Origin of the sequence: Flagellimonas algarum (genome assembly GCF_040513375.1) — a bacterium.
Taxonomy (GTDB): Bacteria; Bacteroidota; Bacteroidia; order Flavobacteriales; family Flavobacteriaceae; genus Flagellimonas_B; species Flagellimonas_B algarum.
The window spans coordinates 863,309-1,093,994 of the sequence record NZ_JBEVTG010000001.1; the positions used below are offsets into that span (position 1 = coordinate 863,309).

A 230,686-nucleotide genomic window follows, 5' to 3' on the forward strand; every position below is an offset into this window, starting at 1 on the left:
ACATGGCCGCGTTGCGAAAGTTGTTCTTTTTAGGAGACTTTTGCTGGTTCATTCGATTTTGTCGGCTGCAACTTATGGGTCGGCGCACTGCTGGCGTTTTTGCCCATACTACATGCTGCATTGAAGGTGGCCCCTGGTTCTACCGCTAATTTCGCGACGTTCACGGTGCCTTCGATCTGGGCAGAACTCTTCAAGGACAACAATTCGGACACGAACAGTTCACCATTGAAATTGCCTTCGATATCAGCGTTTACGCATTCGACCTTCCCTTTGATCAGGCCGCCTTTTCCAATAACGACCTTACCTGAGGTCTTTACGTTTCCTTCCAGTTTTCCATCAATCCTAAAATCAGCCTCTGAGGTGATGTTCCCTTTGATGATGGTGTTCTTTTCAATTCGATTGGGCTGTCCGCCGAAGTTCTCCATAGGTCTAGGTTTTTTGTTGTCTGAAAACATTGTGTTCACGGTTTTGGGGTTAACATTTGTGCTTTGTAATCTTCTATATTCTTATGAACGAGGATGATTTGGTAGTTAGAAGACAAAACTACGAAATTCTCATCCTTGATGCGGTAATCCCTATTGTTTTTTAGGAGTTCAGCATAGCCGAGCGCGAAATCCTTCGATTTGAATCCATGTACGACTACGAACTGATCTTCGAGGTCGTAGATGTCCTTTGAAACGGTGTTTTTATACTTCAGGTCGACGATCGATTCTTCAAGCCGTTTCTTAAGCTCCAATGCCTTTTCGTTATCCTTCACCTTAAAGGGGAAGACGACCTTCCAATTGGCGGTACCCTTGGATCCCGTTTCGGGTGAGAACGCCTTTTTCTCCAATTTCGGCAACTGTTCCGAAATGATGCGTTCGGCCATTTTACCTTCGGGGTTGTTCGGGTAGGTCAAGGCCACATAATTCAAGGCCTCCTTAAACGCCTCGAAACCTTGCAACCTACCAATGGCGTTGGCTTTCAGCAGTTCGAACTTCGGTACGATCGGGTCGCCCGTGAAACGGTTGATCAGTTCTTGCGAGCGGGTAATCACGGTCAAGAACTTTTGGTCTTCGAACTGTTTGAACAAGGCTACGTAGCGTTGATCCGGACTATCGGAATTCGCAGCCAGAACCGCTTCCGGATTCAAAAGGATCTCGGCATATCGTGAATTAGGATGCTCCTTGATGATATTTTGCTTCATGGTTTCGGCCAACGGACTCCCCGTTTCCTCATAGATCTTGAAGAGGTTGTATTTTGAAGGCAGGATCAACCTTTTTTCTGGTTGGTTATTCAGTACGCGCTCCAATTTACCGGCAGCCAACAGGTTTTCCTTAAACTTCTCTTTGTAGATCAAGCCCAATTGATAGTTGGCAAAATTTCGCTCGCCTTTTAAACTATCAATGACCCCTATGTCGGTCGGAATCCGATCTAGGTAGTAGGCCACATCATATTTTTCATCAACCGAAGCCTGATCCGTAGTGTTGCCGTCGGCCACGACATCGGTGCCCGTAGCTTCTGATGGCAAGGCCCTGGTCTTGTTGCTCCATCGCCAATCGTCTTCCAAAGTACGGTCGCCCCATCGGGTTTTGAAATCGGTCTTACCATAGCCGAGACTGGTGATGTTATAAAAGTAGAACTTACCCTGGTTTTGTTTGCCCCCCGCGGTTTCGGCAAATGCGGCGAACCCGGCACTGGCCTTTCGTTCCTTTTCGGCATTGGCCGCGGCCTCGGCTTCTTTCAAACGCTCGATAAACGCTTCAAAATAAGCGATGCGTTCCGATTCAGGCATTTCATAGACCGTAATGACACTATCGGCATACAATACGATGTCCTCATAGGCAATTACATCTTCGAGGTTGTCGAATTTCTTTTTGATGCGGCGAAAACGTTTGGTGTTCTCTTTGAGGTTGGTCAAGGTACTATCGTAATAAGCCCCAGCGGTCTTGTAGGTATTTTCGTTGAAATGGTATTCAGCCAAGGTCTCGTAGTTTTCGGCATTCAACTTTCGGTCTTGCTGGGTCGCCCGCAGCGATTTGTTGTAATAGACCAAAGCCAAACTGTCTTTCTCCAAGGCGAGATTGAAATTGGCGATTTGATGATAGATCTTATCGAGAAAAGGGCGGTTCTCCCGGTCTTCTTCAAGATCGGCCAAATATTCAGTGATGAATTCTTCGTTTTCGGGGGTCAGTTGGGTATTCTTGATCTTTTGCAAATGGGCATTGATCATATACACCCGGGGTGATTTTCTATTTAGGGCGATGACTTTATCATAGGCATAGTTCGCGCTGTCTTTAAAACCCAGTCGGTCATACAATTGTCCGATGATGTAAAGGTACCTACCCCGTTCATCATTCTTCTTGGTATATGCTTGGGCGATCTTCAATTTTTGTATCGCGGTATCCGCAGCCTTCAGGTTGAGGTAACACTGCGCCAAAACAGCATTGGCATCGGCGTACTCCTGCTTCTTCAAGGTTTCGAATTTGAACAGGCGCTTGAGGTTCTTAATCGCCAGCTCCGGATTGTCAAGGCGCATGTTGGTCTTTTCACGCCAAATGGTCGCCTCATTCAGTTTGTCACTTTCGGTATACTTGCGCAAGATGTAGTTGAACGATTCCAAGGCGGGGATGTAACGCTCATCGAAATAGCGCGCTTTACCCAATAACAAGAACGCCTCGTCGGTCTGGGGGTTGCGCTCCTCGTCCTTGATGTCCATACTGTGTTTCTGTATGGCCTTCGTAGCCTTTTCTTCGGCCCTTTCAAAATTGGGGTTGTTATCTTCCGAATCGAGTTTGATCTGATCGGAGACTTCAAGGCGTTCAACGGGTAGGATTTCCCAAAAATCGTCACGATAGGAAGCATTGAGTTCTTCGCGACCCTGTTCAAAGGCCAGGTTGCCATTGTACAACACGTTGTATTTGGTGTTCAGCGCATGCCAATTCCGATTGAGGAAGGCATCCTTTTTGGTAGAACAACCCATTACCAGCAACAACAAGGCACCGGCAGCGTAAAAATTTCGAAAATGAAGCTTCAAGACAGTAATCTTTCCTATCTAAGCATAACTTAAAAAAGGCCGGATTATTATAGGGCTCATCGACAAAATGCTAAATCTTGACCGGCCAAAAAACCAAGTCCGCGGATAAACGCATCCAACAGGGGCCGAAATACGCCGGATATCTAATAAAAACGCTTCGAAATTTCGTTAGCCTGCAAAGAAGGTTTCCAGTTCTTTCAGGGTCTCGGTCGACGTCTGGATGTCTTTGACCACTTCCCCTTTGTTCAAGACCACAATACGTTCGCAAACTTCAGTGACGTGCATCAGGTCATGACTCGATACCAGCACGGTTACCTCTTCCTTAGCGGCAAGCTCCTTGATGATGGCTTTGAGGCGTATTTGGGTGGTCGGGTCAAGATTGGCGAAGGGTTCGTCGAGCACGACAACTTCAGGACTTCCTATGAAGCTGGCTACGATGCCCGCTTTCTTCTGGTTTCCTTTCGAAAGGTCGCGCAAGTATTTTTTCTGTCCCAGTATCTCGCCGTGGAAGAAATCCTCGAATTGCGACAACAAGGCATCGACATCGGCTTTGTTACGGCCCCGAAGTTCCCCAATGAAATAAAAGTACTCTTCAGGGGTGAGGTAGCCGATCAAAAAAGACTCGTCGATAAAGGCCGATGTTGAGGGTTTCCATGCTTCACTTTTGTTCACTTGTTCCCCATTGTTGATGACATGCCCCGTAGTCGGTTGTATCAAGTCAAGGAGCAAACTAAAAAGCGTGGTCTTGCCTGCGCCGTTGTTGCCCACCAATCCGAAACTTTGTCCGGTAGGGATTTCCAATGATTCTATATTGAGCACCGTATTGGCGCCGTATTTCTTAGTAAGGTTCTGAACGGTTATCATAAGGTGTGTTTTAGCTGTTTTTTTCTTTAAATCCGGCTATCATCCGGTATTTTTTACTTCGGTATTGTCGAGTGATGGCATCCATAAGGCGATTGTTGAACAACAAGCCGATGATCCCGCAAACCGCCAAAGCGATCAAAGCCGCTTCAAAAGAGACCAAAAAGAACAGGATCGCGAACAAGATGATCGGCGCACCCAAGACCGGAAGCATGATCAAGAATTGGGTCGCGCTGGTGCCTTGCATGTTGCCGAACGGACTTTGGTCCAATTCGATGCGCTTTTTATTAAAGGACCCGAAATACAGAATTACAGGGATGTTCACCCCAAAATTATAAATGGCACAAACCAGGTTGATCAACAATACATCGGTGCCGAAGTACACGTAGGGAATGGTCAAGAAGAACATCACGACGATGCTCACTTTGATCAGCAAGGCCTTTGACTCCAAATACTTGCGCATCGGAATGTTCTGTGCCATCATCATGCTGTAATAACTGCTGTCCCAGGCCGGAATGAACTGCCCAAAGTTGCTCAAGAAAATCCCGGTCATAAAGATGCCAAGAAAACAATGCATGACCTTCATATCGGCATAAATGTCTTGGGTATAAAAGATGAGCCCGTAAAAGACGAATAAGAGCGAAATCCAAACCTGTGATTTCGTCCGTTTGTTCCGCCAGATCATTTTCAAGTCCAAACGCAAGAACGACCCGAGGTCACCGAAACGGTTCGTCCACGCCATTTCGGAAGTATTCACCGCTTTCTTTTTTCCTTTAAGGACCCCTTCCAAAGAAATCTTGTTCTTCAAAAAGGCGAAGTTGATGCGATAGGTCAAAAAGGCCAGCGCAATGGGCACCAATACCGTGGCAGGGTATGCATACAGCCCATGGAAAATCGGGCCGAAAATGGCTTTGATCGGCACTATGCCAAAGTAATCAAGGGCGTAAAAAACCACGATCAGTCCGGCGATGACCGCTAAGGCCTTATCGCTTTTGTTGATGATGAAATTGACGTAATTCAAACACAATACGATACCAAAAATCGCGACCAACCACAGCACCACGTTCAAGACCGGATAGTCATGGGCGATCAGTACAACGCCAAACGGGATAAAAAAGAACAGGGCCAAGAGGTTGTAGATCGAGACGGAAGACCTGCCCAAGATGTAGTGGGCAATGGCGCTTTTCTTAATGGGTACGATCAACAAGGGTTTGATGTCCATCACCGGTAGTTTTTGCATGAAATACCGCAAAAACATTTCGATCAATACCCAATAGATCAGGTATTGGCTCAGCACCCACATCGGCCCCTGGTCAGGAACCAATTTTCGAAGGATGAAATACAGGCCTACCCCTGACATGATTAGCGCGGCAAGCATATACAGACCGAAAAAGCCCATAATGATCTTTACCGCCAGACTTTTTCCTACAGCGGCGGATCGAAAGAAGGCTTTCCACTGTAGATCGATGAATCGTTTGAACATAGGTTGGTACAATTTTTTAGGTTAGTGTCTAAATTAAGCGAATTGTTACATCAATCATTTCTATTTTAAATTATTCGCCCTTCATTAAGCTTTGCATAGCTTTGCAGGCAAAATTCGCTGAATGAAAGATTTTCATACCCTTCGTGTCGTTTCGGTCGATCGCTTGACCCCGAATTCGGTGGCCTTGACCTTTGAAGTGCCTGCGCACCTATCGGAGACATTCCGGTTTGATGCCGGACAATATATCACTATTAAAAAAGAACTCGGCGGGGTCGAAGTACGTCGCGCCTATTCGATATCGTCTTCGCCCGCATCGGGCAAGTTGACCGTGGGGATCAAAAAGGTCGCCAACGGCACCTTTTCGGTCTACGCGAACGAATCGATCAAGGAAGGGGATGTCTTGGAGGTCATGCCCCCGGAAGGCCGCTTCGTTTTCGAAGGTGGGAAGGGACCCCAACATCTCGCCGCCTTTGCCGCAGGAAGCGGGATTACCCCGATCATCAGTATTGCAGAAAGCGTTTTACGCGATGATGACGCTAGTTCGTTCGTTTTGGTATTCGGCAACCAAACGGTCGAAGAAAGCATGTATCGCCAAGAGCTCTTGGCCCTTCAGGAAGTTTATGGAGCGCGGTTTTCAATCATCTGGTTGTTCAGTAGGTCGGCCGAAGAAAATGCCCTTTTCGGGCGTATCGAACCTTCGACCGTGAACCTCGTAGTCAAGAACAAATTCAAGGATATCGCTTTCGACCGTTTCTTTTTGTGTGGCCCTGAAGCCATGATCGATGCCGTCTCAGAGACCCTCAAGAAAAACGGGGTGGCCGACGATCGCATCCGATTCGAACTCTTTACAAGTTCAAGCGATGAAGATGCAATGGCACCGACGCTTGACGGACAGACCGCCGTCGAAGTGGTGGTCGATGACGCCGAATTCTCCTTGACCATGGATCAAAAAACCCTGGTTCTGGATGCCATTCTCAAAGAAGGTATCGATGCCCCATATTCCTGTCAGGGAGGGGTATGCAGTAGCTGTATCGCACGTGTGGTCGAAGGAAAGGCCGAAATGGTCAAAAACCAAATCCTGACCGATGGCGAAGTTGCGGAAGGGTTGATCTTGACCTGCCAGGCCCATGCCCTGACCCCAAAGTTGAAAATCGACTACGACGACGTGTAAGCGATGGTGATGTTACAACTTGCGTATCTCGCCAATTGTCTGGTAGCCGGCTGGGTGGGTCTCAGTTGCCTGTTTTCACCGAACAAGGCCGTGCAAACCGTTTTTTCGAATACCGTTGCCCCTTCACAAGTAATTCGCTTGGTCGGGGCACTATGGACGGCTATTTTCATCCTTTCTTTCGTTGGGCTTTTTTACCCCGACGCCATGGTGCCGGTGTTGGTCTTTCAAGTGCTCTATAAAGGGGTGTGGCTCCTAATCGTTGCCCTGCCTGCCATTAGGAATGCGCGCGACTACCCGAAAGCGATGGCCGTATTCTTTTTGGTTTGGGTGGCCGGGCTACCCTGGATCATTCCTTGGCAAGGGCTTTTTCAATAGCGCGACTGGCATGGTCGTACCCAATGGTGAAAGCCTTGTCGATTCCCTTTTTATCCAGCACGCCGATCTTTTCCAATTCCAAGGGTTCGATCCATAGATCACATGAGGTCAATTTCGGATGGCTTGAAGCATAGATCATCAGACCGGTAATGCGCCCGGCGAGTTGCAACGAATTTCCCAAATCCTTTTTCTGCAATACGCCAGCAATGGAGACATTGCTGCCAATGATGAAGTCTGAAGTACCGTCTACGTATTCTTTTGGAAAGTTGTTCATGATCCCTCCATCGGCGTATAAAGTACCCTCGATATCTACCGGACTGAACACAGGGGTCAAAGCGGCCGAGGCCAACAGTGGCATGATCAAACGACCGCTTTCGAAAACGGTTTCTTCACCCAACATCAAATTGGTGGCTACCACCGACAGTCGTTTGTCCAAATCTTCGAAACGATCATGCGGAAAATACCCTTTGAACAACTTGAAATAGCGTTCGGTATCAATGATGCCGGGTTTGCCGATGGCAAAAAAATTGTATTGGAAAAGCGGGGTTTCCTTGAAAAATCGCAGCATGTTGTCGATTGAATTGCCGTTGGCATACAAGGCGCCTACCAAGGCACCGATGCTGGCCCCTGCGATCCGATCGGCGAAAATACCGTGTTCCTCCATGGCCTGCAGGAGTCCGATGTGCGCCATACCCCGAACGCCCCCTCCTGACAGCACCAAACCGATCGATCTTGCATTTTCGATATCCATCCCCACAAAATTAGAACATGCCCATGCCATGGCCACTCTTGTCAAATGTTAAAATTGAAATACACCGTAAGCGCATCACGGGCATCGCGACCTATTTTGCGCGCATTTATCGTAAGTTTACTTCTGTCTAAGACCGTTTTATGAACGACCATGGCATCGCGGTATTGATTTTTGCCCATTCGGGCTTGGTCGAAGCGCGCCATAAAAAGATAGCGCATAGCCCCAATCTTTTCGAAATCCTGACCGAACATACCCTTAAGGAGGTTAGGCGTTCAGGCTTGCCCCATTTCCACTTTACCGAGAAGGAACAAATCGGTCGATCGTTCGGCGAACGTTTTACCCATGCCGTACGAAGCGTTTTTGCAAAAGGCTACGAAGGGGTCATTTGCGTTGGCAACGATACCCCCGGGTTGGGCCAAAAGGCCTTGAAGCATGCCGCCCATGCCATACGTTCGAACCAGGCCGTTGTGGGCCCTTCGGCAGATGGGGGTTTTTACCTACTGGGAATTCGAAAGGGCTGGTTCGATCTTAATGCCTTGATAGGGCTTCCGTGGCAAAAGGCTTCCATGGCGGATTTTACCAAGCAATTGCTTGCCGATGCCGGTATATCGTGTCTGGAATTGGATCGGCTTAGGGATATCGATTCGAATGCATCATTCCGCGCCCTTCTGAAAAACAGCTATACCTTGGGTGATCGTCTGGTTCGTTTGCTCTTGGATTTCGTAATGCTACTACCGGCGTCTTTCCAGGTCGTATTTGCACCATATACCCCGGTATTTGTCCAAATTCCCTGTAACAAGGGTTCCCCGAAAAGGGACTGATTCCTAAGTAACCCGTTATTTTCGGCCATGACCCATGAGCCGGAACATTCCCTTAATTCAAAAGTCAACGATAATGGCCAATTCCTATTACGATCCAGCGGATTTACGAAAATTCGGTAAAATCACTGAATGGAGCGAAGAGCTCGGAACCAAGTTTTTCGATTACTACGGTAAAGTATTCGAAGAAGGGGCACTCAGCGCCCGTGAAAAATCATTGATCGCCCTAGCGGTCGCCCATGTGGTCAAATGCCCGTATTGCATAGACGCCTATACCAAAGACGGTCTGCAACGTGGTATCACCAAAGAAGAGATGATGGAGGCCGTTCATGCCGGAGCGGCAATCGAAAGCGGCGCTACCTTGGTGCACGGGGTCCAGATGATGAACAAGTATAACAAACTATCGATGTAAGCATGTCACAAAGTATTTTAAAGGAAATCAAGAAGGCCTCTAAAAAATCGTTGAAGGCCCGTGATAATGAACTGGCTTCGGTCAACAGGCAACTCGAAATTTTGGATGGTGGCCTTTTCGCAGAGGGCGAACTGCCGTATTTCAAAGACAAGATCGCCGAAATCGGCCATTTCCCCCTGAAACCCCAAAAATTGGAGATCTTACAGATCAATGTCGGCTATATGTGCAACCAGGTCTGTGAACATTGTCATGTCGATGCCGGCCCTGATCGTAAAGAGATCATGACACGCGAGACCATGCAGCAGTGTTTGGAAGTCATCCGGAATACCGGGGCACATACTTTGGATCTCACAGGAGGGGCTCCTGAAATGAACCCTGATTTTAGATGGTTCGTAGAAGAAGCCTCTAAGGCAGGTATTAAAGATTTTATCGTGCGTTCGAACCTGACCATCATACGCGCCAATAAAAAGTATTATGATCTACCCGAGTTCTTTAAAAAGCACAACGTCCATGTCGTTTCGTCAATGCCCCACTATACCCGAGGCAAAACCGACAAACAACGCGGTGATGGGGTTTTTGATAAATCGATCAAGGCACTTCAAGAATTGAACGCGGTAGGGTACGGCATGCCCGGCAGCGATTTGCGCCTCGATTTGGTATACAATCCTTCAGGCGCCTATCTGCCGGGAGATCAAGCCGCCTTGGAACACGATTTCAAAAAAGCCTTGGATGAGGATTTCGGCATCCAGTTCCACAATTTATTCGCCATTACCAACTTGCCGATATCACGATTTTTGGATTACCTCATCGCCTCGGAAAACTATGAAGACTATATGTACGCACTGGTCGATGCCTACAATCCAGCAGCAGTAGCCAATGTGATGTGTACCAACACCATTTCGGTGAGCTGGGACGGATGGTTGTACGATTGTGATTTCAATCAGATGTTAGACCTTAAGGTCGCCAGCAAGGTAAAGCACATCAAAGATTATAATGAAGACCTCTTGGCCAATCGCAACATTATCATCTCGCAACACTGCTATGGGTGTACCGCCGGTGCAGGTAGTAGTTGCCAAGGCACCGTGGCCTGATCTATCGGTAAACGGCAAAATTCTCCGACGAACATTTTAAGAGCTGATCAAAAGGATCGATTTCAGGGGTTGATTTTGCCGTCTACCGAATTTTGTTGCGGTTTGTCTTATAAGATTTCTCTTACGCTTCTTAAGTTGGAACTTTGTCATCGACATTGTGAAGATGTCCATAAAACCCAAATCAAATGGACGCAAACCTACCGAACAGCAAAATGCTGCACCTGATGCGTGCGAAAGGTCTGGAGCTATTCTATAAGAATGGCTATCATAACACCAGTACCGAAATGATCATCGAGAACCTTTCGATTACCGAAGCGGCTTTCTTCGAGCATTTTCAATCCAAAGAAGATTTTTTCATCAGTATTACACAAAACCTGATCCTTCAACGTACGCTTCGTATGCTGATCGAACCGGTAGCTTACAAACAAAGCCCGTTTCCACTGATCGTCGACATGCTGGCTACCGAATTGGAACGGGTAACCGAAAACAATGCCGACTACGGATTTATGCTTTCGAACTTCATCACGGAATTCAACAACCGCAATCCGAAGATCAATAAGTACCTATTGGACATCTTGAAAATTTGGGAAATCAACTTGGTTTCGATCTTGAAAAAAGGAAAGTTGGACGGCTACCTCAACAAGAACGTTGATTGCGAAGCCTCTGCCAATTACATCATATCTTCCTATTTCGGCATCCGAACCATGATGGTCGAAGGCAACAAACGTCTGCTCAGCTTGCAGTACTTGCAACAATTACGGTATTATTTCCACACGATTTCACAAAAAGAAATGGTCTAGGATACGGATTCCAGAACTTCCGTGATCCGCTTCAGAACCTGTTCAGGAGCGACCGTCTCAATAGCCCTTTCATAGCCCTCGGGCCACTTGTTCCCATACACCGAAGTCGGCAATAGCGGAAAAGAATCCCGGTCGGCCAACAAAGCGTTCGCTTCGGGCTGGCCATAGGGTGCAAAACCCGCATACGGATGGGTCACCCCCCAAATGGTAATTACCGGAATTCCGTAATTGGCGGCCAAATGACCGTTCCCACTGTCCATCGAAACCATCAGATCCAGGCCTGAAATCAAATCGAGTTCTTGTCCAAATCCCATTTTACCTGCCTGATTGACCACATTTGGGCCGAATTTGGAGCAAAGCCTTTCCAATAGTTCGGTTTCTTTTGGTCCCCCACCGAAAAGCGAAATACGATAGTCCGCTGCAAGCCCTGCGATGACCTGCTCCATCATCCTTAAGGGGTACATTTTGCCCTTATGGGCGGCAAAGGGGGCGATGCCGATGTGCTTCGTCTCCTTCTTGGATTCGACTGGGTCGATTCGCGTCAAGAAATGGTGTGATACAGCCTCTAGGGCAACATTCAACTTTCGGAAAACGTCGGCATACCGTTGGTGCGTCGTTTTTAGTGGATGGATGGTTTTGGGCCACCATTGCGTCAGTACTTTCTTTTGGGCCCTTCCTTTATCGATTTGGGCAACCTCAACCCCGGTAAGCCGAAAAAAAAATCCCAAAATCTTAGAACGTAGCACATTATGACAATCCGCCACTTGGTCTATTTGGAGTTTTCGCAGCTCACGGAACAATTGGAACAGCCCCAATACCCCTTTGTGCCTTTTCTTGACATCGGCCACGGCAACGGAGGTTCGGGGTACCTTCTCAAAAATGGGGGCAAAATGTGCTTTCGTCAAAACGGTAAGCCGTAAGGAAGGATGTTCGGATACCAGCTCCAATAGGACCGGAACCAGCATGGCCGCATCGCCCATCGCCGATAAGCGAATGACTAAGAGGTGCCTACCATCAGCTTTTTTGACCACGTAAGATCGGGTTTAGCTCATCGTCGTTGTACATCTTCATCTGCTTGTACACTTTCATGTATTTTTTACCGGCCTCGATATCGGCCAATAGCTGATCGATAGCCGTTGAAAGATCTTTGCGTTGTTCAAGCAATACCTGGAGTTTTTCAGCGCATTTGGCCCGGTGCTCCGTAGTGGCGTCGCTACGGTCCACCTCTTCTTTCATGTGGTAGATCTTCAAGGCCAATATGGATAGCCTGTCAATGGCCCATGCCGGACTCTCCGTATTGATAGACGCGCCATCCAACACTTGTACCGATAGGTATTTTTGAAGGAAATAGCTATCGATATACTCTACCAAATCCGTACGGTCTTGATTGCTGGCATCGATTCTCCGTTTCAGCGTCAAAGCCGCCACGGGTTCGATATCCGGATCCCGGATGATATCCTCGAAATGCCATTGCACCGTGTCGATCCAATTCTTGCGATAGAGCAAATGCTCTATGGCGTCTTTGGGATACGGATTTTCAAAATCCTGGTCAACATCGTCCTTGACGTGGTAGGCTTTGATACTCTCTTCAAAAATCGAAAAAGCAAGATCACTGAACATCTCGGTGTATTTTTGTGCAAAGATACATTATTGCCAAAGTGAAACGACCATCATGCCTAAAGTTGCAACAACCAAGGCCACCAAAAGACCTTCCTTCACTTTCTTCTTGGCGATGGTCTCTACATAATTGGCACAGAATACCGAAGCCGGAAAAAAGGAATACAAGATGGCGTGATGTTCCATCCCTTTGGTGAAGCACATCAAACAAAGACCCAAAAAATAATACACGGCCAGCAACCGCAATGAGACCATCCTTCCAATACCGCGATAGCGCAATTTCGATAACACTACGAAAATCGAAATCAACCCAAGAACGATATATAAGACGATCGCCAACTGAAATGCCGTCTTGAAGTCTTGAAAAGCGATGATCTGCCATTCAAAGCGATACCCTTCCAACATCGTAGCCGTATCCTTGAACGTCAATACGACCGCTGCCATCAATAATGAAAAGGTCGCCATGGCTGCCAGAGGCATCGTCCAGTTGCGAGCCATTTTGGCCGAGTATACGTAAATCCCGATCAGTAAAGGAACCATAAAAAGCAAGGCCCATTCGTGAAAGATACTGGCGACCAAAACCCATAGTGCGGCCTCGTAAATTTTAGTGTTGGTCGCTTTTTCGAATTTCAATTGCAGCACCCGGCTCGCCGATATCATGACGAACATATTGGCCATCAACAAACTGTCCCAATGCAATAGCTCGTTGAAAGCCGCGGTGAAAAGCACGAAAAACAGCATCGCGAAGGAGTTGGTTCCTGTAAGTTTGATCTTATTGGCCAAGAATCCCGACCCCCAAATAAGTCCGAAAAACGCGAGAAGGCCTATGGTTTTTGAGAATACTAAGGGCGAAGTCCAGTCGGGCGACCATTGTCGATAAACGACCACGACATAGAGCAACAGCGAAAAACCAAGTAAAACCAAGTAATTGATCGGTTTAGTTTTGCTGAAAAAGCTTGATATCATTTCAGGTTTTACTATTTTTGTAAGGTAAATATACTGATAAGATGAGCAGCTTTTTTTACGGAATCGAAGACTTATTCGTCAACTATCTATTCGCCCCTTATGATTTTTTCAGGTTTTTGGAAAACTGGTGGGCCTCCAATAGTGTGAATTGGATTTTTGTAGTCATCGGCTTCGTGGCCATGGTATACTGGATGAAGCAGCTGCAAGTATTCGATGCCAACGGCGAAGAGGACAAAAGCATCTCCTCGCATTCTTACCTATAGATCGAATCCTAGGTCTTTACGATAATACATTCCGTCGAATTCAATTTTGGCCATATTTCCGTAGGAAGTTTTTAGCGCTTCCGAAAAGTGTCCGCCGAATGCCGTAACGGCCAATACCCTACCTCCATTGGTTACTACATCGTCACCCTCCTTACGCGTACCTGCATGGAAAACGGTAGCGTTTTCAACCGAATCCAGTCCTTTGATCGGTTTGCCTTTTTCATAACTGCCAGGATACCCCCCGGAAACGGCCATCACCGTCGTAGCGGTTCGTTCGTCCACTTCCAATTGCACCTGGTCCAATTGCCCCTCGGTGGTTGCTTCAAGCAACTCCAACAGGTCGTTTTTTAATCGTGGGATAACCACTTCCGTTTCGGGATCGCCCATTCGTACATTATATTCAATGACTTTAGGCGTACCCTCGACATTGATCAGTCCGATAAAGATAAACCCGATATAGGGGATGCCGTCTTTCGCAAGACCTTCGACAGTCGGCTTAACGATGGTCGATTCGATTTTCTCCATAAAGGCATCGTCAGCAAAGGGTACGGGAGAAATAGCGCCCATACCGCCGGTATTCAAACCGGTATCGCCCTCTCCGATCCTTTTATAATCCTTTGCCGTTGGCAAGACTTTGTATTGACTGCCATCGGTCAAAACAAAGCAGCTCAATTCGATTCCGGTTAGGAACTCTTCAATCACCACGGTAGCGCTAGCTTCACCGAATTTGGCATCTACCAACATCGCTGTTAGTGCCTTTTTGGCTTCTTCAATCGACTCTAAGATCAACACCCCTTTACCAGCGGCCAAACCATCGGCCTTCAACACATAGGGTGGATCCATTTGTTCCAAATACGCATGTCCTTCGGCCACGCTTTCGGCGGTAAAGCTTTGGTATTTTGCCGTAGGAATGCCGTGTCGTTGCATGAATTCTTTGGCGAACTCCTTGCTCCCTTCCAAGGTAGCACCGTGTTTCGCAGGCCCGATGACCTTTACCCCGGCCAATTCGGAGTCGGCCAAAAAGAAATCATGAATACCATTGACCAAGGGGTTCTCGGGTCCGACGACGACCATGTCGATGGATTGGGCGATTACCGTTCGTTTAATGGCTTCGAAATCATCGACTGAAACGGCAATGTTCGTAGCGATCGAATGCGTGCCGGCATTACCCGGGGCAACGAACAATTTCGTCAGTTTCTTGCTTTGTGAAAGCTTCCAGGCAAGGGTATGCTCGCGACCCCCTGACCCTAAGATCAATATATTCATGAAAGACTCTTAATAGCCCCTCCCCCGCGTTTATCACAGGGAACCGGCCAAATTATTTCCTATTGACATTTGAAAAATCGCGGTGCTCCGTTTTCTCCAATTCGGCTTTTGAGAGGGTTTTAAAATACTCGAATGTTTTGCGCATCCCCTCGGCACGTCCGACCATGGGCTCCCAATCCAAGATTTCCTTGGCTTTTGAGATGTCCGGTTGCCGTTGCATGGGATCATCTTTCGGCAAAGGCTTGTAAATGATCTTTTGATCGGTACCCGTCAGCTTGATGATTTCCTCGGCAAAATCCTTGATGGTGATCTCATGCGGGTTTCCGATGTTCATCGGTAACGTATAGTCGCTCATCAACAAACGGTAGATGCCTTCGATTTCATCATCGACGAAGCAAAAAGATCGCGTCTGTGACCCATCACCGAAAACAGTGAGGTCTTCGCCTCGAAGGGCCTGACCCATGAAAGCCGGAATCACCCGTCCGTCGTTCAAGCGCATACGCGGACCATAGGTGTTGAAGATACGTACGATACGGGTATCCAAACCGTGAAAACGATGGTATGCCATGGTAATCGACTCTTGAAATCGTTTCGCTTCATCATACACGCCACGGGGCCCTATGGTGTTTACGTTTCCATAATACTCCTCAGTCTGTGGGTGCACCAAGGGGTCTCCATAAATTTCGGAGGTCGAAGCGATCATGAAACGCGCCTTCTTTTCCTTGGCAAGTCCTAGAAGATTGTGCGTGCCCAAGGCCCCTACTTTCAAGGTTTGAATCGGTATTTTCAAATAGTCAATCGGGCTCGCAGGCGACGCGAAATGGAGAATATAATCCAAAGTTCCGGGTACATGAACGAATTTGGTGACATCATGGTGGTAGAACTCGAATCGCTCGTGAGCCATCAAATGTTCGATGTTTTTCAAATCGCCTGTAATCAGGTTGTCCATGCCGATGACATGATGCCCTTCCTTAATGAATCGATCACATAAATGGGAACCTAGAAAGCCGGCCGCGCCGGTAATAAGGGTACGTTTCATGAATAACGTGGGTTGTTTTGCCAAAAGTACTTATTCGACTTTAGATGGAAAATGAATTATTCCGTTTTGAAGACATTATACCATAAATATTCGATAAGCAACACAAAACCAAGGATTACGGATTCTAAACTTCAAACGTTGCGGACAGCAGAAGCCTAATATGCTTTATCTTGCCCCTTAATCACACTGATCATCGTTTGAAAAATTATTTTAAGATCAAGTAACAGGGACCAGTTTTCAATATAGAAAAAGTCATATCGGGTCCGGTTGATAATGTCTTCACCGGTTTCTATTTCTCCTCGATACCCTTTGGCTTGTGCCAAACCCGTAATTCCAGGTTTCACGTAATGGCGTAGCATGTATTTTTGAACTGTAGTATTGTATTCTTCATTTTGGCGCCATAAATGGGGGCGTGGGCCAACAATCGACATTTGACCCAGCAAGACATTAATGAACTGTGGAAGTTCATCAATACTCGTTCGACGCAGGAAAGCGCCTATTCTTGTTATTCTCGGGTCGTTTCTGGTTGCCGATACTTCCGTGCTATCATTTATTTTCATCGTCCGCAACTTGTAGCAACCAAAACCTTTTTCATTAAAGCCAGGACGATTCTGCCGAAAGTAAATCGGTCCTTTTGAATCCAATTTTATCAGCAACCCTATAATTGGCAAAAGCCACGATAGCAGGAAGATAAAAACCAACAGGGAAAAGATGAAGTCAAAACTTCTCTTGTAAAACCGGTTAAATGGATCTTCCAAAGGTATCTCACGAAGTGAGAGCACTGGCAAATACTCATAGTAATCCAGTTTTAAGTATTTCGTGAAAATCTCTTTGTTATCGGGAATGAACTTCAATTTTATCAGATGGTTATCCGCATAGTTGATCATCCTTCCGATTTCCTCATTGTTGAATTCATTGACTGAACAGTAGATTTCGTCAACATTGTTGTTTTGGATAAAGCCCAGACAACTGGTAATACTGAAACCTGGCGCTTCTTGTGAAAATTGCTTGATCACATGGTACCCATACTCCCCATGCTGGCGAAACATCTTCACCAAACGGTCGATCTTTTCGTTCTTGCCAATAATTACGACATCGCGCAGGCTGCCTTTGACCTTGTTCCTAAAGGCCATAAGTAAATAGTAATTCAGGAACTTGAGCAAGAAGACCCCGATGAATACGGAAAGAAAGAAAATCCCAAGGTTCAGCCTACTGATATTCGGTTGTTTAAAAAAGCCGATAAACGCATATAGACTTAGGAAAAAGAATACGAATTGGCGAAACAGCAACCGAAGCAAATAGGTCACCTTAGTAAACCTGTAGATCTTGTAAAATTCATTCTTCACCGAAATAATGATCCAAACCAAGGAAATATAGCCGTGGAACAACAAGGGGAAACGAAACAAAATCGGGAGGTATAACGCCAACAAATTGATGACCAATAAGTCAACAATTAAGGACGTCGGATGGATAAAACCAAAGTATTTTTCGTTTTTGAACATCACTGATCGGCTATGCGTGTGGTCTTCATTTTTGCTTACCCTTCATTTTTGTCCAATTCGACACACCTTTGACAATAGGACAAATAGTTATGGTTGATCGTTGGCCAATTATAGCTCTTTTCAATTTTATCAAAGTTGGAATCGAGATAGGTGCTGAAATCGGACTTGATATGTGTTTGTAAGTGGTCTTTTACTTCGTCTTTGTTTGAAAAATAAAAGGCCTCTCCTTGTAAAATCGATTTATTGAATGGGTTATCATGTGCAACGATCAGGGCTTTGGATGCCATAGCCTCCAACAAGGACGGGTTGGTGCCGCCAACCGAATGTCCATGGAAATATAAATTCGAATAATAACGCAAATTGTTCAGGTGTTGTAAATTGTAAACCCCTCCTAAGAATTGGATTTTCTTGGAATCGGAAAACTTCTTCAATAGATAATTTCCGAATTTGGTGGATTTATAGTTGCCGATTACCAAGAACTTTTCTTCGTTCCCAGCTAGTTCAACACCATCCAAGATCACCTCAATGTTATTTTCGGGTTCCATCCTTGCAATCAACATACTATAACCATATGGTTCTACCCCATACTCCGCAAGCACGTTTTCATCGGCGTCCTTGAACGTCTCGGCACCATACGCGATGAACTCCGAATCAGCTCCATACTCTTCTTTCAAATAATCTTGTATCCCTATGGAATCGGATACAAGGTAATCGCTGGTTTTCACTGCCAATTTTTCAGCATATTTCAAAAATTTCTGGACTGGCGGTGAATACTTTGTCCGCTTCCATTCCAACCCATCCATATTTGAGATAATGACGCTCTTCTTTGGCAGCATCCACCCCCAAATAGAGCTACTGGTATAACCAAGTTGGAGGATCACATCGAATTTCCTTTTTCTGGAATCGCGAATACAATTAAAGTCATAGATAAATTGCCCAAAGGTGCCGAGAAGATACTCAGGGTCGAATTTATGGAGAATCTTAACGCCTCTAAAAGTAGGTTCCTGATGCGGATGGTTATGGGAATTGTAAACATATACATCATGACCTTGTTCCTTCAAGAATACGGAGAAAAATTCCGCAAATTGTTCAAACCCTCCGTAATGGTTCGGGACGCCTCTTGTTCCTAATATCGCTATTTTGAGCATGCCTTAGATTGTTCGTCAAAAGTATGAATATCGTAGTAAAGAAATACACTCCCCTGACTCTTCCGAAAATTGCCTCGGTAAACATACACAAAAAGGCAAATAAGGCGACTACGGTTAACATCCTGTAGCCTTTCTTCTTTCCTAAATAAACGGCCCAAATCGGTATTGCCAGTAAAAATGCCAACCCCAAAATCCCGGTTCTCATATAGGTGTCTATAAATTGATTGTGCGGATTATAATCGATGTGTTGCCGTAAGCCCAATTTTTCTAGGCGTTGCTTCAGTTCCCGCTCTTTTGAACGCGCAGCACCGTTTCCAAAAATGCGTTCCTGCCAATTTTCTAATGTCGCAAACGCCTCCCGCCATAATATCAGTCGTAAAGTCAACCCATTGATTCGGTCGTCATTCGGTTCAAGCTTGGTTTCATTTAGAACGGAAAGGTCTTTGTAGTCGATAATTTCCTTAAATCGATTCTGGACCGGTCGAAACAACATCAGAGCGGCCAACAAGCCGCAACCAACCAGCAGCACCTTTTTCCCATTGCTTCGATAGTCAACAAAGAATAGAAGGAAAAGAATCAGGGCCATACTCAAAACCATTTTGGAACCCAAAAAGACCAATAAGCCAAAAAGCGCTAATTGAAACGCGTATTTTGTCTTAGAACTAAAGTGTTCTTGAACATAACAAATGGCGAAAAACACCATATACGACAAATATACCGGGTGGTAGAAATTTGCAAAATGGTCAAAGGACAAAAAGTCCATACTGCCTATCAATAGCACATCCGAAAAGGCAAATCCGAAAAGGACAATTCCGGTAACACACGCGAACATGGCCAAAAAATACAAGGGGGCCTTTGGAGCAACGGAAACGAACATGATCGGAATAAGCACTAAAGGAAGCAATCGTTCTACTGTTGAAAACTCCCTACTGCCATTTTCAAAGGAAACAAGGGCACTTATTGCGTAAACCAGAAAAAGCGCTATAAATAGAAGGTTCATTCTGTTGGCGGCCAGTTTCACAAAGCTGAATCTTCGCAGATAAAATACCAATCCCAATATGAGTGTAACGTTGAACAACGGATGGAAAAGAAACACGGAAGTAACAAAAAGAATTGCTACTATCCCCTGTTTTTCAAGATTCCTTATTCTGTCGAAAAAGTGGCTTACCGTAAAGAAGAAAATGAAGATTAGGGTCAAGCAAATCACTATAAGGACCAGGTTAACAATTGGGAATCGACTTAATATCGTTCGCGGGGTCTCGATAAAGGAATATGCTTTGTAAACGTTGAAGTTCGCATCCCCCCTATACTTTACGTGCTCCCCGACCTTAAATTGGTTGCTGCTGACCGAACCGATCAACTCGTCCGATCGATTCAAATACTCCATTCGCTTTAATGGATAATTTTCCGCAGGCCCAATGAAGTACAACCGAAATTTTCTGATGTCAAAATCGCCCAGTCCCGAAATTCTCGCAAGAGTATCGTTTTGCCATTGAAATTTAAATACGGTCCCTAAATCAACCTTCGGGTCTTTGTCCAGATAAGGAAACAAGATCGGTTTTTCCAAGCTATCCGATTTTTTCGAGATGAGCTGTACGGTCTCAATGGAATCGTCCACAACCCGGTACTGTGTACCATAATAAAAGGCCACAATAGAAGATGCGCATATCAAAGAAATAATGGCCGTTCGTAGCGTGAAGTTCCATGGGCCGATTGTTCCGTTATTTTTCTTTTGAATTTGGTTTTCCATCTATCTTTTCAATCGGTTGGTCGCTTTCGGACTTCAAAGGTTCTTCAAGACTTTTGCCGGAACGCCCCCTAAGACACAGTTTCCTGGAAAACTCTTGGTTACCACGCTTCCAGCGGCTACTATGGTCCTGTTCTCTAGGGTTACGCCATCCAATATCGACACCCCGGCGCCTATCCAGCAATCGTCTCCGATGACCACTCCTTTTCGAGTTACCCCCTGGTCTTTGATGAGTTTCGATGCGTCGTCGAAAACATGGTTCTCAGAAAAAATCTTAACGTGTGGCCCCATAATGACGCCATTGCCAATGCGAATACCTCCTTGGCCACCAAGAAAGCTGTAAGCGTTTACCGCTGAATTGTCTCCAATACTGATTCCCGTTCCTTTTTGGGCAATAACCCCGGTACAGATCAAGGTGCTTTTCTTCGCTATCGTGACATTGTCACCGAATCGGATACCCTTTTCTGAAAGCGCATTAATATACACCCCGTCTTCCAAGATCAAATTCCGACCTGCCGAAAACAGTTTCCTTTGTTTTACCCTCACCCCTTTGCCCCTGAAAAACAGGCCTTTCGCTTTTATCAACCAAAGTTTGCCCCAAAGGCCTCTTATCAACTGGGTCGTGCGTTCCGACAGAATCACGAACCATTCATAATTAGAATAGCTGCTTTCAATAGCGTAGGAGTCGTTCTTTTTGATTTTTGAAATCAGCTTAGCTATCATACTTTTTCGATTATCCGCATTAATTCCCTTGAAGCTTTGTCCCAGTTAAACTGTGCCGCTCTATGATGCCCTTCGGCGATCAACCGTTCCCTTTTCGCAGGGGAGTGTAAAAGTGTGTTCAAAGCCTTAGCGATCGCTTCAGGTCGGTCGGGGTCAATAAAGAGCGCTGCGGACCCACACACCTCCTTCAAACTAGTTCGGTCGGAAGATACTACCGGGACACCGCTCGCCATTGCTTCCAACGGCGGAAGACCAAACCCTTCAGCGAAGGAGGGAAAACAGAACACCGTTGCCAAAGCGTAGACCTTGGGCAAATCACCATCGGCGATATGTCCGGTAAAGATAACCTTATGCTTGAGCCCATTGTTGGCAATTACTTCTTCCAGATCTTCCGTTTTATGACTGTTGGCCCCCGCGATTACCAAAGGGACATCTACGTCCTTCATGGCGATCAATAAGGATTTGATGTTCTTCCTGATATTCAACCGCCCCAAAAAAAGCACATACCCATTGGGTAAACCATAGTCTTTTTGCGTTTTTACCAACTCTGCATCGGCAAAATCGGATGCAGGTCGAAACTCCTTGCTGACCCCATGATGCACAAAATGGACGTTATTTCGTTTTGCAAGACCATGCGCAATGATTCTTTCCTTTTCCGTCGCTGAAATGGTAACTAGGCTTTTGGCCTTTTTGGCCAAAGGAACGATTAGTCTTAAATAGATCTTTTCCTTAAGTGAAAAAAAACCTGGGTAATCCAAAAAAAGCAAATCATGGATGTAAACGATGCTGTTAACCGCTGGAAAAAGTGGGCCGAAATTTTGAAATAAGGTTACATCTAGGTTAAGTTTTTTATGGTACTTGGGCAATACAAAGGTGTTTGAAAGGAGGTTGTTCACCCGTTTGACATAAACCAAATGAACATTAGCTGCTTGAAATGGAAATTCTTTTTCAAAATCTTCCTTGTTCAAGAAGATATAAAACTGATGGGAGCCATATTTGGGACCAAGCATTCCGGAGAGTAAATTGATCAGCACAACCCTGCCACTTGGAGGGCCCGTAAAAAACCATTTAGCATCTATCCCTATTCTCATTTCCGCCCAAAGTTCACGTTACCGGTTTTTCAGTACCTACGCCTGAATCGGGTATCCGAATTTGCGTAAAAGCCAATACCCAAATTACATATTCGGCTAAATTAGAGGAAAAACTGCCGGTAAACTGATATATAAAAATAAACCAAAACAAAAAGCTCCTATACCGGCTTGTCCGCACCCTCGTTTTTCTAAAAAGATGGAGTTCGACCCATACTTTTAGAAAAAGGCCCGTAAAGCCAAAAAACACAAAAAATTCGGCTGCTGAATTCGGGATGGTCACCCTTTTGTTCAGTGAACTGCCGTAATTATAGAACTCTGAGATGATTTCATGACCCAAAATCTTAATGTGGCCCCATCCGATTCCGAACAGGTAGCTTTTCTGTTCCAAAATGCGATACCCAAGTACCCACGCATCAAAAACACGTGCAGATCCGGAAATATCCTTCCCATTGATAAAATTCAGTGTTCGAATCACCAGGGCATTGTCGGGGTTTACGATAACCAATGTGGCCAAACCTGTCGTAACGATCAAAAATGTAAAAAACAGCAACTGTAGATTCCGCTTCTTTTTCAAAAAATCCAATCGGACGTAATTAATGGCCAAACTCAGAATAATGCACGCAATGACGCCCAGCGATCTCGATAAAAGCAGGGAAGCCACCAAACTGCCCAGCAAAATTACGTTTGTCAATTTCGCGTTCTTTTCAATTTTGCTGATGTAATAAAACAACAAAGGAGCCAATAATAAACAATAGTAGGAAGGTTCATACGTCAACATGCGCAATTGCGGTGAACTATCGGCTGAATAATCCATTCTCCAAATCTTATCCGAAACAATGGGAATCCAAATGACGCAAACCGCAAAAAGGGTCGCGATTAGATTCAGCCAAGTCAAATTCCTTATTGCCTCGAAGACCGATTCCGGTTTCTTTTTTAGACGGTGGTAAAACCCGATTACCAAAAACATGACCGCAGAGTGGAGCAAGAACGATTTGAAATATTCGAAATAATCTACGATTCCGTTCACATAGTGTATTATGAAATAAAAGAACGCCAATAGCACATAGAGCAACAAAATGCGCCAATAGGTTTTTGAAACCTGAAAAAACAGGAAAGGTGCAAGGAACAAGGTATATCGCAATCCAAAGGGAAGTCCAAAAGAATTGAAAAAGAAATAGACAATAGCGATTATGGTGAACAATCCTAACTTCAAACAAGCAGTTTTTTAAATGCCCCGGCAACGGATTCGAGATTTTCATCTTCCATGCACTTAGGGTCTGTTAATGGATCTGAAATTAACCCTTTTGAACTGTGGGTAAGAAGAAATTTCGAAAATGCCCCAAGCGACATTTTGTTTTCTTTGTCTTTTGCCCAATTCGATAGCAGTTCGTCAAAGTCCTGAATATCACGAAAAGTCTCAAAGGTCACTTTATGACAATTTCTTAACCCATCGAAAAAGATATCCGCGAAAAGGAAGGCGGGTTTTCCATAAAGTGCCGCTTCATACGCCACGGAACCTGAAATGCTGAATACCGCTTTGCAATTTTGTATCAATAGGTGGGAGTTAATGCCTTCATCGGCCAAGACCACGTTTCTTAGGTTCTTGATTTTCTTAAAAAACCCAAATGAGCGATCGCCGATGGCGTTCGTGTGTTCTTTAACCACCAACTTATGGTCTTCAGGTAAAATCCTCCAAATACTTTGGATGATCTTAAACTGGTCATCATAATACCTGCCAACGATATCAACGGAGGCTTCAGGCTGTTTATGTAGGGTGAATAGCAGGAAGTCATGCGACTTGAATTCTTCAAAAGGGTGGGTTTTCACCAAAGGATATGTCAATCTGTTCCATTCCTCCCTGAACCCTTTTCGCAACCTTCCCTTGAGGTTGGTTGGGGAAATGGAAGGGTCGTCCTTTTCTAAATTCTCTAAAGTGAAGAACCTGCCTGCACGCTTGAATTTACTGAATAACCCCATCGACTTTTTCACCATTTTTTCAACTAAGACCGATTCAGTTGGGCGATTGATTTCTATCTCCTGACCATCTTTGTAGGTGTCGAATTCCACCTTTTGATAGATTTTCGACTGAAATTCATCCTCAAGAAACGTAAAATGATATCCGGGTATTCGAATAGTTTGGGGGTGTAGGTAGGTACAGTTGAGCTCCTTATGTTTCCGGCAAATACGGTGTATCAAAACCTCGTGGGCGTATGTGGTCTCGCCAAAAATAAAGGATATCCGTTTTTCCTTTATAAAGTCGTAAACCGGTTTTTGAATATTCTTTAGGTAGCCATAACCCCAGTCTCCGTAAAACTTGAGCGCCCTATCAACGGCAACGAGTTCGTTAAGTTTGAATTCGCCGATTTCCGGATTGTCCTTATCCCCCATCTCCTTATTGATCAGTAACAAGGAGTCGTGCCCGTACTCTGGGGCCAAAAAATCAAATAGCTTATTGTTCAATACGATCCAATAGACCCCGATCCCATGTCCTTCCAATTTCTTTGCCAAGGCGTGAAAAAAATAGGTCTTCTTATAGTTTGTGATAAAACAGATGTTTCTCATATCGTCTTGAATTTTCGAATAACAATGTTCTTTTCTTCCTTTGAGAAAAAGGGTAATAAAAACCAAATAGCGACTACGTTTGCCAATAATAAGCCTCCTTTTATCAAAAGGGAGTTGAGGTCCAATCCAAAATAAAAGGTAGCGGCATAATTCAACAGGAGTATTACGAACGATATCCAAATCTTATGGAAGGGCAATTTCATCCTGTAAAATCGTTGCCCAATCGCAAAGGTCATTAGAAAAACGGCCATAAATACCACAAACTTAACAATGCCTAGGCCTATCAGGCCGAAATAACCAATTGCCCAGTACTCCAAGAAAAATCCGATTAGCACGCCCAGGCCCAAGATCAATGGTATGGAAATGGTTCTTTTCGAATACTGGATCGTTTGATGGATCAAATAGTACGAACCTTGGAAAATCGCACCAAAGAGCAACCAGGGTAAAAACTCGAATATCCCAAGGTATTCCGATCCACCGATAACAATCAAGATCTTTTTACCGAAGAACAGTATCGCACTGGCCAACAAGACCAACAGCATCAAAAAGTTGCCGATCAGTCTTCCATATACCTCCGGAGTGTTCTTGTTCTTTGCTATGGAAAAGAAATGGGGGGTCCACGCCAAGGAGAACGATATCCCCACTGTAATCAAGACAAAGGAAATTTGAAATCCAACATTGTAGAGTCCGAGATATTGACTTCCCAGCACGTTTTCGATTAAAAAGTAGTCCAATCGATACAGTCCCCACCAAAGCATGGATTGGAACATCAGGGGGATGCCGAATTTTAGTGCTTTTCTTATATGGCCCCAGCTTAATCCTTTGATGGTGAAATAGTTCGCGTACAAGACGATCGAAATTAAGAAAAGAGGGATGCGTGCCCAGAACTCCCCTTTGATCTTCCCTAGTGCCCCCCCGTCCAGTATGGCGACGAAATAATAGATCGCGGCCAATGACATCGCAAATTGACCCAGATTGAAAAGAAGATAGTTCACCGGCTGATCTTTCACCCTGAAAAGGGTCAAGTTCAATATTGGAAACGTAAAGAGAAACGAATACCCGAGCACATATGCGATATATCGGTCATAATCGATTTCGACCCCCAACAATTCAAAAAGACTGGAATAGCCCATTGACAAAAGGAGTATAAGCCCAATATTGGTCGCCACCATAAATATCAAAACCGACGAAAAAAAGGACTTAAACCCTTCAGCGTCGCTTTTAAAATCGAAATAGTAGCGCATAATAGTAGCCCCGAAGCCGTATTGCATGATGGCATTCAAAAAGACACCGAATGCCATAAAGAACGCAACGATTCCGTATTCTTCAGTGCTTAGTTTCGACACATAGATCGGGAGAAGAATAAACGATAATGCTTGGGTCAAAAACTGTCCTATGGTGTATAGGGAAAAGGATTTGACGATCTTCGTTCTATTCATTGACCCAGGTGCTACATGGTTTCCAATTCCGTAAAACTGCGTTTGGCTAAATCGATCAGTTCAGCTTGGCGCGAAAGCATGTCCGATTTGACCTTTTCAAAGTCGGCAATTATGGCGTCAACGGATGCAACGAGTTTCGCAGAAGAAACGCTTTGAATCGATTGCACGTCGTCTGGTCTCTGGATATGATCGAAAAGGCTAAATATCTTATCGTGATAGGCAATACCTACAATCGGGGTGTTGACATTGTACGCCAGAATATTAGGGTGCAGGCGCGTACCGATGAAAACCGTAAAACCGGATAAGATCCGCATCAATTCGTCGGGGGTGTAATCAGGTGGCATGATCACAACTGATGCTTTTCGGTCAATAAGCTCGTAAATCGCCTCTTGTTCACTGGTGTCATCACCAAGGACCATTGGGATAAATGTGATTTTACAATCCCATTTCTCGATTAGGAGGTCAAGACTTTTGGCAATTTCAGTGCGAATCGCCTTAAGTTTTGACTTATCGCCCTGTAGCAGTTTGTAATAGGGCATCACGTTTATTCCTATTTGGACTTTTTTCGGCGAACTGTTGTTTTGTAATTCCATACCCAGCAACATGGCGGGGTCGGCCAGGGAAGAAATTTTCAATTCAGGGTTTATTGCCTTTAAAAAGGCGTATGATTTACGGTCCCTGGTCGAAATACCATCTATGATGTCCAACAATGTTGCAACCAGCCTGTACACCGGTTTGCTATATGGCTTCGTATTCGAACCAATGGCAAAACAGTATACTTTGACATTCATCAATTTCGCCAAAAAGACTTTGGATAGCTTATACATCATGCCGACGGTGGTCGTCATGGAATTGTTATGGGTCTCTAAGACCCCGCCCCCTCCAAAAACCAATATATCGGTCGTTTTCAAGGTTCGGTACATGTAGAAGAGTCCGTCTAAGGTCCTTCCTTGCCAAATGACTTTATGCGAGGTGACCTGTTGTGTTAAATACGGTCTATACGATGATATGGTGATATCGAATTTTTGTTCGTCGAGATTTTCAAGAATGGACTGGAGAATGGCATCGTCTCCAACACTTTGATTTCCGTAAGCACCATATAAAAGGATTTTGGTCTTCCCTTCTTTCCGTGTTTCGATTTGGTCACCTTTATTCGTTTTTTTTCGCTTTAAAAGCGGTAAAAAAATAAAGAATACGAGAAAGTAAGAAATTGCAGCCTCAAGGTATTTTAAACCAAAATATTCCCTTATCGTGGTCCACTTTCGTTGTTTATCCATTATTCAGTCTAATATAATCCCAACCATTTCCCTTACGGCGCCTTCGCCACCGCTTTTTGAGAGAATGGTAATTCCGGGTATTGCTTTAATCCGCTGTAGTGCGTTATTCGGGCAGGCCGCAAATCCAACTTTGGATAATAGTTCATAGCAATTGATATCGTCACCGATATACGCCACCTCATCCAAGGAGATCCCTAGTTCACGACAGGCAGCCAAGGCGGCCTCCAATTTGCCACCATGTGCTTTGCCTTGGTATAAAAAATCAACCTTTAACTTATTTGCCCTTCTTTCAACTATTTTCGTTTCTTCAGAAGTTACGATCCCGGTTTTTATGTTCGCATTTCGAAGTAATTCGAAGCCTTTTCCATCATGGGTGTTGAACTTTTTCAACTCATCCCCATTTTCGGAATAGTACATTCCGGCATCGGTCAGAACCCCATCCACATCGGAAAGGAAAAGTTTAATATTTCTTTTCGTCTTGATTTCAGGCGCACGGAACCTTCGCATCAGCGATTCGGCCATGATCCAATCTTCTTCTTCGTCAATTTCGACCGCGGTATATTCCGGCATTTCCGCAATCCCAATGTTTCCTGAAATCCTATTATTCGACGCTATGATGTTGCCGACCGAATTCATATAGAACGCACCGTTCTCCATCAAAAGCCCTTCAAAATCCTGTCGTCTTGGGCGATTGTTGTAATCATAATTCAATGGGGCACCGCCTTCGTTCCAGAAAAACCGTTTGGTTCTGACACAGGAAAGGACCGAATCATGGGTCGACAATAGGTCAAGGCCTTTATTAAGGTCCCCGGAGCTCAAAAAAGGGGAAGTCGCTTGAATTAGGATGAAACGTTCATTATCGGACAAACCCTCAGCTTCGAGGTATTCGAAAATAACACTTTCCGTAGAAGAAGTATCTTGGGCATTTTCGGATTTTCTTTCGTAAACCTCGGTTTTTTCGAGGCCGAACCCCTCCACTGTATTTTTGATGAGCTCGCTATCGGTAGCAACGACGACGCGGTCTATTCGTGTACAATCTACAGCAGCCTTAACCGTCCAATAAACCAAAGGTTTTCCACAAAAGTCCTTAATGTTCTTGAAAGGAATCGATTTACTTCCTCCCCGTACCGGAATGAAAGCGACCACAGCCATTAATTGCCTCGGTATTTCAATTTATCGCGTTGCACTTTTTCAATTTCCAGGATTTCATCCGCCTTATACGCCAATGATTCATAGGTCGCTTTTAAATCCCTGCACAATTTTCGCAAACCGGCAGGTTCTAAGGAAGCTGCGTGATCGGTGCCTTTCCAAGTTCGATCTTTGGTGAAGTGTCGCTCTACCCAATTCGCCCCTAAGGCATAGGCGGCATTGTCAATGGCGATCCCTAAATGGTGGCCGGAAAAGCCAATATGTTTCACGCGTTCTCCATAGGTTTCCTTCAGTCGCGTGATTTCCAACAAGCAAACGTCCTTAAAGGGAACTGGATATCCTGAGGTACAGGAATACACCACTAAACGGTCTTTGGCCTGTCCGGTTTCCTCAAAAAACTCGATGATCTTTCTTTCTTCCTCTTGATTGGTCATCCCAAATGAAAGGTGGACATCGCCTGAAAACTCATCACGCAAGACCTTCAGCATTTCAAAATGATTATTGCAAGCCGAAGGCACCTTCAACAACTCGGGTTGAAAAGAAATCATTTCCTTGGCCGAAGTCACATCCCAGACCGATGTAGAATACATTAATCCGATGGTGTCACAATGTTCTTTGAGTTTTTGGTGTTCCTCGACCGAGAACTCCAAAAATTCCCGGTGCGCCCCATATGTATCACCATAAGAATTGGCCGGGTTCGGGTGGGGGGCGTTGTATTGCTCGTCCGTTAAAAGTTCTTTGTTGTTCCTTTTCTGGAACTTCGCCACATCAGCACCACAAAGCTTGGCAAGGTCAAGTAGTTCAATGGCAATATCGAAATCGCCTTTATGATTGCAACCGATTTCTGCGATTACATTTGGTTTTTGGTAATTCACTTTTTATTGATTTAAAATATTCTTGGTTCAAATTTACAACAATTATTGTCCTGCATTTCCTATATCAAAGGTTCAAATTCAAGTGGTTTGAACCGTCTCAGGTCTATTTTGCGCATTCCATTTCCAAATGTTCTTCCAAGGAAAACGCTACTGTTAAAGCTCTTATTCCTGTTGCGAAAAACACTGCCTTAAAATGCGGTTTCTTGCATAGATTCCTTTGCTTTCGGATTCAAATGACAATTGCTTTTTTTGCGTATGGATGCGCTAATCCTAACTTCGCTTATATTCTTTTAGAAAACTATTCAATTGAATCATTGACAACATAAATAGAACGGCACCCACCAAAACGATGGGCAAGACAAAGAGGTAACTTTTCCAGAACCCTTTTTGTTTGACCCCTCGAGCTGGAAAATCACTGATAACATTTAGTATGGCGGACTTATTGGCGCGTTCTTCATTCAACTTCACCAGTCTGTTTTTCAGCACCTCCCTTTCCTGGATAAGCGCGAGCTCCTTATTTTGGGATTCACCATTATCCGCGAGGTTAATGCTCGTGCCCTGCATGGGGTTGTCCGCCTCTTTCACCAATACGGTCTGGTAAAGGCGTTGTAACGAATCGATTTCAACCAGCTGTTGGACGTAAATTGAGTCTTGGAGCCGTAAGTTGATGTCACTAATGCTCTTTTGTAGTTTGAAGTAATCATTGGCCGAAATCGATGAGATGATGGCCGGTTGGATTTTCTTGGCCACTTTATTGTCGGTACTCACCACCGAAATCTGATGGAACCTGGCATCAAGGGAGTTAAAGTTCTTAAGATAACTTTCAAAATCCAGAGCTTTGACCGTGGTTGTATCCAAATCACGTACGAATTCGTCAAAAAGTTTGATTTTTTGATTCTCATCCGAATAGGAATCCACAAAAATTTCAACAATCGTTCCGGCGTCACTTGTAGCTATTCCCAGGGCGTTCGAAAGTGCGACTGAATCCTCGGCCTTAGCCAAATCGTTATAAAAATCGATATTGTTATAAAGCTGTTGAACACTATTGAAGTTTGGTTCAATTACCATCTTCGAAATGTACTTCCGCGGTTTGTATTGGTCCAAAAAATATCCGCCGACTCCACCGAAAACAGCAGCTGCGACGAATAGAATAAAGTTCTTTTGGATAAAAAGGAGGAAAATCATAACCGCTCGAAACAAACCGGTAAATATACTACCGATAAATGCGAAAAATTTGGAAATGGCGTTCCCTAATAATTGGAACAGTTGTCCCAAATCGACTTCATCGGAACCGGGATTTTTGGATTGTTCATTCATTGTTATGCATTAAAAATTTGTTCTAAGATTTTGTCGGTAATCAAGTAGGTCGGCTTGACCCCCGTGGTACCTAGGCCGCCAGAAGCCAAGGTGCTCCCCGTTTCAAGCGGGTTATCAGAAGCGTAATAGGCATAGCGCACCTTAACGTCACCCTTGATACTCTTTCGGATCTTGGAGGCCGATTGGATCGCCTTTTGATAGTGCACCCCTTCCATTTCCAGTCCGATGACCTTCCAGGTCGAATCGTAAAAAAACTGTAGGATGTCCTTGTTTTGCAAAGACGTTCCGAGCACCGTCACCATGGTGCCCTCAAGTACCTTTAGGCCATGGTCTTCGAAATCAGCGGCACAGAGTTCGTTTTCGAAGGGGTAGTTGTCGGCCGTGCCTTCGAAAATATGGGCCGAAGGGATCATCAAATCGCCTTTTCCGCCCTCAAGTATACCGGCCTTGCCCATGACCGAAATCGATGCCACGTTCAAAAAGTGTTTTTCCCCTTGGGTCTCAAATGGTTTCAAGAGTTCGTCAATGGTCTCGTAAGCCTGTTCGCCAAAGGCGTAGTCCATCACGAAAATAACCGGTTTTTCCGATGGGTCCGTATCGTTCGATAAGGGATAACAGCAGGTTTCAGCGCCGAATTTGGCCACGTCGAAAATTTGGGTGTCGATATTGGCCCCTGTTTCGTCATCAATAAAGATCATGCCGTTCTTCTGGGCCGTGGCCTCTACCTTTTTGCGCAATTTTTTATTGGCGTCTGCACTCAAGGCCTCATAGATGTCCAGTGAACTGCCATCGGGAAATTCACTCGCCAAGGTTTTCCTGGCGAACAAGGAATTCATCACGCTGTGCATGTTCGCACTGATGATATGGATCGGTCGTTCATGCAATTGATTGCGGTGCAAGGCTTCCTTAATGGTATTCGCCCAGCGCTCACCATGGATATGATGCCCAAGGCGCTCGCGAAGCAAGGGGCTAAAGGTTATGGTGCGCTTGTTACCCGTGAGCTCTTCTTCGATGGCCAGTTTTCCTAGCCAATAGATGATCTTCAAAAAGCGGTCGACATTGGACTCCGTAGCGAGCTTTTCATGGATATCGGTTATCTCATCGAAGGATCGGCCCAAAATATTCGCCGTATGGATCAAGGTGACCTGTCTTTCGTTTTCGTCTTCGATACCTTCTTCAACGAAGGCGGCCAATTTCTGCCAGTCGCGAATAGTACTGCCATCCTCGAGCAAGACCCTATGGCAGATCTTATTCGATTCGACGTACAAAAACGTCAAGTGGGTCAAAATATCATAGATATCGGATCGGCCACGCGTAATTTCGATGTTCATTTGTTCGTCATCGATACGATAGCAATTGCGTCGTCTTTTCGGTGGAATTATCGGACGCAGGTGGGACTTTGAAAATCCCTCATCGGAGGTCATGTTGATGAAACGGCATTGCTCGATGCCTTCAGGCAGTCGTTCAAGCACATAGATCAAGCCGCTCAATTCGGCTTTTTCTTCGGCAATCGATCCATATATTTCGGGGCGTAGCACCAAGAGGGCATTTCGAAGGGCCCTACCTGAAACCCCTGAGGGTTTGTAGAAACCTCGATTCAAAAGGTGCCGCATCGTGATGTACAACCGCTCTATGGCGTTAGTGGATTCTTGTGCGCGGGTCGTTTCCTTAACTTTTTGGGCCATTTCGCTTTTTCATGGCAAAAATACACGAATTCCCTTACTAAATTAGGTCGTGGCCATAAAAGGGGTCAAGGCGTCGGCCAGTTTGCGATCGTTCGAAAGTCTTTGGATCTTGTTCTGGCCCCCTAATTTGCCGATCGCTTTCATGTAGGCGGTAAAACCGTCTTCGGCGATCGGGGTGACTTTGGCAGGTTGTAGGATATTGCCCTCCAACAAATCGAAATAATAACTGTTCTGAGCTTGCATGGATCGGTCGAGCACTTCGGCGAAAGCCCCCATATCGCTAGGCTTTTTCTCGAATTCGACGAACCATTCATGATAGGGCAATTGGCCGTCGATCGATTGGGTCTGGGGAGCCACGGTAAATTCGGTAACCCGGGCATCGGTTTGTTGAATGGCCTCTTGCATGGCCTGTTCGACCTCTTTGGCGATCACATGCTCGCCAAAGGCGGAGATGAAGTGCTTGATCCTTCCGGATACGATGATCTTATGCGGATAAAGCGAAACGAATTGCACCGTATCACCGATATTATAGGCCCATAGCCCGGCATTGGTGCTGATGATCATGGCGTAGTTGGTGCCCAACTCCACATCTTCAATGGTCAATCGCTCCGGGTTTTCATCAAAAAACGTATCGACTTTGATGAACTCATAAAAAATGCCAGCGTCAAGTAAGAGGAGCATGCCCTTGTCGTTCTGGGCATTCTGATAGGCGAAAAATCCCTCGCTGGCCGGAAACAATTCGATACTAGCGACCTTTCTTCCGATGAGGTTTTCAAATTTGGCCCGATAGGGTTCGTAGTTGACCCCTCCATAAATAAAGAGTTGGAAATTTTCGAAAAGCTTTCCTATCGGTTGTCCCGTTTTGGCCTTTAACTTCTCAAAATACATTTGGACCCATGATGGAATCCCCGCAATGACCGTCATGTTTTCGTGCTCGGTCTCCTCAATGATAGCGTCGACCTTGGTTTCCCAATCCTCGATACAATTGGTTTCCCAGCTCGGCAGTCGGTTCTTTTGTAGGTAGGCCGGCACGTAATGTGCCGATATGCCCGATAATCGCCCCGATTTGATCGAGCCTTTGGTGTCCAATACCGGACTCCCTTGTAAAAAGATCATCTTTCCGTCCACAAAATCCGCATTACCTGATTCATGGATGTAGGTTAAGATGGCATTTCGCGAGGCGGCCACTTGTTCTTTGATCGAGACCGAGGTGATCGGAATGTACTTGGCCCCTGAAGTAGTCCCCGAGGTTTTTCCGAAATACAAGGGTTGTCCAGGCCATAACACGTCGTTTTCACCAGCGATGATCCGTTCTACATAGCCCTTCAAGGCCTCATAATCACGAACCGGAACTTGTTCAATAAAATCCGTATGGGTACGTATCGTATCAAATCGGTGGTCTTGGCCAAACGCGGTGGTCTTGGCGGTTGCAATCAGGTCGTTGAACACCTTGCGCTGCGATCCGACGGGGTCCTTGGCCCAACGTTCGGTCTTCATAACGATCTGTCTGGCGAAGATTTTGGCGGCAAAACTTTTAAGCGACATCAGGCTTACTTAAAATCAATATAGTTTTGGGGGTTGACGGGTTTTCCGTTAATCCAAAGCTCAAAATGCAAATGCGGCCCGGTGGTCAATTCACCGGTATTGCCTATCGAAGCGATGACCTCTCCGGCACTCACCCGCTCGCCTTGGGCCTTGCTGAGCGAGCCGTTGTGTTTGTAAACTGAGGTCAGGCCATCACGATGCTCGATAAGGATCACATAACCTGTATCGGAGGTCCAGCTCGAAAAAATCACGGTGCCATCGGCCACCGATTTTACCGGGGTATCCTTAGGCGCGACCACATCGACCGCGAGATGGTTCTTCTTTGGATCGTATTCCTGGGATATCAATCCATTGACCGGAACGAATAGGATTTTTCCCAAATCGTTGACATTGCGTTCGAAGAGGTTGTATTTGTCTTCCAATTCAACCTTTTCTCGAAGTTCAAGGTCTTCACGGATCGGATTGAGATTGACCGTTGAGGGATCCAACTTGTATTTCTCAAAAAGGGAATCGCGATTGGTCTCGTTATTCTCGACTTCGCCCCTTAAAACCATACGTACATTAGATAAATACCTATTGGTATATTCTAAAACGGTGACCAAAGAGTCCGTTTTATAGGTAAGTTCAGTGGCTTGTCGCTTCAATCGGGTAGAAGAGTAGCCCGGAATGTATTCGCGCAAGGGGGTGAAAGCGATCAGCAAGGTGGTGAACCCGATCAACACGATTATGAACAGCGTTCCGGTCACAAAAACGTTCATTCGGTTCAACTTAAAGGAGATCTTCTCTTCGAAGGTGTTCTCGTTCAATATCACCAAGCGGTATTTGTGCAAGAGTTTCTTGCGGATGTCCTTTTGCTTTCTTCTGCTCTTGGCCATAGTAACAAAGATAAGTTTAGATTTTGATTCTCTAGGTCGAGCACCGTTTTTGTGATAGAATTAAGAAGCGCGACAAACGAACAATTTATTAACGCTTCGGGCGTTTGTTAAGAGGGTTTGTCACTTCTTTTTAGTATTTTTACCCTTCAAATTCTTCACCAAATGAACGCACTTACATTTTTTCTTGGACTAGTCGGACCATGGCAGATCGTACTTGTAGTGGTCATCGTCCTCTTATTATTCGGAGGTAAAAAAATTCCTGAGTTGATGCGTGGACTGGGAAGCGGTATCAAAGAATTCAAGGATGCCTCGAAGGAGGATGAGAAATTGGAAGACAACAAAGGGCTCGATTCGTAGTCAACATTCCCCTACTTCCCGCGCTATCCTTAGGCCCCACTATCATTCTGGCCTAACGCACTTTTTTCTTGGTTTCATGTTGTAAAAGTCCCTTTTCACAACAAAAAATAATTTCTACGCGGCACATCCGCTATTTTAGGCGTTATATGTATTATAGGTGGCCTATGCCTTGCCATATGCCCAAAACACTGACCTAACTATAACTACTTTAAAGCACCATGAAAAGGATACTTTGCATTCTTGCCCTGCTTTCGATCACGGTTCTCCAAGCCCAAACGGTTACCCAATTGGAATTCGAGGACGCCGGTTCCATTGAAAGTGAACCCTCGCTCGTCGAACCGGGCATCGTTGACGAAAACTTAAGCAAAAAGGAAAGGCGAAAGCTGCTCAAACAAAAAGACGTGAAGAGCAAGCTCATCAAGAAAGCCGACGAGTACTACGATAAAATGTGGTACGCCGAGGCAGCTAAATATTATGATCTTGCCCTGGCTGAAGATCAAAAGAACCCTTCAAAGGAACTCTTGAAGCACGCAGGTGATTCCCACTATTTCGTAGGTAACATGGAAAAGGCCTACCACTGGTATGACCTGCTTTATAAAAACCATGGCGACAGCTTTTCGGAAAACGACTATTTCAAGTATGTCCACACTTTGAAAGGTACGGGCAGGAAACAACGCGCCAAGCGTATCCTTCGTGCGTTCAACAAAGCCGACTTCGGTGATGATAGCATGAAAGAGACCCTTTTGGAAAAGAAGAGCGATATCATCGTCAAGAACCTTGCGGTAAATTCAAAGTATTCCGATTTCGCTCCCATGTACCAGAACGATGGTAAGGTGGTGTTCTCTTCAGCTGCTGATTCGGGCTTTTTTAGTACCAAACGGTATAAATGGAACAACCAACCCTTCTTAGACCTTTATGAAGCGAATCGCAATGAAGACTCCGGTGAGCTTTCGAATGCGAAGAAGCTGACGAAAAAGGTCAATACCAAATATCATGAGGCCGCTGTTGCGTTTTCTTCCGATGGCAATACCATGTATTTTACAAGGAACAATTTCGGCAAGCGCTTAAAGCGTTCGAAAAAGAACATCAATCATTTGAAGATCTACGTCTCCAAAAAAGTAGATGGGGAATGGCAGGAAGCCGATGAAGTACCCTTCAATGGAGATAATTTTTCTACCGGTCATCCGGCGCTTAGTCCTGATGGAAAACAATTGTATTTCGTTTCAGACCGCCCTGGAAGCATCGGTGGTACCGATCTTTATGTGGTCGATCTGCTTGAAGATGGATCCTATTCAGAGCCTAGGAATCTCGGGGCATCCATCAACACCAATAAAAAGGAAATGTTTCCTTACGTTACTGAAAATGCCATATACTTTTCATCGAACAGGAGCTCGGGTATCGGCGGATTGGATGTTTACAAAGCCAGTTATGTCGGCAATGCCATTGCCACGCCTGAGAACCTAGGGGCACCGATAAACAGTACCCGTGACGATTTTTCATATATCGTCGATGAGGTTGAGGGCACTGGCTACTTCGCTTCGAACCGCAAAGGTGGAAAGGGCGATGACGACATCTATGCCTTCAAAGGGGTAGAACCTGAGGCGCCTGTGGTCGAGAAGACCTCGGCGATTACGGGTATCGTTACCGATGTACTGACCGAAGCCACCATGCCGAATTCAGTGGTCGCCCTGTATGACAACAACAATGAGAAAATCGCGGAAACGCTTACCGCGGAAGATGGCAGCTTTAGCTTTGAAAACCTAAGTCCTGAAACCGATTACGTGGTGCGTACCTCGATTTCAGACTACCTTGAAGACCAGCAACAGGTCAATACCGAACAACGGGAATCCATCGACCTGACCGTTCCATTAAAACGAATCGACGATATGATCGTGGTCGAAGACGGGGTCAAGAAACTGAAGACCGAAATCATCTACTTTGATTTCGATAGTGCCAACATTCGTCAAGATGCATCGAAGGAACTCGATAAATTGGTCGCCGTTTGGGAAAAGTATCCGAACATGGTCATTAAGATCGAATCACATACCGATTCCAGAGGCCCCAGTGCGTACAACGATTACCTGTCTGACAAGCGTGCGAAAGCCACAAAGGCTTATCTGGTTTCACGTGGCATCGATGCCTCTAAAATCGCCAGCGCGATCGGGTATGGCGAGCAATATCCGATCAACGATTGCAAGGGCGGGCCCGGATGCGATCGAACGAAGCACCAACAAAACCGTCGTTCAGAATTTATCATAGAAAGTCTCTGACCTTGATAACGAACCAAAAAAAAGCCCGGAATATCCGGGCTTTTTTTATTCCTTTTCGAGAAATTTTACGGTCCGCAATATGGATTCGAGTTCGAACATGTATTCCCGTTTTGCGGTCGATGGGGCAAAGGCGAAACCTTCGATCACCATTTTCCGTTGATTCGCTTTGTCATTGATAATATAGGTCAAGAACGGACCTGCCATGGGGTAGCCGTTGATTTCCCAAATCCCTTTGGCTTCCGCGCCTTTCTTCTCGCCGATCTCGGCAGGAAAGACATAGGGTGAGAATGCTTTTTCGGTCATCATAAAAGTGTCCTCATAAGGGCCGGGCACATATTTCTTTCCTATCGAGTCACGCATCGCAACGATATCACGTACGAAGGTGGAGTCATTGGTGAAGCTATCCCATGGCATACTATAAGCTATGATGTTCATGGTTCCCTTCGGTATCTGTCTATCGATCCATACGAAATTGTCTTCCCGCTTTCCGACTTTGTAGGCCGACGGTATGGTCATTTCAATACCGAATTCCTCTTGTAGGGCTTGTTCACGGTTCAAGGAACGGGTAAAACGCTTTTGTGCCTCGCGCATTTCAACCGCGCGGAACGATGCAATGGCATTGTCGGCAACCTTGTCGATGTTGTCGACCAACTCATTATACGTCCCTCCTTTTACAACGGCTACCTTTTGGGGCCTGGCATAAACGTCGGTCTTCACATGACCGATCGATAGGGTATCTTGCTGTACGAAGAGTACCGATCTTGAATGCGTCACCGCACCGCTGAAGACCTGTGGCGGTATCTGCGTAAGGCTTAGGATCGGCTGGGTAGGTGATAAGCCAAGGGCGGGTCTAGCGAACTGTTCCCGAACGCGGTCACCGACCGCTCCGCGCCACAGTTCATTGTCCATAACGACCATTAAGGTATTGACCCCTCCAGTCGAGGGAGGCAGGTATCGTTCGCCCGTTGTATTCTGCTTACAGGAAAAGAGGCACAAAAGGCCCAAGAGTACTGAAAATCGCATCGTTCGCATCATGATTTAAAGGTATGAAATAATCATGACCGCAAGGCCAAAAATGAGTGGCATGGGCCAAACGATGCGTCAATGCGACATTCAATAAAGGGAGGACGACCGCGCTCCTTTTGATTCTAGGTTTACGAAGAACAGTTACACAACCTCAGTTTCGTACCGGGTTGCAGGTTGTTGCCCCGAATGCCGTTCCAATCGCGGAGATTTTGGATGGAAATGCCCGGGTATTTTTGTGAAATGGTCCAAAGCGAATCCCCTGATTGAACGACATGGATCTTGTTTGGATCATTCGGTAATTTGATGGGTTGTGAATTCGTCTTGGATTGTGCGACCGCCTTTTTAGCCGCAGGTATCCGTCTTGGGTAAATCGTGAGTCGCTGTCCTACCCTTAAATTATTGCTTCGAAGGCCGTTCCATCTTTTGATTTGGCTTACTCCGACCCCATATCGTTGGGCGATTTTTCCAAGATAGTCCCCACTACGGACCCGGTAGCGGATTCGATCGCCGCTACTGACCAACTTCGGAAGTGGTTTCTCAAGGGAGTCCAGTTCTTGTTTCACGTGTGCGTAAATGGCGGTTTCATTGGTTACGAATTTGCCGAGATGTTTCAAGGGCAACCTTAGGGCATACGTCTTGTTCTTTACTTTGGGGATGATGTTGAGTTTATAGGATGGGTTCAAGACCTCGAGTTCGGCCACGGAAATGCCGACCAATTCGGAAATCTGATCGAAGGTGATCAAGTTCTTAATGTGTACGGTGTCGGTTTCAAAATAAGCCCGCTCGACTTTCTCGCGTCGTAAGCCATGTTCATCGGCGTATTCGAACAGATACATCGTAGCCAAAAAAGCAGGGACATACCCTGCGGTCTCACGGGGCAAATGTGGTCTGATATTCCAATAGTTCTTGTAGCCCCCAGAGCGGCGTATGGCCTTGTTTACATTGCCAGGGCCAGAATTGTAAGCCGCCAAGGCAAGGTCCCAGTCACCAAAGATTCCATGTAGTTTACCCAAGTATTTCGCAGCGGCTTTCGTTGCGAAAATGGGGTCGTTGCGTTCGTCGACATAGCTGCTGACATCAAGACCGTACATGCGCCCCGTGGCATACATGAACTGCCAGAGCCCTTTGGCGCCGACCCTGGAGCGCGCCTTTGGGTTGAGGGCCGACTCGACGATGGCCAGATACTTCACCTCAAGCGGAATATCTTGGTTGTCGAGCTCTTGCTCGAACAAGGGGAAATAAAATTGACTTAGGGTCAACATGCGCTGCATCAAATCCCTCCTACGGGTCAAAAACGACTTGATGACGCTTTCCAAAGATGGGTTGTACGCTATATTGAAAGGGGTCTTTTCATTCAAGCGGGCCAAGCGCGCCTTCAAGGTGTCGGTGGGCAGCTCGATTTGTGGGGCGTCGGTGGTCGGTGTTTCGATTTCCTCCAACATTTCTTCGAACAAGGGGGCGCTTTTCACCATTTCGTCCAACCAGAGGCTGTCGTACGCGTAGGCCTCTTCAAGATCCTTCAGGTCATAGCCCGAATCGGTCTTGACCGCTTGAATATTAAGGGGGGCATCCGATACCGTGTTCGCAGTCGGAGTGGTCAATAACAAGGGTGCGGTGGCCAAGGTGTCGGCCGATTTGGCTTGTTGGGTTATGGAGTCTTGTATCTGGGCGTTTACCGTGCTCAAAGAACAGAGCATGCCCACGTAAAATAAGCGTATAATTCGTTGCATTGTATCAGTGGTTTGGCTTGGGGCCGTCTAAAATGGGGTTTTTTCCTGAAAAATTAAAATCGTCAGTGTTAAACCCGAGTTTCAAGGCACCTTCCCTACCCAATAACAACGCCCTGCTTAGGCCAATATTGCTGCGATCCCAGGCAAAGTCTTGCCTTCAAGGCTTTCGAGCATCGCCCCACCACCAGTGGAAACATAGCTCACCTTATCCTGAAACCCGAATTGTTTTACCGCCGCCACGGAATCACCGCCGCCAACCAAAGAAAAGGCTCCGTTTTGGGTAGCTTCGTCGATATACTCCCCGATGGCTATCGTACCTTTCGAAAAGCTGGGCATTTCAAATACACCGACCGGACCGTTCCAAAGAATGGTCTTCGATGCTAGGATCACCGATTTGAAATTGGCCAAGGTGTTCGGACCGGCGTCCAGCCCTTGCCAGCCATCTTCGATAGCGTCGACATCAACAAATTTGGTATTCGCGTTATTGTCGAAAGCATCGGCTGCCAGCACATCTACCGGAATGTGTACTTGTACCCCCTTCGCTGCTGCTTGCTTTAAAATGTCGAGTGCCAGCTGCATTTTATCATCTTCACAGATCGAATCGCCAACCTTTCCGCCTTGTGCCTTGACAAAGGTATAGGTCATTCCACCCCCGATGATCAAATGATCTACTTTGTCCAAAATATTTTCGATAATGGTGATCTTCGAAGAGACTTTCGCACCTCCTAAAATCGCAGTCACGGGTTTCTCTCCGGTTTTCATTACTTTTTCGATCGATACGATCTCATTGGCTAGAAGGTATCCGAAACACTTGTTCCCCGAAAAGTAATCGGCCACGACCGTAGTCGACGCATGGGCCCTGTGGGCCGTACCGAAGGCGTCATTCACATAGATGTCACCAAAAGCCGAAAGTTGTTCGGCAAAGTTCGCTTCTCCTTGGGTCTCTTCACCATAAAAACGCAGGTTTTCGAGCAATAAGACTTCACCACTCTGTAGGGCTTGGTACGCTTCTGCCACTTCTTCCCCTACACAATCGTTTACGAACTTCACCTGTACGCCGATGATATCCGAAACGGTATCGCAGATATGCCGTAACGACATCGCTTCGTTGCGCTGGCCCTTTGGACGACCCAGATGGCTCATCAAAACCGCACTACCCCCATCTTCAAGTACCTTGAGAATAGTCGGTTTGGCCGCTTCGATACGGCTGGTATCGGTCACCTTGAATTCAGCATCCAAGGGTACGTTGAAATCAACACGGATCAAGGCTTTTTTGTCTTCAAAGTTATAATCGTCGATTGTTTTCATCAGAATGGGTTTAAGGCTTCAAAAGTAACCAATTGCCTACATAGATGCAGGTTGGGCACCGGTATATTTGAAAAGATTTTGGGATTGGGAACGAAAAGCCCGTCCCTTTGAAAATAGATTATATTTGGATGATGTTTTTTAAGGATGTGTTGGGCCTGGCCCATTTGAAGAACCATTTGACTACCACTGCTGATCGCGGGCGCGTGGCGCATGCCCAGCTTTTTGTCGGGCCAGAAGGTTCAGGCACGCTGCCTTTGGCCATTGCCTATGCGCAATACCTGCTTTGCGGAAACGGCAATGGTGAAAACGAAGGGGGCAATGCGGCTTGCAACGCCAAGTGTGGAAGACTGATGCATCCTGACCTTCATTTCGTCTTTCCGGTGGCCAATTCCGACAAAGTGAAAAGCCATGCGGTCAGTGACCATTACATGGAAGAATGGCGCGAATTCGTTGCGGAACAACCTTATGGCAACCTCTTCGACTGGTATCGCGCTATAGGAATCGAAAAAAAACAAGGCCAGATCGGTGTTGATGAAGCCCAAGACATCGTTAAAAAATTGTCATTGAAGTCCTTTGAGGGTGGGTTTAAGGTCCTCATCGTGTGGATGGCCGAAAAAATGAACGGGGCCGCTTCGAACAAACTGTTGAAGTTGATCGAAGAGCCGCCAGAGAAAACGATTTTGATACTGGTCGCCGAAGATGAGGAACAGCTGATCGGCACGATCTTATCGCGTTGCCAGGTCTTGCATTTCCCGCCAATGGCGAACGAGACCATCGTACAGGGATTGACCGCCAAAGGTGCTGACGTGCATATCGCGCACCAGCTGGCCCATGAAGCCAACGGAAACTTCAACAAGGCCTTGGACCTCTTTCAAAATGATTCTGAAGATTTGGTGTTCGAACGTTGGTTTATTCAGTGGGTTCGGAGTGCGTTCAAAGCAAAAGGAAATAAGGCGGCGATACACGAATTGCTGTTATGGAGCGATGAGCTTTCGAAACAGGGGCGCGAAGTTCAGAAAAAGTTCTTGGGGTATTGCATCGGAATGATAAGACAGGCCCTTCTTTTAAACTACCAAGTGCCCGAATTGGTCTATACCCGTATCCATTCGGATGGGTTCGACCTATCGAAGTTCGCCCCCTTCGTACATGAAAACAATATCGTGCCTTTGGTCAAAGAGCTGGAAGAGGCCTTGTACCATATCACTCGAAACGGCAACGGAAAAATGATCTTTACCGATCTATCGATAAAACTAACCCGGCTGCTGCATGTCAGGGCCGCCTAAAACCAACACCCATGCAATTCCATTTTTACGAGAATACCACCGAACTTGTTTTATTGTTGTTTTTGACCATCACTTTTTTGCAAAGTGGGGTCGACAAGGTCATGGACTGGAAAGGCAATCTCGGTTGGCTAAAAGGCCACTTTTCACAAACGCCCTTTAAAAATCAAGTGCCGGCCCTTTTGGGTATCGTGACCCTATTGGAGTTGGCCACTGCCCTTTTGAGTATTGGAGGTTTCGTACATCTGCTACTACACGATAATGGAAGTATGGCCTATTATGCGGCACTGATCGGATGCAGCACCTTGTTATTATTGTTGCTTGGCCAACGGGTCGCCAAAGACTATGAAGGGGCGCGGACCATCGTTGTTTATCTGGTTCCTTCCGTCTTTCTGCTGTTTCTATTACATTAAAAAACCCCAACACAAGGTGTTGAGGTTCAGCGCTTTAAGATTTTTTATCTTAGTTTTTGTACTTCTCGTTCAAGAGTTTGATTACGTCTTGGGTAACATCTTTGGCATCAGCTCCATATAGCACACTTCCGCCATCCCCTCCTCCGAGGATGTAGGTAAAGCCATTGCTCTGCCCAAAAGCTTTGATTTCCCTTTTGACCTTGCTCATTACGCTGTCCATTTCGGTCTGTCCTTCCAATTGTATCTGCTGTTCTTCTTGCTGCAATTGTTGGCCCATGAATTGTCCGCGTTGTTGCAAAAGCCCATATTCTTCTTGGGCTTTACTTTGGGCCATACTTTGGGCTTTGGTTTGGAATTGCTGCAATTCCAATTGAAAGGCCTGTGAGATGCTGTCTTTCTTTTTGTTGTATGCATCGGCTTTCGCCTTGAACTTGTTTTCAACGTCGATTTTCTCTTGATACCCATCCATCAATTTGACATTGTCGACGAATCCAATTTTATCTTGTTGGCAAGAACAAAGAATGCCAAGTGCCGATAACAAAACCAATTTTTTCATGTTCTTCGATTTACGGTGGCGCTAAAATAGGAAAACCTTGGGCAACTGGCATCACGCAATTACATCCTACCCATTTTAAATTATAGTTAAAACTTATTGCAATTTCCAATTTTCATTATCAATAGCTATGATTTTAGCTTTAATAAAGGTGCTTTATTCGCGCTTTAAAGGCGATTGGGGGGTGATTCTATATGTAAGGGCCCTAGGGTTCCTTAGAATCCTTTATTTGGCTTTTTTGATCACATAGAGCAAAGAGGAGTACTGCATGTTGCGTTTTGCCTTAAGATTGGATACAAATCCCCGATAAAAGGCGTGAAAGGGTCTCGAGCGACCTCCCTTGTAACGCTCCGACAATAGTGAAACGTAATAGGCGTCAAATGGCATGGGTACTATCTCTTCGATCTGCATATCATGTTGGGCGACCAAATGCCCCATGGCTTTTTGGGAAAAATGCCATACATGTCTCGGCACGTCATATGCGGCCCAATAGGTGCCGTACCATTCGGCATCATGAGACCGGTAATTGGGCACGGCGACCAAAAGATGACCCTTATCGTGGAGCATGGTGGCGATTCGCCGCATGGTTTGTTCAAGATTTGGGATGTGTTCCAGAACATGCCATAGCGTAATAACGTCAAAAGTACTGCCGGTTAGTCCTTCGAACGACTCCTCCAGCTCCATGTTTTTCGCTTTGGCCCTAGCCCTAGCTTTGGCATTAGGTTCTATGCCGGTGGTCTGCCAGCCTTGGTCTTTCATATACCTTAAAAAATCGCCAGTGCCCGCACCGATGTCAAGTAGACTGCCTTGTTTTCCTGACAATCGTCGTATCAATTCGGCCTTCCTTTTCAAGTTGAGTCGTTTGACCCTTTGATAAAGTTTGTCGAATACCGAGCGTTTGGCATCGGTATGTGAAATATAAGCTTGGCTATCGTAATATTTGGAAAGGTCTTCGGGTCGGGGTTTTGTGACCAACAAGTCCCTTTTCCGGTCAAGATGCAATTCGAAAGTTTCTTGTGTGACTGAAAAGTCCTTAGTTTTTAAGTACAAGCTCATTGTAGTTATGTGTCGCGAGATACTCCTTTTTGAGCTCTCGAAGATACGTCAAAACTACGTCTCTCGACCCATTGGTTTCATGGAGGCAATCTTTGGTTGCATCCGAAAAGACCTCGATAGCGATATACCAATTCCCTTTTCTGGCCAAGGTGTTATCTTCATTGGCCACGTAAGTGCCTACCTCATCATCGCCGACTGCGGCGCTCACGAAAACATCAACGGCCAAAGGAACCAAATTCAAGGTCTTATCTTCAATGGCCACTTCATAAAACGAAAAATAGAACGTACCCCCGTCCAATTCGAAAGGAACCTCGATGTCTACATAATGATCATCGAGCTGGAATTTGGTGTTGATATAATTGTAAAAATCGCCGTCATTCTTGGGGTCTTCAAATACGAAAAGTGTTTTCTGTGGGAGCCCCTTCCGAAACTTTTTGCCATCAACGACTTTGTAGTCTTTGATGTTCGGGGCTATGCGCAATGGAATGCAGGAATGGAGAACGCAACCTAGGACGGTCAATAGCAGTATTCGCTTCATTTTTTGGTTTTTGATCTAGTCGTTTGCAAGAATCAAAAACCAAGCCAAAACCTATTGTTCCACGTGGAACCAGAAAGCCTATCTTCCTAAAAACACCAAAAGCACACTGATGTCGGCTGGTGAAACCCCGCTGATGCGAGAAGCTTGCGAGATGGAAACAGGACGTATGGCCTCGAGTTTCTCACGTGCCTCAAAGGACAAGGATTTTAATTTTCGATAATCAAAACCGTCCGGAATCTTGATGTTCTCAAGACGTTGTAACTTGTCAGCATTCAGGCGCTCCTTTTCGATATAACCTGAATACTTGACTTGAATAGCGGCTTGCTCCAGAACCTCATTGTCAAGTGCGTTATCCGCCACGAAATCGGCAACCGACTGTAATTGCATCATATGGTCCATAGTCACCTTGGGACGCGAAAACACCTTGAACAACTTATCCGCTTGTTTGACCGTTGCTGAACCTACTTCTTCCAAAATGGGATTCATTTCCTCAGGATCAAAGCTTGTTTTTTTGAAAAAATGGATAAAATCATCCGACTTTTTCAATTTTTTCTCCATTCGATCTAGGCGCTCTTTCGAGGCTAATCCAAGATCATAACTCTTCGGGGTCAATCGTAAATCGGCATTGTCTTGGCGCAACAGCGTGCGATACTCTGCCCTTGAGGTAAACATGCGATACGGTTCTTCAGTGCCCTTTGTGATCAAGTCATCTATTAAAACCCCGATGTATGCTTCGTCGCGTTGTAAAATAAAAGGGTCCCTTTCATTGATCTTTAGATGTGCGTTGATACCCGCCATCAATCCTTGTGAAGCGGCTTCCTCATACCCCGTAGTTCCATTGATCTGACCTGCGAAGTACAAGTTCTCGACCAACTTGGTTTCTAGGGTGTGCTTCAATTGTGTTGGTGGAAAATAATCATACTCGATGGCATAGCCCGGTCTAAAAAACTTGACATTCTCAAACCCTTTTACGGATCGCAGCGCTTTGAATTGTATGTCTTCCGGTAACGAAGTTGAAAACCCATTAACATAAACCTCGACCGTATTCCAGCCTTCAGGTTCTACGAAAATCTGATGCGCATCCTTGTCTGCGAAACGATGGATCTTGTCTTCTATAGAAGGACAATACCTAGGGCCAATACTCTTTATCCTGCCATTGAACATCGGCGATCGATCAAACCCCTCCCGTAGCAAATCATGGACCAGTGTGCTGGTATGCGTCATATGGCAATCTCGCTGATGTTCCAATAGGGCTGTATCCAAATAGGAGAACTTTTCAGGCTTTGCATCACCTGGTTGTAGGATCATCTTTTCATAATCCAACGAACGACCATCGACCCTAGGGGGCGTTCCGGTTTTCATCCGACCACTATCAAACCCAAAATCGACGAGCTGCTCCGTAATCCCAGTTGCCGCTTTCTCGCCCGCTCGACCTCCTCCAAATTGCTTCTCACCGATATGGATCAGTCCATTCAGAAAAGTTCCATTGGTCAACACCACGGACTTGGCTTTAATGTCAAGCCCTAGCGAGGTACGCACTCCGACCACCCTATTTCCGTCAACCAACAGGCCGGAAACCATCTCTTGATAAAAGTCGGCGTTGGGTGTTCGCTCCAAAGCCATTCGCCATTCTTCAGCAAAACGCATACGGTCATTTTGAGCCCTTGGGCTCCACATTGCCGGACCCTTGCTTTTGTTCAACATCTTGAACTGGATCGCTGACTTATCCGTAACCACACCACTGTATCCGCCCAGGGCATCAATCTCACGAACAATCTGGCCCTTTGCAATTCCGCCCATCGCAGGATTGCAGGACATTTGCCCAATGGTCTGTAGGTTCATCGTAACCAATAAGGTTTTAGAACCCATATTGGCAGCAGCTGCGACTGCTTCCGCGCCTGCATGGCCCCCACCTACAACTATTACGTCATATTCCTTTTCAAACATAGCTAATGTTCCACGTGGAACAGTTTTATCATTTTATCCTCCTCATTGCGCATATCCGCCCTGTCCCCTTCTGTCTTGTCCTTCCATCCACACAAGTGCAATACACCATGCACCATCACCCGCAACAACTCGGTAAACGAATCAACACCTAGGGCTTTTGCATTATCGTTTACCCGCTCGATTGAAATAAAAATATCACCGGATATCGTACCGGAATCGGTGTAATCGAACGTAATTATATCCGTAAAGGTATCATGGTTTAAATACCGTTGATTGATGTCCAACAGATACTGGTCATCACAAAAAACATAACAAAGCGTGCCTTGTTCTTTTTCCTGAGCAAGAACCACCCTAGTTAACCAATCGGAGAATTTGGTTGCGTCGTTCAGCTCGAACTCGGTTTCGTAACAATATTCAATTTCCATCTTTAAAATAGACCTTAACCTTTTCTTGGTGTACGCGGCGCAAAGGTAGCGCTTGTCTATTTAATATCTCAATTGTTGGCTTCTTAGCCTTAAAGACCCCAGGCGGGGATGTTATTGGGTTGGAGTATTGTTTCCAATTGGTTTCGGATTTCCGTTCACTGTTCTTTCCTTGTTCCAACGCAGCATTTTCCAACTTCAGCAACTGATGTTGTATAGTGTTCATCTTATTCAGTGTCCTTTCCGTTATTCCATTGTCCAATAGATCATTCTCGAAATCTTCCATTTGACGCAATAGCCTCTTGCTCAACTCGCGGTCTTCTTGACGAATCATATTCGCTAGCTGTTGTTCTAGCGCAGAACGGATTTTCTGTTGCTCCTTATAAATCTCATATACCTCCTCTAAACCCAATTCATTCCCTGAACCGCTACCGCCATTTACGCTCCCTTCTTCTGCGCCCTTTCCTTGGCCGTTCTGACCCTTACCCTCTTCACCGTTTCCCTGCTTTCCTTGGCTTCCACTTTGACCATTACCGCCTTCTTGACCTTGCTTGCCCTCACTTCCTTGCTGCTTACCCTGTTCTGAGTTCCCTTGCTTCCCTTTTCCTGAAGAACCGCCTTGTTGCATCCGATCTTGAAGATCGGATTGTCCTTTAATGATATCCGGCAATTGAAAGCCCTCTCCTTGTCCCTTTCCTTGACCTGACATCATGCTTTGTTGCATATTGTCCAACAAATCCGCCAAGAAATCGGCCAATGTATTTGATGCGGTAAGCACATATTGCTGATAAGAAGACCCTTGGTACAATTGGTTGTTGGCGATGCTCTCCAAAGACTTATCGATATTGTAATAGACCTCTGTGATCTGGGTATTGACCAATTCAGACAACTCAGCCCTGCGCAACGATAATGCGAAGAGACTATCATCAACATGTTCGAACAGCCCTCTCAATTGTTTCTGTTTCCGAATGGTTTTAGAAAACTCGCTTATGCCATCATCCGATGCACTCACCCGGTCGAACAACCCCTCTTGCTGGAAGCTGAAACGAATGAGATTATCCAAAATCTGGCGAAGCATTTCAGCATCTTCTACAATTGATGAGCCTCCCCCTGCTGATGCACTTTGCCCTAACCGTTGGCTCAACTCTTGCATTTTCTTTGAGGCCGATCGTTGCTTTTGGCCAATCTTATCTTCCGATTGCTGCCGTTCCAATTGACTAGACGATTCTTCGCTTCCTTGATGCTTATTGATTTCTTCCAAAGCTTCGGACTGATCTTTTTTGATACTTTCTTGAACCCCTTTTTGGAAATCCAAATCAAGCGGCTTTTTCAATGCGTCATTGTCCTTTTTTAAGTCATCCAATTCTTTGTCGATAGCTTCGAATGACTCGTTCAGTTTCTGCTGCTCTTCATTGCTGAATTCTTCACCTAACTTCAGCTTTGAAAGTAACTCTTGACGATCCGCCAACTCTTGAAGCTTTCGCGATAACTGGGCAGCCTTTTCCGTAACGTAATACCTTTTGGTCAATTCCAACAACTGCTCTAAATTCCGTTTTGAACTGCTCTGGCTCTTGGCCAAGTCTTCCAATCGTTTTTTAAGGTCTTCCTTTTCTATTTTGTCGGCAACCTTATCCAATTCCTCCAACAGCTTCTTATTCTTTTCCGCTTCCCGTTCTTGTCTTTCCAGACGTTCCTTGAGCAATTCATTCATCTCTGAAGGTTCCTCCGATTTGTCCAAATTCTCTTTGAGCTGTTTGCTGAACTTTTGCATCAAAGCCTCTTGCTGTTCCTGTTTCTTGACGAACTCTTTGATCTGTCCCTTCTGATTGAAATCCAGACTTTGATATTCCTTTTGCGTATCGTTGATCTCTTTCAACGAACGTTGCTGTTCTTCCATTTGATCTACAGTTCGTTCGAAATTCTTCAAAATCGACTTCTGATCCTCTATCACCCTCTCTTCCAGCTGTTTATCATCAAACAATTTTGTTGAAAACTCTTGACTTCGGACTACTTTGCCTCCTCTAAGTCCATCATTATCAACAACTTCGAAAAACAAGGTGTACCCCAGCCCGGGTTCAAGCTCCAAACCTGAAGGATAGGTATAGTAAAACTGTTCGACATTCGTGCCAGGGCGCATTAAGGTCGTTCGATAAATCGTTTGGGGGTTGTCTTCCTTGAAGTAACACAACCGAATCTCGCTTACGGCGATATCATCCGATGCCAAGCCTTCAAAATATCGCAGATTGGGTTGTAAGGAATCCAATTCTTGGGTCACCTTTACACTAGGTGAGGCGTCCTTCACCACTTGAATTTGATATCCCAGACGTTCATAGTCCTTAACTTCATTATTGGATGTCCGAATCTCATACTCATTCGATTCAAACAAACGGCGTTCTAAGGTAAACTTGGTTCCTTCCATTCTGAAGGATTCCTGATCATCCCCGGATACCATCTGAATCTCATCAGCGTTGATCGACTCCAAGTCCCACGTAATTTCCGTTCCCTCAGGGACGACGGCATTGCCGCTTCCTTTTATGATTTCATTGCCCTTATTCAAATATGCCGGATACGCCAATGCCATTTCAAAGGAATTCAAAGCAGGCACCTTCACCACTTCGACATAGTAGCTGATCGACCCGAACCCATTGGCAACAAACCGAAATGAACCGCTCTGAAACGGTGGCTCCAACTTATGGGTGAATTGGCCGTTGTCTGACCTCATGACGATCTCCTTGCCCCCGTAATCAAGAAGAACCCGCTCAGGTCGTGCCGAGCCTTCCGTGGCTACCGTGATGGTCAATGCTTCGTTTTCCAACACCCTCAAACTATCGTTCATCAGCACGAACTGGAAAGGGGCCGGTTTGGCATAGGCCACTTCGTAGTTTAGCAATCGGTTATGCGAACCCAAAAACGAATCCAATTTTCCACTTACCAACAACATCAATACGACGGCTAAAGGCACGACCAACCACCTGGCATTCTTAATACTGTCTTTATAGTTGAGCGCCTTTTGAAAAGGAATGGGCCGAAGTTTTGTCGAACGCGATTCGATAGCCGCTACCAGCAAGTCCGATTTTCCAGGCTGTGCGACCAAATCCAACAAATTCACTAAACGATCGTCGACCTCCGAAAAGTGACGTCCAATTAGTTTTGAGGCCTCTTTGTTTCCGATGCCATTCTTAAGTTGAAAAAGATAGAATAGCGGTTCCAAAATATAACGGTATAGTAGAAAGACCCCCGCCAAAACGAGCACTAGGAGCAATACCAAACGGGCGGTGGTTCCCATCCAAAGCACATATTCCGCTGCCGTAACCGCCAACCAAATCAAGCTGCCAATGAGCACAAACAGGATCAGGCCGCGAACCAAACGCAGCGTGTAATACTTCTTTATGAAAAGCTTGAGCTTATTTAAGATGTGCTGATAACTCTCCAAATTCCGTTATATTTATTACCAAGATACCTGTAAGTTCAACGCATTGTTTAAAATTTTATGTTAAATCACACCTGGCAAAAAGCGGGATGGTGATGGAACGGAAAAACCTGCGTTGCACCGCTACCTAAAAAACGTATGATGCTCAAAGACCTTAAATACCTCGCTGCGATGACCATACCGATTTCAGCGATCATCAGTCTATACTTCAAAGGGTATGTCAGTTATTTTACCCCTTTCTATGCTTTCGTCATTATCCCGATACTGGAAATGCTGTTGCCTCAAGACAGTTCAAACTTAGAAGGCGAAGTTCTTGAGCAAAAGATCAAAAGCAAAATATTCGATTGGATGCTCTACCTCAACGTGCCGGTCGTGTTCGGATTCCTATGGTATGGCCTTTGGGATGTAACCCAAAACACCTACGCCCTTTACGAGCTCATCGGGCTTGTCTTGACCATTGGTATCGTATTGGGCGTGAATGGTATCAATGTAGCCCATGAACTGGGACATCGCCAACACACCGTTGAACGGTATTTGGGTAAGTTGCTGTTACTCCCTTCCTTTTACATGCACTTTTATATCGAACACAATTTTGGGCATCATGCACACGCCGCGACAGAAGAAGATCCGGCTACGGCACGGTACAACCAGTCGGTTTATTCATTTTGGTTTACCTCAACCATCAGACAATATGGCAATGCGTGGGCGATTCAAAAAAACCTATTGAAAGGTGGTTCTTTTTTCTCCCTTAAGAACGACATGTTGTTCTATCTCTTTTTCCAGGCGCTCTATTTGGTCGTCGTCTACGCCCTCTTTGGTCTTCAGGCCGTTGCATTCGCTTTGGCCGCCGGAGTCGTTGGCTTCTTACTTTTGGAAACCGTGAACTATATCGAACACTACGGGTTGATGCGATTCAGACTGCCCTCAGGACGCTACGAACGGGTTCGCGAATGCCACTCGTGGAACAGTAACCACGTCATCGGAAGGATCGTTTTGTACGAATTGACCCGGCACAGCGATCACCATTATAAGTCTTCCAAGAAATACCAGACCCTCGATTATCACGATATTTCACCCCAAATGCCTTATGGGTATCCGACCTCTATGGTGCTTTCTTTTCTACCTCCGCTCTGGTTTGCTATCATGAACAAAAGGATCCCAAAAGAAATGCGCCAAGCCTAAGCTTAAACTTTAGTACCGTTACTGCAAACCGTATCTTTGTGGCTTAACGTGAAATCATGGGCCAAAAAGTAAGGGTGCGCTTTGCTCCCAGTCCTACCGGACCGCTACATATCGGCGGTGTTCGCACCGCTTTATTCAACTATCTCTTCGCCAAAAAACACCAAGGGGTTTTTGTTTTGCGTATCGAAGATACTGATCAAAACCGCTATGTCGAAGGGGCTGAGGAGTACATCAAAAATTCGTTGGAATGGACAGGCATTCCCTATGACGAAGGTCCTGGTAAAGATGCAGGATTCGGGCCCTACCGCCAGAGCGAACGAAAACACCTCTACCAGGCCTATGCCGAACAACTTATCGCACAAGGTCATGCCTACTATGCCTTTGATACTCCTGAACGTCTTGATTTTCATCGTGCAGATCACGAAGCCAAAGGCAAGACCTTCATTTACAACTGGCACAACCGCATGAAACTGGACAACTCCTTGACCATGGATGATGCGCAACTGTCTGAAAGACTACAAGACAACACCCCTTATGTCATCCGATTCAAAAGTCCCCAAGATCGGATTTTGATCTTGAACGACCGTGTCAGGGGCAGCATTGAAATCGATACCAACTTACTCGATGACAAGATCCTATTCAAGAGTGACGGAATGCCCACCTACCACCTGGCCAACATCGTTGACGACCATTTGATGGAAATCAGCCATGTCATACGCGGGGAAGAATGGCTGCCTTCATTGGCGCTTCACCAGTTGTTGTATGAGGCCTTCGGTTGGGATGCACCTGAATTTGCCCATTTACCGCTCATCATGAAACCGACCGGAAAGGGAAAATTAAGCAAAAGGGATGGCGAAAAAGGTGGTTTTCCGGTATTTCCATTGCGTTGGAACGAATCGGAGGGCTACAGGGAGGCGGGTTACCTCCCTGAGGCCGTCATCAACTTTCTCGCCTTTCTAGGTTGGAACCCCGGAACCGAGGAAGAGCTATTCGGTCTTGAAGAACTGATCGAGGCGTTTGAATTGGACCGCGTTAACAAATCGGGCGCCCGTTTCGATCCCGAAAAAACAAAATGGTTCAACCACCAATGGCTGCAGCGCATGCCGAACGCCACGCTGGCCTCAGCCTTTGAGCAAGTATTGCAAGGCCATGGTATCGACACTACGGCTTATGACAGCGAGTACATCCACAAGGTCGTTGAAGCTGTCAAAGAGCGGGCCGACTTCACAGCTGATCTATGGGAATTGGGGAGTTATTTCTTCATCGCCCCCGATTCGTACAACGAAAAAGCGGCCAAGAAACAGTTCAAAGAAGGAACGGCAGCCATCTTGGGCGAAGTCGCGACCCTTCTAAAACCCATCGAAGCGTTTGAGTCGGAAGCGATCGAATCACGGATCAAAGCATGGATCACCGCCCAAGAACTTTCGTTCGGAAAGGTCATGGGTCCATTACGCTTGAGCGTAGTCGGCGATTTAAAGGGGCCCCACCTCTTCGATATCATCGCCATGATCGGCAAGGAAGAAGCGCTGGATAGGATTCAGCATGCCATTGGTTACATCGAAGCCTAAAGGCCCTGCCTAAAATCGAATGAGCACCTTTAGGAATTCCTGTACCGTTTCCGATGAACCGATGGGCAATCTCAGCAAACGCACCAACACCAAGGACAGGCCAATGTAAGTCGCTTGGTGTTTTAGTTTGCCGAATTTGTTCGCGAACAACAGCAACAAGGGAATGTAAATAAACTCCGCTGAAATCACGACGAACATCGGATTCAGCTTTTCGGGGGGCAACACGGCGCGCCAGAAAACAATCATTCCCCGCCCTACCGCCGGCATCATCATATAAAATGCGCTAGCGATCAACCACCAGGCATGCTCATGAAGTTGTTTTCGTTTGGTGATCCCCTTGATGATCGCATAGCTAAATGCCAACATGAGCAGAAACTCGACCACCAAAGTACCATAGTAAAACCCCACTGGGGGTCCTGGCCTATCCGGGGTCCAATCCGCGACCAACTTCAGGGGAAAATCAAGCAGGCTGAAGCCGGTGAAAATAGCCCCACCCGCGATTAAAAACCCAATGATGCCCCAGGTTCGATGTGTTTCTATCCGACCTTTCACGGCTAAATAGGGTTGTGCTACCAGAAAAAGATACCAGCCCGTTACCAACCAAAAGTGGATGTGGAACTCCCAGCCTTCCGAACTGAAGGTTGGATAGTAATATGGAAATATGCTGACTTGGATCAATAGTAGGATGCCTATCATCCATTGGTAAAGGTGGGTATAACGTTTCATTTCAAAACAAAAGTTGGTTTATGATCTTAAGATACACTTCCAAATCGATTCCAGCCCCATCGATCGTTTCGCTGGTCCCTTTATCTGTGTGGCCGACCCCTCCTTCGATGTTTCCGGCAATCGGTCAAGCTGTTGCTAGATCCACTTCTTGGGCGTTTTGTAACATTTTGATGGAAATCGACACCAATGAAGTGCCGAGTTTCGTAACTTCCTTTTATCAACTATAAATTTTAGCACCATGGGTACTCTCTATTTAATACCATTGACCTTTTTCGGGCTGATCATTCTTTTCGCCTCCTTTTTCATCGTCAAGCAACAGACCGCCGTTGTGGTCGAACGCTTTGGACGTTTTCAAAGCATTCGAAACTCAGGGCTCCAAATGAAGATCCCATTAGTGGATCGTATTTCGGGCCGCCTAAGTTTGAAGATCCAACAACTCGATGTCATCGTCGAAACCAAGACTTTGGACGACGTGTTCGTCAAATTAAAAGTATCGGTGCAATACTTGGTCATTAAAGAAAAAGTATATGACGCTTTTTATAAACTGGAATATCCACACGATCAAATCACCTCTTTCGTTTTCGATGTGGTTCGTGCCGAAGTACCGAAAATGAAACTCGATGACGTGTTCGTAAAAAAAGACGACATCGCCATTGCCGTAAAGCGGGAGTTACAGGAGTATATGTCGGAATACGGATATGACATTATCAAGACCCTCGTCACCGATATCGACCCCGATGCGCAGGTCAAGTCGGCCATGAACCGGATCAATGCCTCGGAACGTGAAAAAATCGCGGCCCAGTTCGAAGGGGATGCCGCACGGATCCTCATCGTCGAAAAAGCAAAGGCCGAAGCTGAGAGCAAGCGTCTTCAAGGTCAAGGTATCGCCGACCAGCGTCGTGAAATCGCACGAGGGCTCGAAGAGTCTGTCGAGGTGTTGAACAAGGTGGGCATCAATTCCCAAGAAGCATCCGCTTTGATCGTGGTCACCCAACATTACGATACCCTTCAGGCCATTGGTGAAGAAACCAATACCAACCTCATCTTGCTTCCGAATTCACCCCAGGCCGGTAGTGATATGCTCAACAATATGGTTGCCTCGTTCACGGCAAGTAACCAAATCGGTGAAGCGATGAAAAACCAAAACAAGAAAAAAAGCGAATAGATCCGCCTTAGCGATTTAAAAACCCTTGTCTCGATTTGCATGTGTCGATCGGAGCAAGGGTTTGCTTTTTACAAAAGCAGCATGCCCCTAAATCGGCAACAGCGTCATATTTGGATCATCAAGACGGCACTTCATCCAAATAACACGAATAAGGCCCGTTAACGAACGATCGAAGACTTAAATATACCAATGGGTCTCTTGTTTTGGATCGGCCTTTAGAAGCGCCCAAAACAAGCTGGAAAAATCAATCTTATCAATGGAATCCCAAAGTGACATAGAAAACTTCTATGTTACTTGTTTTGTTGGATTTTGGCCCAGGTATCGCGCAAAGTGACCGTCCTGTTAAATACCAATCCATCAGCGTTCGAATCGGGATCTACATTGAAATACCCCAACCGTTGAAACTGGAATCGGTCGCCGATTTTCGCTTCTTGTAAACTTGGTTCCAAAAAGCCCGTCAACTTTCGGAGCGAGTCGCGATTGACGAACTCCATAAAATCCTTGTCTTTATGCCCATCCGGGTTTTCATCGGTGAACAATCGATCATACAAGCGCACTTCGGCCGTGACCGCATGGGGGATCGAAACCCAATGCAAGGTGCCTTTTACCTTTCGCAAACTTTCCTCGGTACCGCTGCCACTCTTGCTCTTGGGGTCATACGTGCACTGCACTTCAATAATATTCCCATCGGTATCTTTGGTGCAACTTTCGGCCTTGATGATGTAACCGTTCTTTAAACGTACTTCGCCACCTAGCTTTAATCGAAAGAACTTGCGATTTGCCTCTTCACGAAAATCCTCTTGTTCGATGTACAGTTCCCTTGAAAAAGGAACCTTTCTGCTTCCAGCAGTAGTATCTTCCGGATTGTTCTCGGCATCCAACCATTCCTCCTTACCCTCTTCGTAATTGGTAATCACCAATTTGAGGGGGTTCAACACCGCCATCACTCTGGGTGATATCTTGTTCAAATGCTCCCGAACGTGGAATTCAAGCAATGAAACATCAACCAGGTTTTCCCTTTTGGCGATACCAACGGTCTCCGCGAAGTTGCGGATCGAATCCGGCGTATATCCCCTTCTACGTAGTCCGGATATGGTAGGCATGCGTGGATCGTCCCAACCCGATACGACCCCTTCCTCCACCAATTGGAGCAATTTTCTTTTACTTACTACGGTATGACTGAGGTTCCTTCTTGCGAATTCACGCTGTTTGGGTCGCAATTTTTCAGAAGATACCAATTGGTCTAAACACCAGTCGTAGAGCTCTCTATGAGGTAAGAACTCGAGCGTACACAGCGAATGCGAAACTTGCTCGATATAATCACCTTGTCCATGGGCCCAATCGTACATGGGGTAAATACACCAATCGGTTTTTGTGCGGTGATGCGCTTGGTGCAGTACCCGATACAGAATGGGGTCGCGCATGAGCATATTCGGAGAGGCCATATCGATCTTGGCCCGCAACACATGGACCCCCTCTTCGAAATCGCCGTTTTTCATGCCCGCGAACAAGCTCAGATTATCGGCTATGGAACGGTCTCTAAAAGGGCTGTTGATCCCAGGTTCCGTAGGGGTTCCCTTTTGTTCGGCCATCGCTTCTGATGACTGACTGTCAACATAGGCCTTACCATCTTTGATGAGTTGAACCGCCCATTGGTACAGCTGCTCGAAATAATCAGAGGCATAGCACTCTTGGGCCCAACGATAACCTAGCCATTCGACATCACGTTTGATGGCGTCCACAAAGGCCTTTTCCTCTTTGGCTGGATTGGTGTCGTCGAACCGCAGGTTGACCGGTGCGTTATAGCGCTCCCCAAGTCCGAAATTCAAGCAGATCGAACTGGCATGACCAAGGTGCAGGTAACCGTTTGGTTCCGGTGGAAAACGAAAGCGGAGCGAGTCGTCCGAATAGCCCGATCCTAGGTCTTCCTCAATGATATGTTCAATAAAATTCAAGGATTTTTTATCCTCTTCCATCGCCTCAGAATTAAGTGGCAAATGTAGCAAAAATGCGGTGTTTTACAGGTTTTTAGCAGAGGCTCCATACAAATAGTGCCATTTCACAACAAGAATCCATCCCCCCACAACATTAAGTTTCTGTGCCACAGTGAAATGTTAATATTTGTTATTGTTAGAACCTACTTGAAAAACCCAGCGTGCTTGACACGCTAACTAACTAAAAACGAGCGCCTTGATAGTCAAGGCCAAAAAAATGCCCCAAAGCTACCGCCTATGAGACCTATTTTCAACCGTGGTTGTGTACTTGCGCTAGTCTGCCTCTTGGGAATGGCAACGACAACGGCCCAGGTATTGAACAAACCTACACCTGCAGACAATCCCAATCTGCCCGGAAACTCCCCTTGGACAGCTGCCTGTGCCTCTGATGACTTCAACGACTACTTCGTGAATTTTACCTGGAACCCCCCTTTGGTGGGCGGTGCCAATGAATTTATCCTCGAACTTTCCGATGCTGACGGCGATTTCTCTTCACCGACGGAATTGGCTCGTGTCGATGACATGAACACCACTTTTGATTTTGATTTTCAATTTGCCTTGCCCAATGATACCCAGGGTGACGGTTACCGCTTTCGAGTGGTCAGTACCGATCCCGCCATGCAAAGTCCACCATCGGACCCCTATTCGATGTACTATATCGGCTACAACGATCCCATCTTGATCAGTCGCGACGGCAACGGCACCATACCCCCGGGAGGAACGATCCAAATTTGTGGGGGAGGTGATATCACCTTGGCCACCCACAATGTGCCCGATCCTGGAAACTACCGCTACAGCTGGTACCGAAGTGGCACTCCATTAAGTGGCAATTCAAACCAAATTACCGTTTCCCAAGCCGGGATGTACTACGTCGAAATCGACTACGGCGTCAACTGCTCGGGTTCTGCGAATACTCTTTCGAATACCATCGAAATTACTGTTGGTAGCTCTTTGGGCATTGCCATTAACCCCCCGGCACGTAGCAATTTATGTGATGGGGAAACCTTAGACCTCACCACCAATATCACCGGAATGGGATTGAACTATACCTGGTATAAGGATGGAGCGATCGTTGCCGGCCCGACTGTAGATGGAAGCACCTACACCGTCGACGCCGGAATTTCTGGCTTTGAAGGTGATTATGCCGTTGAGATCGATGGAACAGGTGTCTGTGTCGAACGATCTAGCACCATCGCTATTGGTAGGGCGGGTGATTTTGAAGTAACCCGCACCAATGATGCGGCCATTGTCATCTTACCAGGTGACAACACCACGCTTCAAGTCACTACAACAGCAGACAGCCCCACCTACCAATGGTTTAGAAACGGTGTAGCTATGGGCGGTGAAACCAGTGATGCGCTTATCGTATCGGATGCTGGAACTTATTTTGCCCGTGTCACCCAAACTGGCGGCCCTTGCGGAGCCTTCAGTCTGGATTCGGAACAGACCGTTGTGTCACTCCCCGCTTCCTTTGAATTGGTTATTGACTATACCAGCGCCTATACGGACTGTGTCAATACGGAAATCACTCTGACCATTGCAACGATCAATGCCGTTGCTTCGAATGGGGCTACGACCGATGTGACTTCCCAATTGATCAATGACTTCAACTACCAATGGACCAGGGACGGAGCCGATCTTTCAGGCGCTACGGCCCAACAACTGACCTTGTCCGAAGTTGCCGATAATGGGCAATATGGGGTCGATGGACAATTGGATGCCTTTTTAGCCAGTTCGAACCCGCTCAATGTAAGCCTGCGATCCAATGAAAGCTTTACCATCAATGCCGACGGCACGACGCTTTGCGATGGGGGGGTTGTTAGCATGACCACTACCCGAGATCTCAGCGGCGAAAGCTTTAGATGGGTGCGTGATGGCGCAACCATAGGCACTACCGAGACGCTGAACGCCAATGAGGCGGGAACTTATGAGTTATTGATAGAAACCGACGCCTGTCCGATCCGATCCAACGCAATTGTCGTCACTAACTTCGATGATTCGGTCGTCAATGTCGATGCCGATGCCAACGTGGTCATCGTAGAAGGTACAACGCGAACCGTCACCGCGACCGGCGCCGATTCATACCAATGGTTGGATACGAACAATACCCTGTTGGGCAGCGGCCCATCGTTCACTTTCGATACCGAAGGACAGTACTTATTGTTGGCCACCTCGGGCAATTGCGACATCAGTCGGGTATTCACAGTGTCATACCGAGACACTTTTGAAATTCCAAATGTGATCACCGCGAACGGCGATGGTATCAACGACCTCTGGATCATACCGAACTCGTATTCCGGGAATTCGGACGTTACGGTCATTCTATACAATGAGCAAGGCGAAGAGGTCTTGAATGTGAACAATTACCAGAACAACTGGCCAGAGTCAAGTACTCCGTTCAGCAAACGAAACCAGATTTTCTATTATAAAATCAAACGAACCAGCGAGACCCTACGACAGGGTACGATAACCGTTATCCGATAGACCAAAATGCAAAAGTATTCCTACCTACTACTAGCAATCGTTCTTCTTGGCCTCAGCTCGATCAGGGCCCAGGAAGAAACCCCTTTTATCGCTTACGATGTGCCTTCACAAAACCTTTTGAAGTTCAATAGGTTCTTGTTGAATCCAACGTTTTCGACCGTTAGGGAAGACAAATCCTATATCAACCTTTTTCATAGAAACCAATCGGTATCTTTTGATGATAACAACCAAACCTATTTCCTCAGTTATAGTGGTAGGATAGGGGATAGGAGTGGTGTCGGTCTTAGCCTTTACACCCAGCGTGAAGGCTTGATCGACAATTTTGGGTTGTTGGCCAACTATGCGTATGGTATTAAGTTAAGCGACAAGAGTAACTTTACTTTCGGGGCCAACTTCTCGTATTACAATAGTGGTTTCAATGAAGGTCGCGCGAACCCGATCGACGATGACCCTACATTAAACGCCCTTGACGATAGCGCGTTGATTACCTTTCAACCCGGATTCAACCTGTCTTATGGGAACCTTGACTTCGGGGTATTCGCTGAAAACCTCTTTGACTACAACTTGAAAACCAGTGAATCGATTACCGATTTCAATGAAAAGACCTTTACCGGCCACCTACAATATACCCATCAGTTTAAAAATGCTTCCGGCATTCTTGAACAAGGTCGGCTCATGCCATTGGCCAGGGTAAGCAGTATTGGTGGTGATGATATTTCTTTAGGGGGAAGTCTAATCCTTGACCTTCCTAAACTAGGCTGGTTGCAGGCTGGTTACGATGATTTTTATGGTGCCGCTGCCGGTGTCGGATTCAACCTCAACAAACGGATATCCTTAGGGTATACCATTGAAAAAGGCTTGTCGAATAATTTTGCCGACCTCGGTGTCAATCATGAAATCTCTTTGGCTTATTCCTTCACACCTAACCTTACCGAGGATCGGGTAATGCTCGAAAAAGAAAACGACCTCTTGGTCAGCAACGAAGAGGAAGAACCCGTGCCGGTCGAGAACCTGTCACTAACAGAAAAAGACTTACGCATTGCCGAATTGGAGCAAAAATTGGCTGAAAACGACGCCATTCTTGACGAGTTACTCTACCGACAGGATTCTATTGAGCAAAACCGACAAAAAGATTTGGAGCGACGCTTCGCCACCGTCATGCGCATGGTCAAACGTGAAACCCAGGGCCAAATGCCAGAGCTGGAAGAAAAGGCCAAAAAACTCTATTTCACCAACATGGAGGAGGAAGACCAAATCGCCTCATCCCGAAAAATGCCAGCCGCAAACCATGGCTTGACCAATACGACCGCGGCCAAGAAAATCATTACGCTAAAGGACATGAAGACCCCGGTCACCAAAAAACCGACGGAAATCGAAGTGGTCGAAAACACCAAAACCCAAGTTGATAAGGTGGTCCGTAAAAGCCGCAAGGCTTCCTTTAAGTCCTTTTCCATCCCAGAAGTGGAAAGTGGGCATTACTTGATCGCCAATGTCTACAAGGGCACCAAATACATGAATGCCTTTATCGATAAGTTAAGGGCCGACGGTATCGAGGCCGATTACTTTACTAACCCTAAAAATGGCTTGAACTACGTATACATTAACGAATACCAAGACAAAAACGAAGCCATCGCGGCCTACCGCACGGGAATGGACGGTAGCTACAGTGGCAAGACCTGGGTGATGAAAGTCAAAGGAAACGCCACCGGCCAAGGCTATGGTTCAACCGCTGTTGCCTCAAACTCCGACTATGGTGATGATGTGCTGCAAAAGAACGTGACCGGCTCGAAAAACCCCCAGCAACTGCAATACAAAACCCTGGATATCGAAGGTTTGGCCTCTGGTTTTTATATCATCGCCAATGTATTCGAAGACCCAAGAAACGCCAACCGATTCGTTCGCCACCTTAATGCCAAAGGGCTGAACGCAAGCTATTTCATTAACCCTGAAAACAACTATCGCTATGTCTATTTAAAGCGGCATAACGAATGGACCAATGCCTTGGTCTCATACTACTCCAAACTAAATGACTCGTATGTCGACCCGATGTGGATCATGCGCGTCAAACCAAACCAAATCAGCTAAATGGGAAACCGTTTTACGAAGCATACCCTCTGCCTTTTTCTATTTGGCCTAAGCGCTCTTGGGCTGTACTCACAAGAGTACAATTCCTTTGAGGTTCGCTATCAGAACAACCTTCGGGGTGATCTTACCTTTATCGGTAACAACATCTTAAACCGGGATAGCGGTACGGCCGGAGAAGGTCCGAACGACCCTTACAACAACCTTTTGAACGACGGCAGTTGGTCAGGTGCCAATGACGACAATAGTGGGTTCACCAATTACAATGACTACAAGCAAATGCAGTACATTGATGTTGATGGCGACCCCTCGACTTTTAGTTCAAGTTCATCGACATTTACCTTTCCCCAAACCGATTGTAACCTCATTCGGTATGCCGGATTGTATTGGTCGGCCACCTACCCTAGCGCAACCGCTAATGGGTCCTTCGATGGTTTTACTTATACGCCCAACTCCGTATCTGTAGGTACGGGGCGTCAAAATGATTTCAACCAAGTCCGGTTTCGCGTGCCAGGGGGTGCGTACGTTGATGTAACCGCAGATGAGGTCTTGTATGATGGCTTTACGAGTACGGATAGTTCCGTGCGCCAAAATAGTCCGTACGCTTGCTATGCCGATGTAACCGCCTTGGTGACGGCTTTGGCCGACCCCCAAGGGGAATACACGGTCGCCAACGTTCGCGCGACCACCGGGGGCCTTACTCCGGGCGGTGGGTCTGCCGCAGGGTGGACCTTGATCATCGTTTATGAAAACCCGACTTTGACCGGGAAACTGATTTCAACCTTCGATGGTTTCGCAAGGGTTAATGGCACGAACAGTGTCGATATCAACTACAGTGGCTTTGAAACGATTCCGGTCGGACCCGTAATCGCAGACTTGGGTGCCGCTACCCTTGAAGGGGATTTTCGAATCAGTGGTGATGGTCTTAGTATTCAAGCCTCGAGTAGCACCGGTTTCACGGCAATCGGCAACACTTCGAACCCAACGGACAACTTTTTCAATAGCAACATCACGCTTGATGGTGTGACAACCACCAACCGCAACCCTGCAAGTTTGAATACCTTGGGGTTCGATACGGATATCTTTCTGCTAAGCAATCCGGCGAATTCGGTCATTCCCAATGGAGAAACTGCCGCCACCTTTCGTTTTTCTACGAACGGAGATCAATTTTACCCCTTCTTTAATTCCTTCAATGTAGAAATCATCGAACCCAACATCGTGTTGGAAAAGAGGGTAGAGGACATTGCCGGAAACGACATTACCGGGGCCGGTGTGAATCTAGGCCAATACCTAGACTACGTGCTGACTTTTCAAAATATCGGAAACGACGACGCGACCAATTATAGCATCCGTGACGTGCTGCCCATCAACGTAACCCTAGATGAGACCTCCTTGAGTTTGCCTCCTGGGGTGACCTATGTTTATGATGCCCCATCACGTACTATTACGTTTACCGTTCCTGACGATCTTGTCGAAGAAAACGACCCTGAATATAGCATTCGTATGCGCGTTCAGGTTGCTGAAAACTGCTTTGATTTCATCGACGCCTGTACAGACCTGATCGAAAATCTCGCCTATTCGACCTATCAAGGGATCATCAATACGGCCGTCATCACCGATGACCCCAGTGTCACCGATTTCGATACTTGCGGATACACGGTTCCAGGGGCGACCAACTTCTTGCTAGACGACCTTGAAAGCTGTGATTTCACGCGCACCGTACAACTTTGTGGTGATGATGTTCTACTGGATGCGGGTAACAACTTCGATGCCTACATCTGGTATTTGGACAACAACGGCGACCGCACCATCGATGCGGGTGATACCATTTTGAACGACGGTGATCCCGATGGCGATCCTAGCACCCTATTGGTCAGCGACACAGGCACCTACATCGTAGACAAGCAAGTGGCCGATCCGTGTAAGGGTTTCCAAGAAATCATCATTGTCGAATTGTTCGGGGCTACCCAATCGAACCCGATTACCGCACTGATCAATGACAGCTCGAACACCGTCGAAGGCGAGATCCTCGTTTGCCCTAATGATGGCGAAGAGCTGCCCCAGGTGTTCCTTTGTGGATTGAACGATACTGAACTGATCCAAATCAACATCCCGGATGCTGATAGCATCGAATGGGAACAATTGGACGAAACAAGCTGTGCTGCGGCCACTCCTGATTGTGCCAATAAAGACAACGGTTGTACATGGAATACCGTCGGTACTGGAAGCGACTATGTGGCCTCTGCCGCTGGGCAATACCGCCTGGTGATCAACTACCAAAATGGCTGCTTCAGCCGCTTCTATTTCAATGTGTTCAGTAATCCACTTGACCCACAATATACAAGTCGCGATATCATCTGTACGACCCCCGGAAACATTACCGTGACCAACATCCCGGTCGATTATGAGTTCCAATTGGTCGATGCCACGAACGGAACCATCATTACCCCATACAATACCAACCCAAGCTTCGATATCAACACCAATGGTGCTTATCGCGTTGAAATCAGACAACAAGGTGTTGTTGACGGCTGTGTATTCATGTTGGACAACATCGGCATTTTGGAGCGTAATTTTCAAGTGGATATTACCACAAGGGACACCGATTGTAACGGCTTAGGGGAAATATCGATTTCCGCTTTGGATGTCGAGCCCCAATACTATTATGAAATTTCGCAAGGTGGGGTTACCGTAGACACCTTCGGCCCGTCTACCGATAACAATTACACGTTTCAAAACTTGAATGACGGCACTTACGATGTGTTGGTGACCACTGATGACGGCTGTAGCTATGCCGAACAGGTCATCATCAATGACGTGAGCGATCTTGCCCTTACGGCAGTAACCACAAAACCAATCGATTGTTTGGACGGGATCATCAATGTCACGGGCACAGGTGGATTTCCAAACCCCGATTACTTTTATGCCATTTGGAGTTATAATGGAGTAGATCTATACGCCGATGTGGCGAGTATTCCGGCAGGAGCCTACCAAATCGCCAATGATTTCTTCTTTAACGCCACCCAAGCCGGGGATTACGAATTCGTTGTGGTCGATGCCAACAACTGCCACGCCATTTCAAACGTCGTCAATATTGCCGTTGCCCCATCAGTGACCTATACCGTATCGCAAACGGATGAGAGCTGTTTCGGTTTGGCCGATGGAAGTTTTTCGGTCAATGTGACCAACAGCAATGGATATTCGGTCTCTTTTACGCTAACCTATCCGGACACTTCAACGGCCACCAATACTTCAGGGACTTTTACTGGTTTAGGGCAGGGCAACTACAGCTTGACCCTAACACAGAGCCAGGGTGCGGTCAGCTGTGATTTTATCGAAACCTTTACCATTGGAGGTCCTGCAGACGGCGTTACCGGAACCGCTGCACTAGTACAAGACTATACCTGTCTCCAAAATGCCATCATCGAAGTTCAAGGTGTTTCAGGGGGTACTGCGCCCTACGAATACAGCATCGACGGTGTGAATTTTGGAACGGCTACCTCCTTTTCCGGTCTGATAGATGGCAACTACACCATCTCCATCCGCGATGACAACGGATGTGTTTTCGTTACGAATGCCATAGTGGTCGACCCTTTGAACCCGCCAACGGACCTTGCTTTTGTGGCTACGGCGCCGAATTGCCCGGCCCAGGTGTCCGATGTTACGGTTACTGCCACTGGGGGCGACGTTCCCTTGGTTTTTGAAATCATCGCGCCCGTCTCGATAGCAACTAGTTCGACCAGCGGATCAACTGCTGATTTCAATGGACTTGCCCCTGACACCTATACCTTTCGGGTAACTGACGACAAGGGCTGTTCGTATACCGAAGACTTCACCATTGCCCCGGTGACCCCCATTGCAGTGGTTGGACAACTAGTATCGAACATCAGCTGTTTCACGGACACCGATGGTGCGCTGCGGTACACCGTTTCCGGCTTTTCGACCTCTTATGATTATAGCGTTACCGGCCCGATGACCTTTAGCGGAAGCAACGAGACTAATTCGGTGCTGGATTTTACCGGGCTCGATGACGGCACGTATACCATTACCGTTACCGATACCACCACCAATTGTACGGCCACGGCCGATGTCACCATAGCGGCCCCGACTGCCGCCTTGGCCTTGTCGGTTTCTGAGACCCAACCCACTTGTATCAATGATGGGGGCGTCGTCTTGGGCGCCACTGGCGGTTGGGGTGGAAACTCCTTTGAAATCACCTACCCTGATGGTACCACTACGTTTACGAATGCATCGGGCACCTTTAACAATCTGAACCAGACAGGAACCTATACCGTCTCGGTCACCGACGCCAACGGTTGTTCGGATAACGACAGTTTCGTGTTGAATGCCGCTGTGGCACCGACCCTGCTTTTGACGCCTAACGATATCTGCTACGACAATTTGGTCGGACTGACCATAACCGCTACGGTAACGGCAGGAGGCGATGGAAACTTTGAATACCGATTGAACGGAGGGGCCTTTGACACGAACAATGTGTTTGCGGGTCTGGGTCCTGGCACCTATACCGTCGATGTGCGTGATGGAAACGACTGTGTCGATTCGCAAACCATTACCATCAACCCCGAATTGGCCTTGACCGCTTCAGCGCCGAATATTACCGCTTGCGGTACGACCACGGATGTTGACATTACCGCAACCGGTGGTGACGGCAACTATGTGTTCGCTATTGTGGCGGATGGAGTGGCCGTGACCCCTGGTGATTTTGCAACCACAAACCCGGTAACCGTAACCGGTGCTGGTGATTATGATGTCTATGTACGTGACAACGCCGGTGCGGCAGGTTTCTGTGAAGCGGTTTTTGATCTAACCGTAGTTCAAGATGCCCCGATCACGATCACGCCTACCCTTACCGATGTGAGTTGTTTCGGTGGAAGCGATGGCGCTATTTCCATTGCTGCGGCCGGAGGGGAGGCCCCATATGAGTTTAGCATTGACAATGGTGCTAATTATCAAACCAGTTCAGACTTCTTCAGCCTAACGTCAGGAAATTATGTCATTCGTGTCAGGGACGCGAATGCCTGTGATGCGACCCTAAACGTTACGATCGACCAGCCTACGCAGTTGCTGGCCGAAGCACAATTGACGCAAGCCTATACCTGTTTACAGTTCGGTGAGATTACCGTAGGAAGTGTAACACCCACCAATGGCGGGTCTGGCTCTTTCCAATATAGCCTCAATGGGGGTGCTTGGACGGCAGCTACAACAGGAGGTACGGTGTTCACCGGTTTGATAAACGGATCCTATACCGTACAAGTGCGTGATGCCAATGAGATTAGTTGCGTACTGAGCTTGCCTGTCATCGTTATCAACCCATTGCCGACGGAACCCGCTTTGAGTTTCACCTTGGCTTATGATTGCGACGGAACCGGAACCATTACGGTATCCCCAAATGATCCCGCTTATACGTACAGTCTTGATGGAGGCACATTTCAAGCCAGCAACGTTTTTGCAAACGTAGCGGTCGGCAACCATACCGTTACGGTAAACTATGGCAGTGATTGTACGACCCAGGCAAATGTGTTGGTCGAAGCCGGCAATGCCTTTACCGCATCCATTATCGGGTTTACCAACCTCAGCTGTAATGGCGATGCCTCAGGAACAATCGATATCGATGCGACCAATTATGGTGCGGGCGGCTACGAGTTCAGTTTGAACGGGGGTGCGTTTTCCGGTCCGTTTTTTGGTCCACAAACCTTGACAGGACTTAATGCACAAGCCCATTCTATCGAAGTCAGGGACGTCAATGATCCCGTTGCCGGGTGTACGGTGACCCTAAACCAAACCCTGACCGAACCCGCGACATTGGATGTAAGCGCGAGCATTACCGATATCTTTAGCTGTAACAATACCGGCGCAACGATCACCGCTGTGGCCAGTGGGGGTACTCCGGTTTACCAATACCAACTTGAAATCAGCGATGACGCCGATTTGACCGCTCCATATGTGAACATCATCGGAGTGGCCACTGCCTTTCAAAGCTCGCCCATATTCACCAATGTTGCGGCAAACAATCCAGGAGAAAGTTATGTTGTCAGAGTACGTGATGCCAACAACTGTGAAGACGTCATTGCCACCGCTTTGGTGGTCGACGCGCCACAAAGCTTAACCTTCACGGCAACACCGACCACTTGTTATAGTGGGGCTGGCGATGGCACCATCCAAGTGGATGTGACTAATGGAAACGGGGATTATCTGTTCAGTTTGAACGGAGGGCCTTGGATCGTACCTACGCCCGCAACAGCGACCACCCACACGTTTACTAACCTGACTTCAGGTACCTATACTATCGATGTTCGCGATGGGTTCGGATGTACCGGCGTACAGCAGTCGGTAACGATCAACCCGGCCTTGACCGCCACAGCGGCCTTGACCAATGACCTTAGCTGTTTGGTCGATGCGACCGTAACGGTAACGGCTTCCGGCGGATCCGGAACGTATACTTATGAATGGTCAAACGATGGCGGTACTACGTATAACAATACGAATTTCACCGGCAACGTATTTACGACCAACACTTTCGGGACCTTTGTTTTTCGGGTCACCGATACCACGGCACCCACTGCATGTACGGTGGTGACCAATCCGATAACGGTGAATGAAGCCGTTACCCCGGTCATTTCGAATGTAGTGCCGACCAACATTTTATGTAACGGCGACCTCACGGGCCAACTTGATGTTACCATCGACACCTCCTTTGGACTGCCACCCTATGTTATCAATGTGGTCGAAACGAATGGCCCAACGAATTACGGAACACAGACGACTGGCTTACCTGCGGGAGATTATGAAGTGATCATTACCGATGACAATGGGTGTGTTTCAGCACCTTTCGCCGTTTCCATTGCCGAACCGGACCCTATTGCCTATACCATTAATTTGCAGCCGATTACCTGTGACGCCCTTGGCGGAGGCACCAACCCAGGGTCGATCGCTGTCGAAAGCGTGACCGGTGGTACCGCCGAATACACCTACCACTTGACCGGCAACAACGGCTATGCGTCTACCTACACGACCACTGCGGGGGGTGAGGACCATACCTTCACCATTTTGGAATTCGGGATTTATGAAGTCGATGTAGTCGATGCCAACGGGTGTTCTTTGGTTACGACGAATATCATCGCATCGCCGCCGAACGATTTGGACATTGATGTCTCGGCGATCACCGCAAGCTGCGCCGCTGGAGGTACGGCCGTAGTCACAGTGAATTCAGCAGTAGGAAGTGGCAACTACCAATTCGCCATCCTAGAAACTTTTACGGCTCCTTATTCGAGCACCTATGTGGGGCCCGACGCTTTGCCGGTCGGCAATACCGATACAGCCACCTTTACCGGTTTGACCCCCGGTATTACGTACACCTTCGTGGTTTATGACACCACGACCATGTGCTATTACTTTGAAAGTGCATCGGCACCGATAAATTCGCCTTCGAACATGACGGTCACTTCTTTGGTCGAAGCGAACATTACCTGTACGGGTGCGGCCGACGGAAACGTATCGTTCACCTTTGATAATTACGATGCCTCGACTACTACCGTAGACTATGAAATATTCAATGCCCAATCGAATGTAACGACTGGCTTTACGGGAACCGCGGCGGTCAATCCACCGACCGGTGCGATTACCATCAACAATTTCGGGGTATTGCCCCAAGGCGTATATTACATCTTACTTTATGAGCGGGGTGGGGTCAATGACGGCTGTAGCATCAGTTCGCCCGATTTTACCATTACCGAATCTTCCAACCTACTACAAGTGACGGCTGCATCACCGGTCAATGATAACTGTGCTGTCAATGCGGGTGTCATTACCGCTACGGCACAATTCGGAACCGCGCCCTATGAATTTCAATACCTGTTGGCTACAGATCCTGCGCCTACGGCAGCCTCAGCTGGGTGGACTACGGCCACATCGGCTAACGTCGAATCAGGAAACTATACGGTTTATGTCAAGGATGCCAATGATTGTATTCAATCGGATAATGTAACGGTCGACCTTGATCCAAGTCCGCAGATCACCTTGGCCATCGTTGATGAATGTGCCGATGAGGGCATGTTCGAGGTGTTGATCACTTTGACCAATCCCGGGGCGGCCCTTCCGCCTTTTCAATATAGTTTGAACGGAGGTGCCTTCCAGCCATTCACCTTCAATGCCAGCGATGAGTTTACCCTTTCCGGCTTAAGTTCCGGTCTTGGACAAAGCATTGCCGTAAGGGATGTGAATGGATGTACGGACACCCAACCTTTGGACATCCAACCTCCATTGGAGTTCACGGCCATTCAGACTGTAGAACTCGATTGTGAACCTGGTGCCGCGGCCAATGCCGAAATCGAAATAACGGTCAATTCCGGTTCTGGAACCTACGAATATGAAATCGATGGTCCTGGGGCTATCGACCAAGCGCGTACCGCTTTGCCTTCAAATCCCTTTACTTGGACGGGGGCCAGTGCTGCGGGAAGTTACAACGTCATTGTCTATGACCTAGGCACCACACCACCCAACTGTTTTGAATCCGTAGTGGTCGATGTACAAAACGCACCGCTTCCAAGCTTTACGGAAATCCATACCGATGTCACCTGTAATGGGGCGTCTGACGGTACGATTACCCTCAGTGCGGTCGATAACGGCATCTTGCCGCTAACCTATACCTTGAGTCCAATGCCGGCTGGCATTGTACTTAATGGCAACACTTTTGAAAACGTCCCTCCAGGAACTTATAGTGTTCGCGGAACAGGTAGTAACTCTTGTTTTAGTGATATCTTCAACATCGACATCACGGAGCCGGCTGCAATATCGGTGCCTGCGCCGAGTATTGTTGAATTCAATTGTACGGCAGGGAACACGGCCGGAACTGCTTCCATTACTATCGATGATGCCGGTATCACAGGGGGTTCAGGCACTTATGTAATTTATGAGTTCATTGAGGAAGATGATCCCAATACGGTTCCGATCGAAGCTCCGGTCGTCGTTCAGAGCGGCAGCGCCACTTCGTATATTGAAACGGATTTTGCCGGAGGGGTATATACCATCAACGTATATGATGACAACGGTTGTATAGGAACGACCACAGCGACCATCCAACCTTATGATGAATTGCTTACCGCGGTGGCCGCAATCACGAATCCGTTGAGTTGTGATCCCGGTATGGACGGTGAAATCACCATTACGGTAACCTCGACCAATTCAGATCCCTCGCGATTTGAGTACAGCATCGATAACGGTACCAACTACCAAGTATCGAACGTGTTCTCCGGTCTGGATGCTGGAACACATAACTTCTTGATCAGGCATATTGATACCGGATGTATCATTACCGCTTCGGAAACCTTGGCGAACCCCAACACCTTCACCATTGCCGTTGACGTGCTCAACGATGTGGTCTGTTTCGGAACCCAAAGCGGGGAAGTCACTTTCGAATTAATCGACGGCACCTATTCAGGGCCGATCGATTGGGAAATCTTCGACACCAATGGCACCCCGTCGAATCCGGCTGATGATATCTCCGTACTTACCGGCTCTTTCGGGACCAACGGTCCGACCGCACCCATCAGTTTGTTTGCTGGCGATTATATCGTTGAGGTGACGCAGGCGAACTTCCCACAATGTAGCAACACACAGACGTTTAGCATTGCAGGTCCACCAGCCACGCTGACTGCTTTGGCAGAAGTGACCCCAATCAGTTGTTTGGGTAATGACGGAATCATTTCGATCATTAACTCCGCTGGTGGGTGGGGTGGTTACTCATACTATGTGAGTACGGTCGCCAATCCGGATCCAAACGACCCGAGCAATTATTCAGCGACCTCAACTTATAACAACTTAGGGCCGGGTACGTATGAAATCTGGGTCATCGACGCCAACGGCTGTTCGGTACAGCTCCCTGACGAAACCTTGGCCGACCCCACACCGATAACCGCCACCCTTCAGGTCAACCAAGACAACTGTACGAATTTCCAAGGCGAAATCGAAGTGGTCGGTATAAGCGGTGGACAGAACGGTAATTACACCTATCAATTGATCCGCAACGGTGTTACCGTTGGTTCTCCACAGACCAGTCCTGTCTTTTCGGGTTTAGGCGAGGGTAGCTATGAGGTCTTCATCGCTGACCAGTGGTCGTGTACCTTTACCACCGCAGCCGTGCTGTTGTATGAAGAAATGAATGCCGTGGCCACGGTAGTCAAGCCCATCGATTGTTCGGTTAGTCCGGGTGGTGAAATAACCATTACGGTTACTGGTGGCTCGACGAATTTGGATTACACCGTGACCTTCCCTGACGGCCTGACTACCCAAAACAACACTACCGGTGTGTTTACAGGTTTGACCCAAGCCGGGACCTATACCTTTGTCATCCAGGATTTGGACACCGCGAGCCCTGTCTGTACCGAAACGATAACGCAGGATCTGGACGCGCCGACCCCGGTCACTTTCGATCCCCCGGTCATCACCAATGTTTCCTGTTTTGGAGGAAGTGATGGTGCCGTTACCATCGTATTGGAGCCCCAAGCTGCGGGTGTAAATGACAATACGCCATATACCTACAATCTCTATGACGGTGTGGGCACCTTGCTGGTAGGTCCACAAAACGACCCTAGTTTTAATGGTTTGGTTGCTGGTAATTATCAAATCGAAGCGGTTTCCGCGCGTGCTTGCTCGAATCGCATGAACATAACGATTACCCAACCGAACGCGCTCGCTGCTTCCGCAAACGCCACATCCTTTGCATGTCTTCCGAACAACACCGTGAATAGGTCAGTGCTAACGGTTAGTGCCGTTGATGGAACCGCCCCTTATCTTTATAGTCTGGACAACATTAACTTCCAGACTTCAAACACTTTCGATATCCTCGATACCGGAGTTGACCAAAACCTGACCGTGTTTGTTGAGGACGCCAACGGCTGTACCACCACCGCCAATGTGAACCTATTGACAATCAATAGTTTCAGCGTGGCCATCAGTCAGAATGCCGCTATAAGCTGTGCGAATCCAGAAGAAGTATTGTTGACCGTTACCGACAATGGTGTATTGGCCAATGCGTATACCTATGAACTTTTGCCTGTTCCTAATGCGAACGGAACCTTGACCGCGACGCCGACCAATGTTACGGCCACTTTTGACCTTACTGCTCCAGGGAATTACACCTTTAGGGTGACCGATACGACTACGGGCTGTTATGTGGATGTGGGATATTCCATCGCCGAATACGATCTGATCGATGTCGTGGCTACGGCCGTAGCCCCTGTATTGTGTTTCGGAGACACCAACGGTGCCATCGAAATCAACCTAACGGGGTATACCGGGGCCTATGACTATGAGGTCTTTACCCAGGCCGGGGCCAGCGTGTTGACCGGGAGCGGTGATACCGCGACGAACCCATTGACCATTACCGGTTTGTCTGGAGGTAATTTCTTTGTTAGAGTGACCGAAACCGGCAATCCTTTTTGTGTCGAGGATTCGAACATTATTACCATTACCTCTCCGGATATGGCGTTGGATGCCACCGCTATAGAAGGCGCCAACGTAACCTGTTCCAATGATCAAGGTGAAATCATCGTAACTCCAAACGGAGGATATGCCCCATACTCCATCGTAATGACGAACACCACGACATCACAAGTTTATTCGATGAACAATGTGCAAAGCCATGTGTTCACCGGGCTATCTGAAGGGAACTTCAACATACAGATTTCGGATGCCGGAGGTTGTGTCATCAACCGGGCGGCCAGCCTTGTTGCTCCATTCCCGATTACAGCCGATATCGATGCGACACCCACTACCTTGGCTTGCTTTGGTGACACCAATGCCACGGTCACTGCGATCAATGTGTTGAACGGTCAAGGGGTATACCAATACCAGCTTAACACCTACGACAGCACAGGTGCCACCATCGTTATCAGTAGTGGAACCCAAACCAGTCCTATTTTCAACAACCTTGGTGCAGGAATCTACAGTATCACCGTTTCGGACGGTTGGAACTGTGGTGTCGAAACCCCACAAGTTACCATAAGCGAACCAAATGAAGTGGTCGCTTCATTGATCCAAATCAGTCCTTTGAGCTGTACCAACCAAGCCGTACTTGAATTATCGGCCAATGGGGGAACCGCTCCTTATGAATATAGCACCGACGCCATTTCCTTTACGCCAATGAGCGGAGGGAATACCCATACCTTCAGCGTTGCTGACGGAAGTTATCAATTCTATGTGCGCGATGCCTTTGGCTGTGTCGCGATGATTTCAAATGAAATCACCGTTGATGCCGTTCCGCCATTGACAATCAATATTGATGATTCCGCAGCGGTGATCAACTGCATGGGAGAAGCCTCTGCGACCATTATTGCCAACGTTACGGGTGGTTTGGGCAACTACAGTTTTGAATTGTATTCCGATGCAGCATTGACCAATTTGTTGGCGGGGCCCCAAGCGGATGATCGATTCAGCGGCTTGACGGCCGGTGATTACTATATCAGGGTGGTCAGTGCCGATTGTGAGGCCGTTTCGCCCTTGGTGCGCATCATAGATCCGGCACCGCTTCAAATCGATAGACAGGAATTCACCGATGTTAGTTGTTCTGGATTGAACGACGGTAGCATTACCGTTGAGGTATCTGGGGGTACGGGTCAAATCCTGTATGCCATAACCCCGAACTTGAACCAATTCGATACTGAAAACGTATTTACCGATTTGGCGCCCGGCGTTTACGATGTCATCGCACAAGACGAAAATGGTTGTTTTATTCCATTCCAGTTCACTATTGCAGAACCCCTGCCGATCGACGTCAGTACCGTAAGTGTCTTACACGAAGTATGCGAGGGAAGTGCCGATGGGGCTATCGAAATCGCCATCAGCGGTGGTACGGCACCCTACAGAACCAGTCTAAATTCAAACAATGATGCTGATTTCGTGGTCGATCAGACCAATTTTACCGATTTGGCGGCAGGAACCTACGTGATTTTCGTAAGGGATGCCCAAGATTGCGAAACCAACATCATCGTTGACATCGACCCTGGGGTCAACCTCAATGCCACGGTAACCCCTATTTACGAATGTACCGGGGTATTGCCCGACAATCGATTGGAAATCACTTTTGAAGATCCGACAGTGGTGGCCGATGTATTGTTCGCAATGGATTCGACCGACCCGCTTGATATGCAATTGACCGCCGATTTCACCAACTTGACACCTGGTCAACATTATATCACCATTGCCCACGCCAATGGCTGTATGAATACCATTGATTTTGAAATCGAGGACTTCGAACCGTTGGCCCTTGTTTTGGAACAGAACAACATCAATGAAATCACAGCTGTAGCCACGGGTGGACTCCAAGATTATACGTTCTATTTCGATGGAATCGATAACGGTACCGAAAACACTTTCTTCATCAACAGAACCGACACTTACCCGGTTCGCGTCGTAGACCAGAATGGATGTGAGGTCGTTGCGGAAATCTTTATGGAGTTCATCGATATCGAAATTCCGAACTATTTCACCCCTGATAATGACGGAACCAACGATTATTGGTTGCCCGATAACATTGAAGCGTTCCCCAACATACTAATGATAGTCTTTGATCGTTATGGTAGAGAGCTCTATCGTATGGGCTACGGGAACCAAGGATGGGATGGAAAGTACCAAAATAAAGAACTGCCTTCCGGTGATTACTGGTATGTCATCAAATTAAAAGGAGCTAATGATGACAGGGAGTTCGTTGGACATTTTACCCTATATCGCTAATGCAATTGGAATTAACCTAGTAGACCATGTTAAAGAACACCCGAATCTTATTTTTCTCCCTGCTACTGGCCGCCTCCGTCAATGCCCAGGAGTTGACCATACCCCAGCTGTCGCAATATATTGCTGACAACCCCTTTTTGATGTCGCCCACCTACGCCGGTGTCGGTGATCATATCAAAGTCCGTTTGAACGGTTTGACCCAATGGGTAGGTATCGAGGACGCGCCCGATACCCAGACCTTAGCGGCCGATGCCCGTATCGGAAACCGATCGGGAATCGGTATGTTGTTGTACAACGATAGCAATGGGGAAACCAAACAACGGGGTTCTAGGGTCTCTTTTGCACACCACTTGACCCTCGATCGCTACGAAGACGAATTCCTTTCGTTCGGTATCTCGTACAACTTCAACCAATTCCGCATCGATATCGAAAATTTCAGGAACAACAACGATCCTACGGTTACCGATGATCGTGCGACCACCAACCACAATTTCGATTTGGGCGTGTTGTACCGCTATGATAAATTTTATTTCAGCGCGAATGCATCGAATATCCTCAACAAAGATCTGAGTGTATTCAACCCGGTTTTCGAACCGAATACCTTAAGGAACTACTACGTGTATTCGGGGTATCGTTTTATGAAAAAGAACAGCAGCATCGAATTCGAACCTTCGGTCTTCTTCCAGTGGTTCGAAAGTGATGGCCGTTCGGTGACCGACCTAAACGGAAAATTCCGCTTTCACGATTTCGAAGATTATTACTATCTCGGGCTGACGTATCGTTTCTTGAACGACCAAATCGGAACGCCCTTGTATATCGCACCGATTGCAGGGATGAAGAAAAGCAATTTCTACTTCGGATATTCCTATCAGGTGATCACCAATGAAATCTTGGGCTACAGCACCGGTACCCATGTCGTGACCGTCGGTATGGACCTATTTCAAGGGATCAGCAATTGCCGTTGTACCTACTGACCAATTCACGGCTTTACCGTATTTTTGCCCTTTACTTTTTATCATGGGCATTATCAAACTCAACAACATTCGCGTTCATGCTTGGCATGGGTGTTTAAAAGAGGAAAGCATTATCGGTAGCGATTATAGGGTCGACCTTCAGGTGCGATCCGATCTTCGAAAACCTGCCCAGACCGATGCCCTCGTCGACACGGTCGACTACGTGCATTTAAACAATATCGTCAAGGAAGAAATGGCCATCAAATCCAAGTTATTGGAACATGTGGCCCAGCGCATTTTAGATCGGATATTCGTGGAATTCCAAGAAGTTTCAGACGCCGAGGTAAGCGTTTCGAAAATCAATCCACCGATTGGAGGGGATGTCGAAAGTGTCGCCGTGGTTTTAGAGCTCAAAAGGGGGTAACCCTATTTGTAAAGCCCGAAAAGAAGCGTACCTTTGCCCTTCATAATTGGCATCGTGGCCGAGTGGCTAGGCACAGCTCTGCAAAAGCTTGTACAGCGGTTCGAATCCGCTCGATGCCTCATCCAAAACCCAACTTAGGTTGGGTTTTTTTGTTCACTGATCCTTTCAATACCGTCTTTGATGTTAAAGCGGTCTTTTGGGAGAAACCCTTTGATGATGAGCACCAATCCACAGACCATCAATACGACACCCAAGCCTTTTTTGATATAAGCGATCCGTTCTTTGGTCAATTTCCGTTTGAGCTGTTTGGCCAAAATGATCTTAAAAAGATCGGTAATGAAATAAGTCGCCAACATACTACCGAAAAAAATAAAGATTCGATTCGGGATATTATCAAGACTTGGTCCCACAATGATCAATACCCCTAGCCAGAACACCAGAACACCGATATTGATGAAGTTGAGCAGAAACCCTTTGACCATTAACCCGACATAGGTTCCCTTTGAGGCTTTGACTTGATCTTTCTTCGGTGCTTTCTTAACGAAAATCACCAATCCATAAACCAACAATATCATCCCCCCGAAAACATAAAGTCCTGGTTGATTGCTCAAGTTTTCTAGAAGTTGGAAACTACTGAAATAGGCAATGATTAGAAAAAGGATATCGGCTAAAATCACCCCGATATTGAAAGAAACCCCTGCTCGAAAACCTTTTGTCGCACTGGTCTCGAGCAAGACGAAAAAGACAGGGCCTACCATAAAACTAAGTAAGAACCCTAAAGGAATCGCTGCTTGGATATCTTCCCACATACTAATCGCCCACTATGATTTTTCCCCCGAAAACCGTTTTCTTATCGATTTTCTTAGGATTGCCAAAGACCTTGACATTACCGCCGGCTTTTACATCGGCCTTGACATAGTTGGTAGCGAAAATTTCGGCGTTGCCACCTGCGTTGACGGAAATCGTCGTGAATTCCGTTCTCAACTGTCGTGCAAGGTAACTCCCTCCCGTATTGATCGTGACATCCTGGTTTCGAGAGGATCCCATGGCATACACATCCCCACCGGTAATCGCACGGATCAATACTTGTTCGGTCTCACAACTCAGTTCGATTTCCGCGCCTTCTTGGGCCCTCAGATCCAACACCGGCTGCTTGATCATTTCGTCGGAATAGATTCGTGCATCCTCATTCGCATCAATGATGTTCAGGGTTTCGGAATAATACAAATCGACAAAGGTGCGGTATCCACTGAATATCTTATCGATTTCCATACGGATCTTCAAACGGCCTTTGTTATTGACAATGGCGACCTTGTTCGTATTCGCCCCACTTATGACGGCTTTATTCGTGTTGGAACGTATCAAACGTACCGAGATACCATCAAAGGCCTTTAATTCATCGAATTTCTCCAATTCCAACGTCAGTTTCCCGTCTTGGGCTACTGCCAGGGCAACATAAAAGAGGGTGGTAAGAATCAAAAATCCATTTTTCATAGCATTCGTTCTTTAATTACCGTTTGATGAAGACGGTTACGCTTCCAAAACGACCGCTTCTCTTTTACCTACTAAGTTAAAATCAAGATGTCGCTTCACCAAATCGGTGTTCTTCACGGTAACGACCACTTCATCACCAAGTTGGTAGGTTTCTTTGAAACGTTCACCCACAATGGCATATTGTGAAGCGTCAAAGACGTAATAATCGTCTTTGATATCACGGATACGAACCATGCCCTCACATTTATTCTCAACGATTTCTACATAAATGCCCCATTCGGTAACCCCTGAAATAACGCCTACAAAGGTTTTATCAGCATGGCGTTCCATAAATCGGATTTGCATGTATTTAATGGAATCCCGCTCGGCACTGGCCGCTAACTGCTCCATTGAAGAAGCATGTTTGCACTTCTCTTCATAAAGCTGCTCATTAGGCGACTTTCCTTTGTCCAAATAATGCTGTAACAATCGGTGTACCATCACATCTGGATATCGGCGTATCGGTGAGGTAAAATGACTGTAATAATCGAAAGCGAGTCCGTAATGCCCGATATTGTCAGTGGTATACACTGCCTTGCTCATGCTCCGTATAGCCAAGGTATCTACCAAGTTCTGCTCCTTTTTTCCTTTAACATCCTTCAATAGTTTGTTTAAGGAAGCACTTACGTTTTCACGATTTCGAAGGTCGACCTGATGTCCGAATCTTGAGATGACCCCATTCAATGCCATGAGCTTTTCGATATCCGGCTCATCATGTACCCGATATATGAACGTTTTTTTAGGTACTTGTTTCCCGATATAGGCCGCCACTTTTTTATTGGCCAAGAGCATGAACTCCTCGATCAACTTATTGGCATCCTTGGCCTCTTTAAAATAAACCCCCTCGGGATCATTGTCGGCATTCAGATAAAATTTGACCTCGATCTTATCAAACGAAATCGCCCCGGATCCCATACGTTCCTTGCGCATGATCTTTGCCAAGGCATCCAATTTGGTGATGGCCGTAACGATACTTTCATCCACTTCATAGGCCGCTTTTCGTATGGAAATTTCTTTTGGGACGGTCCCTTTTCCTGTTTCGATGATGTGCTGTGCTTCTTCATAAGCGAAACGTTCGTTCGAATCGATGACCGTTCGCCCAAACCATTGGTTCACTATTTTCGCCTCCTTCGTTATTTCGAACACCGCTGAAAAGGTATATTTCTCCTCATTGGGCCGTAACGAACATACTTGATTCGATAACACTTCAGGAAGCATTGGGACCACTCTATCTACCAGATAAATCGAAGTCGCACGGTCAAAAGCTTCTTCGTCAAGTACGGAGCCTTCCTCTACATAATGGGAAACATCAGCGATATGGATTCCGACTTCGAAATTTCCATTTTCAAGAATTTCAAAAGATAGGGCATCATCAAAATCCTTCGCATCCTTGGGATCTATCGTAAAGGTCAAAACCTGGCGCATATCACGTCGCTTAGCGATCTCTTCGGGTCGAATCGACATGTCAATGGTTTTGGTATACGCTTCCACTTCATGTGGAAATTCATAGGGCAACCCATATTCGGCAAGGATGGCATGCATCTCCGTTTGATGATCTCCCGGTCTTCCCAAAACCTCCAAAACCGAACCATAGGGTGAATCGGCATCATCAGGCCACATTCCCAAAGCAACGAGTACCTTATCGCCATCTTTGGCTTTATTCAGCTTTTCAATAGGAACGAAAATATCGGTATACATCCGACTGTCCATCGGCCGAATAAATGCGAAGGTTTTTTGTTTATCGACAATACCTACATAGTTCTCCTTTTTCCGCTCTAAGACCCTTTTGACGATACCTTCTTGACGTTTCGAACCCCGCTTTTGTTTAATCTGTACTTCGACGCGATCTCCATGAAAGGCCCTGTTCAAGTCCGAAGCGGCGATGAAAACGTCATTTTCCACTCCTTCTGCAACCAGATAGGCATTTCCACTTGAAGTGAGATCGATGACGCCTTCCAAGACCGGCGCGGAACTGGCTGCTTTCATAAATTTTCCACGTTCGACTTCAATGATCCGCTTTTTTTGTTTCAACTGCCCCAGCTTTTTGATTATGGCGTTTCGGTCCTTAGTATCCCGAATACCCAATTGGGAGGCCAGTTGCTTGTAGTTATAGCTTTTCGAGGGATTCTTCTCAAGAATAGTGAAGATCCCTTTCGTTATTTCATTACTGCGCTGGCTCTTGGCCCTGCGTTTCTTTTTAGACATGGGCGAAAATTACAAATTAAAATCCACCTCGCGGGCTGAATCGTCAGGGTTGCCAACAGATATAAACAATACATAACAATCCTTTTTTTTCTTTTTTAAAATTTTAATAAAATGATAATGATTATGGTGTGTTGATAAATGGAATAAGTTTTTGGAGTTTTATTTGTTTTGAACGATCAAGAGATTTTATCTACCGATTGTGAATTGTATTCCATCCTCATGATGAAGCAGATAGCGAACTTATAAACATCCTTTCATAAGTTCGATCAACAACTTTTTTGTGATAAGTAAAAGTGTATTTGGTGTTAGCTAACCCCTTATCGTGTTTGATAAAACCATGGAAATTCATGAGATTTCCGTTTGAAGATTCCCAAGATGTTTCTTATTGGGAATATCGATTGAAAAATCAAAATAAATCCATGAAGGGTTTTCCGCTGATTGTCCACAAATGGTACAATTTCATAAAATGTTGATTCTAAAAGTTTTACTGGTTTTTGTTTTTGCTTATCAACAAGGCCCATTCAAAAGAATCGTACCTTTGAAATTACCGAACCAAAATGAACACCATGAAAATAGCTATAGGCAATGACCATGCCGGCACCGAATACAAATTGGCGATTGTTGGTCTTTTGAAATCAAAGGGTATTGAAGTGACCAATTATGGTACCGATGGTACGGATAGTGTTGATTATCCGGATTTTGTACATCCGGTAGCCAATGATGTCGCTTCGGGCGCAGTGGACTTTGGAATCGTTATCTGTGGTAGTGGAAACGGAGCCTCGATGACCATTAACAAACATCAAATGGTTCGAGGCGCTTTGTGTTGGAGCAAGGAAATCACCGCTTTGGCCAGAGAGCACAACGATGCGAATATCCTAAGTCTTCCAGCACGCTTTATCGCTTTACCCCAAGCGCTTGAAATGGTCGAAACTTTTTTAAAGACCGAATTCGAAGGTGGTAGGCATGAAAGAAGGATCGAAAAGATTCCTTGTCAGTAATTCATGAAATGAAAATAAGGGTACGAAAATTCAATGAATTGAGTACATCGGAATTGTATCAAGTATTGCAATTGCGCAGCGCGGTATTTGTAGTGGAACAGCAATGTATTTATCAAGATGTTGATGGTAAGGACCAAAAAGCCCATCATGTAATGGTTGAAATAGATGGTAAGGTGGTCGGCTACACGCGGATTTTCGAGCCTGGCGATTATTTCGAAAATACCAGTATAGGTAGGGTAGTCGTTGAAAAGGACAAACGTGCATTGGGCCTCGGGGTCGATTTGATGCAAGCTTCGATAACCTATATCGAAACGGAGCTGCAACAAGGGGTAATTGAACTCTCTGCCCAGACGTATCTTAAGCGGTTTTACAATGACTTAGGGTTCAAAGTAGTCGGTGAAGGATATTTGGAAGACGGTATTCCGCATATCAAAATGATTCGGAAAACCCCTATTTCAGCTTAATATTCTTCTAAAATTTACCGTTGCGTTTGATCGTATAAGCTTCTACCGATACGTTCGACAATACCCACGACCAGGGCATTCCCCATAAAAAACGCCCTTTTGGCATCGGAAACCCCTTTCAAGGCCGTATGATCATCAGGAAACATGTTGAGTCTTTCCAATTCTACAGGAGTGAGCCTTCGTAACCCTTTGGAGGTATTGACCACATGTTTAAATCGTGAAGGGGTACGTCCTCCTTCACCGGTGATGATGGTTCGTGAGGGTTGATCCAAAGCATCGGGGAAGACCATACTTCCCTCACTATACGTATACTTGAATCCTGATGATGAAGTGCGGGTTTCTTTTTTGGCCCCTTTCAGGTATTTCCACTTATCGATATCCTCTATGGGAATATAAAAAGCTTCATCGACCTTGTTTACCAATACATCCCCTAAATCGGTCCGATTTCCAGAATGATTGGCTTCCGCTTGCATGGTGGTTATGCGCCCCTCGAAACAGAGCCCGGCATTTAGAAAGGGGGATAACCCCTGTTCAAGATTAAAGGTATTCGAAAGGGTCACCAAATCACCATCCAAAGCGAAGGCGTTTTTTTTCTTGTGTTCCCCTTTAATTGGCAGGGCATTGGCCAACACCCCTTGGTGTTCGATCCATTCAGTGGTATGGGCTGATACGCTCTTGAATATTTTGGTGCTGTTATGATAGGCAACGATAAACACCCGTCTTCTTCGTTGTGGCATGCCGTAATCGGCCGCATTAATAACGCGCCATTCCACAGCATAGCCCAAATCGACCAAACTGCGTAACATAATCGCAAAATCACGACCGCGTTGTTGGGCAGGTGATTTTAAAAGACGATCAACGTTTTCAAGGATAAGGTATTTGGGCTTGGTCTTTTTTTCGTCTAAAATGCGATGGATCGACCACCATAGTACTCCTTTTTTCCCCAGAAGACCTTTGGAACTCTTCAAGGTATTCGCTACGGAATAATCTTGACAAGGAAACCCCCCTACCAATACATCATGATCGGGAATTTCGGCGGTGGGCACGTTTTCGATATTGCCATTCGTGTGGCCTTTTGAGCCAAAACGAGCCTCGTATACCCATGAGGCATGCTGTGCTTTTGTAGAAGGCTCCCACTGGTTGCTCCAAACCACTTCAAACCCCCCGGAATTTTCCAATCCCAGGCGAAAACCACCGACACCCGCAAAAAGTTCGCAAACCTTGAATTTTCGCATGCTTAAAAATAGGGAGTTCCCCCCATTAATTCGAGGTTAAGGTTGCTGATTTATCGAACGACTTCGCTGATCAGCACTATGGGTTGGATGTTGGTATAATTAGGGATGTCCCCAACGATTTGGGCCGCGTTGGGCCCGAAGGCATTTTCATAATCTGCCAACGAATCAAAATAAAAGTACCCAGCAGCTAAGAACGGTACCGGTTCTTCAGGGGTACGACCGGCCATACCCTTATCGATCTGCATCATTTTCAGCGCATCACCGAAAAGGGATGCCGCCATGGGCATGTGTTTGGTGGCATAATACTCCATATCGAAGGTTTTGCCTTCCCCGTTGGGATAAAGAATGGCTACTTTCACCATTCCTTTCTTGGGCATCTCGTCTTGGGCCCGTACCGAAGTGACCAGCATTAAAGCGAAAACGGCGCCTAATAACAGTTTGGAAATTTGCATAACTATTGGTTTAGAAGGTGTTAGACTTATAAAAATAGGTTTCTATTGAAACTAAGGGGTACTACTAGTCTGAATTAACCAGAAATTAACAGCAGCCGGGCACCCCGTAATTCACGCTCAGCAATGGCAATGGTGGTTGGATTAGTTTAAGGGGATGGATATACCGAAAGCGACCGCCCCACCGAATTGTTCTACACTAGGATGGAAAAAATAAGTCAAGGCAAAATCAATACCTCGTCTTGGGCCGAGTTCAAAACCGAGGGTTGCGGGAATATGTAGGATGGGCCCGCTTTTATCGATATTGGCAAACGGCGTGATAGTTTCAAAGGTCCCGATCGAAACCCCGACCCCACCTTCAAGATATGGAGCGAACCATTTTATAGGCGCCCGGATCCTTGCCTTAGCACCGACCAAGGCCGCATTGGTAGTGGCACGAAACCCGTCATCATCATCACTGGTGAGCAATACCGCCAGGTAGGGCCTGAACTCGGCCCAAGACCGCAAAGGCATCACATACTCGCCTTGTAGAAAAAAACCTTCGCCGGTAGCATCGACATCGTCATAGGGCACGCTAAGCCCATAGCCAATGGTCAGGTCGATAGCTCTGGCTCCATAGGTTTGTGCGCTGACATTCTTGGTTATCAGACTTAACACGACAATGGCGGATAGTAATAAGAATCGCCTGGTCTTTTGTGTCATTTTATGACTGCTTAGCCATATTTTGGGATTGCAACACGATTTATTCATAAAGTGATTCGGTATCGGTGGTGGCCAATTGATGAAACAGTCCTCCAAGCTTTTTACATATCGCTTCGAAGTATTGTCTTCCTTTTGTTGCAGTCGCCGCATTCGGGTTTCCGATGCCCGTATCTTGGCTGACTTTTGACCACGGTCTTTCCGCCCATGCCCAACCTTCGGTAAAGGCCTGTATTTTGTTCTTTTTTTCAGCGCCATCTCCCCATCTTTCTTTAGGTAATACCAATTGTGGGGCCAGATGGAGGACCAAGCTGGTTTCCAATTCTCCCGCATGATCCCCAGGGGTCTCGAAATACGCTTTCGTATCGACCACATGGATCCACTCCACCACACAGAGGAACATCTTGGGAAATTGTAGGCCTAATTCCCTTATGATCGCCTTCCAGTTATTACCTCCATGGCTGTTCAATAAAACGAACTTGTGCACCCCTTGACGTTCAAGAACGGTTATCACGTCTTTCAGAATGGCCATTTGCGTGCTGGGGTTGAGGTTCATGTCGAAACGGATATCGGCCTGGCCCGTATTCACTCCGAAGGGAATGGTCGGTAATACCATGATCTTGGCCCCAAGCTCCCAAGCGATGCGCCCGGCTTCTTCAGCGATTGCCGTTCCTTCAATAACATCCGTAGCATAAGGCAAATGGTAATTATGGGCCTCGGTCGCCCCCCAGGGCAAAATTGCCAGATCGAATCGAGCATCTGAAAGATGCTCCCAATTGGTATCGGCAAGAACGTAAGGTCGGATCATCGGTATTTTCACGGTTGCAACGGCCCAAATGCTATGAGGGCCCTTATCGGCAGTTGGAAGATACTAAAATTCGGGCGCTCCGTGATTCGCCCCGTTGAAAAGGATTATTTTAAAATCGCGCGGTATTTTGGGTCGTCGTCCATCAAGCTGACCGCGGTCAGGATCGCCTCATCGTTTTTCAATTGATAGCGATACAGGCCATCACGGTAGAAATAACGCTTGACCAATTCATCGGTCAATTGCTTTGATATTTCACTCTTAAAAGTATTCAAGGCATTGATCTTACCCCGGTTGACCGCCAGTAAAAGCTCTTTGTATTGATTTTGCACCTCTTGCCCTAGAAGACTGTCATCACTATTCAGACTTTCTTCAAGTAGTTTTTCGGTTTCCGTTTGAAATGTGAAATCGGCCCTACGGGCAAAATCGACAAATTTCGAATAGTCGCTATCGCCGAAGTCGAAACCATCCAAATCAGTGACTTGGTTGTCGTAGTAATAGGTCGTTGCAAAATCAAAGATCACATTGTTCTGACCCAAAGCGTCGATCAAGGAATTGGTGCGTAGCGATGCGATTTCAATGTCGGGAACGACCCCGCCACCATCTTTAACAGTGCGCCCATTTCGGGTCTTGAACTCATTGAATTGGGTGTTGCGCACGGCATTGCCCGATTCATCGCGGTTCCAATAATCCAACGACTGGATGCATCTTCCCGATGGGGTATAATAACGTGAAATAGTTACTTTCAACTGGGTGCCATAGGTAAGTTTCAACGGCCGTTGTACCAGCCCTTTTCCGAAACTTCGCGCTCCCATGACCACGGCACGATCGAGATCTTGAAGTCCACCCGAAACGATTTCACTGGCCGAGGCACTATTGCCATTGACCAAGACCACCAATGGGATTTCGAGGTCGACCGCCTTGTTCTTTGTTTTGTATTCTTGATTGAATTTTTTGACTTTCGATTTGGTCGTCACGATGAGTTCGCCTTTGGGTACGAATAGGTTGGTCACATTGATGGCTTCGGAAAGCAGTCCGCCCGGATTGCCCCGAAGATCTAAAATCAAACGTTCGGCACCTTGACCTTTCAAATCGATGATGGCCGCTTTGGTCTGTCCGGAAGCTTTTCTATTAAAGCGAGAGAGGACGATATACCCCGTTTTTTCATCAGCCATGCCGTAAAAGGGCACCGCGTCGACCTCAACCCCTTCGCGCTCGATAGTCGCTGTTTGGGTCTTGCCTTGCCTTTTAAACACCACGCTGACCGAGGTGTTGTTGGCCCCTTTCAGCAGCTCACTGGCGTTATCGTCGAAATCGGCCACTTTGATATCCCCGATTTGAACGATTTCATCACCGGCCTTTAAACCGGCCTTGTCTGCCGGATATCCTTGGTAGGGTTCGACAAGCAACAACCGATCGGGATAGGAGCGCACCAAGGCACCGATGCCCGAATACTCACCTGCATTGTTGATTTTGTATTCCTCCACGTCTTGCTCGTTCAAGAATTTGGTATAGGGATCCAATTCATTGAGCATGTTCTTGATCGCGGAATCCATCAGTTCTGCCGGATTGGTTTCATCGACGTAGTTCATATTCAATTCCTTGAACAGGGTGGTGAAGATTTCGATCTGTTTGGCGATTTCGAAAAAATCACTTTTAAACCCACTCCCGACCATCAAAAAGGCGACTGCCACGATGGGAACCAAAACCTGTTTCCTAAGCAATTGTTTCATCCGCTTGTGCTTTAAACTTTTCTAAGACCTCTTTAAAGGCACCGTCCAAGATGTCATAAGAGGGCATTTTTCTTCCAAGGTATAAAATCAGAAACGCATAATTTCCCTCAATGTTGTTAAAAATAAGGGGCTTGTTCAGGCGATAAGCTTCGCGCAACAACCGTTTGATGCGATTTCGATCGACCGCTTTCCGGAACCGTCTTTTCGGAGCCGAAACGGCCACTTTGATCGGCACTTCCGAAAAAGCGTCGGTCTTGAGATAATGGAGCTTGATGGGAAATACGGTTATCGAGGCTCCTTCATTGAATAATTTTTCAAAAAGCACCTTGCTTTTGAGCCGCTCATTGGATTTAAAAGTCAACCGCATCCGCTAAAAATAAAAAAACCCCGTGGAACATAGCCACGGGGTCGGTGTTCTTGTTTCGTTATGGCTTAAGGCTGCCATGCATTGTTGCTTCGATCGATATCGGCCATCAAAAGCGAAGGGTCGATGGACACCCCCTTGAGCTGATCGATCGGTTTGTCGATGATCAATTCATAAGTGGGGTTGGCCCAAGCCCAGTCGTCGGCCACGGTTCGCGAAAATTGCGGATAGGGGTTTTCCTTTTCACCCCGCATCATGCGCAAGGGCACATAATAAGTTTCCGCATTACCGGCGGTATCCACAATCAAGATATCCAATGGCATGGGCATCTGACCGACACGTTCCATGACGATTTTCGTCTGATCGCCTTGGGCGACCACTTCCTTGATCCCATAGTCTATGGTATTGGTGGTCTGCGTCCAATCCGTTAGGTACCAGTCCAACTCCATTCCCGAGACCTTTTCCGCGGTTCTTTTGATATCGTTGGGAACCGGGTGCTTGAATTGGAAATCCTTATAGTATTTGCGAATGGTCTGCATCAGCTTGTCCTGTCCGATGATGTACCCGAGTTGCGACAAGAAAATGGCTCCCTTGCTGTAGGCCGCGGCGCCATAGGCGAAATTCAATTCGTACCGGTCAGAATGGGTGGTCTGTGGCTGTTCGCGCCCTGATTTGACCAAGGAGAAATAGCTGCGATACGACCCCTCGAACGGGTTCTCTTTTTCTTGTTGCATGATTTCGTTCATACAGAGGCTGCTGATAAAGGAGGTGAAGCCTTCATCCATCCAAGAGTATTTCGATTCGTTGGTGGCCAAAACATGTTGAAACCAAGAATGCGCCATTTCGTGGACCATGACACCAACGAGGCTAGAGAACGTGCGTTCTCCGGTAATCAAGGTGCTCATAGCATATTCCATGCCCCCATCGCCCCCTTGAACGACCGAATATTGATCGTAAGGATAACGGCCGATGTTCTTATTGAAAAACTCCATGGCCGCAACGGTTTTGGGCTGTAGGTTTTTCCAATTTTCGAGCAAGGTGTCTTTGTTCTTATAGAAAAAATGTAAGGTAGGCCCATCTTCCATTTGAACCGAATCGTGGATATACTCAGGATCGGCACCCCACATAAAATCATGTACCATAGGCGCTTTGAAATGCCAGGTCAAGGTTTTTCCTTTTCGTTTGACCTTGGTGCCCGGGCTTTCATAGCCGTGTCCGATTTCATTCGGGTTTTGCAAATAGCCCGTACCCCCGACGATATAGTCTTTGTCTAAAGTGAGTTTGACATCGAAGTTGCCCCACACCCCATGAAACTCCCTGGCGATGTAAGGATTCGGATGCCAACCTTCGAAGTCGTATTCGGCCATTTTAGGATACCATTGGCTCATTGAGAGCGCAACGCCTTCTTTACTGTTTCGCCCCGAACGACGGATTTGTAACGGCACCTGTCCGGTGAAGTCCATTTCGAAGGTGGTCTTTTTGCCGGGCAGGATGGGTTGGGCAAGGTCTACCACCAAAATGGTACCTTCTTCACTGAATTGAACGGGCGCCCCGTCTTGGGTAAGGCTGGTGGCGTGCAAATGCCCCATTTCATCGGGCGCCAAGGAGGCGATACGACTTTGACCGTCTTGCATCATCCTTCGATCACCGTCCTTGATATTTTGCAGGCGTACATCCATTTGGCTGCCTGGCTGAAACGCATTGAAATAAAGGTGGTAATAGACCCGGTTTAGGGTGTCGGGCGAATGGTTGGTATAAACCAATTGCTGGGTTCCCGAATAGGTGTAGTCGGTGACATCCATGGTGACATCCATGGTGTAATCCACGTGTTGTTGCCAGTATCCATTATTGTTTTGGGCGATTAAAGAGCCCAGTCCGAACAAGAGTCCGAATACCAACCTTTTGACAATTCTGATCATGATGGTTATTCTGCGTTAAAATCCAATGTTTTCTTTCCTTTGGCGATGCTTTCTGCCAACAACAGGGCGTTATAGGCGTTGGCCATCTTTCCTGATTTCGAGATTTCGGTGAACCGTCTCGCTTTAGAGGGATCACCGGCCAACATCACTGAAGCCTTTGAGGTCAAACCCGATTGCATGATGACTTTTTTGACCTGGACCGCCGAAAGCGAAGGGTAGTAGGAGCGGATCAATGCGGCAATTCCCGCAACGGCAGGGGCCGCCATCGAAGTACCCCCTTGAAACTCGTAACTATTATTCGGCATGGTCGAATAGATATCATCGCCAGGGGCATACACATCGACGTTTTCTTGGCCGTAATTCGAAAAAGTAGCCACCATTTTCGACCCGTAAGACGGGGCCAAGGCCCCAACGGTCAATACATTGTTCGAGAATTCGACTCCTTTGTACTTATGATCGTTCGGGAAATTCGGGTTGGCCGAATCGTCTAGGTCATTGCCGTCGTTTCCGGCCGCATGTACGATCAATACGTCATTGGCTGCGGCGTATTTGATGGCTTCATACACCCATTCGGCATTCGGGGAATACGATTTTCCGAAACTGCAATTGATGATCTTGGCACCATTGTCGACGGCATAACGGATACCGAGGGCGATGTCTTTATCGTATTCGTCACCATTGGGCACCGCCCTGATACTCATCAATTCGACGTTTTTGGCCACGCCGTTGATTCCTTTTCCATTGTTGCGCTCCGCGGCGATGATCCCAGCGACATGGGTGCCGTGGCTCTCTTCCTCGATACGGTTCTTTGGGTTTCCGTTGCCGTAGCCCCGACTGTTGAAGTTATAGGGCTCGTCACCGACGACACTGCGGCCGTCAAACGATTTGTTGAGGTTGTAATTGGCCCTTTCGGAATAATACAGAATACCGTCTTTGAGATCGTCGAGTACGGCATCGATGGTTTCGGCATATTGATACATTTGTGATAATACCGCCACGTGCTGTTGCATCTGATCGGTCTTGGGCTCGATGCCCATCACGTCTTCTTTGGTGTAGCTCGATTTACCGAGCTCCTTTTTCACTGCTTCGTCGGCGCTTTTGACAACCTGAAGGATCTGTTCGTACTGCTGTTTGTTTTGAACGGCCTGCGGATACTCCTTATCCAGTTCGATCTGTGCCTTTGCCCTAGTGGCGGCATCGCCGATACCTAAACGTAGCATCCGGGCGTATTCCAATTGTTCGTTGTACGATTCCCCTAAGAAATTATACCCATGGATGTCGTCGATATAGCCATTGCCATCATCGTCCTTGCCATTGTTCGGGCGTTCGCCTTTGTTGGTCCAAAGCACATCATCAAGATCTTCATGTTCGAGATCCATCCCTGAATCCAAAACGGCCACGATTACGGTCTGCCCTTTTTTGGCGCCGATGATTTCGTTATAGGCCTTGTCGATACTCATCCCCGGAATGGTGTCCGAGACCAAATCGGCATGTCCCCAAGCTTTTTTCTCCGCGGAGGTCAGCTCGGCAATTTTTAGCGGCACCGTATCGATGTTGGCTACTGGGGTTGACACCAAGGTGGTGGCCCCACAGCCGACCAAAAACAAACTACTGCAAATCAGGATACCTAAAGAATTCATTCGTACCATACTATCGGTATTTTTGAAAATTAACTTCGTTGTCAATTGAATATTTCGTTAAATCGGAACAATTCGTCCAAGCGCACCCCTTTTTCCGTTTTTTTCAGGCTGCAGAGCTCATTATGGGCATCGTGCTCAAAAAACAGTAAAAGGTCTTTTTCGACCGCATTTTCAAGAAATACGGCCTTTTCTTCCAAAGTTTTTAGCGGTCGGGTATCGTAACCCATGACATAGGGTAGTGGAATATGGCCCACGGTCGGCACCAAATCGGCCATAAAGACCAAGGTTTTGCCTTGATAGACGATGTGGGGCAACATTTGCTTTTCGGTATGTCCATCAACAAACAGGATGCCAAAACCCAGTTCGCTCGCTTCAATAAAGTCCGACCCCCCTCTCTCGATAAATCGCAGTTGTCCGCTTGCCTCCATCGGCTCGAGGTTTTCCTTTAAGAACGACGCCTTTTCGCGGGCGTTGGGCTGCATCGCCCATTTCCAATGCGCTTCGTTCGTCCAATAGGTGGCGTTGGCAAAGGCGGGCTCATACCCGGTTCTGTCTTTGTTCCATTGTACACTGCCCCCACAATGGTCGAAATGCAAATGGGTCATGAAGACATCGGTAACGTCGTCGGCATGGAAACCGAGTTCACGTAATGATTTGTCCAAAGTAAAAGGACCCCAACGGTGGTAGTGGTTGAAAAACTTATCGGACTGCTTGTTGCCGAGCCCGGTATCGATCAAGATCAATCGACCCCCGTCTTCGATCAAAAGACTTCTGGCGGCGATGTCGATCATATTTTTGTCGTCGGCCGGATTGGTGCGAGACCAAAGCGATTTGGGCACCACGCCGAACATGGCCCCACCATCGAGCTTAAAATTTCCGGTTTCAACAGGGTATATGGTCATCAAAAGGAAAATGCGGCGCAAAATAAGAAAAGCACGCTGTAATCCCTTTAAACACATCGGATTATTAGCCGTATTTTAACAAAACAACTACAAAATCACTGATGCGACCGAAGCGAAAAACCGCATTTTTTTTGAAATAAAAACAGTATTTTTCCAAAAAAAGAGAGATGCTCGAACTTGCTGGTATCATTATTCTCGGGATCATCGCCCAATGGATGGCTTGGCGCTTGAAATTGCCGGCGATCTTGCCGTTGATCCTTATCGGCCTGTTGGTTGGCCCGATCGCCACTTTGTATACCGAAGACGGTTCGAAACTCATCGAACCGATTTGGAACGGTACCAAGGGTCTTTTTCCCGGCGAAGGATTGTATTATTTCGTTTCCTTGGCGATCAGCATCATCCTGTTCGAAGGGGGGCTCACCTTAAAGCGGTCCGAAATCAAGAACGTCGGTCCGGTCATTACCAAACTGATTACCCTGGGATCGACCGTCACCTTTTTCGGGGCCGGGGTTGCCGCACATTATATTTTCGGATTGAGCTGGCAGATTTCTTTTTTGTTCGCCGCCTTGATCATTGTGACCGGCCCAACGGTAATCACTCCTATTTTGCGGAACATCCCCTTGAAAAAGGATGTTTCGGCGGTTTTGAAATGGGAGGGTATCCTGATCGACCCCATCGGGGCCTTGGTCGCGGTTTTGGTCTTTGAGTTCATCAGTGTCGGAGAAGGAAGTGCTTTTACCAAAACGGCTTTGATCGAATTCGGAAAGATCCTGCTTTTCGGCACCACCTTCGGATTCACTTTCGCCCATGCCTTGGCTTTTGCGATTCGAAAGAACCTGATCCCGCATTACCTGATGAACGTGGTATCACTCTCCGTGGTCTTACTGGTTTTTGTGGAGTCCGACATTTTTGCCCATGAATCGGGCCTTTTGGCGGTTGTAGTCATGGGGATGGTCTTAGGGAATATGAATCTTCCGAACCTGAAGGAATTGTTGTATTTCAAGGAATCCTTGAGTGTACTGCTCATCTCGATCTTATTTATCTTATTGGCCGCCAATATCAACATCAGTGACCTCGAGTTGTTATACAACTGGAAAACGGCATTGCTCTTTGCCTCGGTGGTCTTCATCATCAGGCCGCTGGGGGTCTTCTTAAGTACCCAGGGGTCCGGTCTCAAACTCAATGAAAAGATGTTCATCGGTTGGGTAGGCCCAAGGGGTATCGTGGCTGCGGGGATCGCTTCGCTTTTTGGATCTAAATTGTTGGTCAAAGGGGAGCCTGGCGCGGAGTACATCACCCCCCTGGTCTTTATGATCGTTTTAGGTACGGTACTCTTAAATGCGACCACCGCCCGGGTTTTCGCCCGGATCGTCGGGGTCTTCCTTTCGAAATCGGAGGGAATCCTTATCATCGGCGCCTCGAAAGTTTCGCGATTGATCGCCAGTTATTTAAAAAAGAACAACCGTCATGTAGTACTGATCGATAACAACCAGGCCAATATCGACATGGCGTCGAAGTTGGGCATCGAGGCCATGACCGCGAACATCTATTCCGATACGCTGACCGATAATATCGAACTCAATGACATGGGTTATTTGATGGCTTTGACGGGCAACTCGGACCTCAATAAGTTCGCGATCAACAAATTCCAGAAACAGTTCGGTGAAAACGGCGCCTATCGCTTGGTGAACCCCGACGAAATGAACGACCCCGACAACAACCCGGAAGATGCGGTCTTTTCACATACCGATGACTTTATCAAATTGATGGATGCAGTACGTAAGTACCCCTCGATCAACGAGATCGATATTAAAGACAAGGCGCATTTCGATCGCCTGATCGAGATGACCGAGAAAGACAATGACATCATTCCGGTCTTCATCAAGGAGCCCAATGGCGATATCAAGATTTTACCGGCCGATAGCAAGGCGTATGTCTTGAACGGAGAAGGGTATCAATTGGCCTATTTGGGGAAGGTGTTCGATTTTGACGACGACAATTAGTCGTTCAGCTTCAACACCGCCATAAAGGCTTGTTGCGGGATTTCGACGTTACCGACCTGGCGCATCCGTTTCTTTCCCTTTTTCTGCTTTTCCAAAAGCTTTCGTTTCCGTGAGATATCCCCACCATAACATTTGGCGGTCACATCTTTTCGTAAGGCTTTGATGGTTTCTCGGGATATGATCTTGGAACCGATAGCCGCCTGAATCGGGATATCGAACTGTTGGCGCGGAATCAACTCTTTCAGTTTTTCACACATCTTTTTGCCAATGGTGTGGGCGTTGTCAAAGTGCACCAGTGCCGACAAGGCATCAACGGGCTGGGCGTTGAGAAGGATATCGACCCGCACCAATTTCGATACCCGCATACCGATCGGCGCATAGTCAAAAGAGGCATATCCTTTGGATACCGTTTTTAAACGGTCGTAGAAATCGAAGACGATCTCGGCCAAGGGCATGTCAAAGGTCAGCTCGACCCGTTCGGTGGTCAAATAGGTCTGATTGGTGATCTGGCCCCGTTTGTCAATACACAACGACATCACGTTGCCCACAAAATCGGACTTGGTGATGATCGTCGCTTTAATATACGGCTCTTCCACCCGATCTACGGTCGATGGGTCGGGCAAATCGGAGGGGTTGTTGACGATCACGATTTCGTCCGTATGCTTGGTCGTAAACGCGTGGTAACTTACGTTGGGTACCGTGGTGATCACGGTCATGTCGAATTCACGTTCCAATCGCTCCTGAATGATCTCCATATGCAACATCCCCAAGAATCCACATCGAAACCCGAATCCGAGGGCGGCACTACTCTCCGGGGTGAAGACCAAAGAGGCATCGTTCAGTTGCAGTTTTTCCATGGAAGAACGCAATTCCTCGAAATCTTCGGTATCTACCGGATAGATGCCCGCAAAAACCATCGGCTTCACATCCTCGAAGCCCGCAATGGCACTTTCCGATGGGTTTTCGGCCAGGGTAATGGTGTCGCCCACCTTGACTTCCCGCGCATCTTTGATACCGGTGATCAAGTAACCGACATCACCCGTTGAAATTTTCGGTTTGGGCAATTGGTTCAGCTTGAGGGTTCCGATTTCATCGGCGAAATAACTTTTACCTGTGGCCATAAAGGTGATTTTCTGACCTTTTTTCAGGGCGCCGTTCAAAATCCTAAAATAGGTTTCCACACCGCGAAACGGGTTATAAACCGAGTCAAAGACCAATGCTTGAAGTGGGGCGTCGACCGCTCCTTCGGGTGCTGGGACCCGTTCGATTATCGCATTGAGAATGGCTTCGATTCCGATTCCTGTCTTGGCACTGGCCGGAATGACCTCTTCGGGATCACAGCCCAATAGGTCGACAATATCGTCAGTGACCTCTTCCGGGTTGGCACTGGGCAAATCGACCTTGTTCAGTACGGGAATGATCTCCAAGTCGTTCTCAAGGGCCAAATAGAGGTTTGAAATCGTCTGTGCTTGAATGCTCTGAGCGGCGTCTACGACCAACAGGGCCCCTTCACAGGCCGCGATGGAGCGTGAGACCTCATAGGAGAAATCAACGTGGCCGGGGGTGTCGATCAAATTCAACACATATTCCTGGCCCTCATGCACATATTCCATTTGAATGGCGTGGCTTTTTATGGTAATGCCCCGTTCGCGTTCGAGATCCATGCTGTCGAGCAGCTGATCTTGTTTCTCACGTTCCGAAACAGCGCCGGTAAAATCAAGCAATCGATCGGCAAGGGTACTTTTACCGTGATCGATATGGGCAATAATGCAAAAGTTTCTGATGTTCTTCATCGACATAGGCTCAGGGGTATGGCAATTATCCTAGGCAACTGCAAATATACCTCTTTTGCGACGCTGTCATTGGCTTTGTTGGAAGTTTAGCACGAAAGGCTCTAAATTATTTTCTTTAGCTTTGGGAGACAACCCAAACCTAAATGAAGTACCTACCGACCGTATTGATTTCCCTCTGTTTGGGGCTGTTTCAGCTTCAAGCCCAGGATTTTTCCATTGCCGGAAAAGTGGTCGACAGCAATGACGAAATTATTCCTTTTGCGAACATCCTCCTTTTGAACGCGGCCGACAGTACGTTTGTCAAAGGCACCTCGGCAAACGACCATGGGCTTTTCGTTCTCGAAGCCATCCCGCCCAACCTTTACCTATTACAAGCCAGCTATATCGGCCGGGGCTCCAAACCCTTGGCCTTGGATGTTAAGGCGGATATCAGATTGGGGGCCTTGGTGATTCCGAAGGCGACCGAAGACCTCGACGAGGTCGTGGTCACTGCCAGACGACCGACGGTGAAGCGCCTGACAGACCGTTTGGTTTTCGAAGTAGAGAATACCGTGGTGTCGCAGGGGACCTCTTGGGACATATTAAGGAATACACCCGGTGTTATCCTGAATCGAGATGCCTTGCAGATTAGGGGAAATACGGCGAATGTGTATTTGAACGGAAGAAGGGTACAACTTTCTGAACAAGAAGTCAAGGATCTTTTGGAAGGCTTGACCGGAAGCGCCGTCAAAAGCGTTGAGGTTTATACCAATCCGCCGGCAAGTTTTGATGCTGAAGAAGGGGCCGTAATCAACATTTTGACCAATAAGAACGTGGCGACGGGTTATAAAGGCAGTTTGGAAGCCCGTCTCACACAAGGGGTGTTTCCGAAATACGGTTTCGGAACAAGTCATTTTCTTAAAACGGACAAGCTCAATTTGTTCGCCAATTACAACTACAATTCCAGAAAGAACAATATTGATGTAGATAAAGGCATCAACTTTATCAACGACTCAGGTGTTTTTTCAAGATGGTCGACCGATGAAAACCAAATCAAGGAATATGACACGCATAGCTTGAATTTGAATTTGGATATCGATGCCGATGAACGGAATGAGCTGAATTTTTCAACCAACATCCTACTGGCCCCGGATCAAATTTGGCAACGAGACCTGTTCGCTGAAATTCGGGATCCTATGCTCCGGCTGGATTCAACATTTACCACCTCGAATTCTGGGGCAGAAGACAAACGGAATCTAGCGTTCGATCTTTCTTGGGACCATAAATTCAAAAAACCGGGAGCGAAGTTGAAATTCAATGGGCACTACACCAATTATTTCAATACCTATTCGCAAAATATCGATTCCCGTTATTTTGATCAAAACGGGGATTTTCTTCGAAATTTCGCTTTTCAAACCGAAGGGGAACAACAGATCGACATCATTACCGCACAGCTGGACTTTCAAACCCCTATAGGCAGTAGTTCTTTTGAGGCAGGCACCAAAATATCCGTAATCAATTCGGATAGTAATGTGGATTTTTCCAACTTTTCCGACACCAATGAAGTGGCCAACCCTTCTTTGTCCGATGCTTTTGTCTATGAAGAAAACGTGTATGCCGCTTACATGAGTTATGTCAAAAGTTGGGAGAAATGGTCGGTAAAGTTGGGCCTACGCGGCGAACTCACCGACGCCCAAGGTACTTCGTTAACTATGAATGAGGTCAATACCCAGGATTTTTTTGAACCTTTCCCTTCTGTTTATGTGTTGTATAACCTAAATGACGCCCACAGTTTTTCATTCGACTATGGTAGGAATGTACAACGCCCGAGATACAATGACTTAAATCCTTTTCGACTCTTCTTTAATGAGAATGATTTTTTGGAAGGAAACCCCAGGTTACAACCTAATTTTTCAAACAATTTCAACTTCAATTATACCTTAAACGGGGAGTTTTTCTTTGACATTTACTATAGGGATAACGGCAACTATATTAGCGAATTGGTGTTTCAAGACAATACGGCATTGACGCTGAGGGAACTGAAACAGAATGTGTTGGAAAGCACTTCTTATGGCTTGGATTTTACCTTGAGCAAGAGCATTGCCGACCCTTGGTTTTTGTATTCCTATGTTTCTGTTTTCCACGAAGACGAGACCTTTTTGGCGGTCGAGAGCGAAGCGGAACAGTTTGAAAACGCCATCGATGGATTTTACATCTATGTAGCGAACTACCTCACACTGTCAAAGGACGGGAGCTTTACGGGCGAGTTGACATTTAGCCATTTCTCGAAATACCTATTCGGTTCTTACGTTCAAGCCCCGATAACCAATTTGACCTTAGGGCTTCGAAAAAGTCTATGGAACGACCGGGCCATTTTGTCGCTAAGTGCCGAGGATTTGTTGGGTGAAGCCAATGGAAGGTATACGTCTCGTTATCTCAACCAAGACAACAACTTCCTCTCGGTACCCGAGACCCAATTCATCCGTGTCGGGTTCACCTATAATTTCGGGAATTTCCGACTCGAGGACAACCAACGCGAAATCGATAAAAAGGAACGCGAACGGATCAATGGGGAATAAGCGATGGTCATAATGACAACACCCTCATTTTGAGAAACTTCACTTTTTGCCGTATTTTTGCCTCCCATAAAAAAAGAACGTGCCACAGATAGGTAACATAGCACTTCCCGAATTCCCCTTGCTTTTGGCCCCCATGGAGGACGTCAGCGACCCTCCATTTCGAGCCCTCTGTAAAGAGAACGGCGCCGATGTGGTGTATACCGAATTCATTTCCTCGGAAGGGTTGATCCGAGATGCCGCCAAGAGCGTCATTAAATTGGACATTTATGAAAAGGAACGGCCCGTAGGTATCCAGATTTTCGGTGCCGAGATGGATTCGATGCTCCAGGCCATCGATATCGTTGAAAAATCCAATCCGGACATCATCGATATCAATTTCGGTTGCCCGGTCAAAAAAGTGGTCAGTAAAAATGCTGGGGCAGGGATCTTACGCGACATTCCGTTGATGGTCAAATTGACCGAGGCTATGGTGAAACGCACCAAGCTTCCCGTAACGGTGAAGACCCGATTGGGCTGGGACAGTGATTCCATTAAGATCGTGGAGGTGGCCGAACGTTTGCAGGATGTCGGTATTGAAGCGATATCGATCCATGGCCGTACCCGGGTACAGATGTACAAGGGCCATGCCGATTGGAAGCCGATTGCCGCGGTCAAGAACAACCCGCGCATGCATATCCCTGTTTTTGGGAATGGGGATGTCGACAGTCCGGAAGCCGCAGTGCGAATGCGTGATGATTTCGGCCTTGACGGGGCTATGATCGGTCGGGCGAGTATCGGAAACCCTTGGTTCTTCAACCAGGTCAAACACTACTTCAAAACAGGGCAACACCTGCCATCCCCCAGTATGGAAGAACGGGTCACGGCCGCACGAAGGCATTTGCAAATGGCCATTGATTGGAAAGGGGAGAAGCTGGGTGTTTTCGAAACCAGAAGGCATTATACCAACTACTTCAAAGGGATACCGCATTTTAAGGAATACCGCATGAAAATGGTCACTAGTGATGAATCGGCCGATGTTTTCGCGGCCTTTGATGAGGTGCTCGAAAAATTCGGCGACTTCCAATTCGCCTAAAGGCGCACCAACTTTTCTGAAATCCGACCGCTTGCGATTTTGGCCGAAATGAGCCCGAGTACCGCGATCGTTCCCAACACGATTAAGACGTTGACCAGCTTGAATTCTACCGGATAGGCTAATGAAGGGGTGATCATCAACCATTCGAAAGCCAGTTGTGAACCCACCAGTGCCGCTCCAATGGCGACTCCGATCAAGCCGCCGGTAAGGGTCACCAAGATCCCTTGAATGAAGTAGATCCGACGCAAATCTTTGACGGTGGAACCCAAGGCGAAAAGGGTTTTCGAATTCTGCTGCTTATCAAGGATCATCATGATAATGGCCCCGACCACATTGAAGAGGGCGATGATCAATACGAGGGTAAAAATAAGATAGGTGGCCAGGTTTTCGGTGTTGAGCATGCGATACAGCGTGCTGTTCAGCTCTTGTCGGGTCAGAACGATGACCTTGTTCCCCAAAATCTCCGAAACGCTTGCCCGCAGTCTTTCCAAATCGGCGGTAGGGGCTACCTTGAAATTGATGCCTGAAACCAGGGTGCTGTCTTTTTCGAGAAAGCTCTGTACCAAAGGGAGGTCTGCAAACACGTATTGCTTGTCCAAATTCTCTTCGATGGCATAGACCCCACTTACGACGACCGGTAATTCGTTGTAAAACGACTTGGATCGCAAGGCATCGGCGGTCAAGGACCCTTTGCCCGGCTTGAGCGTGATCACACTCAAGGGGTTGTTGTAATTGTCAATGGTCAAGGACAGCAAATTCGCGATACCGATACCGACCACGGCCTGTTGTTCGCTGACTCCCCAATTGCCGTAGTACAAAATACTATCGACCCCGGTGACCTGGCGATAGGCACTGTCGATGCCCTTGATATAGGCGATGTGGCTTTTGCCCCGGTGGCTGAGGTATACCCGTTCTTCGATCTCTTTTGAAAATCCGATAAGGCCTGTAATCGAAGCCAATCGGGATTGCTCCTCTTCTGAAAGGGTGTAGAATTTGCCGGTAGTGGCAATGGCTTTGATGTCGGGGTCAAAGGTATTGGTGAATTGGAGGCTAAAGGTCTTTAACCCCGCAAAAGCGGAAAGCACGACGAAAAGGGCTGCCGAACCGATGACGATAACGAGAAAGGTGATGAAATTGATGATGTTGACCGCATTCTGGCCGCTTTTCGAACGCAGGTAGCGTTTGGCGATGTAGAGCGGAAAGTTCAAGATCAGGATTTCTTGCGTTTGTCCAACAGGTCGCGGTTTTCAATAGGGTTTTCTTCCCCTTTCAAGGATTTATCGATGTTTTCGATATAGTCGAGGGAGTCGTCCAAATAAAAGGCCAATGCCGGCACGCGGCGCAATTGGTTTTTGGTGCGTTGGGCCAGTTCATGCTTGATCAGGGGCTCGTTCGATTGGATGCCTTCGATGAGTTCGCCCGCCTTGTCTGACGGAAAAATGCTCAGGTACACCTTGGCCAACGAGAGGTCAGAGGTGATATAGACCTTGGAGACCGAGATCAGGGTGCCTTTCATTCCCCCGTCGGTAGCTGCCCGTTGCAGCACCTCGGCCATGTCTTTCTGTATGATGCCGGCTATTTTTCGTTGCCGTTGTGTTTCTTCCATTGGGGCAAAAATAGTGCATTAATACTATCTTCGTAAGCATGATGGATAAGATAGAGCATATCGGAATCGCGGTAAAAGACCTAGAGGCCTCGAATACCCTATTCGCCAAATTGTTCGGCCAGCCCCATTACAAGATCGAGGCAGTGCCCTCGGAAGGGGTGCGCACCTCTTTTTTCAAATCGGGCCCGAACAAGATCGAATTGCTCGAAGCAACGGACCCCGATAGTGCGATCGCCAAGTTCATCGCCAAAAAAGGGGAGGGGATCCACCATATCGCTTTTGCGGTCGAGAATTTGGAAGAAGAACTGCAACGTCTTGAAAAGGAGGGACTTATCGTCTTGCCGGGCTTTCCGAAACCCGGCGCTGACAACAAAGAGGTCGCCTTTTTGCACCCCAAGGGCACGAACGGGGTGTTAGTCGAGCTTTGCCAAGAGCGCAAGGCGTAAAGGATGTTGGAACATCGAAAAATAAAAGCTAATTTTGCGGTCCAATTAGCGGTCCTATAGCTCAGTTGGTTAGAGTAGCTGACTCATAATCAGTTGGTCCCTGGTTCGAGCCCAGGTGGGACCACATCAAGCAGAAGCCCAGTGTTTTAGACACTGGGCTTTTTGTGTTGCGAAAAGTCTGGGCAAACCCAAGGCTTTGAAGCAAAACATAAGGTTGTGCTTTGCGTTCGCAAAGTGCCAGCTTCTATTTGCGGTAGGGGGACTTCTCTGGTCCAAGAGCGGAGCGATCTAACCCAGGTGGGACCACATCAAGCAGAAGCCCAGTGTCTAAAACACTGGGCTTTTTGTTTTTCTGGATTTGCCTACCCCAGCTAGGGATTTGGAAAAAACGACTCCTATGGACATGGATGGGCCTTCGTTGTTTATTTTTTGACCGAATCACTGAACCAATAGTCGCCCGCTATTCGAATTTCCGGAGAATTCAGGGGCATACATACTTTGTATGGTGGCCAATCCAATTGCGAAATCACCGCGATTGTTGACCCTTAAATTGTATTCAAGGACATGGGACCCTTTTGGCAGATAATCAAAGAAAAAATGTGTCGCGACATCACGTGTTGATTGATAATACCTGAGTCTGCCTTGCCTTTTATGTCCTGAAAGGACGTCAATCGGTTCCAATCCAGAGGCGCGGAGGTCTTTTAAGTGCACGAATTCAATCGACTCGTTTGAACGGATTTCCAGTCGTACTTTGATCATATCACCCGGATTGAGTTCCATGTTTTTATGGATTGGAACGAATCGAGTTCCTTGTGTTGAGACCTCTTCGAGAAAAAGTTGCTTATGAACGGTTAGGGGTCCTTTAGGTGAGGCTGAAAGGTTATCCAGCGTTTCAAAATACTGCCAATAAAAACCTCCTAAACCGGCAACCTTGCTTTTATTCTGAATTTCGACGACAGCCATTTCGGAATTTATTTCCTTCTTATTCCATACCAATTTCAAATAACCTGTACCTGCTTCTTTTTGGGCATGCTCCGATGTCTTGCTTTGAACCTTTTGACCACCAATAGAAATAGTAGTATTATCCGAAATCGACAACCAATCGCTTCCTTGCAACAAAAGGGCATAAATGGCTTCCGCGGTTGATTTGGTCGTTTCCCATTGATGCGTCTTTTTGTTTTTCAATAGCCATAGTTTCATGGCATTGATGTTCTTGACCCCAGCACCTAATTCCGCAGCGGCTTCAATGATCAAGGCCTGGGTTTCGATCGGTGCACGTGACCAACGCCATCCGGCCTTGTTTTCCTTCCAATACATTCCATTTTCTTTGCTATCCACCGCTTGTTCCACAATAGCGGACATGATTTTTTTTGAATGCCCACCATATCCGTGACGATTTAATATCAGTGCGATCATCGCTTTGTTGAACAAGGAAGTTTGATTCCAATCTTTTTTGAACACCTCCAGATAGGTTGATTGGATCGATTCCAATTCTTCACTTATGGGATGGCTTTCCAAAAAGAAACTTCTTGCATAGAAATAGTGGATTTCATCGGACCTCAAACGTATGGAATGAATGTTCTTCTCTAGGCGTACATTGTGGTCTTTAATAAACCCGTTGTCCAAAAAGACCAAAGCGTTATTTAATAGGGACTGGATTTCATAGCTCTTTGCATCGACCACCTTAAGATGCTGTAAGTGTCCGAAGCCCGCGACGATGTGTCTAGTAATAAATGTGTTTGCGGCGCCACCCGAAAACCAAGGAAAGCCCCCAGACTCCAATTGAAGTTCTTCAAGTTTGTTGATGGCCAAAGCGCGCTTCTCGAGAAGTGCGTTATTCTCAAAAAGGGCCCCTAGCTTGGCAAGATTTTCACTTTCATTTACGGCCTCCATGGCCCAAGGGCTTTCTTCTACCAAGATGCTTTTCAATTCTTGGTTTTTTTGCAATGGTGACTTTGACCCGTCCATCTTTTTCCAAGCCTCAAAAACTTCAGCAATTTTCGATTCATGTTCAATAATGTACTGGGTTATCGCATTCGCATAGAATTTAGAAAAAGTTTGTTCAGCACATTCGTATGGGAATTCAATGAGATAGGGCAATGATTTTATGGCCGACCAGGCCGGGTTTGAAGTATATTCTAAGATCAGCCGGTGGTTTTCCTTTGATGTAGGCCCCGTTCTTCCCAGTTGTTCGAATTCCACTTTTTTGATACTGTTCGGCAAAGCGAGGATAGGGGTCGATTGGGTGATCAGAACCTTATCGGATAGTACAGGCAGAATCGTGCTTTCACCGTCACTTATCTTGCCGGCTGTTGCTACTACTTTGAATTCAATCGCATCAACATCCCGGGGAATACTTAATTTCCATGAGACATTGGTATCCCCGTTTGATGGAATAACAAAGGGTTGGCTAGTATTTTTTTCGATGATCATCGCGTTCAACGGCATTCCGGTATTGGCATTAAAAAGCTGTAAGTTGATCGAACCCACCTGCGATACGGAGGATAGATTTATAATTTTGGACGAAAACACCAAAGTGTCCCTTACCCGTAAGAATCGGGGGTAATTTGGTATGACATTAAGCTCTTTTTGGGTAATTGCCGTTCTTTCGAATTTTCCCAATTCAACCGCCTTGGTATGGGCCAACATCATGAAGCGCCATTTCGTCAAAGCTTGGGGCGAATCGAATTCCACACTAACGAAACCGTCTGAATCGGTCTCGAGGTTGGGATGAAAAAAAGCCGTTTCCTTGAGATTGGTTCTAGGTTCTATTTTTAAAGCTCGTTCAGCTCCTTTCTTGGTGGTGATCAGCACAACGCCATTCTTGCCCAAAGAGCCATATAGTTCGGTTGCAGCCGATCCCTTAATAACAGAGATATCTTCAATATCTTCCGTTTCAAGCAAGATTTCTTCGGCATTTCCCTCTTCGAATACGAAAGGAACACCATCCACAATGAACAATGCCCGATCGTTTGCATTTATACTGTTCAATCCACGGATAACAACGCGCTTCGCCGTTCCGGAAGCTCCAGCTGCTTGGGTTATCGCTACCCCCGCCGCTTTACCCGAAAGCCCTCTTTCAATGGAATGGGAAATCCCATTCGCAGTAGTGTAATCCACGCTATATCCTAATGGGTAGGCGTCCCTTTTGATACCTTGTGCGGTAACCACTACTTCTTCGAGAGCAGATGCATCTTCCGTCATAAGAACGTTGATCGTTTTTGATTTGGACACTAAAACCGATACATCTTTTTGACCGATGTAAGTAAAAATGAGCACCGAATTTTTTTTGGCATCTATGGTATAAAACCCATCGAAATCCGTTTGGGTACCGATCGATGTTCCATCGATATAAATATTCACCCCCGGCAGAGGCAAACCATCGCTATCCGTAACGATGCCTACGATCTTTCCCTTGGTGTCCACATAAGTCTTTTTCTCTTGCAGTATGGTTTTGAGATAAGCTTTTTGTCGGAATTCCGTATTGCTAAAATTCAACCCAAACCAATTTAATCGATAATGATTCTTTAGAAAATGGGAAACGTTGCCTTTGCGGGAATCCCAAAATTTATGGGTACGGGCCAACGAAAAGAAATAATGTTCGTTGATCCTAGGCACGAAAGAGCGTTTGTAATTCAAATATCCAACGCGATAGTCCCATTGGTGTTCCTTGAAAGCATCCAAAGAGGCATCGTACATAGTAGCGAGCACTTCAGCTCGAGCCGGTTCTGCATCAGGACCGGAAATCTTAAATCTCCAAGTCTCTTTGTTTCCAGGGTCCAAACGATTTCGAAACGTTTGGGTCTCAAAAGTCAAACGCTGTGGGACATCGGGAAGCGCGACCGAAAAATCTTCGGCAAACACGGTGTTGTATTTAACGAAATGGATTTGGAAAAAGATTTTATCATTGAAATCAGCTGCGATAGGGATTTTTACATAGGATCCTTTCTTTCCAACCTGTACCAAGGTGTCAAGAATGACCTGACCATCGTATATGGCCTTTAAAAAGCTCTGGACACTATCGGCTTTTGAACTGAACAACAACTGGACGAAACCATCGGCTTTAAAGGCGCTGTTGATTATTTTGTATTCGAAGATGTCTTGTGTGGAACGATGGGGTGCCAAGGGGTCGAATAGGTCGAAAATACGTTCGATCATCACGGTGTCCTTATGGCCATCATGGGCTTTAGCAACCATGGAATAGGATCCTGTTTTCCAATTATTTAAGACGGGTAATGGAACGCTTCCATTGCCTTCGATTTTCAATTTTGTACGGTAAACGACCTTGCCTTTTGTCCAGTTTTCTTTTAGATCGAGACTGTCATATGGTTCATTGGGGAACAGCTTGCGATACTGGTTTTTTTCCAGTATTTGGGCCGCGGGAATTCCCCACGGCTTTTTCCTAAAAACAAATCCCGGCTCTTGAAGTTCAAAAATCGAGACTTCGATTTCCGAGGCAATGGGCTCCCCGTTCAAGTTTTTCGAACTGAACGAAATGGTCTGGGGTTCATCTTTTGCTATGGAAGAAGCTAGCCCCGTGCTGACCTCAAGGTTATGATAGCCTAAGCGAAGCGTGGTTTCGCCGGTTCTGGTTTCGCCATTCACATCAATTACATCAGCTTTGACGTTAAACTTGAAGACTGGTTGTTGAGTGGCCGAATAGGTTGAATCCGGCACTGCTAAAAACGAAATCTCAAAACCCCCGTTCTTGTCCGTCTTTATGACCTTGTAATCGATCGGTTGGGTTTCTTGATCATATGACTGCGTTCCTAGAAAGGACTCTATCTTCCTTGTTATCGAATATTTGACTTCGCCGTTTTTTACCGGCGCTCCGAAGAACGCGATAGCACTTCCTTTTAGCTTTATCGAATCTCCCAAAACGTTGCTCTGGTTTCGCTTTTTGAAAGAAACTTCGAATCGAGGGCGCTTGTATTCTTCGACCATGAATTCAATTTCCGCCATTTCGAAATCATCAATTTTTTCCCAATACGGGTCTTCGTCCTCGTCATCAGTACCATAGTCTTCATCCAATTCTATGGTGAATTCCCCAGTCGGCACATTCAATGGAATGTCATAATGGCCTTGGACTGATCCATATTCGTTGGTTTTCAATCGGAATTCCTTTAAATCTTGGTAATTCGAATCGTAGATGAATACTGTCACCCATGTGTCAGGAACGGCACGGATCCGAGTTCCTATTTTCTCTGAAAGCAGCCCTTTGAAATATAAGGTTTGGCCTGGGCGATAGATGCTACGATCCAGAAAAAGAGAGAGTTTTGCCCAATGTTCTTCTTTTTTGTTTTCAATTACTTCAATCCGGTTTTGATATAGGCGATAATCACGTATGCGTATCGTGTCGGGCCCGCGGCTAGCCACTACATCAATGTATTTGGTTTCCTCCTTTGATCTGCTGACGGAATAACTTCCATAGGTGTCCGTCTCCCCGTTCTCAACTTTATCGAGATCATCAATTGAGATTTTGGCATTGACTACCGGATGCCCGTGCTTTCGGTCGAGGACTTGGATTTTCAATTTATCCTCATTGTTGAATGACAGCATGGCCAATTCGGTGACCTGGATTTTTTGATAACCGAAAATTTGTTCAGGCCGAATAGGATTTTCAACACCTGAGGCAACAAGGTGGTAATGACCAATGGGTAAAGGGTCAAAATCGATTTCCGTACTGGTTTGGAAAAAATCTTCACGGGGCGGCAGGCTATAAGACCGAGTAGCAATAGGCTTATCATTACGTAAACTTGCCAATAGGATACTGTCCCTTTCGCTCTTGTTTATCGACTCGTCAAAATCCTTTTGTATACGAATGACATTGATGAACAAGGAGTCAAGATTGCGATAATCGATCCTGGCCAAGAAAGGCTGATTTGGAATTTGATAATTCTCGGTTTCGATATCAACTTGCGGATTCTCGATTTTGTTTTTCAAGACCTTGGCCAAAAAGCCTCCGTCTGATGTCGGGTGCGCATCGCAAATAGCCTCGCATAGGCGATGGGCTTCGATTCTATTTTTTGCAATGGAAGGATTCTTGGCCGGGTCTTTGTATTGACTTAATGAATAAAGTCGTTCGGCCATCGCATAACCAATAGCGGCCGATGCAGGATGACTTTTGAATTCGCTGTATAAGTTCTCGAGCGTTACAAAATAACGTTGCTCCGCATCTTGCAAGGGGGAATGCTGTCGAGAAAAACGAAGGCGTTCGAATAAAACCTCGATATAAGCCGTGCTATCGGAGTTTAAATGGAAGGCTTCGAGGCCTTGGTAAATTTTAAGTACGGGGCGATACGAAAAAACACTGTCTGCAGTGGTAAATGGCGCGTTGACAAAATCCGTGGTTTTTGCAAAGATTTTGGCATCCGTAAGCAAGAACCGTTCCTTAGGCCTTTTGGAAACTTGAAACTTTTTTTTGTGGAAATTCAAGGCCCTGTGCGCAAGAAAATCGTATAAAGTCGGACGGAATTTTTTAGAGAACTTGCCTTCTGAAAGAATGGATGAAAATCGATTAATAGGAATTTGCTGAAGCTTATCTGCCTCTAAAATGGATAGGTGATACTGTTCACCGGTGTATGCGACCAAGGTGGCTAGGTCCCATTTTTCGAAATCCCACGAGTTGACCTCCCCGGAAAAAGTTGCTCGCCTCCAAAGCGAATATCGATTTTGGTCGAGATATTGTTCGAATAACCCCGCATAGAGGGATCGTAGTATGGCGTTCGTTGGAAAGGGTGATTTTTCGATTTGCGCCAATAGTTCTTTTAAAACCTGAATTCGGGCATCTTCTTCTAACAACAAAGCAAATTTCGATTTGTAAATAAAGGCTTTGACCACCTGATCGCTTTGGTTGTCGCGAATGCTTTTTTTTGCAATTTTGTCCACTACGGCAGAAGCACTTTTGTATTTGCCTTCAATTTCGTGTCGTTCTGTTTTCTGCCAAAGCCTCTTATACGTGTTTTGACTTTTGACGAATTGGAATCCCAAAAGGAGAAAAAGGAGGAGAAGCACTTTTTTCATGGCGGTCGGTTTTTACCTAAGTACTGAAGTTACGCACTCCTTTTCAAACACCAATGAGCCAATGGCCTGCTCTGTTGAGGGAAGCATGGGTTTAGGTGGGCCACCTCCATTTGCGTTCAAAAACCGGAAATCGGGTGTAGGATCTTTGGGCAATCGTATCAAGTCGTTCCCCAAGTGAAACCCTATATTTGTGTATCAATAACACATATTGCATGGATGCGATTAAACTAACGGTAGACGCAGTGGTGTTCGGATATGACTCCGGAAAAATATCGGTGCTTTTAGTGAAAAGAAAATATGAGCCGTTTAAAAATGAATGGGCCATTCCAGGAGGTTTTGTATTGGAAAATGAAAACTTGGAGCAAGCTGTTGAAAGGGAACTGGCCGAAGAGACAGGGGTCAAAATAAACTACCTTGAACAATTATATACCTTCGGAGGGCTTGGGAGGGATCCTAGGGGAAGGGTCGTTTCCATCGCTTATTTTGGGTTGGTAAAGCCCAATGCATTTAGGTTGACCCCTTCTACGGATGCCAAGGAAGCCGAATGGTTCAATATCGATACGCTTCCCAAATTGGCATTTGACCATAAGCATATCTTGAAGACTGCCATTGAAAGACTTCGTGGAAAAATCACCTATGAACCGATTGGGTTTGAATTACTCGATAAGAAGTTTCCTTTCTCCGATTTGGAAAAACTGTATACCACGCTTTTGAACCGGGAAATCGACCGAAGGAATTTCAAAAAGAAAATCAATAGCTTGAAAGTCTTGGACGAGTTGGATGAAAAGGTTTCCACTGGGCGAGGAAGACCTGCAAGCCTTTTTAGCTTCAATAAAAAGCGCTATTTCCAGTTAAAAAAAGAGGGTATTATCTTCGAAATCTGATGCTGGCTTATTCCACATAAAAATAATTTGCGTAAAAAAAACACAAAATATCTTGTGAGGTTCAAAAACACAATTTATATTTGCGTAATAAATACACAAAATAATCTTAAAAACCAGTCGTTATGTTCGGAATAAACTACATCAAATTCGATTCCATGAATTATGTCATCCATTTTAAAAATGGAAAAACTAAAAAGGAAGGGCGAGGACTTTCTTTCTTTTACTTTGCCCCGAACTCCTCCATAGTTTCCATTCCCATGGAGAGTAAAGACTTTCAATTCATTTTTAAAGAGACCACCAAAGACTACCAAGAAGTTTCCATTCAAGGTCAGATTACTTATAAAGTAAAAGACCCAAAACAATTGGCCGAGGTTCTTGACTTCACTGTTGACAGTAAAGGGTACTATATCAAAGATGACAATGAGAAAATCCAACAGCGCATCATCAATGAGGCCCAAACGGCAAGTGCCGGGGTTATACAAAAGTTAAGTCTTAAAGAAGCGTTACGTCAATTACAGCAGATAGAAACGCAGATCATGGAGAGTGTTCAAAACTCTAAAACCGTACATATGCTTGGTCTTGAAATATTGAGCGTAAACGTTTTGGGTGTCACCCCAAACCCTGAAATGGCCAGAGCATTGGAGGCCCAGATGCGGGAATCACTTCAAAAGGAAGCGGATCAGGCCATTTATGAGCGAAGAAATTTTGCCGTTGAACAAGAGCGCATCATCAAGGAAACGGAACTGAATACGGAAATCGCTGTCGAAGAAAAACAGAAACAAATCGCTGAAAAGCAAATGGAAACCGAATTAGTGAAGCAAGAAAATGAGCAAAAACTCAAAGAAATGGATATGGCGTCCAACATCTCTTTGGAGGATAGCAAACAGCAACTAATCGACCTTAGGGTCGAAAACGAAAAGAAGGAAGCAGATGCTAAAGAGTATGTATTGCATGCCAATCTTCGCCCTTATAAGGAATTGGATTGGAAGACGCTTATGGCCATTAATTCCAAAGGTATCGACCCAAGGAATCACATTGCCCTTGCTTTTAGGGAATTGGCCGAGAATGCGGACAAAATAGGTAATCTCAATATTTCTCCGGATTTATTGGAGGCTATCATGAGCACAAAGACCGCCTAGTATGGAATTGGAAAAGATCATCATTGTTAGGGATAAAACAAGGCTTGAGCAACTCGTAGAACGGTTTAATTCAAAGGCCCAAGCCAAGTTTTACCTCGAACGCTCCGGAGAGGATTTTGGTTTTTACGAACAAGAGCACAACACCTTTTATGCATCACTTGAGCAGGTTCAAAAAACAATTTCCCCTTTGTTCAAGAGTAAGGTGCTGTTCCGTTCTTATTTATCGACCTACATGTTCGCTGAAGGGGATTTGATCGTGGTCCTCGGTCAAGATGGCTTGGTTGCCAATACCGCCAAATATGTAAACGGACTTCCTATAGTAGCCGTTAATCCGGACGAAGAACGTTATGATGGTGTTCTGTTGCCCCATGGTCCGCAAACATTGTTGCCGGCTATTAAAGGCGTTCTTAATGGGACCTATGAATCAAAAAGAGTGACCATGGCCAAAGCTACCATGAACGATGGGCAAACATTATTGGCCTTCAATGATTTCTATATAGGTGCATCATCGCATGTTTCGTCCCGATATAACCTTGAATTCAAGGGAAAAAGGGAAAGTCAATCCTCTAGCGGTATTTTGGTTGCTACGGGTGCGGGCTCAACAGGGTGGATCAGCTCTGTCTTTAATATGACCAATAACATCAACCAGCATTTTCATAAACAAAAAAACGCGTTCACGGCTGGGTTGGAATGGGAAGACGAACAATTGCTGTTCGTGGTGAGGGAACCTTTTTTAAGTAAAATGTCCCAAATAGATTTAGGGTGCGGGATCATAACGAAAAATACACGACTAAAAATCGAATCCAAGATGCCTCAAAACGGAGTTGTTTTTAGTGATGGTATCGAAGCTGACTTTTTGAACTTTAATTCAGGAAATACACTTAGTATCGGAATCGCCGATGAAAAGGCAAATTTGATTATTTAAAATGGGGAGAATCAAAAATGGTATAATTGGTTTGGCTATTGGGGATGCCCTTGGAGTCCCTGTAGAATTTATTTCCCGTGAAGAATTGAATGCTTCTCCTGTTATGGATATGATTGCCTTTGGGACACATGATCAGCCCTTGGGCACCTGGTCTGATGACACTTCATTGACGCTTTGCATGTGTGAAGCCCTATTAGAGGGCTTTGACTTGACCAGGATTGCCAAGAATTTTATTTTTTGGAAGTACGGTATGTTTTGGACCCCCCATGGGTCTGTTTTTGACATCGGTATCCAAACAAGCAAATCAATAGACAAATTGAGCAAGGTCATCCAATCTGAACAGTTGGAAGATCTACGATTACTACGATATGAAGCGGATGAGTTCTCCAATGGGAATGGCTCATTAATGCGAATCCTTCCTTTATATTTTTATTTGAAAGGATCGTCGGTGGAGGGTGATTTTCAACTCATTTGGGAGGTCTCCGCGTTGACACATGGGCATATTCGTTCAGCACTTGCCTGTATGTTTTATTTGATGATGGTCGATGAATTGGTCCTAGGAAATACGAAAACGGAATCGTATGTAAAGGCCAAAGAACGAATGAACGTGTTTTTTGAAGTTCGTGATATTGCCGAAAGGGAAATCCGTGTTTTCGACCGAATTGTTTTAAACGATATTAGGGATTTGGAACGTAAAGAAATCCAATCCTCAGGATACGTCATACATAGTCTCGAGGCGGCTTTGTGGTGCTTTTTGAAAACCGATAGCTTCAAGGAATGTGTGTTAAAAGCAGTCAATCTTGGTGAAGACACCGATACTGTTGGCGCTATTGCAGGCGGCCTTGCAGGGGTATACTACGGCGAGCGGAACATTCCGAAAAAATGGATGGATAATTTGGTAAAAATCGACCAGATAAAGGCATTGTGCGGGCAATTGGAAGCGTATTGGTCTTAAATTGATTTCAAACGAAAAACCGCCCCTTGACCAAGGGCGGCTTCTATCTAGTACCTCCTTTCTTTTTATTCGTTTTGCTTTTAGAAAGCTTTTTTTTGATCCGAACGATTTCGTTCTCTGCATACGTTTGGTAATCCGAGTTGTAACTGTAGGCCTTTACTTCTTCCATGGCCCGGATCGCCATTTTGTATTGGCGCCATTTTTCGAACAACCAACTTTGTAGGTTGTAGAGCACGGCTTTGTCCATACCCTTGACGGTCAAGGCGAACTCCAGTACTTTTTGTGCTTGGGTAAGATCCTCGTTCAAGATCAAGACGGCGATATAATCCGGATAGATATAAGGCAATTCCAGATCATGCTCCAAGGCTTCCTCGAAGCAGGCCTTGGCCGCTTCGTATTCCCCCAATTGTTCGGCATATATGGTACCCATCATGCAAAGTGCTTTGACGTTTTTAGCGTCGTATGACAAGGCATAGTTCAAGGCTTCGATGGCTTCTTCCAACTCATACGGGTAGGCATCCAAGGCTTTGAATAGGTACATATTGAAATTCGTTCTTTCCATGATATTCATTTCTTTGGCGCAAGACTGATCCTGATACGCAGGACCGCTCATGCTTGTTTTGAAATCGTCTCGAAATGGCTATATCCGCCGGATATAAAAAATCCGAAACATCCTATTGGATTGCCTCGGATCTTCTTAAGGGCTAAGACCCTACAGGAAAGAACCGAAGCAACGGTATTGATCGTTCATCGATCAATCGGCTTTTAAAACTGGTCTGATGTAAAAGCATCGCTTCGTTTTTATTTGTTTGAAATTCGTGTTGTCGTGTTTCGTTCGACGGGCAAATATGGGGGCTATTTCTGGATTATGCAAGAAAAAATCGAATTTAAATTATTGATAATCAGTGAATTAAGTTTAAAAAAGGCATAGGGGGTCCCGGTCCGCTTTTCAGCGGATTTTCAACATGATACAATCGCCTGTCCCTCAATCGTTTTCTGTTTCAACTATCCGGTATATGTCATTTTACTTTTCTTGCATTCGTTTTAAAATTTTTCATAAAAAAAGCGCCCAATTGGTGTAGGACGCTTCGTTATGGTATCAAAATCGGTTTTAAATCAATGTATAAATCCATTTAAACCGGACACATCACGTCCTTTTCGCGAGGATAATTCGATTATCCAGCGATAGTCCACCTGACTGAACAGGTCTTTTGGGATGCTATGTACTCCAGTATTTTTCATTTGCATTGCAAAGATGCAAAAATCCCTGGATTTCCAAGAGATTGCAAAGAATATCGCTATTCGGGATGGATGTGGCGCCGTCTAATGACCTACGAGTATAAGAAGCTCCGTAGTTGTGTCAGCACACCTTCTTGGTCAAAATACCAATCGGCGAACGAGAGCGGGAAGACCTTGATCTGGGCACGGTTCAGGATGCGGATTCGCTCCACACTAAGCGCGTGGACAAAGTCACCCGGATACCCGATCAAATCAATGGCGTAGTACCCTTTTTCGGTTTGGATCAATAGATCCAGGGTGATGTCGGCGATCCGATAGCCTTCCCAAAATTGGACCATAGCTTCTTTGGGCAAATGGTCTTGGATCTGCTTCAGGAAGAAATCCCGTTCCAGTCCTTGGGCGTGCGGTTTCGAAACGCTTTTTTCTTTTCCATACACCAAAAATTTTCGCAGCAGACTCCCAGGACGAAAATCCTTTGGATTGCCCGAATGATACACATACTGCCCATGTCTGGCCCGTGTCACCGATACATTGAAGACATCCGCCTTGTTCAAATGGCCATGGGCCGAATGATGGGTGGCCCCATCTACGACCAACGAAAGGAACATCAGGTCACGCTCTTCGCCTTGAAAGGCGTAAGGGGTGCCGACCTTGAACCGATGGCGCTCGAGGGTTTCGACCTCGAAACGATCGAATAGCGCCTCCGAAAGATGATCGACCTGACTTCTAAAAGGCGATAGGATTCCGATTGAAGTGACCAACGAAGGGTCCCACTCGGCCTCTTGGGCGACCCGCTCCCCCACATCCCGCAGCAAACGTTCGGCTTCGATGCTGTTGACGCCTTGCGCATCCCGGCTGCCATCACAAGGAATGAGGTAAAGCGACCGTTCGTCACGACCCGGCTTATGGGTCATCAAACGCAGTTCGTTGTTGTAGAATTCGCGATTGCTGAACCCGATGATCTGGGGCAGACTGCGGTAATGCTCGTCGAGCATGGCTACTTGCGATCGGCGTTGTAGGCTGTTGATGGCAAGGTCGAGAATGCTATGGTCACGGTAGTTCAACAAAAAGGGATCTACTGCTTGCAACCCCAGTTTTTGTTGCAATTGGAATTGTACGTTCTTCGATAAGAACGAGATATGGCGCAGTTGGTTCGGGTCACCGGCGAACACCACCCTTTTGGCGCGTTGTAAGGCCGGCAGACAAGAAGCGATATCGCACTGGGTCGCCTCATCGATGATCACCACATCGAACAGTCCGTTGATCAAGGGCACCTTGTCCTTCACTTCGGAAAGGTTGATCAACCATATCGGGAAGGCCTTTAAAACGCAATCGAAGTCTATTTTTTCAAAGATGGCGATGCGCTCCGTATCGCTATGGGTGTTCAGTGCCCGGTAGAATTCATTGAAATCGCCCCAATGGTCGTGCATGACCTTGAGCAGGTTCAAAATGTAGTTCCATTTTAAGAACTCCTTGGTCTTCTTGACCGAATCGCCGTCTTTGGTCCGGATTTCCGACACGATTTCATGCAGCGCTTCCTGAAAAGGCAGTTTGTTGACCAGTTGCAACCATAGCGACTTGAGGTCATCCCACAGCTTGGATTCCTTTTGGCTCAAAAAATCGCTTTTCGCTTGTTCCCCCTCCAAAACCGCCGCGTAATCTTGCTCCAATCCCTGGGTCTCCCGCTTGATTTTTTGCAATTGACGATGGAGTGATTCGATAAAATCGCGGAGCTTACCGATATCATCGAACCCATTGTGCTCTTCGAATTCTTTATGTAAAAACCGCATGGGAGAAGCACTGACCAACATCGATTTAATGAAACGCCGCACTTTGGTGACGTGTTTTCGTTTTCGACCGCCCCTGATGATACAGTGTTCGAAACCCAGCTGCCCGTTGATCTTTTCTGCCACGACATCGACCGCCTCATCGGTTCTCGAGACGACCAATACCGATTCGCCCCGACTCATATGTTCAAGGGCAATGGCCGAAATGGTATAGGTCTTCCCGGTTCCCGGCGGACCGACGATCAGGGTGGTCGGATGGGTAGCTGCCGAAATCAAAAGGCTTTTCTGGGCTTTGCTCAGCACCGTGGGTACGTAGCCCATCACCGCTTCGGGTGTTGCGGGCAACGATTTTGCCGAGCGCTCGAAGAGGGTGGTATAGGGGCTTGAAAAGGTAGAGGCGGCACCCAGTTGTTTCAGTTCGTTGAGCACCCCACGGGTCTGTTTTGACTTTTCGACGATACCCATGACACTGAAGGGCAAGATCTGATAGCTATTCTCGGTCCCTTTTAGTTTTCGCAATCGATACCGTATTTGCCCAAGGCTGAGGTTGTTCGGATAGCCCAATAATTCTTGGGCCTCGATATCGGGATGGTGTTTTTCGAACAAGGCGATCAATTGGCCGACATGCTCGAAGCGAAACGGGCCACTGGGCAACGCCTTAAGCAGGGCGTTTTGGAAATTGTCGGTTTCATCGGCACTGGCCAAGAGCTGTAACAACGGATAGTTGAGTCGGCGTGATTGCAGGTCGATCCGGGCAAAATAAAACCCGTCGTTCTGTTCTACGCGAATATCATGGTAGAGCAAAGGGGCGCAAAGGGCCTGTGATTTTCCCCGAAAATCGACATAGGTGCCACACACAAAGAGGGCTCCATGAACCAGTTCTTTTTCCTTTTCGAACAGTTTTGCGTTTTTCAGTAACAGCTCGCCCTGTTCGTTGGGAATGGGCACAATGGGATAGGTGCCGTTGATCAGTTCTTCTTCTTCGAAAAAGACTTTATGGGCGACCTTGGGTTTGAGAAAGTCCATGATGCTGATCGATCGGTTGTCGGCCAGATAGCAATCATGGAAGTAGTTGGCGATGTTGGCGAGATTCCCTGTCATGCGCTTTGGTGGGCGGTCTTATCGCAGCATTTCATGAAGTTTCTGCACGTCTTGGTGCACCAGGGTCAACCGTCCTTCGATCATATCCGAAAAGTCCGGGATGCGGTGACAGAACACCTGCCGAATTTCCCAGAGCTCCTTGATGGCCGAAACGGGCATTACGATATCGACGATGTTCTTATGGTCCGTTTTCAGCGTGATTTCACCCGACGAAAAGAAAAACCGCCTGAAGATGAGCGCTTCGGCAGTGACTACCACACAATACGCCCCTTTTTCCACTTTCTTGAAATCCTTTTTGGTTACAGCTTCCCCGATAATGATGTCCTTGGGGTAAAAGCCCCGGTCCAGATGGGTCATCTCAAGGTTTTGGACTTCGAAAGCCCGCGAAGAATCCGGCCGATCCACAGGCAATTGAAGTTTGGGAAGGCCTTTGAGAAAAGCCTCGTCTTCATACGAAAAAGGATAGTCCGAAATATAGGTGCCCGTGACACAACCGATTTCTGGAAAACGGTCGTTTACGATCTTGGTCGAGTCAGTGGTCAGGTCCGCTTTGAATTTCAAGAGCTCATTGACCGTAAGTTCGTTGGTCAAGAGGTCGTCGATCGTGATACTAAAATAATTAGCAATTTTGATAATCGTATCGATTTTCGGTTCACTTCGCTGCTCTTCATAGGCTCCCAGAGTCGCACGTTTCAGGTCGAAAATCTCTGAAAAGGCCTGTTGGCTCATGTTCTGGACACTACGGATTTTCTTGATGTTCTTGCCGAAGAAAGACATAATTTGCTAATAATATTTGCAAATATGAAAATTATTTGCTATGTTTGTTAGGTAAATATAGCAATTTATGTGGTCGCGACCCGTTATTTTGCTGAAAAAAATAGACATTTTACAAATTTAGCTATGATTTTTAGCCATTTTATATGGATGGATTCATGAAAAGGCAGTAATTTATAGCTTCATTTGAGAGCGACAGTATAAACAGAAACCAGCCCAAAACGCATGGAAGATAATTTTCAAAAGGTCAAAGCATATCTACAACAATTGGATCTCGATATCGCCACTGAAAACCAGGAGGAAGGTATTTTGGTCATCAATAAGGAACAAGAAGGTATCAAAAACCTGATCTTAGGGGTATTTACCCCCATATTGATCATCGAGCAGCACATTTTCGATATCGCCCAAGGCGATGCCAAAATCTATAAGGAGCTCCTCAAAAAGAACAGGGATATCGTGCATGGGGCTTTCGTACTCGATGAATCCGGTGAAAAAGTAATCTTTAGGGACACCCTCAGATTGCAACACTTGGATCTCGACGAACTCGAGGGATCCTTAAATTCCTTAAGCCTATTGCTAAGTGAATATGCCGATCAAATTATAAACTATTCAAAACAATAAACATGGTAAATTTTTTCAAAAGACTATTTAAGATCGGCGAAGCCGAGGCGAATGCCGTAATCGACAAGATGGAAGACCCCATCAAACTGACCGAACAAGGGATACGTGACATGAAAGGTGATTTGGAAAAAAGCCTCGAATCCTTGGCGCAAGTCAAGGCCTTGGCCATTCGTTCCAAGAACGACACCGAGGAGTTTTTGGCCAAGGCCGAAGACTATGAGCAAAAAGCCATGCTGATCCTTCAGAAAGGCCATAAGAACGAAATCGATACCACAGAGGCCGACCGTTTGGCCAAAGAGGCCCTTGTTAAAAAGGAAGCCGCGAACCAACAGGCCGCCCGTAGCAAAAGCGACACGGAAAAGTTCGAAGGCTCCGTGGCCAAACTCGAGAAGAACGTGCAAGAGATCAAGCAGAACATTTCCCGATGGGAAAATGAACTCAAGACCTTAAAAGCCAGGGTCAAGGTGTCTAAAGCCACCAAGAACCTCAACAAGCAAATGGCTGAGATCGACAGCTCGAGTACCGTCTCGATGTTAGAGCGCATGAAAGAGAAAGTGCAGCAAGAAGAAGCGCTGGCCGAAGCCTATGGCGATATCGCCAACGCTTCCAAATCCATCGATGAGGAAATCGACAAGGCCGCCGATGTATCGGAAGCCAATGCCGATGCCGATTTGGCGAAGCTCAAGGAACAATTGGGCCTGAATGACAAGAAATCGTAACAACGAACACCACCGAAGTAATCACATCATAAACACCGACCGACATTGGAACAGTATTTTGACATCCTTTTTTCACAGGTAAACAGTACCCTGACCATTCTTTTGATCATCCTCATCGTTTACTGGTTGATCACCATGGTCAGCGGTCTCGACTTCGACCTCGACGTTGATGTCGACGTTGACATCGATGCCGATGTCGACTTGGAAGTGGACACCGGAATCGAAGGGGGAAGCATGGACTTTTCCGATGTCGCGAATGCAGAGGTCGACCGTGAACACGTCGTCAACAAAAAAACACGCAAACTGAAATGGTGGCAGATCGTGTTGATTTATTTCAACTTTGTCGGATTGCCGTTTATGTTCACGTTCACGTTTTGGATCTTCCTTTGGTGGATCATCAGTGTACTGGCCACAGTACTTACCTTCAGCTATGACAATAGCTTTGGGTTCGTCATCGTACTGTTGGCCATCGTTCCCTCCCTGATACTGACCAAGATCGTCACCACGCCTTTCAAGGCCTTTTTCAAAAACCTGAACAAAGACGGTGACGAGGCGGTCGATTTTCTAGGAAGGGAGGCCATTTTGCAATCGACGGTTTCCGGTGATAAACTGGGCAATGCCGAGGTGAATGCCAACGGAAACATCATGAACATCTATGTCAAATCGCTTGATGGTTCCGAATTGCGGTTCCGCGAAAGCGTGCTCATCATCAAACAATCGGACGACAAAAGCTTCTTTTTCGTAAGCAGATCATAAGTCAATTTAAACAACTAAAAATCACATTATAACTATGGAAGGAATCTTACCTATCATCGTAACGGCATTGGGAGTCTTGCTGTTTCTAATCATCGTATACTTTGCGATCATCGCCCTGTTCTATAAAAAGGTGCACCAAGGGGAAGCTTTGGTACGTACCGGGTTCGGGGGTACCAAGGTCGCTACGGACAAAGGGCTCTACGTCGTACCTGTTTTTCACCGTGTCGAGGTCATGGATATCTCGGTAAAGAAGATACAGATCGAACGTATGGGTGTCGAAGGATTGATCTGTAAAGACAATATGCGTGCCGATATCAAGGTAGCCTTCTTTGTGCGCGTCAACAACGAAGTGGATTTCATCAAAAAAGTGGCACAGACCATCGGGGTCGCCAGGGCTTCCAGAAAGGAAACCTTGGAAGACCTTTTCGAGGCGAAATTCTCCGAAGCCTTGAAGACCGTTGGAAAGAAGTTCGAGTTTACCGCCCTCTATGAAGCCCGTCGCGAATTCCGCGATGAGATCGTCGATATCATCGGTACCGACCTCAATGGATATACCCTCGAAGACTGCGCCATCGATTACCTCGAGCAGACCTCGGTATCGCATTTGAAACCCGACAACATCCTTGATGCCGAAGGGATCAAAAAGATCACCGATCTGACCGCGGCGCAAAACATCAAGGCCAACCTGATCAAAAGGGATGAGGAGAAGATCATCCGCAAGCAGGATGTCGAGGCCCGGGAAGCGATTTTGGAATTGGACCGACAATTGGCCGAGAAAGAGGAACAACAAAAACGGGAGATCGCCAATATCAAATCGCGTGAAGAGGCCGAGATCATGAAGGTGGCCGAAGAAGAGAAACTCAAATCGGAAAGTGCCCGTATCGCCACCGAAGAGAAATTACAAGTGGCCGAAGAAAACAAACTACGCCAAGTGGTGGTGGCCCAAAAGAACAAAGAGCGTACCGCCGCCGTTGAAACCGAACGTGTTGAAAAAGACCGTGCCCTAGAGGCTACCGAAAGGGAGCGCGTGGTCACCCTGGCCCAGATCGAGAAAGAAAAGGTCGTTGAGGTCGAGAAGAAAAACATCCAAGATGTGATTCGCGATCGCGTCATGCTCGAAAAAGGCGTAGTCGAAGAGCAAGAGAACATGAAGGACATTCAAGCGTTCAAAGGGGCCGATCGTGAGAAACAAGTGAAAGTGACCCTTGCCGAAGCCGCGGCCCAAGAGGATCTGATCAAGACCTTGAAAGCGGCCGAAGCCCAGAAAGAGGCAGCCAAGCAAAAGGCCGAAGAGGTCAATATCGAAGCCCAGGCCCATAAAGAAGCCAGTGAGAAAGAGGCCGAAGCCCGTAAGACATTGGCAGAGGCCAAAGCCAAAGAAGAAGCGACCATTGGTCTATCGGAAGCCGAAGTGATGCACGCGAAAGCCGATGCTTCCGAAAGGCAGGGTACGGTCGAAGCCTTGATTATTGAGAAAAAAGCCAAGGCCGAAGCCGCAGGAATCGAAGCCAAAGCCGATGCGATCAAGAAAGAAGGCTTGGCCGAGGCCGAGGTTATCAAGGAAAAAGCCATCGCCGATGCTGCCGGTATCGAAGAAAAGGCCAATGCCATGAAGAAGCTTGACGGTGTCGGAAAAGACCATGAGGAGTTCAAACTGCGATTGGAGAAAGAACTACAGATCGATTTGGCCCATATCAATATCCAGAAGGAAATCGCCGATGCCCAGGCCCGTGTGCTTTCTGAAGGATTGAAAGCCGCGAATATCGATATCGTCGGTGGGGAGTCCATGTTCTTTGATCAAATCGTCGGACAGATAACCCGCGCCAAAGGCTTCGATCGATTGCTTCAGCACTCCGAGCAGGCCCAAGACATCAAAGATGCGATTTTGGGAACCGAAGATGTGGCAGGCAATTTATTGGGCCGCATCAAGGAATTTGCCGTTCAGTACGATATTTCATCCGAAGATCTGAAGAACCTTTCCGTGGCCAACCTTCTGCTGCAATTGAAGTCAAGGGCAACGAGCAACGACGAGGGCAATATGTTCGAAAACTTGTTGAACCTGGCCAATAGCCTTGGATTGGGCAACAAGAAATTGAAATAAGGATAGGCAGGCCCTGCCTTCTACAAGGGGTAGGGCATGCTTTCTATAGCGAACATTCACGAGAGACACCCCTTCTATGTTGAACCGTTTTATACGTTGGATAAGTGGTTTGGGAACCGCCCAAAACGCGACCCTTGAACACCAAGGGAAACGACCGCACTCCAACGCTGGTCATGTGGTCAAAGGGCATAGTCAAGTGGTTCGGGTACCCGATTTGGGATATGGCCAAAGCTATCGCCTAACGAAATGGCACAAAGAACCTGGGGATCACATTCGTTCGGGAGACATCGTTTGCAGTTTAGAGAATGAAACGATCCTCTTCGAATTTGAAAGTTTATACAGTGGTCGGTTGCAATATCGCATTCCGCTGAACCAAAAGATGGAAGTGGGCGAAGTGCTGTTCCATATCGAAGGGATGTAAGCGCATCCCGCCGATCGGCCAACGACTGAAGAAAATAAATAGGGCAGCAAGCAACGAATCAAAAACAACAATGCAGGAAGAACAAGAACATACGCCTAGCAATACCCTACTCGATGATGGCACCTATGAGATCATCCGGGCCCGCTTAAAGGAGCAGAAAAACGCCTTGCAAACACGGCTTAATCAGCTCAACGAAAGCCGAAAGCAGGTTTTTGGAAGCGTCGTGACCCAACTGATTGCCAACAATCGAATCAACACCGAGAACAATTGCATTGCCCGTGACATCATCACCATTGGCGAACACACCATTTTGGGCTATAATGTCCATTTTGGGTTGCGTACCCAGATCAAATTGGAAGATGTGTTCGGCGTTTTTGCGTATCAAGATGGGGGGTTCGTAGCCCAAAACCTCTCCTTGATCGATGACGAGGTGTTCTTGAACGACTTCGTCAACCTCTATAAGTACTACCGAAATACCATTTTCAGCAAGTTTGCCGTGGTGGGCAACTACCTGCACATGGTTTTTCAGCTTAGCGAAAGCACCTCCGATATCAAAACCTTCAAATGGTTGATCAAAGACGGCAGTTTGCGCTATCAAGACAACCGTAGCGACCATGAATTCAGAATGCCGGCCCAGCATGGGTTCCATTGGGTGGAGACCGACCGCGACATGCAGCGCTACGGCGATTTCCCCCATGTATCCATTCTAGACAAGGTATTCGTTGAAACCGTTGGGGGCGACCTTACCATCAAGATCGAAGACAATACCGATGAAGGCCTGGGGATCTTCAGTGAAGCCGTCGAACATCAAGACCAAACACTCGACGACGGGCAGTTTCGCTATGCCGAGATCGGTAACCTCATCGCCATTGAAATCAAGCCGTTTCAAGAAGAACCGCGGTATTTCGTATACAACCACAAGATCCAAGAGGTCAAGAAAATACCCAGCATCAAAAATGCCTGCATCCTGCTTCCCAATGACCAAGGGGTCATTTATCCGAACGGATATTACTTACAATCCGGGGCTTTTAAGAAGTTTGAAAACGACTTGGGCAAGGTGCGGTTTCAAGAGAAGGTCAGCTCGCCCAATGGCGAAGACTTTCTCTATGTTTTTTACGAAAGTGAAACGGGGGTCTATGTATTGATGTCTTACAACGTCATTGAGCAAGAAGTGAAGACCCCGATCATTTGTAACGGGTTTACCTTGCTTAAAAACGGGGAGCTCTGTTATTTCAAGACCGATGGCGAGCAAACCAAGCACCATGTCATTCAAATTTGGCAGACCACCTTTATGAAAGGGACCGAGATCCCGTCCGAACATACCGACACCTTGTTGTACAAAATCGGCAATAAGGACATCGTAGCGGCCATGGCCGAATGCCAATCGTTGATCACCCTTTTAAACAAAGAAGATAGCTACAGCGGGCTCTACGACGACCTGGTTAAGTTCGCGACCGACATTCTTGATAGTTATTATTGGATCCATGAGGAAGAGGCCCATGAGCTCAACCTGCCATTGATTGCCATCAACGATACGGCCAATGCGGCGATCGATGAATTCGAAAAAGTCGTGCAACTTCGTAAAACGGCCGCTTCGACCACAAAAGCGACCCAAGAAACCGCAGCCGCACTTTTTGGGAAGATCAAAAGCAGCTCCTTCAAATCGATCGATGATTTCGTGAAGATCTTATCGAACCTCCGCTCGTTTCGGGGTGAGGTCATCGGTTTAAAGGAAGTACGCTATGTCGATGTTTCCTTTATTGAAGAATTGGAGGTCCAGATCGCTGAGCAGACCGAAAAGGTTTCGCAACGCTGCGTGCTATTCCTTATCGATGACAAAGCCCTATTGCCTTATCAAGACCGCGTGTCCGAAAAGCAGCAGCAATTGGAAAAGGTGGTCAAGGTCGTCGACACCAAACAACTACAAGACGAGGTGAACCAGATCGCGGTCGACCTCGAAATGCTCATTGAGATCGTTTCGAACCTCAAGATCGAAGACACTTCGCAAACCACGAAGATCATCGACAACATTTCCCTGATCTTCGCGTCGATCAACCAGCTGAAGGCAGGGATCAAGAACAAGATCAATGCGCTTTCCGTCGAAGAATCGGGTGCCGAATTCGCGGCCCAATTGAAATTGGTCGATCAGAGCGTGATCAATTACCTCGATATTTCGGGTACCCCTGAAAAGACCGATGAATTGTTGAACAAGGTGGTGCTCCAACTTGAAGACCTCGAAGGGCGCTTCGCCGATTTCGAGGACTTTATCGCACAGATCATCGAAAAGCGCGAAGAAGTATACAATGCCTTTGAAGCCCGTAAAATGGCTTTGGTAGAGGCCCGTAACAAACGCACCGTGGCCTTGGAAAATTCGGCCAACCGCATTTTGAAAGGGGTGCTTAAAAAATCGCTGACCTTCGACAACCTGAACGACATCAACGGATATTTCGCCGGAGACCTTATGGTGAGCAAGATCCGCGATATCGTGCAGCAGCTGTTGGAATTGGAAGATTCCGGCAAGGCCGAAGCCATAGAGACTGCGGTCAAAGTGGCCAAGGAAGATGCGATTCGAAAGCTGAAAGACAAGCAAGACCTGTATGAAGATGGAGAGAACATCATCAAATTGGGCAAGCACAAATTCGGCGTGAACAAACAGGTATTGGACCTCACCATCGTCTATAAGGATGACCGTCTTTTTTACCATTTGACGGGGACGGATTTTTACCAAGAAATCGAAAACGAGACCTTGACCAAATCCCAAGCCTATTGGAACCAAGAGCTGGTTTCCGAAAACCAGCAGGTATACCGTGCGGCCTATTTGGCCTATAAGATCTTCAAGGCGAACGATGCAACCGAGTTGCATGCCATGTCGAAATCGGCCTTGAAGCAACTCGTGGTCGATGCCACGAGCAAAAACTATGCGGAAGGCTATGTGAAAGGGGTGCATGATGAGGATGCCCATAAGATCCTAATGGCACTGGTGGCGAAACATCACGACTTGGGAGTGCTGACCTACGCCCCTAACATCAGGGCCTACGCCCAATATTTTTGGCAGACCCTAGACGCCGATGCGGTCAGCCATTGGAACGATTTGCTGAAAAATGCAGGACAGGTTGTAAAGACGTTTCCGAACAGTACCGCCCATGATAAGGTCGTGGGCCAATTGGCTGAGGCCATTTCGGAATTCGCGGAGGCACAACAGTTGTTCGATGCCGGACAAAGTCACGAAGTGGCCCGATATCTTTTTAAGGAAATCAAGGAGCACTACGATTTCTCGGTCAGCCATACCGCCTTGGAACGCTACGGGCAATTCGCCAAAGCGCTTAAGGGCAAAAAGCTGTATTCGAAAGTAAAGGAGAAGGTGGCCATCGACCCCCATCAGCAGATCGACGACCTTCAAGAACGGATCACCTTGGCTTGGCAATGGGTCAAGGCCTATTTAAGCGATGGCGCTGATGAACACTATTTGCATGAGGTGTGCTGCCTGTTTTTATTTCCCCATGGACCGAGGGTCATCAGTGCGAGCCCCAAAGTGGATATCGCTAAAATGAAGGGCAGTCATGAGCGTTTGAACGAGGGGGTCTTCGCCTTTGATTATCATGGGTTCATTGCCGCATTAGCGCATTTCAGCAAGCATGAGGTCGTTGCTTTCAATGCGTTCGCCAAAGCAAAACACGAGCTGACCGAGCAAGTGAAAGACGACTTGAAATTGGAAGGCTTCAAGCCCAGGGTCTTATCATCTTTTGTACGCAACAAGTTGATCGATCAGGTCTATTTCCCGTTGATAGGCGACAATTTGGCCAAGCAACTGGGCAGCGCCGGTGAAAACAAGCGCACCGATAGAATGGGGATGCTGCTTTTGATATCCCCGCCCGGGTACGGAAAGACCACCTTGATGGAATACATGGCGAACCGTTTGGGGTTGATCTTTATGAAGATCAATGGCCCTGCGATAGGTCATGAGGTCACTTCGGTCGATCCGAATACCGCATCGAATTCAGCGGCGAAAGCCGAATTGGAAAAATTGAACCTGGCCTTTGAAATGGGGAACAATGTCATGCTGTATTTGGATGATATCCAACATTGCAATCCGGAGTTCCTCCAAAAGTTCATTTCCTTGGCCGACGGTACCCGAAAAATAGAAGGTATTTATAACGGCGTGGCAAAAACCTACGACCTGCGGGCCAAAAAGTTCTGTGTTATCATGGCCGGAAACCCCTATACCGAAAGCGGGGATAAGTTTCAGATACCCGACATGCTGGCGAATCGGGCCGACATCTACAATTTGGGGGATATCATAGGCGATACCGCCGATCTGTTCGAACTCAGTTTGATCGAGAACGCCCTGACGTCGAATCCGATCCTGCAACAGTTGAGCAGCAAATCGTTCGAAGATGTATACGAACTGATCCATATGGTGACCAGCAATACCGAAGACACCGCTGCCCTCAAAGGCAACCATACCCGGCAAGAGGTGCAAGACTATCTGTCCGTTTTGGCCAAGGTAATCGAGGTGCGCAATACGGTTTTGCAAGTGAACGCGACCTATATCAAATCGGCGGCGATGGAAGATGCCTATCGAACCGAACCGTCTTTCAAGTTGCAAGGATCTTACCGCGACATGAACAAATTGGTAGCGAAGATCGTACCGATCATGAACGATTCGGAACTCGATACGCTCTTGTTGTCGCATTACGAAAGCGAGTCACAGACCTTGACAAGCGCTGCAGAGGCCAATCTTTTGAAATACAAAGAGCTGACCCAATCGTTGACCAAGGAAGAACAGGCACGATGGAAAAGCATCAAAGCCACCTTTGTCGAGCAGAACAAAGCGAAAGGGCTTGGGGATCAGGCAGCCATGTTCCAGTTGTTGCAGCAGGTTTCGGAGTTCAACAAGCATCTTGGGGGCATTCAAAAGACGCTGCAGCAACAGTTGAACGGCAAATAAAGGGGAAAAAAAAGCTTGGGATATTCCCAAGCTTTTTACGCCGACCAACTTCAATTCCAGAACCCATACCATTTTTTAGGGTATTGAGACCCTAGCTACGCTTTGGATTGGTAGTAGTAAGGAGGTATGACGCTTAGTGCCAGCCCACTTCTCTAAAACTCCCGTTTTCGATGAAAGCATGCATCCCAACTCACCCAAATGGGGGACTTACCTACAAAATCATAAAGGTTGCGCGATGGTCTTTGTCAGGTTACCTCATAACCTTTAGTTTTCAAGAAATGCACAACCCATGAAAACCCTATTCATAATTGCACATTTCATTTATTTTTTCCCAAACATCAACGATATCCCTTTTTTCATTGAGAAAATTAATAAGGATGGTCCTGAGTTTTTATGCAAAGTTCCAACGACTATCGAGGAACTAAGTGATGGTGTGGTTATCGACGCCTATGATTTTGCCGATGGTGACGAAAAGAGTTTGGGTCTATTGGGTTTTTTCAATGTCAACATAAAAAAACACGAACGGGTCACCGTGGTTGAATACCTACAACGAGGTTCGATGCATTGTAACGGGAAAGTATCAAAATTCGGTATAGGTGCCCGCATGATGATGCGGGTGACCAGTCATAATAAAAAGGCCCGCCTCGACACACCACAGCAGATTACAGCCAGCGTCATTTTTGGCCATGCGACCGTTAAATTCAGCATGCACACCTTTGGGATTACAGGTCCGGGAATCGCCGACCTCAACCAAATCGGATCAATCAATGAGAACACCTATGCCAGTTTTATATCCGGCATTTCGGAATTGCTTGCCAAGGCCTATGACGGTGACGGGCGATACATCATCAAACCACAGCGGCTGAGGGCCGAAGGCCTATAATGGAACTCAACGGAACAAGATCGCCACGGCGCCAACTGCCGTAACGGCCAAAATGAAATAGCGATAGCTTTGCTCCCCGATTTTCTTGACCAAAAATACCCCGGTGACCAAGCCGACCAATATAGCCGGCAGCAGTTTGAGATTGATTTCTAGGGTTTCTGTTGAAATGGTCTCCCAGACGAAAAGGTGAAAGGGCAATTTGAAGGCATTGGTGATCAAAAACAACCAGGCCGCAGTACCCACAAAGGCATTTTTGGGCAATTTGAGAGCTAGAAAAAAGATGTTGGTAAAGGCCCCCGCCAAATTACCGATCATGGTGCAAATGCCGGCCAAGATGCCAATGCCCCCTGCGAATCCCCAATGTTCGGGCACGGCTTTGGTCTTCATCCGATCCCAGTACACCAAAACGCCCAAGCTGAGGTAGATGATGACGACCATGCCGATCTTGAATTCGGTCTCCGGCAGATCCTTCCCCAAAAAGGTGCCCAGTAAGATACCCGCGAGCATCCAAGGCAAGAATCGCAGCAAATACTTCCATTGGGTATGCCGATTGTAATAGAGTACTGCGAACACATCGCCGACCAATAATAGGGGAATGATGAGTCCCGTCGATTGCCGGGCACCAAAGGCCAATGCCATTAAGGTGACATTGAAGATCGACATGCCTTTCAAGCCGGCTTTCGAAACCCCCATTAAAAAGGACGCGGTAAAGGCCAATACCCAAGAGGAGGTTGAAAGGTCGATGGTCGAAAGTGTTTGCATACAGGCTAGCTACCGCAAAAATACCCATTCTCCGCTCAAGGGCGAACCGTCTTTTGCCGTTGATAGCATTTTGTCATTCTTTGCTAGGAATGTTGCAAAAACAAGGGGGCGTTCAAGGCCGTGCCAAAAAAGTAATATCTTTAGAAATCAACCAATTAATAAACTATGCAACTCAGTACCCTCGACTATGTGCTGATTTTCGGCTTTTTTGCCATCGTGCTCTCTATTGGGATCTACGTATCGAAAAAATCAGGCAAAGACTCCTCTGAATACTTTCTTTCAGGCCGAACCATGCCCTGGTGGCTGCTGGGCCTTTCGATGGTCGCCACGACCTTTTCGACCGACACCCCCAATTTGGTGACCGATTTGGTTCGCTCGAGCGGAGTCTCCGCCAACTGGGGCTGGTGGTGTTTTTTGTTGACGGGCATGCTGACGGTTTTCGTCTATGCCAAACTCTGGCGTAAGTCGAATGTCAAGACCGATCTGGAATTCTATGAACTGCGCTATGGGGGAAAGCCCGCAAGCTTTCTTCGCAAGTTCCGCGCCGTGTATTTGGGCATCCTGTTCAATGTGATTACCATGTCGGCCGTAACCTTGGCGGCGATCAAGATCGGCGGCGTCATGTTGGGCTTGGAACCTTGGGTCACCGTGGTGGCCGCAGGCCTGATCACTGTCGTTTTTAGTGCCTTAGGCGGATTCAAAGGGGTGGTCTACAGTGATTTTCTCTTGTTTTTCGTGGCCATGGCCGGGGCTATAGGCGCTGCGGTCTATTTGGTCAACCTCCCTGAAGTTGGGGGTATCGAAGCCATTTTACAGAACGAAAACGTCAAGGATAAACTGAGCATCCTTCCAGATTTCAGCGATAAAAAAGCCTTGATTACCATGCTGATCATTCCCCTTGCGGTACAATGGTGGAGTTCATGGTACCCTGGCGGTGAGCCCGGAGGCGGGGGGTATATCGCCCAGCGCATGCTGGCAGCGAAAAATGAGAACCACGCCATTGGGGCGACCTTCTTTTTCAACATCATGCACTATGCTTTGCGGCCTTGGCCTTGGATTTTGGTCGCTTTGGCCTCTTTGGTCATCTATCCGGATGTGGCGAGTATACATGAGGCCTTTCCGAACGTAGCGGCTGACAAATTGGGCCATGACCTGGCCTATTCGGCCATGTTGACCAAATTACCCAGCGGCTTATTGGGCATCGTTTTGGCCTCTTTGGTCGCAGCCTATATGAGCACGATTTCTACGCAGCTCAATTGGGGGTCGAGTTATATGGTGTTCGATTTTTACAAACAACAGATCAATCCGAACGCCACTGAAAAGCAGATGGTCGCCGTTGGGCGGTTGTCAACGGTGATTTTGATGGTTTTGAGCGCCTTTTTGGCCTTGGCCATGCAGAACGCAATGGGCATCTTCAACTTGCTGCTGTCTTTTGGAGCGGGCACGGGACTCATCTTTATCCTGCGCTGGTTCTGGTGGCGGATCAATGCGTGGAGTGAGATAACGGCCATGTTCTCATCGGGCATTTTGGCCATTCTGTTGGAGACCACCTCCTTGAGAGGCTTTTTGTTCGGCGCCGAAAATGGCTTGTTGCCCGACTGGGGCGAACTGCCCTTTATCATGGTCATCACCACTATCATTTGGTTGACGGCCACCTTTGTGACCCAACCCGAGTCTAAAGAAGTCTTGCAACAGTTCTATAAGAAAATCCAACCTGGAGGTCCAGGCTGGTCTAAAGTCATCGCGGAAGCCGAAGAGGAATCGGTCGATATCGTCGAGGAGGGTGCTAAATGGAGTGTGCCCTCGGGGATTACCGCTATGTTATTGGGGGTATTGCTAATCTACACCATCATGTTCGCCACCGGATACTGGATCTATGGAGAAACGACCTTGGCGATGGTACTGACCGCTGTGGCGGCCGTAGCGGGGTACCTGCTTACCCGGGTTTGGAATACTATGAAAGACAACATCCTTTGATATGAAAAATAGAATCCTTTCGGTCGATATCTTTCGGGGCATGACCATCGTGTTGATGATCTTGGTGAACACACCCGGCACCTGGTCGAATGTCTACGCCCCTCTTTTACATGCGAAATGGCATGGGTACACCCCAACAGATCTGGTTTTTCCGTTTTTTCTGTTCATCGTGGGCACCTCGATTGTCTTCGCCTATCAAAACAAGCAAGCTTCCCCCGTGATTTATAAGAAAATCACCATACGAAGCCTAAAACTGATTGGCTTAGGATTGTTCCTCGGGGCCTTCACCATCAGTTTTCCCTTCATTAAAGAGTTCGCCGACATCCGTTTCCCGGGGGTATTGCAACGTATCGGCGTCGTCTTTTTCTTTGCGGCCTTGTTGTTCTTGAACCTGCATTGGAAAAAGTTGATCTGGGTGGCGGTTGCCTTGTTGGTGGGGTATTATTTGTTGATGGCCTTCGTACCCGTTGAGGGGGTGGCCTCGACCTTTGAGCGCGCTCCGAACAACCTGGCCAACTATATCGACGTACAGTTGTTCGGCACCCACAACTACAAGCCCGATTACGATCCAGAGGGATTGTTGAGTACGATTCCTTCGGTGGTGAGTTCCCTGTTGGGAATCTTCACCGGATTGATCTTGGTATCGAAACAGCAAAAGAAAGCCACCCTACTCTTTGGCATCGGTGGCGGCCTTTTGCTTTTAGGACACCTCTGGGATTTTATCTTTCCGATCAATAAAGCCCTTTGGACCAGCAGCTTCGTGTTGGTGACCGCAGGCTGGGCCAACATTGTTTTGGCGCTGATCTATTACTTGACCGATATCAAGGACATCCGATTCGGAAGTATCTTTCGCTACGCCGGGGCCAATGCGATCGTGGTCTACTTCCTATCGAGCTTTATTAGCAAGTTGTTTTACCTGATCAAGGTGGATGGGGAGACCTCCCTCCATGGCTGGTTGTTCCAAACGATTTACGTACATGACGGCCTATCGATGGAACTTTCTTCCTTGCTCTACGGATTGACGGTAGTGGGTTTTTATTGCCTGCTGGCCTATGTGCTTTACAAGCGGAAGATCTTCATCAAGGTTTAGTCACGCAAGGTAATCAAGCGGGCCACATACTTTCCGATCACATCGAATTCAAGGTTGACCGTATCGCCTACCTTATAGCTATGGAATCGCGTATGCTCGTAGGTATACGGAATAATGGCCACACTGAAGGCATCACGTTTGGAGTCGACAACGGTCAGGCTTACGCCGTCAACGGTAATCGAACCTTTTTCAATGGTGATATTCCCTAAATCGGGATCGTATCGGAAGCTGAAGAACCAGCTGCCGTCCTTTTCCTCAATGGCGGTGCAGGTCGCCGTCTGGTCGACATGGCCTTGTACGATATGCCCGTCGAGCCGTGCACCCATTTTCATCGCCCGTTCGAGGTTGACCACGGATCCCTCGCTAAGACCTCCTAGGCTCGATTTTTCCAAGGTTTCGGCAATGGCCGTTACCGTATACCCCGTATCGTTCAAGGCAATGACGGTCAAGCAAACGCCATTGTGCGCCAGGCTCTGATCGATCTGCAGTTCGGGAGCGAGTTCTGAATCGATCGTGAGGTGTAAATTCGAACCTTCGGCCTCCAATTTCGCCACGGTTCCCAGGGTTTCAATAATGCCCGTAAACATAATCGTATAATTAAGTAGCTTTGCGTGGTAAAATTAGGCAATGCGTTTTTGATTTATGGGCGAACAGCGAAAAATACGGTTGGGAATTTCAGTGGGTGATTTGAACGGCATCGGCTGCGAGGTCGCACTTCGTTCCTTCGAAGATGCCCGAATGCTCGATTTCTGTACACCGGTCCTATTCGCTTCGAACAAAGCGATATCACACCAAAAACAGACCCTGGGCATCCCGATCAGCTTCAATGGTATCCGAGAGGCATCAAAGGCGGTTGACGGCAAGTTGAACGTGGTCAACGTTTGGAGAGAGCCCTTTGAGACCGAATTCGGCCAAGCTACCGGATTAGGGGGTGAATTTGCGATCAAGTCCTTGCGAGCGGCAGTGGCGAGTTTAAAGAAAAACGAAATCGACGTTTTGGTGACCGCCCCGATCAACAAGAACAACATCCAATCGGAAGCTTTTAATTTTCCGGGGCATACTGATTTTTTAGCCCAGGAACTCGATGGCGAAAGCCTGATGTTCATGGTGGCAGGTTCGCTCCGCGTCGGTTTGTTGACCGATCATATTGCGGTGAAGGAGGTAGCGGCGAGCATCAGTTCGAAGGTGGTGCGCAATAAGGTGCTGACCATGCTGAAATCGCTGAGAATGGATTTCGGCATCCGAAAACCTAAAATCGCCCTGTTAGGCATCAACCCGCATAGTGGGGATAACGGCACGATCGGCGAAGAAGACGAAAAAGTCATGAAACCCACCATTGAAGGCCTATTCAATGAAGGGCATTTGGTTTATGGGCCCTATTCCGCAGATAGTTTTTTCGGTTCAAACGGCCATCATAAGTTCGATGCCATCTTGGCAGCCTATCACGACCAAGGCCTGATACCTTTCAAAACCCTGTCGTTCGGGCAAGGGGTGAACTTCACCGCCGGACTTTCAAAAGTACGTACTTCACCAGACCACGGAACGGCCTATGAAATCGCCGGTCAAGGCAAGGCCGATGCCAGCTCGTTCAAAGAGGCGGTATTCACGGCCCTCAAGGTATTCAAGAACCGAATGGAGTTCGCCGAACTCACCCAAAATCCGCTAAAAAAGCAAAACCCCAAGAACCATAACAAAAAAGGGAAGGGGGCAACGGCATAAAACCCTATTTTTATTTGGTTTAGGAATTGTGCTTTTGCAAATAAATGGTATCTTTGCCCCCGCCTTATCAGGCTGATGCACAAATGATAAGTGTAGGAACATGAAGTTGAGAGCGTTTTATATTCCATTTTCGGGACTAAAACAGGGAAAACACGAATTTGCGTATTCAATTGACAATGCGTTCTTTGAATCTTTTGATTACCAAGAGTTTAACGACTCAGCGATAGAAGTCGTGGCCGTTTTGAACAAAATGAGCACCATGATGGAACTCGAGATAACGGCCAGCGGAACGGTCAACGTCAATTGCGATGTAACCAATGAACCGTTCGACCTGCCCCTTAGCGCGAGTTTGCCGTTGGTCATTAAATTCGGGGAGGAATTCAACGATGAGGATGATGAAATCCTGATCCTTCCGCATGGCGAACACCAGTTCAGCATCGCACAGTACATGTACGAAATGCTTGTGTTGGCCGTTCCCCAGAAACGGGTGCATCCAGGAGTTGCCGATGGAAGTTTGCAATCGGAAGCCCTCGATAAACTCGAAACCCTTGGTTTGAAAGAAGAGAACGAGACATCAGAACAGACCGACCCGCGATGGGACGATTTAAAAAAATTATTAAACGATAAATAGGTAACGATGGCACATCCTAAAAGAAAAATATCAAAAACCAGAAGGGACAAAAGACGTACCCATTACAAGGCCACTATGCCAACCATCGCCAAAGATCCTTCAACTGGCGAGATGCATTTGTTCCACAGGGCGCACTGGCATGAGGGCAAATTGTATTATAGAGGTCAGGTTTTGATCGACAAAGCCGAAGAGGAAAACGCTGCCTAAGCGACTTCGGATACCGAAAAAATGGAACTCCCGACGTGAAGAATGTCGGGAGTTTTTTTATGGGGCGAATTTTTCGAAAACAAACAATTTTGGCACAAAAAGTCATGGAAAATCACTATTTTTCACCGCTTTTGGGTCAAAAACACAACTTTTTGACCAAAAATGAAGGGCAATATGACTAAACTAAAAGCAGCAATTACCGCTGTTGGGGCCTATCTCCCAGAATTCGTTTTGACCAATAAATTGTTGGAGGGCATGGTCGATACCAATGATGAATGGATCACTAGTAGAACCGGAATCAAAGAACGAAGGATCTTGAAGGAAGAAGGCAAAGGCACCTCCTTCATGGCCATCAAAGCCGCAGAAGACCTTATGGCCAAGACGGGTTTGGATCCAAAAGACATCGACATGATCATCATGGCTACGGCCACTCCAGATCTTCCGGTCGCAGCGACCGGTGCCTACGTGGCCTCCGAGATCGGAGCAACGAACGCCTTTTCATATGACCTTCAAGCCGCATGCAGTAGCTTTCTTTACGGCATGTCTACCGCCGCTTCGTATGTGGAGTCGGGCCGTTACAAAAAAGTGTTGTTGATCGGGGCCGATAAGATGTCTTCGATCATTGATTATACCGACCGTACCACCTGTATCATTTTCGGTGATGGGGCCGGGGCCGTTCTATTCGAACCCAACGAAGAAGGTATGGGCTTGCAAGATGAGTATCTACGATCCGATGGGATCGGACGACAGTTCTTGAAAATCGATGCCGGCGGATCGATCTTACCCGCAAGTACCGAAACGGTGAACAACAAACAACACTATGTGTTTCAAGACGGGAAATCGGTGTTCAAATTCGCGGTTTCGAATATGGCCGATGTTTCCGCCAAGATCATGGAGCGCAACGCATTGACCCATGAAGACGTGCATTGGTTGGTACCGCACCAAGCCAACAAACGGATCATTGATGCCACTGCAAGGCGTATGGGCCTAGATGATGCGAAGGTGATGATGAACATCCACCGATACGGCAATACGACTTCGGCCACCTTGCCGTTGCTTTTGCACGATTATGAAAAACAACTGAAAAAAGGGGATAATCTGGTATTCGCGGCCTTCGGGGGCGGATTCACATGGGGTTCCGTTTACCTGAAATGGGCCTACAATTCATAACATCAACTAACTAAATCAAATTCAATGGATATTAAGGAAATTCAAAGTCTAATCAAGTTCGTGGCCAAATCCGGTGCCAGCGAAGTGAAATTAGAAATGGAAGACGTCAAGATTACCATTCGAACCGGTAGTGCCTCGTCTACACCTGAAACGACCATCGTTCAGCAAATTCCAATGGCGCAGGCCCCCGTGGCTGCCGCTCCGGCGCCCGTCGCCGCTGAGACCCCAGCCGCACCTGCAGCTCCCGCTGCTCCCGCCCCTGCGGATGATGAATCGAAATACATCACCATCAAATCACCGATCATCGGTACCTTCTATCGCAAACCTTCTCCAGACAAACCTGCTTTCGTCGAAGTGGGATCTGATATCAAGAAGGGCGACGTGCTTTGCGTCATCGAAGCGATGAAGCTATTCAACGACATCGAATCGGAGGTCGCCGGTAAGATCGTCAAAGTTTTGGTCGACGATTCTTCACCAGTAGAGTTCGATCAACCCTTGTTCTTGGTCGACCCGAGTTAAGCCGTACCCTTCCAAACCCTAATCCGATCTGTTCGGGAAACCAGGGTTGTGAAATCAAAGCGTTCAAAACTTAAGCTATGTTCAAAAAAATATTGATAGCCAATAGGGGGGAAATCGCACTTCGCGTCATCCGTACCTGTAAAGAAATGGGGATTAAGACGGTCGCGGTATATTCCAAAGCCGACGAGGAAAGCCTTCACGTCCGTTTCGCCGATGAGGCGGTATGTATCGGACCCGCTCCGAGTAAGGAATCCTATTTGAAGATCCCGAACATCATCGCCGCTGCCGAGATTACCAATGCGGATGCCATCCATCCAGGATATGGATTCTTGTCCGAGAATTCGAAATTCTCAAAAATCTGTGCAGAGCACGATATCAAGTTCATTGGGGCCTCTGGGGAACAGATCGATAAAATGGGAGACAAGGCCACGGCCAAAGAAACCATGAAGAAGGCGGGCGTGCCTACCATTCCTGGTTCCGAGGGCTTGTTGAAAGACGCTGCCGACGCCAAGAAGGTCGCCAAGAAAATGGGATATCCCGTTATGATCAAAGCTACCGCCGGTGGTGGTGGTAAAGGGATGCGGGCCATTTGGAGCGAAGACGAATTGGAGAGCAATTTTGAAAGCGCCGTGCAAGAAGCGACTGCCGCTTTTGGAAACGGGGGCATGTATATGGAAAAATTGATCGAAGAACCGCGCCATATCGAAATCCAAGTGGTCGGAGATCAATACGGGAAAGCCTGTCACCTTTCTGAGCGGGATTGTTCTGTACAGCGTAGGCACCAGAAATTGACCGAAGAGACACCATCACCCTTTATGACCGATAAATTGCGGGAAGAAATGGGTGCTGCCGCGGTCAAAGCCGCTGAATACATTAAGTACGAAGGTGCGGGTACCGTCGAATTTTTGGTCGATAAACACCGGAACTTCTACTTTATGGAGATGAACACCCGGATCCAGGTCGAGCATCCGATTACCGAACAGGTCATCGATTACGATTTGATCCGCGAGCAAATTTTGGTTGCCGGAGGGGTACCGATTTCTGGAAAGAACTACGTTCCGAAATTGCATTCGATCGAATGCCGTATCAACGCGGAAGACCCTTACAACGACTTTAGGCCGTCTCCCGGAAGGATTACGACCTTGCACACTCCTGGAGGTCATGGTATCCGATTGGATACGCACGTTTACGGCGGGTATATCATTCCCCCGAACTACGATTCGATGATCGCCAAGTTGATAACCACGGCCCAAACCAGGGAAGAGGCGATCAACAAAATGCGCAGGGCGCTGGACGAGTTCGTAATCGAAGGGGTGAAGACGACCATTCCATTCCATCGCCAGTTGATGGACCATCCTGATTATTTGGCCGGGAATTACACCACCAAGTTCATGGAAGATTTCGAAATGGACGATAAATACCAATATTAAGAGACGCCCCGACCTTGGTCGGGGTTTTTTGTATATGGAATTAAGCTATTGGGAACATAAAACCTGGTTTTCGAACGTCGATTTTACCGTTGTAGGCAGCGGTATCGTTGGCTTGAATTGTGCGATTGCCTTGAAGGATCGGTACCCTAAGGCCAAAGTCTTGGTCTTGGAGCGCGGCTCGCTACCTCAAGGGGCCAGCACCAAGAATGCGGGTTTTGCCTGTTTCGGGAGCATATCCGAAATCGTTGCCGATTTGAAACACCATAGCGAACAGGAAGTGTACGATTTGGTCGAACAACGCTGGCAGGGCATCCGTTCGCTGCGTTCCTTATTGGGTGATGAAGCGCTTTCTTATCAAAACCTGGGGGGACACGAACTGTTTTTAAAGAAAGATACCGCCTTGTTCGAATCGTGTAGTGACCAATTGGATCGAGTCAATGGGCTTTTGGAACCTATTTTCGGCCAAGACCCGTTTCGTAAGCAGCCGAACCGCTTTTCGTTCGAAGGCGTGTTAGACCATTATATTTCGCATCACTATGAAGGCCAAATCGACACCGGTCACATGATGCAACAGTTGCTGCTTATGGCTCAAGGCAAGGGCATATTGCTCCTCAATCGAATCGAGGTGACCGCTTTTGAGGATTTAGGTGCTAAGGTAGCGGTACAAACCGATGGTTTTGATTTTGAGACCGGCACCTTGTGCGTGGCCACCAATGGATTCGCCCAACGGTTATTGAATGAAACCGTTGATCCGGCCAGGGCCCAGGTCTTGATCACCGAACCCATTGCAAACCTTCATATCAAGGGTACTTTCCATTTCGATGAGGGCTATTATTATTTTAGGAACATTGATGACCGAATCCTGTTCGGAGGAGGCCGCAATCTCGATTTCGAAGGCGAAACGACCGATCATTTTGGCCAGACCGAAGTCATCCAAGCCCAGCTCGAACGGTTGTTGAGAGACATCATCCTTCCGAATAACAAGATAGCCATCGATCAAAGATGGAGTGGGATCATGGGTGTGGGAACACAGAAAAAACCCATCATCAAAGCCCTTTCGAACAGGGTGTTCTGCGGGGTCAGGTTAGGAGGTATGGGCGTCGCCATCGGAAGCCATGTCGGGCAGCAGTTGGCCCAATTGGCGAACAAGGCTTAGACCATACGACCGTCCAACAAATTGATCGTTCGCGAACCGTAAGCGGCGTTCTTTTCCGAATGGGTCACTTGAATGATGGTCACCCCATCTTGGTTCAATTGTTTGAACAATTCCATGATTTCTTCCCCTTGTTTCGAATTCAGGTTTCCCGTGGGCTCGTCGGCCAGTAAAAGCTTGGGTTTTGAGATAAGGGCCCGGGCGACACCCACCAATTGTTGTTGACCACCGCTCAACTGGGCCGGAAACAGGTCTTTCTTGCCGACGATATTGAATCGATCCAACATATCGGCAACCATGGCCTTGCGCTCTGAACCTTTGTATTTTTTATACAATAAGGGCATTTCAAGGTTTTCTTGCACAGTAAGGTCATCAAGAAGGTGATACGCCTGGAAAACGAAACCGATGTACTCTTTATAGAGGTTCGAACGGTGCTTTTCCTTTAGGGTGTGTACCGATTCATCAAGGAAGTTATACTCCCCTTCGTCGAATTGGTCCAACATTCCGATCACGTTGAGCAAGGTCGATTTTCCCGACCCCGAAGGACCCATCACCGAGATGAACTCCCCTTCCTCGACGGAAAAGTTGATGTCTTTCAATAAAAAGATACGTTGGCCACCGGAGTTGACCCATTTGAAGATGTTATTTAGTTCTAATAGCATGGTCTAAACTTATTTATTCTTTTCGTAATTCGGGCGAAAAACCCGTTTATTCATTATGCAGGATTTCGGCCGGGTTCGTTCTAGCAGCCCGTATCGCTTGGCTGCTAACGGTCAAGATGGCAATGGCCAAGGCTATGGTTCCGGAAAGAACGAAATACCAGACGTTCAATGGAATATGGAAGGCGAATTGCGACAACCAGTCTTTGGCCAGAAGATACGCAACGGGTAAGGCGATGCACATGGCGATCAAAACGAGTTTCACGAATTCGCTCGATAACATCAGGGTGACCTGCTGTGCGGTTTGGCCCAATACCTTGCGAATACCGATTTCCTTTTGTCGTCGTTCGGCCGAAAAGGTCGCCAGACCGAAAAGACCCAGACAAGAAATCAAAATGGCCATGATGGCGAAATACTTCGATAGGGTCGATACCCGTTGTTCAGAGCGATATAAAGCTTCGTACTGGCTATCCAAGAAGCGGAAATCGAATTCGAGACCGGGGTTGAACTCCGCATATAGTTTTGTCAGGGCAGTGATGGTGGCTTGTTCTTGACCGGCTTTGATCTTCACGACCAAATTACTCACCCATTCAGTGCGACACAATAAAGCCATAGGGGCGATGTCGTTATAGAGCGATTGGATGTTGAAGTCTTTCACAACACCAATGATCTCACGGTTAGGACCCCGCATGTCGATTACGGTACCAATCGGGTTCTCAAGCCCCATGACCTTAACGGCGGTTTCGTTAAGAATGATCTTGTTTTCATTATCGGGACGCTCATTGATATAGCTACGCCCTTCTTTGAGTTCGATACCCATGGTTTCGATGAATTCAGGCCCCACATGCGCATGCCGGAAGGTGATGTCCTTAGAAGCTTCGGATTGACCGGGCCAGGTATGCCCGCTGGAGGCGTTGCTGAAATTGGTCATTCCCCCTTGCATATAAGTAGCATTGACGACACCTGGCAGTTCTTTGGCCTCGGTCAAGAAGGCATCCATATTGTTGATCAGGGCATCTTGTCGTTCGAAAACAATCACATTATCGGTATCATAGCCCAGGTTTTTGGATTGGATGTAATTCAACTGGTTGTAAATCACACTGACCGCAACGATCAATAGGATCGACACGCTAAATTGAAAAACGACCAGTCCCTTGCGTACCATCAACTCGGTAAAAGAACTACTGGTGGTACCTTTGATGATCTTAACAGGGTCGAATTTGGTCAGGTACAAGGCCGGGTAACTTCCAGAGAACAGTCCGGTGATCAATGTGATTAGAACGAGCACCGTCAAGGCTGACCCCTCAATCCCAAATTCGAGCTCCTTACCGGTGACTGAATTGAACCAGGGTAATAAAAGGGTAGCCAGGAGTATGGCGACCCCCAAGGAAAAGAATGCAAGCAAGATGGATTCGGATAGGAATTGAACGATCAAGGTCCTTCGTTTGGCCCCAATGGCTTTTTTGACCCCAACTTCTTTCAATCGTCTCGAAGCCCTTGCTGTCGAAAGGTTCATAAAGTTGATGCACGCAATACAAAGGACGAATAGGGCCACGATGGAGAAGAGGATGACATAGTTGATACGGCCACCGGCTTGTTGGCCATTGACGAACCTACTGTATAGGTAATTGTCGCTGAACTTGGTAAAGAGCACTTCGTCTTTCACATATTCACTGCGCTCAGCGATAAAGCTTTTCATTTTTTCATTGAACTGGTCGATATCCGTTTCAGGACGCAGCAAGGCGTAGACACTTGAACTATTGCTGTACCATGCGATATCATTGGGGTCACGGTATTTTAAAAAGGTCCTAAATGGCAATATGAAATCGAAGCGCTCCGAAGAATGCTTCGGTACTTCAAAGACCCCGGAAACCGTGAAAACTTCATCGATACCTTCTTCACCTTCCTTAATCGAGAGGCTTTTTCCCACTACTTCGACCCCGGCACCGAAGAAGTTCTCTGCCAAGGCTTTTGAGATCAACACCGAGTTCACATCCGTTAGTACCGTATTGGCATCGCCGGTTAAGAGCGGATAGGAAAACACCTTGAAGAAATCGTCGCTGGCCATGATGCCGAAAGCGCTTAGTTTCTTGTTATCGGATTCCAATCGCGCATTATTATCAAATTCATAGATCGCTGTGGCCAACTCAACTTCGGGTACTTCCTCTTGCAGGGCGGTCAACATCAGACTCGAATTGGCGGAGGAGGTAAACACACCTTGTGCACCTACAGGAAAGGTGCGGCGTACCTGATACAAACGTTCATCGTTCTCATGGAATTTATCAGTGGCCATTTCATCGGATACCCATAGGAAAACCAACAGTACACAGACCAGACCGGATGAAAGTCCGACCAAATTGATCGTAAACGTACTTTTGTGCCTTTTAATGTTCCGGATAAAGAACAGGAGATTGTGTTTCAACATGTGCTGTGTTTTAAGTGATGGCTCAAAAAGTGGACGATATCATTCATTTCGCAAAGCGTCTAAGGGATTGGACACCGCAGCTTTGATCGTTCGGGTGCTAATGGTCAACAGGGCAATGATCAAGGCGAACAAGCCGGCCAAGGCAAAGAAAGACCAGTCCAAATCAATGCGATAGGTATATTGTTGCAGCCAACTTTGGGCAAACCACCAGGCCGCAGGGGACGCGATCAAGAAGGCCAGAAAGACCAATCGCAAAAAGTCCTTGGTCAAAATATAGGTGATCGAACCGACACTGGCGCCGATGACCTTGCGAATACCGATTTCCTTGGTACGTTCGTTGACGATGAGCAATGACATGGCGAACAAACCGATACAGCTCAACACGATCGCAATGATCGACCCACTTGTGATCAAGGAAGCGATGTTCCTTTCTTTTCGGAAGGTGCGATCGACATTTTCATCGAGGAACGACCCCAGAAAAAGGGCATTGGGTTCGATTTTCTTGTATGCCGCTTCAACAGCTTCGACCCCCTGCATCAAAAGGTTAGGGGCGACACGAACGTAGGCGTATTGAAGGGCTTCTTCCCGATCTAAGAAGAGGGTCAATGGCTCAATGCTTTTTGAAAGATCTTGGAAGTTATAGTCTTTCAATACCCCGATCACCTGGTAGTTCAAGCTGTCGGTCACCGGAATAAAAGCGGTCAACGGTTGGTCTTCACCCATTTCTTGTGCCATGCGCTCATTGATCAAAACGGCATGCTTATCATTCTCTCGGGTCGTATCGAAATCCCTGCCTTCGACCAATTCGAGGCCTAGGGTCTTTACATAGTCGTAATCGACGGTAAGGGTATTGGTCTTGATACCTTTTCCTTTATAGCCGAAGCCCCAAACACTGGTATAGCGGCTTCCGTCCTTACCCCTGCCCAGATTGTTGTCAGCCGCGGTAATATCGACGATTTCGGGCCTTCCGCGTAGTTCTTCACGCAACAATTTAACCGCATCATAGCTGTTTCTTTTACCCTCCAACGGAAAGGAAAGTACCTGGGCCTTGTCGAAGCCAAGATCTTTGTTGCGCATAAAATCGACCTGCCCCCAAAGGATGAGGGTTCCGCTGATCAATAGAATGGCAATACTGAATTGCAATACGATCAAGGCATCGCGCACCCGGTTTTTACCGGTTAACTCCAGCTTGCCTTTCAAAGACTGTATGGTGCCCAATCGGCTCAATAAGGTGGCCGGGTAGCCCCCCACTATCAGGGTTATCAACAATACGATTCCCAAGGTGGCCAAGATGATCTTGGCCGAAAGCAATACTTCAAAAGTAGCGGAGGTACGGAACAGGGTCTGGAATTCATCCAGGGCGAGACCACTTAAGGCCAAGCCAAGCGCCAATGCCATTCCGAAAACGAATAAGCTTTCCCCCCAAAACTGGAAGAACAGTTGTTTTTTGTCGGCCCCCAAGGTTTTTCGCATCCCGATTTCACGCAGCCTATGGGCGCTTTTGGCGAGACTCATATTGATGAAATTGACCGAGGCGATGAACAAGATGACGAAGGCGATGCCTAAAATCAGGTAGACGTTCGAACGACTGGTTTCGGCACGCCCCTGGGCATAGGTGGTAAAGGCGATGTCTTTAATCGGGAGCAATCCCAATTGCAGGTAATTTCCGAATTCATTTGGGTTGGCCCCGTCACGCTTTAGCCCTTCAATGGAGTTGCTGTAATGCAGGTTGGTAAACGCATGGCTGTTGCGTTCGACTTGATCTGCGGCAACGCCGTCTTGCAATTGCACATAGACTTCATGGTATTGCGCCCCCCATCGTTCTTTGGTTGCTTCATAGGAAGGGTTTTTTTCAAAAGGCAACACCATTTGAAAATCCATAGTACTTTGATCGGGGCAGTCGATAATCACATCGCGCACCGTAAACGGCACGTCGGCCCCATTGATTTGGACGTTGACGGTCTTGCCGATCGCCTCTTCTTCACCGAACAGCGCTTGGGCGCCTTCTTCGGTCAAGACCACCGAAGAAATATCACGGAGCGTTTTCGTATCCTTGCCTTTGATACTCGGAAAACTGAACATTTCGAGAAAGGAGGCATCCGTCCAAAGAATATCCATATTCAGTTCCTTGTCTTGGTAATTGGCCACCACATCGTCTTCCAAAACCCTTGCTGTACGGGCTATTCCAGGCACCTCATCGTGCAGGGCCCGCGCAAAAGGGGTAGGTTGGCTGGTGCCTACTTCTGTGCCGTTGGGAATTTGCCAGGTGATGTAGGTAAGGAACAGCGAGTCGCCGTTCTCATGAAACCCATCGGTAGCCAGATCGTGTACCGAATTCATGGTCAATAGCGTCGCTACACCAAAAGCGACCGAAAGCCCGATAAGGTTAATCGCGGTGAAAACCCGATTTTTCCAAAGGTTGCGAAGGGCGATTTTCATATAGTTCTTGAACATGTGCTTTCGTTTTTTTGCTTATTCGGTTCGAAGGCTTCGTGCCGGATTGGTTCGTGCCGCTTTGATGGCCTGATAACTTACGGTGACGAATGCAATGGCCAAAGCCAGCAATCCGGCCAGGGCGAAAATCCACCATGAGAGATCGATTTTGTATGCGAAATCCTGCAACCAACGGTTCATGGTAAACCATGACACGGGAATGGCAATGACCAAAGAAATGGCCACCAGTTTCAAAAAGTCTTGTGACAACAGCGCGGTAATGCCGCTTACCGAAGCCCCCAATACTTTACGGACCCCGATTTCCTTGATGCGGTTTTGGGCCATATAACTCGCCAAACCGAACAAGCCTAAACAAGAGATAAGGATGGTCAACAAGGTGAATAGGCTGGCCAACTTCTCGATGCGCTGTTCACTGATGAACTTTCTAGCGTAATCTTGATCGACGAATTCATACTCGAATGGATAGTTCGGATTGTATTTTTTAAAAATGGTTTCAGCGGCAGCGAGGTTATCGGCGGTCTTTCTATTGGCATCGAGTTTGATATGCACCATGGTGAACCAGGCCTTGGCCCCTTCGATGACCATGGGCTCGATTTTTTGAAAAGGGGAATTGAATACGAAATCCTCGACCACACCGATAACGTGCCAATCGATGCCGTTATCCCTGATGGTCTGCCCCAAGGGCTCCTCGAAGCCCATAAGGCGTACTGCCGATTCGTTCAATAGCATGGCCGTTGAATCGGTGGGGTACTTTTTTAGATTGAGATCGCGACCTGAGACCAGACGCAACCCCATCGTTTTGGTAATGGCTTCATCGGCCACCATACGATGCACCAAAGTTTTGTTGTCTTCAGGTTTGCCTTGCCATCCGATGTCCCAACTATTGCTCCAACTTTCGGTAATCGGCGAGTTGGTTTTGGTCACTGACGAAGCGATGCCTCCTTCCAAAAGTTCAGACTTGATGCTGGTATAATGTTTTTCGACATCACCCTCCATTTGCACGTATACGAGATGCTCTTTGGTAAAGCCCAATTTTCGATTTTGTACCGAGTCGATTTGTTGTTTTACGACAATGGTCGCGGTGATCAAGATGATGGCGACTGCGAATTGAATGACCACCAAGACCTTTCTTGGGGTGATCAGTGCACTCATTTTACTGAAGGTACCCTTCAAGACCGCAGAAGGTTTGAAGGCCGACAAGTAGAGCGCAGGATAGCTGCCCGCCAGAATTCCGGTCAACAAGATGATGACCGCTGAAATTCCCCAGAACCATGGGTTTTTCCACTCGATCGACAACGGGGTATTGATCAATTCGGAAAATGCGGGCAGGGTCAAGACCACGATGACCATGGCCACGGTAGCGGCGAGGGAGGCAATCAATACGGACTCACCGAGAAACTGCCAGACCAAGGCTTTTTTTCGCGCACCGACCACTTTTCGGATACCGACCTCTTTGGCCCTTTTTTCGCTGCGGGCGGTACTTAGGTTCATAAAATTGATACAGGCGATGACCAATACCAATAGTGCGATGACCCCGAACAATTTGATGATGTCGATGAGCCCTCCGACTTCCACCCCGTTTTCGAATTCATCGTAGAGATGGGTCCTCGAATAAGGGTATAGAAAGGTGACCATATCCGGGGCTTCTTTGTCGTGGTTCTTCCGCAAGGTTTTGATTTTGTCGGAGAAGGACGCATAATCTGTGCCTTCTTTCAAAAGCAGGTAGGTGGCAATCGAATTGTTGCTCCAATTGACGTCGTCGTACCCTTTTTGTTTGAGGTAAGCCCAAGGCATGAGGTATTCGAACCTGAACTCGCTATTGACCGGCGGATCTTCGAGGATGCCGGTAATCTTGAAGGTGTCGGCATTGTCTACTTTGACGATTCGCCCAACCGCGGCTGTGTTACCGAAGAGCTTCTTGGCAAAGGTTTCGGTGACCACCAGCGAATTCACATCCTCCAAGACGGTCGCTGCGTCCCCTTCGATCAATGGAAAGCTGAAGATGTTCAGAAATGAAGGGTCGACGATGGTTCCATTTGATTTGATGTTCTTATCCCCATGGCTGAACAAAAAGGTGTTTTCGTAAAAGTAACGCGTGGCCTCTTCAACTTCAGGATAGTCTTTTTTAATCGTGGTGGCCATGACCTTTGGTGTCGAATTCCAGGTCCAGATTTCACCATCGACTTTGTACTTATTGTAAACCTGATAGATGCGGTCTTTTTTGGTATGGAATTGGTTGAAACCCATTTCGAAACCCACCCACATCAAGATCAACGCGGTGACCGCCAAACCAATGGAAAGGCCGAAAATGTTCAAGAATGAAAAGCTCTTGTTTCTTAATAGGTTTCTCCAGGCGATTTTCAAATAGTTCTTAAACATGGTCTTTCGTTTTTTGATGGTTTATTCGGTGCGCAGGCTTTTTGTCGGATTGGCCATGGCGGCTTTTATGGTCTGTAAACCAAGGGTCAATGCAGTGATCAACAGGGCGATCAAACCGGCCAAAACGAACATCCACCATTGGATGCTTATGCTATAGGCGAAACTATCGAGCCAAGCCCCCATCAAGTAACCTGCGGCAGGAAAGGCGATCAAGGCGGCGATACCGACCAACAGGATGTAATCACGCGATAAGAGCATTACGATGCGTACGACACTTGCCCCCAATACTTTTCGAATCCCGATTTCCTTGATTTTCCGTTTGGTCAAAAAAGAGATCAACCCGAACAGCCCTAGACAGGAGATGAAAATGGCCAGAAGTGCGATGATGTTCACCGTCTTCAACATGCCCTCGATCAATTGGTATTGGGCACTGACCATTTCGGTCAATGGTGATTGTTCATACCCCCTGCGTGAAGCGATGTTCTCAAAGGCAGTGGCCACTTGGGCTCCGACCGAAGCTTCTTGTCCTTCGACCACTCGAATGCTGAGGTAGCGATGGTAGGCCAAAGCGTCTTTGTCTCGATAGATGTGGACCAAGGGCTCGACCGCATTCTGCATGTCTTCATAATGGAAATCCTTGACGACACCTACGATTTGATGGCCTGGCCCATCATCGCCCTTGTATTTCAAACGCCTACCTTCGATGCTTTTCCATCCGAAGGCCCGCATGGCGGCCTCATTGATGATAACAGGTTGTTCATCGGCCTCGTCTAACTGCATGTCAAAGTCACGGCCCATCCGGATCGGGATGTCAAGGGTCTTGAAATAGGCGTCATCGGCATAAGATCGCCGTAGACGCACATCTTTTTCGGTCGCCGGGTCGTAATAGTTGGTGTAGTTGAAATAATAATCTGAAGGCACCCCCTGACTGGTCGCAACGTTCGTAACGTACGGATTGGCCTCCAGCTCATCGATGAGCCCCCTGAAACTCGAAAGGGCAGCATCTTGATTTTCAAATTCCAAATCGATTTTCCCGACCAAAACCCGATGGCGCTCAAACCCAAGATCAGCACTTTTCATAAAGCCGATCTGGTCGTTCAAGATGATCGCAACGCAAATGAACAGGATCGCGATTACGAATTGCATGATGATAAAGGAATTGCGCAAAATGAAGTTGTTCTTCATCTGAACGGCTTTTCCTTTGATGCCCAGCGAAACCGGGACTTTGATAAAGCGCAATGCCGGAAAGATTCCAACGGAAAGGGTGGCAAGAAGCCCGATCAAGGCAATTGCCAGGAGAACAGGGTAGTCGTTGACGAAATCGAAAGAGATGCTCCCGAACTCCGCACCGAAAACCGCATTCATTCTGGGGAGGTTCACAAAGAGAAAAAGCACTGTTGAAATAATGATGGATATAAAGACCAAAATCCCATTTTCAATACAGAATTGGGTCAGCACATTGCTATTGTTGCCCCCGAGCACTTTGCGTACGGCGATGTTCTTGGTTCTCCGGAACATGGTCGAAGCGTTCAGGTTTAAAAGATTGACCAAAATGATGAGCAACACGAAGAACGAAGCCGCTATGGCCCCACCGATAATGGTTTCGACCACGGGGATCGCATCCATCCGGAATTCGTTATAGGGTTTGACCTCGATCCGGGCAATGGGATCGGGATCGGCATAGTGCGCTTGGGCCAATTGACCGATACGCTGTTCGAAAGCCGCGATATCACTACCGGGCCGCAGCTTGAAGAACACCGGAGAAAAACTATTGCCCCAATCGGTCTGGCTTTTGAACGTCGGATTGTCTTTCAGCAAAGTGTTGGGTAGCAATACCCCCAAACGAAAAGAGCTATACGGACTGATAGGTTCCAGAACACCGGTTACGGTGATGTTAAGCGTGTCGGCAGCGATCAAGGTTTGGCCAACCGGATTCGCATCACCGAATATCTGTTTGCTCACCTTATCGGTCAAAACGATCGAATACTTGTTTTGCAAGGCCGTTTGTTGGTCGCCGTATTTCAGCGGAAGGCTGAATACCTCAAAGAAATCGGGATCGCAATAGTCGGTGCGGTTTTGAAACTCCTTTTCCCCATATTCCAACCAAATATTTCCCCAGCCGTGTAGCGGCGTGCCGGCCAATACTTCGGGAGAAGTGCTGACCACCTTTTCCAACATCGGATAGGGCACGCTGCGATAGTCGTCACCGTCTTTTAGATAGGTTTTGAGGTAATGGATGTTTTCGATATCCTGTATCGGGGCTTCAGCGGTATAGTAGGCATAGACCGAAAACAGTAAGGTCAAGACACTTGAAATACCGATGCTCAAACCAACAAGGTTCAATACCGACAAGGTTTTGTTCTTCCAAAGATTCCGTAACGAGATCTTGATATGGTTCTTAAGCATGACTGCTCGTTTTTTGAGTGATACTTAAGGACTATAAATTATTGTGCCAAAACACAACTGTTTGAAAATGAGCTGATTACTAACAACAGGTATTTAAAAAGCGTAAAATAATTTGACACATTCCGTCTAAATAATTTACACCTTAGGAGGTGGTGGTATCATTCGGAATGCAGGCTATCTACCGGATTCGATGTAGCGGCCTGAAAACTTTGGAACGCGATCGACAAAAAGGCCACGGCCATGGCCAAGAAAGCAACGCTACCTAGGGTCACTATGTTTAGGTCGGTTCGGTACACGTAGCTTTGCAACCATTGTTCGATGAAATAGTACGCGATCGGTGCCGCGATGAAAAAGGCGATCAAAATTTGACGGAATACACCGGTGGCAAGGAGTTTTAAGATTCCGGAGACCGAACTTCCCATTACTTTTCGAATGCTGATTTCCTTGGCCCGCTGCGCGATTTGGAACGAGACCATACCGAATAGACCCATAGCGGCAATGAACAGGGCCAATGCGGTAAAGATATTGAATGCCTTACCCAGTCGCTGTTCTTCTTCATAGAACCGCATATAGCTTTCTTCGACCATACGTACTTCATAAGGTACGATCGGAACGATTCCCTTCATGGTTTCGACAATGTATTCTGAAGTATTCGCGTAATCTTCCATGTCGATATTCAAAATCACATGACCGAAGTTTCTGGTGAAATCGGGAGTTCTCAATGCCATGAAAAGCGGTTCGATGGCTTGATCGAAGGTTTTGAGGTGAAAATCCTTGAGAACCCCGATGACCTTCCCATTGGCAAATGATTTTCCTACGGGTTCCTTCCAGCCTAATTTCTTGACCGCGGCCTCATTCAACAAATAGGCGGTGGAGTCTGATGGGACTTCCTTTGAAAAACTGCGCCCTTGAACGATTTCCATACCGAAAATCCCCAAGAAGTCATGGTCGACATACGACCTAAAGACATAAAGAGGGGCGTTGTCAACATTCCCTTCCCATTCCGTAATAGGGCCTTGACTATTTACGTCAAAGGGGAGTTGAGACGTCAGTGAAACGTTTTTGATCGATGGATGTTCCAACAATTTCTGTTTTAGCACCTCTTGTTTTTCAGTGATTTCCGATTCAAAGTAGCGCACATGAACCAGTTGTTCGTTGGAATACCCCAGGTCTTTGTTCTGAATGTAATGCAATTGTTGGTAGACCACCACACTTGCTATGGCCAAGGCGATCGCCACTGTGAATTGACCGACAACAAGCACGTTTTTTAAACCAATCCCTTTTTTACGTCCTTTAAGAAAGTTGCCCTTCAAGGCTTTCACAGGGCCGATTCCTGACAAGAACAAAGCAGGGTAGATACCCGCAAGCAACCCGGTCAAAACCGTAGCAAGCAAAAGCGGTACCAGGGTCGGCAGCTGGGTGACAAGACCAAAATCGATATCGCGGTTCAAGATCGCATTGAAATAGGGCAGTAAAAAATAAGCCAGTACCAAGGCACAGGCCAAGCCGGCAAAGACCATGAAGAACGATTCACCGAGGTATTGAACGATTAGACTGGAACGTTTTGCCCCTAAGACTTTGCTCACCCCGACCTCCTTGGCCCTTTTTGCCGATTTGGAGGTGGCTAAGTTGGTATAATTGACTGCCGCAAGAACCAGAATGAACACTGCAATGAGAGCGAAGAGGTTGATGACCTTCAGATTGCCATTTACTGCTAGCTCCTTATTCATTTTTGACTTCAAATGGATGTCGACCACGGGTTGTAGTTTGTATTCGGGATAGAATTCAAACCCTTGATTGGCATAGGCAGGTTTGGCAATGGCTTCGTACACCTTCATTTTTTGTTCCAAGGTCTTATAGGCCTCGGGGGCATTGGTGGTCAAGTAGGTATGGTAGTTGTTACTTACCCAGAACCCAACGTCGTTGGGGTAGTAGGCCTGACTTTTATACGAAACGATGAATTCGTAAGTAAAATGTTGGTTTTTCGGAGGGTCCGCTACGATGCCTTTAACCGTAAAGGCGCGGCCGTCGCCAAAGGTCAACACCTCGTCTATGGGCGAGCCGGCCCCAAAGTACTTTTTGGCCAAAGACGCGGTCAATAGGATGTTGCCGGGGTCTTCCAAGGCTTTTTGGGCGTTCCCTTCTTGAACTTCGGTGGTAAAGACATTGAAAAAGGAACTATCGGTAAACAGTCCGCGATGGACGGAAGAGAACTCGTCTTTGATCAACAAAGCCATACCGGTGTTCAGGTTGGTGACATGTTCGACTTCGGGAAAATCTTCCAAAAGTGCCTCCCCCAGGGGCAAGGGTGCCAAGGCGAAGAAATCGGTACCTTGATAGCTGTTGCCTTTTTGCTGCTGAACGATCCGAAAGATGCTATCCGATTTTTCATGGTGGCGGTCGTAGCTTCGCTCGAAGTTCACGTACATCGTCAACAACACGAAACAGGTCATGGCGATGGTAATGCCGGTAAGATTGATCGCCAGATAGGACTTGTTCTTCAACAGGTTTCTCCAGGCAAGCTTGAGTTGGTTTTTGAACATGATAGTCTGTATTTGCGTTGTTTATTCGGCCCTTAAACTCTTTACGGGATTGACGATGGCGGCTTTGATGCTTTGATAGCCGACGGTAACCACGGCGATCGAAGTGGCTAAAAGGGCGGCCATAAGCAACATCCACCATTGGATTTCGATTCGGTATGAAAAGTCTTCGAGCCATTTGTTCATGGCAAACCACCCTATGGGCAGCGCGATGAGAATGGCGATACCGACCATCTTCAGAAAGTCGGTGGTCAGTCGGTAGGAAATCTGGCCAACGCTCGCCCCTAAGACTTTCCGAATCCCGATTTCCTTGGTCCGTTTTTGTGCGTTGAAGGTGGCCAGGCCGAAAAGACCCAGACAAGCGATCAGGATCGAAAGAACGGTAAATATCGAAAAGATACTACCGAGCCGTTGTTCCGATTCGAAACTTCGGTTGAAGGAATCGTCCATAAAATAGTAATTGAACGGTTGACCAGGGGCAATGCTATTCCAGACCGATTGGATATCGGTAACCGCCGCGGCGATATCTTGGGCTTCGATCTTTATGGCCATGGATGCTGGAAACCGGCCAATACTAAGGAAAAGGGCTTCGATATTATGGCGCATCGAACTGTAATGGAAATCCTTGATGACCCCGATGATGGTCTGGTAGCTGATGCTTTCGTCATCGGCCCCCAAATCGGAAGAGATGCGCAAGCCCAAGGCTTGCTCAGCGCTGACGTTCAAGGTGCGCAGTGCGGCTTCATTGATGATAACAGCGGTCGAATCGGTCGAAATGGACGAATCGAAATCACGACCGGCAACCAGTTCCAAACCTAAGGTGGCGATATAATCGTGATCCACACTCCAGTTTTCGACATTGATGGCATCTTCCTGGTCGCGAGACCCTTCTTTGAAAAATGTCTGCCCGGTGCGTGCCGATGGGGTCGGCAGAAAACTGCTCAAAGTCGCGTTTTTCACCTGTGACAATCGCTTTAGCTCCCGCTTTAAGACTAATTCTTGGCCATTGGCATTGTTCACATCATCCAAAACCAAAATTTGGTCTTTGTCGTACCCTAGCTCCTTGCTTTGGATAAAGCCCAATTGTTGGTAGACCACCACGGTGGCTACGATCAACAGTATGGAAACCGCGAACTGGAAAACGACCAAAGATTTTCTAATGTTGTTTCCACCGACGTTGGTAAGCCCGCTACCCTTGAGTACTTTGACCGGGATGAAGCGCGACATAAAGAAGGCGGGATAGGTGCCCGACAATAACCCTAGTATCACGGTCGTGGTCAATAAGATCATCCAGAACAGTGGTTCCGCAAAGGGTATGGCGATCGCTTTGCCGGCCAATTCATTGAACATCGGTAGTACTAAAAAGGCCAGTCCTACAGCGACCAACAAGGATAGGAAGCAGATTAATCCCGATTCGATTAAAAACTGACGGACCAAATCGCTCTTATTGCTGCCCAAGGTTTTGCGGACTCCCACTTCCTTAGCCCTTTTTAAGGAACCCGCTGTTGAAAGGTTCATGAAATTGACCATGGCCAGGACCACCAAAAACAGGGCTACGAAAGAAAGGATGTATATGTTTTGGATACTGCCGTTCGCGCTGAGTTCCGATTTCATTTTGGAATGTAAATGGATATCGGTCAATGGCATGGTTGTGTAATCGAGAAAATTGCCCGAGGCGCGAAATGAAGCTTCCGTCATGCCCGGGTAAAAATCCTGTATCCATGGTATCAAATAGCGCCCCATCAAAGAGTCGAGGCCTTCTTGAAAAGCCACCATATCGGCCCCAGGCACCATTTTGACAAAGGTATAATACGTTAAGCTTCCCCAGTGGCCGACCTGTGCGAATCGGTAACTCGGCATCGACATGAAGACCGTGTGGTCGCGCAAGAAGGAGTTCTTGGGAAGGTCTTCAATGACACCGGTCACTACAAAGGTTTCGCCATTGTTGACCACCATATTTTGACCGACGGCATTGGTCACGCCAAAGTGTTTTTCTGCGGCCGAACGGGTCAAAACCATGGTGTTGGGTTGGGTCAGGGCGCTTTTCGCATCCCCATCGATCAAGCGGATGCCAAAGAATTTGAAAAAGGTCGAATCGGCAAAGGTAGTCCGCTCTTCTTTGACGTTCGAACTTACGTTCGCCTTTCGGATGAGCAGGCTGCCTTGGTCCCTGAACCGTGTGGCCAACTCGACTTGCGGGTAATCACGCATCAATGTTCCGGCCATGGGTTCGGGAGCTTCGGCAAGTTGCTCGGGCAACCCACCGAATTGTACGTCGGCGTCGATTCGGTAGATGCGTTCGGCGTCGGCGAACATGGTATCAAAACCCAATTCATCATGTATGAACAGACCGATCAGTAGGGCCCCTGCCATACCTATGGCAAGTCCGAAGGTATTGAGAAAGGTGAAAAAGGGTTGCTTTTTCAAGCTTCTCCAGGCGATTTTCAGATAGTTTTTGAACATGATGATGGATTTTTGATTGATGCTATTTCATTATTCGGTTTTTAGGCTTTCGATCGGGTTGACGATTGCAGCTTTGATACTTTGAAAACTGACGGTCAATAGGGCGATCCCTACAGCCATGAACGAGGCTATGGCGAAGACGCCCAGACCGATATCGATATGGTAGGTGAAATCCTGTAACCAGCGGTTCATGGCGAACCAGCCAATCGGGAGGGCGATTAGGATCGCAATGGCGACCAACTTCAAAAAGTCAAACGAAAGGCGATAGGTAATCTGGCCGACCGAGGCACCGAGTACTTTGCGCACCCCGATTTCCTTGATCCGTTTTTGCGCATTGAATGCCGCCAAGCCAAACAAACCGAGGCAGGCGATAAAAAGGGATAGCGCGGTGAAGATGATAAAGATCTTACCTAAACGCTGTTCGTTTCGATACACCTCATCGAAGGAGTCGTCCATAAAACGATAATCAAAAGCAAGACCGGTGGCGAATTCCGACCACAGGCCGTCAATTTGGCCAAGGGTCTGTTGAAAATCGCCCGCATGTAGTTTGACGACCATCGTCGCCTCACTTCTTCCGATACGTAATGATAGTGGGCGAACCACGTTACGCATGGTCTCGAAATGAAAATTCTTGACTACGCCGATAATGGTGAAAAAGCTGAGGTTTTCTTCATCGACACCCCTTGAGATCCTTTTGCCCAAGGCCGTTTCGGGATCAAGCCCCATCACTTGAACTGCGGTTTCATTGATGATGATGGCCGTTGAATCGGTGGTGATGTTCGGGTCGAAGGCCCGACCGGACACCATTTCGAGTCCGAGGGTTTCGATATAATCGAAATCAACCGGCCATCCTTGCATGTTCACAGCGGATTCTTGGCTCATTTTCCCTTCAAGGAAATAGGACGAATCGGTTCGGCCCGAGGGAGTGGGCACATAACTGCTCAGCGAAGCTTGGGATACCTGTGCCAATTGCTTGACCTCCTCTTTGAAGGTTTGTGCATTGTCACCCAATCGGTTGACGTTATTGATCAGAACGACCTGGTCTTTCTCATACCCCAGGTCTTTGTTCTGTATGAAATGCAGTTGTTGGCCGACCACCAAGGTGCCGACGATCAAAAAGACCGAAATGGCGAATTGGAATACGACCAATGAACTTCGCAAACGTGATCCACCCACACTGGTTTCCCCACTTCCCTTCAACACCCGTGCCGGCATAAAGCGCGACATGAAAAAGGCGGGATAGCTACCCGATATCAGGGAAAGCAATAACGCTCCTGAAAGCAGGATCAACCAGAATACGGGGTTCTTAAACGGAAAAGCGATCGCCTTATCGGCCAATTCATTGAAAAAGGGCAGGGCGATCAAGACCAAAACGATGGCGACTGCCAAGGCAAAGCCGGTAATCAAACCCGATTCGGTCAAAAATTGTCGGACCAAACTCTTTTTGTTCGACCCCAAGGTTTTTCGAATACCCACCTCTTTAGCCCGTTTTAACGAATAGGCTGTCGAGAGGTTCATAAAATTGATACTTGCCAAAAGAAGTAAGAACAACGCGATGAACGACAGGATGTAAATGTTGTTGAGGTCCCCGTTTTGACTGATATCGGTCTCGCGATGTGATTTCAAGTGGATGTCCAACAAAGGGATGGTGGTATAGTGCATGTAGTTGCCCGACGCCTCGAATTGCTGTAAGGTGATGCCAGGAAAGAACTGTTGCGCATAGGGAATCAAATAGTCTTCGACCATGCCCTGTAAGGGTGCCGCGATCGATGCGATTTCGGTGTTGGGCTTCAGTTTGATGAAGGTATTGTAGTTATGACTGCCCCATTCGTTACTGAAGGAGTCTTCATGGCCCATCATCGACATGAATACGCTGTAATTCGCTAATAGGGAATTCAACGGAAGATCTTCGATAATACCGGTCACCGTGTAGATTTGCCCTTCGTTCAAAACCAGTTTTTCACCTACGGCCCGTTCGACCGGAAAGTGTTTTTCGGCCGCCGTTCGGGTCAATATCAAGGTGTTGGGTTCATTTAGTGCGGTCTTTTGGTTGCCGTAGAGCAGTTCCAGACCGAGCATATCGATCAAGGTAGTATCCGCGAAAGCGGTGTTGTTTTCCAAAACCAATTCCTTGGAATTTTCCAAATTCAAGGAACTGCGGCCCCAGGGGCGTATCCGCAAAACGGTTTCCACTTGTGGGATATCGTTTAGGATCGCTGCCGCCATCGGCGCGGATACCTGCGAAAGTTCACGGTCGGGCCCACCGAATTTCATATCGGCATCGATTCGATGGATCCTTTCGGCATCGGCGAACATGGTATCGTAGTTCAACTCATCGTTGATGTACAGGGCGATCATCAGGGTGCCTGCGATACCTACGGCCAGGCCCAAGGTGTTCAGGGCGTTCAAAAACGGTTGTTTTTTGATGCTCCTCCAGGCGATTTTCAATTGGTTCTTTAACATGATACTTCGTTTTTTGATGCTGATTTATTCGGTTCTAAGGCTGGTTATCGGATTGACCCTTGCGGCCTTTAAGGCCTTGTAGGTGATCGTAGCCATGGCGATACCGACCATGCCACCTATGGCAAGGGCGAATATCCACCAGGAGAGTTCGGTTTTAAAGGTGTAGTTTTCGAGCCAACGGCCCATGATCAAATAGGCGATCGGGGTCGCAATGGCACCTGATACTAGGATCATAGCGACAAAATCCTTGGCCAAGAGCGATAAGATCTGGGCCAGATTGCTGCCCAATACCTTTCGAATGCCGATTTCTTTGGTCTTTTGGGTAACGAAGAAGCTGATCAGTCCATAAACCCCTAAACACCCGATAAGGATCGCAAGGATGGAAAACACTTTCGACAGACTCAAAAACCGTTGTTCGGCTTCATACTGTTGTGCGACCCTGTCGTCTAAAAAGGTATAGTTGAAGATATGGGCAGGAAACAGGTCGGTCCATTCTTTTTCGATTCCCGTCAAGGTCTCCGATAGTTGCTCCGTGTTCAATTTGAGGGCAAAGTCCCCATAAAAATCCGGTTCGGCAACCATAAAAACCGGGTTGATGCTTTCTTCAAAGGATCGATCGTGAAAGTCTTCGACGACCCCGACGATGGTGCCGCCTAGGCTCCCTGAAAACAAGGCGATGTTCTTGCCCAACAGTTGGCTAGGGTCTGACACGCCTACCTTTTTGGCAAAGGTCGCGTTGACCACGACTTCATAAACCGAGTCGCGTTCGATATAGTTCCTACCTGCCAAAAGTGGAATTTCGAAGGTGTTCAAATAATCGGAATCGGCCGCTTTCAGTTGGATACTGAACTCCTCGTCTTCGGGATTGTTGTTGTAGCGCACTGCGGTTCCCCAAGTCATGTCGGTCGCTCCAGGAGAGGTCAGACAACGGCTTACGGATTGTACACCGTTGATTTTCGATAGTCTTTCTTTAAGGCCCTCCAATTGTATTGGGGTCACTTGCGTGGGAGGTACACGAAGCATCAACACCCCATTTTGGTTGTATCCCAAATCCGAAGTCAGGGCGTAGTCCAATTGCTTGTTGACTACTAAGGTTCCGGCGATGAGCATGATCGCAATCGTGAACTGGGCAATGACCAGCCCTTTACGGGTTCGCGACCCACCGATATCTTTTGACGAAAGTTGGTTTTTCAAGGCCAATACCGGAGAGACCCTAGTGATCAAGATCCCTGGATAGCTGCCTGCGAAAAAAGTGACCAGGGCCAAAAGAAGCATTGCGAAACCAAGGAAGGCAGGATCCAAAAGGCCACTAAGCGACAGTGAAAGGTCGAATATGGCATTGAACCACGGCAGGGCCAACGCGCTTAAACCGATACCGGTGATCAGGGCCAGTAGACTGGTCAAAAAGGTTTCGACCATGAATTGCCAAAAGAGTTGGCTTTTTACTCCGCCTACGACCTTACGCATTCCGACTTCCTTAGAGCGATAGACCGACTGCCCGGTAGAGATATTGATGAAATTGATACACGCCATGCCCAAGATAAAGACCCCGATCAAGGAAAAAATCCAGAGCGTCGACTTTGGTATTTGCCCTCCGTAGCGGGCATCATGGTGCATGGTCGATAAGGGTTGTAAATGATAGGTGTGTTTGTTTTTCGAATCGGGCCGGTACTTATCGGGGTATGCGGCAATTGCGGCTTCAATGGCATCAAGATCTTGATTGGGTCGCAAGAGACCAAAGCACATCAGATTGCCCCAAATGCCATCCCAGGATTCGCTGGACACGAATTCGGCAAAGGCCGGTGTCTTGAAGGAAATGAAAATCGAGCTCTTGAAATCGGTGGTGGCCGGAATAGGCTTTAGGATGCCGGTAACGGTTATCGTATGGCGGTTATTGAACAAAAAGGTCTCACCAATGGCATTCGCCCTACCGAAGAGCTTTTGGGCCATGGCCTCGGTCATTACCGCGGTGTTGGGATTTTCAAGGGCAGCATTTGGGCTGCCTTCCAGAAAAGGAAAATCAAAAATCGAGAAAAAATCCGCCTCTACGAAACCGACTTCCTCGCTGACGTTCATCCTCAGGTCACGTGACTCGACGGCGATGAGCTGTTCGCCCCCCAATTGGAAGTGCTTCGCTGTTTTTTCAGCATAGGCATAATCCGATTTGAAGGCATTGGGAAATCCGGGTGGTACGGAGGGGGAATAGGTAATCCCATCTAGTTTTTCTTCCGTAACGAAACGTACGATACGGTCTCCTTTTTCATGAAAAGTATCATAGGCCAAATGGTGGCTTACAAATAGGAAAATAACGATCGCACAACCAAACCCGATGGCGAGGCCCATAATGTTGATCGATGCGAAGACTTTACGCTTAAATAGGCTTCTCCATGCTATTTTCAATTGATTTTTAAACATGTTCAGTCATTTTTTGTTGATGATTCATTCCGTTCTCAGGCTTGTGACCGGGCTGACCCGTGCCGCCCTGAACGCTTTATAGGCAATGGTGGCCATGGTGATACTGACCATTCCGCCTATGGCCAGCACGAATATCCACCATGACATTTCGGTCTTGAAAGTGTAGTTCTCGAGCCAACGACCCATAACCATGTAGGCCAATGGTGTGGCGATCGTACCAGCTAAAAGGATCATGACTACGAAGTCCTTCGCCAATAGTGATAATATCTGGGGCAGGTTGCTGCCGAGCACCTTTCGGATTCCGATTTCTTTGGTCTTTTGGGTAATGAAATAGGTGATCAACCCATACACCCCAAGGCAACCGATCAAAATTGCGAGGATCGAAAACACTTTGGTCAAAGTCAAAAAGCGCTGTTCGGCTTGGTATTGTTCGGCGACCCGTTGGTCTAGAAAGTCATAATCGAACACGAATTCAGGAAAGAGGTTCGACCATTCATTCTCAATCCGTTCGATGGTCTCGGTTATTTGCGCCGTATGCAATTTGATGGCGAATTCCGAGTAATATTCTGTGATTGGGGCCACAAAGATCGGGTTGATGTTCTCTTGGAACGACCGATCATGGAAATCGGACAAGACCCCGACAATAGTGCCCTGTACCCTGCCCGAGTTGATGGCGATGCGCTTGCCCAACAAGTCATTGACATCGTCGACCCCCACTTTTTTTGCGAAAGTCGCATTGACCAAAACCTCGAAAACAGAGTCTTTTTCGAAATAGTTCCTTCCGGCCAACAGCGGAATTTGAAAGGTGTTCAAATAATCATCGTCGGCAGCTTTTACCTGAACAGAGAATTCTTCGTTATTCGGGTTATTGTTGTACCGCACACTGGTGCCCCATTGCAAGTAAGCTGCCCCTGGTGAAGCCAAACATCGGGTGACCGAGCTGACCCCTTGGAATTTTGTAAGTCGTTCTTTCAAACCGTCCAACTGAATGGGTGAAACGTCATCGGTCGGGATCGAAAGCATCATTACCGCTTCCTTGTTATAGCCTAGGTCTGAGCTGATGGCATAGTTCAGTTGTTTGTTGACCACCAAGGTGCCCACGATCAGCATGATGGCAATGGCGAATTGGGCGATAACCAGAATCTTACGGGTACGCGATCCACCGATATCGCGGGCCGAAAGTTGGTTTTTCAATGCCAAAATAGGGGTGACCCGCGCCATTAAAATCCCTGGGTAGCTTCCGGCCAAGAAGGTAACCACTGCCAGAAGCAAGAATACGAATCCTATGAATTTCGGCTGAAGCAGCCCACTCAATGAAAGGGTCAGGTCGAACATGGCGTTGAAACGCGGTAAGGCCAAAACGCTTAGCCCAATGCCTACGGCCAGTGCCAAGAGACTTGTCAAAAAGGTTTCGACCATAAATTGCCAAAAGAGTTGGCCCTTGACACCACCGACTACCTTGCGCATTCCGACCTCTTTGGATCGATATACCGATTGACCTGTTGAAATATTGATGAAGTTGATGCAGGCCATCCCTAAAATAAACAGTCCGATCAGTGCGAAAATCAACAAAGTCGTACGAGAGATCCCACCGCCATATTTGGTATTCAGGTGGATGTCGGACAAGGCCTGTAACCTGTACGTGTGTTTGTTCGTAGAAGTCGGCCTGAACTTTTCCGGGTAGCCTGAAATATCGCTTTCGATTGTGCTGATATTTTGATTGGGGCGCAAAAGCCCGTAACAGGTCAAATTGGTAGTGATTCCACCCCAAGACTCACTTCCACTGAAAGAAGAAAAAGAGGTCAAGGTGGGAAAGGAAATAAAGATCTTGCTGGTGAATTCGGTATTCTTGGGAAACTTTCGGAGCACTCCAGTGACCGTTATCGTTTCTTTGTTTCCGAAGCGGAACGTTTGTCCCACCGGATCAAGCTCGCCAAAAAGACGTTGGGCGATATCTTCAGTGATGACGGCTGTATTCGGTTCGTTCAATGGCACTTCGTTTGAACCGTTGAGCATCGGAAAATCGAAGATCTTGAAAAAATCGGCCTCAACGAAACGGACCTCGTCATCGACGTTCATTTTCAAATTGCGGCTATCCAATTGTAAGACTTCGTCGCCCCAATAGACCATTTTGGCCATTTTCTCGGCGTAGGTATAGTCTGTTTTAAAGGCATTGGCGAAACCGGGGGGTACCGAAGCCGAATATTCGATGCCGTCTTGGTTTTCTTCAGTTACGAATCGGTAGATCCGCTCCCCGTTGGTATGAAAAGTGTCAAAACCCAAATGATGGTTCACAAAGAGAAAGATGATCAAAGCACATCCGAATCCGATGGCCAGCCCTAGGATGTTGATGAGTGAGAATACTTTTCTCTTGAAGAGGTTCCTCCACGCTATTTTCAATTGATTTTTGAACATGGCTTTTCGTTTTTTGAGGCCCGATGGTCGGGCATGGGTTATTCCGTCCGTAGACTTTTCACCGGGTTTTGCTTGGCGGCCCTAATGGCTTGGAAGCTTACCGTAAGTACCGTGATGCCCATGGCCCCCAACATGGCCAATCCGAAGATCCACCATTTGAGGATCACGCGATAGGGATATTCTTGCAACCACCCGTTCATGACGTAGTAGGCAATAGGAACCGCGATGAAACAGGAAATAATGACCAGTTTCAAAAAGTCTTTTGACAGCATGTTCCAAACGTTGAATACCGTGGCACCCAATACTTTTCGTACCCCGATTTCCTTGGTACGTTGCTCGGCAACGAAGGAGGTGAGTCCGAACAGTCCCAAACAACTGATTAAAATGGCAAGGGCGGTGAAGATACCGGCTAGGCTGCCTACACGTTCTTCAGCGGCGAATTTCTCACCGTACTCCTCATCCACGAATTGATATTCAAATGGGATATCGGGAAAGTGTTCCTTGAATACGCGTTCGATAACCGCAATGTTCGCGCTGGCGCTCTTGTTCGGGTTCAGCCGTAGGTTGTAATAGCTGAAATTATCGAATCGATCGTATACGTACATGCCTTGTTTTACGGGTTCGTAAGGGGATTGCGCGATCATGTCCTCGACCACACCGATGATCTTCAAGGGCGGATCGGGATCCTCCTCATCGTCATCCTTGATATACATTCCGACCGGATTCTCAAGGCCTAGATAGCGTTTTGCCGTTTCATTGATGAGCACCCCAAGGGAGTCGGAAGCGAATTCACGAGAGAAATCGCGCCCTTCAACGATCTTTAGGTTCAAGGTGCTGGCATATTCAGGGGAAACCTCGGTCCAGGCCAAATCTTCTTGAAAACCTTCGGGTTTGCCCTCCCAGGTAAAGCCTCCTCGATTCGACCAGATACGAGTGGTCGGGCTACTGGAGGTCGCCATCGCGACCACGGCCCCTGAACTGATGAACTCGTTGCGCATCAAATCGGTTTTTCCCGTAAAATCCTGGCTAAAAGTGGGCACTTGGATCAATCCTTCCTTGTCGTACCCGATCGGTCGGTTCTTGGCATGGTTGATCTGTTGCATGACGATAAAGGTGCCGATGATGAAAGCTACGGAAACCGTGAACTGGAGTACGACCAAGATCTTTCGCGGTAAACCGGAATATTTTCCTCCTTTGAAGGTGCCTTTCAAGACATCGACCGGTTTGAAAGATGAAAGGTAAAGGGCAGGGTAGCTTCCGGCCAATAAAGCCGTGAAAAGGATGAAGACCAATGAAGTGGCCCAAAACACGAATTGGCCCCAAGGAAAGCTGATTTCCTTTCGCGATAAATCGTTGAACCCGCTCAATGAAAGCAATACGATCACACAGGCGACGACAAAGGCAAAGGCCACGACCAAAAAGGATTCGCTCAAGAATTGATAGATCAATTGCCCTTTCAACGAGCCGATCGACTTGCGGATGCCCACCTCCTTGGCGCGCTTTTCAGACCGTGCCGTACTTAGGTTCATGAAATTGATACAGGCCAATAGGAGTACGAAGACTCCGATAATACCGAACAGCCAAACGTATTTGATACGGCCGCCGACCTGTTTCCCATTTTCAAAATTGCCCCGCAAGTACCATTCCTCCATCGGGAATAAGAAAATCTGCGGATTGAATTCCGCAGTACTTTCATTCAGGTCTTTTTTGACATTGCGGATCTTCTCTGAAACTTCGGCCATATCGACCTTATCGGCCAACTGGACGAAGAATTGGAAGGAGTTGTTGCCCCAATTGTCCTCGGCTTCTTGAACCCATTCACGGGTCGAAACGTATTGGTCCCAAGGAATGATGTATTCGGTATCGCTGAACGAGTTGTTATACGGGATGTCTTGATAAACCGCCGTCACGTTGAGGTCGTATTCATTGCTTACCTTGACCGTTTTGCCAATGGGGTCCAAGGCCCCGAACAAGGCTTCAGCGGTCGAGGCGGAAAGCATGATCGAATTGATATCGCGAAGGCCGTCTTTTTCCCCTTTCAAGATTTCAAGATCGAGAAAATCGGGTCCTTGGCGTTGCATATAGTTTCCGGTGCGCGATAGGTTGGTTTCACCGTATTTAAGATACAGGCTGCTGGTCCAAGATGACATCAGCATGTATTCAAAATTGTCACCGTAGCGTTCGCGCATAGCCATTTCCAAGGGGCGCGGTATGGCCGGCCCGGTTCCTGTCTGCCCATTGAACGTCTGTGATTGGTAGACTTGGGCGATTTTGCCTTTTTCTTTGAAATAGCTGTTATGGGTCAACTCATCGTTCATCCAAAGACCGATGATCAAAGTGACTGCCATTCCAAGGGCCAACCCTCCGATATTGATCAAGGAATACCCTTTGTTTTTCAAGAGGTTCCTCCAGGCGATTTTCAGATAGTTTTTGAACATGGCTTTCTTTTTTGATTGATTATTGGATGTGATTGATGAATAAACTCGTTTAAATGACAGCTCCTACGGCCCTATTCTGGCTTTCGGTCACGATCTGGCCGTCGAATAGGTTGATGACCCGGTGTGCGTAATGCGAGTCACGATCGGAGTGCGTTACCATGACGATGGTGGTACCCTCTTGGTTCAATTCGGTCAAAAGGTTCATTACTTCGATACCGTTTTTCGAATCCAAGTTACCTGTCGGCTCATCCGCCAAAATAAGCTTCGGGTTGGTCACTACGGCCCTAGATATAGCTACACGTTGTTGTTGTCCTCCGGAGAGTTGTTGTGGGAAATGCTTTTCGCGATGGGCGATCTTCATGCGTTCAAGAACGGCCTTGACTTTTTCGCGGCGTTCCGATTTGCTCATTTTCAAGTAGATCAACGGGAGTTCCACATTTTCATAGACGGTAAGCTCGTCAATGAGGTTGAAGCTCTGGAAAACGAAGCCCAAATTCCCTTTACGTAGCTGGGTGCGCTGGCTTTCCTTTAAACCGGCCACTTCATGGCCTGCAAAATTATAGCTACCCTCAGAAGGGTTGTCGAGCATACCGATAATGTTCAACAGGGTGGATTTGCCGCAGCCAGAAGGCCCCATGACCGCAACAAATTCCCCTTCCTCAACTTTGAGGTTCACCCCGTTCAAAGCCAGGGTCTCTACTTCTTCGGTTCTAAAACTTTTCTTTAATTCTTGGATCTGTATCATGTTCTTGATGGATTACTTTAATACGATTCGTTCGGCTTCACCGAAACTGTCATAATTACTGGTTATTACTTGTTCTCCGGGTTCCAGACCTTCTAGAACCTCATAATATCTTGAATTTTGCTTGCCGACCCTGATGTTGCGTTTCAGGGCTTCGTTGCCATCGGGTGAGAGCACGAATACCCATTGTCCGCCGGTGCTATTGAAAAACCCGCCTTTCGGTAACAGTAGGGCATCGTTCGACGCTCCCAGCTGCAATCGGATGTTATAGCTTTGGCCGGCGCGGATGGTTTCCGGTTTTTCATCGGTAAAGACAAGATCGACATTGAATCGACCGTTTCGCACCTCAGGATAGACCTTGCGCAGTCGTAGCGCGTATTCTTTTCCGTTTCGTTCAAGGCTGGCCGAAAGATCGCGTTTCACCCGATCGATATAGTGTTCGTCGATAGCGGCCTCGATCTTAAAATCGGTCAAGACATTGACCTGACCGATACGTTGGCCTTGGGTGATGTTCTGTCCGATTTCGGCGTCGAGAAAGCCCAACTGGCCATCTGCGGGAGCCCTGACGTTCAAATGGTCCAATCGTTCGTAGACCATCGACAGTGTTTTTTTCATCCGATCGAGATCGGTATCGAGACCCGCTAAAGAGGTGCTGCGTAAGGCATCGTCTTGTTCGGTCTGGAGTTTGACGATCTCATACTGTTTTTGCGCGAGTTCGTAATTCTCTTTGGAAGTCAGGTACACTTCTCGTGAAACCAGCTCATCTTCATAAAGGGCGGTGTTCTGTTCGAAATTCCTTTTAAGTCGTTGCAGATCGGTACTTGCCGTAGCCAATGAGCGTCGCCCTTCGACCTGTCGGGCATCGAAAGTCAAACGGGTCGACCGCAGATCATTTTGTTTCAAGGCCAGATTACTTTCACTGGCCAAGATCTGCTCATAGAGGTTCATATTCTCTAACCTGAGGATGATGTCGCCTTTTTTGACCATCGCCCCTTCTTCAATGAGCTTTTCGGATACCCGACCACCTTCATAGGCATCCATATAGATGGTGGCGATTGGGGCCACGTTGCCATTGATCGTGATGTAATCGTCGAACTTGCCATTGCTCACCTGGGAAATCGAAAGCCGTTCTTTTTCGGTTCGAAATGTCGAAGCGGAGCTGCCCGTGGCCAGTTTGTAGCCAACGAACAGAACTAAGACGCCAAGGGCGATGTAGCCATAGTGTTTCGGACGAAGTCCTTTTTTCCTTTCGAGTTGTATATCCATTTTAGTTGATATTAAATATTGGAAGACCCTGATAAAAGTCTAGGGTGCTTTTGTTCACTTTTAATCGCAATTGTGCTTGCAGGTTCTGGTTTTGTGCGGTCGCATAGAGTGTTTTCGCCTGCCCCAGTTCGATGGCATTGATCATGCCTTTCTCATAGCGTTTTTGGGCAATTGAAAAGGAAAGTCCCTGCGAGGTCACGCTCTTTTGTGTCTGTGCGGTCTCGGCTTTTAAGGCTTCGTTCTCCTGTACCAATTGTTGAATGATCTGGTAAAGCTCCTGGGCCGTTATCTTTGCATTGTTCTTAGCGCGTTCCAAGGCGATTTTTTGTTGTTTGATCCTGGAACGGTTCGACCAAGCGCTGAAAACGGGTACGTTCAAAGTAGCCCCTATGTACTCAAAGCGGTTGTCGCGGAACTGATCTCTAAAAGGAATGGTATTTCCCAAGGTATCCCGGATGGTTTCGAAATATCCAGTACCGACACCACCACCGAAAGAAAGGGTGGGGTACAGCGACCCCCTGGTCACGGCCAGTTGTTTTCTTGCGGCCTTGACACGATATTCCTGTGCTTTGATCGACGGCATGAACGACTTGGCCGTACTGAAGATCGAATCAGAGACCAAGGTCCTTGTTTCCATGGTAAACGCCCCTTCTTCAATGACGGGTTGGATCGAGATATCACTCTCGTTTTCAACGTTCATGGCCTGTAACAAGGTCAATTTGGCCGCGTTCAATCGGTTTTGGTTTTGGGTCAGGGCCAATTTATCGGTCAACAAAAGGGCCTCGGCCTCGTACAGGTCGGCACCTGCCATGACCCCGAGCTCGACTTGTTTCGAAACGAGGTCATAATTGGTTTGGGATATGGCTACCTGTTCTTCCGAAATGGTAATCAGGCCTTCGATGAATTGGATGTCGTAATAGGCCGACATCACCCGAAAGGCCAAAAGGTACTTCTGTTGAAGGCTCTCTTCTTTGGTTGCTTTGTATAAAAATTTCGAGGCTTTGATGGAATTGATTTTTTGGAACCCTTGAAACAGGTCAAAGGAGGCGTCCAAAGAATAATTGTTCGAAAATATATCGGTGTTGACGATACTGTTGTCTTCCGGGTTGATCTGGCGACCATAGCGGATGAAATAGTTCGCAAAACCACTTATGGTGGGTAGCAGATCGCGCACCGACTGTCGGTAGGTTTCCCTATTCGATTGGGTGTTCAGATCAAAATCGTTCAATTGAAGATTGTGTTCTACAGCATATGAGATGCACTCGTCGAGTGTCCAGACCTTTTGTGAAAAAGCCTTGGTAAACACCATCAGGGCAAATAGAAATAAAAGCTGTTTTCGGTTCATGATTTTTCTAGTATGCCAAAAATAAAGCGATTCCCATGCCAATAATGAAAGTATCAGATAATCAATTAATTAAGATTGAATTTTTTTTAAACTTACCGCTCTTGTGTAAAATATTTATACAAAATATGTCAAATATTTTGACAATTGATCTTTTGGTACACCAGCAATCCTTAGTTTTGACCGAAACGGGCCTTCACTATGATAGATGCCAAGATTTTGGTAATCGATGACAACAAGAGTGTCTTGAGCGCACTTGAGATCTTGTTGCAATTCGAATACAAGCAGGTACAGACCTTGTTCAATCCGAACCAGATATCGTCTTTTCCGAAATTGGAAGAGATCGATATCGTTTTGCTCGATATGAATTTCTCTGCCGGGGTGAATACCGGTAACGAAGGGTTGTTCTGGCTGAAAGAGATCAAAAAGCGGTCTCCGAATACTTCGGTCATCATGATGACGGCCTATGGGGCAGTCGACCTAGCGGTCAAGGCCTTGAAAGACGGGGCGTCCGATTTCGTATTGAAACCATGGAACAACGAACGTTTGCTGACGACCGTTAAATCGGCCTTTGAGTTGCGTCAATCCCGCAAGGAGATCCACCAACTCAAGAAGAAGGAAAGCAGCCTGAAACAACTCATCAACGACGATAAGAATTATATCATCGGAAACAGCAAGGCCTTGACCTCCGTATTGAACTTGGTGCGAAAGGTCGCGAAGACCGATGTCAATGTATTGATCACCGGCGAGAACGGTACGGGCAAGGAGTTGATCGCCCGCGAACTACACCGATTGTCTTCGCGTAAGAACGAGGTGTTCATCGGTGTCGATATGGGTTCGATCGCAGAAAACCTCTTTGAGAGCGAATTGTTCGGGCACCAGAAAGGGGCCTTTACCGATGCTAAGGAAGATCGTGCCGGTAAGTTCGAAGCGGCGCACCAAGGTTCGCTCTTTTTGGATGAGATCGGTAACCTAACGCTCCAGACCCAAGCCAAGCTACTTTCGGCCATTCAAAACAAATCCGTGGTCAGAGTAGGATCGAACAAAAACATTTCGGTCGATATCCGTTTGATTTGTGCCACCAACTGCAATTTAAAACAAATGGTCACGGATGGGTTGTTTCGCGAGGATCTGTTGTACCGGATCAATACCATCCATATCGAAGTGCCGCCCTTGCGGGAACGGGAAGGCGATATTTTGATTCTGGCCGATTTTTTCTTGAAACGCTTTGCCAACAAATACGACAAGCCCGGTTTGCGCATCAACAACCTGGCTGAAGAAAAGCTGACCTCTTATAAATGGCCAGGCAACATCAGGGAATTACAACATACTATGGAGCGGGCCGTGATCTTATCAGAAGGCAATGTGCTCAAACCGACCGATTTCCTGCTTCACCCGAAACCTTCCCATTCCTTTGATGAAGGACCCAAGACCCTTGATGAAATGGAATCACAAATGATCACCAAGGCATTGGAACGGCATGATGGCAATTACAGTGCGGCAGCCGAGCAATTGGGTGTCACCCGTCAGACCTTGTACAATAAAATGAAACGCTTGAAGAACTAATGGCGAGTCGGAACTTTTACCTGCAAATGATCGTAAGGGTCATTTTAATCACCTTGACGGCTTTGGGCATTGCCTATTGTGTATTCCATCAATCGTATGCCGGAGTGGTTTTCGCCGCATTCCTGTTGATCGTGCAAGTGGTTTCCTTAATCCGATTTATCAATAACACCAACCGCAAGATCGCCTATTTCTTCGATGCCATTCGCAATGAGGATTTCACGCTGCGGTTCCCAGAACGGGTGACTATCAAATCCTTCAAAGAACTGAACCAAAGCCTGAACCGGGTCAATGGGTTGATCCAAGAAGTACACCTGCAACTCCAAATCCGTGAAAACTACTATCAGGAAATACTGAAACAGGCCAACATCGGGATCATGACCTTCAATGAACGCGGACATATCCTCTTTGCCAACCCGACACTGGAAAAATTGTTGAACCACAGTCCTTTGAACCATATCAAACAATTGGCGAAGATCGATCAGGGCCTTTTTGAGATTTTTAAACCGTTTACCGCCTTCGAACGGAAGCTGTTCCAGTTGACCAATGAGCGGGAGCAAAAGCAATTGGCCATCAAATGCACTCCTATGGTCATGGATAAAGACCCCTTGCTGTTGGTGGTCGTTCAAGACATCCACCACGAACTCGATGAAAAGGAAACCGATTCATGGGTGCGTTTGATCCGCGTGCTCACCCATGAGATCATGAATACCATTACCCCCATAACCTCTATTTCGGACTCGATTTTGAAACATTTCCAAAATGGGGATCAAGATGATGCGGAAAGTATGGAACACAAAATGGCCAGTGCCATCAAAGGTCTCGAGGTCATTCGGGGCCAAGGAAGCGACCTTATGGATTTTGTGCAATCGTACCGGAGCTTTTTGAGTGTTCCAAAACCGGATAAAGAGCTGGTTTCGGCCTCGGCCTTTTTTGAGAAAGTACAGCTTTTGACCAGCAAGGAAGCCGTCGGCAAAGTCGCTTTCGAATGGAAGGTAGCACCTGAAGATCTTGAGTTGTATATCGATGAGAAGCAGCTTACCCAAGTGCTGATCAATTTGGTGAAAAACGCCATCCATTCCTTAGAACAGGGGGATGGGGGCCTTATCGAGGTGACGGCGGGCACTGCGGCCAGCGGAAAGAAATTCGTCGAGGTGAAAGACAACGGACCCGGCATACCGAAAGAATTGGCGGATGAGATCTTTGTTCCCTTTTTTACGACCAAAGACAAAGGAACCGGAATCGGTCTGAGCCTTTCAAAACAGATTATGCAACAGCACGGGGGTAGTTTGAAACTACATTCGATACCTAACCAAGAAACCGTCTTCACCCTATTGTTCTAGATGGCCGATATTAAGCAAAAAGCGTTCGATCATTGTCGGGCCTTCGTGGTTTCGCGACAAGAGGCTATTGCCCAAGCCATCGGCAAGATCAAAGAATCCCTGGTTTCCGAAACCAAAAGCACGGCCGGTGATAAGCACGAAACCGGAAGGGCCATGCTGCAATTGGAACGCGAGAAGTTAGGGAGACAGCTTGCCGAGATCAAAAAGTTGGATGCGATCATACAACGTATCGACCCTAGCAAAACAAATGGGCGCGTTGCACTTGGAAGTCTTGTGGTCACCGACAAGGCCCAGTATTTCATTGCCCTGTCCGCGGGGGTGGTACCGGGCAGTGTACCTCCTTTGTACTGCGTATCTACCCAAACACCTATCGGCAGATCGCTCCTCGGAAAAACAGTGGGCGAACGCTTTGTTTTCAATGAGATCGAAAGCGTGATCAAGGCTTTGGAATAATCAGAATTCATTTAACTTTTCCTTAAACGGCCCTACGACTTCATTGTGTAACTTCAAGGACGTTAACCTTAAATAAACAAACATGACCACACAAGAAGTTGCCGACCGTTTGGTTTCGCTTTGTCGCGAAGAAAAATACCAAGAGGCCTATGACCTATATGCCGATGATGCCGTCAGTATTGAGATGGACGGGATGCCCGGTGAAAAGATAACCGAAGGCAAAGCGAATATTTGGAATGCCTATTTGCAATGGGCAGAAGGCATCGAAGAGATCCACGGAGGTTCCGTTGGTGATGCGGTAGTGGCCGCCAACCATTTTGTCGTACCTATGTCGATGGATGCTACCTTTAAAGAGGGCGGTCGATGGGCCTTTGATGAGCTGTGTATGTACCAAGTGGAAAACGGGAAGATCAAGAAGGCGCAATACTTCTATGAGGTGCCCGAAATGGGATAAACCTATCCGTCAAGCCACTTTCGAAATGCCTTGGTCACCGAGGAGCTGGTGAGCACTTTGTCTTTGACCCCGTTCAATCGAAGTTCCAACCGATTTTTCGAATAGGTCAAGATATTGGTCAACTGTCGTTGGTTGATGATTTGACTTCGATTGATCTTGAAAAAAAGATCGGGGTCGAGGACACCTTCCAATGACCCGATGTTGGAAGAAACGGTATGCATTTTTCCATCCAAATCATAGAGTTTGCAGAGGTCACCAAATGCCTGGATGAGGGCGATATCTTGGGTTTCGAGCAACTTGATCCCTTCAGGTTTTTTGATGGCAAAACGCCGCTTATAGGTAATACTGCCCTGGTTTAAGGCTTTTTTCAAGGCTTTGAACATAGCCGCCTCATAAGAGGGTGGTTCGAACAGGGTCAAATACTTATGGATGGCCTGTTCGAAGTCGTCGGCCGTAAAAGGTTTCAGGATGTAGGCGATGCCATTGGTCTTGAAGGCCTCGAGCAGGTGATTGTCATAGGCGGTAATGAAAATAATGGGAGCCGTTATTTCGCAATTTTGGAACACTTCGAAAGCCGTTCCGTCCAGCAGCTGGATATCCGACAGGATCAGGTTGAATTTGATTCCTTCCGAGAGCATGACCATGGCCTGTTCCACCGTTCGTGAATTCGAGGTGGTGAAGGGCACGTCCAAGGTTTGGGCCAAAAGGGCTTCGATTTTTTTAAGGGCGGGCGGTTCGTCTTCAAGGATCAAAATATGCATGGGCGGTCAATCAATGGTTTGCAATAGAGGTAACGACACGGAGAACCGTACTAGATCTTCTTGGATCGTAAGTGTTTGATCACTAAGCAGGGCGTACCGCCTTTTGAGATTTTCCAGGCCGGTACCGAACCGGTCAACGGGTTTGTTCGAACGGCTTTTGTTATTGGTAATGGTCAAGGTAGCCGCTTCAACGGTGATTTTCGTCGCTATGGGATCGGGCACGGGCCGGTTGTGTTTGACCACGTTTTCCAAAATGGTCAATAAGGCACCATTCGGCACGAACTTTCCTTCAGTTTCGCCGGTAATATCGATTTCGAATCGAAAATCATTGCCAAAGCGGGTTTCGATAAGGTAAAAATAATCCTGGGCCAAGGCGATTTCTCGTGCAACCGGGATGAGGTCCTCCTCTTTATTCTGGATGAGGTAGCGGTACAATGATGCCAAATGCGTTACATAGGTTCTGACTTTTTGCTTAGGGGCGTGGTCGATCAGTGCATCAATGGTATTTAGGCTATTGTATAAGAAATGGGGGTCGTATTGGGCCCTAAGTACTTTGAGCTGCATCGCCTTTTGGGCACTCTGCAACTCGACCAGGTGCAATTTGTTTTCATAATAGCGCTTACTGAGTAACAGCCCAAGCGGAAGCGCAAGATCGGGCGTGGTATTATAAAAACAATGAACGATGATTTCGCCAGGGGTCATGTTCCAAGTCCATGGGGGTTCGGCCGTATAGTAATCCCGTAGTAAATCGAGATACCCCATGCCGAAGAGGGCGATACAAGCCAAAACGAGAAACGTCAGATATCCTCTTTTTTCTATCAAGACTTTCTGAACGAGCCACAAAAAGATATACAACAAGATACTTACCTTGATCAGCACCCCGATCAGCCCTGTAATGATCTCGAATCGGGTGTAGCCTTCGACGATATACCGATAGGTCAACCAGGCGATGGATAAGAGGAAGTAGGCCCCTAAGAGTTTAAGATCCGATTGGTTTAAGCGATAGTCGCGCATTCGATTTTACTTATCAAGGTAAGGTACTTAGAAAAACCACAAATTAAATTTACGGTTGCATTAAATGTTGCAAAATGGCCATGGGCAGCTGCGATTGGTCATCATTGGTGAATATGATCAATCCCCAATCGGAGTCGGGTACGACCACAAAAAGACTGGTATATCCGAAGTTATTACCTCCATGGCCGTATGCGGTACCAATCGGCAATGCCGCCTTGGCAAATCCCAAGGTCCAATCCGTCACCCCCATTTGCCGTTGTTCGTGGCCTTCGGGCAAGACCACTTGGGTCTCAAAAAGACGCTCATAGCTTGAAGTACTAAGATGTTCTTCCTTTAATAGGGCGATGAGCCATTTTGAAAAATCCAAGGCTTCCGAATGGATGGAGAATGCGGCACCAAAGACGTTGATATCATCGCTGCCGGACTTTGGTTTCAACGCGGCATAACCTTTGGCCTTGTTGTTCAACATATGGGGTTGGTGAACGAAACGCGTGTGTTTTAATTGAAGCGGTTTGCCGAATCGTTTTTGAAAAAGGGCCTCCAGACCGGCATCGTCGGTATCGGACAAACGCATCAACACCTTGGCAAGGTATTGGTACCCTTCTCCGGAGTAAAAGAAAGCGGACCCCGGGTCAAATTGAATGAATAGCTCTTTTTTGCCATAGTCGTTTCGCCAATTGGGAAAACCGGTGGTATGCGAAAGGACCATACGTGCGGTAATCTTCTTATAGCGCTCATCATGGGCGATATCTTGATAGGGCAGGTATTCGTAGAGGGGCTTATCAAGATCGAGAAGTCCCTTTTCAACATAATCCATGACAAAAAAGGCGAACATCGGTTTTGAAAGGGAGGCCGCCTCGAACAAGGTCTCTTGATTTACCGGAACCTTGTTTTCGAGATCGGCGTACCCACCATGATAGTGGTAAACGACTTTGGCGTCATTAATTACCGCCATCGAGATACCGGCTACTTTGAGTTGTTCCATTGCGGTATTGACCATTGCGGTCAGCGAGTCCTTCGCTACTGGTTTGCCTACCATGTTCGAAATGGAATCAGAGGTTTGGCCAAAAGCACTGCCAAAAAATAATAGTAAGGCCAAATGGGCCAAAATGCGTACGATAATGCGCGTGGTGTTGATCATGCTGTTCGTTTTTTAAGATGAATGATCGAAGATGCACCGCAATGGTCTGAACTACAACCGAAAAATGCCGTTGCGGGTGAAGGGGATGACGAATCGGGTTTTTTTACAGTTCAAGGGAAAGGACGCTTATGTGCTTTGCTTCCAGTTTTTCCTATTCGCTTTTTTCTCTGCTTGCTTTTTCTTTGATTTTAGGCGCCTTTCTATGGCCGCACGGGAAGGTTTCGTCCGTACTCTGGTTTTTGGTCGTCGCAAGCCTGCGGCCAACATGGCGAAAAAACGTTTGATCACTAACTGCTTGTTCCGGTATTGGCTCCGTGATTCATCCGTTTGCATCATGAGGAGGCCGTTTTTGTTCAATCGCTTCTCGAGCTTAAAGACCAGGCGTTGTTTTTCGGCATCCGAAAGCCCTTCCGAAGCCATTACATCAAAGGAAAGTTCGACCTTCGTGGCCACCTTGTTGACATGTTGACCTCCGGAACCACTGCTACGAACAGCTTTGAAAACCAATTCTTTTAAAATGATATTCTTGTCCAACGCTTAGACGGTTTACAACAAAGATACCAGAGATCATCGGTATTCGAATCGGATCGCCACCAAGTTGAAATCGGAATTGTTTTCCTTATTGCCACTATCGTTGTCGTAACTATTCACGTTTTTCGGTTCCCCTTCACCATAACCGAATCCGGTGGCTTCGATTTGAAGGCGATTTACCGGGTCGCCGATCGATAAGGCGATTGGATACGTGCCATAGGAGTTTTCGACCGATTTGACTTCCCGACCCAACATGCTGTCATTGGCTCCGAGTACACCTTCACCGACTTTGGCACCATTGCTGTCAAAGGCCGTCCATTTACCGGTTTCACCATCTTGGTGACCTTCATTGGCTCCCATCATTCCAACGGTTAGAACAACGTTTTGGACCGGGGAATCGAAAAAGATTTCGATTTTCTCACTTGCGTTCACCTCTTGGCCTTGGTACATGACGTAGTAATCGATCTGTTGCCAACGAGCACCTCCTACTCCGAAACCGTGATCTCGAAATTCGGTATCAAAGACAAGTCGTCCTTCTGAACCATCGATGTTCAGGGCCCTTAAGGATACCCCATCGACCCATTGCTGTACCCCTTCGCCATTGTTCGTTAAGATGGATGCCGAAGCGGTCAAGGTAACGGTAGCACCAGGATCCGGCACGGTATCATCGTTTGATTCGACGGGTTCATTTGCGGTGTTTTCACCTTCGTTCTGGATGTCAGTTTCCATGGCGTCTTCAGAGCAGGAAGCGAAAAGGGTAAGACATAGACCAATGACCAGGCCTGTTAAGGATAGTTTCATTTTCATAGCTTTTGGGGTTCTCTAAGAGAACGGATCCAAAAACCGACTTCGTATCAAGAGTGATCGCTTTTCGACGAAAGGGCGTCCACGCTTTGGCGGATCCTTTGGTTCACCAGTTGTAATGAGATGTTCAAAAACAAGGTGATGCCGGCCTTGAAGGCCACTTTACTTTGAAAAAACACTTCATGGCCCTCTGGTGATTCCCCTTTGACCAGATAGTGGTTTCCTTTGAAATAATTGGCGATGACGGTTACGGCCAAGCCTGACTTTTTCGAGAGTTCGAATTCATGCGGATACACCAAGATCGAAGCATTGATCTCTGCATATTCCTTCAACAATTTCAGAGGCAATTCATTTACCGCACCGAATAAGGAAGCTACGTAATTATTCTTGGGGTTGTTGTACAGGGCTTGGGTAGTTTGGTAATCTTCGATAGCGCCGTTGCGCAATACCAATATGGAATCGGTATAGGGCAAAACATCGGCACTGTCATGCGAAGCGGTCAATACCGTGATCCCTTTTTCTTTTAGGTAGGGGAAGAGTTTTTCGCGCAGTTCGTTTTTTTTGAATTGATCGATATGGCTAAAGGGCTCGTCCAAAAGAAGGATTTCAGGCTCTTCGGCCAGGGCCCTGGCCAGCGCGACCCGCTGTTTTTGGCCGCCGCTAAGATTTTTGACAAGGGTGTCTTGGTAGGGTTCCAATCCGACCAATGCGATCAATTCCGCAATGCGGTCTTCATGTTGTTCTTGTTCGAACACGGAAAGGAATTGTCCGATATTTTCCGCCACGGAGGTAAAGGGCATCAAATCGAAATCTTGGGAGACATATTTGATGAAGGCTTCACCGGCAACCAATTGGTAGTTCGGCCCCAACAGGGGTTTGTCTCCCCATGAAATGCTGCCGCTATCAAGGTGCAACAACCCATATACCGCTTTTAATAAGGTGCTTTTACCCGAACCGCTTTCGCCCATGACCGCCAAGTGTCCGCCTTTTTCAATGGTGAACGATATCCGGTTCAATACGGGTTGTTCTTGGTAAGAAAACGATATGTCGACAGCTTTCAACATGGCCCCAGAAAAAGTGAAAATCCGCTTTTTATAAAAAAACGGATTTTCTTTCGTGATTATTTTATGGCTTAGTCCTTGAATTCTTTCATGACCGCTTGATTGGGCAATTCGTCATAGCCCATATTGAACAAGGTAAAACCGAAAATATCGGCATATTGTTCGATCGTTTTGCTCACTGGGGTACCGGCCCCATGACCGGCATTGGTCTCGATACGGATCAGGGTCGGGTTGTCTCCGGTCTGTTTTTCCTGTAACTCGGCCGCGAATTTGAAACTGTGCGCGGGCACCACGCGATCATCATGATCCCCTGTGGTGACCAAGGTAGCCGGATACGAGACCCCTTCCTTCACATTATGTACAGGGGAGTATGCTTTGAGGTATTCGAACATTTCCTCACTTTCTTCGGCTGTTCCATAATCGTATGCCCATCCCGCACCTGCCGTGAAGGTATGGTAGCGAAGCATATCCAAAACGCCTACAGCTGGCAAGGCCACCTGCATCAGATCAGGGCGTTGGGTCATGGTTGCCCCGACCAAAAGACCGCCATTCGAACCTCCTCGGATGGCCAGGTACTCTTTCGAGGTATACTTGTTCTCGATCAGGTATTCGGCAGCCGCGATAAAGTCGTCGAAGACGTTTTGTTTTTGGGTTTTAGTACCGGCGATATGCCATTTTTTACCATACTCACCACCTCCGCGAAGGTTGGGCACGGCATAAATACCGCCTTGTTCCATCCATACGGCGTTGACGATACTGAAAGAGGGTGTCAAACTGATATTGAAGCCGCCATACCCATAAAGAATTGTAGGGTTCTTTCCGTTCAATTCAACCCCTTTCTTATGTGTGATGATCATAGGTACCCTGGTACCGTCTTTTGAGTTGTAAAACACCTGTGTGGACTCATAATCTTCTGGATTGAAATCAATTTCGGGCTTCCAATATTGCTCGTATTCACCAGATTCCACATTGTATTTGAACGATGACCCCGGGGTGTTGTAATTGGTGAAGGAGAAGTAGAATTCCTTGTCCTCCTTTTTACCGCCGAATCCACCTGCGCTACCAACGCCGGGCAGGGCGACTTCACGCACCAATTTGCCGTCGTAATCGTATTGCATCACCTTCGAAATGGCATCGACCATATATTCGGTGAAGAAATAGCCGCCTCCGGTTCCGCTGGTGAGCACATGTTCGGTTTCCGGGATGAAATCTTCCCAATGTTCGGGAGTGGGGTTGGCCAGGTCAGTGACCACGATTTTCTTGTTCGGGGCGTCCATGTTGGTAACCAACCAAAGTTTGGTGCCTTCGTTTTCAATGATATAGGTATCGGAATCGGTATCATCCAAAACGGTAATCAAGGGGCCGTCTTTGACACTAAGGTCTTTCAGAAAGAGTTTGTTGCCCGATGTCGAGGTCGAAGCGGTGATGACCAAGAACCGCTCATCGTAGGTCAAATACCCCCCGACGTAGCGGTGCTTTTCTTCAGGGATGCCCCCAAAAACGATTTTATCCTCGGTTTGCGGGGTGCCCAGTTTATGGTAGTATAATTTGTGCTGATCGGTTTTTGCCGAAAGCTCGCTTCCTTTGGGTTTGTCATAGCTTGAATAGAAAAAGCCATCATTTCCCTTCCAAGAAATACCGCTGAATTTGATATCGACAAGGGTGTCTTCGACGATTTCCTTGGATCCGGCATTGATGACAATGCCCTTGCGCCAATCGCTGCCCCCTTCCGAAATCAAATATGCCGCTTTCGAGCCATCTTTGGTAAAGCTCAGTCCCATCAAGGAAGTAGTGCCATCTTCTGAAAAGGAGTTGGGGTCAAGAAAGACCTCCGCCTCTTCATCGCCCTTTTTGCGATAGACGACATATTGGTTCTGTAGCCCATCGTTTTTATAGAAATAGGTGTATTCCCCTTCTTTGAACGGGGCTCCGAGTTTTTCGTAATTCCAGAGTTTTTCAAGCCGGTTTTTCAGATCCTGGCGAAATGGGATCTTATCCAAATACCCGAAGGTGGTCACGTTCTGTTCTTTGACCCAAGCTTCGGTCTCTGGGCTGCGATCATCTTCCAACCATCGAAAGGGATCGGCGACTTCGTTGCCGAAATAGGTGTCAACGGTATCGACTTTTGTGGTGGTGGGGTAATTCACGGCAATGGGTTCTCGTTTGGTTTCTTTTTGGCATGCGGCAACACTTAGAATTGCCAAGGTGAAGGCTATTTTTTTCATTTCAATTGAATTGGTCCATCATTAAAAATACCATGAAAAAAACAGCGGCCTTTGTTTTGAATCAAAGGTTTAACAGAATTTAACGTCTACCCTTTCAAGTCGGCGAAAACTTCGTGATGCGCGACCTTTTCTTCCAACTCGAGTAAATAGCCTGCATCTTCAGGATAGTACTTCGCCTTTTCAAAATCTTGCCCAGCGAAGTTTTTGATGACGTCGAGGTTTTCCCAAAAGGTAATGAGGGTAAAATGGCCTTCATCACCCTTGAGGGCACGCAAGAAAGTGAGCTTGATAAAACCAGGAGTGCTTTTATAATCGGGGATGGCCCTTTCTTCCATGAAGCGTGTATACACCTCAAAATCAGCAGCTTTAGTCTTTCCGTGCCAAATTCGTGCAATTATGGAATAGGATTAAACGAGTTCGTTTTCGACCAAATATTCAGCAATTTGGACGGCGTTGGTCGCCGCGCCTTTTCGCAGGTTATCCGAAACCACCCACATGTTCAAGGTGTTTCGTTGGGTTTCGTCACGACGAAGGCGTCCGACGAAGACCTCGTCCTTATCATGGGCATAGATCGGCATCGGATAGGTGTTGGTGTCGGGATCGTCTTGAACCGTTACCCCAGGGGTAGCTTCGAGCAATTGTCGGACTTCCTTTAGATCGAAATCGTTTTGGAATTCGACATTAATGGCTTCCGAATGTCCTCCTGCCGTTGGGATCCGAACCGCGGTTGCGCTTACCGAAAAAGTGCGGTCATCCAATATTTTCTGGGGTTCACGGGCCAATTTCATTTCCTCTTTGGTGTATCCATTTTCAAGAAACACATCGCAATGGGGCAACGCATTTCTATTGATCGGATACGGATAGGCCATCTCACCCTTGACACCGGCCGTTTCGTTTTCTAGCTGTTGTACGGCTTTGACACCCGTACCTGAGACCGATTGGTAGGTCGAAACCACTACCCGTTTCATTTGGTACTTTTTATGTAAAGGGTTCAAGGCCATCACCATTTGAATGGTCGAACAATTCGGGTTCGCGATGATCTTGTCTTTTCCGGTCAAGATGTCGGCGTTGATTTCTGGGACCACCAATTTTTTATCGGGATCCATCCGCCATGCCGAAGAGTTGTCGATGACCGTGGTACCGACTTCGGCGAATTTCGGGGCCCATTCCAATGATGTCCCCCCACCGGCCGAGAAAATGGCAATATCCGGTTCGGCGGCAACGGCCTCCTCCAGTCCGATGACCGTATAGGACGTTCCTTTAAAGGCGATTTGCTTTCCGACTGATCGCGGAGAGGCGACCAATAACAATTCATCAATCGTAAAATCACGTTCGGCCAGTACTTTCAACATCACTTCACCGACCATTCCAGTCGCTCCGACAACCGCTACTTTCATCCCAATTCAATTTTGAGGGAACAAAAGTAAACTACCTGTGAAACTGCACAAGCATTTTTAAAAGATTGTCAAAATTCAACAAAAAGTTACAAATAAAACAACCGCTGGCTATAGGGATAACCAGCGGCTTTAATACATGGTGTAGCGGTCTTCTTTGGTGGTATGCCAAAGAAACGTAATCCGTATAGCTTACTTTTTCAGGGCATCCCTGATTTCAGCCAATAGTTCTTCTGCCGTTGGCCCTTTTGGTGGCTCCGGGGCAGGTTCTTCTTTTTTCTTCGTTTTGTTCACCCCTTTAACAATCATGAACATGACGAATGCCACGATGATAAAGTCGATGACGTTGGTCAAGAAATCCCCGTACAATACGGCGACTTCGCCAACGGTTTCTCCTGCGTCATTCACTGTGCCTTCATTTAATACGTATTTGAGATCCCTAAAATCGGAATCGAAAAGCAATCCGATCAACGGTGAAACGATGCCTCCCGTAAATGAGGTGACGACCTTGTTGAACGCGGCACCCATAACGAAACCAACGGCGATGTCGACGAGGTTTCCTTTCATTGCGAATTCCTTGAATTCTTTAAGCATGATGTATAGTTTAAATGGTTATTATGCCAAAAAGGTAGGAAAAAAATGGCTGCTAAGCGCTTTTATTCCAATATTTTACGGCTAACACGCTGGGAAACAGCGGTCAACAATTCATACGAAATGGTAGCCGCTGCATTGGCGATCTTTTCAGCCGAATGGCCGCTTCCGAACACGATGACCTCATCGCCTGAACGACAATCGATGCCGGTAACATCGATCATGATCATATCCATACAGACGTTGCCTATGATTGGTGCCTTTTGGTTGTTTATCCAAACGAATCCATTTCCATTTCCATAGGTTCTTGCGATGCCATCGGCATGACCGATAGGTAAGGTGGCGATTTTTTGGTAACCGGTTGCGGTAAATGCCCGGTTATAACCTACGGTTTCCCCAGGTTCGATCTGATGGAGCTGTGAAATAATGGTCTTCAATGCCGCAACGGGGCGAAGTGCTTCATCTTCAGCCGCGTGGTTGCCATAGCCATAGAGTCCGATACCGCTGCGGACCATATCGAACTGGGCTTCCGGGTAATTTACGATTCCCGATGTATTCAAAAGGTGTCGAAGTGGTGCTTGGCCCAGGGCTGAATCCATGGCTTGACAGATTGTTGTGAACGTTTTGATCTGTCTTTTGCTGAACTCCGTTTCTTTGGGATCCTCTGAAGCGGCCAGATGCGAAAACAGGGCCTTGATGCTGATTTCATCCCGACCTTGTAGCTGCTCCATAATATAGTCGACATCGTTTTCCCAAAACCCAAGTCGGTTGAGGCCGGTGTTGAACTTGATATGGACCGGATAACGCGATACCTTCTTGTTTTGCGCGCATTCCAAGAACAACCGCAAAACGCGGGGGGAATAAAGACTTGGTTCGAGTTCGTAGTCGATTAGGGTGGTGAAGTTCAGGGGTTGTGGATGGAGCACCAAAATAGGTAGTCGTACGCCCGCCTCTCGCAGTGCGACTCCTTCTTTGACATAGGCCACCGCAAGGTAGTCGGCACCCAAATCTTCCAGTTTTTGCGAAACTGCAACCGCATCACTGCCATAAGCGAAGGCCTTGACCACCGCCATGAACTTGGCATCCGGATCTAGTTTTGATCGCAAATAGTGGTAATTGTGGGCTAGGGCCCGAAGATCGATTTCGAGCGTCGTTTCCCCGACTTTATTCATTCGATCGTTCCTTTTTGGCGTCGATTTCCTCTACATCGACCTCCATTTTACCAATTTTTTCACGAAGCATCGCCTTGTAAAAGGCAGCTCGGCTCAAAGGTTCATATTCTTCGGTTTCCCCAAGCAAGACGAGGTTGTCATCATCCGATTTTCGAAAACTGTAATTGGCCAGGTTTCCGGTGCGGGTACAAACGGCATGCACTTTGGTGACGTATTCGGCCGTCGCCATGAGGGCGGGCATGGGCCCAAAGGGGTTTCCTTTGAAATCCATATCGAGTCCCGCAACCACTACACGCACCCCGCGGTTGGCAAGGTCGTTGCAAACGGTGACGATTTCATCATCGAAAAATTGGGCCTCATCGATGCCTACCACATCACAATCATCGGCCAATAAACGGATATTCGCCGCCGCGGGAACGGGTGTCGAACGGATTTCGTTCGCGTCATGTGAAACGACCATTTCCTCATTGTAGCGGGTGTCGACCAAGGGTTTGAAAATCTCCACTTTTTGCCTGGCGAACTTCGCCCGCTTCAGTCGACGGATCAATTCTTCGGTCTTGCCTGAAAACATCGAACCACAGATGACTTCGATCCATCCGAACTGCTCCTTGTGGTTGACGGTGTTTTCTAAAAACATAGGGTAGTTTTGAACGAAAATAAGAGGTTTCTACGTTAATATCTAAAGCGATTGATAGAATTAGTCCGGCAGCAAGGGTCGGGCGAACAAATTTTAACCTTTTGTTCTTAGTCAATTATCAGAATACCAACTATTTTTATACGAAAGAACCACGGCATATGAAGCGCAAATTAAGGGAAGAACTCATCAAACTCTCCACCGATATCATCACCTCACGTGAAGACAAGGAATTGACCGAATTGTACGATCAGGCCAAGGACCTCTATGAAAAATTGGCCGTGCTCAAATTCATCGACGAAAAATTGAACGACATCGAGGTCGACGTTTCGAAAAACGTGATCGCCGCGAAGTTCGAAAAGATGGCCACGGCCGTCATCAGTGGCAATACTGCCATCCCGGAGAGCAACCCCCATGAAGAGGATATCATCACGCCGGGTATGGATACGATAAAGGATATGGTTTCCGAAATGCCCAGTGAGGCCGTTGAATATATTTTTGGGGATTTCATCGCCAAGCCCGAAACCATGAAGAACGATAAGGACTTGGTCACCCCCGACACCATCGAACAACCACAGGCACCGAAAGCGAAGTCATTGAACGATACCTTATCCAAAGAACTCCAAGTCGGTCTGAATGATCGTTTGGCCTTCGTCAAACACCTCTTCGATGACAGCATGGACGATTACAATAGGGTGATTTCACAGCTGAATACCATTGATACAGAAGAGCGATCGGTAGCTTTCATCACCAATATGGTCAAGCCGGAATACAACCAATGGGAAGGTAAGGAAGCCTATGAAGAGCGCTTTATGGACCTTATCGCCAGAAAATTCGCCTAGTAGCCCTTTATTCTTACCTTTAGGGGGAACCAACTTCATACGAACATGCTAAAAAAAATCCTTTTTTGGGCATCCACGGGTATATTGACCCTGGTGATGTGCTTTTCGGTCTACAACTACTTTTTCAATACGGGGATGATTTCCGAATTCTTCGTGAATATGGGCTATCCGACCTATTTGATCTACCCCTTGGCCATTGCCAAACTTCTTGGGCTGGTTGCGGTTTGGGGCAACTTTTCCAAGTGGCTCAAAGAATGGGCCTACGCCGGATTTTTCTTCAACACCGTTTTGGCGTTCTTCGCCCACTATATGATCAGTGACGGGCAACATATGGGTGCGGTCATCGCATTTTTGGCGGTACTTGTTTCCTATTTCACGGGAAAAGAAGTCAGACCCTAAATCCGGTTCATGGGGAAACTTTTTCTGGTACCGACTCCTATTGGAAACTTAAAGGATATCACCCTTAGGGCATTGGACGTCTTGAAAGAAGCTGATGTCATTTTGGCCGAAGATACCCGAACCAGTGGCAAACTTCTCAGGCATTATGAGATCACCACGCCAATGCAGAGCCACCACATGCATAATGAACATGCCCAACTCAACCGATTGATCAACATGATCGTGCAAGGGTCGAACGTGGCCCTGATTTCCGATGCGGGTACCCCTGCGATTTCCGACCCGGGCTTCTTACTGACCCGTGCCTGCGTCGAACAAGGCATCGAAGTAGAATGCCTTCCGGGAGCGACCGCCCTTGTACCCGCTTTAGTGAACAGTGGTCTGCCCAACGATCGATTCGTTTTCGAAGGTTTTTTACCGGTCAAAAAGGGAAGACAGTCGCGTTTGAAAGCCTTGACCGAAGAAACCCGTACCATGGTGTTCTATGAATCACCCCATAAATTACTCAAGACCTTGGGCCAATTTTCGGACTATTTTGGAGCAGACAGACCGGTCTCGGTATCTCGGGAATTGACAAAAATACACGAAGAAACCGTGCGGGGGAGCCTTCAAGGGGTTTTGGCGCATTTTTCGGAGAAAGCCCCTAAGGGCGAGTTGGTTATCGTCGTTGCTGGGAAGCCTTGAACTGTTAGTTTTTGGTTTGGTTTCCGACTGATTTTGGAACCAACCTATGACCAAAGTGGTACAGAAACTACATCCGGAAATCAACAAGGTCTATTTCATCAATACCTACACCTTACTGCGAATTCTGTCAGGTTCAGGAACCATCCAAGTTGATTTCAAGAACTATGACGATTGGCAAGACAAGGCCATCTATCTGGAAAAAGGACAGTACATCAAATTTTTTTCAGAAGATTTCGTAGTTCAAAAAATCGAATTCCCCAGCAAGACCATTTTTGAAAAGAAAGAGGTCCGGGTGTTGTTCAAGCACTTGATCTCTTTGGGCTATGTCGACTTCAATGAATGTGATGCCTGCAAGCGATACTTGGAGAACACGGTATTTTCTGGCCATACCTCTGAAATCATCGACATTTCCTCCGAACAATGGTATTGGCAAAATCCATTCAAGGCAAGCAAACAGGAATACCAGATCATCTTTGATGTCAAGGATATCATCGACGAAAACTACTACGGCAATTTCAACAATGATGACCTTAGCCAGCTCATGACCGAAAGGGGCTATGAGGCCCAAGCATTGGTAAAGGATAAAATCGGCTTATCGATCAAAAATTTGATATCGAACAAGAAGTTGATGGAAGGCAAAAAGAAAATCGTTTTTACCGACAAGAGCATCCAAGAGGTCTCGTATGAAACCGGGTTCAAAGATCCCGCCTATTTCAATAGGGTGTTCAAGCGAACCACGGGAATGACCCCATCCGATTTCCGAGATGATTTTGACTATGAAAACCGGGATACGTTCGTACGCAACCTTATGGAACTACTCAAAACCTTCCACACCCAACAACGCACCCTTGGTTTTTATGCCGATAAAATGCACCTTTCCGTAAAGGCGCTTTCCAAAAAAACAAGGGCCAAAATGAATGCTTCCCTGGGGCAATTGATCCGCAACGAATTGGTATCCACCTCGAAAAAAATGTTGGAACAAGATGCCCCCATCAAGGAAATAGCCTTCGCTTTGGGTTTCGAGGAGCCCCAACATTTCACCCAGTTTTTTAAAAACCATACGGGTACCACCCCTTCCGCTTACCGTTTGGAAAAGTACAATCCTTAGCGTCTTTTTTGTAGGCCCCTATGGCCATTCCGTGCTGAAATTTGCAATGTAATTACAAACCAAAATTTGTTTAATCATTAAATCTTAACAGCAATGGATATTAAATCTTTAGCCCTGGAAATGGATGGAATCGTAGCCCAAGGCGCGATCGTAGACGCGGTTCAGCGCTTTTTCGCCGACGATGCCACGACCTCCGATTACAATGGGGTCGCAACGACCGACAAACCACAAATGGTCGAGAAAATGAAAGGCTTTGCCGAAGCGATCGCGCAGGTAAACGGCATTACACTCCATCACACGATCGTTGATGGCAACGTATCGGCCTCGGAGTTCACTTTCGATTTCGATATGAAGGACAACAGTAAAATTTACTGGCATGAGATCATTCGACGGATCTGGAACGAGAACGGCGAGGTGGTGCAAGAAGAATACTTTAACGCCCAGTAAAATGAAATTCAGATGTATTACCCCTACACTACACGGCGTGGCCGACTACTCGGCCGGAGTCGGTTTGATTTTGGCTCCCTTTTTGCTCGGGCTCGGTGGAACCGACCTTTGGGCACTCTGGATATCGGTAATCACGGGAGCTGCGGTCATCTTGGCCAGTATGCTAACGGATTACAAGCTCGGAGCGTTTCGAACCATACCTTTCCAGATCCATCTGACAATCGATCTTTTGGTGGCCATAGCGTTTATGGTGATCCCATTTGCCCTTGACTTTCAAGGATTGGATGCACATTATTATTGGGTGAACGCCGCGGTGGTATTTGTCGTAGTCTCCCTGAGTGCGACCCATGAAGAATAACAGAACAATTTAAAAACAGCACAATGAAACATTCATTAAAAACAACAGTGGCCCTTTTTGCTTTGGCCGTTAGCACGATCGGTTTCGGTCAAGACAAAAAAGCGAACAATATCGATAACAGTAATATCGCCCTTCAAGGGTACAGCCCGGTATCGTATCTTGATTTGGGAATAGCCCAAAAGGGACTGAAAGAATTCAAATCGACCCATAAGAACGTGGTGTACTATTTCACCGATGCGGAGCAAAAGAAGCAGTTTGACAAGGCCCCGGAACGCTACGTGCCCCAATATGGCGGTTTCTGTGCCTTTGGGGTTTATGCGGGAGCCAAATTCAGACCAGATCCGAACAAATTCATTGTAAAGGATGGAAAGTATTACTTGTTTCTTTACAATCTAGAATTGGACGCCCAACAATTGTGGATGGCCGAAAACGACCATAAAAAGTTGGTCAACACGGCGAATACGAATTGGGGAAGCTTAAGTAAAACCTACAACTAAACCCGTCATGGGTAGTGATTGGATGAAATACCCCGGCCTTTGACCGGGGTATTTTGCTTTTCGTTAAATTCCACTTGAATTTATGGAACAACTCCTTTCCGAAATCCGAAATTGTGAAGTTTGTGTACCTCATCTAGAGCTGGGCCCGAGACCCATTGTCACCGCCCATAACGATTCAAAAATCGCAATTGTCGGACAGGCACCGGGTTCGAAAGTGCACCAAAGTGGGATTCCATGGGACGACCCCAGTGGCAAACAGTTGCGAAAGTGGTTGGGGGTGACCGATACCCAATTTTACGACGAACGCCTTTTCGCCCTAATCCCGATGGGATTTTGTTACCCCGGAAAAGGAAGTTCGGGCGATCTGCCGCCACGACCCGAATGCGCCCCGCTATGGCATGATCGGTTATTTGAACGAATGCCCAAACTTCAGCTCATCATTTTGATCGGCCAATATGCCCAACATCGGTATTTGGATGCCGAAAGAAAAAAGAACCTAACTGAAACCGTACGGGCCTTTGAAGACTATTTGCCTCGGCATTTCGTTTTGCCCCATCCTTCACCTAGAAATCGATTTTGGCTGGCCAAGAACCCTTGGTTTGAGACCTTGGTGCTGCCCGAATTGGAACGTCGGGTCAATAGCGCACTGTCGCCCGGAGCCGACTGAAGGTTTCCGGTTTCATATTCAGATAAGAAGCGAGGTATTTTTGAGGAATGACCTTTAAATCATCGGGGCACCGTTTCATAAAGGCGATATAGCGTGCCTCCGCACTTAAGGTCAAAAGCTCCACTTCACGGTACAGGCGACCGAACAAGATATCACGGAAAAAATGATGGGCCCATTCGTGGAACGCCGGATTTTCGAACAACGCACGATAATCCCTTCGATCGATGGCCAGCAGGGTCGAGGGCTTTAAAGCTTCTAGGAAGGTGTCGGACGGTTTTTGGTCTAGAAAAGAATCGAACACTCCTGAAGGGCTACCCGCATAGGAAAATCCCAGCACTACTTTTTCGCCTTTTTGATTCAGTAGGTAAATCGCCTGTACCCCTTCGACGACCACATAGAAATGCTTTTCGATCCGCCCGGCTTCGGTAATCAACTCGTTTTGTTTGAAGGTACATGGTTTCCACAATCGAAGGAATCGGGATTCCGCTTCGCCTTGCATCCTGATTGTTTTGAAAACGCCTTTCAATAGATTGACCTGCCGTTCTTCCATATCCCATAAAGATACAGATCACCCATCGGTCGACAAGATTCCATCGATTTGAACCATATGCCGTTCCATATGGCAGATTAGGAATTCGAAAGCCTCGGGCAAGTAAAAGCGTACGATCGGGCCTATTGCAGAGGTCAATCGCGTTCTTCGAAGCTGTTTCAAACGACTGGCGAGCAATTGTGCTTTCAAGGTGTTGTGGCATTCCGAAAATCGTTGGAAAACCATCGTTGCATCTTCAACGGCCATACCCGTTTTGGGCAGCAAGGGTTCGAACCGCTTCAAGGTCTTCATCTTGAAGGGGCGCTTCTTCCCTTTAGGGCGTTGCCCTTCAATGACGAAAGTTTGCCAGAGTCCCACTTTATGGGTCCAAGGGCCTTCTGAATCCATTTCCGATTCGCGTAGTACGGTAGCGATTTTATCGCGGTACAAATCGTAAGAGATGCTTAAATGTTCCAAGACTTCGAGGAGATTCCAAGAGGTGGGAGTGGGGCGTTTTAGCAAGGTGTCCAAAGGCAGGTTTTCGAACTGCGAAACCCGATGCAATAGTCGATTCAAGCGTTGGATCTGGTTTTCTGGAGTTAGGATGGGTTTGGCCATGACCGTTCGTTTTTTGATTTAGGTCAAAGGTCGGCCGAAACGCCACGGCAAAACTTGATACAGGTCAAGATTTTCATTTCAGCGATTCGCTGAAATATTGTTGATGGCCTTATCGAATTCAATGGCTGATTTTATCGCATAGTAAAGCGATCCAAAAATCAAAATTTTCAAAATAAGACCTTTGAATAAACTTGATGGATCCAAATAAATAGAGTAGCCAAACAAAGCAATAACGAAAACAGTACCTAATACAACGCTTTTAATTGGATAGTCGTTGATGGCAAAACCACAGATGGAAATGAAAATACTCAGTCCTGCCATAATCATGAAATCGTCGTCTAAAAGCGACCCTTTGTAGAACGAATAAAACAAAATCAGCAACATGCCCAATCCCAAAGAGAACAATACCCATTTGGCACGATTTAAGGAGTGGGTTACTTCCTGAAGACTCTCGTTTGCCCGGAAAATACCAGTAATGTGCTTTGATTTTTGTTCTTCGGAGGCATTAAAAGGCAGACCACAATTTGGGCATACCAAATCGGTTGCCTTATGTTCAAACTTGCAGAATGAGCAGTTGGCCATAGGTCAAGTGCTAATATTTGGAACCATCATGTTTGCCTTTTTCCCAACCGTATTTACCGAGGTATTGGTCGCCGCTTTCTACGGCGCCCTCTTCAATGGAGGTCCCCATAGAGTCGTTCCATCGGTTAAGGTATCCGAAAAGGGAGATGACACCGAGCATTTCGACGATTTCACCATCGGTCCAATGTTCGTGCAATCGGGCCTTGATTTCAGCATTCACCGTATTGGGTACCTGAGACGCTGCTAAAGAAAAGTCCAAGGCGGCACGTTCCGCTTCTGAAAAGGCAGGATGGGTGCGGTATTCCCAGATATTGTCCAATTGCTCTTGTTCGGCCCCATAGCGTTCGGCGGCACGAATGGCATGCGCTTGGCAATACCGGCAACCGGTAGCGTTACTGCTTACCCAGGCGATCATCCGCTTCAAGGCGGAGGTGACCTTGCCCTCGTTCGCCATTACGGCCTTATTCAAGTTAATAAAGGCCTTTGATATCGCGGGGCGATGCTGCATGGTCAATACCGAATTGGGGCAAAAACCTAAGGTTTCATTGAAGAATGCGGCCAATTCGCGGGTTTCGGGGTCGTGGTTCGGATCTAAGGGTTCAACAAGTGCCATGCTGGATTGAATTATCGTATTTTTAATGGCTACAAGAAACAATAATCACATGGCAAATACAAATCACATAACGACCAAATGGAAGGGTGGAATGGCCTTCGAAAGCAATAATCCGTCAGGGCTTACCCTGACCATTGATGCAGGCCCGGAAAATGGGGGCGAAGGCGCCGGATTCCGCCCAAAAGCCTTGATGCTTTCCTCTTTAGCGGGTTGTTCCGGACTTGATGTGGCCTCCCTCATCCAAAAAATGAAGTTGGAAGTCGATACCTTCCACATTGAGACCATCGGTAACCTGACCGACGAACACCCGAAGTACTATGATACCGTTAAGATCGAATACCATTTTTACGGTACCGATCTGAACGAAGCCAAACTGCAGCGTGCCGTAGACCTTTCGATCGAAAAGTATTGCGGTGTCATGGAGATGTTCAGAAGGTTCGCCGAGTTGGACATCGCAACGATTTTTCACCATAAGTAGCCATTACCCTTGCGTTGGACCCTTAAACCAAAACCATTGGCCCCGGACACCTTGAGGTTGACCGAGGCGCTACAGGTACCCCCATTGATCGCGGAATTGCTTTTGCAACGCGGGGTGACCGATTTCGCAGCGGCCAAGCGTTTTTTTCGACCCCAATTGGAGGAGTTGCACGACCCCTTTTTGATGGCCGACATGGAACAGGCCGTTTCGCGACTTGAAGCGGCGATGGATAAAGGGGAGTATATTTTGGTCTATGGGGACTATGATGTCGACGGTACCACGGCGGTGGCCTTACTTTTTTCCTATCTCAAGAAACGCTACGATAAGGTAGCGACTTACATACCCGATCGCTATGATGAAGGGTATGGTGTTTCCTATAAAGGGATCGACTTTGCCGATGATAACGGGATTTCATTGATCATCGCGTTGGACTGCGGCATCAAAGCCATTGATAAGGTCGCATATGCTCAGGAGAAAGGAATCGATTTTATCATTTGCGACCACCACCGACCTGGAGACCGGTTGCCCGATGCCTTCGCGGTTTTAGATCCCAAAAGAACCGATTGTGCGTATCCGTATAAAGAACTTTGTGGTTGTGGGGTAGGCTTTAAACTCATCCAGGCGTTGGAAATCCGCCAAGGGCGTTCGATCGATTCCTTACGATCGTATCTCGATCTGGTGGCAACCGCTATCGCTGCCGATATCGTGCCCATGACCGGAGAAAACCGGATCTTGGCGTATTACGGCCTACAACAGCTTAATCAAGATCCTCGCATTGGCCTGAAAGGAATTATCGAGCACATCAAAAAATCACAGCTGACCATAACCGATGTGGTCTTTATCATCGCACCGAGGATCAATGCCGCAGGACGTATGCGCCACGGGCAGTTCGCTGTTGACCTTTTGATTGCAGACGATTGGGATCGGGCCCAGGCTATCGCCGCCGAAATCGAAAACTTCAATGCAGACCGAAGGGGCACCGACCAGATGATTACCGAAGAAGCCTTGGCGCAGATTACTTCCAATAACGAAGAAGAACGCCATACCACTGTTGTCCTGGGATCCCATTGGCATAAGGGGGTTATCGGAATCGTTGCCTCGCGTTTGATCGAAACCTATTACCGACCCACCCTGGTCTTTACGAAAAGCGGTGGCAAATTGGCCGCTTCCGCCCGTTCGGTCAAAGGGTTTGATGTGTATAAGGCCCTTGAAGCCTGTTCCGAACATATCGAGCAATTCGGGGGCCATAAGTATGCGGCAGGTCTTACACTATCCGAAGATCAATATGAACCCTTTAAGGCCAAATTCGAACAGGTAGTTGCCGATACCCTACCGACCGAACTGCGTACCCCTGAAATCGTCATTGACCAACAAATTGCCTTGGGCGATATCAATGCGAAGCTGTTGCGGATCCTAAAACAGTTCGCCCCTTTCGGACCGGGAAATATGATGCCAACCTTTATGGCCCATAAAGTGGCCGATTCAGGCTATGCCAAAACCGTTGGGGAGACCGGTAAACACCTCAAACTTGCTTTGACCCAAAACGGCAGTGTGCCCATTGGCGGTATCGGTTTCGGCTTGGGGGAAAAATTGCCCGTTGTAAAGCGACATCGGTATTTCGATGTGGTCTTTGCCGTTGAGGAAAACGAATGGAATGGACGAAAGAACATCCAACTGAAACTAAAGGACATCCAATGAAACCAGCGATACATGGCCTCTAAAATCGATCCCTATGCAGCCTTGCGGTACCGCGAGTTCAACATATTCCTGTTGGTCCGGTTCGCCATGGTATTCGCATGGTCGATGCAGTTCATCGTCATTGAATGGCAGGTCTACTCCATGACCAAAGACCCCTTGGCCTTGGGGATCATCGGTTTGATGGAGATCATTCCGGCGGTTAGTATCGCCCTCTTTGCGGGTCATGTGGTCGACCAAAGTGAAAAACGCGATTTATTGGTGAAATGCATCATCGGTTTCTCGGTGATCAGTTTCGGGCTGTTTTGGGTGACCTTACCTAGTGTGGAAGCGCGTTATTCATCAAAACAGATTTTGTATGCCATCTATGGCTTGGTGTTCTTGGGAGGCTTGGTGCGGGCTTTCATTGGTCCGACCATCTTCTCCCTGATCGCCTTGATCGTGCCAAAACGACTGTATCCGAACGCCGCAACTTGGAGTAGTTCGACCTGGCAGTTCGCCTCCGTAGTCGGACCTGCCTTTGCGGGTTTTTCAATTGGGTGGATCGGGGTGCATTGGTCGCTCTGTATCATATTCGGGTTTTCGGTCTTGGCCCTGTTGTTCCTCTTCCGGATCAAGCGAAAGCCCATTTTGAACCCAAAGCTCGGCGAGCCCATATTCAAAAGTTTGAAAGACGGATTACAGTATGTATTCAAAACGAAGGCCATTTTCGGTGCTTTGACGCTCGATATGATCGCCGTACTGTTCGGCGGTGCTGTCGCCCTCTTGCCCATCTACGCCCAAGATATCCTTCACGTCGGCGCAGAAGGCTTCGGCATATTGAGGGCCGCCCCTGCTGTCGGGGCCTCGATAACCATGTTGGGGTCAACACGCTTTCCCTTGCATAAAAAAGCGGGGAAGAAACTACTCTGGGCCGTATTCGCTTTCGGCATCTGCATCATCGTATTCGGAATTTCAGAACTATTCTGGGTATCCGTGGCAGCCTTGTTCATCAGTGGTGCCGTCGATGGGGTATCGATGATCATTCGACAGACCATATTACAACTCAAGACCCCGGATCATATGCGGGGCAGGGTGGCTTCGGTAAATTCCATTTTCGTGGGGTCATCAAACGAATTGGGGGCATTTGAAAGTGGATTGGCGGCCAAACTCCTTGGTACGGTGCGTGCAGTGGTTTTCGGAGGATGTATGACCTTATTGACCGTAGGTACAACCGCTTTGGTCTCTCCGACCTTCCGCAAATTGGATCTCTCAAAAGATGTCGAAGATCAACAATCGGAATAACCTTTAGGCAATTAGACCAATTCAACGCGATCACCTCGCGTAGGGGGTGTTGAGATGACCAAAAATTCCAAGGGTACGGCTTGATCGTTCTTGATGCGGTGTTTGGTGTTAGGAGGTATGGCAATGCCTTCACCAGGATGCAAAAACAGCAGCTGCCCTTCCAATTCAAAAGTAGCCGTTCCTTGGAGTACCCTAAAGAACTGTTGGGCTTTTTCGTGATAATGCCATTGTTCTTCGGTCTGGGGAGGCATCGATTCCTCGATGATGCACAAGTCCTCATTTTCGACCATGATCCAGCCAGAACATCCTTTCCCCCAAGAATAATGGTTGTTTTTTTCCTTGGATAGTACCATGGCCTAGTCCGAATCGAGTTCCTTTAAGGTCAAGCGCTCTCCGTCGAAGACGGCATAGGTAAAGTACTTGATCCAGTCCCCCAGATTAATATAGGTCGATGAGGGATTGAGTTCGATTTCCAAAGGAAGGTGGCGATGTCCGAAAATGAAGAAGTCATAGTGGGCGGTTTCCAATTTGCGTTTGCAGTACTGTATCAGCCATTCCTTGTCCTCACCCAAGAATTTGGCGTCGGCCTCCCCTGAGATAATGCGGTTGTTGACCGAAAGGTGTTGCGCCAAGCGCACCCCTAAATCAGGATGAAGCCAGCGAAAGAGCCACTTCGCGAACGGATTGGTGAACACTTTCTTCATTCGTTTGAACCCCTTATCACCCGGACCCAGACCATCGCCGTGGCCGATCAAGAACCGCCGATCGTTAATGGTGATCACTTGGGGTTTGTGATGTACGGGGATTTGTAGTTCTTCTTCGAAATAGCCGTTCATCCAAAGGTCATGGTTGCCGACAAAGTAGGTAATGGGTATACCCGCATCCGACAATTCGGCCAGTTTCCCCAAAGTACGCGTAAAGCCCTTGGGCACCACTGTTTTGTATTCGAACCAAAAGTCGAAAAGATCACCCATCAAATAGATGGCGGCGGCATCCGCTTTGATCGAATCGAGCCATTGTACGAAACGTTTCTCCCGAGGCATGCTCGCTTTGGAAGTAGGGGCCCCCAAATGGTTGTCGCTGGCGAAATAGACTTTTTTTCCTTTGGGCAGGGTCAAGGTATCCATTGGGGTTAAATTTACGAAACTAAGGTGCGTTTATTCCAAAAAAGGTATTCCAATCGATACTTCGCCCCATTTCAGCAGAGGCCTTGGCCGCTTCCAAGATTTGCATGGTGATCAAGTTGTTTTCCAAACTCGAAACCCCGAAACGGGGTTCTTGGTAGCCTTTGGATACGATTTGGTTCAAAAATGCGAAGGGATCGTGCAACCCCATAGGTAGTGCATCGGCATTGCTATTCTTGACCCCTTCCGACTCGTTTTCCAAAAAAGCCATTGCCGTACCATCGAAGCAATGGACATAGCCCGTTTTGCCATAGATTTCCATGTCCTTTCTATTATGCGACCAGTTCCATGAGGCTTGTATGATGACTTGGGTAGTTTCATAGTCCAGAATAATGGTGGCATCGTCTTCGACTTGAGGATACCGCTCGGGTTTGTATTGCCTGGTGATTGCGGTGACGGTGTTCGGGGTTTTACCGTTCAAAAACCAGGTGGCGAGGTTGGCCCCGTAGCAACCAAAATCGGTCAAGGCACCCCCACCGTTTTGAACGGGGTCGATCAACCATTCCAAAAACTCACTGTTGACCCCGATTTCCTCTGGTCCGGGATGGCCGTGATGGAACACCATGCGCTGTATCGCGCCGATTTTGTGTTCTTTGTTTACCCATTCGTACGCCTTTTGGTTCGATCCGTACCAAGAGGTCTCATAGTTTGTCAAGAGGGCGATACCATGGGTTTTCGCCAGCAAAGCCATTTGTTGCGCATGTTCCCAATTGACCGCCAAGGGCTTTTCTACCATGACGTGCACTCCTTTGGGTGCAAAGAACCGCACCACCTGCAAATGATCATAAATCGTATTGAACGCAGTAACTGCTTCCGGCTTGACCTGTTCGTAAAGGGCGTCCATCGAATCAAAAACGATATCCATTGAATAACCATGTTGTTCGCTGTACTGTTGTGCCAGTTCTCGATTCGGCTCCACAATGCCCACGATTTCGATATCGCCCCATTTTTCACGCCCCAATATCCAATGGACATGGGTGTGGACCAATCCGATGACCGCGACTTTCAAAGGGGTTCCTTGATAATAGTCGGTCGTTGCGGTTACATCATCAATGGGCTGGGCATCTTCCATTCGTTGTTGTTTGCAGGCGCTCAAGGATAAAAGCAGCGTGAATGCGATAAGCAAATATGAACTTTTGGTTTCCATACGGTTTAATCCCTTTTGAATCGATTCCGGTTTCGAATTCGCATGATAACATAAACGGCAATGACCAACACCGCCACCATGGGCAACACGTAGTCGCTATTTAGAAAAGAGAGGACATCCATTATTTTTTGAATTTTTCCAGTGTTTTTTTGGTAAAGGGCGACAGGGCCAAGCTACCTGAAATTTGAGCCCGTTGTGCGAGCAGCGTATCCCAGTCTTCAGTGCCTTCCCACAAAATCCGTTTCATGGCCGAAAGGGCATCGGCATTGTAGGACGCCAATTGCTGCAAGTGATGGTCGATTTCTTTATCCATCTCAGAAAGGGTATCGTACACCTTGGCATACAGGCCTTTTTCTTTCGCCCAGTAGGCGTTTTTCCATTCTGTGGGCGCCAGTGAAAGTTCGCCCAAGGCCGCTTTTCCGATTTTGCGTTCGACGGCCGGTGCTATGACAAATGGACCGATGCCAACAGCGATCTCTGAGAGTTTGATGGCCGCATCAACAGTGGCATAGGCATAATCACATGAGGCCGCCAAGCCGACGCCGCCCCCAACAGCCTTGCCTTGAATGCGGCCGATGATCGGTTTCGGACACTTGCGCATCGCGTTGATGACCCGGCCGAACCCATTGAAAAATCGTTTCCCCTCATCAGGGGTCGAAATGGCCACCAATTCTTGAAACGAGGCCCCGGCGCAAAAGGCGCGCTCTCCTTCCGATTTCAAAAGGATGGCGTTCACATCGGGATCATCGGAAACCTTTTCGATTTCAGCAACAAGACGATCCAACAATTCGGAAACGAAGGAATTACTTGCCGGATGGCCGAATTCGATAATCGCTATTCGGTTGGCGATTTTAGTATAAAGACTGCCGTTCGGTCTTTCGGTGCCCATAGTATTCGATTTCCATCAAAATTAAGGGTTTTGAAGCAAGGGTTTGAATTTTCGTCGGAACTTCACTACCAGCGCACCTCCCCGGATCGCCATCCACACCACGAAAGCCATCCAAATGGCATAAAACCCCCATCCTAGATACTGTCCGATGTATAAGGTGGGAATGAAACCAAGGAAGGTGGCCCCAAGCAAAACGTTGCGTAAGTATTTCATCTCTCCGAGCCCCTTGAACAATCCGTCAAAAACAAAAGCCAAGGTGTTCATGGGCAGCCCTAGGATCACGATAAAGAAAATACCGTAAAAGGTGTCCAAAACGATGGCTTCGTTCGAGAAAATACGTCCTAGCGGGTAATAGAATACAAATCCCAAGAGCATTAAGACCAGACTGACGACCAGTCCGTAGGTAATGATTTTTTTAGCTAAGGACCATAAGCCTGCATAGTCTTTCGCACCCAATAATTTTCCACCCATACTATTACCGGCAGCGCCATAACCATCGATGAAGAAGGCGGCGAACAGCCACAGATTGATGGCAATGGTGTGCGCGCCGATAAAACGATCTCCTAAGGCGGTGGCTTCCCGAACGGCCAAGATCAAGGCCACGTTCAACGAAATGGCCCTGACGAATAAATTCAAGCTCATAAAGACCAATCGTTTGAGTTCTTTGTTCAAAGGAAACCGTAAGCGTAGGCTTAGATCGGTCTTTTTCTTGAACAAAAAGAAAACCGAAAGCGCCATGACAGCCTGTGAAATCAGGCTGGCCCAGGCAGCGCCTTCAAGGTGTAATGGAGGGATGATGCCGTCGATGCCATAGACCAAGACCAGGTCTAGAACGATGTTCAAACCGGCTCCGATCAATGCCACGACCATGGGGTAGTAGGTGTTTTGTAGGCCCCTGAATATCCCGAAAACGGCAAAAGTGAACAAGGTCAATGGAAAGCCCCAAACGCGGATACCGTAGTAGGAAACACAGAATTCAAGCAGCTTGCCCGAGGCTTCGAAAAGCCGAAAGATATCTTCGATGAAGAATAAGGTCGACACCAATATGACAATGCTGAGCGAGATATTGAAGAATATGGCCTGGGCCGGAAGGTTTTCGACTTCTTTCAATTTTCCGGCACCTAAATATTGTGAGATAATGGCCGAAATCGAACTACGGGTCTGACCCAGTACCCAAATCATCATGGAAAGAAAGGAGCCTACGATTCCGGTTGCCGCCAAGGATTCCAAACCATCAACGGGAATGTTGCCGACAATTGCCGTATCGGTGATCGACAACAGGGGTTCGGCGATTCCTGATATGGTCGCCGGAACCGCTAATTGGTTGATCGATTTGAAGGTAATACCGCTTTGGGCCATGGGCTTGGGTTATAAAAGCAATTCGTAGCAGTGGAAGGGCGCCTCGCTTTGTTTGGGGAAATACACATCCCCCAATCTATGGTAGCCTCGGGCCTCGTAAAATCGTTGGTTGCGGGTATTCAAGGAAAAGGTATCCAGACGCACTGAAACGCATCCCATTCGGCGGGCTTGTTGCTCGGCGAAATCCATCAATTGACGGGCATGTCCTTTTCCTTGGTGGTCTGGATGGATACAGACGCGATGGATATAGGCATTCCGATCATTTTCCGTCAGCCAATCGATCGCGTGGTATTCGGCATCCATATGTTCAGAAACGACAATGGCCCCGATAAGCTCCGAATTTTCGATTTTCACGAATAGGGCTTCTTGGGCAAGGTCCGTTTCAAAGGCCGAACGCGAGGGGTAATGTTCGTTCCATTGATCAATGCCATTCGCACTCATGAAACGGGCACACGCCCTCGTAATTGCAAGAATATCATCGATTTCGGGTATCTTTGCACGTCGTATCATATGATTGCTTTCGATTAAATTGTAAATTTAGAGTATTAACGTAACAACCAAGCAATGAACAATATTTTGGTACCCGTAGGGACCTCTCCCGATTCCATTGAGACCCTGAAATACGCTATCGACTTCGCGGCCGATTTCGGATCGAAGGTTTATGTCATGGATGTGTTTTCTGTGAGTTCAGGAGCAGGGAATTTGGCCAACATCGAACGGAAAGTAGCGACCAATAGCCGGCAACATATCAAAGAATTGATTGCCGATGTCGACACCAAAGGGGTCGATATCAACATCGCCACATACAATGGGGATATCATCGATGGTTTGTTGGAAATCGATAAGGAGTTGGACATCGACCTGATAGTTATCGCCCCGCGTAGTAATGATATCAATGAGGCACTGTATTTGGGCAACACCTCAGGGCGTATCGTCAAGGAAACCAATATACCTACGCTCATCGTTCCGAAAGGCACACAATACAAACCTGTCGAAACGGTATTGACGGCATTTAAATCCGGGATTTTGAAACGCAATAAAGTCCTGCATCCTTTGATTTCCATCGTGAACAAACATAAGCCTGAGGTCAATCTGTTGTTGGTGAAAACCCCGGGATATTCGGAGGCCGACCTTCAGATAAATACGGCCCTGCTTGATCTTAGCAAGAATTTGACGATCAGTGACAATGCGAACACCTATCTAGGGGTATTGCAACATTTTGAAACCAAGCATCCGGATTTGCTCTGTGTTTTCAGAAGGAAACGCGGCTTTTTCAAAAAGCTCTGGGAAAAGAGTACGGTGTTGAAATCGGAATTTTACGTGCCGGTACCTGTTTTGGTTTTGAGCGTAAAAAAGGATTAAGCCAAAACACATTTTGATACTTGTTCAAAATGTATTTCCTTTGCGCACTCTGGGGGATTAGCTCAGTTGGCTAGAGCGCTTGCCTGGCAGGCAAGAGGTCACCGGTTCGAATCCGGTATTCTCCACCAAAGCCGTCTTTAGGGATGGCTTTTTTTATGCGGTTATATTATGGAAGGATTAGAAGGAAAAGTTGCTTACATCACCGGAGGCAGTAAAGGTATCGGACTGGGTATTGCCCAGGCCTTGTTGGACATAGGTATGAAGGTGGCCATTAGTGCCCGTTCTGAACACTCCTTGGAAGCGGCCGCCAAGCTGTTGGGTCAAGAAAGGGTGCTTTATCTGGTGGCTGACGTATCGAATTTCGAACAAGAGGAAGCAGCGGTTAGCCGCATTTTGGAGACTTGGGATGCTTTGGATGTGGTAATCGCCAATGCCGGAGTGGGTCATTTCGCAGCGGTAGATGAGCTTTCGTTGGAAGCTTGGGACCAAATGATCGCGACGAACCTAAGCGGGGCATTCCATACTTTGAAAGCCGCGGTTCCGGCTTTGAAAAATAGCCAAGGCTATTACTTGTCGATCGCGAGTCTTGCGGGCACGAATTTCTTCGCCAAAGGGGCAGGATATAATGCGAGCAAGTTCGGTTTGGTTGGATTTACCCAAGCAGCCATGTTAGATCTTAGACAATATGGGATCAAGGTGTCCATCATCATGCCCGGTAGTGTAGCAACGTATTTCAATGGCAATGAACCTTCGGATAAGGATGCATGGAAAATCCAACCTGAGGATTTGGGCCAAATCGTGGTCGATTTGCTTAAAATGAATCCAAGGACCTTACCAAGTAAGGTTGAAGTACGACCAAGCCGCCCTGATTTGAAGTGATCATTCTTCCAAATCGTAAATCGGGGTATTCGGGTCGAAAATGGCCAATATCAATTCTTTTAACTGCTCGCTGAAACTTGAGATGACCTCTTGGTCAATAAGACGCTCTTTCGTTCTTGAATGGGCTGAAGACTTGGTCGCGAAGTAGCGAAGGCCCTTTTGAAGGTCTTTTATCGGAACCACAGCAGCGGAAAGCGGGGTGTTTGTATGCTGCGCATTGAACAATAGGGCATAGCACATTAACTGCAGTGCCTTATCTTTTTTTGGGTCGGAGCACGCATCTTCGAAACCGACGATTTCCGTTGCACTTGGAAGTACATTCCCGGTTTTATAGTCCAAAATGACCGTTTGGCCATTGATCGATTCGATGCGATCGATTTTTCCCCTCAATCGAATGGGATTTGGAATTCCGGGCAATGATAGTCCGGTTTCATAACCAGTTTCAACAGCGATCAAATGGATGGAATCTTTTTTGACGCGTTCTCGGTCAAAGGCGACCAAACGGGAAACGTAGGTCAGGATCACTTCAAAGGCGATGAGGTTTTTGCCTTTGCGGGCTCCGTTGTTCGGAAAAAATGCGTTGAAGTGGTCGCTAACAACCTGTACTAAGGAAGCTTCTATGGTATCCAAGGTGTGTTCGGTGATCGTTGTGCCAACATAAGGGCGGTACAGGTCTTCCAAACTATCGTGGATGATCGTACCAAAGGTGTTCGGGGCAATGGTGGCTTCAATGGTTTCGATTTCCTTGATGCCCAGGAGGTATTGCCTATAAAATTGCATCGGATTGCGGATGTAGGTCGCAAGGGAGGAGGGAGAGAATCCTTTTTCGCCGAATTGGTGCAAAGCGAGTACCATCGCATCGGTTTTTGGTATTTCCTTCAAGGGGGTATTTTGGTAAGGAACACGTGGCGAAAGTTTGCGATGGGTAATTTGCCAAGGGATGTCGGTATCGGTCAACAACTGCGAGAGCAATCTACTTTTCTCACCGCCTTCCAAGACATCGGCCTCGGTATTATAGGTCAAATAGACGTTTTTGGCCCTTTGGAGCAAGCGGTAGAAATGGTAGGTATATATAGCGTCTTTTTCTTTATGGGTCGGGAGCGCGAATTCCTTTTTGATATCATATGGGATAAAGGAATTCATGTTCTTGCCACTAGGGAGTATGCCCTCGTTTACGGAACAAAGGATGACCGTCTCGAAATCCAAGGAACGGGTTTCGAGCATCCCCATGATTTGGAGTCCTTTAAAGGGATCGCCTTTAAAGTGTATTCGTGCCGAAGCTACATGGGCATCCAACAGCGGTTTGAGTGCAGCTAGGGTTATGAGTCCGGGATAGTCGGCCAAGGCTTCCTCAAGTGATTTTAAAATGGCCCTTAGTTGCCGATGACTTTCCATTTGAAAAGGGCCTTCGAGAATCCCTTTAGCTTCAAGATCAACCAGCATCCCATAGGCCATCTCAATGAAAAGTCGAGGTCCGAGGGTGGTCGGCCCTATGAACAAGCGTTGTAGGAAATCATTTTCTTCAGCAACCAGCCTTTTCAATTGGTCTTGATCAACAAAAACCGAGTTTCCGGAATGGACGAGACGTTCCAAGGCGCTGACCAAGCCCTTTTGATGGATCTCGATGAGCTGTGCCATCAAGGGGTTCCCTAAAACCTGTAGCAAATCGGTATAGCGCCAACCCTTCTTGGTCTTGGTTAACTGAAAGGCCAGACAATCACTTAGCATGCGATACACAGCGGTGCGTTCGACGGGGTATCCCATGGTGATGTTCACCGGCCCGATATGCTCTGGAAGGGCGTTCATCAATGCCGGCAATAGGGCCTCATCGGCCAAGACCAAAGCGACCTTGTCAAGATGCTGTCGTTGTGCGTGGAGCCGGGCCAAAAGGGAACCGGCATACTTTGCTTGTGAAACGTATTTGGGAATGCCGATAACCTCCATGTGTTTCGGTTCGAGGTAATGTGCCGAGACCCCTTGCAGGGCATTGTTTTTTAAAAAGGGCCATTCCCTCTGGTATTTCCTGATAAAATAGGAGGCGTCATGTTGTGGGTCGTTCAGGAAATAGCGATCGGTGTCCCAGTAAATGCTGTTGTTGGGATGTTCCAGAAATTTCTGAAGGATGCGTTGTTCAGACGTATTCAATGCATTGAACCCAATGAAAACGAAGCTGGAACCACCTTGACGTTCAAGGTAAGTATCGCAATTTTCATACGCTTTTCGGTACAGCAGTCCCTGATGTCCTGCGGATTTGTCAATCAATGCACTGACAAAGCGATCATACATGGGACTTAGGCTATCCCAAAACCGAAGGTAATTCGAGACCAAACTGTTCGATTCCGCTTGTACGCCCCATTCGTTCAATCGTTTCGCTGACGCCAAATAAGAAAACAAGGTTTTGGAATCGATCAAATGCCTATCGATTTCATTGAAATCAGCCAAGAGAAGTTGCCCCCACTTAAGAAAGCTTTCGAGATTTTCCTTTTCGGGGATGTCGGATTCGAGATACGCTTCGTACAACTCGAATGGCAAAAAGGTGTTGGCGATGGGGTCCAAGCCTGAAATCTCCGCGATAAACGCTTCGATACTCTTTATTTCTGGGGCGATTATCGGAGCATCCAGGTAATTGGCAATGTATTTCCTAAGAAAGGTTCCTGATCTGATGCTGGGTACAACGAATACCAAACCACTGAAGTTGGATCTGTCGTTCCAAATCCGGTCGATGATCGTTTCAAGGAATGGTTTCGTTCGCATGGGGTCAAAAAGAAAGCCCCGGCAAAATGCCGAGGCTTAAAGTTATAAAGAGATACTCTTACTTAAACTTACTTCACAAGGTTGATTTCAACCCTTCTGTTTTGGGTTCTACCAGCTCTTGTATTGTTGGTAGCGATTGGCTTGTCTTCACCGTATCCGATGGCGCTCAATCGATCAGCTCCAATTCCTTTGTCGATCAAGAAATCCCTTACGGCATTTGCTCTTGACTCAGAAAGTGATTGGTTCAATTTAGCACTACCAACGCTATCAGTGTGACCTTCTACGGTAAACTTAGCAGTTGGGTACTCGTTCAAGATTTGGATGATGTCTACCATTACTGAAGTTGACTCAGCTTTGATTGAAGACTTACCAGTGTCGAACAAGATAGTTCTTGCGTAGTCGTTCAATTGCTTTTGAACTTCTTCAGTTACTTCTGGACATCCGTTGTTGGCAACAGTTCCAGCAACTTGAGGACATTGGTCGTCTTTATCAAGAACGCTGTCACCATCGCTGTCTGGCCATGGGCAACCTTTGTTTTCAGCAGGACCTGCCTCACTTGGGCAATCGTCATCTTTGTCAGCAACACCGTCACCGTCAGCATCAGGACATCCGGCTAAAGCGGCTGTACCAGCTTCGTTAGGACAAGCGTCGTCTTTGTCAGCAATACCATCGCCATCAGCATCAGGACATCCGTTCATTTCTTTTGAACCAGCTTGGTCAGGACAGCTATCTTTTCCATCTTCGATGCCATCACCGTCAGAATCAGGACATCCGTTGAAAGCTTCCAAACCAGCAACTTCTGGACAAGCATCGTCTTTGTCGTAGATGCCGTCACCATCGGTATCGGTACCACCGAAACGGATGCTAACACCAGCCAAATGTTGGAAGTGCTTTACACCGTAATCTTCGAAGGCATGCTTGTATTGGGTTTGAACGGTTACACCGACATTGTCGTTGAACCAGTAGTTGAAACCAAGACCTCCATTGAAGGTACCGGCTCCGATTTCATCGACCCAAGTATATCCACCACCGATTTCAGCGAATGGATCCAATTTGGTGTTCTTTAAAAAGTTGTATTTGATCGTACCATCAATAGCGTAGTGTGACAAATCATCAGCTTCTACATCGCCCAACTTGTCGATCCTGTTCAAAGACCCACGAACGCCTACTGAGAAACCATCACCCACGTAACGGGAAACGGATACATACGACAAAGAAGGAATGATGTTCCAGTGGTCGTTGGCGTTGAAGTACTCTTCAAACAAATTGCCTGTTGGGTAAGCAGCAGAGTTGTCATTGGTAGGATAAACGTCGATCGCGTTGACACCTATGCTCACCTGCCAAGGGTTATTTTCGTCTTGCGCTTGTAGGTTGTTTAAGCCCAGAACAAGTAAGGCAACAACTAAAAATTTGCTAAGATGTTTCATGTTCAAAATTTTAAGTTTAAGTGTTTATCAGCTGCAAATGTAAGTTGTTAAGAACTATTAACAAAATCAATTTCTCATTTTTTTTGGTGCATTACATGGATTATTTCGTACCGTTAAACGATTTTTAAAGCCCTTCCAACTTCAACAAAAGCGGCGATTGCTTTGTCCAAATGCGCTTGATTATGGGCAGCCGATAACTGCACCCGAATCCGGGCTTTTTCCTTAGGAACCACCGGATAAAAGAAGCCGATGACATAGATGCCCTTTTCCAACAACATATCGGCCATTTGTTGTGACAGCTTGGCGTTATATAGCATCACCGGTACAATGGCACTGTCGCCATCGATGATATCGAATCCAGCTTCTTTCATCCCTTTTTTGAAGTATGCGGTATTCCATTCGAGGCGATCGCGCAAGCTGGTATCGTTTTCCAGCATGTCGAATACTTTGATCGACGCCCCGACTATGGCCGGTGCCAGGGAATTTGAAAATAGATAAGGTCGTGACCGCTGCCGGAGGATTTCGATGATTTCCTTTTTACCGGTGGTATACCCACCCATCGCCCCACCTAAGGCTTTTCCTAAAGTTCCCGTAATGATATCGATGCGTTCCATGACACCTTTTTCTTCAAGTGTACCGCGACCGGTACCGCCGATGAAGCCGGCAGCGTGACATTCGTCGATCATCACCAAGGCGTCATGCTTATCGGCCAGGTCACAGATTTGGTCAAGGGGGGCCAATAGTCCATCCATGGAGAAAACCCCATCGGTTACGATGATCTTGAATCGTGCACCGTCGGTATTGGCTTGCTCCAATTGGGTTTCCAGATCATCCATATCGTTGTTGCGATACCGATACCTTTTCGCTTTACAAAGGCGTACCCCGTCAATGATCGAAGCGTGGTTCAGGGAGTCTGAAATAATGGCGTCTTCGGCCGTCAATAAAGGTTCGAAAACCCCACCATTGGCGTCAAAAGCCGCCGCATATAAAATCGTATCCTCCGTTTTGTAGAAGGAGGCTATCTTGGCCTCAAGCTCTTTATGGATGTCCTGTGTGCCGCAGATGAACCGCACCGAAGACATGCCAAAACCATGGGAATCCAAAGTGGCCTTTGCCGCTTCGATAACTTCAGGATGCGAAGAAAGACCAAGATAGTTGTTGGCGCAGAAGTTGATGACCTCCTCACCGGTCGCTATCTTGATTACCGCATCTTGTGGTGATACGATGACGCGTTCTTTCTTGAATAGACCGGCTTCTTCGATTCCGTCGAGTTCGGCCTGTAAATGTGCTTTTATTTTTCCGTACATGTTTATACCAATAAAGGGTTCACCGTTTCGTTTAGATAAACCAAGATTTTGTGTTCGACAAAGTACCCCATTTTTGTAAGAATATCGGCATAGGTTTCGATTTGATTTCTATGCGAGGGTGAGGCCTCGCCCGTTTTGTAGTCGATGACCGTTGCCCGCTTTCCAAAGAAGACCATCTTATCCGGCCGTAAGACATTACCATCCTCAAGTAACAACTCGCGCTCATTGTAAACTTCCAGGCCTTCGGTAAAGAAGGGTGCCAAGGTAGGGTGAACGATCACTTCCGTAAGGATGTTTCGGATTATCCCTAACCGATCATTGGGCACCTGGAATCTGTTGAGCACGGGCTCCAAATCCGAAACCGAATATACATCCCCTAGCATACGGTGTAGCAAACTGCCGTGTTCTAGGGCTTCTTGACGTGTAGCGGTCACCTTTTCGGAAGTGGCGACCCAGGCATTGAAACGATCTTGATTCGCAAGGGTATATATATAAGGTATAGGTGTAACGGCTTCAGGAGAATGGGTTGGTGCCTTGTTCCTGCTCAGTTGACCGAATCGATACGATGGGGTACCGGGCTCATATCGGCCTTGTGTTTTGACAAAACCTTCGAAAAGTTGGGCATAGCCCATACTGCCGCTGTTTTTCGGTGAAGGCTGGGTTGAGATCACAAAAAGGCCTTTGATGGCCCTGGTACAAGCCACGTAAAGGACATTAAGATCATCTAACTGCGACTTCCATTGTTCGACTTTGGCGATTTCGGCAATCGATTCAGAGACTTCGGGTAGTTCTTTTGAAGCATTGACAAGAAATTCATCGAAACCTTCGAATTGTTCGGATGCTAAGGGAACCCATAATTTTTTCGCTTTTTTCCGATCGGCGATGACCGTATCGGCATACGGAAAAATCGTAAAGGGGAACTCAAGGCCTTTTGCCCTGTGGATGCTCATGATCCGAACCGCCGCTTTTCCCTCGAGGGTGGGCAATGCCAGTTGATCTTTATTCCGATCCCAATATTGAAGGAATCCATAGAGGCTATCAGTCGTTCGGTTCGGAAGGGCAACCTCATCAAGTAAGGCGTTGATATAGGCATTCGAATCTTGGATCAAATTGAATTTTAGGATGGCCTCTTCAAGAATATCCAAGACTTCTTTCGACCCGACTTTTGCGAGGTCGAACCCATAAACGGTTTTCAAATGATCCGGAAGGATGGGCAAGGTCTCAGCAATGAAGTCGTGGACTTGGTGATGGGCTTTCGCTAAAAAACGCAATAGATCGAATCGGACTTCCATTTCAGAAGGCGCTTGGATCAATCGCAACAAACCGACCAAAAAGAGCACTTCTTGGCTGTTTTTCAGCAATAACGAATCGGCGGTGATGACCGGTATCCCCTTTTCAATCAGGGAGTTCGCCAAAATGGGACCCCGCCTGTTTTCACGGATCAAAATACAGATGTCGTGGAGCGCATGGCCCAAATCGAGCAGATGGGCAATTCGGTCTGCAACTCTTGCGAGATGGGGATCTTCAGTGTTCTCAGGGTCGGCACCCACGAAATTCAGTTCAACATAGCCGCCTGGGCGACCGTTCGATTCTTGAAAGGTGGTTTGACTGAAAAGAGCGCGATGTGAAGGGGATTCGAGTTGTTCGGCCACCCCTTTGAAAAAGTTGTTGTTAAAATCGATGATCTCATCATGACTGCGCCAGTTCGTTTTCAATACCGTGATTTGGGGATCGAGCTGAAACGGATTTTCCAACGATTGGTTCAAGGCCAAGAATTGCTCGGGATCGCCCCCTCGCCATCGATAGATCGATTGCTTCACATCGCCCACGAGAAGTAATGATCCCGGTTCACCACGCTCATCCTCGCTTTCAAGGGCATTGGCGATAAGTGGTATCAAGTTGTTCCATTGCAATTTGGAGGTGTCTTGGAACTCGTCGATGAAGTAGTGCCGGAACTTTTCGCCCAGGCGTTCATAGATGAAAGGGGCAGGTTGTCCTTTGATCTGTTTTGAAATGAGGGAGTTGAATTCCGAGATCGGAAGGATGCCGTTTTCAATTTTGATCTTCTCGACCATTTTCCCGATTTCGGATAGCAAGGCCAACGGAACCAAGTTCTTTTGGCAATTCATCAGAAACGCCAAGGTGTAGTGACTTTGTTTGATGGAATTGAAAATATGCGTTAATCGAGGATGCAAGGCATCCAGCTTGGCCTTGATAGGTTCAGGTTTACTTTTGGCATACAGGGGCTGGGAGTCGAATTCTTGTTTCCATACGGCTTTGAAATCGATTTGAAAGTTCCCGTTATTGATGGTCTCCATGAACTTTGGGAAGGCCCCCCGATTGAAGTCAGAGGCCTCGAGTCCATTTTCATCGATGAGGGCCAAGGCTTCTTCGGCCCAATTTCGCATTTGTTGTTGCAAGGTCTTGACGCGTTCAGCCAGCTTTTTTCTGAGGGCGATGAATCGTGCCAATCCTTTTTGCTGTATAAGGGCCAATGGGCCTTGATGGTTTTCTTGAAAGAGGATTTTGCCCATGGCTTCCAAATCGAAAGCGATGTTCCAGCTTTTACCCTGCTGGATCTTTTCAAGTGAAAACTCCAGCAACAGTCTAGTGACGTCCATATCCTCACCGGAAGCTATCAGTAAATCGTTCACCGCTTCCTGCAACAGGCGCTCAACGTTCAATTCGACCTCGAAATTTTGGGCGACCCCGAGATCCCGGGCAAAGGTCCTGATGATCCTATGGTTGAACTTGTCAATGGTCGATACCTCGAAAAACCCGTAGTTGTGGAGTAAGGATTTTAAACTGTATTTGGCTTTGGCCCGAAGGGCTTCATCGGTCAGGTCAAGTTCTTTTTTGACTTCATCGAACATCGACCTGTTCTTGGCAGGTAGTGGGTCTTGCCCGAAGGCGAAAAGATTGTGGAGGATCCGTTCTTTCATTTCGGCCACCGCCTTGTTGGTGAAGGTTATGGCCAAGAGTTCCCGATAAGGTTGTTGCCCTTGTGGCCGCAATAGTTTGACCAGATAGGTTTTGGTCAATTGGTAGGTTTTACCGGAGCCGGCCGAAGCATTGAAAATGAGGAACCTTTTATCCACTAAGAGTTTATTGCAAAGTACGGAATCTTATCAGGTTGTTAACAAATCTTTTAGCAAGCCTTGTTTGTTAAAACTGTATTTTTGTTGAACATAGTACTAACTAAATATATCGATATTATGGCTTTTGAATTACCAAAACTTCCCTATGCTTATGATGCATTGGAACCCCATATCGATGCCCGGACCATGGAAATACACCATACCAAGCATCACAATGGATATACCACCAAATTGAACGGCGCGATCGCCGGAACCGATCTTGAAGGAAAGGATATCGAAGCGATCTTGACGGATTTGGATATGACCAACGGAGCCGTTAGGAACAACGGCGGTGGGTTTTACAACCATTGTCTTTTCTGGGAAGTGATGTCTCCCAATGGAGGAGGGCAGCCTAGTGGTGCATTGGCCGATGCCATCAACACCGCCTTTGGTTCGTTCGATGCGTTCAAAGAGAAATTCAGTGCTGCAGCAGGTACCCGTTTTGGATCAGGATGGGCTTGGCTGTGCGTCAACAAGGGAGGAAGTGTCGAAGTTTGTTCGACCCCGAACCAAGACAATCCATTAATGCCGGGAGCCGGTTGTGATGGCCATCCGATTTTAGGTCTTGATGTATGGGAACATGCCTATTACCTAAATTATCAAAACAGAAGACCCGATTATGTCGCGGCATTCTTCAACGTAATCGACTGGGACAAGGTTTCAGCAAATTACGAAGCCTCGAAGTAAGATTTCCGATATCTTATTGTAAGAAATTAAACGCAGCATTTTGCTGCGTTTTTTATTGGTGCATATTGGGATGACCCCAATAGAAAAGGGCGGGAAAGCTCCCACCCTTTTCGTCCCAAATCTTACCATAAACTTAACCTACTTATGCTATGGCAAAACTAAATTACTGGTATTGTGGGAAATAACAAAAGAATTTTAGGAAATTTTTGAAGGGAGAGAGACCGCAATGAAGCCAAAAGGAATCGAATTCGAAGGATAATTCGTTGGCTTTCAAACATAAAGAAGGCGGATAGATATCCGCCTTCTTTCCCCAAATCTTACCATGAACTTAACCTACTTATGCTATGGTTCTCCAAATGTATCCCAAGGCCGGGGATCCCTGAATTCTTTTAGACAAAAGCCCTTTAATTCAGTTGAAATACACACCAAGAAAATTGGACTATAATTTGTTGGGAAAAGGAGTACAACGAATGAGGAAAAACGAAGGAAAATAAAAAAGGTGGAGATTGCTCCACCTTTTTTGCCCCAAATCTTACCATGAACTTAACCTACTTATGCTATGGTAGACTTAAAAGTAATCCGGTTCGCTCTCGAAATGTTAAAAACACGGTGAAAGGTTTGTTTTCATCGACAAAACACCTAAAATGGTGAATTTTCAATATGCTCGTTGATTTTTACCCTCGTAAAAGTTGATAAACGCCCTATTTACGACCCGGTTTCCTCCAGGTGTTGGGTAGTCTCCGGTAAAGTACCAATCCCCTAAATTTTTAGGACATGCAGCGTGCAGATTCTCTATAGTCTGGTAGATGATCTGGACTTCGGCTCCGATATCCGGTGGACTTAGGATTTCTCCGATTTTCGCTGAGATTTCCTCTGCGGTAAAGGGTGCGTATAGCTCTTTCACATGGTTGATGACATCCTTGTCTTTCGAATCTCGTTGTTCGAGGCATTTGGCGTAGATCGAATCGATGACCGAAATCGTGTTGCGATCTTTATGGAGCTCTAGAGCTGCCTTAAAAGCGACGAAATCTTCAAGTTTCGCCATATCGATCCCATAACAATCCGGATAGCGTATCTGTGGCGCAGAAGAGACGACCACTATTTTCTTGGGATGCAGTCGATCCAACATCCTAAGGATGCTTTTTTTCAAAGTGGTGCCCCTAACGATACTGTCGTCGATGATCACTAGGTTGTCATCTTCACCAACCGACCCGTATGAGATGTCGTAAACGTGGGCCACTAGGTCGTCACGGCTGCTGTCTTGGGTAATGAACGTACGTAGTTTTGCGTCTTTTATGGCTACTTTTTCAATACGTGGTCGTTCTGCCAATATGCGATGCAGCTCTTCTTTGGTCATGTTCGGACCCAAAGCGAGAATCTGTTCCTCTTTTCGCTTGTTGAGGTAGTTCTGTGCTTCTTTGACCATTCCGAAAAACGAAGTTTCGGCCGTATTTGGGATATAAGAGAACACGGTGTTTTTGAGGTCGTTGTCGATAGCTTTCAAAATATCGGGAAATACCAATTTGCCCAGAAGCTTGCGTTCTTCATAGATCTCAAGATCGCTTCCCCTTGAAAAATAGATGCGTTCGAACGAACAGGCTTTGCGTTCACGGGGTTCCAATATTCGGGAAACCGACACTTTTCCGCTCTTCTTGATGATCAGGGCATGGCCGGGTTCCAACTCTTGCACGGCGTCGTAATCCACATTGAATACGGTTTGTATGGCCGGCCGCTCCGAAGCGACGACTACCACTTCGTCGTCTTGGTAATGGTAGCAGGGGCGAATACCCGAAGGATCTCGGAGCATGAAAGCATCCCCGTGGCCCATCATTCCGCCCATGGTATAGCCACCGTCCCAATTCTTGGATGATTTCCTCAGGATCTTGGCAATGTTCAATCGCTCGGCGATATGGGGTGAGGCCTCTTTTTTGCTGTACCCTTCTTTTTTGATCTCTTTATAAAGTTTGGCTACGGCATCGTCCAAAAAGTGCCCGATTTTCTCCATGACCGTTATGGTATCGGCCATTTCTTTGGGGTGCTGCCCCAAGTCGACCAAGTTGTCGAACAACTCATCGACATTGGTCATATTGAAGTTGCCCGCCACGATTAGGTTACGGTGCATCCAATTGTTCTGCCTTAAGAACGGGTGCACGCTTTCAATGCTGTTCTTTCCGAAGGTACCGTATCGAACATGTCCCAAAAGCAATTCACCGATGTAGGGGATGTGTTTTTTCTGCATTTGCACATCGTCCCAATATTGTGGATGATCGGCAATGGCATTGTTGATGCGATCGTTGATCTGGGCGAAAATATCCTGTATGGGTTGTTGCTTGCTCGAACGCACCCTACTCATGTAACGTTCCCCAGGGGCCATATCCAATTTGATGCTCGCAAAACCAGCGCCGTCTTGACCACGGTTGTGCTGCTTTTCCATCATGAGGTACATTTTGTTTACCCCGTAAAATGCGGTCCCGTATTTCTCTTTGTAGTATTCCAAAGGTTTTAACAACCGGATCAATGAAATACCGCACTCGTGCTTAATGGCGTCGCTCATGTAATAAAATCAAAAAAGCCCTGACGGATCAGGGCATATTGTTATTCCAATTCGATATTGAATTGCGTCAATTCCTTAAACTGTTGCAACCTCGAATCGACTTCCTCCTTTTCTAGCCGTTCCATGCGTTCGGTACCGAAACGTTCGACACAGAACGAGGCCAGGTTCGATCCGTAAATAATGGCGTTCTTCATGTTCTCGAAAGAGATGTTGCTCGTACTTGCCAAGTATCCGGCAAACCCACCCGCAAAAGTGTCGCCGGCACCGGTCGGATCGAAAACCTCTTCCAACGGCAGGGCAGGGGCAAAGAAAATATTCTCATCCTTGAACAATAAGGCGCCGTGTTCCCCTTTTTTGATCACCACATAACTTGGACCCATGGTATGGATTTTTTGGGCGGCCTTCACCAGGGAGTATTCGCCGGTCAATTGGCGGGCTTCCTCATCATTGATGGTAATGACGTCGATTTTTTCGATAACGGCCAATAGTTCGTCCCAAGTGTTGTCCATCCAAAAATTCATGGTGTCGAGGATGATGAGTTTCGGCCGGGTTTCCATCTGCTCGATAACCCCCAATTGGATGTTAGGATGCAGATTGCCCAATAGCACGATATCGGCGTCCTTAAAGTGATCGGGTACGATCGGGTCGAAATCGGCGAGCGTATTCAATTCGGTCACCAAGGTATCCCTTGAATTCAAATCGTTGTGGTATTTCCCTTTCCAATAAAAGGTTTTGCCCCCTTTGACGATTTCAACGCCGCTAAGGTCAATGCCCTTGTTCTTCAATAGATCGAGGTAACTGCCTGGAAAGTCTTCACCAACGACCGAGACGATGGCCGATTCGACTTTGAACTGGGCAGCGGCCAAGCCGATAAAGGTAGCGGCACCGCCTAATATTTTACCTGTTTTCCCAAAAGGGGATTCAATCTCATCGAAGGCCAAGCTGCCAACGATCAAAAGTTTGCCCATCCGTTCAAATTTGCTGCAAATATACCGTAATAAAATGAACTATTTCCTCCCAAAATCAGCAGGTATTTCACCCCAAGCCTTGGTCTCCCATTTCACCACCGGCGTCTTGTACGAATTGGATTTCAACCAGGCTTCCGCTCTTTTGATGAGGGTGAAGACATCGGCGTTTTTGGCATTGGGTACAAGTTTGGTCTTGCACTGTTTTTTACGGACCCAACCCATGGCGATTCGCGAATCGGTGTAAACCAGGCGATCACTGTCTTGCTTTTTCAAGAAGGCCAAGGCGTGTACGATCGCCAAAAATTCACCGATATTATTGGTGCCTTGTTCAAATGGGCCTTGTTTGAACAACACTTTTTTCGTTCCGGTATCGACACCTTGATACTCCATTTTACCGGGGTTCCCACTTGAAGCCGCATCGACCGATATCGAATGCAAGTTGGGATCGCCGATCTTAAGCAATTCTTCAGGCGTCAATGTTGGCCGTTTTTTAGAACTTCCCTTATACTCGAGATAATTGCCGTTGAATGCCTTCTTTGCTTCATCGAAAGTGGCGAACGATTTGTATTGGGCGCCTTTGAACCCTTCGATTTGCGCCTTGCAGTCTGCCCAAGAATCGAAGATTCCCGGATGTTTGCCTTTCCAGACCACGTAAAACTTTTGCTTTTTAGCCATGGGAGTCCAATAATTCGGCGATGACCTTCGGGTAATAGTTGTATTCGAGTTCGTGGACTTTGGCGGCAATGGTTTCGATCGAATCGCCTTTATCCACTGCGACGCGCACCTGTTCGATGATAGCCCCTTCATCATAGGCCTCGTTCACATAGTGAATGGTAATACCGGTTTCGGTGTCACCACTGTCCTTCACGGCACGGTGTACGTTTTCGCCATACATTCCTTTTCCGCCGTATTGTGGTAGCAGGGCCGGATGGATGTTGATGATTTTTTGTGGAAAGGCGGCTACCATGGCTTCGGGCACCTTCCAAAGGAAACCGGCAAGAACGATCAAATGGGGGTCGATGGCCCCAAGGAAGTCTTGCACCACCGATGATTTCGAAAATGCGTTGCGATCAAAACAAAGCGTAGGAACTTCTAAGCGTTTGCAGCGTTCTAGAACTTTCGCCTTGGGATTATTGGTCAGCACGCAAGTGATCGTAACTGACGGGTCATCATTGAAAAACCTAATGATGTTCTCAACGTTCGATCCCGACCCCGAGGCGAACAAGACGATTTTTTTCATGGGCGGTTTAAGCTATTGCAAAGGCATTCAGTATGGGCGGCTAAGTTAAGTAGCCCACCTATAAATCGGTAATTTACAGTACATTTTATCGACAAATAGTGTATTTAATCCAAAGTTTTATATTTTTGCCAACGATTAAATTTTAAAACGATAATACTATGTCAGACATTGCATCAAGAGTAAAGGCTATCATTGTTGATAAACTAGGTGTTGACGAAAATGAAGTTGTTCCAGAAGCAAGCTTTACCAATGATTTGGGTGCCGACTCTTTGGACACTGTTGAGCTAATCATGGAGTTCGAAAAAGAATTTGACATTCAGATTCCGGACGACCAAGCTGAAAATATCGCTACTGTCGGTCAAGCCATTAGCTATATTGAAGAAGCAAAATAATTGATGATATCTTATTAAAGAGCATAAATTATCCATGCGGAAAGATCCGCATGGATAATTTTTTTTAATTTAAGGGTAAATAGGTTAAAAGTAAAGCTATGCAATTAAAGCGTGTTGTAGTTACCGGATTGGGGGCCTTGACCCCAATTGGGAACGATTTGAAAACCTATTGGGAAGGATTGAAAAACGGTAAGAGCGGCTCTGCCGGAATTACCTATTTCGATACCGAAAAATTCAAAACCAAGTTCGCATGCGAACTTAAGGACTATAACCCCCAAGATTTTTTCGATAGAAAAGAGGCCCGTAAACTAGATCGGTTCGCACAATATGCCTTGGTTTCTTCGGATGAAGCGATCAAAGATGCCGGACTGGACCTTGAGAAGGTCGATAAGTTTCGCGTCGGAGTGGTTTGGGGAGCTGGTATCGGCGGCCTTGAGACTTTTCAAAACGAGGTGGTCGGTTACGCACAAGGGGACGGAACCCCACGGTTCAATCCCTTCTTTATTCCAAAAATGATCGCTGATATCGCCCCTGGCAACATTTCGATCAAGCATGGATTCATGGGACCCAACTATACAACGGTCTCTGCATGTGCCTCTTCGGCAAATGCGATGATCGATGCCCTGAACTACATTCGATTGGGCCACTGTGATGTGGTCGTTACCGGTGGTAGTGAGGCGGCGGTGACCATAGCCGGAATGGGCGGTTTCAACGCCATGCACGCACTTTCGACCAGAAATGAAAGTCCTGAAACGGCATCACGACCTTTTGATGCGACCCGTGACGGCTTTGTTTTGGGAGAAGGGGCCGGGGCCCTCATCTTGGAAGATTACGAACATGCCAAGGCGCGCGGCGCGAAAATATATGCCGAAGTACTCGGTGGGGGATTGTCAAGCGATGCCTACCACATGACCGCACCGCACCCAGAAGGGATAGGGGTCGTACGCGTCATGGAAAACTGCCTAAGAAACGCCGGACTTCGACCTGAGGATGTTGACCATATCAATACCCACGGAACTTCGACACCGCTTGGTGACGTTGCTGAATTGAAAGCGATTTCAAAAGTGTTCGGAGACCATGCCTCTAAAATCAATATCAACTCGACCAAATCAATGACCGGTCACCTTTTAGGTGCTGCGGGTGCCATCGAAGGAATCGCCTCGATATTGGCCATGCAACACAATTTGGTGCCGCCCACGATCAATCACAGTACGGTCGATGAGAATATCGATCCTAATCTCAACCTGACCTTGAACACCGCCCAAGAACGCGAAGTGCGGGTTGCCATGAGCAACACCTTCGGTTTTGGAGGGCACAACGCCTGTGTGTTATTTAAAAAAATGGATTAGAGATTATTTAGCTCAATGAAATTCGCACCCAAAATATTCAGTTCCCATTCGAAATCGGATGGGGATTTTTTTTTGGGGATCAAACGGATCTTGGGCTTTAAACCCAAAGATCTCGACATCTATAAAATGGCCTTCCTCCATCGCTCGATGAACATCAAGGACGAGTTCGGAAACCCAATGAACTACGAGCGCCTTGAGTTTCTTGGCGATGCGATGCTCGGCACGATCATTTCGAAACACCTGTATAATGAGGTTCCCGAAGGGGATGAGGGCTACTTGACCAAAATGCGCTCTAAAATCGTCAGCCGTAAACACCTTAATGAATTGGGGAAAGATCTGGGGCTCCTGGAATTCGTGCAAAGCAGGATACCGAAGTCGCATTTTGGCGAGAACATTCACGGTAATGTATTCGAAGCGGTCGTCGGGGCCATTTATCTCGATAAGGGATATGGGTTTTGCGAACGCTTTATCGGAGAACGGGTGATCGACCCCTATGTCGATATCGAACAACTCGAAGGTAAGGTGATCAGCTACAAGAGCTTGGTCATCGAGTGGTGCCAAAAGCAGAAGAAAGACTTCCACTACGATGTTTATGAAGATACCGGCAATGATGAACTCAAACATTTCGGGGTCAAACTTTCCATCGATGGGCGTGTGATGGCCAAGGCTAGGGCAACTTCGAAAAAAAAGGCCGAAGAAAAGGCTTCACGTCGGGCCTATTTCGCACTTCAACATAAAATCGAGAGTTGATTCATTAAGAAATAGTAAACTCAATCGTTTTCGTAACTCCTTGATTTCGTAAAGAATCACTTCCTTTAGGCAGGTTTATGTATTAATCCTATATTTACAATTCGCAAAATTTTAATGGTAACAACCCACAAGATTTCGGCTGAATTGTATGACGATTCATTTGAATTGATCGCTTTGCACACTGGTTTGGAAGGCTATGCAATGGCCTATCAATTGAACAGTACCGTCGGACTCAGGCTGCATCGTTGTAAGAGTGATATCGAATTCGGGGACCATGCCTTTCCGGTATTCGAATGGCAAGACGATCTTTCTGAAGAGTATTGGGTGTTGTACAAGAACATCGAAAAGACCATGGAAGAAAGTGGATCTATCGGGTTGTTCTCCCAGAGTATGTCGACTAAGACCGTCTATTTGATCGAAGAACGCAAAGAAGTCGACTTTTTCTTAAAAGTGACCTCTGATGACCGATCTAAGGTCAAGGCGGCTTTGAACCGAATCAATACCATTCCAAAAGTGGTGACCGCGTACCAAGTAGAACACGCCTCACTCAAATCAAGAAGAAATTTAATATTGTAAGCATGCCAACTAAAAAGAAAACCAAGATCGTAGCTACCCTAGGTCCGGCGACCAGTAAAAGGGAGGTATTAAAAGAGATGATGGAAGCGGGGGTCGATGTTTTTCGGATCAACTTTTCGCATGCGAATTATGATGATGTCAAAGAGCGGGTCGATTTGATCCGTGATCTGAACAACGAATTGCAGGTCAATACCTCGATCCTTGCCGATTTACAGGGACCGAAATTGCGCGTCGGTGTCATGGGAGGTGAAGTGGTGGTCAGCCCCGGCGACGAGATCCTTTTCGTCACCGGAGAACCTTTTGAAGGTGACGCGGAGCGGGTGTATATGAATTATGATAGTTTTCCACAGGATGTTCGCCCTGGGGAACAGATTTTGCTCGACGACGGAAAGTTGATTTTCGAGGTAGTTTCAAGCAATGGGGAAAATGAGGTCAAAGCGAAAGTGATCCAAGGAGGCCCTTTGAAATCCAAAAAGGGGGTCAACCTACCGAACACCAATATTTCATTACCGGCATTGACCGATAAGGATGTCAAAGATGCCATTTTCGCCATTTCAATGGAAGTCGATTGGATCGCCCTTTCTTTTGTACGATTCAGCCAAGACCTCATCGATCTTCAAAACCTGATCAAAGAGCACTCCGAGCATAAGATCCCGATCGTGGCTAAGATCGAAAAGCCCGAGGCGGTTGAGAATATCGACAAAATCGTTGCTTATTGTGACGGCCTGATGGTCGCCCGTGGTGATTTGGGTGTTGAAGTACCCGCCCATGAGGTGCCCCTGATACAAAAGCAATTGGTGCTTCGTGCCAAAAAAGCCAGGATTCCCGTGATCATCGCTACCCAAATGATGGAGACCATGATCACCAGCCTTACCCCGACCCGGGCCGAGGTGAACGATGTTGCCAATTCGGTCATGGACGGTGCCGATGCCGTTATGCTATCCGGTGAGACCTCGGTGGGGAATTACCCGGTTCAGGTCATCCAGAAAATGACCAGCATTTTGAAAAGTGTCGAAGGATCGAACTTGATCAGCGTTCCGCAGAACCCTCCGCATATCCGAACCAAACGGTACATCACCAAATCGGTCTGTTACCATGCCTCGTTGATGGCCAATGAAATCCAAGCCAGGGCGATTTCGACTTTGACCAATAGTGGCTATACCGCTTTTCAGATTTCGGCGTGGAGGCCTAGTGCGCATATCTTGGTATTTACCTCCAACCGCAGGATTTTGACCCAATTGAACCTCTTATGGGGGGTGAAGGCCTTTTTCTATGACCGTTACGTTTCTACGGATGAAACGATTGAAGATGTGAATAAGATCGCAGCGGAAAAGGGATTCATCACTACAGGAGACATGGTCATCAGCCTGGCGGCCATGCCTATTAAGGATAAGGGTATGGTCAATACGTTAAGGGTGACCGAAATTTAGGCAACCTCTTTCTCGAAAGCGATGAAATTGACCACTTTACCTTTGCGGTCGCGAATAGGCGCACCTTTGATCCAGCATTTGTATGTCGAACCGTCTTTGCGGTAATTCAAGATGACCGCTTCAAAAGGGCGCTTTTCCATCACGTTCTTACGGATATGGGAGGCCGTTTCTTGACAGGTTTCCGCACCTTGGAACATCTTCGGTTTCTTACCGAGGATTTCATCAGGATGGTAACCGTTCATTTTCATGATGTTCGAGGTGGCGTGAACGATATTCAATTCTGGGTCGGTTACCACAACGATATGGTTCTTCTCAAGGATTTCTTTTTCGAATAGCGCACTCTTTTCCCATCGATTTTCTTTGGCGATATCGGAGATAAGGGATACATCCCTTAGGTTTTCGCAAACCGAGGTGAAAGCTTCCGAAAAAATATCCCATCCCAAAACCGGAAGGTTCCGAAAAGGGTGGCTGTCATAGAATCGCTTGGCAGCCCTGTCGTAATGTTGGATTTCCTGCATATTCCATACAATACTAGAAAAACCCCGATGCGCGCGAAAATATTTTTGATTGATTAACAGTTCTGTTTAAATTATTCGACCGAATTGCCTTGGAAGCCCGCTGTAAGAGTAAACAGAAAAATCGGACTAATTCGATGAAATGCAGCATCTTGCTTCTAACTTTTGACTGTAACATCCATGAAACTTGAGTATTACGAGCATCGATTAAACGCGATTTTGGGACTGACCGACGACATTGCAAATGACGTTGACCGCTTTTCGGTACGTGCCAATACGATCAAATTTTTATGGAATAGAAACCCCCAGACGACCACGATCACCATCGACGGGCAACCCTTGGACCTGGCCCCTGATCAGTTGGTAACGGTTACCTACCTTCAAAACGTGTCGTTTGATGAAACCCGGCATCCATTGACGGCATTCGTGTTCAATAGGGAGTTCTATTGTATTTCCGATCATGATCAAGAGGTGTCTTGCAACGGCATCCTGTTCTTCGGAACCCAAGATGTACCGATCATTACCATACCTGCTGGCCAAACGAAACGATTCGAGTTGCTCTATGAGATTTTCGTAGAAGAATTCTCGACACCCGATAAGATACAGGGTGATATGCTGCAGATGTTGTTGAAGCGTTTGATCATTATGAGTACCCGACTCGCCAAGGAACAATTGATCGTAAAGCAATTGGACAACGAGCAGATCGAGGTCATCCGCAAGTTCAATTTTTTGGTCGACATGCATTACAAATCGAAACGCAAGGTGAGCGATTACGCCGAAATGCTCTTCAAATCCCCTAAGACCCTGTCGAACTTATTTTCGATCTACAACCAAAAGAGTCCACAACAGATCATTTTAGATCGCTTGGCGTTGGAAGCCAAGCGGTTGATTCATTTCACGGATAGGCAGAACCAAGAAATCGCCTTCGATCTCGGGTTCAACGATCCTGCCCATTTTAGCCGGTTCTTCAAAAAAATGACCGGCAAAACCCCATCCGAATACCGCGAAAGTCCCGTTTTGGGCGCCTAAGGGAAATTTGGGCAAGCCTTCGGGAAATTCCTCCTAACATCCCGCTTGATCCCCGTTGCATCTTTGTATTGAATTTAAAAACAATAGCAATGAACGCAACACAGCAATCCATTTTCAATCTAATCGCGCTGTTTCGAAGTGCGAAAAAAACGGTTGTACAACCCATTTCCGCTGAACAGCATTGCGAACGCATGCACCATCATGATTTCTACTGTGATGCGGAGAAACCCTTTGTAGAAAAATTAAATCAAAATAAATAGTAACCCGATCTTAATTGATCATAAAGAAAGATTATGAGCACATTCAACGTACCCAAAAGAGCAGAAGTTTCAACAAATAACCAGGCCATTTTCGACACTTTGGAGAAAGCCGTCGGTTTCGTTCCGAACTTGTATGCCACCTATGCCCATTCTGAAAATGCATTGGGAAATTATTTGACCCTTTCGAATGCCAAAACCTCTTTGAGCGCTAAGCAAAAAGAAGTCGTTAACCTTGCGGTGAGCGAAGTGAACCAATGTATCTATTGTTTGTCGGCCCATACCGCCATTGGAAAAATGAACGGTTTTTCCGATGATCAGATCTTGGAATTGCGCGCAGGTCAGGCCTCTTTTGACACCAAGCTTGACGCTTTGGCACGATTGGCAAAAAACATTACCGAGAACAGGGGTGCGACCGATGCCCCGGTCGTCGAGGCTTTTCTGAATGCCGGATGGACCAAGGAAAACCTAATCGACACCATCGTTTTGGTAGGCGATAAGACCATCTCGAATTATTTGCACAAAACAACGAACGTACCCGTTGACTTTCCTGTGGCACAACCCTTGGAAGCCGTCAACGCTTAACAGAACCCAAAAATCATTTAAATACAGTAAATCATGAGAAAAGTAGTTTTAGCGATTTTATTCGTAGTCGGTGTTGCATTCAACACCAATGCCCAAGATAGTATGGCCAAAGTCATCAAACTGGAGCAAACCCCTGGGGAGTTTACCCAGAAAAGCCTAACGGTAAAAGAAGGCACCTATACGTTCGAAATTTCGAATGTTGGCGTCGACCATAATGTAGGATTCGTTTTGGTCAAACAAGGGGATGATATCAGCAAACCCGAAAACCACATCCAAACGGCTTATGTGACCGCTCCGGTCGGTACCGATGAGACCCAAAGTTCAAAACCGACAACCTTGGAAAAAGGGACCTATGTGTATTTCTGTCCTTTGAACCCGACGGCCACCGACAACACTTTGGTGGTAGAATAAAAAGGGATAGCATATTAAAAACCCGGCCATTTGGCCGGGTTTTTTTATGTCAATTTGACTTCGGAAAACAAAGATGGCGCGATGCGTTTGGCCAAATGTATGGGCCAGTCGTTTTTGTGGAGATGACTCTCGGTAATCGCACTTTCGTATAGCATATAAAGCCCGCCGGATATTTTCTCGGTTTCGGCTTTTGAGATGTTGGCGAGGTTATCACCCACCACTTCCCCCAAATAGAGCAAGAGCTCTTTCTTTTGTTGTTGGATGACGGCCAAGATCCGCTCATTGTCAGGCGGCAATTCCCCTAAGGTCTTGATGGCCCAACACCCATGGAAATCGCCTTGGCGATATTGGTCACGGAGGTAGTCGAAAATACCCAAAAGCTTCTGACCGCCCTCCGATTTCCGTGAGATGGTCGTTTTAAGGGCCGTCATGAAAGCGGCATGCCGCTTTTCCAAATAGGCTACACAGATGGCCTCCTTCGATTTGAAATGGTGGTATAAGGTCGCTTTTGCTATTTCGGCTTTGGCGATGATCTCATTGATCCCCGTCGCATTGTAGCCATTGGTGTAGAACAATAGGCTAGCCGTGTCAACGATGTGTTCGGAAACATTGGTTTTTTTCACGTGTGTCGGTCAGTGTTAGCAGAATGGTCTTAAAATTAGGCAAACTTTCAAGCAAACTTTGACATCGGCGGTATTATTTCCCGCATATTCCCTAAAAATCGAATTTCAATTGGACCGAAACCGAATTTTCCGAATGTGGGTTTTCATTTTTCTTATCCTCGGTGTTTAAATTGGCCAGGGAGATACCGAGAAGGCGTACCGAATTCTGAAGGGGGGCCTGATAAAGCAGTTCTTTGGCGATTTCAAGGATGAGGTCACCATTGGCGATGTAATAGGGCAAAGTCTTGCTTCGGGTTTGTAAGGTGAAATCACTGTACTTGATTTTCAAGGTCAATGTTTTTCCGGCGATTTTCGATTTGAGCAAGCGTCTTTCGAGCTCTTGTGCGATATTTTCGAGTTTTCCGAGCATAAAGACCTCACTGCTCAGGTTCTCGCTAAAGGTGCGTTCGGCCCCGACCGATTTCGGAATACGTTTTGGTTTGACCGCACTGTGGTGTATGCCCCTGACCACATGGTAGTAAAACGAACCGCTTTTCCCGAAATGGGTATCCAGGAACTCCAATGACTTTTGTTTGAGGTCGTTTCCGGTGAAAATCCCCAAGCGGTACATTTTTTCGGCCGTGACCTTACCTACCCCATAGAACTTTCGGATATCGAGTGCTTCGAGAAAGGCGATGACCTCTTCCGGGTTAACTGTCTTTTGCCCGTTGGGTTTATTGTAATCGCTGGCGACCTTGGCGATGAACTTGTTAATCGAGATACCGGCAGAGGCAGTCAAACCGGTGGTTTCGAAAATCTTATTCCTGATTTCACTCGCGATCAAGCTCGCTGATGGATTGCCTTTTTTATTTTCAGTGACATCCAAATATGCCTCATCGAGCGAAAGGGGTTCGACCAAGTCGGTATACTCGAAAAATATGTTCCTGATTTGGAGCGACACTTCTTTATAGCGATCGAACCTGGGTTTGACGAAAATGAGTTCAGGGCAGTTCTTTTTGGCCAAATAACCGCTCATGGCGCTTCGTACCCCGAACTTTCGCGCCTCGTAGCTCGCAGCGGAGACCACGCCACGTTTAGACCCCCCACCCACGGCCACCGGTTTCCCTTTCAATTCGGGCCGGTCGTGTTGCTCGACAGAGGCGTAAAAGGCGTCCATGTCGACATGGATGATCTTTCGAAGGGGCACACTCATATCCATACCCAAAATTAGGTTATATTTAGTTGGATGGAACAGTTGGAAATCGAACGGAAATTTTTAGTGAAAACGAAGGGCTATTTAGAAACGGCGATTTCGAAAACGCACATCGTGCAAGGATTTCTCAACACACATCCAGAACGAACGGTGCGGATAAGGATCAAAGGCGAAAAGGGGTTTTTGACGGTAAAGGGGAAAGGAAACCGCTCCGGAACCACCCGTTTCGAATGGGAAAAGGAACTCTCGAAGGAAGAGGCCCTACCCCTTTTGGAACTTTGCGAACCCGTGTTTTTAGAGAAAATTCGGTACGAGGTCCCTTCGGGCCGGCATACGTTTGAAGTAGATGAATTTTTAAAGCAGAACCACGGGTTGGTCGTTGCCGAAATCGAATTGGAAAGCGAAGGAGAACCTTTTGAAAAACCGGATTGGCTGGGTGAAGAGGTCACCGGACAAGTCAAGTATTACAATTCACAACTTAGTAAAATACCCTATTCACAATGGAACGATTAAGCCTAGTGGCACTATTGGTGGTCTTGTTGACCGGCTCGTGTCAAGACCGAACACAAGAACCCAATCCTGCCGAAGTCGTCATCAAAGAAAAGAGCATCGCTACGATGAAGGCCGAATTAACGGAACAAGGCTTCCAGATTTTCGATTATGTCGACGAAGAGACCAAAGACACGGTAATTATGCAACAATACTTTATCGCTTTTTTAAAACGCGGCCCCAATCGCTCTCAAGACCAGGCGGCCTCAGACAGCATACAAGCCTTGCATATGGCCCATTTGGGGCGCATGTACGAAGCCGGGTATGCCGATATTTCAGGACCCTTTGGTGATGACGGCGATATTCGGGGCATTACCATTTACAACGTACCGACTTTGAAGATGGCCGATAGTTTGGCCAATATGGATCCTGCCGTGCAGGCCGGCCGCCTTGAAATCGAGGTGCACCCCTGGTGGGCGGCCAAAGGATTTCCTTTGCGTTGATCGTTCATGGCAACCGGGATGACATCACGCATAATTTGGAACGGGTTAATTGTATTAAGCGCCGTGGTTTCCATTATGTTGGATCATTTTGATAGCGAATGGTACGCCATAAGTAAACCACTGACGACGATTTTGATCATCGTTTTGCCCTTTCTTGGGAACGAGGTGGACACCAAGTTTAGGCGTACGCTCTTCTTGGCCCTTTGCTTTTGCCTTTTGGGGGATATACTCCTTTTAAAGAATGCCTATTTTGTTTTTGGACTGGGCTCCTTTTTGATAGCTCATGTTTGCTTCGCCAAAGGATTTATCGGGTTGGCTGGATTTCAAAGAAACCCTGGTATTGCCGTGGTATTATTGCTAATCGGAATCGGGCTGTACACTTGGCTATACCCTGATTTGGGTGCATTGAAATATCCGGTTGCGGCCTACGTTTCGGTCATTTTGTTCATGGCATGGCAAGGTATTGGGATATACGTCGTGGAAAAAACCAAGGCCTATGCTCTCATCACCCTAGGTACCGTATTGTTCCTGTTTTCGGACAGTATGATTGCCGTGGATCGATTTAAAGCACCTTTTGAACTTTCGGGGATGGTGATTTTGGCCACCTATTGGTTGGCCATTGCTCTGATTGCAAACGCTGCACTGCTCATTTCAACAAGCGATCAAAAAAAGTAAGGGCAAAAAGCGTGTCCCTTTCGAACGCTTGCCGTCGATTGAATTAAGGGAAGCTACTTCGGATATTCACTTCGCGATTTGGGCTTCGTTCCAATAATCGGAGGTCATCTCTATCATGGCCGTTAAATGCGCATGCAATCGCCTGACATCCTCCCCTTCGATACACCATCGGTACCGGCCGATTTTTTCACCGATCCGACTTTGTAAACCCCTGAAGTCAAAGCCTTCCGTGGTCGGGCTTACGTGTTCGGGATTTGGAAAGTGATCGGCAGCCCATTCCGTAATGCCATAGCCATACTCCCAAGCCATACGTTCTTCCTCTTTGTAATCTTTGATGACATCATCCCAACTTACGATCAATTTGCGCAAACTATCGTTTTGAATGAGGTTTAGATCACCCGAATTGATGATCGATCGTATAGTGCCTTGGTAAGGGTCGAAAGAAGGGCAATATAAAAAATCACGGAAGTTGGTTAAGAAGGCCTTTTGTTGGACCTTCTCCGAGTCCAAAGGAAATTCGGTGGCTATGGTTTCCCCGGCATTGACCAATACGAGGATGTTTTGCTGTACTTCGCTGAATTGTTTTAGGTTGTCTTGCATCTCCACATTCATCTGCTGGATCAAAAACCGTTCACGATCCCGGTCCAATCGATCGGTATTCCAATTATTGATCTGCAGGGCGATCAAGATCCCGATGACCACTAAGATGATTTCACCCAGGGCATACAAAAGGTATTTTGAGAATTGCTTCTCAGAATACAAGGATTGACGGATACGGCGGAAAAACTTCAGCATCTTATTCTGGGATCATTTCTTTTAATCGATTCGCATGTTCAACGAACTCTTGTAAATAGCCGATAGCGATACCGTAATGGACGAAATAATAACTCGCGACCCGATTTTTATAGTCCGCATCAGTCAGGGTGTATGCGATGAACGCATCCAGGTTTCGGCGCAAAATATAATCGGGGTACCAGCTGTGGTTTTGCTTCCAGTGTGAAAAGTTGTCTTCGATGTCCGAAATAATATAGTCGTTTAAAAAATCGAATCGGCTGGTCGTTAGGTTGTAAAATTCGGCAATGGCAATTTGTAGCGGGTCTTCGGCTGCCGTATCGTCAGAAGCACTTTTTAAAAGATCGAAACCACGTGTGGTTACCGAAATGCGTGGCGCATAAGTCACCAAACTGAAGTAGGTAGAGTCGCTATAGTCATTCTTGCCCAATGTACCGTCGAGAACGTGTTGGATGTAAGGTTCCCTTCTTTCATAGTATGCGATGACTTCATTGACGGCAGCAATATCGCCTTCCAGATCCGAGTTGATCATCGCGTAAATGGTCTGTCGCTTCTTATCGGCTTTCTTTTGTTCGTTCCAATTGTTGACCTGAAGGGCGATCAATATCCCGATGACCACCAAAATGATTTCCCCTAAGGCATACTTGAGGTATTTGGCAGATTGACCTCCAAAAAGCAGGTTTTCACGAATACGCCTGAAAATTTTGGCCATTTGGGTACGGTTGACGATCTAAGGTAAGAAATTCACCCATATGCCATGCCATGTTCGAAAATTACAGACGTTCGGCTTGCGCGGTTTCGATTTTCGGGTCGGCGAGTCGGATCAAGGTCGATTTCTTGCGCAGGTATCCCACGAACGGATATACCATGCCCATACCCATGAACACCATCGCTGTTAGGATAAGGTTGGCCGTAGGCACGAATAGGGAACCACTGTTCAATACGCCCAAGATGAGCGAGGTCGAAAAAGGGAACGAAAGGGCCAATAAGGCCACCGCATACCCGCTGTCAAAGGTTTTCTCCCTTTTGCCCTTTTCGAGTTTGTCGACAATCGCGATATGGGCGTAAGGCCAAAAACTACAGGCACTTAGACCGAAAGCGAGCATCAGCAACACCTCCTCTTGCAGTTGTGGACCGAAAAGCGGGTTCACCATGCCTACCAACAAAAAAACAAGGCCCGCACGAAGCAGGAGAACCGATGCGATCTGGGCGAATTGGTGTTTTTTGAATTTCACCGCCAAACCGATGAACACTAACACCAAGGGCGTCATCATTAGACTGAGTTTTGAGAGGCTATCAGCGAAAATGAAAGGTATCGTATCCATGGTCAGACCGAAACCCAATAAAATCAGTGCTAAAGCGATGAACAGGTTTACAGGTTCGGTGACCAGGGTCTTGACTAAGGATGCCAGTTTCGCTTTGCCGGCCGTATTTTGGATTTGGTTCTTCTGATAGTACCAGCGCATAGCGATCAAATAAAGTACGATCAACACGAATACTTTGTTTCCTAAATCGGCCATGGCCACTTGGGCCAATGCGCCGTCACCAAGGAATTCAAGAACAAATGGAAAACAGGAGAGGCCAGGTGCCAAGGAGGGCATCAATAAGCGGGCGGTGCGAAATGCAGGCGTATTTTTTCGAACCCCGATGATCCGTAAGACGAATGGGGAAATGCCGAATAGGACCACATTGAAGGCTAGGGCGAACAAAGGCAACAGCAAGAGCGTCAAATCGATCCGAATACCCAATAATGCGATACAGATGGTCGCCGGAAGGGCGAGGTTCAAGATGATTTTTTTGATTCCGTTGATTTCCTCAGGAGCCTTGAATTTCGTTTTCAACGTCACGCCCAGTGCGATGAAAATCAGGAAAACAAGGGTTTTTTCCAGTCCGACTTCCATGTTTAGACCATTACCTTGGCGAGGGCTTGGGTGAACAATTTCATTTCATCAAGGGTGCCCATACTGACCCGGCACCATTTCTTATCAAAAAATTGGAAGGCCCTCACCCCGACTTTTTCGGCGGTCATCTTATTGAGAAAGGCCTTGCCTTCCATTTCGATCGGAAAGATCATAAAACTGGTATGGGAGGGTACGGGTTCAAACCCCATGCTTTTCAAGGTGTTGAAGGTATACGCTCTAGCCTCGGCGTTTCGTACTCTTGAGGTCGTCAGGAACTCGGTGTCGTCCATCGCGGCCAAAGCGGCGAAAACCGATGGATAGCTGATCCCCATTCCGGCTCGGGTAATGCGTTGTAATTCATTCAGGGTCGTTTCTTGGGCAACGGCATATCCGACACGTAGTCCCGCCATACCGTGAATTTTAGAAAAGGTCCTGGCGATGATGACGTTCTTGCCTTCGTTGATCAAGGATACCATACTGTGTTTGGCGCCTTCATCCAAAAACCACAAATAGGCCTCGTCAACGAATACGGGCACTTGTTCGGATACCCTAGAGCAAAAATCCAACAGTGCCTTACTATCGGTAATGGTTCCGGTGGGATTGTTGGGATTGCAGATATAGACCAATTTGGTTTCCGAATCGATGGCCTGTTCCATGGCTTCAAGATCATGCGACCAATCGTCCTTTAGCGGAACGGGTTTCCAAGTGCCTCCCGCGGCTTCGGCTACGCGTATCAATGACATATAGGCCGGGTCGGCCGAGACCACGTTGCCCCCGTTCATAAAAAGGACCATGGCGGTCTTTTCTAGTAAATCGGAAGAACCGGGCCCCATCATGATGTTCTTTGGACTCACGTTTTCGAACGTGGCGATCTTTTCGATCAATTGAAAAAGTTCTTTCCACGCATAGCGGTTACCTCCGGCAGCGGCATTTTTGAGGGCCTCCAATGCCATGGGAGAAGGTCCGTATGGATTTTCATTGGCGTTGAGTTTGGCCTCAAGGGGTGGAAATTCCCGAACGACATCGGGTAGGAATTCCTTAAAGAACGGACTATAGACCGCATTGCCAGCTTCATCTAGGGTCAAGGGCAGGGTTTCGTTTCTGGAAAACCCCAAATAGGGTGCGGCCAAGAACCCGCCGGCGGTCAGCGCCGAGGTTTTCAGCCAGTTTCTTCGATTGATCGTTGATTTCGACACGGGTTGGATGTTTTTTGGATTAGCGTTACCCAAGTTAGTGGCGCATGCCAAAAAAACCTATGGTAATCCCATAAAAATCAACCACTTAAAATGATAAATCAAAAAAAATAAGCTTGAAAAAAAACGAAGTGTTCAAAGTTGAACAACGGAAATCGGGTTTATAAGGCCGATTTGAACTGCTCTAAAAAGCGGACATCGTTTTCACTGAGCAAACGGATATCCGAGATTTGATGCAACAATAGTGCGATTCGATCGATACCCATTCCAAAGGCGAATCCGGAATAGACTTCCGGGTCGATGCCGCAGTTTTGCAAGACATTTGGGTCTACCATGCCACAGCCCATGATCTCTAACCAGCCGGTACCCTTTGTCATTCGATAATCGGTTTCCGTTTCCAATCCCCAATACACATCCACCTCGGCACTGGGTTCCGTGAACGGGAAGTACGATGGGCGCAACCTGATTTTAGACTTTCCGAACATTTCTGAGGTAAAATGCTGTAGGGTTTGTTTGAGATCCGCAAAGGATACATCCTTATCGACATACAATCCTTCGACTTGATGGAAGAAGCAGTGGGATCGGGCCGAAATCGCTTCATTTCGATAGACCCTACCCGGTGATATGGTTCGAATGGGGGGTTGGTTCGCTTCCATATAACGGACCTGAACCGATGAGGTATGGGTTCGTAATAGGATATCGGGATCGGTCTGAACGAAGAAGGTGTCCTGCATATCCCTCGCCGGATGGTGTTCGGGCAGGTTCAAGGCAGTGAAATTATGCCAATCATCTTCGATTTCAGGGCCTTCTGACACATTGAACCCAATGCGTGAGAAAATGGAAATAATCCGGTTCTTTACGATGGAAATAGGATGTCTTGCCCCGAGTTCCAACGCTTCCCCTGGCCGCGTGAGATCTCCATATTTTCCAACGACCGCCTGGTTGTCAGAAAGGCTTTCCTTTAAGGTCTCGACCTTTTCTTGTGCCGCGTTCTTCAGTTGATTGATGGCTTGGCCAAAGGCCTTCTTCCCCTCATTGGGAACGTTCTTGAATTCGGCGAAGAATTCGTTCAAAAGGCCTTTCTTACCCAAATAGGTAATGCGAAAGGTCTCGACTTCCTCAAGTGATGAAGCGGTGAACTTAGAAACGGTTTCCAAATGTTCCTTAATGGTCTCAATCATTGTCGATTGCGTTAATGAGCCGACAAATTTAACAATTTGCACTAGAAAGCCGAAGGAAATTCGGCTTACCAGCCATTAGGGGCATCAAAAAAAGGCCGTAGTCGCACCGACCACGGCCTTTCCGTTTGTTCCAACGGAGGTATTCATTATAAGAAATGCACGCGGCCGTCGGCGATATCGTACATGGCGCCAACGATGGCGATTTCCTTGTTTTCTTCCATCTCGCGTAAGACCGCACTTCGGTCACGAATGGCCTGAATGGTCAAGGCGACGTTCTTTTCGGCCACGGTGTTGACGAAGGTACTGTTCTTCGAAGTACGCTCCTCAGCTGATGCCGGTTCAGCGACCGCATCTACGGCCGTTCGGATCCTACTCAATAATAAGGTAAGGTTCCCCAATCGGGCATCATCGACCGCGCCTTTGACTGCCCCACAACTGGTGTGGCCTAGCACAACGATTACTTTGGTGCCTGCGAGTTTACAGGCAAATTCCATACTGCCCAACAAATCTTCATTGACGATATTGCCGGCAACACGGGCACTGAAGATATCACCTACACCTTGATCGAAGACCAATTCGGCAGAGACCCGTGAATCGATGCAACTCAATATGGTCGCAAAGGGGTATTGACCGGTAGCCGTCTGTGATACTTGGGCCAAAAGGTCGCGATCTGCCATTTTTTTGGATACGAAACGTTCGTTACCTTCTTTGAGCAGGGTTATGG

The 230,686-nt window shown here is 47.1% G+C and carries 186 protein-coding genes and 3 tRNA genes (2 of these 189 cut by a window edge); 78 read left to right on the forward strand and 111 right to left on the reverse strand.

The window, feature by feature from the left end; all coding sequences use genetic code 11:
• From ABV409_RS04090 to ABV409_RS04110, 5 genes are all read right to left on the reverse strand, one after another.
• On the reverse strand, positions 1-52 hold the beginning of the coding sequence (locus ABV409_RS04090) for an AtpZ/AtpI family protein (protein WP_353876275.1). Its footprint begins 176 nt before the window's first position; 52 of the gene's 228 nt are visible here — the first part of the coding sequence; it begins with the start codon at positions 50-52; its stop codon lies beyond the left edge, outside the window.
• The gene (locus ABV409_RS04095) at positions 30-455 is read right to left on the reverse strand and encodes a bactofilin family protein (RefSeq protein WP_353876276.1); all 426 of its coding nucleotides are present in this window, start codon (positions 453-455) and stop codon (positions 30-32) included. Before ABV409_RS04095 ends, ABV409_RS04090 begins: the two co-directional genes overlap by 23 nt.
• A gap of 5 nt (positions 456-460) precedes the next feature.
• Positions 461-3,016, reverse strand: a complete 2,556-nt coding sequence (porW, locus tag ABV409_RS04100; RefSeq protein ID WP_425589991.1) for a type IX secretion system periplasmic lipoprotein PorW/SprE — start codon at positions 3,014-3,016, stop codon at positions 461-463.
• A gap of 168 nt (positions 3,017-3,184) precedes the next feature.
• Complete coding sequence (locus ABV409_RS04105) at positions 3,185-3,880, reverse strand: ABC transporter ATP-binding protein (protein WP_353876277.1); 696 nt, start codon at positions 3,878-3,880, stop codon at positions 3,185-3,187.
• A gap of 10 nt (positions 3,881-3,890) precedes the next feature.
• A complete protein-coding gene (locus tag ABV409_RS04110) occupies positions 3,891-5,360 on the reverse strand; it encodes a DUF5687 family protein (RefSeq protein WP_353876278.1) in 1,470 nt (489 codons plus the stop codon).
• Between the two features lie 121 nt (positions 5,361-5,481).
• Between ABV409_RS04110 and ABV409_RS04115 the strand changes: the two genes are divergently transcribed.
• Positions 5,482-6,531: a 2Fe-2S iron-sulfur cluster-binding protein gene (locus tag ABV409_RS04115; protein ID WP_353876279.1), complete on the forward strand. Its 1,050-nt coding sequence runs from the start codon at positions 5,482-5,484 to the stop codon at positions 6,529-6,531.
• 9 nt (positions 6,532-6,540) lie between these two features.
• Positions 6,541-6,906 carry a hypothetical protein gene (locus tag ABV409_RS04120; protein WP_353876280.1) on the forward strand — a complete coding sequence of 122 codons (366 nt, stop codon included), beginning with the start codon at positions 6,541-6,543 and terminating at the stop codon, positions 6,904-6,906.
• On the opposite strand, the gene ABV409_RS04125 is transcribed toward ABV409_RS04120, so the two are convergent.
• Positions 6,878-7,657 (reverse strand): patatin-like phospholipase family protein, encoded by a 780-nt coding sequence (locus ABV409_RS04125; protein ID WP_353876281.1) that lies wholly within the window; start codon positions 7,655-7,657, stop codon positions 6,878-6,880. The genes ABV409_RS04120 and ABV409_RS04125 overlap by 29 nt on opposite strands.
• A 140-nt stretch (positions 7,658-7,797) precedes the next feature.
• On the opposite strand from ABV409_RS04125, the gene ABV409_RS04130 reads away from it, so the two are divergent.
• From ABV409_RS04130 to ABV409_RS04145, 4 genes are all read left to right on the forward strand, one after another.
• Entirely contained in the window at positions 7,798-8,478 is a 681-nt protein-coding gene (locus ABV409_RS04130; RefSeq protein WP_353876282.1) for a TIGR04282 family arsenosugar biosynthesis glycosyltransferase, read from the forward strand.
• Between the two features lie 73 nt (positions 8,479-8,551).
• Positions 8,552-8,887, forward strand: a complete 336-nt coding sequence (locus ABV409_RS04135) for an arsenosugar biosynthesis-associated peroxidase-like protein (protein WP_158776344.1) — start codon at positions 8,552-8,554, stop codon at positions 8,885-8,887.
• Positions 8,888-8,889: 2 nt separating this feature from the next.
• Positions 8,890-9,978, forward strand: a complete 1,089-nt coding sequence (arsS, locus tag ABV409_RS04140) for an arsenosugar biosynthesis radical SAM (seleno)protein ArsS (protein WP_353876283.1) — start codon at positions 8,890-8,892, stop codon at positions 9,976-9,978.
• A gap of 185 nt (positions 9,979-10,163) precedes the next feature.
• Positions 10,164-10,778, forward strand: coding sequence for a TetR/AcrR family transcriptional regulator (locus tag ABV409_RS04145; protein WP_353876284.1), 615 nt, complete (start codon positions 10,164-10,166; stop codon positions 10,776-10,778).
• On the opposite strand, the gene ABV409_RS04150 is transcribed toward ABV409_RS04145, so the two are convergent.
• From ABV409_RS04150 to ABV409_RS04160, 3 genes are read right to left on the reverse strand one after another with little or no spacing between them, the layout of a single operon-like run.
• Positions 10,775-11,809 carry a glycosyltransferase family 9 protein gene (locus ABV409_RS04150; RefSeq protein ID WP_353876285.1) on the reverse strand — a complete coding sequence of 345 codons (1,035 nt, stop codon included), beginning with the start codon at positions 11,807-11,809 and terminating at the stop codon, positions 10,775-10,777. The genes ABV409_RS04145 and ABV409_RS04150 overlap by 4 nt on opposite strands.
• Positions 11,793-12,398, reverse strand: a complete 606-nt coding sequence (locus ABV409_RS04155) for a DUF4254 domain-containing protein (RefSeq protein WP_353876286.1) — start codon at positions 12,396-12,398, stop codon at positions 11,793-11,795. Before ABV409_RS04155 ends, ABV409_RS04150 begins: the two co-directional genes overlap by 17 nt.
• 27 nt (positions 12,399-12,425) lie before the next feature.
• Positions 12,426-13,361: a DUF6427 family protein gene (locus ABV409_RS04160; RefSeq protein ID WP_353876287.1), complete on the reverse strand. Its 936-nt coding sequence runs from the start codon at positions 13,359-13,361 to the stop codon at positions 12,426-12,428.
• Positions 13,362-13,402: 41 nt separating this feature from the next.
• Between ABV409_RS04160 and ABV409_RS04165 the strand changes: the two genes are divergently transcribed.
• Complete coding sequence (locus tag ABV409_RS04165; protein ID WP_353876288.1) at positions 13,403-13,624, forward strand: DUF6341 family protein; 222 nt, start codon at positions 13,403-13,405, stop codon at positions 13,622-13,624.
• On the opposite strand, the gene purD is transcribed toward ABV409_RS04165, so the two are convergent.
• The 17 genes from purD to ABV409_RS04250 form a co-directional block, all read right to left on the reverse strand.
• Positions 13,619-14,890, reverse strand: coding sequence for a phosphoribosylamine--glycine ligase (gene purD / locus ABV409_RS04170; RefSeq protein ID WP_353876289.1), 1,272 nt, complete (start codon positions 14,888-14,890; stop codon positions 13,619-13,621). The two genes, ABV409_RS04165 and purD, sit on opposite strands and share 6 nt — an antisense overlap.
• A 52-nt stretch (positions 14,891-14,942) precedes the next feature.
• The gene (locus ABV409_RS04175; protein WP_353876290.1) at positions 14,943-15,929 is read right to left on the reverse strand and encodes a UDP-glucuronic acid decarboxylase family protein; all 987 of its coding nucleotides are present in this window, start codon (positions 15,927-15,929) and stop codon (positions 14,943-14,945) included.
• Positions 15,930-16,084: 155 nt separating this feature from the next.
• Positions 16,085-17,431, reverse strand: a complete 1,347-nt coding sequence (locus ABV409_RS04180) for an exopolysaccharide biosynthesis polyprenyl glycosylphosphotransferase (RefSeq protein ID WP_353876291.1) — start codon at positions 17,429-17,431, stop codon at positions 16,085-16,087.
• 35 nt (positions 17,432-17,466) lie between these two features.
• The gene (locus ABV409_RS04185; protein ID WP_353876292.1) at positions 17,467-18,579 is read right to left on the reverse strand and encodes a DUF1972 domain-containing protein; all 1,113 of its coding nucleotides are present in this window, start codon (positions 18,577-18,579) and stop codon (positions 17,467-17,469) included.
• On the reverse strand, positions 18,521-19,786 hold the full coding sequence (locus ABV409_RS04190; RefSeq protein WP_353876293.1) for an O-antigen ligase family protein: 1,266 nt from the start codon (positions 19,784-19,786) through the stop codon (positions 18,521-18,523). The genes ABV409_RS04185 and ABV409_RS04190 overlap by 59 nt, the downstream gene beginning before the upstream one ends.
• A gap of 576 nt (positions 19,787-20,362) precedes the next feature.
• The gene (locus ABV409_RS04195; protein ID WP_353876294.1) at positions 20,363-21,049 is read right to left on the reverse strand and encodes an acyltransferase; all 687 of its coding nucleotides are present in this window, start codon (positions 21,047-21,049) and stop codon (positions 20,363-20,365) included.
• The gene (locus ABV409_RS04200) at positions 21,046-22,059 is read right to left on the reverse strand and encodes a glycosyltransferase family 4 protein (RefSeq protein ID WP_353876295.1); all 1,014 of its coding nucleotides are present in this window, start codon (positions 22,057-22,059) and stop codon (positions 21,046-21,048) included. The genes ABV409_RS04195 and ABV409_RS04200 overlap by 4 nt, the downstream gene beginning before the upstream one ends.
• Before the next feature lie 94 nt (positions 22,060-22,153).
• Positions 22,154-23,353, reverse strand: a complete 1,200-nt coding sequence (locus ABV409_RS04205; RefSeq protein WP_353876296.1) for a hypothetical protein — start codon at positions 23,351-23,353, stop codon at positions 22,154-22,156.
• Positions 23,350-24,702, reverse strand: coding sequence for a capsular polysaccharide export protein, LipB/KpsS family (locus tag ABV409_RS04210; protein WP_353876297.1), 1,353 nt, complete (start codon positions 24,700-24,702; stop codon positions 23,350-23,352). The genes ABV409_RS04205 and ABV409_RS04210 overlap by 4 nt, the downstream gene beginning before the upstream one ends.
• Positions 24,699-26,141, reverse strand: a complete 1,443-nt coding sequence (locus tag ABV409_RS04215; RefSeq protein ID WP_353876298.1) for a lipopolysaccharide biosynthesis protein — start codon at positions 26,139-26,141, stop codon at positions 24,699-24,701. Before ABV409_RS04215 ends, ABV409_RS04210 begins: the two co-directional genes overlap by 4 nt.
• 11 nt (positions 26,142-26,152) lie before the next feature.
• On the reverse strand, positions 26,153-27,418 hold the full coding sequence (locus tag ABV409_RS04220) for a polysaccharide pyruvyl transferase family protein (RefSeq protein ID WP_353876299.1): 1,266 nt from the start codon (positions 27,416-27,418) through the stop codon (positions 26,153-26,155).
• A 3-nt stretch (positions 27,419-27,421) separates the two neighbouring features.
• Positions 27,422-28,570: a cytidylyltransferase domain-containing protein gene (locus ABV409_RS04225; RefSeq protein WP_353876300.1), complete on the reverse strand. Its 1,149-nt coding sequence runs from the start codon at positions 28,568-28,570 to the stop codon at positions 27,422-27,424.
• On the reverse strand, positions 28,570-29,442 hold the full coding sequence (locus ABV409_RS04230) for an N-acetylneuraminate synthase family protein (RefSeq protein WP_353876301.1): 873 nt from the start codon (positions 29,440-29,442) through the stop codon (positions 28,570-28,572). Before ABV409_RS04230 ends, ABV409_RS04225 begins: the two co-directional genes overlap by 1 nt.
• A 270-nt stretch (positions 29,443-29,712) precedes the next feature.
• On the reverse strand, positions 29,713-30,759 hold the full coding sequence (locus ABV409_RS04235; protein ID WP_353876302.1) for a hypothetical protein: 1,047 nt from the start codon (positions 30,757-30,759) through the stop codon (positions 29,713-29,715).
• A gap of 2 nt (positions 30,760-30,761) precedes the next feature.
• Entirely contained in the window at positions 30,762-32,444 is a 1,683-nt protein-coding gene (locus tag ABV409_RS04240; RefSeq protein WP_353876303.1) for a DUF6909 family protein, read from the reverse strand.
• Positions 32,445-32,486: 42 nt separating this feature from the next.
• Positions 32,487-33,989 (reverse strand): GH3 auxin-responsive promoter family protein, encoded by a 1,503-nt coding sequence (locus ABV409_RS04245; protein ID WP_353876304.1) that lies wholly within the window; start codon positions 33,987-33,989, stop codon positions 32,487-32,489.
• Between the two features lie 5 nt (positions 33,990-33,994).
• Positions 33,995-34,864: a M23 family metallopeptidase gene (locus ABV409_RS04250; RefSeq protein ID WP_353876305.1), complete on the reverse strand. Its 870-nt coding sequence runs from the start codon at positions 34,862-34,864 to the stop codon at positions 33,995-33,997.
• Positions 34,865-35,026: 162 nt separating this feature from the next.
• Between ABV409_RS04250 and ABV409_RS04255 the strand changes: the two genes are divergently transcribed.
• Together ABV409_RS04255 and ABV409_RS04260 are read left to right on the forward strand one after the other, a co-directional pair.
• Positions 35,027-35,221, forward strand: coding sequence for a twin-arginine translocase TatA/TatE family subunit (locus ABV409_RS04255; protein ID WP_353876306.1), 195 nt, complete (start codon positions 35,027-35,029; stop codon positions 35,219-35,221).
• Between the two features lie 218 nt (positions 35,222-35,439).
• Complete coding sequence (locus tag ABV409_RS04260) at positions 35,440-37,491, forward strand: OmpA family protein (protein WP_353876307.1); 2,052 nt, start codon at positions 35,440-35,442, stop codon at positions 37,489-37,491.
• 45 nt (positions 37,492-37,536) lie between these two features.
• On the opposite strand, the gene ABV409_RS04265 is transcribed toward ABV409_RS04260, so the two are convergent.
• The 3 genes from ABV409_RS04265 to ABV409_RS04275 all read right to left on the reverse strand — a co-directional run bounded on the left by ABV409_RS04265 (position 37,537) and on the right by ABV409_RS04275 (position 41,555).
• On the reverse strand, positions 37,537-38,526 hold the full coding sequence (locus ABV409_RS04265; RefSeq protein ID WP_353876308.1) for a DUF4837 family protein: 990 nt from the start codon (positions 38,524-38,526) through the stop codon (positions 37,537-37,539).
• 119 nt (positions 38,527-38,645) lie between these two features.
• Positions 38,646-40,247, reverse strand: coding sequence for a LysM peptidoglycan-binding domain-containing protein (locus ABV409_RS04270; RefSeq protein WP_353876309.1), 1,602 nt, complete (start codon positions 40,245-40,247; stop codon positions 38,646-38,648).
• Between the two features lie 117 nt (positions 40,248-40,364).
• Positions 40,365-41,555, reverse strand: a complete 1,191-nt coding sequence (locus ABV409_RS04275; protein ID WP_353876310.1) for a phosphoglycerate kinase — start codon at positions 41,553-41,555, stop codon at positions 40,365-40,367.
• 131 nt (positions 41,556-41,686) lie between these two features.
• On the opposite strand from ABV409_RS04275, the gene ABV409_RS04280 reads away from it, so the two are divergent.
• Both ABV409_RS04280 and ABV409_RS04285 read left to right on the forward strand, forming a co-directional pair.
• Positions 41,687-42,838 (forward strand): DNA polymerase III subunit, encoded by a 1,152-nt coding sequence (locus ABV409_RS04280; RefSeq protein ID WP_353876881.1) that lies wholly within the window; start codon positions 41,687-41,689, stop codon positions 42,836-42,838.
• A gap of 11 nt (positions 42,839-42,849) precedes the next feature.
• On the forward strand, positions 42,850-43,248 hold the full coding sequence (locus tag ABV409_RS04285; RefSeq protein ID WP_353876311.1) for a DoxX family protein: 399 nt from the start codon (positions 42,850-42,852) through the stop codon (positions 43,246-43,248).
• A 49-nt stretch (positions 43,249-43,297) separates the two neighbouring features.
• On the opposite strand, the gene ABV409_RS04290 is transcribed toward ABV409_RS04285, so the two are convergent.
• The 6 genes from ABV409_RS04290 to ABV409_RS04315 all read right to left on the reverse strand — a co-directional run bounded on the left by ABV409_RS04290 (position 43,298) and on the right by ABV409_RS04315 (position 51,197).
• A complete protein-coding gene (locus ABV409_RS04290; protein ID WP_353876312.1) occupies positions 43,298-43,804 on the reverse strand; it encodes an OmpH/Skp family outer membrane protein in 507 nt (168 codons plus the stop codon).
• 222 nt (positions 43,805-44,026) lie between these two features.
• Positions 44,027-44,776, reverse strand: a complete 750-nt coding sequence (locus ABV409_RS04295; protein ID WP_353876313.1) for a class I SAM-dependent methyltransferase — start codon at positions 44,774-44,776, stop codon at positions 44,027-44,029.
• Positions 44,777-44,834: 58 nt separating this feature from the next.
• The gene (locus tag ABV409_RS04300; RefSeq protein WP_353876314.1) at positions 44,835-45,395 is read right to left on the reverse strand and encodes a hypothetical protein; all 561 of its coding nucleotides are present in this window, start codon (positions 45,393-45,395) and stop codon (positions 44,835-44,837) included.
• A gap of 78 nt (positions 45,396-45,473) precedes the next feature.
• Complete coding sequence (mnmG, locus tag ABV409_RS04305) at positions 45,474-47,342, reverse strand: tRNA uridine-5-carboxymethylaminomethyl(34) synthesis enzyme MnmG (protein ID WP_353876315.1); 1,869 nt, start codon at positions 47,340-47,342, stop codon at positions 45,474-45,476.
• A 2-nt stretch (positions 47,343-47,344) separates the two neighbouring features.
• A complete protein-coding gene (gene ybeY / locus ABV409_RS04310) occupies positions 47,345-47,767 on the reverse strand; it encodes an rRNA maturation RNase YbeY (RefSeq protein ID WP_353876316.1) in 423 nt (140 codons plus the stop codon).
• On the reverse strand, positions 47,757-51,197 hold the full coding sequence (locus tag ABV409_RS04315) for a coiled-coil domain-containing protein (protein ID WP_353876317.1): 3,441 nt from the start codon (positions 51,195-51,197) through the stop codon (positions 47,757-47,759). The genes ybeY and ABV409_RS04315 overlap by 11 nt, the downstream gene beginning before the upstream one ends.
• 135 nt (positions 51,198-51,332) lie before the next feature.
• Between ABV409_RS04315 and ABV409_RS04320 the strand changes: the two genes are divergently transcribed.
• Together ABV409_RS04320 and gltX are read left to right on the forward strand one after the other, a co-directional pair.
• Positions 51,333-52,376: an alkane 1-monooxygenase gene (locus ABV409_RS04320; RefSeq protein ID WP_353876318.1), complete on the forward strand. Its 1,044-nt coding sequence runs from the start codon at positions 51,333-51,335 to the stop codon at positions 52,374-52,376.
• 56 nt (positions 52,377-52,432) lie between these two features.
• Positions 52,433-53,944: a glutamate--tRNA ligase gene (gene gltX / locus ABV409_RS04325; protein WP_353876319.1), complete on the forward strand. Its 1,512-nt coding sequence runs from the start codon at positions 52,433-52,435 to the stop codon at positions 53,942-53,944.
• A gap of 9 nt (positions 53,945-53,953) precedes the next feature.
• Here gltX and ABV409_RS04330 read toward each other — a convergent pair whose 3' ends face one another.
• Positions 53,954-54,670 carry a hypothetical protein gene (locus ABV409_RS04330; RefSeq protein WP_353876320.1) on the reverse strand — a complete coding sequence of 239 codons (717 nt, stop codon included), beginning with the start codon at positions 54,668-54,670 and terminating at the stop codon, positions 53,954-53,956.
• A 238-nt stretch (positions 54,671-54,908) separates the two neighbouring features.
• Here ABV409_RS04330 and ABV409_RS04335 point away from each other — a divergent pair, with 238 nt between their 5' ends.
• Complete coding sequence (locus ABV409_RS04335) at positions 54,909-55,835, forward strand: SPFH domain-containing protein (protein WP_353876321.1); 927 nt, start codon at positions 54,909-54,911, stop codon at positions 55,833-55,835.
• 290 nt (positions 55,836-56,125) lie between these two features.
• Here ABV409_RS04335 and ABV409_RS04340 read toward each other — a convergent pair whose 3' ends face one another.
• Positions 56,126-57,811: a glutamine--tRNA ligase/YqeY domain fusion protein gene (locus tag ABV409_RS04340; RefSeq protein ID WP_353876322.1), complete on the reverse strand. Its 1,686-nt coding sequence runs from the start codon at positions 57,809-57,811 to the stop codon at positions 56,126-56,128.
• 255 nt (positions 57,812-58,066) lie between these two features.
• On the opposite strand from ABV409_RS04340, the gene ABV409_RS04345 reads away from it, so the two are divergent.
• The 6 genes from ABV409_RS04345 to ABV409_RS04370 all read left to right on the forward strand — a co-directional run bounded on the left by ABV409_RS04345 (position 58,067) and on the right by ABV409_RS04370 (position 77,640).
• Positions 58,067-60,313, forward strand: coding sequence for a T9SS type B sorting domain-containing protein (locus ABV409_RS04345; protein ID WP_353876323.1), 2,247 nt, complete (start codon positions 58,067-58,069; stop codon positions 60,311-60,313).
• Between the two features lie 6 nt (positions 60,314-60,319).
• Positions 60,320-62,398, forward strand: a complete 2,079-nt coding sequence (locus tag ABV409_RS04350; RefSeq protein ID WP_353876324.1) for a PorP/SprF family type IX secretion system membrane protein — start codon at positions 60,320-60,322, stop codon at positions 62,396-62,398.
• Positions 62,399-76,144 carry a T9SS type B sorting domain-containing protein gene (locus ABV409_RS04355; protein WP_353876325.1) on the forward strand — a complete coding sequence of 4,582 codons (13,746 nt, stop codon included), beginning with the start codon at positions 62,399-62,401 and terminating at the stop codon, positions 76,142-76,144.
• A 26-nt stretch (positions 76,145-76,170) separates the two neighbouring features.
• Positions 76,171-77,118, forward strand: coding sequence for a PorP/SprF family type IX secretion system membrane protein (locus ABV409_RS04360; protein WP_353876326.1), 948 nt, complete (start codon positions 76,171-76,173; stop codon positions 77,116-77,118).
• 43 nt (positions 77,119-77,161) lie between these two features.
• On the forward strand, positions 77,162-77,521 hold the full coding sequence (folB, locus tag ABV409_RS04365; RefSeq protein ID WP_353876327.1) for a dihydroneopterin aldolase: 360 nt from the start codon (positions 77,162-77,164) through the stop codon (positions 77,519-77,521).
• Between the two features lie 48 nt (positions 77,522-77,569).
• Positions 77,570-77,640: transfer RNA gene (locus ABV409_RS04370), tRNA-Cys, on the forward strand.
• A gap of 15 nt (positions 77,641-77,655) precedes the next feature.
• Here ABV409_RS04370 and ABV409_RS04375 read toward each other — a convergent pair.
• The 3 genes from ABV409_RS04375 to rnr are packed head-to-tail and all read right to left on the reverse strand — an operon-like array spanning position 77,656 to position 81,259.
• Complete coding sequence (locus ABV409_RS04375) at positions 77,656-78,330, reverse strand: LysE family translocator (RefSeq protein WP_353876328.1); 675 nt, start codon at positions 78,328-78,330, stop codon at positions 77,656-77,658.
• A 1-nt stretch (position 78,331) separates the two neighbouring features.
• Positions 78,332-79,015 (reverse strand): head GIN domain-containing protein, encoded by a 684-nt coding sequence (locus ABV409_RS04380; RefSeq protein ID WP_353876329.1) that lies wholly within the window; start codon positions 79,013-79,015, stop codon positions 78,332-78,334.
• 36 nt (positions 79,016-79,051) lie between these two features.
• Positions 79,052-81,259, reverse strand: coding sequence for a ribonuclease R (gene rnr, locus ABV409_RS04385; RefSeq protein WP_353876330.1), 2,208 nt, complete (start codon positions 81,257-81,259; stop codon positions 79,052-79,054).
• A 566-nt stretch (positions 81,260-81,825) separates the two neighbouring features.
• Here rnr and ABV409_RS04390 point away from each other — a divergent pair.
• A complete protein-coding gene (locus tag ABV409_RS04390) occupies positions 81,826-82,257 on the forward strand; it encodes an RpiB/LacA/LacB family sugar-phosphate isomerase (protein ID WP_353876331.1) in 432 nt (143 codons plus the stop codon).
• An 8-nt stretch (positions 82,258-82,265) separates the two neighbouring features.
• Positions 82,266-82,721 (forward strand): GNAT family N-acetyltransferase, encoded by a 456-nt coding sequence (locus tag ABV409_RS04395; RefSeq protein ID WP_353876332.1) that lies wholly within the window; start codon positions 82,266-82,268, stop codon positions 82,719-82,721.
• A 14-nt stretch (positions 82,722-82,735) separates the two neighbouring features.
• Here ABV409_RS04395 and dcm read toward each other — a convergent pair whose 3' ends face one another.
• From dcm to ABV409_RS04440, 9 genes are all read right to left on the reverse strand, one after another.
• Entirely contained in the window at positions 82,736-83,956 is a 1,221-nt protein-coding gene (dcm, locus tag ABV409_RS04400) for a DNA (cytosine-5-)-methyltransferase (protein WP_353876333.1), read from the reverse strand.
• 50 nt (positions 83,957-84,006) lie between these two features.
• Complete coding sequence (locus ABV409_RS04405) at positions 84,007-84,408, reverse strand: EthD family reductase (protein WP_353876334.1); 402 nt, start codon at positions 84,406-84,408, stop codon at positions 84,007-84,009.
• A 141-nt stretch (positions 84,409-84,549) separates the two neighbouring features.
• The gene (locus ABV409_RS04410) at positions 84,550-85,107 is read right to left on the reverse strand and encodes a hypothetical protein (RefSeq protein WP_353876335.1); all 558 of its coding nucleotides are present in this window, start codon (positions 85,105-85,107) and stop codon (positions 84,550-84,552) included.
• A 40-nt stretch (positions 85,108-85,147) separates the two neighbouring features.
• Positions 85,148-85,912: a creatininase family protein gene (locus ABV409_RS04415; protein ID WP_353876336.1), complete on the reverse strand. Its 765-nt coding sequence runs from the start codon at positions 85,910-85,912 to the stop codon at positions 85,148-85,150.
• A 104-nt stretch (positions 85,913-86,016) separates the two neighbouring features.
• The gene (locus ABV409_RS04420) at positions 86,017-87,642 is read right to left on the reverse strand and encodes a S41 family peptidase (RefSeq protein ID WP_353876337.1); all 1,626 of its coding nucleotides are present in this window, start codon (positions 87,640-87,642) and stop codon (positions 86,017-86,019) included.
• Positions 87,626-88,009 (reverse strand): ribonuclease P protein component, encoded by a 384-nt coding sequence (gene rnpA / locus ABV409_RS04425; RefSeq protein WP_353876338.1) that lies wholly within the window; start codon positions 88,007-88,009, stop codon positions 87,626-87,628. The genes ABV409_RS04420 and rnpA overlap by 17 nt, the downstream gene beginning before the upstream one ends.
• 65 nt (positions 88,010-88,074) lie before the next feature.
• A complete protein-coding gene (locus ABV409_RS04430; protein WP_353876339.1) occupies positions 88,075-89,925 on the reverse strand; it encodes a M1 family metallopeptidase in 1,851 nt (616 codons plus the stop codon).
• Between the two features lie 5 nt (positions 89,926-89,930).
• Complete coding sequence (locus tag ABV409_RS04435; protein ID WP_353876340.1) at positions 89,931-91,574, reverse strand: S8 family peptidase; 1,644 nt, start codon at positions 91,572-91,574, stop codon at positions 89,931-89,933.
• Positions 91,575-91,606: 32 nt separating this feature from the next.
• Complete coding sequence (locus tag ABV409_RS04440; protein WP_353876341.1) at positions 91,607-92,467, reverse strand: MBL fold metallo-hydrolase; 861 nt, start codon at positions 92,465-92,467, stop codon at positions 91,607-91,609.
• A gap of 167 nt (positions 92,468-92,634) precedes the next feature.
• Between ABV409_RS04440 and ABV409_RS04445 the strand changes: the two genes are divergently transcribed.
• Complete coding sequence (locus ABV409_RS04445; RefSeq protein ID WP_353876342.1) at positions 92,635-94,470, forward strand: cation:proton antiporter; 1,836 nt, start codon at positions 92,635-92,637, stop codon at positions 94,468-94,470.
• Here ABV409_RS04445 and lepA read toward each other — a convergent pair.
• The gene (gene lepA, locus ABV409_RS04450) at positions 94,467-96,263 is read right to left on the reverse strand and encodes a translation elongation factor 4 (protein ID WP_353876882.1); all 1,797 of its coding nucleotides are present in this window, start codon (positions 96,261-96,263) and stop codon (positions 94,467-94,469) included. The two genes, ABV409_RS04445 and lepA, sit on opposite strands and share 4 nt — an antisense overlap.
• A 143-nt stretch (positions 96,264-96,406) precedes the next feature.
• Between lepA and ABV409_RS04455 the strand changes: the two genes are divergently transcribed.
• Together ABV409_RS04455 and dusB are read left to right on the forward strand one after the other, a co-directional pair.
• Positions 96,407-98,821 carry a TonB-dependent receptor gene (locus ABV409_RS04455; protein ID WP_353876343.1) on the forward strand — a complete coding sequence of 805 codons (2,415 nt, stop codon included), beginning with the start codon at positions 96,407-96,409 and terminating at the stop codon, positions 98,819-98,821.
• Positions 98,822-98,900: 79 nt separating this feature from the next.
• Positions 98,901-99,893 carry a tRNA dihydrouridine synthase DusB gene (gene dusB, locus ABV409_RS04460; RefSeq protein WP_353876344.1) on the forward strand — a complete coding sequence of 331 codons (993 nt, stop codon included), beginning with the start codon at positions 98,901-98,903 and terminating at the stop codon, positions 99,891-99,893.
• On the opposite strand, the gene ABV409_RS04465 is transcribed toward dusB, so the two are convergent.
• Complete coding sequence (locus ABV409_RS04465) at positions 99,890-101,101, reverse strand: ABC transporter permease (RefSeq protein WP_353876345.1); 1,212 nt, start codon at positions 101,099-101,101, stop codon at positions 99,890-99,892. The two genes, dusB and ABV409_RS04465, sit on opposite strands and share 4 nt — an antisense overlap.
• Positions 101,102-101,103: 2 nt before the next feature.
• A complete protein-coding gene (rbfA, locus tag ABV409_RS04470) occupies positions 101,104-101,499 on the reverse strand; it encodes a 30S ribosome-binding factor RbfA (RefSeq protein ID WP_353876346.1) in 396 nt (131 codons plus the stop codon).
• 41 nt (positions 101,500-101,540) lie between these two features.
• Between rbfA and mce the strand changes: the two genes are divergently transcribed.
• Entirely contained in the window at positions 101,541-101,945 is a 405-nt protein-coding gene (gene mce / locus ABV409_RS04475; protein ID WP_353876883.1) for a methylmalonyl-CoA epimerase, read from the forward strand.
• Positions 101,946-101,995: 50 nt separating this feature from the next.
• A tRNA-Ile gene (locus ABV409_RS04480) sits at positions 101,996-102,069 on the forward strand.
• Positions 102,070-102,383: 314 nt separating this feature from the next.
• On the opposite strand, the gene ABV409_RS04485 is transcribed toward ABV409_RS04480, so the two are convergent.
• Positions 102,384-108,968 (reverse strand): alpha-2-macroglobulin family protein, encoded by a 6,585-nt coding sequence (locus ABV409_RS04485; RefSeq protein ID WP_353876347.1) that lies wholly within the window; start codon positions 108,966-108,968, stop codon positions 102,384-102,386.
• A gap of 212 nt (positions 108,969-109,180) precedes the next feature.
• Here ABV409_RS04485 and ABV409_RS04490 point away from each other — a divergent pair, with 212 nt between their 5' ends.
• From ABV409_RS04490 to ABV409_RS04505, 4 genes are all read left to right on the forward strand, one after another.
• Positions 109,181-109,852 carry an NUDIX hydrolase gene (locus tag ABV409_RS04490; protein WP_353876348.1) on the forward strand — a complete coding sequence of 224 codons (672 nt, stop codon included), beginning with the start codon at positions 109,181-109,183 and terminating at the stop codon, positions 109,850-109,852.
• A gap of 122 nt (positions 109,853-109,974) precedes the next feature.
• A complete protein-coding gene (locus tag ABV409_RS04495; RefSeq protein WP_353876349.1) occupies positions 109,975-110,991 on the forward strand; it encodes an SPFH domain-containing protein in 1,017 nt (338 codons plus the stop codon).
• 1 nt (position 110,992) lies between these two features.
• Entirely contained in the window at positions 110,993-111,916 is a 924-nt protein-coding gene (locus ABV409_RS04500; protein ID WP_353876350.1) for an NAD(+)/NADH kinase, read from the forward strand.
• A gap of 1 nt (position 111,917) precedes the next feature.
• A complete protein-coding gene (locus ABV409_RS04505) occupies positions 111,918-112,871 on the forward strand; it encodes an ADP-ribosylglycohydrolase family protein (protein WP_353876351.1) in 954 nt (317 codons plus the stop codon).
• A 43-nt stretch (positions 112,872-112,914) separates the two neighbouring features.
• On the opposite strand, the gene ABV409_RS04510 is transcribed toward ABV409_RS04505, so the two are convergent.
• The 3 genes from ABV409_RS04510 to ABV409_RS04520 form a co-directional block, all read right to left on the reverse strand.
• Complete coding sequence (locus tag ABV409_RS04510) at positions 112,915-113,433, reverse strand: hypothetical protein (RefSeq protein ID WP_353876352.1); 519 nt, start codon at positions 113,431-113,433, stop codon at positions 112,915-112,917.
• A gap of 769 nt (positions 113,434-114,202) precedes the next feature.
• Positions 114,203-116,998: a DEAD/DEAH box helicase gene (locus tag ABV409_RS04515; protein WP_353876353.1), complete on the reverse strand. Its 2,796-nt coding sequence runs from the start codon at positions 116,996-116,998 to the stop codon at positions 114,203-114,205.
• An 18-nt stretch (positions 116,999-117,016) separates the two neighbouring features.
• Positions 117,017-117,775: a helix-turn-helix domain-containing protein gene (locus tag ABV409_RS04520; RefSeq protein WP_353876354.1), complete on the reverse strand. Its 759-nt coding sequence runs from the start codon at positions 117,773-117,775 to the stop codon at positions 117,017-117,019.
• 222 nt (positions 117,776-117,997) lie between these two features.
• Between ABV409_RS04520 and ABV409_RS04525 the strand changes: the two genes are divergently transcribed.
• From ABV409_RS04525 to ABV409_RS04555, 7 genes are all read left to right on the forward strand, one after another.
• A complete protein-coding gene (locus tag ABV409_RS04525; protein WP_353876355.1) occupies positions 117,998-118,393 on the forward strand; it encodes a type III secretion system chaperone family protein in 396 nt (131 codons plus the stop codon).
• Between the two features lie 2 nt (positions 118,394-118,395).
• Positions 118,396-119,112: a PspA/IM30 family protein gene (locus ABV409_RS04530; protein ID WP_353876356.1), complete on the forward strand. Its 717-nt coding sequence runs from the start codon at positions 118,396-118,398 to the stop codon at positions 119,110-119,112.
• 45 nt (positions 119,113-119,157) lie between these two features.
• Positions 119,158-119,868, forward strand: coding sequence for a hypothetical protein (locus ABV409_RS04535; RefSeq protein ID WP_353876357.1), 711 nt, complete (start codon positions 119,158-119,160; stop codon positions 119,866-119,868).
• A gap of 34 nt (positions 119,869-119,902) precedes the next feature.
• A complete protein-coding gene (locus tag ABV409_RS04540; RefSeq protein WP_353876358.1) occupies positions 119,903-121,969 on the forward strand; it encodes an SPFH domain-containing protein in 2,067 nt (688 codons plus the stop codon).
• Positions 121,970-122,045: 76 nt separating this feature from the next.
• Positions 122,046-122,390, forward strand: a complete 345-nt coding sequence (locus ABV409_RS04545) for a biotin/lipoyl-containing protein (protein WP_353876359.1) — start codon at positions 122,046-122,048, stop codon at positions 122,388-122,390.
• A 70-nt stretch (positions 122,391-122,460) separates the two neighbouring features.
• Entirely contained in the window at positions 122,461-127,338 is a 4,878-nt protein-coding gene (locus tag ABV409_RS04550; RefSeq protein ID WP_353876360.1) for a DNA repair ATPase, read from the forward strand.
• Positions 127,339-127,627: 289 nt separating this feature from the next.
• Entirely contained in the window at positions 127,628-128,221 is a 594-nt protein-coding gene (locus tag ABV409_RS04555; RefSeq protein WP_353876361.1) for a hypothetical protein, read from the forward strand.
• 6 nt (positions 128,222-128,227) lie between these two features.
• Here ABV409_RS04555 and ABV409_RS04560 read toward each other — a convergent pair whose 3' ends face one another.
• Positions 128,228-128,983 (reverse strand): sulfite exporter TauE/SafE family protein, encoded by a 756-nt coding sequence (locus ABV409_RS04560; protein WP_353876362.1) that lies wholly within the window; start codon positions 128,981-128,983, stop codon positions 128,228-128,230.
• A 165-nt stretch (positions 128,984-129,148) separates the two neighbouring features.
• Between ABV409_RS04560 and ABV409_RS04565 the strand changes: the two genes are divergently transcribed.
• Together ABV409_RS04565 and ABV409_RS04570 are read left to right on the forward strand one after the other, a co-directional pair.
• Complete coding sequence (locus tag ABV409_RS04565; RefSeq protein ID WP_353876363.1) at positions 129,149-130,960, forward strand: sodium:solute symporter family protein; 1,812 nt, start codon at positions 129,149-129,151, stop codon at positions 130,958-130,960.
• A gap of 1 nt (position 130,961) precedes the next feature.
• Positions 130,962-132,050: an acyltransferase family protein gene (locus tag ABV409_RS04570; protein WP_353876364.1), complete on the forward strand. Its 1,089-nt coding sequence runs from the start codon at positions 130,962-130,964 to the stop codon at positions 132,048-132,050.
• Here ABV409_RS04570 and ABV409_RS04575 read toward each other — a convergent pair.
• Positions 132,047-132,637 (reverse strand): riboflavin synthase, encoded by a 591-nt coding sequence (locus ABV409_RS04575; RefSeq protein ID WP_353876365.1) that lies wholly within the window; start codon positions 132,635-132,637, stop codon positions 132,047-132,049. The two genes, ABV409_RS04570 and ABV409_RS04575, sit on opposite strands and share 4 nt — an antisense overlap.
• A gap of 55 nt (positions 132,638-132,692) precedes the next feature.
• Here ABV409_RS04575 and pdxA point away from each other — a divergent pair, with 55 nt between their 5' ends.
• From pdxA to ABV409_RS04610, 7 genes are all read left to right on the forward strand, one after another.
• Positions 132,693-133,769, forward strand: a complete 1,077-nt coding sequence (pdxA, locus tag ABV409_RS04580) for a 4-hydroxythreonine-4-phosphate dehydrogenase PdxA (protein ID WP_353876366.1) — start codon at positions 132,693-132,695, stop codon at positions 133,767-133,769.
• 100 nt (positions 133,770-133,869) lie between these two features.
• On the forward strand, positions 133,870-134,400 hold the full coding sequence (locus ABV409_RS04585) for a YceD family protein (protein ID WP_353876367.1): 531 nt from the start codon (positions 133,870-133,872) through the stop codon (positions 134,398-134,400).
• A gap of 6 nt (positions 134,401-134,406) precedes the next feature.
• Positions 134,407-134,607, forward strand: a complete 201-nt coding sequence (gene rpmF, locus ABV409_RS04590) for a 50S ribosomal protein L32 (RefSeq protein WP_353876368.1) — start codon at positions 134,407-134,409, stop codon at positions 134,605-134,607.
• A 174-nt stretch (positions 134,608-134,781) separates the two neighbouring features.
• A complete protein-coding gene (locus tag ABV409_RS04595; protein ID WP_353876369.1) occupies positions 134,782-135,777 on the forward strand; it encodes a beta-ketoacyl-ACP synthase III in 996 nt (331 codons plus the stop codon).
• 24 nt (positions 135,778-135,801) lie between these two features.
• Entirely contained in the window at positions 135,802-136,296 is a 495-nt protein-coding gene (gene accB, locus ABV409_RS04600; protein ID WP_353876370.1) for an acetyl-CoA carboxylase biotin carboxyl carrier protein, read from the forward strand.
• Positions 136,297-136,373: 77 nt separating this feature from the next.
• On the forward strand, positions 136,374-137,726 hold the full coding sequence (gene accC, locus ABV409_RS04605) for an acetyl-CoA carboxylase biotin carboxylase subunit (RefSeq protein ID WP_353876371.1): 1,353 nt from the start codon (positions 136,374-136,376) through the stop codon (positions 137,724-137,726).
• A gap of 34 nt (positions 137,727-137,760) precedes the next feature.
• Complete coding sequence (locus tag ABV409_RS04610; protein WP_353876372.1) at positions 137,761-138,882, forward strand: NAD(P)/FAD-dependent oxidoreductase; 1,122 nt, start codon at positions 137,761-137,763, stop codon at positions 138,880-138,882.
• On the opposite strand, the gene ABV409_RS04615 is transcribed toward ABV409_RS04610, so the two are convergent.
• The 14 genes from ABV409_RS04615 to ABV409_RS04680 all read right to left on the reverse strand — a co-directional run bounded on the left by ABV409_RS04615 (position 138,879) and on the right by ABV409_RS04680 (position 167,289).
• The gene (locus ABV409_RS04615; RefSeq protein WP_353876373.1) at positions 138,879-139,541 is read right to left on the reverse strand and encodes an ABC transporter ATP-binding protein; all 663 of its coding nucleotides are present in this window, start codon (positions 139,539-139,541) and stop codon (positions 138,879-138,881) included. The two genes, ABV409_RS04610 and ABV409_RS04615, sit on opposite strands and share 4 nt — an antisense overlap.
• A 46-nt stretch (positions 139,542-139,587) precedes the next feature.
• A complete protein-coding gene (locus tag ABV409_RS04620; protein WP_353876374.1) occupies positions 139,588-141,963 on the reverse strand; it encodes an ABC transporter permease in 2,376 nt (791 codons plus the stop codon).
• A 39-nt stretch (positions 141,964-142,002) separates the two neighbouring features.
• On the reverse strand, positions 142,003-144,417 hold the full coding sequence (locus ABV409_RS04625; RefSeq protein ID WP_353876375.1) for an ABC transporter permease: 2,415 nt from the start codon (positions 144,415-144,417) through the stop codon (positions 142,003-142,005).
• A gap of 18 nt (positions 144,418-144,435) precedes the next feature.
• Positions 144,436-146,796, reverse strand: a complete 2,361-nt coding sequence (locus ABV409_RS04630; RefSeq protein WP_353876376.1) for an ABC transporter permease — start codon at positions 146,794-146,796, stop codon at positions 144,436-144,438.
• Between the two features lie 21 nt (positions 146,797-146,817).
• Positions 146,818-149,202: an ABC transporter permease gene (locus ABV409_RS04635; protein ID WP_353876377.1), complete on the reverse strand. Its 2,385-nt coding sequence runs from the start codon at positions 149,200-149,202 to the stop codon at positions 146,818-146,820.
• 158 nt (positions 149,203-149,360) lie between these two features.
• The gene (locus tag ABV409_RS04640; RefSeq protein WP_353876378.1) at positions 149,361-151,745 is read right to left on the reverse strand and encodes an ABC transporter permease; all 2,385 of its coding nucleotides are present in this window, start codon (positions 151,743-151,745) and stop codon (positions 149,361-149,363) included.
• 21 nt (positions 151,746-151,766) lie between these two features.
• The gene (locus ABV409_RS04645; RefSeq protein ID WP_353876379.1) at positions 151,767-154,205 is read right to left on the reverse strand and encodes an ABC transporter permease; all 2,439 of its coding nucleotides are present in this window, start codon (positions 154,203-154,205) and stop codon (positions 151,767-151,769) included.
• Positions 154,206-154,235: 30 nt separating this feature from the next.
• On the reverse strand, positions 154,236-156,668 hold the full coding sequence (locus tag ABV409_RS04650) for an ABC transporter permease (protein WP_353876380.1): 2,433 nt from the start codon (positions 156,666-156,668) through the stop codon (positions 154,236-154,238).
• Positions 156,669-156,692: 24 nt separating this feature from the next.
• Complete coding sequence (locus tag ABV409_RS04655) at positions 156,693-159,083, reverse strand: ABC transporter permease (RefSeq protein WP_353876381.1); 2,391 nt, start codon at positions 159,081-159,083, stop codon at positions 156,693-156,695.
• A gap of 24 nt (positions 159,084-159,107) precedes the next feature.
• Complete coding sequence (locus tag ABV409_RS04660) at positions 159,108-161,498, reverse strand: ABC transporter permease (protein ID WP_353876382.1); 2,391 nt, start codon at positions 161,496-161,498, stop codon at positions 159,108-159,110.
• A 38-nt stretch (positions 161,499-161,536) separates the two neighbouring features.
• Entirely contained in the window at positions 161,537-163,936 is a 2,400-nt protein-coding gene (locus tag ABV409_RS04665; RefSeq protein WP_353876383.1) for an ABC transporter permease, read from the reverse strand.
• Between the two features lie 49 nt (positions 163,937-163,985).
• The gene (locus tag ABV409_RS04670) at positions 163,986-164,681 is read right to left on the reverse strand and encodes an ABC transporter ATP-binding protein (RefSeq protein ID WP_353876384.1); all 696 of its coding nucleotides are present in this window, start codon (positions 164,679-164,681) and stop codon (positions 163,986-163,988) included.
• A gap of 12 nt (positions 164,682-164,693) precedes the next feature.
• Positions 164,694-165,944, reverse strand: a complete 1,251-nt coding sequence (locus ABV409_RS04675; protein WP_353876385.1) for an efflux RND transporter periplasmic adaptor subunit — start codon at positions 165,942-165,944, stop codon at positions 164,694-164,696.
• A gap of 1 nt (position 165,945) precedes the next feature.
• On the reverse strand, positions 165,946-167,289 hold the full coding sequence (locus tag ABV409_RS04680; RefSeq protein WP_353876386.1) for a TolC family protein: 1,344 nt from the start codon (positions 167,287-167,289) through the stop codon (positions 165,946-165,948).
• 198 nt (positions 167,290-167,487) lie between these two features.
• Between ABV409_RS04680 and ABV409_RS04685 the strand changes: the two genes are divergently transcribed.
• From ABV409_RS04685 to ABV409_RS04700, 4 genes are all read left to right on the forward strand, one after another.
• Positions 167,488-168,852, forward strand: coding sequence for a sigma-54-dependent transcriptional regulator (locus ABV409_RS04685; protein WP_353876387.1), 1,365 nt, complete (start codon positions 167,488-167,490; stop codon positions 168,850-168,852).
• Positions 168,852-170,192, forward strand: a complete 1,341-nt coding sequence (locus ABV409_RS04690) for a sensor histidine kinase (protein ID WP_353876388.1) — start codon at positions 168,852-168,854, stop codon at positions 170,190-170,192. Before ABV409_RS04685 ends, ABV409_RS04690 begins: the two co-directional genes overlap by 1 nt.
• A complete protein-coding gene (locus ABV409_RS04695; protein WP_353876389.1) occupies positions 170,193-170,645 on the forward strand; it encodes a GreA/GreB family elongation factor in 453 nt (150 codons plus the stop codon).
• An 82-nt stretch (positions 170,646-170,727) separates the two neighbouring features.
• On the forward strand, positions 170,728-171,099 hold the full coding sequence (locus ABV409_RS04700) for a SnoaL-like domain-containing protein (protein WP_353876390.1): 372 nt from the start codon (positions 170,728-170,730) through the stop codon (positions 171,097-171,099).
• Positions 171,100-171,101: 2 nt separating this feature from the next.
• Here the strand turns inward: ABV409_RS04700 and ABV409_RS04705 are convergent, their stop codons facing one another.
• The 12 genes from ABV409_RS04705 to ABV409_RS04760 all read right to left on the reverse strand — a co-directional run bounded on the left by ABV409_RS04705 (position 171,102) and on the right by ABV409_RS04760 (position 182,430).
• Positions 171,102-171,860: a LytR/AlgR family response regulator transcription factor gene (locus tag ABV409_RS04705; RefSeq protein ID WP_353876391.1), complete on the reverse strand. Its 759-nt coding sequence runs from the start codon at positions 171,858-171,860 to the stop codon at positions 171,102-171,104.
• Positions 171,861-171,866: 6 nt separating this feature from the next.
• Positions 171,867-172,874 (reverse strand): sensor histidine kinase, encoded by a 1,008-nt coding sequence (locus tag ABV409_RS04710; RefSeq protein ID WP_353876392.1) that lies wholly within the window; start codon positions 172,872-172,874, stop codon positions 171,867-171,869.
• A gap of 49 nt (positions 172,875-172,923) precedes the next feature.
• Positions 172,924-174,015, reverse strand: coding sequence for a serine hydrolase domain-containing protein (locus tag ABV409_RS04715; protein WP_353876393.1), 1,092 nt, complete (start codon positions 174,013-174,015; stop codon positions 172,924-172,926).
• 126 nt (positions 174,016-174,141) lie between these two features.
• Entirely contained in the window at positions 174,142-174,549 is a 408-nt protein-coding gene (gene arfB / locus ABV409_RS04720; RefSeq protein ID WP_353876394.1) for an alternative ribosome rescue aminoacyl-tRNA hydrolase ArfB, read from the reverse strand.
• 33 nt (positions 174,550-174,582) lie between these two features.
• Positions 174,583-175,347, reverse strand: coding sequence for a hypothetical protein (locus ABV409_RS04725; RefSeq protein ID WP_353876395.1), 765 nt, complete (start codon positions 175,345-175,347; stop codon positions 174,583-174,585).
• A 53-nt stretch (positions 175,348-175,400) separates the two neighbouring features.
• Positions 175,401-176,414: an ABC transporter ATP-binding protein gene (locus ABV409_RS04730; protein WP_353876396.1), complete on the reverse strand. Its 1,014-nt coding sequence runs from the start codon at positions 176,412-176,414 to the stop codon at positions 175,401-175,403.
• A 68-nt stretch (positions 176,415-176,482) separates the two neighbouring features.
• Positions 176,483-178,636, reverse strand: coding sequence for a prolyl oligopeptidase family serine peptidase (locus ABV409_RS04735; RefSeq protein ID WP_353876397.1), 2,154 nt, complete (start codon positions 178,634-178,636; stop codon positions 176,483-176,485).
• Between the two features lie 86 nt (positions 178,637-178,722).
• Entirely contained in the window at positions 178,723-178,971 is a 249-nt protein-coding gene (locus ABV409_RS04740; protein WP_353876398.1) for an antibiotic biosynthesis monooxygenase, read from the reverse strand.
• A gap of 72 nt (positions 178,972-179,043) precedes the next feature.
• Complete coding sequence (locus ABV409_RS04745) at positions 179,044-180,033, reverse strand: aspartate-semialdehyde dehydrogenase (RefSeq protein WP_353876399.1); 990 nt, start codon at positions 180,031-180,033, stop codon at positions 179,044-179,046.
• Between the two features lie 189 nt (positions 180,034-180,222).
• Positions 180,223-180,624 carry a large-conductance mechanosensitive channel protein MscL gene (mscL, locus tag ABV409_RS04750; protein ID WP_353876400.1) on the reverse strand — a complete coding sequence of 134 codons (402 nt, stop codon included), beginning with the start codon at positions 180,622-180,624 and terminating at the stop codon, positions 180,223-180,225.
• A 62-nt stretch (positions 180,625-180,686) separates the two neighbouring features.
• Positions 180,687-181,793: an alanine racemase gene (gene alr, locus ABV409_RS04755; RefSeq protein ID WP_353876401.1), complete on the reverse strand. Its 1,107-nt coding sequence runs from the start codon at positions 181,791-181,793 to the stop codon at positions 180,687-180,689.
• A complete protein-coding gene (locus tag ABV409_RS04760) occupies positions 181,786-182,430 on the reverse strand; it encodes a thymidine kinase (RefSeq protein ID WP_353876402.1) in 645 nt (214 codons plus the stop codon). The genes alr and ABV409_RS04760 overlap by 8 nt, the downstream gene beginning before the upstream one ends.
• 158 nt (positions 182,431-182,588) lie before the next feature.
• Between ABV409_RS04760 and ABV409_RS04765 the strand changes: the two genes are divergently transcribed.
• The 8 genes from ABV409_RS04765 to ABV409_RS04800 all read left to right on the forward strand — a co-directional run bounded on the left by ABV409_RS04765 (position 182,589) and on the right by ABV409_RS04800 (position 187,426).
• Complete coding sequence (locus tag ABV409_RS04765; protein WP_353876403.1) at positions 182,589-183,269, forward strand: DUF8457 domain-containing protein; 681 nt, start codon at positions 182,589-182,591, stop codon at positions 183,267-183,269.
• A 45-nt stretch (positions 183,270-183,314) separates the two neighbouring features.
• Complete coding sequence (locus tag ABV409_RS04770; protein WP_353876404.1) at positions 183,315-183,668, forward strand: DoxX family protein; 354 nt, start codon at positions 183,315-183,317, stop codon at positions 183,666-183,668.
• 9 nt (positions 183,669-183,677) lie between these two features.
• Complete coding sequence (gene rsmI / locus ABV409_RS04775; protein WP_353876405.1) at positions 183,678-184,349, forward strand: 16S rRNA (cytidine(1402)-2'-O)-methyltransferase; 672 nt, start codon at positions 183,678-183,680, stop codon at positions 184,347-184,349.
• Positions 184,350-184,395: 46 nt separating this feature from the next.
• Positions 184,396-185,457: a helix-turn-helix domain-containing protein gene (locus ABV409_RS04780; protein WP_353876406.1), complete on the forward strand. Its 1,062-nt coding sequence runs from the start codon at positions 184,396-184,398 to the stop codon at positions 185,455-185,457.
• 93 nt (positions 185,458-185,550) lie between these two features.
• Positions 185,551-185,904 carry a hypothetical protein gene (locus ABV409_RS04785; protein ID WP_353876407.1) on the forward strand — a complete coding sequence of 118 codons (354 nt, stop codon included), beginning with the start codon at positions 185,551-185,553 and terminating at the stop codon, positions 185,902-185,904.
• Position 185,905: 1 nt separating this feature from the next.
• Positions 185,906-186,262: an SPW repeat domain-containing protein gene (locus ABV409_RS04790; RefSeq protein WP_353876408.1), complete on the forward strand. Its 357-nt coding sequence runs from the start codon at positions 185,906-185,908 to the stop codon at positions 186,260-186,262.
• Between the two features lie 23 nt (positions 186,263-186,285).
• Positions 186,286-186,759, forward strand: coding sequence for a YHS domain-containing (seleno)protein (locus ABV409_RS04795; RefSeq protein WP_353876409.1), 474 nt, complete (start codon positions 186,286-186,288; stop codon positions 186,757-186,759).
• Between the two features lie 82 nt (positions 186,760-186,841).
• Positions 186,842-187,426, forward strand: a complete 585-nt coding sequence (locus ABV409_RS04800) for a uracil-DNA glycosylase family protein (RefSeq protein WP_353876410.1) — start codon at positions 186,842-186,844, stop codon at positions 187,424-187,426.
• On the opposite strand, the gene ABV409_RS04805 is transcribed toward ABV409_RS04800, so the two are convergent.
• From ABV409_RS04805 to ABV409_RS04820, 4 genes are all read right to left on the reverse strand, one after another.
• The gene (locus ABV409_RS04805; RefSeq protein ID WP_353876411.1) at positions 187,395-187,976 is read right to left on the reverse strand and encodes a Crp/Fnr family transcriptional regulator; all 582 of its coding nucleotides are present in this window, start codon (positions 187,974-187,976) and stop codon (positions 187,395-187,397) included. The genes ABV409_RS04800 and ABV409_RS04805 overlap by 32 nt on opposite strands.
• Before the next feature lie 18 nt (positions 187,977-187,994).
• Complete coding sequence (locus ABV409_RS04810; RefSeq protein WP_353876412.1) at positions 187,995-188,573, reverse strand: DinB family protein; 579 nt, start codon at positions 188,571-188,573, stop codon at positions 187,995-187,997.
• 78 nt (positions 188,574-188,651) lie between these two features.
• Positions 188,652-189,155 (reverse strand): hypothetical protein, encoded by a 504-nt coding sequence (locus ABV409_RS04815; RefSeq protein ID WP_353876413.1) that lies wholly within the window; start codon positions 189,153-189,155, stop codon positions 188,652-188,654.
• Positions 189,156-189,165: 10 nt separating this feature from the next.
• Positions 189,166-189,768, reverse strand: coding sequence for a carboxymuconolactone decarboxylase family protein (locus tag ABV409_RS04820; protein WP_353876414.1), 603 nt, complete (start codon positions 189,766-189,768; stop codon positions 189,166-189,168).
• 49 nt (positions 189,769-189,817) lie between these two features.
• Here ABV409_RS04820 and ABV409_RS04825 point away from each other — a divergent pair, with 49 nt between their 5' ends.
• The 3 genes from ABV409_RS04825 to ABV409_RS04835 are packed head-to-tail and all read left to right on the forward strand — an operon-like array spanning position 189,818 to position 193,225.
• Positions 189,818-190,246: an OsmC family protein gene (locus ABV409_RS04825; protein ID WP_353876415.1), complete on the forward strand. Its 429-nt coding sequence runs from the start codon at positions 189,818-189,820 to the stop codon at positions 190,244-190,246.
• Between the two features lie 9 nt (positions 190,247-190,255).
• Positions 190,256-191,944, forward strand: coding sequence for a single-stranded-DNA-specific exonuclease RecJ (gene recJ, locus ABV409_RS04830; RefSeq protein ID WP_353876416.1), 1,689 nt, complete (start codon positions 190,256-190,258; stop codon positions 191,942-191,944).
• A 12-nt stretch (positions 191,945-191,956) separates the two neighbouring features.
• Positions 191,957-193,225: an MFS transporter gene (locus ABV409_RS04835; RefSeq protein ID WP_353876417.1), complete on the forward strand. Its 1,269-nt coding sequence runs from the start codon at positions 191,957-191,959 to the stop codon at positions 193,223-193,225.
• Between the two features lie 11 nt (positions 193,226-193,236).
• Here the strand turns inward: ABV409_RS04835 and ABV409_RS04840 are convergent, their stop codons facing one another.
• The 6 genes from ABV409_RS04840 to ABV409_RS04865 all read right to left on the reverse strand — a co-directional run bounded on the left by ABV409_RS04840 (position 193,237) and on the right by ABV409_RS04865 (position 198,314).
• A complete protein-coding gene (locus tag ABV409_RS04840; protein ID WP_353876418.1) occupies positions 193,237-193,578 on the reverse strand; it encodes a cupin domain-containing protein in 342 nt (113 codons plus the stop codon).
• A 3-nt stretch (positions 193,579-193,581) separates the two neighbouring features.
• Entirely contained in the window at positions 193,582-194,352 is a 771-nt protein-coding gene (locus ABV409_RS04845; RefSeq protein ID WP_353876419.1) for a UDP-2,3-diacylglucosamine diphosphatase, read from the reverse strand.
• A gap of 19 nt (positions 194,353-194,371) precedes the next feature.
• Positions 194,372-195,535, reverse strand: a complete 1,164-nt coding sequence (locus tag ABV409_RS04850) for a Gfo/Idh/MocA family protein (RefSeq protein ID WP_353876420.1) — start codon at positions 195,533-195,535, stop codon at positions 194,372-194,374.
• Between the two features lie 142 nt (positions 195,536-195,677).
• Entirely contained in the window at positions 195,678-196,445 is a 768-nt protein-coding gene (locus ABV409_RS04855) for an enoyl-CoA hydratase/isomerase family protein (RefSeq protein WP_353876421.1), read from the reverse strand.
• A gap of 21 nt (positions 196,446-196,466) precedes the next feature.
• Positions 196,467-197,804 (reverse strand): MATE family efflux transporter, encoded by a 1,338-nt coding sequence (locus ABV409_RS04860; RefSeq protein WP_353876422.1) that lies wholly within the window; start codon positions 197,802-197,804, stop codon positions 196,467-196,469.
• A 9-nt stretch (positions 197,805-197,813) separates the two neighbouring features.
• Entirely contained in the window at positions 197,814-198,314 is a 501-nt protein-coding gene (locus ABV409_RS04865) for a GNAT family N-acetyltransferase (RefSeq protein ID WP_353876423.1), read from the reverse strand.
• Between the two features lie 54 nt (positions 198,315-198,368).
• On the opposite strand from ABV409_RS04865, the gene ABV409_RS04870 reads away from it, so the two are divergent.
• From ABV409_RS04870 to ABV409_RS04880, 3 genes are all read left to right on the forward strand, one after another.
• Positions 198,369-199,166, forward strand: coding sequence for a universal stress protein (locus ABV409_RS04870; RefSeq protein WP_353876424.1), 798 nt, complete (start codon positions 198,369-198,371; stop codon positions 199,164-199,166).
• A gap of 51 nt (positions 199,167-199,217) precedes the next feature.
• Positions 199,218-199,294, forward strand: a tRNA-Ala gene (locus tag ABV409_RS04875).
• A 40-nt stretch (positions 199,295-199,334) separates the two neighbouring features.
• On the forward strand, positions 199,335-200,045 hold the full coding sequence (locus tag ABV409_RS04880) for an SDR family oxidoreductase (protein WP_353876425.1): 711 nt from the start codon (positions 199,335-199,337) through the stop codon (positions 200,043-200,045).
• Here the strand turns inward: ABV409_RS04880 and ABV409_RS04885 are convergent, their stop codons facing one another.
• The 4 genes from ABV409_RS04885 to ABV409_RS04900 form a co-directional block, all read right to left on the reverse strand.
• Positions 200,046-202,799 (reverse strand): PD-(D/E)XK nuclease family protein, encoded by a 2,754-nt coding sequence (locus ABV409_RS04885; protein WP_353876426.1) that lies wholly within the window; start codon positions 202,797-202,799, stop codon positions 200,046-200,048.
• A 68-nt stretch (positions 202,800-202,867) separates the two neighbouring features.
• A complete protein-coding gene (locus ABV409_RS04890) occupies positions 202,868-204,226 on the reverse strand; it encodes an OmpA family protein (protein ID WP_353876427.1) in 1,359 nt (452 codons plus the stop codon).
• Positions 204,227-204,339: 113 nt separating this feature from the next.
• The gene (kbl, locus tag ABV409_RS04895) at positions 204,340-205,533 is read right to left on the reverse strand and encodes a glycine C-acetyltransferase (RefSeq protein WP_353876428.1); all 1,194 of its coding nucleotides are present in this window, start codon (positions 205,531-205,533) and stop codon (positions 204,340-204,342) included.
• A gap of 2 nt (positions 205,534-205,535) precedes the next feature.
• Positions 205,536-208,631 (reverse strand): UvrD-helicase domain-containing protein, encoded by a 3,096-nt coding sequence (locus ABV409_RS04900; protein WP_353876429.1) that lies wholly within the window; start codon positions 208,629-208,631, stop codon positions 205,536-205,538.
• A 117-nt stretch (positions 208,632-208,748) separates the two neighbouring features.
• Here ABV409_RS04900 and ABV409_RS04905 point away from each other — a divergent pair, with 117 nt between their 5' ends.
• Complete coding sequence (locus ABV409_RS04905) at positions 208,749-209,357, forward strand: superoxide dismutase (protein WP_353876884.1); 609 nt, start codon at positions 208,749-208,751, stop codon at positions 209,355-209,357.
• A 655-nt stretch (positions 209,358-210,012) separates the two neighbouring features.
• Here ABV409_RS04905 and ABV409_RS04910 read toward each other — a convergent pair.
• From ABV409_RS04910 to purN, 4 genes are read right to left on the reverse strand one after another with little or no spacing between them, the layout of a single operon-like run.
• Positions 210,013-211,911, reverse strand: coding sequence for an amidophosphoribosyltransferase (locus ABV409_RS04910; protein WP_353876430.1), 1,899 nt, complete (start codon positions 211,909-211,911; stop codon positions 210,013-210,015).
• A gap of 41 nt (positions 211,912-211,952) precedes the next feature.
• Positions 211,953-212,879, reverse strand: a complete 927-nt coding sequence (locus ABV409_RS04915; RefSeq protein ID WP_353876431.1) for a PfkB family carbohydrate kinase — start codon at positions 212,877-212,879, stop codon at positions 211,953-211,955.
• Between the two features lie 39 nt (positions 212,880-212,918).
• Positions 212,919-213,554: a ribonuclease H1 domain-containing protein gene (locus tag ABV409_RS04920; protein WP_353876432.1), complete on the reverse strand. Its 636-nt coding sequence runs from the start codon at positions 213,552-213,554 to the stop codon at positions 212,919-212,921.
• Positions 213,547-214,119: a phosphoribosylglycinamide formyltransferase gene (purN, locus tag ABV409_RS04925; protein ID WP_353876433.1), complete on the reverse strand. Its 573-nt coding sequence runs from the start codon at positions 214,117-214,119 to the stop codon at positions 213,547-213,549. The genes ABV409_RS04920 and purN overlap by 8 nt, the downstream gene beginning before the upstream one ends.
• 158 nt (positions 214,120-214,277) lie before the next feature.
• Between purN and ABV409_RS04930 the strand changes: the two genes are divergently transcribed.
• The 5 genes from ABV409_RS04930 (at position 214,278) to pyk (ending at position 218,616) form a co-directional block, all read left to right on the forward strand.
• Positions 214,278-214,511 carry an acyl carrier protein gene (locus ABV409_RS04930; protein ID WP_010519573.1) on the forward strand — a complete coding sequence of 78 codons (234 nt, stop codon included), beginning with the start codon at positions 214,278-214,280 and terminating at the stop codon, positions 214,509-214,511.
• Between the two features lie 98 nt (positions 214,512-214,609).
• Positions 214,610-215,860, forward strand: coding sequence for a beta-ketoacyl-ACP synthase II (gene fabF, locus ABV409_RS04935; RefSeq protein ID WP_353876434.1), 1,251 nt, complete (start codon positions 214,610-214,612; stop codon positions 215,858-215,860).
• 15 nt (positions 215,861-215,875) lie between these two features.
• The gene (gene rnc / locus ABV409_RS04940) at positions 215,876-216,610 is read left to right on the forward strand and encodes a ribonuclease III (protein ID WP_353876435.1); all 735 of its coding nucleotides are present in this window, start codon (positions 215,876-215,878) and stop codon (positions 216,608-216,610) included.
• 114 nt (positions 216,611-216,724) lie between these two features.
• Positions 216,725-217,186 carry an IPExxxVDY family protein gene (locus ABV409_RS04945; protein WP_353876436.1) on the forward strand — a complete coding sequence of 154 codons (462 nt, stop codon included), beginning with the start codon at positions 216,725-216,727 and terminating at the stop codon, positions 217,184-217,186.
• A gap of 2 nt (positions 217,187-217,188) precedes the next feature.
• Positions 217,189-218,616 carry a pyruvate kinase gene (pyk, locus tag ABV409_RS04950; RefSeq protein WP_353876437.1) on the forward strand — a complete coding sequence of 476 codons (1,428 nt, stop codon included), beginning with the start codon at positions 217,189-217,191 and terminating at the stop codon, positions 218,614-218,616.
• On the opposite strand, the gene ABV409_RS04955 is transcribed toward pyk, so the two are convergent.
• A complete protein-coding gene (locus tag ABV409_RS04955; protein WP_353876438.1) occupies positions 218,613-219,134 on the reverse strand; it encodes a PAS domain-containing protein in 522 nt (173 codons plus the stop codon). The genes pyk and ABV409_RS04955 overlap by 4 nt on opposite strands.
• Before the next feature lie 177 nt (positions 219,135-219,311).
• Between ABV409_RS04955 and ABV409_RS04960 the strand changes: the two genes are divergently transcribed.
• The 4 genes from ABV409_RS04960 (at position 219,312) to ABV409_RS04975 (ending at position 221,413) form a co-directional block, all read left to right on the forward strand.
• A complete protein-coding gene (locus ABV409_RS04960; RefSeq protein ID WP_353876439.1) occupies positions 219,312-220,160 on the forward strand; it encodes a helix-turn-helix domain-containing protein in 849 nt (282 codons plus the stop codon).
• A gap of 89 nt (positions 220,161-220,249) precedes the next feature.
• A complete protein-coding gene (locus ABV409_RS04965) occupies positions 220,250-220,420 on the forward strand; it encodes a hypothetical protein (protein WP_353876440.1) in 171 nt (56 codons plus the stop codon).
• A 33-nt stretch (positions 220,421-220,453) separates the two neighbouring features.
• Positions 220,454-221,002: a carboxymuconolactone decarboxylase family protein gene (locus tag ABV409_RS04970; protein WP_353876441.1), complete on the forward strand. Its 549-nt coding sequence runs from the start codon at positions 220,454-220,456 to the stop codon at positions 221,000-221,002.
• Positions 221,003-221,035: 33 nt separating this feature from the next.
• On the forward strand, positions 221,036-221,413 hold the full coding sequence (locus ABV409_RS04975; protein WP_353876442.1) for a plastocyanin/azurin family copper-binding protein: 378 nt from the start codon (positions 221,036-221,038) through the stop codon (positions 221,411-221,413).
• Between the two features lie 44 nt (positions 221,414-221,457).
• On the opposite strand, the gene ABV409_RS04980 is transcribed toward ABV409_RS04975, so the two are convergent.
• Together ABV409_RS04980 and dinB are read right to left on the reverse strand one after the other, a co-directional pair.
• Positions 221,458-222,036, reverse strand: coding sequence for a TetR/AcrR family transcriptional regulator (locus ABV409_RS04980; protein WP_353876443.1), 579 nt, complete (start codon positions 222,034-222,036; stop codon positions 221,458-221,460).
• A gap of 91 nt (positions 222,037-222,127) precedes the next feature.
• Complete coding sequence (gene dinB / locus ABV409_RS04985) at positions 222,128-223,234, reverse strand: DNA polymerase IV (protein WP_353876444.1); 1,107 nt, start codon at positions 223,232-223,234, stop codon at positions 222,128-222,130.
• A 27-nt stretch (positions 223,235-223,261) separates the two neighbouring features.
• Here dinB and ABV409_RS04990 point away from each other — a divergent pair, with 27 nt between their 5' ends.
• The 3 genes from ABV409_RS04990 to ABV409_RS05000 all read left to right on the forward strand — a co-directional run bounded on the left by ABV409_RS04990 (position 223,262) and on the right by ABV409_RS05000 (position 224,895).
• Entirely contained in the window at positions 223,262-223,741 is a 480-nt protein-coding gene (locus ABV409_RS04990) for a CYTH domain-containing protein (RefSeq protein WP_353876445.1), read from the forward strand.
• Positions 223,729-224,220, forward strand: a complete 492-nt coding sequence (locus tag ABV409_RS04995) for a YciI family protein (protein ID WP_353876446.1) — start codon at positions 223,729-223,731, stop codon at positions 224,218-224,220. The genes ABV409_RS04990 and ABV409_RS04995 overlap by 13 nt, the downstream gene beginning before the upstream one ends.
• Positions 224,221-224,295: 75 nt before the next feature.
• Positions 224,296-224,895: a lysoplasmalogenase gene (locus tag ABV409_RS05000; protein ID WP_353876885.1), complete on the forward strand. Its 600-nt coding sequence runs from the start codon at positions 224,296-224,298 to the stop codon at positions 224,893-224,895.
• A 66-nt stretch (positions 224,896-224,961) separates the two neighbouring features.
• Here the strand turns inward: ABV409_RS05000 and ABV409_RS05005 are convergent, their stop codons facing one another.
• From ABV409_RS05005 to ABV409_RS05030, 6 genes are all read right to left on the reverse strand, one after another.
• Positions 224,962-225,690 (reverse strand): DUF6090 family protein, encoded by a 729-nt coding sequence (locus ABV409_RS05005; RefSeq protein WP_353876447.1) that lies wholly within the window; start codon positions 225,688-225,690, stop codon positions 224,962-224,964.
• Between the two features lies 1 nt (position 225,691).
• Positions 225,692-226,399 carry a DUF6090 family protein gene (locus ABV409_RS05010; protein WP_353876448.1) on the reverse strand — a complete coding sequence of 236 codons (708 nt, stop codon included), beginning with the start codon at positions 226,397-226,399 and terminating at the stop codon, positions 225,692-225,694.
• A 61-nt stretch (positions 226,400-226,460) separates the two neighbouring features.
• The gene (locus ABV409_RS05015; protein WP_353876449.1) at positions 226,461-227,588 is read right to left on the reverse strand and encodes an AEC family transporter; all 1,128 of its coding nucleotides are present in this window, start codon (positions 227,586-227,588) and stop codon (positions 226,461-226,463) included.
• Positions 227,589-227,590: 2 nt separating this feature from the next.
• Positions 227,591-228,784, reverse strand: coding sequence for a pyridoxal phosphate-dependent aminotransferase (locus ABV409_RS05020; protein ID WP_353876450.1), 1,194 nt, complete (start codon positions 228,782-228,784; stop codon positions 227,591-227,593).
• A 158-nt stretch (positions 228,785-228,942) separates the two neighbouring features.
• Positions 228,943-229,962, reverse strand: coding sequence for a phenylalanine--tRNA ligase subunit alpha (pheS, locus tag ABV409_RS05025; RefSeq protein ID WP_353876451.1), 1,020 nt, complete (start codon positions 229,960-229,962; stop codon positions 228,943-228,945).
• Between the two features lie 146 nt (positions 229,963-230,108).
• Positions 230,109-230,686: the 3' portion of a carbonic anhydrase family protein gene (locus ABV409_RS05030; protein ID WP_353876452.1), read on the reverse strand. The gene runs 49 nt beyond the window's last position; 578 of the gene's 627 nt are visible here — the last part of the coding sequence; the start codon falls outside the window, past its right edge — the gene reads right to left on this strand; the stop codon is at positions 230,109-230,111.

What these genes read in the sequence shown, in the direction of transcription:
- ABV409_RS04095 (WP_353876276.1), bottom strand. Translation starts at nt 455, where the DNA reads ATGTTTTCAGACAACAAAAAACCTAGACCTATGGAGAACTTCGGCGGA.
- ABV409_RS04105 (WP_353876277.1), bottom strand. Translation starts at nt 3,880, where the DNA reads ATGATAACCGTTCAGAACCTTACTAAGAAATACGGCGCCAATACGGTG.
- ABV409_RS04110 (WP_353876278.1), bottom strand. Translation starts at nt 5,360, where the DNA reads ATGTTCAAACGATTCATCGATCTACAGTGGAAAGCCTTCTTTCGATCC.
- ABV409_RS04115 (WP_353876279.1), top strand. Translation starts at nt 5,482, where the DNA reads ATGAAAGATTTTCATACCCTTCGTGTCGTTTCGGTCGATCGCTTGACC.
- ABV409_RS04120 (WP_353876280.1), top strand. Translation starts at nt 6,541, where the DNA reads ATGTTACAACTTGCGTATCTCGCCAATTGTCTGGTAGCCGGCTGGGTG.
- ABV409_RS04125 (WP_353876281.1), bottom strand. Translation starts at nt 7,657, where the DNA reads ATGGATATCGAAAATGCAAGATCGATCGGTTTGGTGCTGTCAGGAGGG.
- ABV409_RS04130 (WP_353876282.1), top strand. Translation starts at nt 7,798, where the DNA reads ATGAACGACCATGGCATCGCGGTATTGATTTTTGCCCATTCGGGCTTG.
- ABV409_RS04135 (WP_158776344.1), top strand. Translation starts at nt 8,552, where the DNA reads ATGGCCAATTCCTATTACGATCCAGCGGATTTACGAAAATTCGGTAAA.
- arsS (WP_353876283.1), top strand. Translation starts at nt 8,890, where the DNA reads ATGTCACAAAGTATTTTAAAGGAAATCAAGAAGGCCTCTAAAAAATCG.
- ABV409_RS04145 (WP_353876284.1), top strand. Translation starts at nt 10,164, where the DNA reads ATGGACGCAAACCTACCGAACAGCAAAATGCTGCACCTGATGCGTGCG.
- ABV409_RS04155 (WP_353876286.1), bottom strand. Translation starts at nt 12,398, where the DNA reads ATGTTCAGTGATCTTGCTTTTTCGATTTTTGAAGAGAGTATCAAAGCC.
- ABV409_RS04160 (WP_353876287.1), bottom strand. Translation starts at nt 13,361, where the DNA reads ATGATATCAAGCTTTTTCAGCAAAACTAAACCGATCAATTACTTGGTT.
- ABV409_RS04165 (WP_353876288.1), top strand. Translation starts at nt 13,403, where the DNA reads ATGAGCAGCTTTTTTTACGGAATCGAAGACTTATTCGTCAACTATCTA.
- purD (WP_353876289.1), bottom strand. Translation starts at nt 14,890, where the DNA reads ATGAATATATTGATCTTAGGGTCAGGGGGTCGCGAGCATACCCTTGCC.
- ABV409_RS04175 (WP_353876290.1), bottom strand. Translation starts at nt 15,929, where the DNA reads ATGAAACGTACCCTTATTACCGGCGCGGCCGGCTTTCTAGGTTCCCAT.
- ABV409_RS04180 (WP_353876291.1), bottom strand. Translation starts at nt 17,431, where the DNA reads ATGTTCAAAAACGAAAAATACTTTGGTTTTATCCATCCGACGTCCTTA.
- ABV409_RS04185 (WP_353876292.1), bottom strand. Translation starts at nt 18,579, where the DNA reads ATGCTCAAAATAGCGATATTAGGAACAAGAGGCGTCCCGAACCATTAC.
- ABV409_RS04195 (WP_353876294.1), bottom strand. Translation starts at nt 21,049, where the DNA reads ATGATAGCTAAGCTGATTTCAAAAATCAAAAAGAACGACTCCTACGCT.
- ABV409_RS04200 (WP_353876295.1), bottom strand. Translation starts at nt 22,059, where the DNA reads ATGCTTGGTCCCAAATATGGCTCCCATCAGTTTTATATCTTCTTGAAC.
- ABV409_RS04210 (WP_353876297.1), bottom strand. Translation starts at nt 24,702, where the DNA reads ATGAGAAACATCTGTTTTATCACAAACTATAAGAAGACCTATTTTTTT.
- ABV409_RS04215 (WP_353876298.1), bottom strand. Translation starts at nt 26,141, where the DNA reads ATGAATAGAACGAAGATCGTCAAATCCTTTTCCCTATACACCATAGGA.
- ABV409_RS04220 (WP_353876299.1), bottom strand. Translation starts at nt 27,418, where the DNA reads ATGGATAAACAACGAAAGTGGACCACGATAAGGGAATATTTTGGTTTA.
- ABV409_RS04225 (WP_353876300.1), bottom strand. Translation starts at nt 28,570, where the DNA reads ATGGCTGTGGTCGCTTTCATTCCGGTACGGGGAGGAAGTAAATCGATT.
- ABV409_RS04235 (WP_353876302.1), bottom strand. Translation starts at nt 30,759, where the DNA reads ATGAATGAACAATCCAAAAATCCCGGTTCCGATGAAGTCGATTTGGGA.
- ABV409_RS04240 (WP_353876303.1), bottom strand. Translation starts at nt 32,444, where the DNA reads ATGGCCCAAAAAGTTAAGGAAACGACCCGCGCACAAGAATCCACTAAC.
- ABV409_RS04245 (WP_353876304.1), bottom strand. Translation starts at nt 33,989, where the DNA reads ATGTCGCTTAAAAGTTTTGCCGCCAAAATCTTCGCCAGACAGATCGTT.
- ABV409_RS04250 (WP_353876305.1), bottom strand. Translation starts at nt 34,864, where the DNA reads ATGGCCAAGAGCAGAAGAAAGCAAAAGGACATCCGCAAGAAACTCTTG.
- ABV409_RS04255 (WP_353876306.1), top strand. Translation starts at nt 35,027, where the DNA reads ATGAACGCACTTACATTTTTTCTTGGACTAGTCGGACCATGGCAGATC.
- ABV409_RS04260 (WP_353876307.1), top strand. Translation starts at nt 35,440, where the DNA reads ATGAAAAGGATACTTTGCATTCTTGCCCTGCTTTCGATCACGGTTCTC.
- ABV409_RS04265 (WP_353876308.1), bottom strand. Translation starts at nt 38,526, where the DNA reads ATGATGCGAACGATGCGATTTTCAGTACTCTTGGGCCTTTTGTGCCTC.
- ABV409_RS04270 (WP_353876309.1), bottom strand. Translation starts at nt 40,247, where the DNA reads ATGCAACGAATTATACGCTTATTTTACGTGGGCATGCTCTGTTCTTTG.
- ABV409_RS04275 (WP_353876310.1), bottom strand. Translation starts at nt 41,555, where the DNA reads ATGAAAACAATCGACGATTATAACTTTGAAGACAAAAAAGCCTTGATC.
- ABV409_RS04280 (WP_353876881.1), top strand. Translation starts at nt 41,687, where the DNA reads ATGTTTTTTAAGGATGTGTTGGGCCTGGCCCATTTGAAGAACCATTTG.
- ABV409_RS04285 (WP_353876311.1), top strand. Translation starts at nt 42,850, where the DNA reads ATGCAATTCCATTTTTACGAGAATACCACCGAACTTGTTTTATTGTTG.
- ABV409_RS04290 (WP_353876312.1), bottom strand. Translation starts at nt 43,804, where the DNA reads ATGAAAAAATTGGTTTTGTTATCGGCACTTGGCATTCTTTGTTCTTGC.
- ABV409_RS04300 (WP_353876314.1), bottom strand. Translation starts at nt 45,395, where the DNA reads ATGAAGCGAATACTGCTATTGACCGTCCTAGGTTGCGTTCTCCATTCC.
- mnmG (WP_353876315.1), bottom strand. Translation starts at nt 47,342, where the DNA reads ATGTTTGAAAAGGAATATGACGTAATAGTTGTAGGTGGGGGCCATGCA.
- ybeY (WP_353876316.1), bottom strand. Translation starts at nt 47,767, where the DNA reads ATGGAAATTGAATATTGTTACGAAACCGAGTTCGAGCTGAACGACGCA.
- ABV409_RS04320 (WP_353876318.1), top strand. Translation starts at nt 51,333, where the DNA reads ATGATGCTCAAAGACCTTAAATACCTCGCTGCGATGACCATACCGATT.
- gltX (WP_353876319.1), top strand. Translation starts at nt 52,433, where the DNA reads ATGGGCCAAAAAGTAAGGGTGCGCTTTGCTCCCAGTCCTACCGGACCG.
- ABV409_RS04330 (WP_353876320.1), bottom strand. Translation starts at nt 54,670, where the DNA reads ATGAAACGTTATACCCACCTTTACCAATGGATGATAGGCATCCTACTA.
- ABV409_RS04335 (WP_353876321.1), top strand. Translation starts at nt 54,909, where the DNA reads ATGGGTACTCTCTATTTAATACCATTGACCTTTTTCGGGCTGATCATT.
- ABV409_RS04340 (WP_353876322.1), bottom strand. Translation starts at nt 57,811, where the DNA reads ATGGAAGAGGATAAAAAATCCTTGAATTTTATTGAACATATCATTGAG.
- ABV409_RS04345 (WP_353876323.1), top strand. Translation starts at nt 58,067, where the DNA reads ATGAGACCTATTTTCAACCGTGGTTGTGTACTTGCGCTAGTCTGCCTC.
- ABV409_RS04350 (WP_353876324.1), top strand. Translation starts at nt 60,320, where the DNA reads ATGCAAAAGTATTCCTACCTACTACTAGCAATCGTTCTTCTTGGCCTC.
- ABV409_RS04355 (WP_353876325.1), top strand. Translation starts at nt 62,399, where the DNA reads ATGGGAAACCGTTTTACGAAGCATACCCTCTGCCTTTTTCTATTTGGC.
- ABV409_RS04360 (WP_353876326.1), top strand. Translation starts at nt 76,171, where the DNA reads ATGTTAAAGAACACCCGAATCTTATTTTTCTCCCTGCTACTGGCCGCC.
- folB (WP_353876327.1), top strand. Translation starts at nt 77,162, where the DNA reads ATGGGCATTATCAAACTCAACAACATTCGCGTTCATGCTTGGCATGGG.
- ABV409_RS04375 (WP_353876328.1), bottom strand. Translation starts at nt 78,330, where the DNA reads ATGTGGGAAGATATCCAAGCAGCGATTCCTTTAGGGTTCTTACTTAGT.
- ABV409_RS04380 (WP_353876329.1), bottom strand. Translation starts at nt 79,015, where the DNA reads ATGAAAAATGGATTTTTGATTCTTACCACCCTCTTTTATGTTGCCCTG.
- rnr (WP_353876330.1), bottom strand. Translation starts at nt 81,259, where the DNA reads ATGTCTAAAAAGAAACGCAGGGCCAAGAGCCAGCGCAGTAATGAAATA.
- ABV409_RS04390 (WP_353876331.1), top strand. Translation starts at nt 81,826, where the DNA reads ATGAAAATAGCTATAGGCAATGACCATGCCGGCACCGAATACAAATTG.
- ABV409_RS04395 (WP_353876332.1), top strand. Translation starts at nt 82,266, where the DNA reads ATGAAAATAAGGGTACGAAAATTCAATGAATTGAGTACATCGGAATTG.
- dcm (WP_353876333.1), bottom strand. Translation starts at nt 83,956, where the DNA reads ATGCGAAAATTCAAGGTTTGCGAACTTTTTGCGGGTGTCGGTGGTTTT.
- ABV409_RS04405 (WP_353876334.1), bottom strand. Translation starts at nt 84,408, where the DNA reads ATGCAAATTTCCAAACTGTTATTAGGCGCCGTTTTCGCTTTAATGCTG.
- ABV409_RS04410 (WP_353876335.1), bottom strand. Translation starts at nt 85,107, where the DNA reads ATGACACAAAAGACCAGGCGATTCTTATTACTATCCGCCATTGTCGTG.
- ABV409_RS04415 (WP_353876336.1), bottom strand. Translation starts at nt 85,912, where the DNA reads ATGATCCGACCTTACGTTCTTGCCGATACCAATTGGGAGCATCTTTCA.
- ABV409_RS04420 (WP_353876337.1), bottom strand. Translation starts at nt 87,642, where the DNA reads ATGAAACAATTGCTTAGGAAACAGGTTTTGGTTCCCATCGTGGCAGTC.
- rnpA (WP_353876338.1), bottom strand. Translation starts at nt 88,009, where the DNA reads ATGCGGTTGACTTTTAAATCCAATGAGCGGCTCAAAAGCAAGGTGCTT.
- ABV409_RS04430 (WP_353876339.1), bottom strand. Translation starts at nt 89,925, where the DNA reads ATGATCAGAATTGTCAAAAGGTTGGTATTCGGACTCTTGTTCGGACTG.
- ABV409_RS04435 (WP_353876340.1), bottom strand. Translation starts at nt 91,574, where the DNA reads ATGGTACGAATGAATTCTTTAGGTATCCTGATTTGCAGTAGTTTGTTT.
- ABV409_RS04440 (WP_353876341.1), bottom strand. Translation starts at nt 92,467, where the DNA reads ATGACCATATACCCTGTTGAAACCGGAAATTTTAAGCTCGATGGTGGG.
- ABV409_RS04445 (WP_353876342.1), top strand. Translation starts at nt 92,635, where the DNA reads ATGCTCGAACTTGCTGGTATCATTATTCTCGGGATCATCGCCCAATGG.
- lepA (WP_353876882.1), bottom strand. Translation starts at nt 96,263, where the DNA reads ATGAAGAACATCAGAAACTTTTGCATTATTGCCCATATCGATCACGGT.
- ABV409_RS04455 (WP_353876343.1), top strand. Translation starts at nt 96,407, where the DNA reads ATGAAGTACCTACCGACCGTATTGATTTCCCTCTGTTTGGGGCTGTTT.
- rbfA (WP_353876346.1), bottom strand. Translation starts at nt 101,499, where the DNA reads ATGGAAGAAACACAACGGCAACGAAAAATAGCCGGCATCATACAGAAA.
- mce (WP_353876883.1), top strand. Translation starts at nt 101,541, where the DNA reads ATGGATAAGATAGAGCATATCGGAATCGCGGTAAAAGACCTAGAGGCC.
- ABV409_RS04485 (WP_353876347.1), bottom strand. Translation starts at nt 108,968, where the DNA reads ATGAAAAAAGTGCTTCTCCTCCTTTTTCTCCTTTTGGGATTCCAATTC.
- ABV409_RS04490 (WP_353876348.1), top strand. Translation starts at nt 109,181, where the DNA reads ATGGATGCGATTAAACTAACGGTAGACGCAGTGGTGTTCGGATATGAC.
- ABV409_RS04495 (WP_353876349.1), top strand. Translation starts at nt 109,975, where the DNA reads ATGTTCGGAATAAACTACATCAAATTCGATTCCATGAATTATGTCATC.
- ABV409_RS04500 (WP_353876350.1), top strand. Translation starts at nt 110,993, where the DNA reads ATGGAATTGGAAAAGATCATCATTGTTAGGGATAAAACAAGGCTTGAG.
- ABV409_RS04505 (WP_353876351.1), top strand. Translation starts at nt 111,918, where the DNA reads ATGGGGAGAATCAAAAATGGTATAATTGGTTTGGCTATTGGGGATGCC.
- ABV409_RS04510 (WP_353876352.1), bottom strand. Translation starts at nt 113,433, where the DNA reads ATGGAAAGAACGAATTTCAATATGTACCTATTCAAAGCCTTGGATGCC.
- ABV409_RS04515 (WP_353876353.1), bottom strand. Translation starts at nt 116,998, where the DNA reads ATGACAGGGAATCTCGCCAACATCGCCAACTACTTCCATGATTGCTAT.
- ABV409_RS04520 (WP_353876354.1), bottom strand. Translation starts at nt 117,775, where the DNA reads ATGTCTTTCTTCGGCAAGAACATCAAGAAAATCCGTAGTGTCCAGAAC.
- ABV409_RS04525 (WP_353876355.1), top strand. Translation starts at nt 117,998, where the DNA reads ATGGAAGATAATTTTCAAAAGGTCAAAGCATATCTACAACAATTGGAT.
- ABV409_RS04530 (WP_353876356.1), top strand. Translation starts at nt 118,396, where the DNA reads ATGGTAAATTTTTTCAAAAGACTATTTAAGATCGGCGAAGCCGAGGCG.
- ABV409_RS04540 (WP_353876358.1), top strand. Translation starts at nt 119,903, where the DNA reads ATGGAAGGAATCTTACCTATCATCGTAACGGCATTGGGAGTCTTGCTG.
- ABV409_RS04545 (WP_353876359.1), top strand. Translation starts at nt 122,046, where the DNA reads ATGTTGAACCGTTTTATACGTTGGATAAGTGGTTTGGGAACCGCCCAA.
- ABV409_RS04550 (WP_353876360.1), top strand. Translation starts at nt 122,461, where the DNA reads ATGCAGGAAGAACAAGAACATACGCCTAGCAATACCCTACTCGATGAT.
- ABV409_RS04555 (WP_353876361.1), top strand. Translation starts at nt 127,628, where the DNA reads ATGAAAACCCTATTCATAATTGCACATTTCATTTATTTTTTCCCAAAC.
- ABV409_RS04560 (WP_353876362.1), bottom strand. Translation starts at nt 128,983, where the DNA reads ATGCAAACACTTTCGACCATCGACCTTTCAACCTCCTCTTGGGTATTG.
- ABV409_RS04565 (WP_353876363.1), top strand. Translation starts at nt 129,149, where the DNA reads ATGCAACTCAGTACCCTCGACTATGTGCTGATTTTCGGCTTTTTTGCC.
- ABV409_RS04570 (WP_353876364.1), top strand. Translation starts at nt 130,962, where the DNA reads ATGAAAAATAGAATCCTTTCGGTCGATATCTTTCGGGGCATGACCATC.
- ABV409_RS04575 (WP_353876365.1), bottom strand. Translation starts at nt 132,637, where the DNA reads ATGTTTACGGGCATTATTGAAACCCTGGGAACCGTGGCGAAATTGGAG.
- pdxA (WP_353876366.1), top strand. Translation starts at nt 132,693, where the DNA reads ATGGGCGAACAGCGAAAAATACGGTTGGGAATTTCAGTGGGTGATTTG.
- ABV409_RS04585 (WP_353876367.1), top strand. Translation starts at nt 133,870, where the DNA reads ATGAAGTTGAGAGCGTTTTATATTCCATTTTCGGGACTAAAACAGGGA.
- rpmF (WP_353876368.1), top strand. Translation starts at nt 134,407, where the DNA reads ATGGCACATCCTAAAAGAAAAATATCAAAAACCAGAAGGGACAAAAGA.
- ABV409_RS04595 (WP_353876369.1), top strand. Translation starts at nt 134,782, where the DNA reads ATGACTAAACTAAAAGCAGCAATTACCGCTGTTGGGGCCTATCTCCCA.
- accB (WP_353876370.1), top strand. Translation starts at nt 135,802, where the DNA reads ATGGATATTAAGGAAATTCAAAGTCTAATCAAGTTCGTGGCCAAATCC.
- accC (WP_353876371.1), top strand. Translation starts at nt 136,374, where the DNA reads ATGTTCAAAAAAATATTGATAGCCAATAGGGGGGAAATCGCACTTCGC.
- ABV409_RS04610 (WP_353876372.1), top strand. Translation starts at nt 137,761, where the DNA reads ATGGAATTAAGCTATTGGGAACATAAAACCTGGTTTTCGAACGTCGAT.
- ABV409_RS04615 (WP_353876373.1), bottom strand. Translation starts at nt 139,541, where the DNA reads ATGCTATTAGAACTAAATAACATCTTCAAATGGGTCAACTCCGGTGGC.
- ABV409_RS04620 (WP_353876374.1), bottom strand. Translation starts at nt 141,963, where the DNA reads ATGTTGAAACACAATCTCCTGTTCTTTATCCGGAACATTAAAAGGCAC.
- ABV409_RS04625 (WP_353876375.1), bottom strand. Translation starts at nt 144,417, where the DNA reads ATGTTCAAGAACTATATGAAAATCGCCCTTCGCAACCTTTGGAAAAAT.
- ABV409_RS04630 (WP_353876376.1), bottom strand. Translation starts at nt 146,796, where the DNA reads ATGTTTAAGAACTATTTGAAAATCGCCTGGAGAAACCTATTAAGAAAC.
- ABV409_RS04635 (WP_353876377.1), bottom strand. Translation starts at nt 149,202, where the DNA reads ATGCTTAAGAACCATATCAAGATCTCGTTACGGAATCTTTGGAAGAAC.
- ABV409_RS04640 (WP_353876378.1), bottom strand. Translation starts at nt 151,745, where the DNA reads ATGTTCAAAAACCAACTCAAGCTTGCCTGGAGAAACCTGTTGAAGAAC.
- ABV409_RS04645 (WP_353876379.1), bottom strand. Translation starts at nt 154,205, where the DNA reads ATGTTCAAAAACTATCTGAAAATCGCCTGGAGAAGCTTGAAAAAGCAA.
- ABV409_RS04650 (WP_353876380.1), bottom strand. Translation starts at nt 156,668, where the DNA reads ATGTTAAAGAACCAATTGAAAATCGCCTGGAGGAGCATCAAAAAACAA.
- ABV409_RS04655 (WP_353876381.1), bottom strand. Translation starts at nt 159,083, where the DNA reads ATGTTTAAAAATCAATTGAAAATAGCATGGAGAAGCCTATTTAAGCGT.
- ABV409_RS04660 (WP_353876382.1), bottom strand. Translation starts at nt 161,498, where the DNA reads ATGTTCAAAAATCAATTGAAAATAGCGTGGAGGAACCTCTTCAAGAGA.
- ABV409_RS04665 (WP_353876383.1), bottom strand. Translation starts at nt 163,936, where the DNA reads ATGTTCAAAAACTATCTGAAAATCGCCTGGAGGAACCTCTTGAAAAAC.
- ABV409_RS04670 (WP_353876384.1), bottom strand. Translation starts at nt 164,681, where the DNA reads ATGATACAGATCCAAGAATTAAAGAAAAGTTTTAGAACCGAAGAAGTA.
- ABV409_RS04675 (WP_353876385.1), bottom strand. Translation starts at nt 165,944, where the DNA reads ATGGATATACAACTCGAAAGGAAAAAAGGACTTCGTCCGAAACACTAT.
- ABV409_RS04680 (WP_353876386.1), bottom strand. Translation starts at nt 167,289, where the DNA reads ATGAACCGAAAACAGCTTTTATTTCTATTTGCCCTGATGGTGTTTACC.
- ABV409_RS04685 (WP_353876387.1), top strand. Translation starts at nt 167,488, where the DNA reads ATGATAGATGCCAAGATTTTGGTAATCGATGACAACAAGAGTGTCTTG.
- ABV409_RS04690 (WP_353876388.1), top strand. Translation starts at nt 168,852, where the DNA reads ATGGCGAGTCGGAACTTTTACCTGCAAATGATCGTAAGGGTCATTTTA.
- ABV409_RS04695 (WP_353876389.1), top strand. Translation starts at nt 170,193, where the DNA reads ATGGCCGATATTAAGCAAAAAGCGTTCGATCATTGTCGGGCCTTCGTG.
- ABV409_RS04700 (WP_353876390.1), top strand. Translation starts at nt 170,728, where the DNA reads ATGACCACACAAGAAGTTGCCGACCGTTTGGTTTCGCTTTGTCGCGAA.
- ABV409_RS04705 (WP_353876391.1), bottom strand. Translation starts at nt 171,860, where the DNA reads ATGCATATTTTGATCCTTGAAGACGAACCGCCCGCCCTTAAAAAAATC.
- ABV409_RS04710 (WP_353876392.1), bottom strand. Translation starts at nt 172,874, where the DNA reads ATGCGCGACTATCGCTTAAACCAATCGGATCTTAAACTCTTAGGGGCC.
- ABV409_RS04715 (WP_353876393.1), bottom strand. Translation starts at nt 174,015, where the DNA reads ATGATCAACACCACGCGCATTATCGTACGCATTTTGGCCCATTTGGCC.
- ABV409_RS04725 (WP_353876395.1), bottom strand. Translation starts at nt 175,347, where the DNA reads ATGAAACTATCCTTAACAGGCCTGGTCATTGGTCTATGTCTTACCCTT.
- ABV409_RS04730 (WP_353876396.1), bottom strand. Translation starts at nt 176,414, where the DNA reads ATGTTGAAAGCTGTCGACATATCGTTTTCTTACCAAGAACAACCCGTA.
- ABV409_RS04735 (WP_353876397.1), bottom strand. Translation starts at nt 178,636, where the DNA reads ATGAAAAAAATAGCCTTCACCTTGGCAATTCTAAGTGTTGCCGCATGC.
- ABV409_RS04740 (WP_353876398.1), bottom strand. Translation starts at nt 178,971, where the DNA reads ATGGAAGAAAGGGCCATCCCCGATTATAAAAGCACTCCTGGTTTTATC.
- ABV409_RS04745 (WP_353876399.1), bottom strand. Translation starts at nt 180,033, where the DNA reads ATGAAAGTAGCGGTTGTCGGAGCGACTGGAATGGTCGGTGAAGTGATG.
- mscL (WP_353876400.1), bottom strand. Translation starts at nt 180,624, where the DNA reads ATGCTTAAAGAATTCAAGGAATTCGCAATGAAAGGAAACCTCGTCGAC.
- alr (WP_353876401.1), bottom strand. Translation starts at nt 181,793, where the DNA reads ATGAATAAAGTCGGGGAAACGACGCTCGAAATCGATCTTCGGGCCCTA.
- ABV409_RS04760 (WP_353876402.1), bottom strand. Translation starts at nt 182,430, where the DNA reads ATGTTTTTAGAAAACACCGTCAACCACAAGGAGCAGTTCGGATGGATC.
- ABV409_RS04765 (WP_353876403.1), top strand. Translation starts at nt 182,589, where the DNA reads ATGAAGCGCAAATTAAGGGAAGAACTCATCAAACTCTCCACCGATATC.
- ABV409_RS04770 (WP_353876404.1), top strand. Translation starts at nt 183,315, where the DNA reads ATGCTAAAAAAAATCCTTTTTTGGGCATCCACGGGTATATTGACCCTG.
- rsmI (WP_353876405.1), top strand. Translation starts at nt 183,678, where the DNA reads ATGGGGAAACTTTTTCTGGTACCGACTCCTATTGGAAACTTAAAGGAT.
- ABV409_RS04780 (WP_353876406.1), top strand. Translation starts at nt 184,396, where the DNA reads ATGACCAAAGTGGTACAGAAACTACATCCGGAAATCAACAAGGTCTAT.
- ABV409_RS04785 (WP_353876407.1), top strand. Translation starts at nt 185,551, where the DNA reads ATGGATATTAAATCTTTAGCCCTGGAAATGGATGGAATCGTAGCCCAA.
- ABV409_RS04790 (WP_353876408.1), top strand. Translation starts at nt 185,906, where the DNA reads ATGAAATTCAGATGTATTACCCCTACACTACACGGCGTGGCCGACTAC.
- ABV409_RS04795 (WP_353876409.1), top strand. Translation starts at nt 186,286, where the DNA reads ATGAAACATTCATTAAAAACAACAGTGGCCCTTTTTGCTTTGGCCGTT.
- ABV409_RS04800 (WP_353876410.1), top strand. Translation starts at nt 186,842, where the DNA reads ATGGAACAACTCCTTTCCGAAATCCGAAATTGTGAAGTTTGTGTACCT.
- ABV409_RS04805 (WP_353876411.1), bottom strand. Translation starts at nt 187,976, where the DNA reads ATGGAAGAACGGCAGGTCAATCTATTGAAAGGCGTTTTCAAAACAATC.
- ABV409_RS04810 (WP_353876412.1), bottom strand. Translation starts at nt 188,573, where the DNA reads ATGGCCAAACCCATCCTAACTCCAGAAAACCAGATCCAACGCTTGAAT.
- ABV409_RS04815 (WP_353876413.1), bottom strand. Translation starts at nt 189,155, where the DNA reads ATGGCCAACTGCTCATTCTGCAAGTTTGAACATAAGGCAACCGATTTG.
- ABV409_RS04820 (WP_353876414.1), bottom strand. Translation starts at nt 189,768, where the DNA reads ATGGCACTTGTTGAACCCTTAGATCCGAACCACGACCCCGAAACCCGC.
- ABV409_RS04825 (WP_353876415.1), top strand. Translation starts at nt 189,818, where the DNA reads ATGGCAAATACAAATCACATAACGACCAAATGGAAGGGTGGAATGGCC.
- ABV409_RS04835 (WP_353876417.1), top strand. Translation starts at nt 191,957, where the DNA reads ATGGCCTCTAAAATCGATCCCTATGCAGCCTTGCGGTACCGCGAGTTC.
- ABV409_RS04840 (WP_353876418.1), bottom strand. Translation starts at nt 193,578, where the DNA reads ATGGTACTATCCAAGGAAAAAAACAACCATTATTCTTGGGGGAAAGGA.
- ABV409_RS04845 (WP_353876419.1), bottom strand. Translation starts at nt 194,352, where the DNA reads ATGGATACCTTGACCCTGCCCAAAGGAAAAAAAGTCTATTTCGCCAGC.
- ABV409_RS04855 (WP_353876421.1), bottom strand. Translation starts at nt 196,445, where the DNA reads ATGGGCACCGAAAGACCGAACGGCAGTCTTTATACTAAAATCGCCAAC.
- ABV409_RS04860 (WP_353876422.1), bottom strand. Translation starts at nt 197,804, where the DNA reads ATGGCCCAAAGCGGTATTACCTTCAAATCGATCAACCAATTAGCGGTT.
- ABV409_RS04865 (WP_353876423.1), bottom strand. Translation starts at nt 198,314, where the DNA reads ATGATACGACGTGCAAAGATACCCGAAATCGATGATATTCTTGCAATT.
- ABV409_RS04870 (WP_353876424.1), top strand. Translation starts at nt 198,369, where the DNA reads ATGAACAATATTTTGGTACCCGTAGGGACCTCTCCCGATTCCATTGAG.
- ABV409_RS04880 (WP_353876425.1), top strand. Translation starts at nt 199,335, where the DNA reads ATGGAAGGATTAGAAGGAAAAGTTGCTTACATCACCGGAGGCAGTAAA.
- ABV409_RS04885 (WP_353876426.1), bottom strand. Translation starts at nt 202,799, where the DNA reads ATGCGAACGAAACCATTCCTTGAAACGATCATCGACCGGATTTGGAAC.
- ABV409_RS04890 (WP_353876427.1), bottom strand. Translation starts at nt 204,226, where the DNA reads ATGAAACATCTTAGCAAATTTTTAGTTGTTGCCTTACTTGTTCTGGGC.
- kbl (WP_353876428.1), bottom strand. Translation starts at nt 205,533, where the DNA reads ATGTACGGAAAAATAAAAGCACATTTACAGGCCGAACTCGACGGAATC.
- ABV409_RS04905 (WP_353876884.1), top strand. Translation starts at nt 208,749, where the DNA reads ATGGCTTTTGAATTACCAAAACTTCCCTATGCTTATGATGCATTGGAA.
- ABV409_RS04910 (WP_353876430.1), bottom strand. Translation starts at nt 211,911, where the DNA reads ATGAGCGACGCCATTAAGCACGAGTGCGGTATTTCATTGATCCGGTTG.
- ABV409_RS04915 (WP_353876431.1), bottom strand. Translation starts at nt 212,879, where the DNA reads ATGGGCAAACTTTTGATCGTTGGCAGCTTGGCCTTCGATGAGATTGAA.
- ABV409_RS04920 (WP_353876432.1), bottom strand. Translation starts at nt 213,554, where the DNA reads ATGGCTAAAAAGCAAAAGTTTTACGTGGTCTGGAAAGGCAAACATCCG.
- purN (WP_353876433.1), bottom strand. Translation starts at nt 214,119, where the DNA reads ATGAAAAAAATCGTCTTGTTCGCCTCGGGGTCGGGATCGAACGTTGAG.
- ABV409_RS04930 (WP_010519573.1), top strand. Translation starts at nt 214,278, where the DNA reads ATGTCAGACATTGCATCAAGAGTAAAGGCTATCATTGTTGATAAACTA.
- fabF (WP_353876434.1), top strand. Translation starts at nt 214,610, where the DNA reads ATGCAATTAAAGCGTGTTGTAGTTACCGGATTGGGGGCCTTGACCCCA.
- rnc (WP_353876435.1), top strand. Translation starts at nt 215,876, where the DNA reads ATGAAATTCGCACCCAAAATATTCAGTTCCCATTCGAAATCGGATGGG.
- ABV409_RS04945 (WP_353876436.1), top strand. Translation starts at nt 216,725, where the DNA reads ATGGTAACAACCCACAAGATTTCGGCTGAATTGTATGACGATTCATTT.
- pyk (WP_353876437.1), top strand. Translation starts at nt 217,189, where the DNA reads ATGCCAACTAAAAAGAAAACCAAGATCGTAGCTACCCTAGGTCCGGCG.
- ABV409_RS04955 (WP_353876438.1), bottom strand. Translation starts at nt 219,134, where the DNA reads ATGCAGGAAATCCAACATTACGACAGGGCTGCCAAGCGATTCTATGAC.
- ABV409_RS04960 (WP_353876439.1), top strand. Translation starts at nt 219,312, where the DNA reads ATGAAACTTGAGTATTACGAGCATCGATTAAACGCGATTTTGGGACTG.
- ABV409_RS04965 (WP_353876440.1), top strand. Translation starts at nt 220,250, where the DNA reads ATGAACGCAACACAGCAATCCATTTTCAATCTAATCGCGCTGTTTCGA.
- ABV409_RS04970 (WP_353876441.1), top strand. Translation starts at nt 220,454, where the DNA reads ATGAGCACATTCAACGTACCCAAAAGAGCAGAAGTTTCAACAAATAAC.
- ABV409_RS04975 (WP_353876442.1), top strand. Translation starts at nt 221,036, where the DNA reads ATGAGAAAAGTAGTTTTAGCGATTTTATTCGTAGTCGGTGTTGCATTC.
- dinB (WP_353876444.1), bottom strand. Translation starts at nt 223,234, where the DNA reads ATGGATATGAGTGTGCCCCTTCGAAAGATCATCCATGTCGACATGGAC.
- ABV409_RS04990 (WP_353876445.1), top strand. Translation starts at nt 223,262, where the DNA reads ATGGAACAGTTGGAAATCGAACGGAAATTTTTAGTGAAAACGAAGGGC.
- ABV409_RS04995 (WP_353876446.1), top strand. Translation starts at nt 223,729, where the DNA reads ATGGAACGATTAAGCCTAGTGGCACTATTGGTGGTCTTGTTGACCGGC.
- ABV409_RS05000 (WP_353876885.1), top strand. Translation starts at nt 224,296, where the DNA reads ATGTTGGATCATTTTGATAGCGAATGGTACGCCATAAGTAAACCACTG.
- ABV409_RS05005 (WP_353876447.1), bottom strand. Translation starts at nt 225,690, where the DNA reads ATGCTGAAGTTTTTCCGCCGTATCCGTCAATCCTTGTATTCTGAGAAG.
- ABV409_RS05010 (WP_353876448.1), bottom strand. Translation starts at nt 226,399, where the DNA reads ATGGCCAAAATTTTCAGGCGTATTCGTGAAAACCTGCTTTTTGGAGGT.
- ABV409_RS05015 (WP_353876449.1), bottom strand. Translation starts at nt 227,588, where the DNA reads ATGGAAGTCGGACTGGAAAAAACCCTTGTTTTCCTGATTTTCATCGCA.
- pheS (WP_353876451.1), bottom strand. Translation starts at nt 229,962, where the DNA reads ATGATTGAGACCATTAAGGAACATTTGGAAACCGTTTCTAAGTTCACC.